This window comes from Pedobacter frigoris (genome assembly GCF_005116445.1).
GTDB classification, from domain to species: Bacteria; Bacteroidota; Bacteroidia; order Sphingobacteriales; family Sphingobacteriaceae; genus Pedobacter; species Pedobacter frigoris.
This window is the reverse complement of sequence record NZ_SWBQ01000003.1, coordinates 57,672-288,357: the sequence shown is the minus strand read 5'-3', so window position 1 is coordinate 288,357 and position 230,686 is coordinate 57,672. Positions and strand designations below refer to the sequence as shown.

The 230,686-nt window shown below is 40.0% G+C and carries 210 protein-coding genes, 1 tRNA gene, 1 other RNA gene, 1 pseudogene and 3 riboswitches (2 of these 216 only partly in view); of the genes and pseudogenes, 119 read left to right on the top strand and 94 right to left on the bottom strand.

Translation table 11 applies throughout. The features are described from left to right. The 5 genes from FA047_RS11990 to FA047_RS11970 all read right to left on the bottom strand — a co-directional run. Nucleotides 1–15, bottom strand: partial view of a YeeE/YedE family protein gene (locus FA047_RS11990; protein WP_136836308.1) — the start only. Its footprint begins 543 nt before the window's first position; the window shows 15 of its 558 coding nt (coding positions 1–15); the start codon lies at nucleotides 13–15; the stop codon falls past the left edge of the window. 61 nt (nucleotides 16–76) lie between these two features. After that, the gene (locus FA047_RS11985; RefSeq protein ID WP_136836307.1) at nucleotides 77–718 is read right to left on the bottom strand and encodes a DUF47 domain-containing protein; all 642 of its coding nucleotides are present in this window, start codon (nucleotides 716–718) and stop codon (nucleotides 77–79) included. Between the two features lie 332 nt (nucleotides 719–1,050). After that, a complete protein-coding gene (locus FA047_RS11980; RefSeq protein WP_136836306.1) occupies nucleotides 1,051–1,341 on the bottom strand; it encodes a chaperone modulator CbpM in 291 nt (96 codons plus the stop codon). Between the two features lie 10 nt (nucleotides 1,342–1,351). Next, on the bottom strand, nucleotides 1,352–2,281 hold the full coding sequence (locus FA047_RS11975; protein ID WP_136836305.1) for a DnaJ C-terminal domain-containing protein: 930 nt from the start codon (nucleotides 2,279–2,281) through the stop codon (nucleotides 1,352–1,354). Between the two features lie 133 nt (nucleotides 2,282–2,414). Beyond that, the gene (locus FA047_RS11970) at nucleotides 2,415–3,659 is read right to left on the bottom strand and encodes an ROK family protein (protein WP_136836304.1); all 1,245 of its coding nucleotides are present in this window, start codon (nucleotides 3,657–3,659) and stop codon (nucleotides 2,415–2,417) included. A gap of 257 nt (nucleotides 3,660–3,916) precedes the next feature. Between FA047_RS11970 and FA047_RS11965 the strand changes: the two genes are divergently transcribed. From FA047_RS11965 to FA047_RS11935, 7 genes are all read left to right on the top strand, one after another. Further along, entirely contained in the window at nucleotides 3,917–5,197 is a 1,281-nt protein-coding gene (locus tag FA047_RS11965; RefSeq protein ID WP_136836303.1) for a Gfo/Idh/MocA family oxidoreductase, read from the top strand. A 33-nt stretch (nucleotides 5,198–5,230) separates the two neighbouring features. Next, on the top strand, nucleotides 5,231–8,644 hold the full coding sequence (locus FA047_RS11960) for a family 16 glycoside hydrolase (RefSeq protein ID WP_205943302.1): 3,414 nt from the start codon (nucleotides 5,231–5,233) through the stop codon (nucleotides 8,642–8,644). 13 nt (nucleotides 8,645–8,657) lie between these two features. After that, a complete protein-coding gene (locus FA047_RS11955; protein ID WP_136836302.1) occupies nucleotides 8,658–10,115 on the top strand; it encodes a Gfo/Idh/MocA family protein in 1,458 nt (485 codons plus the stop codon). A gap of 9 nt (nucleotides 10,116–10,124) precedes the next feature. After that, nucleotides 10,125–11,213, top strand: coding sequence for a Gfo/Idh/MocA family protein (locus tag FA047_RS11950; protein WP_136836301.1), 1,089 nt, complete (start codon nucleotides 10,125–10,127; stop codon nucleotides 11,211–11,213). A gap of 36 nt (nucleotides 11,214–11,249) precedes the next feature. Further along, on the top strand, nucleotides 11,250–12,068 hold the full coding sequence (locus FA047_RS11945; RefSeq protein ID WP_205943301.1) for an endonuclease/exonuclease/phosphatase family protein: 819 nt from the start codon (nucleotides 11,250–11,252) through the stop codon (nucleotides 12,066–12,068). Between the two features lie 197 nt (nucleotides 12,069–12,265). Beyond that, the gene (locus tag FA047_RS11940; RefSeq protein ID WP_136836300.1) at nucleotides 12,266–12,442 is read left to right on the top strand and encodes a histone H1; all 177 of its coding nucleotides are present in this window, start codon (nucleotides 12,266–12,268) and stop codon (nucleotides 12,440–12,442) included. A 170-nt stretch (nucleotides 12,443–12,612) separates the two neighbouring features. Then, a complete protein-coding gene (locus FA047_RS11935) occupies nucleotides 12,613–13,197 on the top strand; it encodes a hypothetical protein (protein WP_136836299.1) in 585 nt (194 codons plus the stop codon). Nucleotides 13,198–13,309: 112 nt separating this feature from the next. Here the strand turns inward: FA047_RS11935 and FA047_RS11930 are convergent. After that, nucleotides 13,310–13,383, bottom strand: a tRNA-Arg gene (locus tag FA047_RS11930). A 137-nt stretch (nucleotides 13,384–13,520) separates the two neighbouring features. Here FA047_RS11930 and FA047_RS11925 point away from each other — a divergent pair. Continuing rightward, nucleotides 13,521–13,991 (top strand): YciI family protein, encoded by a 471-nt coding sequence (locus FA047_RS11925; RefSeq protein ID WP_136836298.1) that lies wholly within the window; start codon nucleotides 13,521–13,523, stop codon nucleotides 13,989–13,991. Here FA047_RS11925 and FA047_RS11920 read toward each other — a convergent pair. Continuing rightward, the gene (locus FA047_RS11920) at nucleotides 13,988–15,358 is read right to left on the bottom strand and encodes an exonuclease domain-containing protein (RefSeq protein WP_136836297.1); all 1,371 of its coding nucleotides are present in this window, start codon (nucleotides 15,356–15,358) and stop codon (nucleotides 13,988–13,990) included. The genes FA047_RS11925 and FA047_RS11920 overlap by 4 nt on opposite strands. Before the next feature lie 147 nt (nucleotides 15,359–15,505). Between FA047_RS11920 and FA047_RS11915 the strand changes: the two genes are divergently transcribed. Continuing rightward, nucleotides 15,506–15,871, top strand: a complete 366-nt coding sequence (locus tag FA047_RS11915) for a response regulator (protein ID WP_136836296.1) — start codon at nucleotides 15,506–15,508, stop codon at nucleotides 15,869–15,871. Nucleotides 15,872–15,943: 72 nt separating this feature from the next. Here the strand turns inward: FA047_RS11915 and FA047_RS11910 are convergent, their stop codons facing one another. Next, a complete protein-coding gene (locus FA047_RS11910) occupies nucleotides 15,944–16,345 on the bottom strand; it encodes an OsmC family protein (protein ID WP_136836295.1) in 402 nt (133 codons plus the stop codon). A gap of 237 nt (nucleotides 16,346–16,582) precedes the next feature. Between FA047_RS11910 and FA047_RS20515 the strand changes: the two genes are divergently transcribed. Next, nucleotides 16,583–16,756, top strand: coding sequence for a hypothetical protein (locus FA047_RS20515; RefSeq protein WP_169304395.1), 174 nt, complete (start codon nucleotides 16,583–16,585; stop codon nucleotides 16,754–16,756). 3 nt (nucleotides 16,757–16,759) lie between these two features. Here the strand turns inward: FA047_RS20515 and FA047_RS11905 are convergent, their stop codons facing one another. The 10 genes from FA047_RS11905 to trpS all read right to left on the bottom strand — a co-directional run bounded on the left by FA047_RS11905 (nucleotide 16,760) and on the right by trpS (nucleotide 31,441). After that, entirely contained in the window at nucleotides 16,760–18,031 is a 1,272-nt protein-coding gene (locus tag FA047_RS11905; protein WP_136836294.1) for a nucleoside recognition domain-containing protein, read from the bottom strand. 73 nt (nucleotides 18,032–18,104) lie between these two features. Then, nucleotides 18,105–20,945 (bottom strand): alpha/beta hydrolase family protein, encoded by a 2,841-nt coding sequence (locus FA047_RS11900; RefSeq protein WP_136836293.1) that lies wholly within the window; start codon nucleotides 20,943–20,945, stop codon nucleotides 18,105–18,107. Nucleotides 20,946–21,118: 173 nt separating this feature from the next. Beyond that, a complete protein-coding gene (gene yidC / locus FA047_RS11895) occupies nucleotides 21,119–22,921 on the bottom strand; it encodes a membrane protein insertase YidC (RefSeq protein ID WP_136836292.1) in 1,803 nt (600 codons plus the stop codon). A 20-nt stretch (nucleotides 22,922–22,941) separates the two neighbouring features. Beyond that, complete coding sequence (locus FA047_RS11890) at nucleotides 22,942–24,558, bottom strand: CTP synthase (RefSeq protein ID WP_136836291.1); 1,617 nt, start codon at nucleotides 24,556–24,558, stop codon at nucleotides 22,942–22,944. 155 nt (nucleotides 24,559–24,713) lie between these two features. Next, on the bottom strand, nucleotides 24,714–25,469 hold the full coding sequence (locus tag FA047_RS11885; protein WP_136836290.1) for a GLPGLI family protein: 756 nt from the start codon (nucleotides 25,467–25,469) through the stop codon (nucleotides 24,714–24,716). Nucleotide 25,470: 1 nt separating this feature from the next. Further along, entirely contained in the window at nucleotides 25,471–28,239 is a 2,769-nt protein-coding gene (locus FA047_RS11880) for an outer membrane beta-barrel protein (protein ID WP_136836289.1), read from the bottom strand. Nucleotides 28,240–28,531: 292 nt separating this feature from the next. After that, nucleotides 28,532–29,092, bottom strand: coding sequence for a hypothetical protein (locus tag FA047_RS11875; protein ID WP_136836288.1), 561 nt, complete (start codon nucleotides 29,090–29,092; stop codon nucleotides 28,532–28,534). A 1-nt stretch (nucleotide 29,093) separates the two neighbouring features. After that, nucleotides 29,094–29,822 (bottom strand): 3-deoxy-manno-octulosonate cytidylyltransferase, encoded by a 729-nt coding sequence (gene kdsB, locus FA047_RS11870; protein WP_136836287.1) that lies wholly within the window; start codon nucleotides 29,820–29,822, stop codon nucleotides 29,094–29,096. 1 nt (nucleotide 29,823) lies between these two features. Next, nucleotides 29,824–30,438, bottom strand: coding sequence for a deoxynucleoside kinase (locus FA047_RS11865; RefSeq protein WP_136836286.1), 615 nt, complete (start codon nucleotides 30,436–30,438; stop codon nucleotides 29,824–29,826). 4 nt (nucleotides 30,439–30,442) lie between these two features. After that, nucleotides 30,443–31,441 (bottom strand): tryptophan--tRNA ligase, encoded by a 999-nt coding sequence (trpS, locus tag FA047_RS11860; RefSeq protein ID WP_136836285.1) that lies wholly within the window; start codon nucleotides 31,439–31,441, stop codon nucleotides 30,443–30,445. A 142-nt stretch (nucleotides 31,442–31,583) separates the two neighbouring features. Here trpS and FA047_RS11855 point away from each other — a divergent pair, with 142 nt between their 5' ends. From FA047_RS11855 to FA047_RS11830, 6 genes are all read left to right on the top strand, one after another. Next, the gene (locus FA047_RS11855) at nucleotides 31,584–32,315 is read left to right on the top strand and encodes a lysophospholipid acyltransferase family protein (protein ID WP_136836284.1); all 732 of its coding nucleotides are present in this window, start codon (nucleotides 31,584–31,586) and stop codon (nucleotides 32,313–32,315) included. Then, a complete protein-coding gene (gene gatC, locus FA047_RS11850; protein WP_136836283.1) occupies nucleotides 32,312–32,602 on the top strand; it encodes an Asp-tRNA(Asn)/Glu-tRNA(Gln) amidotransferase subunit GatC in 291 nt (96 codons plus the stop codon). Before FA047_RS11855 ends, gatC begins: the two co-directional genes overlap by 4 nt. A 78-nt stretch (nucleotides 32,603–32,680) precedes the next feature. After that, nucleotides 32,681–33,442 (top strand): ABC transporter ATP-binding protein, encoded by a 762-nt coding sequence (locus tag FA047_RS11845; protein ID WP_136836642.1) that lies wholly within the window; start codon nucleotides 32,681–32,683, stop codon nucleotides 33,440–33,442. Nucleotides 33,443–33,451: 9 nt separating this feature from the next. Next, nucleotides 33,452–34,000 (top strand): cob(I)yrinic acid a,c-diamide adenosyltransferase, encoded by a 549-nt coding sequence (locus tag FA047_RS11840; protein ID WP_136836282.1) that lies wholly within the window; start codon nucleotides 33,452–33,454, stop codon nucleotides 33,998–34,000. Between the two features lie 110 nt (nucleotides 34,001–34,110). Further along, nucleotides 34,111–34,332 carry a DUF2795 domain-containing protein gene (locus FA047_RS11835; RefSeq protein ID WP_008240955.1) on the top strand — a complete coding sequence of 74 codons (222 nt, stop codon included), beginning with the start codon at nucleotides 34,111–34,113 and terminating at the stop codon, nucleotides 34,330–34,332. A 136-nt stretch (nucleotides 34,333–34,468) separates the two neighbouring features. After that, nucleotides 34,469–34,630 (top strand): lmo0937 family membrane protein, encoded by a 162-nt coding sequence (locus tag FA047_RS11830; RefSeq protein WP_131596424.1) that lies wholly within the window; start codon nucleotides 34,469–34,471, stop codon nucleotides 34,628–34,630. Nucleotides 34,631–34,678: 48 nt separating this feature from the next. Here the strand turns inward: FA047_RS11830 and FA047_RS11825 are convergent, their stop codons facing one another. Then, the gene (locus FA047_RS11825) at nucleotides 34,679–35,362 is read right to left on the bottom strand and encodes a 2-C-methyl-D-erythritol 4-phosphate cytidylyltransferase (protein WP_136836281.1); all 684 of its coding nucleotides are present in this window, start codon (nucleotides 35,360–35,362) and stop codon (nucleotides 34,679–34,681) included. Nucleotides 35,363–35,444: 82 nt separating this feature from the next. After that, nucleotides 35,445–36,494 carry a tRNA preQ1(34) S-adenosylmethionine ribosyltransferase-isomerase QueA gene (gene queA / locus FA047_RS11820; RefSeq protein WP_136836280.1) on the bottom strand — a complete coding sequence of 350 codons (1,050 nt, stop codon included), beginning with the start codon at nucleotides 36,492–36,494 and terminating at the stop codon, nucleotides 35,445–35,447. Nucleotides 36,495–36,807: 313 nt separating this feature from the next. On the opposite strand from queA, the gene FA047_RS11815 reads away from it, so the two are divergent. Together FA047_RS11815 and FA047_RS11810 are read left to right on the top strand one after the other, a co-directional pair. Further along, on the top strand, nucleotides 36,808–38,049 hold the full coding sequence (locus tag FA047_RS11815; protein WP_136836279.1) for an ABC transporter permease: 1,242 nt from the start codon (nucleotides 36,808–36,810) through the stop codon (nucleotides 38,047–38,049). Nucleotides 38,050–38,295: 246 nt separating this feature from the next. Next, a complete protein-coding gene (locus FA047_RS11810; RefSeq protein ID WP_169304394.1) occupies nucleotides 38,296–38,517 on the top strand; it encodes a helix-turn-helix domain-containing protein in 222 nt (73 codons plus the stop codon). A gap of 71 nt (nucleotides 38,518–38,588) precedes the next feature. On the opposite strand, the gene FA047_RS11805 is transcribed toward FA047_RS11810, so the two are convergent. The 4 genes from FA047_RS11805 to FA047_RS11790 are packed head-to-tail and all read right to left on the bottom strand — an operon-like array spanning nucleotide 38,589 to nucleotide 44,371. Beyond that, nucleotides 38,589–39,305: a DUF4198 domain-containing protein gene (locus FA047_RS11805; RefSeq protein ID WP_136836277.1), complete on the bottom strand. Its 717-nt coding sequence runs from the start codon at nucleotides 39,303–39,305 to the stop codon at nucleotides 38,589–38,591. A 30-nt stretch (nucleotides 39,306–39,335) separates the two neighbouring features. After that, nucleotides 39,336–40,649 (bottom strand): PepSY-associated TM helix domain-containing protein, encoded by a 1,314-nt coding sequence (locus tag FA047_RS11800; RefSeq protein ID WP_136836276.1) that lies wholly within the window; start codon nucleotides 40,647–40,649, stop codon nucleotides 39,336–39,338. 54 nt (nucleotides 40,650–40,703) lie between these two features. After that, entirely contained in the window at nucleotides 40,704–41,954 is a 1,251-nt protein-coding gene (locus FA047_RS11795; RefSeq protein ID WP_136836275.1) for a DUF4374 domain-containing protein, read from the bottom strand. 29 nt (nucleotides 41,955–41,983) lie between these two features. Continuing rightward, on the bottom strand, nucleotides 41,984–44,371 hold the full coding sequence (locus tag FA047_RS11790) for a TonB-dependent receptor (protein WP_136836274.1): 2,388 nt from the start codon (nucleotides 44,369–44,371) through the stop codon (nucleotides 41,984–41,986). A gap of 251 nt (nucleotides 44,372–44,622) precedes the next feature. Between FA047_RS11790 and FA047_RS11785 the strand changes: the two genes are divergently transcribed. Beyond that, a complete protein-coding gene (locus tag FA047_RS11785) occupies nucleotides 44,623–45,048 on the top strand; it encodes a VOC family protein (protein ID WP_136836273.1) in 426 nt (141 codons plus the stop codon). Between the two features lie 57 nt (nucleotides 45,049–45,105). Here the strand turns inward: FA047_RS11785 and FA047_RS11780 are convergent, their stop codons facing one another. Further along, entirely contained in the window at nucleotides 45,106–46,299 is a 1,194-nt protein-coding gene (locus tag FA047_RS11780) for a pyridoxal phosphate-dependent aminotransferase (protein WP_205943300.1), read from the bottom strand. Nucleotides 46,300–46,489: 190 nt separating this feature from the next. Between FA047_RS11780 and FA047_RS11775 the strand changes: the two genes are divergently transcribed. The 4 genes from FA047_RS11775 (at nucleotide 46,490) to FA047_RS11760 (ending at nucleotide 49,974) form a co-directional block, all read left to right on the top strand. Next, nucleotides 46,490–47,413: a cation diffusion facilitator family transporter gene (locus FA047_RS11775; protein WP_394347580.1), complete on the top strand. Its 924-nt coding sequence runs from the start codon at nucleotides 46,490–46,492 to the stop codon at nucleotides 47,411–47,413. Then, the gene (locus FA047_RS11770; protein ID WP_136836271.1) at nucleotides 47,410–47,850 is read left to right on the top strand and encodes an NUDIX domain-containing protein; all 441 of its coding nucleotides are present in this window, start codon (nucleotides 47,410–47,412) and stop codon (nucleotides 47,848–47,850) included. Before FA047_RS11775 ends, FA047_RS11770 begins: the two co-directional genes overlap by 4 nt. Next, complete coding sequence (gene bioA / locus FA047_RS11765; protein ID WP_136836270.1) at nucleotides 47,847–49,115, top strand: adenosylmethionine--8-amino-7-oxononanoate transaminase; 1,269 nt, start codon at nucleotides 47,847–47,849, stop codon at nucleotides 49,113–49,115. The genes FA047_RS11770 and bioA overlap by 4 nt, the downstream gene beginning before the upstream one ends. A 232-nt stretch (nucleotides 49,116–49,347) precedes the next feature. Then, complete coding sequence (locus FA047_RS11760; RefSeq protein ID WP_205943299.1) at nucleotides 49,348–49,974, top strand: hypothetical protein; 627 nt, start codon at nucleotides 49,348–49,350, stop codon at nucleotides 49,972–49,974. Here the strand turns inward: FA047_RS11760 and pdeM are convergent. From pdeM to FA047_RS11740, 4 genes are all read right to left on the bottom strand, one after another. Further along, nucleotides 49,946–50,581: a ligase-associated DNA damage response endonuclease PdeM gene (gene pdeM, locus FA047_RS11755; protein WP_136836269.1), complete on the bottom strand. Its 636-nt coding sequence runs from the start codon at nucleotides 50,579–50,581 to the stop codon at nucleotides 49,946–49,948. The two genes, FA047_RS11760 and pdeM, sit on opposite strands and share 29 nt — an antisense overlap. Next, the gene (locus FA047_RS11750) at nucleotides 50,582–53,101 is read right to left on the bottom strand and encodes a ligase-associated DNA damage response DEXH box helicase (RefSeq protein ID WP_136836268.1); all 2,520 of its coding nucleotides are present in this window, start codon (nucleotides 53,099–53,101) and stop codon (nucleotides 50,582–50,584) included. 233 nt (nucleotides 53,102–53,334) lie between these two features. Further along, nucleotides 53,335–54,927, bottom strand: a complete 1,593-nt coding sequence (locus FA047_RS11745; protein WP_136836267.1) for an ATP-dependent DNA ligase — start codon at nucleotides 54,925–54,927, stop codon at nucleotides 53,335–53,337. 26 nt (nucleotides 54,928–54,953) lie between these two features. Continuing rightward, nucleotides 54,954–55,991, bottom strand: coding sequence for a ligase-associated DNA damage response exonuclease (locus tag FA047_RS11740; protein ID WP_136836266.1), 1,038 nt, complete (start codon nucleotides 55,989–55,991; stop codon nucleotides 54,954–54,956). A 284-nt stretch (nucleotides 55,992–56,275) separates the two neighbouring features. Here FA047_RS11740 and FA047_RS11735 point away from each other — a divergent pair, with 284 nt between their 5' ends. From FA047_RS11735 to FA047_RS11725, 3 genes are all read left to right on the top strand, one after another. After that, nucleotides 56,276–56,809 carry an OmpA family protein gene (locus FA047_RS11735; protein WP_136836265.1) on the top strand — a complete coding sequence of 178 codons (534 nt, stop codon included), beginning with the start codon at nucleotides 56,276–56,278 and terminating at the stop codon, nucleotides 56,807–56,809. Nucleotides 56,810–56,893: 84 nt separating this feature from the next. Further along, nucleotides 56,894–59,221 (top strand): TonB-dependent receptor, encoded by a 2,328-nt coding sequence (locus FA047_RS11730; RefSeq protein ID WP_136836264.1) that lies wholly within the window; start codon nucleotides 56,894–56,896, stop codon nucleotides 59,219–59,221. Then, complete coding sequence (locus tag FA047_RS11725; RefSeq protein WP_225872713.1) at nucleotides 59,222–60,016, top strand: DUF4249 domain-containing protein; 795 nt, start codon at nucleotides 59,222–59,224, stop codon at nucleotides 60,014–60,016. Between the two features lie 27 nt (nucleotides 60,017–60,043). Here FA047_RS11725 and FA047_RS11720 read toward each other — a convergent pair whose 3' ends face one another. After that, nucleotides 60,044–60,910, bottom strand: coding sequence for an aldose 1-epimerase family protein (locus FA047_RS11720; protein ID WP_136836263.1), 867 nt, complete (start codon nucleotides 60,908–60,910; stop codon nucleotides 60,044–60,046). Nucleotides 60,911–61,057: 147 nt separating this feature from the next. On the opposite strand from FA047_RS11720, the gene FA047_RS11715 reads away from it, so the two are divergent. After that, on the top strand, nucleotides 61,058–63,007 hold the full coding sequence (locus FA047_RS11715) for a sensor histidine kinase (RefSeq protein ID WP_136836262.1): 1,950 nt from the start codon (nucleotides 61,058–61,060) through the stop codon (nucleotides 63,005–63,007). A gap of 119 nt (nucleotides 63,008–63,126) precedes the next feature. Further along, complete coding sequence (locus FA047_RS11710) at nucleotides 63,127–64,926, top strand: ATP-binding protein (protein WP_136836261.1); 1,800 nt, start codon at nucleotides 63,127–63,129, stop codon at nucleotides 64,924–64,926. Here FA047_RS11710 and FA047_RS11705 read toward each other — a convergent pair. From FA047_RS11705 to FA047_RS11660, 10 genes are all read right to left on the bottom strand, one after another. Next, on the bottom strand, nucleotides 64,916–65,896 hold the full coding sequence (locus FA047_RS11705) for an MlaD family protein (protein ID WP_136836260.1): 981 nt from the start codon (nucleotides 65,894–65,896) through the stop codon (nucleotides 64,916–64,918). The genes FA047_RS11710 and FA047_RS11705 overlap by 11 nt on opposite strands. A 4-nt stretch (nucleotides 65,897–65,900) precedes the next feature. Then, nucleotides 65,901–66,671: an ABC transporter ATP-binding protein gene (locus tag FA047_RS11700; RefSeq protein WP_136836259.1), complete on the bottom strand. Its 771-nt coding sequence runs from the start codon at nucleotides 66,669–66,671 to the stop codon at nucleotides 65,901–65,903. Between the two features lie 4 nt (nucleotides 66,672–66,675). After that, on the bottom strand, nucleotides 66,676–67,485 hold the full coding sequence (locus tag FA047_RS11695) for an MlaE family ABC transporter permease (RefSeq protein WP_136836258.1): 810 nt from the start codon (nucleotides 67,483–67,485) through the stop codon (nucleotides 66,676–66,678). A 109-nt stretch (nucleotides 67,486–67,594) separates the two neighbouring features. Further along, nucleotides 67,595–69,757, bottom strand: coding sequence for a S9 family peptidase (locus FA047_RS11690; protein ID WP_136836257.1), 2,163 nt, complete (start codon nucleotides 69,755–69,757; stop codon nucleotides 67,595–67,597). 3 nt (nucleotides 69,758–69,760) lie between these two features. Beyond that, on the bottom strand, nucleotides 69,761–71,623 hold the full coding sequence (locus tag FA047_RS11685) for an LTA synthase family protein (protein ID WP_136836256.1): 1,863 nt from the start codon (nucleotides 71,621–71,623) through the stop codon (nucleotides 69,761–69,763). A gap of 11 nt (nucleotides 71,624–71,634) precedes the next feature. Further along, nucleotides 71,635–72,312, bottom strand: a complete 678-nt coding sequence (locus FA047_RS11680) for a DUF4412 domain-containing protein (RefSeq protein ID WP_136836255.1) — start codon at nucleotides 72,310–72,312, stop codon at nucleotides 71,635–71,637. A gap of 16 nt (nucleotides 72,313–72,328) precedes the next feature. After that, nucleotides 72,329–73,108, bottom strand: coding sequence for an enoyl-CoA hydratase/isomerase family protein (locus tag FA047_RS11675; RefSeq protein WP_136836254.1), 780 nt, complete (start codon nucleotides 73,106–73,108; stop codon nucleotides 72,329–72,331). Nucleotides 73,109–73,170: 62 nt separating this feature from the next. Then, on the bottom strand, nucleotides 73,171–75,075 hold the full coding sequence (locus FA047_RS11670; protein WP_136836253.1) for a ComEC/Rec2 family competence protein: 1,905 nt from the start codon (nucleotides 75,073–75,075) through the stop codon (nucleotides 73,171–73,173). Between the two features lie 7 nt (nucleotides 75,076–75,082). Further along, complete coding sequence (locus FA047_RS11665; protein WP_136836252.1) at nucleotides 75,083–77,098, bottom strand: ComEA family DNA-binding protein; 2,016 nt, start codon at nucleotides 77,096–77,098, stop codon at nucleotides 75,083–75,085. 294 nt (nucleotides 77,099–77,392) lie between these two features. Beyond that, nucleotides 77,393–77,728, bottom strand: a complete 336-nt coding sequence (locus tag FA047_RS11660) for a MerR family transcriptional regulator (protein WP_136836251.1) — start codon at nucleotides 77,726–77,728, stop codon at nucleotides 77,393–77,395. Between the two features lie 130 nt (nucleotides 77,729–77,858). Between FA047_RS11660 and alaS the strand changes: the two genes are divergently transcribed. Continuing rightward, nucleotides 77,859–80,558, top strand: coding sequence for an alanine--tRNA ligase (alaS, locus tag FA047_RS11655; RefSeq protein WP_136836250.1), 2,700 nt, complete (start codon nucleotides 77,859–77,861; stop codon nucleotides 80,556–80,558). Between the two features lie 109 nt (nucleotides 80,559–80,667). On the opposite strand, the gene FA047_RS20670 is transcribed toward alaS, so the two are convergent. Next, nucleotides 80,668–80,883: a hypothetical protein gene (locus FA047_RS20670; protein WP_205943298.1), complete on the bottom strand. Its 216-nt coding sequence runs from the start codon at nucleotides 80,881–80,883 to the stop codon at nucleotides 80,668–80,670. Nucleotides 80,884–80,913: 30 nt separating this feature from the next. Beyond that, complete coding sequence (locus FA047_RS11645) at nucleotides 80,914–81,615, bottom strand: 3-keto-disaccharide hydrolase (protein WP_136836248.1); 702 nt, start codon at nucleotides 81,613–81,615, stop codon at nucleotides 80,914–80,916. Between the two features lie 148 nt (nucleotides 81,616–81,763). On the opposite strand from FA047_RS11645, the gene FA047_RS11640 reads away from it, so the two are divergent. The 14 genes from FA047_RS11640 to FA047_RS11575 all read left to right on the top strand — a co-directional run bounded on the left by FA047_RS11640 (nucleotide 81,764) and on the right by FA047_RS11575 (nucleotide 100,569). Beyond that, nucleotides 81,764–82,738 (top strand): Gfo/Idh/MocA family protein, encoded by a 975-nt coding sequence (locus tag FA047_RS11640; protein WP_136836247.1) that lies wholly within the window; start codon nucleotides 81,764–81,766, stop codon nucleotides 82,736–82,738. Between the two features lie 60 nt (nucleotides 82,739–82,798). Beyond that, nucleotides 82,799–85,381: an AsmA-like C-terminal region-containing protein gene (locus FA047_RS11635; RefSeq protein ID WP_136836246.1), complete on the top strand. Its 2,583-nt coding sequence runs from the start codon at nucleotides 82,799–82,801 to the stop codon at nucleotides 85,379–85,381. A gap of 41 nt (nucleotides 85,382–85,422) precedes the next feature. Further along, nucleotides 85,423–85,995: an RNA polymerase sigma-70 factor gene (locus tag FA047_RS11630; RefSeq protein ID WP_136836245.1), complete on the top strand. Its 573-nt coding sequence runs from the start codon at nucleotides 85,423–85,425 to the stop codon at nucleotides 85,993–85,995. Nucleotide 85,996: 1 nt separating this feature from the next. Further along, on the top strand, nucleotides 85,997–87,172 hold the full coding sequence (locus tag FA047_RS11625; RefSeq protein WP_136836244.1) for a DUF4185 domain-containing protein: 1,176 nt from the start codon (nucleotides 85,997–85,999) through the stop codon (nucleotides 87,170–87,172). A gap of 107 nt (nucleotides 87,173–87,279) precedes the next feature. Further along, nucleotides 87,280–88,461 carry a FecR family protein gene (locus tag FA047_RS11620; protein ID WP_136836243.1) on the top strand — a complete coding sequence of 394 codons (1,182 nt, stop codon included), beginning with the start codon at nucleotides 87,280–87,282 and terminating at the stop codon, nucleotides 88,459–88,461. Nucleotides 88,462–88,635: 174 nt separating this feature from the next. After that, a complete protein-coding gene (locus FA047_RS11615) occupies nucleotides 88,636–89,223 on the top strand; it encodes an RNA polymerase sigma factor (RefSeq protein WP_136836242.1) in 588 nt (195 codons plus the stop codon). Between the two features lie 92 nt (nucleotides 89,224–89,315). Continuing rightward, nucleotides 89,316–90,299, top strand: a complete 984-nt coding sequence (locus FA047_RS11610) for a FecR family protein (protein WP_136836241.1) — start codon at nucleotides 89,316–89,318, stop codon at nucleotides 90,297–90,299. A 169-nt stretch (nucleotides 90,300–90,468) separates the two neighbouring features. Beyond that, nucleotides 90,469–93,930: a SusC/RagA family TonB-linked outer membrane protein gene (locus FA047_RS11605; RefSeq protein WP_136836240.1), complete on the top strand. Its 3,462-nt coding sequence runs from the start codon at nucleotides 90,469–90,471 to the stop codon at nucleotides 93,928–93,930. A 10-nt stretch (nucleotides 93,931–93,940) separates the two neighbouring features. Next, nucleotides 93,941–95,425 (top strand): RagB/SusD family nutrient uptake outer membrane protein, encoded by a 1,485-nt coding sequence (locus tag FA047_RS11600; RefSeq protein WP_136836239.1) that lies wholly within the window; start codon nucleotides 93,941–93,943, stop codon nucleotides 95,423–95,425. Nucleotides 95,426–95,468: 43 nt separating this feature from the next. Then, complete coding sequence (locus FA047_RS11595; protein WP_136836238.1) at nucleotides 95,469–96,179, top strand: DUF4843 domain-containing protein; 711 nt, start codon at nucleotides 95,469–95,471, stop codon at nucleotides 96,177–96,179. A 41-nt stretch (nucleotides 96,180–96,220) separates the two neighbouring features. Continuing rightward, nucleotides 96,221–97,765 (top strand): PKD-like family lipoprotein, encoded by a 1,545-nt coding sequence (locus FA047_RS11590; RefSeq protein WP_136836237.1) that lies wholly within the window; start codon nucleotides 96,221–96,223, stop codon nucleotides 97,763–97,765. Nucleotides 97,766–97,775: 10 nt separating this feature from the next. Then, nucleotides 97,776–98,873 (top strand): AhpC/TSA family protein, encoded by a 1,098-nt coding sequence (locus FA047_RS11585; protein WP_169304393.1) that lies wholly within the window; start codon nucleotides 97,776–97,778, stop codon nucleotides 98,871–98,873. An 8-nt stretch (nucleotides 98,874–98,881) separates the two neighbouring features. Further along, nucleotides 98,882–100,048 (top strand): TlpA disulfide reductase family protein, encoded by a 1,167-nt coding sequence (locus tag FA047_RS11580; RefSeq protein ID WP_136836236.1) that lies wholly within the window; start codon nucleotides 98,882–98,884, stop codon nucleotides 100,046–100,048. A 113-nt stretch (nucleotides 100,049–100,161) separates the two neighbouring features. Beyond that, on the top strand, nucleotides 100,162–100,569 hold the full coding sequence (locus FA047_RS11575; protein ID WP_136836235.1) for an RNA polymerase sigma factor: 408 nt from the start codon (nucleotides 100,162–100,164) through the stop codon (nucleotides 100,567–100,569). 33 nt (nucleotides 100,570–100,602) lie between these two features. Here FA047_RS11575 and FA047_RS11570 read toward each other — a convergent pair whose 3' ends face one another. Beyond that, nucleotides 100,603–101,121, bottom strand: coding sequence for a hypothetical protein (locus FA047_RS11570; RefSeq protein ID WP_136836234.1), 519 nt, complete (start codon nucleotides 101,119–101,121; stop codon nucleotides 100,603–100,605). 152 nt (nucleotides 101,122–101,273) lie between these two features. Between FA047_RS11570 and gatB the strand changes: the two genes are divergently transcribed. From gatB to FA047_RS20850, 6 genes are all read left to right on the top strand, one after another. Beyond that, entirely contained in the window at nucleotides 101,274–102,737 is a 1,464-nt protein-coding gene (gene gatB / locus FA047_RS11565) for an Asp-tRNA(Asn)/Glu-tRNA(Gln) amidotransferase subunit GatB (RefSeq protein ID WP_136836233.1), read from the top strand. A 37-nt stretch (nucleotides 102,738–102,774) separates the two neighbouring features. Continuing rightward, the gene (locus FA047_RS11560; protein WP_225872712.1) at nucleotides 102,775–103,848 is read left to right on the top strand and encodes a TlpA disulfide reductase family protein; all 1,074 of its coding nucleotides are present in this window, start codon (nucleotides 102,775–102,777) and stop codon (nucleotides 103,846–103,848) included. Between the two features lie 105 nt (nucleotides 103,849–103,953). Then, a complete protein-coding gene (locus tag FA047_RS11555; protein ID WP_136836231.1) occupies nucleotides 103,954–104,643 on the top strand; it encodes a response regulator transcription factor in 690 nt (229 codons plus the stop codon). A 69-nt stretch (nucleotides 104,644–104,712) separates the two neighbouring features. Then, a complete protein-coding gene (locus FA047_RS11550; protein ID WP_136836230.1) occupies nucleotides 104,713–105,435 on the top strand; it encodes an RluA family pseudouridine synthase in 723 nt (240 codons plus the stop codon). A gap of 10 nt (nucleotides 105,436–105,445) precedes the next feature. Continuing rightward, the gene (locus tag FA047_RS20855; RefSeq protein ID WP_225872711.1) at nucleotides 105,446–105,760 is read left to right on the top strand and encodes a hypothetical protein; all 315 of its coding nucleotides are present in this window, start codon (nucleotides 105,446–105,448) and stop codon (nucleotides 105,758–105,760) included. Between the two features lie 83 nt (nucleotides 105,761–105,843). Further along, nucleotides 105,844–106,080, top strand: coding sequence for a chloride channel protein (locus tag FA047_RS20850; protein ID WP_225872710.1), 237 nt, complete (start codon nucleotides 105,844–105,846; stop codon nucleotides 106,078–106,080). Here FA047_RS20850 and FA047_RS20845 read toward each other — a convergent pair. Beyond that, nucleotides 105,972–106,247, bottom strand: coding sequence for a hypothetical protein (locus FA047_RS20845; RefSeq protein ID WP_225872736.1), 276 nt, complete (start codon nucleotides 106,245–106,247; stop codon nucleotides 105,972–105,974). The genes FA047_RS20850 and FA047_RS20845 overlap by 109 nt on opposite strands. On the opposite strand from FA047_RS20845, the pseudogene FA047_RS21140 reads away from it, so the two are divergent. Beyond that, nucleotides 106,218–106,310: pseudogene (locus FA047_RS21140) on the top strand (hypothetical protein); the annotation flags it as partial. The gene FA047_RS20845 and the pseudogene FA047_RS21140 overlap by 30 nt on opposite strands. Nucleotides 106,311–106,357: 47 nt before the next feature. Here FA047_RS21140 and FA047_RS20840 read toward each other — a convergent pair. Further along, nucleotides 106,358–106,537, bottom strand: a complete 180-nt coding sequence (locus tag FA047_RS20840) for a hypothetical protein (protein WP_225872709.1) — start codon at nucleotides 106,535–106,537, stop codon at nucleotides 106,358–106,360. On the opposite strand from FA047_RS20840, the gene FA047_RS20835 reads away from it, so the two are divergent. After that, on the top strand, nucleotides 106,523–107,188 hold the full coding sequence (locus FA047_RS20835; RefSeq protein ID WP_262709983.1) for a CBS domain-containing protein: 666 nt from the start codon (nucleotides 106,523–106,525) through the stop codon (nucleotides 107,186–107,188). The two genes, FA047_RS20840 and FA047_RS20835, sit on opposite strands and share 15 nt — an antisense overlap. On the opposite strand, the gene FA047_RS11540 is transcribed toward FA047_RS20835, so the two are convergent. The 3 genes from FA047_RS11540 to FA047_RS11530 all read right to left on the bottom strand — a co-directional run bounded on the left by FA047_RS11540 (nucleotide 107,156) and on the right by FA047_RS11530 (nucleotide 108,294). Then, the gene (locus FA047_RS11540; protein ID WP_136836229.1) at nucleotides 107,156–107,365 is read right to left on the bottom strand and encodes a hypothetical protein; all 210 of its coding nucleotides are present in this window, start codon (nucleotides 107,363–107,365) and stop codon (nucleotides 107,156–107,158) included. The two genes, FA047_RS20835 and FA047_RS11540, sit on opposite strands and share 33 nt — an antisense overlap. 254 nt (nucleotides 107,366–107,619) lie before the next feature. After that, on the bottom strand, nucleotides 107,620–107,868 hold the full coding sequence (locus FA047_RS11535; RefSeq protein WP_136836228.1) for a hypothetical protein: 249 nt from the start codon (nucleotides 107,866–107,868) through the stop codon (nucleotides 107,620–107,622). Between the two features lie 192 nt (nucleotides 107,869–108,060). Next, a complete protein-coding gene (locus FA047_RS11530) occupies nucleotides 108,061–108,294 on the bottom strand; it encodes a hypothetical protein (protein ID WP_136836227.1) in 234 nt (77 codons plus the stop codon). Between the two features lie 450 nt (nucleotides 108,295–108,744). Between FA047_RS11530 and FA047_RS11525 the strand changes: the two genes are divergently transcribed. The 3 genes from FA047_RS11525 (at nucleotide 108,745) to FA047_RS20510 (ending at nucleotide 110,565) form a co-directional block, all read left to right on the top strand. Further along, nucleotides 108,745–109,143, top strand: a complete 399-nt coding sequence (locus FA047_RS11525) for a helix-turn-helix domain-containing protein (RefSeq protein WP_136836226.1) — start codon at nucleotides 108,745–108,747, stop codon at nucleotides 109,141–109,143. Nucleotides 109,144–109,522: 379 nt separating this feature from the next. Continuing rightward, nucleotides 109,523–110,377, top strand: coding sequence for a sigma-70 family RNA polymerase sigma factor (locus FA047_RS11520; RefSeq protein ID WP_136836225.1), 855 nt, complete (start codon nucleotides 109,523–109,525; stop codon nucleotides 110,375–110,377). 11 nt (nucleotides 110,378–110,388) lie between these two features. After that, a complete protein-coding gene (locus FA047_RS20510) occupies nucleotides 110,389–110,565 on the top strand; it encodes a hypothetical protein (protein WP_169304392.1) in 177 nt (58 codons plus the stop codon). A gap of 174 nt (nucleotides 110,566–110,739) precedes the next feature. Here the strand turns inward: FA047_RS20510 and FA047_RS11515 are convergent, their stop codons facing one another. The 6 genes from FA047_RS11515 to FA047_RS11490 all read right to left on the bottom strand — a co-directional run bounded on the left by FA047_RS11515 (nucleotide 110,740) and on the right by FA047_RS11490 (nucleotide 116,373). Further along, on the bottom strand, nucleotides 110,740–112,146 hold the full coding sequence (locus FA047_RS11515) for a sigma-54-dependent transcriptional regulator (RefSeq protein ID WP_136836224.1): 1,407 nt from the start codon (nucleotides 112,144–112,146) through the stop codon (nucleotides 110,740–110,742). A gap of 58 nt (nucleotides 112,147–112,204) precedes the next feature. Then, nucleotides 112,205–112,584, bottom strand: an RNA gene (rnpB, locus tag FA047_RS11510) — RNase P RNA component class A. A 22-nt stretch (nucleotides 112,585–112,606) separates the two neighbouring features. Further along, the gene (locus tag FA047_RS11505; RefSeq protein ID WP_136836223.1) at nucleotides 112,607–114,745 is read right to left on the bottom strand and encodes a hybrid sensor histidine kinase/response regulator; all 2,139 of its coding nucleotides are present in this window, start codon (nucleotides 114,743–114,745) and stop codon (nucleotides 112,607–112,609) included. Nucleotides 114,746–114,766: 21 nt separating this feature from the next. After that, nucleotides 114,767–115,261 (bottom strand): SRPBCC domain-containing protein, encoded by a 495-nt coding sequence (locus FA047_RS11500; protein WP_136836222.1) that lies wholly within the window; start codon nucleotides 115,259–115,261, stop codon nucleotides 114,767–114,769. A 33-nt stretch (nucleotides 115,262–115,294) separates the two neighbouring features. Beyond that, nucleotides 115,295–115,717 (bottom strand): c-type cytochrome, encoded by a 423-nt coding sequence (locus tag FA047_RS11495; protein WP_136836221.1) that lies wholly within the window; start codon nucleotides 115,715–115,717, stop codon nucleotides 115,295–115,297. Nucleotides 115,718–115,719: 2 nt separating this feature from the next. After that, nucleotides 115,720–116,373 (bottom strand): SCO family protein, encoded by a 654-nt coding sequence (locus FA047_RS11490; RefSeq protein WP_136836220.1) that lies wholly within the window; start codon nucleotides 116,371–116,373, stop codon nucleotides 115,720–115,722. Nucleotides 116,374–116,543: 170 nt separating this feature from the next. Further along, a riboswitch (cobalamin riboswitch) is annotated at nucleotides 116,544–116,730 on the top strand. Between FA047_RS11490 and FA047_RS20505 the strand changes: the two genes are divergently transcribed. The 11 genes from FA047_RS20505 (at nucleotide 116,690) to FA047_RS11440 (ending at nucleotide 130,300) form a co-directional block, all read left to right on the top strand. After that, nucleotides 116,690–116,833 carry a hypothetical protein gene (locus FA047_RS20505; RefSeq protein WP_169304391.1) on the top strand — a complete coding sequence of 48 codons (144 nt, stop codon included), beginning with the start codon at nucleotides 116,690–116,692 and terminating at the stop codon, nucleotides 116,831–116,833. It overlaps the preceding riboswitch by 41 nt. Nucleotides 116,834–116,981: 148 nt before the next feature. Beyond that, a complete protein-coding gene (gene metE / locus FA047_RS11485; RefSeq protein WP_136836219.1) occupies nucleotides 116,982–119,300 on the top strand; it encodes a 5-methyltetrahydropteroyltriglutamate--homocysteine S-methyltransferase in 2,319 nt (772 codons plus the stop codon). A 55-nt stretch (nucleotides 119,301–119,355) separates the two neighbouring features. Then, nucleotides 119,356–120,354, top strand: a complete 999-nt coding sequence (locus tag FA047_RS11480) for a beta-ketoacyl-ACP synthase III (protein ID WP_136836218.1) — start codon at nucleotides 119,356–119,358, stop codon at nucleotides 120,352–120,354. A gap of 109 nt (nucleotides 120,355–120,463) precedes the next feature. Further along, entirely contained in the window at nucleotides 120,464–120,850 is a 387-nt protein-coding gene (locus tag FA047_RS11475; protein WP_136836217.1) for an acyl-CoA thioesterase, read from the top strand. Between the two features lie 221 nt (nucleotides 120,851–121,071). Further along, nucleotides 121,072–121,269 carry a hypothetical protein gene (locus FA047_RS20830; protein ID WP_225872708.1) on the top strand — a complete coding sequence of 66 codons (198 nt, stop codon included), beginning with the start codon at nucleotides 121,072–121,074 and terminating at the stop codon, nucleotides 121,267–121,269. A 223-nt stretch (nucleotides 121,270–121,492) separates the two neighbouring features. After that, on the top strand, nucleotides 121,493–123,799 hold the full coding sequence (locus tag FA047_RS11465; RefSeq protein ID WP_136836215.1) for a TonB-dependent receptor domain-containing protein: 2,307 nt from the start codon (nucleotides 121,493–121,495) through the stop codon (nucleotides 123,797–123,799). Continuing rightward, a complete protein-coding gene (locus FA047_RS11460) occupies nucleotides 123,800–125,083 on the top strand; it encodes a sialidase family protein (protein ID WP_136836214.1) in 1,284 nt (427 codons plus the stop codon). Between the two features lie 27 nt (nucleotides 125,084–125,110). Then, nucleotides 125,111–125,545 carry a hypothetical protein gene (locus tag FA047_RS11455; protein WP_136836213.1) on the top strand — a complete coding sequence of 145 codons (435 nt, stop codon included), beginning with the start codon at nucleotides 125,111–125,113 and terminating at the stop codon, nucleotides 125,543–125,545. Then, nucleotides 125,545–126,177: an SCO family protein gene (locus FA047_RS11450; RefSeq protein ID WP_136836212.1), complete on the top strand. Its 633-nt coding sequence runs from the start codon at nucleotides 125,545–125,547 to the stop codon at nucleotides 126,175–126,177. The genes FA047_RS11455 and FA047_RS11450 overlap by 1 nt, the downstream gene beginning before the upstream one ends. Nucleotides 126,178–126,225: 48 nt before the next feature. Continuing rightward, entirely contained in the window at nucleotides 126,226–129,156 is a 2,931-nt protein-coding gene (locus tag FA047_RS11445) for a DEAD/DEAH box helicase (RefSeq protein WP_136836211.1), read from the top strand. 25 nt (nucleotides 129,157–129,181) lie between these two features. Next, nucleotides 129,182–130,300, top strand: coding sequence for a DUF4185 domain-containing protein (locus tag FA047_RS11440; protein WP_136836210.1), 1,119 nt, complete (start codon nucleotides 129,182–129,184; stop codon nucleotides 130,298–130,300). On the opposite strand, the gene FA047_RS11435 is transcribed toward FA047_RS11440, so the two are convergent. Further along, on the bottom strand, nucleotides 130,277–132,061 hold the full coding sequence (locus FA047_RS11435; protein WP_136836209.1) for a hypothetical protein: 1,785 nt from the start codon (nucleotides 132,059–132,061) through the stop codon (nucleotides 130,277–130,279). The genes FA047_RS11440 and FA047_RS11435 overlap by 24 nt on opposite strands. Before the next feature lie 135 nt (nucleotides 132,062–132,196). Between FA047_RS11435 and FA047_RS11430 the strand changes: the two genes are divergently transcribed. The 3 genes from FA047_RS11430 (at nucleotide 132,197) to hemN (ending at nucleotide 135,319) form a co-directional block, all read left to right on the top strand. After that, a complete protein-coding gene (locus tag FA047_RS11430; protein ID WP_136836208.1) occupies nucleotides 132,197–133,381 on the top strand; it encodes a PAS domain-containing sensor histidine kinase in 1,185 nt (394 codons plus the stop codon). A 110-nt stretch (nucleotides 133,382–133,491) separates the two neighbouring features. Then, complete coding sequence (locus tag FA047_RS11425) at nucleotides 133,492–133,965, top strand: Rossmann-fold NAD(P)-binding domain-containing protein (RefSeq protein ID WP_136836207.1); 474 nt, start codon at nucleotides 133,492–133,494, stop codon at nucleotides 133,963–133,965. Next, nucleotides 133,955–135,319 carry an oxygen-independent coproporphyrinogen III oxidase gene (gene hemN / locus FA047_RS11420; RefSeq protein ID WP_136836206.1) on the top strand — a complete coding sequence of 455 codons (1,365 nt, stop codon included), beginning with the start codon at nucleotides 133,955–133,957 and terminating at the stop codon, nucleotides 135,317–135,319. The genes FA047_RS11425 and hemN overlap by 11 nt, the downstream gene beginning before the upstream one ends. A gap of 24 nt (nucleotides 135,320–135,343) precedes the next feature. Here the strand turns inward: hemN and FA047_RS11415 are convergent, their stop codons facing one another. The 9 genes from FA047_RS11415 to FA047_RS11380 form a co-directional block, all read right to left on the bottom strand. Then, nucleotides 135,344–135,718 (bottom strand): group III truncated hemoglobin, encoded by a 375-nt coding sequence (locus FA047_RS11415; protein ID WP_136836205.1) that lies wholly within the window; start codon nucleotides 135,716–135,718, stop codon nucleotides 135,344–135,346. 5 nt (nucleotides 135,719–135,723) lie between these two features. After that, nucleotides 135,724–136,407: a sulfite exporter TauE/SafE family protein gene (locus tag FA047_RS11410; protein WP_136836204.1), complete on the bottom strand. Its 684-nt coding sequence runs from the start codon at nucleotides 136,405–136,407 to the stop codon at nucleotides 135,724–135,726. After that, nucleotides 136,404–136,829, bottom strand: a complete 426-nt coding sequence (locus tag FA047_RS11405) for a FixH family protein (RefSeq protein WP_136836203.1) — start codon at nucleotides 136,827–136,829, stop codon at nucleotides 136,404–136,406. Before FA047_RS11405 ends, FA047_RS11410 begins: the two co-directional genes overlap by 4 nt. Before the next feature lie 4 nt (nucleotides 136,830–136,833). After that, nucleotides 136,834–138,231, bottom strand: a complete 1,398-nt coding sequence (ccoG, locus tag FA047_RS11400) for a cytochrome c oxidase accessory protein CcoG (RefSeq protein WP_136836202.1) — start codon at nucleotides 138,229–138,231, stop codon at nucleotides 136,834–136,836. Continuing rightward, nucleotides 138,231–139,028 carry a cbb3-type cytochrome c oxidase N-terminal domain-containing protein gene (locus FA047_RS11395; protein ID WP_136836201.1) on the bottom strand — a complete coding sequence of 266 codons (798 nt, stop codon included), beginning with the start codon at nucleotides 139,026–139,028 and terminating at the stop codon, nucleotides 138,231–138,233. Before FA047_RS11395 ends, ccoG begins: the two co-directional genes overlap by 1 nt. Then, on the bottom strand, nucleotides 139,025–139,192 hold the full coding sequence (locus FA047_RS20500) for a hypothetical protein (RefSeq protein ID WP_169304390.1): 168 nt from the start codon (nucleotides 139,190–139,192) through the stop codon (nucleotides 139,025–139,027). Before FA047_RS20500 ends, FA047_RS11395 begins: the two co-directional genes overlap by 4 nt. A gap of 19 nt (nucleotides 139,193–139,211) precedes the next feature. Next, a complete protein-coding gene (ccoN, locus tag FA047_RS11390) occupies nucleotides 139,212–141,323 on the bottom strand; it encodes a cytochrome-c oxidase, cbb3-type subunit I (RefSeq protein WP_136836200.1) in 2,112 nt (703 codons plus the stop codon). Between the two features lie 73 nt (nucleotides 141,324–141,396). Beyond that, complete coding sequence (ccoS, locus tag FA047_RS11385) at nucleotides 141,397–141,579, bottom strand: cbb3-type cytochrome oxidase assembly protein CcoS (RefSeq protein ID WP_136836199.1); 183 nt, start codon at nucleotides 141,577–141,579, stop codon at nucleotides 141,397–141,399. After that, nucleotides 141,576–143,975, bottom strand: a complete 2,400-nt coding sequence (locus FA047_RS11380) for a heavy metal translocating P-type ATPase (protein ID WP_136836198.1) — start codon at nucleotides 143,973–143,975, stop codon at nucleotides 141,576–141,578. The genes ccoS and FA047_RS11380 overlap by 4 nt, the downstream gene beginning before the upstream one ends. Before the next feature lie 332 nt (nucleotides 143,976–144,307). Between FA047_RS11380 and FA047_RS11375 the strand changes: the two genes are divergently transcribed. The 5 genes from FA047_RS11375 to FA047_RS11355 are packed head-to-tail and all read left to right on the top strand — an operon-like array spanning nucleotide 144,308 to nucleotide 153,302. Then, nucleotides 144,308–145,513 carry a Pycsar system effector family protein gene (locus tag FA047_RS11375; RefSeq protein WP_136836637.1) on the top strand — a complete coding sequence of 402 codons (1,206 nt, stop codon included), beginning with the start codon at nucleotides 144,308–144,310 and terminating at the stop codon, nucleotides 145,511–145,513. 4 nt (nucleotides 145,514–145,517) lie between these two features. Beyond that, on the top strand, nucleotides 145,518–147,458 hold the full coding sequence (ppk1, locus tag FA047_RS11370) for a polyphosphate kinase 1 (protein WP_136836197.1): 1,941 nt from the start codon (nucleotides 145,518–145,520) through the stop codon (nucleotides 147,456–147,458). 8 nt (nucleotides 147,459–147,466) lie between these two features. Beyond that, entirely contained in the window at nucleotides 147,467–148,336 is an 870-nt protein-coding gene (locus FA047_RS11365; protein WP_136836196.1) for an SdiA-regulated domain-containing protein, read from the top strand. 9 nt (nucleotides 148,337–148,345) lie between these two features. Continuing rightward, on the top strand, nucleotides 148,346–150,718 hold the full coding sequence (locus FA047_RS11360) for a GAF domain-containing protein (RefSeq protein ID WP_136836195.1): 2,373 nt from the start codon (nucleotides 148,346–148,348) through the stop codon (nucleotides 150,716–150,718). A gap of 1 nt (nucleotide 150,719) precedes the next feature. Next, entirely contained in the window at nucleotides 150,720–153,302 is a 2,583-nt protein-coding gene (locus FA047_RS11355; RefSeq protein WP_136836194.1) for a BamA/TamA family outer membrane protein, read from the top strand. 139 nt (nucleotides 153,303–153,441) lie between these two features. On the opposite strand, the gene FA047_RS11345 is transcribed toward FA047_RS11355, so the two are convergent. From FA047_RS11345 to thiS, 10 genes are all read right to left on the bottom strand, one after another. Then, nucleotides 153,442–154,287: a CvfB family protein gene (locus FA047_RS11345; protein WP_136836193.1), complete on the bottom strand. Its 846-nt coding sequence runs from the start codon at nucleotides 154,285–154,287 to the stop codon at nucleotides 153,442–153,444. 170 nt (nucleotides 154,288–154,457) lie between these two features. Further along, complete coding sequence (locus FA047_RS11340; protein WP_136836192.1) at nucleotides 154,458–154,751, bottom strand: hypothetical protein; 294 nt, start codon at nucleotides 154,749–154,751, stop codon at nucleotides 154,458–154,460. 114 nt (nucleotides 154,752–154,865) lie between these two features. Continuing rightward, on the bottom strand, nucleotides 154,866–155,906 hold the full coding sequence (locus FA047_RS11335; RefSeq protein WP_136836191.1) for a HesA/MoeB/ThiF family protein: 1,041 nt from the start codon (nucleotides 155,904–155,906) through the stop codon (nucleotides 154,866–154,868). 18 nt (nucleotides 155,907–155,924) lie between these two features. Continuing rightward, a complete protein-coding gene (thiH, locus tag FA047_RS11330; protein WP_136836190.1) occupies nucleotides 155,925–157,034 on the bottom strand; it encodes a 2-iminoacetate synthase ThiH in 1,110 nt (369 codons plus the stop codon). 5 nt (nucleotides 157,035–157,039) lie between these two features. Further along, a complete protein-coding gene (locus FA047_RS11325; protein WP_136836189.1) occupies nucleotides 157,040–157,807 on the bottom strand; it encodes a thiazole synthase in 768 nt (255 codons plus the stop codon). Next, on the bottom strand, nucleotides 157,788–158,441 hold the full coding sequence (locus FA047_RS11320; protein WP_136836188.1) for a thiamine phosphate synthase: 654 nt from the start codon (nucleotides 158,439–158,441) through the stop codon (nucleotides 157,788–157,790). The genes FA047_RS11325 and FA047_RS11320 overlap by 20 nt, the downstream gene beginning before the upstream one ends. Beyond that, nucleotides 158,438–159,193, bottom strand: a complete 756-nt coding sequence (locus FA047_RS11315; protein WP_136836187.1) for a hydroxymethylpyrimidine/phosphomethylpyrimidine kinase — start codon at nucleotides 159,191–159,193, stop codon at nucleotides 158,438–158,440. Before FA047_RS11315 ends, FA047_RS11320 begins: the two co-directional genes overlap by 4 nt. Next, nucleotides 159,187–159,756 carry a thiamine phosphate synthase gene (locus FA047_RS11310; protein ID WP_136836186.1) on the bottom strand — a complete coding sequence of 190 codons (570 nt, stop codon included), beginning with the start codon at nucleotides 159,754–159,756 and terminating at the stop codon, nucleotides 159,187–159,189. Before FA047_RS11310 ends, FA047_RS11315 begins: the two co-directional genes overlap by 7 nt. A 6-nt stretch (nucleotides 159,757–159,762) precedes the next feature. After that, nucleotides 159,763–161,646, bottom strand: a complete 1,884-nt coding sequence (gene thiC / locus FA047_RS11305; protein WP_136836185.1) for a phosphomethylpyrimidine synthase ThiC — start codon at nucleotides 161,644–161,646, stop codon at nucleotides 159,763–159,765. 20 nt (nucleotides 161,647–161,666) lie between these two features. Next, entirely contained in the window at nucleotides 161,667–161,870 is a 204-nt protein-coding gene (gene thiS / locus FA047_RS11300; RefSeq protein ID WP_136836184.1) for a sulfur carrier protein ThiS, read from the bottom strand. A 71-nt stretch (nucleotides 161,871–161,941) separates the two neighbouring features. Continuing rightward, nucleotides 161,942–162,029, bottom strand: a riboswitch (TPP riboswitch). 197 nt (nucleotides 162,030–162,226) lie between these two features. Between thiS and FA047_RS11295 the strand changes: the two genes are divergently transcribed. Beyond that, the gene (locus FA047_RS11295) at nucleotides 162,227–163,366 is read left to right on the top strand and encodes an MFS transporter (protein ID WP_136836183.1); all 1,140 of its coding nucleotides are present in this window, start codon (nucleotides 162,227–162,229) and stop codon (nucleotides 163,364–163,366) included. A gap of 21 nt (nucleotides 163,367–163,387) precedes the next feature. Here FA047_RS11295 and FA047_RS11290 read toward each other — a convergent pair whose 3' ends face one another. Then, complete coding sequence (locus FA047_RS11290) at nucleotides 163,388–163,780, bottom strand: YtxH domain-containing protein (protein WP_225872707.1); 393 nt, start codon at nucleotides 163,778–163,780, stop codon at nucleotides 163,388–163,390. Between the two features lie 142 nt (nucleotides 163,781–163,922). Here FA047_RS11290 and FA047_RS11285 point away from each other — a divergent pair, with 142 nt between their 5' ends. From FA047_RS11285 to FA047_RS11265, 5 genes are all read left to right on the top strand, one after another. Continuing rightward, nucleotides 163,923–165,002: a peptide-N-glycosidase F-related protein gene (locus FA047_RS11285; RefSeq protein ID WP_169304389.1), complete on the top strand. Its 1,080-nt coding sequence runs from the start codon at nucleotides 163,923–163,925 to the stop codon at nucleotides 165,000–165,002. Between the two features lie 6 nt (nucleotides 165,003–165,008). Further along, complete coding sequence (locus FA047_RS11280) at nucleotides 165,009–167,873, top strand: tetratricopeptide repeat protein (protein ID WP_136836181.1); 2,865 nt, start codon at nucleotides 165,009–165,011, stop codon at nucleotides 167,871–167,873. A gap of 75 nt (nucleotides 167,874–167,948) precedes the next feature. Further along, entirely contained in the window at nucleotides 167,949–169,124 is a 1,176-nt protein-coding gene (locus tag FA047_RS11275; protein ID WP_136836180.1) for an MFS transporter, read from the top strand. 94 nt (nucleotides 169,125–169,218) lie between these two features. Continuing rightward, nucleotides 169,219–170,883 carry an FAD-dependent oxidoreductase gene (locus FA047_RS11270; protein ID WP_136836179.1) on the top strand — a complete coding sequence of 555 codons (1,665 nt, stop codon included), beginning with the start codon at nucleotides 169,219–169,221 and terminating at the stop codon, nucleotides 170,881–170,883. A 51-nt stretch (nucleotides 170,884–170,934) separates the two neighbouring features. Beyond that, on the top strand, nucleotides 170,935–171,723 hold the full coding sequence (locus FA047_RS11265) for a DUF3050 domain-containing protein (protein ID WP_136836178.1): 789 nt from the start codon (nucleotides 170,935–170,937) through the stop codon (nucleotides 171,721–171,723). On the opposite strand, the gene FA047_RS11260 is transcribed toward FA047_RS11265, so the two are convergent. Next, the gene (locus FA047_RS11260; RefSeq protein WP_136836177.1) at nucleotides 171,713–172,198 is read right to left on the bottom strand and encodes a peroxiredoxin family protein; all 486 of its coding nucleotides are present in this window, start codon (nucleotides 172,196–172,198) and stop codon (nucleotides 171,713–171,715) included. The genes FA047_RS11265 and FA047_RS11260 overlap by 11 nt on opposite strands. A gap of 393 nt (nucleotides 172,199–172,591) precedes the next feature. Here FA047_RS11260 and FA047_RS11255 point away from each other — a divergent pair, with 393 nt between their 5' ends. From FA047_RS11255 to FA047_RS11245, 3 genes are all read left to right on the top strand, one after another. Beyond that, complete coding sequence (locus tag FA047_RS11255) at nucleotides 172,592–175,369, top strand: outer membrane beta-barrel protein (RefSeq protein WP_136836176.1); 2,778 nt, start codon at nucleotides 172,592–172,594, stop codon at nucleotides 175,367–175,369. Nucleotides 175,370–175,457: 88 nt separating this feature from the next. Then, the gene (locus FA047_RS11250; RefSeq protein ID WP_136836175.1) at nucleotides 175,458–176,918 is read left to right on the top strand and encodes an aminoacyl-histidine dipeptidase; all 1,461 of its coding nucleotides are present in this window, start codon (nucleotides 175,458–175,460) and stop codon (nucleotides 176,916–176,918) included. Between the two features lie 20 nt (nucleotides 176,919–176,938). Continuing rightward, nucleotides 176,939–179,233 carry a DUF7133 domain-containing protein gene (locus FA047_RS11245; protein WP_136836174.1) on the top strand — a complete coding sequence of 765 codons (2,295 nt, stop codon included), beginning with the start codon at nucleotides 176,939–176,941 and terminating at the stop codon, nucleotides 179,231–179,233. Nucleotides 179,234–179,237: 4 nt separating this feature from the next. On the opposite strand, the gene FA047_RS11240 is transcribed toward FA047_RS11245, so the two are convergent. Both FA047_RS11240 and FA047_RS11235 read right to left on the bottom strand, forming a co-directional pair. Further along, the gene (locus tag FA047_RS11240; RefSeq protein ID WP_136836173.1) at nucleotides 179,238–179,951 is read right to left on the bottom strand and encodes a DUF4397 domain-containing protein; all 714 of its coding nucleotides are present in this window, start codon (nucleotides 179,949–179,951) and stop codon (nucleotides 179,238–179,240) included. Nucleotides 179,952–180,094: 143 nt separating this feature from the next. Continuing rightward, nucleotides 180,095–181,735: a L,D-transpeptidase family protein gene (locus tag FA047_RS11235; RefSeq protein ID WP_136836172.1), complete on the bottom strand. Its 1,641-nt coding sequence runs from the start codon at nucleotides 181,733–181,735 to the stop codon at nucleotides 180,095–180,097. 681 nt (nucleotides 181,736–182,416) lie between these two features. Here FA047_RS11235 and FA047_RS11230 point away from each other — a divergent pair. The 7 genes from FA047_RS11230 to FA047_RS11200 all read left to right on the top strand — a co-directional run bounded on the left by FA047_RS11230 (nucleotide 182,417) and on the right by FA047_RS11200 (nucleotide 188,166). After that, nucleotides 182,417–183,052, top strand: coding sequence for an outer membrane protein (locus FA047_RS11230; RefSeq protein ID WP_169304388.1), 636 nt, complete (start codon nucleotides 182,417–182,419; stop codon nucleotides 183,050–183,052). A 76-nt stretch (nucleotides 183,053–183,128) separates the two neighbouring features. Beyond that, nucleotides 183,129–184,478, top strand: a complete 1,350-nt coding sequence (locus FA047_RS11225) for a PhoH family protein (protein WP_136836170.1) — start codon at nucleotides 183,129–183,131, stop codon at nucleotides 184,476–184,478. Between the two features lie 122 nt (nucleotides 184,479–184,600). Beyond that, nucleotides 184,601–186,448: a M1 family metallopeptidase gene (locus FA047_RS11220; protein ID WP_136836169.1), complete on the top strand. Its 1,848-nt coding sequence runs from the start codon at nucleotides 184,601–184,603 to the stop codon at nucleotides 186,446–186,448. Nucleotides 186,449–186,527: 79 nt separating this feature from the next. Continuing rightward, nucleotides 186,528–186,731, top strand: coding sequence for a hypothetical protein (locus FA047_RS11215; RefSeq protein WP_136836168.1), 204 nt, complete (start codon nucleotides 186,528–186,530; stop codon nucleotides 186,729–186,731). Nucleotides 186,732–186,744: 13 nt separating this feature from the next. Beyond that, entirely contained in the window at nucleotides 186,745–187,047 is a 303-nt protein-coding gene (locus tag FA047_RS11210) for a hypothetical protein (RefSeq protein WP_136836167.1), read from the top strand. Nucleotides 187,048–187,097: 50 nt separating this feature from the next. Beyond that, nucleotides 187,098–187,781 carry a pseudouridine synthase gene (locus FA047_RS11205; RefSeq protein ID WP_136836166.1) on the top strand — a complete coding sequence of 228 codons (684 nt, stop codon included), beginning with the start codon at nucleotides 187,098–187,100 and terminating at the stop codon, nucleotides 187,779–187,781. After that, a complete protein-coding gene (locus FA047_RS11200) occupies nucleotides 187,774–188,166 on the top strand; it encodes a (deoxy)nucleoside triphosphate pyrophosphohydrolase (RefSeq protein ID WP_136836165.1) in 393 nt (130 codons plus the stop codon). The genes FA047_RS11205 and FA047_RS11200 overlap by 8 nt, the downstream gene beginning before the upstream one ends. Before the next feature lie 19 nt (nucleotides 188,167–188,185). Here the strand turns inward: FA047_RS11200 and FA047_RS11195 are convergent, their stop codons facing one another. The 4 genes from FA047_RS11195 to FA047_RS11180 form a co-directional block, all read right to left on the bottom strand. Next, entirely contained in the window at nucleotides 188,186–188,395 is a 210-nt protein-coding gene (locus FA047_RS11195; RefSeq protein ID WP_136836164.1) for a hypothetical protein, read from the bottom strand. 159 nt (nucleotides 188,396–188,554) lie between these two features. Then, on the bottom strand, nucleotides 188,555–189,727 hold the full coding sequence (locus FA047_RS11190) for an MFS transporter (protein WP_136836163.1): 1,173 nt from the start codon (nucleotides 189,725–189,727) through the stop codon (nucleotides 188,555–188,557). A gap of 107 nt (nucleotides 189,728–189,834) precedes the next feature. Continuing rightward, nucleotides 189,835–190,050, bottom strand: coding sequence for a hypothetical protein (locus tag FA047_RS11185; protein WP_136836162.1), 216 nt, complete (start codon nucleotides 190,048–190,050; stop codon nucleotides 189,835–189,837). A 109-nt stretch (nucleotides 190,051–190,159) separates the two neighbouring features. Next, nucleotides 190,160–190,351 (bottom strand): cold-shock protein, encoded by a 192-nt coding sequence (locus FA047_RS11180; RefSeq protein ID WP_136836161.1) that lies wholly within the window; start codon nucleotides 190,349–190,351, stop codon nucleotides 190,160–190,162. A gap of 122 nt (nucleotides 190,352–190,473) precedes the next feature. Between FA047_RS11180 and FA047_RS11175 the strand changes: the two genes are divergently transcribed. From FA047_RS11175 to FA047_RS11165, 3 genes are all read left to right on the top strand, one after another. Next, a complete protein-coding gene (locus tag FA047_RS11175) occupies nucleotides 190,474–190,845 on the top strand; it encodes a DUF2784 domain-containing protein (protein WP_136836160.1) in 372 nt (123 codons plus the stop codon). Further along, a complete protein-coding gene (locus tag FA047_RS11170; RefSeq protein WP_136836159.1) occupies nucleotides 190,842–191,933 on the top strand; it encodes a GNAT family N-acetyltransferase in 1,092 nt (363 codons plus the stop codon). Before FA047_RS11175 ends, FA047_RS11170 begins: the two co-directional genes overlap by 4 nt. Before the next feature lie 96 nt (nucleotides 191,934–192,029). Continuing rightward, nucleotides 192,030–192,221: a hypothetical protein gene (locus FA047_RS11165; protein WP_136836158.1), complete on the top strand. Its 192-nt coding sequence runs from the start codon at nucleotides 192,030–192,032 to the stop codon at nucleotides 192,219–192,221. A gap of 9 nt (nucleotides 192,222–192,230) precedes the next feature. Here the strand turns inward: FA047_RS11165 and FA047_RS11160 are convergent, their stop codons facing one another. Beyond that, the gene (locus tag FA047_RS11160; RefSeq protein WP_136836157.1) at nucleotides 192,231–192,476 is read right to left on the bottom strand and encodes a hypothetical protein; all 246 of its coding nucleotides are present in this window, start codon (nucleotides 192,474–192,476) and stop codon (nucleotides 192,231–192,233) included. A 119-nt stretch (nucleotides 192,477–192,595) separates the two neighbouring features. On the opposite strand from FA047_RS11160, the gene FA047_RS11155 reads away from it, so the two are divergent. Then, the gene (locus tag FA047_RS11155) at nucleotides 192,596–194,473 is read left to right on the top strand and encodes a gamma-glutamyltransferase family protein (RefSeq protein WP_136836156.1); all 1,878 of its coding nucleotides are present in this window, start codon (nucleotides 192,596–192,598) and stop codon (nucleotides 194,471–194,473) included. Nucleotides 194,474–194,505: 32 nt separating this feature from the next. Then, complete coding sequence (locus FA047_RS11150; protein ID WP_136836155.1) at nucleotides 194,506–195,534, top strand: glycoside hydrolase family 18 protein; 1,029 nt, start codon at nucleotides 194,506–194,508, stop codon at nucleotides 195,532–195,534. A 25-nt stretch (nucleotides 195,535–195,559) separates the two neighbouring features. Here FA047_RS11150 and FA047_RS11145 read toward each other — a convergent pair whose 3' ends face one another. Next, nucleotides 195,560–196,276, bottom strand: coding sequence for a TylF/MycF/NovP-related O-methyltransferase (locus FA047_RS11145; RefSeq protein ID WP_136836154.1), 717 nt, complete (start codon nucleotides 196,274–196,276; stop codon nucleotides 195,560–195,562). A gap of 226 nt (nucleotides 196,277–196,502) precedes the next feature. On the opposite strand from FA047_RS11145, the gene FA047_RS11140 reads away from it, so the two are divergent. Beyond that, nucleotides 196,503–197,711, top strand: coding sequence for an MFS transporter (locus FA047_RS11140; protein ID WP_136836153.1), 1,209 nt, complete (start codon nucleotides 196,503–196,505; stop codon nucleotides 197,709–197,711). 5 nt (nucleotides 197,712–197,716) lie between these two features. Here the strand turns inward: FA047_RS11140 and FA047_RS11135 are convergent, their stop codons facing one another. Beyond that, nucleotides 197,717–198,565 carry a prephenate dehydrogenase gene (locus FA047_RS11135; protein ID WP_136836152.1) on the bottom strand — a complete coding sequence of 283 codons (849 nt, stop codon included), beginning with the start codon at nucleotides 198,563–198,565 and terminating at the stop codon, nucleotides 197,717–197,719. A 29-nt stretch (nucleotides 198,566–198,594) separates the two neighbouring features. Further along, the gene (locus FA047_RS11130) at nucleotides 198,595–199,743 is read right to left on the bottom strand and encodes a pyridoxal phosphate-dependent aminotransferase (RefSeq protein WP_136836151.1); all 1,149 of its coding nucleotides are present in this window, start codon (nucleotides 199,741–199,743) and stop codon (nucleotides 198,595–198,597) included. A 223-nt stretch (nucleotides 199,744–199,966) separates the two neighbouring features. On the opposite strand from FA047_RS11130, the gene FA047_RS11125 reads away from it, so the two are divergent. Beyond that, nucleotides 199,967–200,875: a sugar phosphate isomerase/epimerase family protein gene (locus tag FA047_RS11125; RefSeq protein ID WP_136836150.1), complete on the top strand. Its 909-nt coding sequence runs from the start codon at nucleotides 199,967–199,969 to the stop codon at nucleotides 200,873–200,875. 77 nt (nucleotides 200,876–200,952) lie between these two features. Here FA047_RS11125 and FA047_RS11120 read toward each other — a convergent pair whose 3' ends face one another. After that, nucleotides 200,953–201,321, bottom strand: coding sequence for a YccF domain-containing protein (locus FA047_RS11120; RefSeq protein WP_136836149.1), 369 nt, complete (start codon nucleotides 201,319–201,321; stop codon nucleotides 200,953–200,955). A gap of 189 nt (nucleotides 201,322–201,510) precedes the next feature. On the opposite strand from FA047_RS11120, the gene FA047_RS11115 reads away from it, so the two are divergent. Continuing rightward, nucleotides 201,511–202,158 (top strand): insulinase family protein, encoded by a 648-nt coding sequence (locus tag FA047_RS11115; protein ID WP_136836148.1) that lies wholly within the window; start codon nucleotides 201,511–201,513, stop codon nucleotides 202,156–202,158. Between the two features lie 57 nt (nucleotides 202,159–202,215). Here the strand turns inward: FA047_RS11115 and FA047_RS11110 are convergent, their stop codons facing one another. After that, nucleotides 202,216–202,782, bottom strand: coding sequence for an alpha/beta hydrolase family protein (locus FA047_RS11110; protein WP_136836147.1), 567 nt, complete (start codon nucleotides 202,780–202,782; stop codon nucleotides 202,216–202,218). 199 nt (nucleotides 202,783–202,981) lie between these two features. Here FA047_RS11110 and FA047_RS11105 point away from each other — a divergent pair, with 199 nt between their 5' ends. Beyond that, nucleotides 202,982–203,761 carry a hypothetical protein gene (locus FA047_RS11105; RefSeq protein ID WP_136836146.1) on the top strand — a complete coding sequence of 260 codons (780 nt, stop codon included), beginning with the start codon at nucleotides 202,982–202,984 and terminating at the stop codon, nucleotides 203,759–203,761. Between the two features lie 84 nt (nucleotides 203,762–203,845). Further along, entirely contained in the window at nucleotides 203,846–204,484 is a 639-nt protein-coding gene (locus FA047_RS11100) for an NAD(P)H-binding protein (protein WP_136836145.1), read from the top strand. A gap of 62 nt (nucleotides 204,485–204,546) precedes the next feature. On the opposite strand, the gene FA047_RS11095 is transcribed toward FA047_RS11100, so the two are convergent. Next, nucleotides 204,547–205,647, bottom strand: coding sequence for a DUF5074 domain-containing protein (locus tag FA047_RS11095; RefSeq protein WP_136836144.1), 1,101 nt, complete (start codon nucleotides 205,645–205,647; stop codon nucleotides 204,547–204,549). 165 nt (nucleotides 205,648–205,812) lie between these two features. After that, nucleotides 205,813–206,005, bottom strand: a riboswitch (cobalamin riboswitch). Between the two features lie 53 nt (nucleotides 206,006–206,058). Then, a complete protein-coding gene (locus tag FA047_RS11090) occupies nucleotides 206,059–206,928 on the bottom strand; it encodes a DUF808 domain-containing protein (RefSeq protein WP_136836143.1) in 870 nt (289 codons plus the stop codon). A gap of 183 nt (nucleotides 206,929–207,111) precedes the next feature. On the opposite strand from FA047_RS11090, the gene FA047_RS11085 reads away from it, so the two are divergent. The 6 genes from FA047_RS11085 to FA047_RS11060 all read left to right on the top strand — a co-directional run bounded on the left by FA047_RS11085 (nucleotide 207,112) and on the right by FA047_RS11060 (nucleotide 213,993). Continuing rightward, on the top strand, nucleotides 207,112–208,353 hold the full coding sequence (locus tag FA047_RS11085) for a 6-bladed beta-propeller (RefSeq protein WP_136836142.1): 1,242 nt from the start codon (nucleotides 207,112–207,114) through the stop codon (nucleotides 208,351–208,353). An 11-nt stretch (nucleotides 208,354–208,364) separates the two neighbouring features. Further along, a complete protein-coding gene (locus tag FA047_RS11080; protein ID WP_136836141.1) occupies nucleotides 208,365–211,199 on the top strand; it encodes a TonB-dependent receptor in 2,835 nt (944 codons plus the stop codon). Further along, nucleotides 211,174–211,815 carry a hypothetical protein gene (locus tag FA047_RS11075; RefSeq protein WP_136836140.1) on the top strand — a complete coding sequence of 214 codons (642 nt, stop codon included), beginning with the start codon at nucleotides 211,174–211,176 and terminating at the stop codon, nucleotides 211,813–211,815. Before FA047_RS11080 ends, FA047_RS11075 begins: the two co-directional genes overlap by 26 nt. Nucleotides 211,816–212,134: 319 nt before the next feature. Then, complete coding sequence (locus FA047_RS11070) at nucleotides 212,135–212,932, top strand: helix-turn-helix domain-containing protein (RefSeq protein WP_136836139.1); 798 nt, start codon at nucleotides 212,135–212,137, stop codon at nucleotides 212,930–212,932. Between the two features lie 63 nt (nucleotides 212,933–212,995). Further along, nucleotides 212,996–213,478, top strand: a complete 483-nt coding sequence (locus FA047_RS11065; RefSeq protein ID WP_136836138.1) for a DUF6265 family protein — start codon at nucleotides 212,996–212,998, stop codon at nucleotides 213,476–213,478. Between the two features lie 8 nt (nucleotides 213,479–213,486). Beyond that, the gene (locus FA047_RS11060; RefSeq protein WP_136836137.1) at nucleotides 213,487–213,993 is read left to right on the top strand and encodes a YdeI/OmpD-associated family protein; all 507 of its coding nucleotides are present in this window, start codon (nucleotides 213,487–213,489) and stop codon (nucleotides 213,991–213,993) included. Between the two features lie 15 nt (nucleotides 213,994–214,008). On the opposite strand, the gene FA047_RS11055 is transcribed toward FA047_RS11060, so the two are convergent. After that, a complete protein-coding gene (locus FA047_RS11055; protein WP_136836136.1) occupies nucleotides 214,009–214,287 on the bottom strand; it encodes a TFIIB-type zinc ribbon-containing protein in 279 nt (92 codons plus the stop codon). 243 nt (nucleotides 214,288–214,530) lie between these two features. On the opposite strand from FA047_RS11055, the gene FA047_RS11050 reads away from it, so the two are divergent. From FA047_RS11050 to FA047_RS11005, 10 genes are all read left to right on the top strand, one after another. After that, nucleotides 214,531–218,064: a chemotaxis protein CheB gene (locus FA047_RS11050; protein ID WP_136836135.1), complete on the top strand. Its 3,534-nt coding sequence runs from the start codon at nucleotides 214,531–214,533 to the stop codon at nucleotides 218,062–218,064. Nucleotides 218,065–218,139: 75 nt separating this feature from the next. Next, a complete protein-coding gene (locus FA047_RS11045; RefSeq protein WP_136836134.1) occupies nucleotides 218,140–218,718 on the top strand; it encodes a GNAT family N-acetyltransferase in 579 nt (192 codons plus the stop codon). A gap of 11 nt (nucleotides 218,719–218,729) precedes the next feature. Further along, a complete protein-coding gene (locus FA047_RS20825) occupies nucleotides 218,730–219,602 on the top strand; it encodes a TonB-dependent receptor plug domain-containing protein (protein ID WP_225872706.1) in 873 nt (290 codons plus the stop codon). A gap of 65 nt (nucleotides 219,603–219,667) precedes the next feature. After that, nucleotides 219,668–220,042: a hypothetical protein gene (locus FA047_RS11035; protein ID WP_136836133.1), complete on the top strand. Its 375-nt coding sequence runs from the start codon at nucleotides 219,668–219,670 to the stop codon at nucleotides 220,040–220,042. A gap of 321 nt (nucleotides 220,043–220,363) precedes the next feature. Continuing rightward, nucleotides 220,364–221,614, top strand: coding sequence for a site-specific integrase (locus tag FA047_RS11030; protein ID WP_136836132.1), 1,251 nt, complete (start codon nucleotides 220,364–220,366; stop codon nucleotides 221,612–221,614). Nucleotides 221,615–222,189: 575 nt separating this feature from the next. Continuing rightward, the gene (locus FA047_RS11025; protein ID WP_136836131.1) at nucleotides 222,190–222,555 is read left to right on the top strand and encodes a single-stranded DNA-binding protein; all 366 of its coding nucleotides are present in this window, start codon (nucleotides 222,190–222,192) and stop codon (nucleotides 222,553–222,555) included. 43 nt (nucleotides 222,556–222,598) lie between these two features. Further along, a complete protein-coding gene (locus FA047_RS11020; protein WP_136836130.1) occupies nucleotides 222,599–223,672 on the top strand; it encodes a DUF932 domain-containing protein in 1,074 nt (357 codons plus the stop codon). A gap of 51 nt (nucleotides 223,673–223,723) precedes the next feature. Continuing rightward, complete coding sequence (locus FA047_RS11015; RefSeq protein WP_136836129.1) at nucleotides 223,724–224,200, top strand: DUF1281 family ferredoxin-like fold protein; 477 nt, start codon at nucleotides 223,724–223,726, stop codon at nucleotides 224,198–224,200. 336 nt (nucleotides 224,201–224,536) lie between these two features. Continuing rightward, nucleotides 224,537–225,529 carry a hypothetical protein gene (locus FA047_RS11010; protein ID WP_136836128.1) on the top strand — a complete coding sequence of 331 codons (993 nt, stop codon included), beginning with the start codon at nucleotides 224,537–224,539 and terminating at the stop codon, nucleotides 225,527–225,529. A gap of 146 nt (nucleotides 225,530–225,675) precedes the next feature. Then, nucleotides 225,676–227,670, top strand: coding sequence for an ATP-binding protein (locus FA047_RS11005; RefSeq protein ID WP_136836127.1), 1,995 nt, complete (start codon nucleotides 225,676–225,678; stop codon nucleotides 227,668–227,670). A 29-nt stretch (nucleotides 227,671–227,699) separates the two neighbouring features. On the opposite strand, the gene FA047_RS11000 is transcribed toward FA047_RS11005, so the two are convergent. From FA047_RS11000 to FA047_RS10990, 3 genes are all read right to left on the bottom strand, one after another. Then, a complete protein-coding gene (locus FA047_RS11000) occupies nucleotides 227,700–228,092 on the bottom strand; it encodes a response regulator transcription factor (RefSeq protein ID WP_136836126.1) in 393 nt (130 codons plus the stop codon). A gap of 270 nt (nucleotides 228,093–228,362) precedes the next feature. Continuing rightward, nucleotides 228,363–228,662, bottom strand: coding sequence for a helix-turn-helix domain-containing protein (locus tag FA047_RS10995; protein ID WP_136836125.1), 300 nt, complete (start codon nucleotides 228,660–228,662; stop codon nucleotides 228,363–228,365). Beyond that, nucleotides 228,643–228,954, bottom strand: coding sequence for a helix-turn-helix domain-containing protein (locus tag FA047_RS10990; RefSeq protein ID WP_136836124.1), 312 nt, complete (start codon nucleotides 228,952–228,954; stop codon nucleotides 228,643–228,645). The genes FA047_RS10995 and FA047_RS10990 overlap by 20 nt, the downstream gene beginning before the upstream one ends. 256 nt (nucleotides 228,955–229,210) lie before the next feature. Between FA047_RS10990 and FA047_RS10985 the strand changes: the two genes are divergently transcribed. The 4 genes from FA047_RS10985 to FA047_RS10975 form a co-directional block, all read left to right on the top strand. After that, on the top strand, nucleotides 229,211–229,600 hold the full coding sequence (locus tag FA047_RS10985) for a GNAT family N-acetyltransferase (protein WP_225872705.1): 390 nt from the start codon (nucleotides 229,211–229,213) through the stop codon (nucleotides 229,598–229,600). Between the two features lie 148 nt (nucleotides 229,601–229,748). Continuing rightward, the gene (locus tag FA047_RS20490; RefSeq protein WP_169304387.1) at nucleotides 229,749–229,910 is read left to right on the top strand and encodes a hypothetical protein; all 162 of its coding nucleotides are present in this window, start codon (nucleotides 229,749–229,751) and stop codon (nucleotides 229,908–229,910) included. 182 nt (nucleotides 229,911–230,092) lie between these two features. Beyond that, nucleotides 230,093–230,506, top strand: coding sequence for a DUF6157 family protein (locus tag FA047_RS10980; RefSeq protein WP_136836123.1), 414 nt, complete (start codon nucleotides 230,093–230,095; stop codon nucleotides 230,504–230,506). Nucleotides 230,507–230,513: 7 nt separating this feature from the next. Then, nucleotides 230,514–230,686 carry the beginning of a DUF1761 domain-containing protein gene (locus FA047_RS10975; protein WP_136836122.1) on the top strand. Its footprint extends 250 nt past the window's final position, so the window shows 173 of its 423 coding nt (coding positions 1–173); its start codon is at nucleotides 230,514–230,516; its stop codon lies beyond the right edge, outside the window.

The window sequence follows — 230,686 nt, the reverse complement described above, 5'->3', positions numbered from 1 at the left end:
GATCAGTTCAAGCATTTTCTGATTATTGAATGATCTGCAAAGGTAAGGGTAATATTCCCGTAAGTGGTAAATGGATTTATGCGTTTTTTATGAGGATAGATTCCAATACATTGGCTGCATCATCACATTTGTCTGTAGCCATCTCGAGGGTTTGTAATACATCTTTTTGTTTGATCAGTTCAATTGCATTCAGTTCGGTGCCAAATAACGCAGCTACAGCTGTATTACAGAGCTGATCTGCCTGGCTTTCTCCGTTGTTGATGCGCAGACAAACTTCAGCAATCAGTTTCGTGTTTTTAAAGCTGCGGAGCTCCGCAATGGCGCTGTTCAGGTCTATACACATTTCCAGAAGTAATTGGGCAAGGTCTGGCATTGCTTTGTTCAGCACTTTTATATTGTAGAGGCTGATATTCATTGCTGAGGCATAGATATAGTCGGCAACATCGTCGAGTGAGCTCACCAGTGCGTGTATGTCTTCACGATCAAACGGGGTAATAAAGCTTTTTTCCAGTCCGAGAAAAATGGCGTGGGTAATGTCGTCGCCGGCCTGTTCCAGTCTTTCAACTTCTAAGATGAATGCTTTTCTTGCTTCAGTATCACTGGTATTTACCGCTGCAACCAGGGCCTCAGCTATTTTTACCAGGTTGGCGCCAGCCTGTTCAAAAAGAGGTTGGAAGATTTTATCTTTCGGACTAAAGAAGTTGAAAACACTATTCATCGGTTTTTGATTTTAACAAAAATATAGATGCAATGTTAACGCAGCATAAAGTTTAGTGTCTGATAATGTTGTATTTATATCGTTGGTTTGAAAGTAGTGTGCTTGTCTGTGATTGGCAAGTGCAAATTACCTGCTTCGGGTCTGCTTTGCAAAAGGGTACCCATTTTCTGAAGGAATCTGCTATCAGTTATGAATCAGTCTACTGCCAGTCGAGTAGCAGGGGTTAACGAAATCTTAATATTCCTGATATGAGGTTATTATAGAAATAATTTTCCAAGCCAAACTCTTTGCTGAACTTGCAAAGGGTGATGAGCAAGCTTTTGAGGTCAAATTTAACGGACATGAAGACTTAATCTGGATTTGAGCTCAGTTATTTCTTTCTGCATGCGGTCTACTTTATCTAATAAATGTCTGATGGCATCTATTCCTTCAATATTTATCTCCAGGTCATAATGAAGATGTATATATCGCTCCATTTCTTTTAATTGTCCAACACTAATGTATTTTTCATTATCTACAAGCTCCAGTGTAATGATTCCCTGATCTTCAAGGGAGATGATAAATGAGGGTTCAATATTACAATTGACACAATATTCAGTGATGGTAATCAGTTGTGCTTCCATGATTCTTTGATTAACTCAGTTTCTGTAATTCCTTAAATAATTGCTCCTGTTCAGGATTTAAATTGGTTGGGATCTTTACTGTATAGGTAATGAAGAAATTGCCAAACTCTCCATCCTTCTTATAAACAGGAAAACCTTTGTTTTTCAATCTTACTTTTGTGCCATTTTGAGTTCCAGGAGTAATTTTAAGTTTTACCTTACTATCGAATATATTTACTGTGACTTCCCCACCTAAAACAGCTGTAAAAAGATCTATGTCGTGATTGGTGTACAGGTCATTATTTAGTCTTTTGAAGTTAGGATCATCCTTGATGTTAAAAGTAATGTAAAGATCTCCGGCGGGACCACCATTAGCTCCCGGACTTCCCTGCCCGCTTAATTTGATCACCTGTCCATCGGCTATTCCCGCAGGTATAGTGATGCGGATGTTCTTCCCGTTTACAGTAAGGGTTTGTTTATGAGTAGTGTAAGCATCTTGCAGACTTAGCGCCAATTCAGCCTGGTAATCCTGCCCCTTATATTTCCTGCTATTGTTTCCTGATGATCTGCCCGCTCCACCAAACATTGATTCAAAAAAATCAGAAAAGCCACTGCTTCCAAACCCTTCAAAATCATTGGCATTGAAACCGCCGGATGTGCCAGAGGAGCCCGTGTATGGGTTTCCACCATGCTGTCGCTGTCCCTGATTTTTTCTTGCTTCTGCATATTGGTCGGCATTTTTCCAATGCTCACCATATTCATCATATTTTTTGCGTTTTTCAGCATCGCTCAGTACTTCGTTTGCTTCATTGATTTGCTGAAACATCTTATTAGCCTCCTGATCATTTGGATTGAGGTCGGGGTGATACTTTCGGGCAAGCTTTCTGTATGCTTTTTTAATATCCTCCTGAGAGGCTTTTTTGTTTAAGCCCAGGGTTTTGTAATAATCTATAAATGCCATGCCTGCGGTTTTAAATTGTAGCAAATGAAACCATCAAATTTCTCAAACCGAGAGATGGAATGATAAATCCGACAACCTGATAACAATTGAAAATAAATTTACGCAGATCAAATACAAAAAAGATGACTACCTGTTATTTTTTTGCTTTTTTAATGTAGTTATCCAGGAAATGATCGATGCCGGTAGTAGCATAGCCTAGCAATCTCGAATTTTCGCCAAGTTCGGAAGATGCGATTGTTGTTTTATCTCTGATCTGAGTCATACAATAGGTATTGATGGCCTGTTGCATGGGGAGGGTGATGTATTGCTTTGCCTCGGCAATTTTTCCACTCAAAATGATGAGTTCGGGGTTAAATAGCTGGATCAGTACCGCTATTCCTTTGCCCATATAGGTTCCGATATTAGACAATAACTGGATGGCATATTGGTCTCCCTTATTTGCTGCTTTGATAATTACAGCAGGTTCAATTCTTTCCAGTTCTTCATTGGAGAGGTCGTTAAGCATTGAGTTTTTGCCAGATAAGATACCTTCTTTTGCCATTTCTGATAAGGCATTTCCCGAAGCAATCGTTTCCAGACAACCATGTTTGCCACAATAACACAATGCGCCATTTTCCACGAAAGGAATATGTCCCAGCTCTCCCGAAAAGCCACAAGCACCTTGTCTTAATTTGCCGTCCATTATAATGCCGAGCCCGACACCCCAATCCATTAACAATATCAAGGCATTTTGTTTGCCCTTTGCCATTCCATGTGTAAATTCTGCCATTGATGATCCGTTTACGTCATTTTGGATCACAACAGGTAGCTTTAACATGTTTTCGAATGCAGCGGTTAAAGAAATGTTCTCTACATCACTGAGGAAGTAACTGTAATTTTCGCCTTTTTTAGCATCAATCAAGCCGGGCATACCTACACTGCAGCCAATCAGCTGGTCGTTGGTTATATTTTGTGACTGAAGAATGTCCTGAAGATGGGTGTTTAAAATGTTAAAGAAGTCAGACCTGCTTTTTGAGATAGGCAGTGCAACTGTTTTTGGTTCAAATATAAAATTATAGTTGTTGTCTATAATGGCTATTTTAGTATGAAATAGTTCAATATCAATGCAGATGATCAGAATTTTTTTATCCTTCAATCCATATAGGTCAGGTTTTCTTCCACCCATTGACATTCCGTAGCCCTTCTTTTCTACCCAGTCTTCGTCTGTTAAGCCCGTGATGAGTTTCAAAATGCTAGGTGTACTCATATTCATGGTGTCACATAAGCTCGAAACAGAAGATGGGCCCATGTTAAAAAGATGTTTAATGAGCTGGTATTTCTGTAACGTTTGCTTACCACCTGAAGATTTTGTTATGTCATTTAATAGATGAAGATTCATAGCTTTAATTACTCTGTTTCGCTAATATATGTAACTTATATTAAAAAATTATAAAAGTTTTTTTAATACATAAATAAATAGGTGATGTTTTGTCTTTTTGATAATTTCTTGCTAATATTAACTATCCAAATATTGAATTTTATGTACGTATAATTAAGCGTTACCGGGTTAATTCTCCCGCAGAGTGTTAACTTTAAATATAAACCGTAATAGTAATCACCTTTATTATAAGTTTTTCTACAACACAAACAGACAAAATGAAACCTACAGAACCCCAACCAACTAATCCAAGAAGAGATTTTATTAAAAAGAGTGCCATAGGATTGGCTGCATTTACCATCGTGCCGAGATACGTTCTTGGCGGACAAGGATTTATTGCTCCCAGCGATAAATTGACCAAAGCTGTAATTGGCGTTGGTTCAATGGGACGCGGCCATTTTGAATATGAGGGTACCCAAGTTGTTGCAATCTGCGATGTGGATAAAAGACACATTGCACAGGCGCTTCCTTCATTAGATAAAGGAGTGAAGACCTTTAATGATTACCGCGAGCTGATAAAGCTGCCTGAGGTAGACATTGTACACATTGCCACGCCGCCGCATTGGCACGGGATTATGTCAGTAGATGCGGCAAATGCAGGTAAGGATGTTTGGTGTGAAAAGCCAATGACCCATACAATAGGTGAGGGTAAGCGCGTGATGGAGGCTGTGCAGCAGCATGGCAGAATGTTCAGGCTGAACACCTGGTTTAGATTTAAAGACACTTTTTATGGAATGGGTACTACGGTTAAGCCAATTAAGAAGCTGGTTGACAGTGGATTGTTGGGTTGGCCGTTAAAGGTTACAGTTGGTAAACATACCGGTTACGACTGGAAGTTTTACTGGGTGGGTAAAGAAAATCTTCCTGTGGAACCGGTTCCTGCAGAACTTGATTACGAAAGATGGTTGGGGCCTGCGCCGTTTAAGCCATATAGCAAGCATAGGGTGCATCAGACGTTCCGCGGGTACTGGGATTATGATGGTGGCGGACTGGCTGATATGGGTCAGCATTACATAGATCCAATACAATATTTCCTAGGTAAGGATAATGACAGCCCTGTTTCAGTAGAAATTGATGCCCCTCAGCAGCATAGCGATGCAGTAGGTACCTGGAGACGCATTACTTATACTTATGCAGATGGTTGTCAGATCATTTTGGACGGGGAAGGTAAGGATACCAATGTGCCTTATATAGAAGGACCAAAAGGAAAGCTCTATCCTGGTTTTAAATCAGATATCCCAGATTTGCAACGTAAGCTTGCCGCTTTCCCTGATCCGGAACCGCAGATCACGAGTTTTACAGAGTCGGTAAAAACAAGACAGAAATTTGCTCTAAATGAGGAAAATGGACACCGCTCATGTAATATTGTTAATATAGGACTGGTTGCACTAAGACTAGGACGTTCACTCCAATTTGATCCCGTGAAGCAGGAATTCATAGACGATGAAGGAGCGAACAAATTGATCAATCCGGTGATGCGTGCACCTTATACTATTTAATAAAAAACTTAAGAAGAATCAATTACCATATATATGATGAAGAGAATATTATTTGTGCTGCTTGCAATAGTAATGCTACATGACGTAGCATTTGCACAAAATACAGATCAGCGGACCGTGACTACACGCATAGCCGATCTTCTAGCACAATTGCCATCAGGCGATGCGAAACAATTGAAGAGCAATATGCAGGACATTTCCAACCTTGGCGTGGACGGTTATGTATCCTTGATCAGCGGATTGGGTCCTCAGGGCAAAGGGAATAATAATTTAATTGAATATGCCGTAAGCGGATTTTCCGGATATGCAAGTCAGCCAGGACAGGAGAGCCTGCGCAAAATGGCCGCAGATGCATATTGCAAAGTATTGCCGAAATTGAGTGATAAACAAAATAAATCGTTTATAATCAGTCAGTTTGAATTGGTAGGTGATGACGCCTCTGTAGCATGTATTTCTACCTTTCTGAAAGATGTGGACCTCGCTGACCCTGCGGCGAGATCATTGGTGAAAATCAATACACCTGCTTCCAAAGCTGCTTTGATAGCTGCTTTGTCTGGAGGTACTCCAGAGTCTGCACTGCGTTCTGTAGTAGAAGCTTTGGGGCATACAGGTTCTAAAGAGGCTGCAGTAGCCATTAAACAACTGATATCAGGTGTAAGCACTGCAGAACTTTCAAAGGTTGCGCTGTTTTCTCTGGCGCATTTAGCTGATCCTTCAGCAGAACCTATTTTGGCAAAGGCTGCAGAAGCTGCAGGGTATAAATATGAGCAAACCAATGCTGTAGCGGCCTACTTGTTGTTTGCCCAAAAGTCATTGGCTACCGATAAAACATTGACAGCTAAAATTGCTAAGCAGCTGTTGGATAATGCAAAAGACGACACACAGGTTGACATTCGCATTGCTGCGCTGAAGTTATTGGCTGAATCAGGAAATGGTCAGCAATACCTGCTTGCCGCTATGGACGACAGCAATTTTGAATATAAGGCTGCAGCATTAGGATTTGCACAACCTGGCATAACTGCTGAGAACAGTGAGCTGTGGGTAAAAAAAATAGCAAAGGCTGATGCTGCTACTCAAGTTGCCATCCTACATACACTTGGCGAAAGCAAGCCGCAAGCTGCTTTGCCTGCGATCATTAAACTATTGAAGCATAAAGATCCTGCGGTAAGACATGCTGCTATTGCCGCTGCCGCCAAAATAGGGCAGGAAGCAGCATTGCCAGATTTCCTTAAAGCCACCGGCAAAGCTGATGCTGCAGATTTGACTGCCTATTCGGAGGCAATATTGAGGATGAAAGGAGAGGGAATAACTTCTAAGATCGCTGCTTATATACCTAAAGCAAAACCAGACGTACAGGTAGCTCTTATCAATGTATTGGCTGCCCGTGCGGCCACTGCACAGTCGGCCACTATATTTAGTTTGCTGAACAACAAGAATGCGGAAGTTAGGGCAGCTGCCTTTACTGCGCTTGGCAAAACTGCAGGCAGTGATAACCTGTCTCAGCTTTATACCTTAATGAACGAAACTACAGATCCTGCCGAACTGATTAAAGTACAGGATGCTGTGATTGCAGCGCTAAACAGCGGACAAAAAACAGATCAGCAGGTAGATGCTGTCTTGACGCAAATGGCTGCTGCTCCTGAAGATAAAAAGATATTGTTTTACAAAATATTGGGTAGTCTGGGTGGCGCAAAATCGCTTGCTGCTGTTTCTGCGGCTTTCAATTCTCAGAACGAAGCCTCAAAGAAAGCTGCCCTGGATGCTTTGTCTGCATGGGCAGATGCAGGTTCAGCCGAGGAACTGATTAAAATAGCAAGACAAACCACTGACGCAGCTTACCTGGAACAGGCGCTACAAGGTTATCTTCGTCTGATCAGTGCTTCTTCTGCTACGGCAGAACAAAAATTATTGTTGCTTCGCAATGCGATGGATGTAGCTAAAACTACTGCGCAGAAACAACAAATTCTAAAACTGACAGAACAAGCTAAGAACTTTAATGCTATTGTTTTTGCAGGCAAGTACCTGGATGAACCAGCTTTGCAGCAAGCGGCAGCCAATGCAGTTATGAACATAACTATGGCTGGAAAATACAGTGGTACGCTTGTGAGAGACTTACTAAATAAAACCATTTTGGTAATAACAGGGCCGGATAGTGGCTACCAGAAAGAAGGAATGAAAAAATACATTTCTGAGATGGGGGCTGAAGAAGGTTTTATGAAGGTGTTTAACGGTACTGACCTTACCGGCTGGAAAGGTCTGGTAGGAGATCCGATCAAACGCTCGAAAATGGATGCTGCTACATTGACTGCTGCACAGCAAAAAGCGGATGCACAGGCCAAGGATAGCTGGAAAGTTGTAAATGGAGAACTTCAATTTCAAAGCCACGGCGACAACCTGGCTACCGTAAAGAAATATGGAGACTTTGAGATGCTGGTAGACTGGAAGATCATAGACGACAAAAAAGGCGAGGGAGATGCAGGTATTTATTTGCGCGGAACACCTCAGGTACAAATCTGGGACCTTGCGCGTACCAATGTAGGTGCGCAAGTAGGTTCAGGTGGTTTGTATAACAATAGAGCGAATCCGAGCAAGCCGCTGCTTGTAGCAGACAATAAACTGGACGAATGGAATACATTCAGGATATTAATGAAGGGTGACCGCGTTACGGTTTACCTCAATGGAAAACTGGTAACAGATAACGTAATCCTTGAAAACTACTGGGATAAAAACCTGCCAATTTTCGCAGAAGAGCAAATCGAACTACAGGCGCACGGATCACCTGTTGCGTACAGAGATATTTTCATCAGGGAAATCCCTCGTCCAAAGCCTTTTGAATTGAGCGCCCAGGAGAAAAAAGAAGGTTATAAGGTTCTTTTTGATGGAACTAATATGCACAGCTGGACTGGAAATACCACAGACTATGTGATTGAAAATGGAAACATTGCGATCAGACCTAAACCAGGAAAAGGTTCAGGTGGTAACCTGTTTACTAAAGATGAGTTTAGTGATTTTATCTTCCGCTTTGAATTTCAGTTGACGCCAGGTGCCAATAACGGCCTTGGAATCCGGGCACCTTTTGAGGGAGACGCAGCTTATGCAGGTATGGAGTTGCAGATACTGGACAATGATGCACCGATTTATAAAGATCTGCATGTTTACCAGTATCATGGTTCTATTTATGGTACTGCTCCTGCTAAGAGAGGGTTTCTGAAACCGGTAGGTGAATGGAATTATGAAGAAGTAATTGTCAAAGGACCTAAAATAAAAGTTATCCTGAATGGAACTGTTATTCTGGATGCAGATATTACTGAGGCTAGAAAGAATGGCGCCATAGATGGCAAGAAACATCCTGGATTGCTTAGAGATAGCGGACATATCGGCTTCCTGGGGCATGGTTCACCGGTACAATTCAGAAATATCAGGATTAAAGATTTAAGCAAGAAATAGACAGGGATAGGTTATGACTGAAGAAGTAAACAATTCAGCTCCAGATAATTCAAGAAGGAATTTCATTAAAACTACTGCACTTGCTGCAGCAGGATTTATGATCGTGCCTCGTCATGTTTTGGGGGGTAAGGGATTTTTGGCACCGAGCGATAGGCTGCAGGTTGCGGGTATTGGTGTAGGAGGTAAAGGCGAAAGTGATTTGACGGGTGTATTTAGTAGTGGTAAATCAGACATCGCATTCTTATGCGATGTGGATGACAGAAGGGCTGCCAATTCGGTAAAGCGGTTTCCGCAGGCAAAATATTACAAGGATTATCGTGAAATGCTGGATAAGGATGCTAAAAATATTGATGCTGTAGTGATATCTACTCCTGATCACAATCATGCGATGCAAGCCATGGCTGCTATGCAGTTGGGTAAGCATGTATACGTCCAGAAGCCATTGACACACGATATATATGAAGCAAGGGCATTGACCGAGGCTGCAAAGAAATATAAAGTAGTAACTCAAATGGGTAATCAGGGAGCTTCGGGAGAAGGAGTTCGGAAGCTGCAGGATTGGCTGGATGCGGGACTCATCGGAAAAGTACATACTGTTTATTGCTGGACAAACCGACCTGTATGGCCTCAGGGCATACAATGGCCTGCGACGGGAGGCAATATACCCCCTGAACTGGATTGGGATCTTTGGCTGGGTAGCGCACCTTATAAGCCTTATGTAGAGAAACTGGTTCCTTTTAACTGGAGAGGATGGTGGGACTATGGTACGGGAGCGATTGGAGATATGGGATGCCACCTGGTAGAACCTCCTTTCAGAATTCTTGGACTGGATACACCGGTTAGTGTGGAATGTAGTGTGGGAAGTGTATATGTGGATGAATTTAAAAGAGGGTATTTCCCGGAAAGTTGTCCGCCTTCCAGCCACGTGATCATGACTTTTGAAAAAACCAATAAAACCAAAGGCAATCTTCAGATGCACTGGATGGATGGGGGTATTAAGCCCGAGCGTCCAGAGGAGTTACTTCCAAATGAATCATTTGGCGACAATGGCACCTTATTTATTGGTACAAAAGGAAAGATGCTATGCGATACCTATGGTGCTAACCCAAGGTTGCTTCCGCTGACAAAAAATGCTTCTGACCGCACTAGGCCTAAAGCGAAGAGGGTACCTGGAGATGTCGAGGGGCATTATACACAATGGGCCGAGGCGGCTATTGCAGGTTACGGTAAAATAGAACTGAGTTCTCCGTTTGAAATAGCTGGCCCGCTTACTGAAACATTATTGATCGCTAATCTTGCTATTCGAGGAATAGATGTGCAGCGGCCAAATGCAAATGGAAAGGGAGTGAGCTATCCGGGAAGAGATATGAAATTACTTTGGGATAAGCAGAATCTGCGTGTAACCAATTTTGATGAAGTAAACCAATTTGTGAAACGCGAATACCGCCAGGGCTGGAGTCTCGGTGTTTAATCTGAAAATATGTCTTTAGAAAATAAAAACCTGAAGGTCCTTGTAGTGGGCTGTGGCAATATGGGAGCATCCCACGCCATGGCTTATCATACATTGGAAGGTTTCGAAATTTGCGGGCTTGTTTCCACAGGTAATAGTAAGGTTGTTTTAAATGAAAAGCTGGGCGGAGGATATCCTCTATTCAGTGATTATTATGAAGCCCTTGCCGCAACAAAGCCGGATGCGGTATGTATCTCAACTTATCCGGATACCCATGAGGATTTCGCAGTGAAAGCCTTTGAAAACGGATGTCATGTTTTTATAGAAAAACCTTTGGCTGATACTGTTGAAGGTGCTCAGCGTGTAGCAGATGCGGCCGTTAAGGCAGGGAAAAAACTATTGGTAGGATATATCCTGCGCTATCATCCCTCTTGGGAAAAGTTTATCGAACTTTCACATGATATGGGTAAACCATTGGTAATGCGCATGAACCTGAATCAGCAAAGTCATGGTCCGAAATGGACTGTGCACCGTAACCTGATGAAGAGTCTGAGCCCAATTGTGGACTGTGCCGTACATTATATTGATGTGATGTGTCAGATGACGCGTTCTAAACCCATACAGGTAAATGCCATAGGCGCCAGGCTAACAGAAGATATCCCTGAATGGAACTATAATTACGGACAATTGCAGATCAGATTCGAAGACGGATCAGTAGGCTGGTACGAAGCCGGCTGGGGACCTATGGTTAGTGATAATGCATTTTTCATAAAAGATGTATTCGGCCCTAAAGGTGCTGTTTCCATTGTGGCTAAAAAAGCAGCTGCGGAAGGCAACTCGGACAACATAGACGCACATACCAAAACAGAATCTATAAAAGTTCATCATGCTGATCTGGATCAGCATGATGAGTTTACTAAAACTGATGACTGGATAGATTTGACAGACGAGCCCGATCACCAGGAATTATGTAATCGTGAACAGCGTTATTTCTTAAAAGCAATACAGAAAGATATAGACCTGAGTAACCCTACAGAAGATGCTATTAATAGCCTTAAGATCGCATTTGCATGTGATGAATCCGTAAAAACGGGTGCAGCAGTTATGTTGCAGGATTAATAATTAATGATTAAAAGAGATTATAAAATAAACGACATGATGAAAAAGCAATTATCTATTATTCTGCTCTTATGTACTTCAATTCTATTTTCCTGTCTGGCGCAGAAAAAATCAACAGGTAAGAAAGCTGATGTATTGAAAGTGATGTCATACAATGTGCATCACTGCAATCCTCCTGCAAAGCCCGGTGTAATAGATATTGATGCGATTGCTGCGGTAATTAATGAAGTTAAGCCTGATATAGTGGGCTTACAGGAAATCGATGTGAAAACAGGCCGTTCGGGTAAGGATATCAATCAGGCTCAGGAACTGGCAAAGAAAACAGGGATGAATTTCTTTTTTGGCAAGGCTATAGATCACGATGGAGGAGAATACGGAGTTGCATTGCTCTCAAAATATCCTGTTAGTGAAACCCAGGTCTATCACCTTACTTCACTGCCTGAAATTAAAGGAGAACCGAGGGTACTGATCACCGCAAAATTAACGCTCCCATCGGGAAGAGTGATCCGTTTTGGTAATACTCACCTTGATGCAGAAAGAGACCCGGCAAACAGAATGGCCCAGATTAAAGAGATTAATGCAATTGCAGAAAAGGAAGTGCTTCCTTTTGTAATTACGGGGGACTTTAATGCTTATCCTGAAAGTGACATCGTCAAGGAGATGGATGTGGTTTTTACAAGGACCTGTCAGACCTGCAAGCCTACCATACCTGCAGATAAGCCTTCAAGAAGCATAGATTTCATTGGGTATGGAAAAAAGCATTCCGTTATGGTCAGGGGACATGAAGTTATAGCAGCACCTGAAGCATCGGATCATTTGCCTGTAGCGGCTGTATTGGAGCTAAAGGCGGATTAATAAACAGTAACAGTGTAAATTATTTAACATTAGCGTTTTGTATCAAATAGCTGAAAATCTGTAGTGTTTGTTAACATTGATGTCTGGATGTGGAAAAAATGCCATTAGATTGTTTCATATTCATTTGGAGCAAATCCAATATTTACTAACTTTAGATCGTTATATCTAATAAATTTAAAATCTTAACGAAGAAAAACATGGAAAAATTCTCAAAATTGAAAGAACTAATCGCAGGCGTTGAAGCTGATGCTGACAAATTTTATAATTCAGGTAATGGTGCTGCTGGTACAAGAGTACGTAAAGCAATGCAGGATTTAAAAGGTCTGGCTCAGGAGATCCGTTCTGAGGTTACAGATAAAAAAAATGCTAAATAGTATTATTTTTGAGTCATATAGAAAGGCCGGCAATAATTTGTCGGCCTTTCTTGTTTTATACCCATTCATTTTATGCATTTATGAACCGGTTTGCTAAGTTGTTTGGAATAGCTTAAATTGTATAAGATACTGGAACAGTATTTGAAAAAAAGCTATTAAAAAATAAGACCATGAAAAAATTACTTTCACTCATTGCCATCTTCAGTCTTTGCTTAAACTTAAGTATGGCCCAAACAGTAGAAACTGCTGCGGCAAAAAAAGCGGCTACAGCTAAGGCTAAAAAAGAAGCAGCCAAAGCTAAGGCAGATGCAAAGAAAGCTGATAATGCTGCCAATACGACTAAAAAAGAGGTAACGGCCAAAGCAAAAAAGGATGCAGTAAAGGCTAAGACTACTGCAAAGGAGGTGACTACCTCTACAGTGAAATTGAAAAAAGACGGTACACCTGATAAAAGGTACACGTCTGTTAAAGAAGAAGTGAAACTTAAAAAAGATGGTACACCTGATAAACGCTTTATAAATAGTAGAGAAAAGGTAACAGAGTCGGTCAAAAAAACTACACCTCCTGCTTCTGTAGCTAAAGAAGTGAAAACTGTCAGAAAACAAGTTGACGCAGTTAATAAAGATTACAAGCCAACCGTAGACAGAGCAATGAAAGGTCCTGCTGGTGAAGTTATTTACACTGGTCCTCGTGGTGGTAAATATTACATCAATAAGAACGGAAATAAGACCTATGTAAGGAGAGAAGCTGAATAATCTTATGAATAGATTTTAAACAAGAAAGGCAACATATTAATGTTGCCTTTCTTGTTTAAATGCCTGCCCTTATACAAAAAAAGCTCCTAGTTTTCACTAGAAGCTTTTGCAGTACCCCGGAAGGGACTCGAACCCCTGACCCTCGGTTTAGAAAACCGACGCTCTATCCAGCTGAGCTACCGAGGCATTTCCCTTTCGGAGCGCCAAAGATATAAATTAGTGCGTATAAGCGCAAATCTTATTTGAGAATTTTATTTGAAGCTTTTTTGCTGATTTTAGACCTCAAAATCCTTAAATTTAAATCACAAGTTAAACCGTTAAAAATGAAAAGAATACAGGTCTTAATAGCGATGGTAGCCTGCCTGATTGGAGTTCCAATATTAGCAAAAGCGCAGGTAGTTAATAAAAATTACGATGAAAAATTAGCGAAAGAACTCAAGGCAGATGACTATGGAATGAAAAAATACGTTCTTGTTATTCTTAAAACAGGTAGCACAGGTACAATTTCCAAAACTACACAGGATAGCATCTTCAAAGGTCATATGGAAAATATCAACAGACTAGCTGCGGAAGGAAAATTAATTGTTGCAGGGCCATTGGGCAAGAATGAAATGAGCTACAGAGGGATTTTTATTTTTGACCTGGAGCAAATTGAAGAAGCTAGAAAACTTGTAGATACTGACCCGGTAATTAAAAGCAAAATAATGACTGCAGAGTATTTTCCATGGTATGGTTCAGCAGCATTAAAAGAAACCCTGAAGATCCATAGTAAAATAGAAAAGCAAAGCCATTAAATTGCTATTCTTTTTTGGGGAAACTGCGTAGTATGAGATAAAATGATGTGGAGGATGTAATCGTTGGAAGGATATGGCGTTAAAGCTGATTTTAGATCCTCAGTGCTACTAACGTCTGTCGATGGAGAGATGTACCCCATACCGTAAAACTTGCCCTCCTCAACTAAGAGACAGCTTTGCTCATCTTCCGTCCGTCCTTTATCAACCAATGCAAAAGAAGGAAGCATAGACTTCAAATGTTGCATCGCATATTTAACCCTGACATTGTAAGATGCTGCTGATTCTTTTCCTAAACATGCACCTGCACATCCCCCTTCAATATGAGCAGTACAGGAAGTTCTGTTTTTTTGAATAAAACAAAGCTTTTCGCATAATAAATGTTCCTTTATGAGCAATTTTAATAAATTATGTCCTTCGAGAATAGTATCAAAGCTATAAAGGGGTTGGGGATGAGTTTTGTGTTTATCAATGCCTAATCTAACATAACCCTTTTGGTTTTCAAACGCATACAGGGCATATTTTTGCTGGTAACGTTTTAAAGCACGGTTGTTTTCTGGCCAGAGCCTTTTAATTTCCGCTGCTTCTAGAATAAAAGCCATTAACTCGGTGCCGCAAATTTCAAAGTCAATACTAAAAATATCTTTCAGGAAATTTTGACGCTGCTTACTAATGTTATTCCCTGTAAAATGAGAGCAAACCCTTTTTTTAATTGACTTTGCCTTACCTATGTAAATAACTTTCCCTTTTTGATCCTTAAAGTAGTAGACCCCGGGACTTAAAGGCAGTTTTTCTACCTCAGATTTGGATAAGTTAGGGGGCAATGCCTGTTCTTTAGAACCCTTACTTAAAGATTTTGCAATTAGTCCTTCCTCATCTGAATTTAATAAGATCTTCAATAAAATAGCCGTAGCGGCAGCATCTCCGCCCGCGCGGTGCCTGTTGTTTATTTTAATGTTTAAAGCATCACATAGTTTACCAAGGCTGTACGAAACATGGCCAGGCAATAATTTTCTGCTCAATCTGACTGTGCATAGTTTTTTGCATTGTAGTTCAAATCCGCATTGTGACAATTCATGTCTGATAAAAGAAAAGTCAAAATTTACATTATGAGCGACAAATATTTTATCATGCAACAAATCATATATTTCAGAAGCTATCTGATCGAAAGTAGGTGAGCTCGATGTCATCTCATTGTTAATGCCTGTCAATGCCTCAATGTAAGACGGGATCTCCTGTTCGGGATTAATTAATGTTTCGAAAGTCTGGATTATAGATTCACCATCATGAACCAAAATGGAGATCTCAGTAATTTTATTTCCTGATGCAAAGCCACCGGTCGTTTCTATATCTACTACTGCGTACAACATGAATCTGTATTTTGAAATAATATTCTGTAAATATGCTAATAAAATTAGTAAAATACATGCGTAACTTATAATGATTTTTAAGGGTACGCAATATGTTTTAAATGTATTGGCATGTTAATCGCATATATTGTATAAATATAAAACGATATGCCCAGGAAAATATTAGCAGTGGATGACGATAATGATATAGTTGATATTATCAAGATTATATTGGAAGATGAAGGCTATGAGGTTTCTACATTAACAAACGGTAAAAATGTATTTAATGTGATTTCTTCATTAAGACCCGATCTGATATTATTGGACGTAATGTTGGGGGGTATGGATGGAAGAGATATTTGCAGGGCGATTAAAGAGCATGTAACATTTAGAAATATTCCTGTATTAATGATTTCCGCGAGCCATAATTTGCAGGGGCTTTTGAAACTCCCCGGTTCGCCGAATGACTTTCTTTCAAAACCTTTTGATATTGACAGCCTGGTGAAAAAGGTAAAAGCACAGTTTGCTGCTTAACTAAAACTGTACTAATTAGTGTATGTTATAGTACTAAATATCAGATAATAAAATCCGGTCTTTTTCTTGTATTTAAGTAGTTTCTATCTTTATTGGGTTGGTGAGAATTTTGTGAATAGGGCACTTATCCGCAATTTGCATCAAACGTTCACGTTCTTCTGTACTGATCGTACCGAGTAATTCAATTTTTCTGGTGATTACAGTTTCCTTGTTCATGTCTTTTTCATCACAAATGGCCAGGGATATTTTAATGCCATCCAACGCATAACCTTTGCGATCTGCATACATTCTTATGGTAATGGCAGTACAGCTCCCCAAACTGGCCAGTAGCAAAGCACCAGGATTCATGCCTTCATCTGAACCACCAATGGACTCTGGTTCATCGGCATAAATGAAATGCCCTCCAGCATAGATTTTTGTTTTGTATTGTGAGCGATCTAGTTCGGTAATTGCAGTGATTTGACTTGTCGACATAGGTGATTTTTTATAAAGCTACAATATATAAACGTTTGATGAATTTTTGTTTAAGATTAAAGGTGTAATGAGAGATTTAATAATGAATCGATAACAATAATATATCAGTTATTTAAAACAGCGGAAACTTTTTATATCGAGATTTGTTATCACAATAACTAACCAGGTATCAATATGTTAAGTAATTATCTCAACTTTCAATTCGACGTGCAGGGAAAACCTGTAAATGGGTTCTGTATGCAAATACAAGATGATTTTCATGAGACGTATGCAGTGATATTAGACGGATACCATTCTTTTTGTGTCTGGCTGGATTCGTCGTCAACCTGGAGGTTTTCAAGGCATACCAGCGTAGAGCCAGGTATTCTTGACCAGATTATCAGCAAACTCAGCACAACTAAGGAAAATTAACTTTTATCCAAAGAACATATAACAAAGACCTATAGCTGTACATACCCCCACTAAGTCAGCCAACAACATAGCTCCAATAGCATAGCGCGTATTTTTGATGCTCACTGCACCAAAATAAACAGCAACCACGTAGAAAGTGGTGTCTGAAGCCCCCTGGAATATTCCTGAAAGCCTGCTTGCAAAAGAATCAGGTCCGTAAGTTTCCATTGTACTTACCATCATTCCGCGTGCGGCACCACCACTCAATGGGCGGATCAACGCGGTAGGCAATCCTTCAACAAACCTGGTATCTGCACCTAAAAATGCAAAGCCACTTTTTATTGCACCAATCACTACATCAAATGTCCCGCTTGTGCGAAGCAGTGAGATGGCAACGAGCATGCCTACAAGGTAAGGCACAATCTTAATCGCTGTATCAAAACCATTCTTTGCGCCATCAATAAAAGCGTCAAAAACATCTATTTTTTTATATAGTCCACCTAAAATAATCAGGAGGATGACCAGCAGTATAAGTCCATTGCTAAGCATTCCTGAGAATGATTTGATGCCATCTGCATTCAAAGAAACAATATAAAGCACCAGCAGCGCTATTACAAACGAAATGCTCAATACCCATATGATGATCACCGGTTGAAGGATGTTTATCTTTTGTTTAAATGAAACAATAAGCATTGCTGCAATGGTTCCGACAAATGTCACAATCAAACATGGAATGAATATATCTGTAGGATTTGATGCATTCTGTGAAGCGCGGATTGCAATTACACTGACAGGGATCAGATTGAGGCCCGCTGCGTGTAAACATAAAAACATAATCTGGGCATTTGAGGCAACGTCTTTACTTGGATTAAGTTCCTGTAAACTTTCCATAGCCTTTAATCCAAAGGGGGTAGCAGCATTATCCAGACCTAATAAATTGGCTGAGAAATTCATGATCATATGACCCATTGATGGATGTCCTTTTGGGATATCAGGGAAAAGTTTTGAAAAGAATGGCCCCACGATTCTGGACAACAAACGAATACCGCCAGCTCTTTCGGCAATGCTCATGAGCCCCATAAAGAAAGCTAAAATACCAATCAGCTTTAAACAAAGTTCAACAGCAACCCAGCAGGTTTGAATAACGCCGTCCAATTTTAAAGGGTTTGCTGCATCATCAGCCTTACCGATCACCATCCAATTGAAAATATCACTTTGTCCGAAAAAGAAACACTTTATGCTGGCAACGACAATTGCTACGATAATAAAAGCCGACCAGATTCTACTTAATGCCATTTGGTTGATTTAGTTTTAGGCTGTTAAAGTAATGTTTTTTAATAATATTTCCTTGTTGCTTTACACGATGGCATTATGGTTTTTCATCGGTGAGTTCAAATCCCCATGTTTTACCTTTTTCAGTGGCAGGTATTCCGGTAACCATCCATATAGGTGCTTTTGCACCTTTAAGATAGTAATCAAAGAATTGCTGCTCGCGAATCTGAATATCCTTCCTGTTTTGTCGCTGAACCAGATTATGTGCTTCATTGTTATAATTTAACATCCACACAGGTTTGCCAAGTCTTCTCAGTCCTGTAAACATTTCTATACCCTGATACCATGGCACTGCACCATCGGCATCATTTGCCATGATCACCACAGGGGTATTTACTTTGGGCAGTGCGAACAATGGAGAGTTCTCTATATAAAGTTCAGGTTTTTCCCATAAAGTAGCCCCAATTCTGCTTTGGGTTTTCTCGTACTGGAACTGTCTGTTCATACCGCTTTCCCATCTTATGCCTCCATATGCCGAAGTCATATTGACTACCGGTGCACCTGCCCATGCTGCCGCATACATATTGGTTCTGGTGATCAGATGTGCAACCTGATAGCCACCCCAGCTTTGTCCCTGTATTCCAATCTTGGTTCCATCTATCCAGGAGTTTTTCTTAAGTGATTCTACACCTGAATTGATGAATTCTTCAGCAGATTTTCCCGGATATCCTTTCTCATAGCTGATATCCGGAGCAAAAACAAGATAGCCGTTGCTTACAAAATATGGAATGTTCAAACGTGATGGAGTAGGGGCCGGGGCCTGGTAAGTATATAACCCATCTGATAGTTTTTCATAGAAATAGACGATCATAGGATACTTTTTAGCAGGATCAAAATTCTCCGGTTTATAAAGAATTCCCTGTGACTTATATCCTTTAGGTGTACTCCAGGTTACCAGTTCAGAAGTTCCCCAATTATAACTCTGTTGTTGTGGATTTGTATTGCTTAATTTAGTTTCTGTTTTCAGGTCAACTGAAATATATACATCAGGGGAGGCGATGTAGCTGCCTTTGTCGAAGATGTAACGTTCTGCATCTTTTGCTTTAACCAAGCCAGAGTATTTAACTTTCCCCATCACAACCAGCTCAGGACTTTTGGAATCTCCGATGTGGGTCTTATAGAAACCGCTTTCCTTAGTGGCATTGTTGAGGGCATCCAGCCAGATCAACTCTTTTTTTGACAAAAAGCGACTTTCTGGATCTGTTTTTTCATAGCGGAAAGTAATCGTGCTTTGTCTGCCGTAACCATTAGTGATGTTTTTTGGAGCTCCTTTTCCATCTGGATTGAATTCCCAGATGTCATACCTATCGTAAATCAGCACAGACTTATCCTCCTCAGTCCAGGCTGCTATTCCATAAGGTGACGGTTCATCTGGCACATCGTTTTCTTCATCTACAAACTTAACATTGAGCCCGGTATTTAATTGGGTTACTTTCGCAGTAAGGATATTGTAAGTAAACCAGTATCCTGATTTTTTATCAAAATAGATGATATATTTTCCGGCGGGAGAGCTAAAAGCCATTCCGGAAAGACCTTCGATAATTTTCTTCTTAGCGCCGTTCTTAGTATCAACTAAATAGAAATCCCTGATAGAATTACCAGTCCACTGAGACTGAACGCGGTTATTAAAATCTGTAGAGGCTAAAACCAAATTGGAATTCCCTTCATCTATTATTGTTGCATCCGGTAGTTTTTCATCTGTTAACCGAACGATTTTTACGTCACTATTAAAAATCTCTATGGAAGAAAGATAAGTTCTCTTAGACTCACGATCTGCATTCTTCAATTGCATTGGCTGCAGGTAATCATCTTTATAACTCCATACATCCAGTTTCGCATTTTCAAAATCTATAAGGGTGGTATCTTTTGGCTTTTTTATAGGAGCAAGGCCAAAGAATAATTTATTGCCATCTTTACTGAATGTGAGTTTTCCATCAGGACTAACAGCCCATTTTGCAGGTAGCCCTGGAATGTCATTGTCTACCAGAATTTGCGCAGTATCCAGCGACAGTGAATTATAATAAACAAAATAGTCTTTTATTTCCTGTTTCTCAGGGCTTCTTTCGCCAAGAAATGCTAATGATTCACTTTCCTCATCAAATGTAAAACCTTTAAATGTTCCCTTACCATTTACAAGAGTCTTTATAGTGCCCTTTTCAGTATTTAATAAGAATACTCCGGCCTGGACAGCCTTATCTTTTTTAGCGCCCGTACAGGCAAATGCCAGCTGCTTTCCATCTTTACTGAAAATGTACTCACTTACATATTTAAATGTCCTTTCAGTTCCGGTAGTCAGATTTCTAAAGATAAGGTCGGTACCTTCCTGTTTAGCGGAGCTGGTCTCATCTTCGGCGAAAAAGATATCACTGTCCTTTTTGGGCTCTGCCGGGTTTCCAGTTGAAGGTTTTTTTGTAGTATCAACTGGCTTGTCCAACTGATAAGCCAGTATAGCAATGCCGTTTTCAGGCATTTTAAATGATTTTACCCTAGCCATTTTAACTACAGTCATACTAGTCAGATTGGCTATGCCAAGAGAATCCTTTGTCATCTCATCCGGTTTTTTCTTTTTAATTTTAGCCTGACGGATTGTGGCATAAAAAGGTTTAATGCTGAAAACGGCAAATTTTGAATCTGGACTAAACTGAACATTTTCTGCTCTGTTTACTTTAATCTTTGCTCCGGAAGTTAAATTGTTTAAATACAATGTGCCATCACCCTCTTGCTGACTTATACCATGGCCTGCCCAGACTCCGTTATTAGAAAGTTTTTTTGATGCTATTGATTCCCAGCTATCATATACGGTATGGTTCAGCGGTTTTTTCTGAGCAAAAGTTAAACTCGCAACTAATAAAAGGGTAAGCGTAAAATATTTGTGCATAACTATAAAAATGTTTTGGTTTAGTTTTATCCCGAAGCTTAAAAATTGTAAAATTTTAAGACATATTTATAATGTACGCCAAATTTTACATAATTAAAACCTATTAGCAGGATTGCATAAAAAAAGGAAGCACTGTTGATGCTTCCTTTTGTAGATTATAATAAGTCTATTGACTATTTCTTTTTTTGCTGTATTTGAGCCTGTTGTTGCTGACGCATATAGTCTTCTAACTTGGCACTAAATCCAGATTTCTTTTTCTTTTCTACTGGCTTTGCTTTATTCTCTTGTAAGGTTTTGTGAATTTTATCATCATCAACCATTGATTTGATCAGGAACTGCTGAGCAAATGTAAGCATGTTTGCCAGGAAGTAGTAATAGTTCAATCCTGAAGGGTAGCTATTCAAAACACCTAAGAATACGATTGGCATGATGTATCCAATGTATTTCATCTGCCCGCTTGCACCAGAGATCTGGTTGTTAAAGTAAGTGTATATTAATGTTGAAATGGTCATCAACACACACATTAAACTTAAGTGGTCACCGATAAAAGGAATAGTAAAACCAAACTTGATGAAGTCGTCATAAGTCGAGAGATCCTTCATCCACAGGAAGCTTTCACCTCTTAATTCAAATAGATTTGGAAAGAAGAAGAAGAAAGCCATTACAAATGGCAATTGCAATAACATAGGTAGACAACCTCCTAAAGGATTTACGCCGACCTGCTTATACAGTTTTAAATATTCCTGTTGTAATAAAGTCGGATTGTCTTCACCAACCTTGGCTTTAATCACATCCATCTCAGGCTTCAAAATTCTCATTTTTGCCATAGAAAGGTATGATTTATAGGTAAGTGGAGACATGGCCACTTTAAGCATTATGGTTAAGACCAGGATGATCAGACCATAATTCCATCCGAATCCTTCAAGGAAGTTAAATACAGGTAATACAATGAATCTGTTGATGTATTTCAACGGCCAGTATCCCATATCTACCTGCTTTTCTATTTCATGGCCCTGAGCTTTCAACGTAGAAAACTTATTGGTTCCGAAATAGAATTTCATGGCATAGTTTTGCGCAGAAAGCTGGTTGAAGGCCAATTGCATATTCGCACCGTACCATTTTATCTTGCCAGGCTCGGTACTCACTTTCACTTCCAGATCGCCTTTTTCAAAAGGAATTGCAGGAATAAGGACAGCAGAGAAGAAGTGTTGTTTGAATGAGAACCATTCAATTTTTCCTTCTTTCAGATCTTCTTTCACATCTTTTGCAACATTCAGGTAATCAGGATTTTCATTTAAATATTTGTAATATGGTGCTGAATGTTCCTGTTCCTTCTTGCCAGATTTCTCTTGTTCAAGTAAAGTAGCTTCCCAGTTTAAGGTGATGGTATTTCCCTGAACAATCTGATTTAACCCATTTAAATTGATATTGAAATCAACGTTACTGGTATTTGGCTTTAAGTCATAAAGGTATTCAATATATTTATCGCCGGAGTAATTGGCTTTCATGCTAATGCTGCTGCCATTTTTAACTGCCGTAAAATAAAGATCATTGGTGTTTACTATTTTTCCGCCGATATTCAGATTCAAGCCAAATTTATTCTCATTGCCATCGAATAGAATAACAGGCTTTCCATCATATGTTTTTTGTCCCTTAACCTGAACAGATAAGATCTTACCGCCTTTATTTGTAAGGGTCAATTTCAACAGTTCATTTTCTAAAACTGAAGTTTGATTAGTTCCATTGATATTGCCGCCAAATGGGCCTTTCAAAGCTGAAGAATCTACTGTAGATGCTGTAGCTGTAGCAGCAGGTGCAGGAATGGCCGGCTTATTTGCAGTCGCCTTTTTTATTGAATCAGCAGCAATTCTTTCGTTTTCTTTTTTAATTTCTGCCTCACTTGGCTTGAAAAAGTAAAAAGAACCTGCCAGAACGATCATGATCAGGAATAATCCTGTAAACGTATTTCTATCCATTATTGTTAATTAAACGCGTATTATTTTATTTTCTTCTTCGCAAACTCCATCGCAGCGGCGACAAATTTAACAAAAAGTGGGTGAGGATTAGCAACTGTTGATTTTAATTCCGGGTGAAATTGCCCCCCAACAAAGAAAGGATGATTTTTAAGCTCCACAATTTCAACCAATCCGCTTTCAGGATTTACACCGGAAGCGATCATCCCAGCTTCTTCATATTGCTGTAAGTAGGCATTGTTGAATTCGTAACGATGTCTGTGACGTTCAGTAATGTGTGCTTTTCCATAGGCTGCAAAAGCTTTGGTTCCTTTTTTAAGGTCACATGGATAAGATCCCAAACGCATGGTACCACCTTTATTGGTGATGCTTTTCTGATCTTCCATCATATTGATTACCGGATGTTCAGTTTCTTCATTAATTTCAGTAGTATTGGCATTTTTTAATCCCAATACGTTTCTGCCATACTCAATTACAGAACACTGCATTCCTAAACAGATGCCGAAGAACGGAACATTATTTTCGCGAACATATTTAATGGCATCGATCTTTCCTTCAATACCACGGCTTCCAAAACCAGGAGCTACCAATAAGCCGTCCAGATGGCCCAGCTTCTCTTTCACATTTTCAGGATATACCTCTTCAGAGTGAATGTACTGTACACGTACTTTACACTCATTTTTTGCTCCTGCATGAACAAAAGATTCTGTAATAGATTTATAGGCATCAGGAAGCTCTACATATTTACCTACAACACCTATAGTTACCTCAGCAGTTGGGTTTTTTAAACGACCTAGAAAGTCTTTCCAACTTTCCATATCTGGCTCATTTTTTTGAGCCAGCTTCAACTTACTCAATACTGTCTTGTCCAGCTGCTCTTTCATCATCAACAGAGGAACCGAATAGATAGAAGAGGCATCGATAGATTCAATAACGGCATTTACATTTACATTACAGAACAATGCAATTTTCTTACGGATATCCTGGTTAATGTGGTGTTCGGTACGACAAACCAAAATATCTGGTTGTATACCATATTCTAATAAAGCTTTTACAGAGTGCTGTGTAGGCTTTGTTTTTAGTTCACCTGCCGCTGCAAGATAAGGTACAAGGGTTAAGTGAATTACAATCGCATTGTTTGCACCTTCTTCCCATTTGAATTGACGTACAGCTTCAATAAAAGGCAAAGACTCAATATCACCTACAGTTCCACCCAATTCAGTGATTACGATATCATATTTACCGCTTTCACCCAAAATACGCATGTTTCTTTTGATCTCATCTGTGATGTGAGGTACTACCTGAACAGTTTTACCCAGATATTCACCTTGTCTTTCTTTATTGATGACATTCTGGTAAATACGACCTGTTGTAATGTTATTTGCCTGTGAAGTTGGAACATTCAGAAAACGCTCATAATGACCAAGATCAAGGTCTGTTTCAGCACCATCTTCTGTAACGAAGCATTCGCCATGCTCGTAAGGGTTTAAGGTTCCCGGATCAATATTGATGTAAGGGTCGAACTTTTGGATGGTTACACTGTAGCCGCGTGCTTGTAATAACTTGGCTAATGAAGCGGAGATGATGCCCTTTCCTAAAGAGGAAGTAACACCGCCCGTAACAAAAATATACTTAGTCATGTTTGTGAGTTTCTGATATAAAAGCAGTTTTTATGCTGCTATTATTGTTTTTGTACGGGATACAAAGTTAGCAAATAAAACTGAAGCGTGATGGCTATTTTTTGAAATAATAACCAAAAGAAAAACTGCGCTCTAAGGCGCTAAAAGTTAAAATGTTAGAGTAAAAACCCGTACAGTTGTTTTTTGATGTCTTCTGGTTTTTGCTTTTTATCGCCGCTGTAACGACCAAAAATCTCGATGATTTTTTTCATTTCCTTCTCTGTGTCCGCCTTTTTTGCTTTCGGTTCCACGATTTCCGCATCAGAAGTTAGAAAGGCATCTACCTTGGTTGCAAACCATGTAGTATTGTATCTCGGAATAGCAAGCCCAAGGATCATTCCCGGTAAGCCACTAAAGCCTTCAGGTCCTCCTTTTAGTAGAATTTCATCTGTATAAAAGGCCACAACATAAACAGTGTCATTAATTCTCCCAATTGCCTTTCTGCATTCATATCCTGCAATTGTTCGCACATCATGCATAATTTTCCAGTCTAAAACTGGTATCGTATCATGAAGCAGATAGTCCTCTCCAAAATAGTTCTTCTTCATCAGCCTTTTTGATTTGCTATAATCTGCATAAAGCTCATTAGACGCTTCAGAATTAAACATGAACATCATTCCGGTATTCTCTGTTTCCTTTTTTTTAGGTTTATAAAGAGAGGTGCTCTGATTGAAATAAAGCTCCCATGAACTGACATTATACTTTTGCATCCTTTCTTTGGCTTCGTCAGGAATATCAATATCCGCCAGGCTCCTTTGTACATTGACTTTCTTTTCAAAATTAATCTTCCCATTAGGAATAAATACCTGCTGAGCTCGGACACTCGAAAATATCAGACCCAGAAAAAACAAAATAACAGATGTTTGTTTCATTCTATTTAATTGATTTTGTACTAAAATTACCACTTAAATTCCAATTAATACCAAGTAATGCATATCTCGGAATGTAGCTGTAAGTATTTTCACTGATCACATTTCCGCCAACATACCTGTCATATCCTATTTTCTGATTAAGAATATCTGTAACTGTTAATTTTATTTCCAGCGATTCGCTTTTCAATAGTTTTGTAGACAGGTAACAGTTCCATATCGCTATATCGAGGTCCTTATCAAATGAAGCATTAGCTGGTCTGTACGACAGTGAAATGGTTGAATTGAATTCAAAGTGATAGGGCAGTTGCATGGTTCCTGAAAACTCATGATTATGACTTAAGCTTTTTCCGTCATTAATTCCTCCAATGGATGAAGATCCATACATGAAATTAGCGGAGGGGGAGTAGCTCAGATCCAGCTTCGGAGTGTAATAGCTAAATGAACTTCTTAGGTTGTATTGATTGTTCCTCGTTTTATTTGTCGTGAAATTTATAATAGATAACCTGTTTGAGGTGTTAAAGCCTACATCAACACCCAGCCTGAAATTTAATTTGGTAAAGCCCTTGGAGTAGCCAAGATTCCCGGATAAAGAATTGATGCCGTTGAGATTTGTATAACTTGAAATTCTTTTATTAAACTCATCTACAATTTCTGTGTTGACTATGCCATTGGTTGTAAAGCCATAATTAATGCCGCCAGATATATATTCCTCTGATTTAAACTGAAAACCACTATAATACAGCGAGAAGTTATTGGTAAAAGAAGGTCTGAGCGCAGAATTACCAATGATTTGAAGCAATGGGTTGTTCAATTGCCGTACCGGTTGCAACTGATCCATACTTGGCTGCTGCATGTAGCCGTTGTAGTTTAAAGACAGGCTTTTATTTCCACCCATTCTATAATTTATATTTGTACTTGGAGCAAGGTTCAGGTATTTCCTGTTAAAATCATTCTTGCGATCCAGATCTTTTAATTCAAACCTGGTACGTGTAGCTTCCATCCCGGTAGATATCGAAAACTTATTTACCCGGTATTGCATGACCATTCGCCCAACATTAGAAAAGTTAATGAATTTAAAGTTGTTGCTCAACGAGTCGATTTTTTTGATCACATCATCAGATACCAGGAGATAACTGTTAGACGAAATTGTTTTAAAGCTATAGGAAGCTTCCATGGCCCAGTTTTTTGATATTGGTTCCGTATAATTAATTCTTGCCCCAATGGAATTTTTACTGCTGGAATTGTCTTTGTTCAGATTGATTTTTTCCGTACGGTTCAAATTTCCACCATCGTCATAATATCTTGTGGTATTGATACTCTGTTCTATACTGCTGTTGTTCTGGCTTTCCGGCTGGATGTCAACGGATAATGTACGTCCTTTTTTCTCAAACCGTTTAGACCAGTTGATGTTTCCATTAAATCCTTCCCCTTTTCCATTGCCTGTATTTGCCTGATTATTCTGACTGATAAAAAAGCCATTTTCCGTACGTGTATCTGTATATCCGATTGAATTATTGTTATTTCTGCTGTTTTTTGCACCAAAGGCTACTCTTAATGTTGTCAACGAATCTATAGTGAAGTTGTACCCGGCTTTTATATTCTCTCCGGCAGTTTTTGTATCGGTTTGATTATTTCCTGAACTGATGAATACATTTCCATTTGGCAAGAGTTCTGTAGAATGTGAGGTTTCCCGGTTGTAGCTTTTATAATCAAAACCCTTGGTATTCAGTTTTATACCCATTTTGTTTTTATAAAATTTATCTGAGAAATGTGCCCCGATATTTAAATTGTTAGGTAATCCTGACCCACCTGAGTAATAATCGTCATCATCTTCCATGCCTGTGGAATACATAATAGAACTGCCGTCATCACCAACCTGGATAACGTCATAATCCTCACCCTTTAATTTTCTCATGGAATTGCTGATTTTCGACTGGTTGTCCAGATTTGATGAAGTCCCAAATACAGCTGCTTTGAGTTTGCTTTTGAAGATTCCAAACATACCTCCATAATCTCTGAACTGATTTGTACCTGCGTTTGCATCAAGTGTGCTGATATAGCCATTTTTGGCATTTTCCTTTAACTTGATGTTAATCGTTTTGTTTTTTATCCCATCATCAATGCCAGTAAGCTCGGCATTTTTACTTTTTTTATCATAAACCTGTATTTCATCTACTGCATTTGCTTTTAGATATTTTGTTGCGAGAAGGGGGTCGTCACCGAAAAACTCGTCGCCATCTACAAGCACCGTTTCTACTTTTTTTCCTTGCGCTTTTATGCTTCCGTCTGGATTAATAACTATACCCGGTAATCGCTTTAAAAGTTCCTGCACATTGGCATTAGAGCGTACGGCAAAACTATCTGCCTGAAATATAAGTGTATCTCCTTTCATTCTTACTGCACGCTTTGTGGCTTGTATGACTACCTCGTTTAAAAGCTTGGATTTTAGATCCATGCTGATTTTTCCAAGATTTAATGAGGAGGTGTCGGACAGGCTTATAGTGGTTATATAGTCCGCCATTTTGGGATAGGTTACCAATAATGTATAGCTACCTCGGTTGATGTTATTGAACACAAATTTACCTGTCGCATCCGTTCTCACTGTTTTAACCAAAATTGAATCAGATGATCTGATCAGTAAAACAGAACAGTTTAGCAGTCCCTTTGTTTCCACGGAATCTGTTACTACCCCCCGAATATTAGCTTTTTGGGCATATAGACTATGAAAAGCTAACGTAAGAAGCAGTACCAGTAAAAAGCTTTTTAGCATAAAAAAATATGATTTTGAGGCGTATGGAAAACGAAAATACTCTTTTTAATGATCTTTTAGAAATAGAAAAAATAATACAAAAAAAAGCCCGGAAATTCCGGGCTCTTCATTAAAGTATATTTGGTTAGAATATTTCAGGTTGATTTATGAATAGTAATTACGTGGTTCGTTTTCTTTCATTATATAAACATAATACTAAATTTAAAATAATCATAATATTATTTCAATTTTTTTGAACAAAGATTGCATAATGTGCGCTGGTTAAGAAAAAACAGTGTTTTTTGTAAGGATGTTATTTTTTTGCCTGACTCGTGATTTTACAGCAATTGTAATAGGTCTTAACTTTTTTATCCTTTGCGGACCAGCCAATGTACATCTTGTTTTCCTTGCCTAATCTATAGATAAAGCCATTCAACTGGCTTTTTTTTAGCTCCTCATAAAACCCTTTATCTGGTACATATTGATCTGGAACTTCATTTTCCATAATAGCAGGTTCCATAAAGTTTTCTTCATCAAAAAAACGATCCAGTTCCTCATTCAAAAACTTGGCCTGATTCTTTTTCTTTTTAAGGTCTATCGTAGCGTCGTAATTTTTAAATAAATCATCAGCTTTAATGGCTTCTTCATAAACAAGGTTTCCTTCAAAAGAAGTAATAGTAAAAATGAGCTTTGTTTCTTTAGACGAATTTACATCAAGTTTCACTTTAAACGTGTCAGATTTTAATGAATCACTAAAGGGCCTGGTTATGGTTTTTTCAATGTTACTAACGTTTTCAGTACCTGGGCTATTAGAGGAATTGCATGATGCAAAAAGGCAAATGAGCAACAATGAATAGATGAAAATATGTTTCATATTAAACATTTATTTTATTCAGGTCTTCAGGCGTGTCAATTGATATTGTTTCGATATCTGTGATCTTGGTTTGAATGCTGTAACCGTTCTCTATCCATCGCAGCTGCTCCAGGCTTTCAGCTGTTTCCAACGAAGAAGGAGGTAGCTTCGTAATCTCAAGCAGAGCAGAGCAGGTATATCCATAGATGCCTATATGTTTATAAAACTGACGCTTATCCATCCACTGACCGGCTTCAGTACCTCTTATATAGGGGATGGTCTGCCTGCTGAAGTAGATTGCCTGCTGACTGGCGTTAACTACAACTTTTGGAATATTTACATTGAACAGATCTTCTTCTGTTGTGATCTTTTTAATCAAGGTGGCCAGTTTCACATCTTTATTGCGGAAGCATGAAATTAACAATTCTATCTGGAGTGGGTCAATGTACGGTTCATCTCCCTGGATATTAATAACAGCATCAAATCCTGAAATAGCTGCGATCACCTCTGCACAACGATCCGTACCACTTAAATGGGCATCAGATGTAATGATGAAATTCCCGCCAAAGTTTTTAACCTCATCTGCAATGCGGTCATCGTCCGTCGCCACTATCACTTCCGTAAGCCCATGAGCTTTTTTTGCCTGCTCATAAACTCTCTGGATCATGCTTTTGCCATCAATTTGCACCAATGGCTTTCCTGGGAAACGTGTTGAAGCATATCTGGCTGGTATGATCCCTAGAATTTTCATTTTAAAACAGACCGTTTATTTCTGCTTCGATTGATTGTATAATTGTTCCCAGGTCCTCAGGGTTGTTGGTGAAATCCAACCTGTCCTTATCCAATATCAATAACTTACCGAGTTTATAGTTTTTTATCCAGTCTTCATATTTTTCGTTCAGCTTGGATAGGTAATCGATGCGAATACTTGCTTCATATTCACGCCCTCTGCGCTGTATATTGTTTACAAGCGTGGGCACTGAAGCCCTCAGGTAAACCAGCAAATCCGGCGGTTTAATGAAAGAGGTAACGTTTTCAAAAATTGATTTATAGTTTTGATGATCCCTGGTCGTCATCAGGCCCATTTCATGGAGGTTATCAGCAAAGATGTGCGCATCTTCATAGATTGTACGGTCCTGTATCACATTTCTGTTGAAATTCTGGATGTCTACAATTTGCTGAAAGCGGCTGTTCAGGAAGTAGATCTGAAGATTAAAGCTCCATCTCTTCATATCGCTATAGAAATCTTCCAGATAAGGGTTATTGTCTACAGCTTCGTAGAGGGCTTCCCATCCGTAATTTTTTGCCAGCAACCCTGTTAAAGTTGTCTTTCCTGCACCAATATTCCCAACTATAGCTATATGCATGTTATTAAAATGATTTAAACCCGATTAGTGATCTTACTTCTTTAATTGTTTTTTGTGCACTTTCTCTTGCTTTTAAGGCACCGTGTAGAGCCACCTGACGCAAATATGAGCTGTCTTTAGAAAGCTCCTCTATACGCTCGCGGATAGGTGAGTTAAATACAATCATATCCTCGGCAAGTTGTTTTTTGAAGTCACCATAACGGATCGCCATTTTATTATAAAGTTCATCAAAATGCGTTAACGTATCTGGTGTAGAAACAATTTTCATGAGGTCAAACAAGTTTTGAATTGCTTCTGGCTTAGCCTGATTTTCTTCAGTTGGCCCCCCATCAGTCACTGCTCTAGATAATTTTTTACGGATGATATCCGGACTATCTGCTAAATAAATGCAGTTTCCATCACCGCTGGATTTACTCATTTTTCCTTTTCCATCCAAACCGGGAACCTTTACTAGATTCTCGGCATAATTAAAAGCAAAAGGCTCAGGGAAATATTCTGAATTGTAAAGCCTGTTAAAACGATTTCCAAATGTACGGGTCATCTCCAGATGTTGCTCCTGGTCTTTTCCAACCGGCACCTTAGTAGCCCTGTGTATCAGGATATCAGCCGCCATAAGGGTAGGGTAGGTCAATAAACCCGCATTTACATTGTCGGGTTGTGCCCTCACTTTATCTTTAAAAGAAGTACTGCGTTCCAGCTCGCCCATATAAGCGTTCATATTCAGGTAAAGATACAATTCCGCAACTTCAGGGACATCAGATTGTACATAGATGGTTGATTTTTCCGGATCAATTCCGCAGGCAAGATATTCAACCAATACATGTCTTACATATCCATGCAGATCCTGGGGAGTCGGATGAGTAGTCAGGGAGTGCAGATCTGCAATAAAAAAATAGCAATTATAATCATGCTGCATTTTTACAAAATTGGTTACTGCACCAAAATAATTACCTAAATGTAATTGTCCTGTAGGACGTATACCACTAACTACCGTTTCTTTCATCTTATTTTAATTAAAACTGAAAAATCAATTGTGATTTTATTGGCCCGAAAATAATAAAAAACAATCCATTTCGTACATAGCTACCTATTTTTTATGAATTTCATGCACAATACTTAAATAACTTTATCTAAGTTTGGATTTGATGATTACTCTCTTAAGGCACGTACACCGCTTATATTCTGTATTGATTATTCTGGTATTCTCTATACTTTTTTATCCGTTCTATTATTATGCATCCAGAAAACCAGAGCGGTATCTCTTATTGAACAGGTTTCGTAAACTAAACAGTCATATATGCAGCTTTCTGATAGGAGTCTATTACAGGTTCGATTTTGAAGTCCCTCTGGAAAAGGGCAAGACGTATATTTACTGTGCCAATCATACTTCCAATCTTGACATCATGATCCTTTGTATCCTTGCAAAAGGCAGGTTTCATTTCATGGGAAAGCAGGAGTTATTGGAGAATCCTGTTTTGAAGATTTTTTTTAAGACCATAGATGTTCCGGTAAACCGCGACAGCAAAATATCTGCATTCAGGGCTTTTAAAAAAGTGGGAGACAACCTTGAACAGGGTATGAGCCTGATCATTTTCCCGGAGGGAAAAATTGACAACCATTATCCTCCTAAATTGGTACACTTTAAAAATGGACCTTTCAGACTGGCTATTGAAAAGAATATCGCGATAGTTCCGGTGAGCATGACCGATGTATGGAAAAAGATGTGGGATGACGGTGTTAAGTATGGAACACGCCCGGGTTTATGTCATATTTACGTTCATAAACCTATTTCTACTAAAGAATTGAATATTGATGACTCAGATTTGCTGAAAGACCGTATTTTTGAATTAATTAACAATAAACTTGTTCATAGATGAATATAGATAAGCAAACCATAAATAAAGTTGCAGATTTAGCGAGAATAGCAATCGAGGATAAAGAAGTGGACACTTTGATTGTCGATATGAATAAGATCCTGACATTTATGGAGAAACTAAATGAGTTGGATACCACCGGTGTACAGCCTTTGGTATATATGAATCAGGAAGAAAATGTCTGGCGCGAAGATGTTGTAAAGCAGGAGATCAGTGTAGAAGACGGACTGAAAAACGCTGCTAAACACAATGAAAGTTTTTTCTTCGTGCCAAAGATCATCGAAAAATAACCCAATTATTGCCCTTTCTGTAACATTCAAAGACAGGCAGATGTCTAAAACCTAAAAAAAGCCATGGAGAAAGTATCGATGAATGATAAGCCACTAATAAATATTAAAGATATCGGTCGTAAATATGTAATCGGTGCTGAAGTCATCCATGCTTTGAAATCTGTGACCCTTAATATCCATAAAGGAGAATTCGTGGCGCTAATGGGCCCTTCAGGTTCAGGGAAATCAACCTTGATGAACATCCTCGGATGTCTTGATACACCCAGCAAGGGAGAATATGTTTTAAACGGAACAAACGTAAGTCAGATGACTGAAAATGAACTGGCTGAAGTCCGTAATAAGGAGATAGGTTTCGTTTTTCAAACTTTCAATCTTTTGCCAAGATCTACATCTTTAGATAATGTTGCACTTCCTTTGATCTATGCCGGTGCCAATAAAAAAGAAAGAGATGCAAGAGCTCAGAAAGCACTTGAAAATGTAGGTCTGGGCAATAGGGTTACGCATAAACCTAATGAGCTGTCCGGTGGTCAGCGTCAGCGTGTAGCGGTGGCCCGGGCTTTAATCAACAATCCCTCAATAATCCTGGCCGATGAGCCTACAGGAAATCTGGACACCAAAACATCAATAGAAATCATGGGACTCCTGGAAGAAATTCATAGTAAAGGCAATACGATTATCCTGGTGACGCATGAGGAGGACATCGCGCAACATGCGCACCGTATTGTAAGGATGAGGGACGGTTTAATAGAAAAGGATTACCAAAATACAGATGTAAAAACAGTATCTCCACGTTTATCAGATCTTCAGAAAACTGGAAGTGATTTTGAAAAAATAGATTAATATTTCTTCATGAAGATATATACAAAAACAGGTGACAAGGGATTGACTTCCTTAATTGGTGGCACCCGGGTTCCGAAATTTCACATTCGTATTGAATGTTATGGAACCGTAGATGAGCTGAACTCATACATTGGTTTGATCATGTGCCAGCAGATAAATCCTCATCATCAAAAAATCCTTAAAGAAATTCAGGACAGGCTATTTACTGTAGGTGCATCTCTTGCTGCCGATCCTGAGAAATCCAGAATGAAAATCCCGGACCTCCATGATAGTGACATTACGTTATTGGAGCAGGAGATGGATCATATGAATGAGCAACTTCCGGAATTGAAGCATTTTGTCCTTCCTGGCGGAAATACAGTGGTTTCTTACTGTCATATAGCCAGATGTATCTGCAGGAGAGCAGAGCGTCTCACTGTACATTTGGCATCAGATAGTTATGTTGACGAAAAAATGACCATATATTTAAACCGTTTAAGTGATTATTTATTTGTTTTGGCACGAAAACTGAATTCAGATGCTGGGACGGAAGAAAATATCTGGCTTCCCAGACTTTGATTGGGGCATTAATTGATGCTTTAAAAAGGTTGAAAAAAAAGTTTGTTTTGCTCAGGTTTTTTAATATACTTTTGCGAATAAATTAAGAATAACTAAATAGTATAAGAAATATGTATTGGACATTAGAACTCGCATCGCATTTGGAAGACGCTCCATGGCCTGCAACAAAAGATGAATTGATTGATTACGGTATTCGTTCTGGAGCACCTGTTGAGGTAATTGAGAACTTACAAGCTTTGGAAGATGATGGCGAACCATATGAAACTATAGAAGAAATATGGCCAGATTATCCTACAAAGGATGACTTCTTCTTTAACGAAGACGAATATTAACCATAAGAAAATAAAAAAAGCCCCAATAAAATGGGACTTTTTTTGTTTTTGGAATGATGATTGTTTATGATTTGTCATGGAAGTGTTTGTGCTTCCTTACATCTATCTAAAAATTTATAACTAAAAATTAAACGTTATGGGAAATCTACTTTATCTAGTTGCCGTGGTATTAGTAATACTGTGGGTTATTGGCTTCTTTTTTCAAGGCTTCGGTCCAAATGTTGGTGGATTAATTCACATCTTATTAGTTATTGCAGTTATTGCGATCATCCTAAAGGTTATAAACAGGGCAGCTTAGTAAAAGGCCTTAGACATAATTTAACCTGAATCTCGTAAGGGGCTTTGATTAGTAATCAAAGCCCCTTTTTTTTAGAAATATGGCTGCGATTTCCAGATCTTCCTGGAACGTGATTTTAATATTTTCTCTTTCTCCTTCAATAATTTTGATTTCAAAACCTGAGTGCTCGACTACTGAGGCATCATCGGTAAAATCATTCCTGTAAGGTTTTTGATAAGCTTTTTTCAACAAATCGACATCAAATGTCTGTGGCGTTTGTATCAATAAAAGGTCATTCCTGTTTAATGCCTCAGTTTTATGTGGGTTGATCACCTTTCGTACAGAGTCAGTAGGAGCGACACCTAGAATGCAGTTTCCCTCCAATTCTGCCTGTTTATAAGATTTTTCTATGAGGTCGGTAGAGATCAATGGGCGTACTGCATCGTGTACAGCAACCACACCTTTTCCTTTGATATATTTTAAACCGTTTTTAACGGAATGAAATCTTTGCTCACCTCCTTTTACCACCTGATGAGGAATATTGAAGTTGTAGGTTTGGCACAATTCTTCCCAATAACCATGCTGGTGTATGTTTAAGACTAAAATGATTTCAGGATTCAGTACACATTTGTAAAATGTCTGAATGGTATGCATCAGTACCGGCATGCCATTCAGTAATAAGAACTGTTTGGCGACAGCACTTTTCATCCTGTTTCCAGTACCGCCGGCAACTATAATGGCATAATGTTTCATTTTGAAATGTCTTTAAACAAAAATAGGAGATTTAAATCATTATAGATTCAAATCTCCTATCTCAAAAAATTAATTATTGTGATTAGATGATCAGCATGGCATCACCATAGCTGTAAAAACGATATTTTTCTTTTAAAGCTACTTCATAAGCATTTCTTACATAGTCATAACCACCAAATGCACTAACCATCATCAATAATGTTGATTCAGGTGTATGGAAATTCGTGATCATTGAGTTTGCAATACTAAAATCATAAGGAGGGAAGATAAACTTACTTGTCCAGTCATTCGCTGCTTTTAAAGTTCTGTTTGAAGAAACAGCGGATTCAATAGCACGCATAGAAGTTGTACCTACCGCACAGATTTTTCTTTTTTCCTCTATCGCTGTATTTACAATATCAGCATCTTTTTGTTCAATAATGAATTGCTCTGAATCCATTTTATGCTTGGTTAGATCTTCAACCTCGACAGATCTGAAAGTACCAAGTCCAACGTGCAAGGTAACTTCTGCAAAGTTAATTCCTTTAAGTTCCAAGCGCTTCATCAGCTCTCTGCTGAAATGCAGGCCCGCTGTTGGAGCAGCTACAGCACCCTCGTGTTTAGCGAAAATAGTTTGATAACGTTCTTTATCCTGAGCAGTTGCTTTACGTTTGATGTATTTAGGCAATGGTGTTTCTCCTAAGATTTCAATGTTTTTTCTGAATTCTTCGTCAGTACCGTCAAATAAGAAACGAATAGTACGTCCGCGTGATGTAGTGTTGTCCACCACTTCAGCAACAAGAAGGTCATCATCACCGAAATACAATTTATTTCCAACACGGATTTTACGGGCCGGATCTACCAGGACATCCCAGAGACGTAATTCTTTATTCAGTTCACGCAACAAAAAAACTTCAATAGTAGCACCTGTTTTTTCTTTATTGCCATAAAGGCGTGCAGGAAAAACTTTGGTGTTGTTTAATATCATTACATCCTTGTCATCAAAATAACCTAAAATATCTTTGAATATTTTATGTTCAATTTTGCCGCTGTCCTTGTGCAAAACCATTAAACGGGCTTCGTCCCTTTCATCTGAAGGATTATTGGCAACTAATGATTCAGGTAAATTAAACTTAAACTGAGATAACTTCATATTTTTCGATGTGATAATTAAGGGCGCAAATTTACAAAATATAATCTTTAATTTTATAATTAACTTATTTGAACCTAAGTCATTTGTTTATAAAATTAGCAACTGGTTTTTACCATGATCATATCTGGTATACATTAAACAGGGAGTAAACAAGGAGTATACACGCTTTCAACCCGCTGAAAAGCGGGTGTACTTCCTATGTATTCCCTAAATAATGCTCTTATAACCTAAACAAGTTATTAGCAATGTATTATTTACTTTATATGGATAAGACCTGTAACCTTTTTAGGTACTTTTGGTCTAAACTACAATTATGATTATTCTCAGGCTAATAGGCGAAAGTTTTCGGTTTGCATCTGATGCACTGCGCCAAAATAAACTCAGGACATTGCTTTCCCTTCTGGGAATCACTATTGGTATTTTTACCATCATTTTTGTGTTTTCTGCAGTAGATTCGTTGCGGGCAAAGCTTCAGGCCAGTGTAGATAAATTAGGCTCAAAAACTGTTTTTGTACAAAAATGGCCCTGGGGAGGATTTGGAGATTATCCCTGGTGGAAATATGTGAACAGACCGGAACCTTCTCTAAGAGATTATCAATTGCTTAAAGACAGACTGGAATATGCGCAGGGTGTTTCTTATGAGATATCTGCAAATGAAAGAACTGTAAAATACAGGGCCAATTCAGTAGAAGGTGCAGGCATAAGGGCCGCATCTCAGGATTTTAATAAAACATGGAACCTTGATTTTCAGGAAGGCAGATACTTTACGGAAAATGAAGGCAGGGCCGGTTCGCCTGTTGTGCTGATAGGGGCTGATATTGCCGAAGGATTGTTCAATGGTGCTACAGCAGTAGGTAAATCTATCGTTGTCATGGGCAGAAAACTGAATGTCATAGGCGTATTTAAGAAGGAAGGGGAGGATATGATGGGAATGTCGCAAGACAAAAACATAGTAATGCCTTTGAATTTTGCAAAAGGAATTATGGATGTAGAAAGCGACCGCTATGATCCAACCATTACAGTGAGAGGGTATGAACACATTGCTTTAGATGAGATTGAAAGTGAAATACAGGGTGCGATGCGTTCCATCAGACGGATTAAGCCCGGTGCTGAGGAAGATTTCGCATTAAATAAAAGTACAATTGCTTCTCAGCAGTTGGATAGTATGTTTGAAAAGGTCAATCTTGCAGGCTGGGTTATCGGAGGATTTTCTATCCTGGTTGGCGGTTTTGGGATAGCCAATATTATGTTTGTGTCTGTAAAAGAACGTACCAATATCATCGGTATACAAAAGTCACTAGGTGCAAAGAATTATTTCATTTTGCTGCAATTTCTTTTTGAGTCCATAGTGCTCTGCCTACTTGGTGGATTGTTGGGGTTGTTCCTGGTATATTTGGTAACATTGCTAACCAAGTCCGGAGGCTTTGAGATTATCTTATTCCTGAGTAATATTATTCTGGGGGTTGGTGTTTCTGTTGCAATCGGTACAATATCAGGCTTTTGGCCTGCATATTCTGCATCCAGACTAGATCCGGTAGAAGCCATTAGGTCTTAAATGTAGAATTAAAATCTACATTTAGATGTTTTGCTGCCTCATAATTCTCCAATTTTGTTTTTACGCCTGTGCCACCTGATGTCATACGTTTTTAATATTTGGCTCCCTAATGTCTGTTTAAAGCGGTTTATACAAAAAATACTCCTATAAGGCTTGAAATCAGGACAATTGGCTATCATATTGACCATCTTAAGTAATAAGATTTAGCTTATGAAAAGGAAAGTTAATAGATTTAAGACACGTCCTATGAACAAGAACATATCTCCTGTAGAAATGAAGCGCATAAAGGTTTCAATGGAACTGGCTGAGGCAATAAAAAATGTGTTGATGAAGCGTAATATAACCAGAACGCAGTTTGCAAAAATGATGGGTCAGGATAAAAAGGTGATTTCTGTGTGGTTGAGTGGTACCTATAATTTTAATCTCGGTACGCTTTATGAAATTGTAGACCGACTGGGGTTAATGTAGCTCAATAATAATAAAGGTCCGATCTGAATCATCAAACCGGACCTTCAAAATCTTTTTATTGTTTTTAAAGCTTATTTTAACTCAAAGCTGTATGTAGCGCCCTTCCATACTCCAGTATAATCTTTACCGTGATGGGTTCCGGTAGCCTTTTTGTCCATATCACTGATTTCAACCACATAACGCCCAGGCCATAGCGGGATAAATTCAAAACCACCTTTGTCATCAGTATAAAATTCTTTAGACCATCCTGTAGGTGAAAAAACAGTCACCGCTTTTTTAGAGGCAACGGCGTCGCCTAGGAAAGCCGTCATTTTGATCGGGTTCTTTATTTTCAATGAGGTAACGTCCTCCAGATGTAATCTCAGTGCATTGGTATTTTGCAATGCTGCCGCCGCAACTTTCCCTACACTCACACCTGCGCTTGAAAGGAAATGGTATTTTGTGGTGCCGCCAAGCTCTTTGGCTTCATGACTTACGATGACAGTGTACGAACCATTTCGCTCAGGAGTAAAACTTCCCTCGAAATAGTTCAAACCAGATGTTACTTTCAGCTGAGTTTTCTTGTTGTCCGGACCTACCAGCCACAGTGTGAATTCTTTTACATCAGAGTACCATGTAGAAACACTGTCGCGTCCCAGGTCAGCGTATTCTCCGTAAAACACCTTCACCGCTTGTTTTTGTCCAACCTTGCCTGTAGCAGGTGTTTCTATCCACAATGCATGTGCAAACAACCCTGTTGTACTGAAGCACAATAGGGCAGTCAGTAATGTAAATAATGTCTTTTTCATTTTGTTTTATATTTGATTACAGTTTCTGTACTAATTTAAAATCACCTCTTTCACAACTGGTTTTTTAGGCTGATCTTTATTTTCAGCCCGACTGGAGGCAGGCTTGTCGGATTTGCCTTTTTTCTTTTTGAATTTACGTCCGTACCAGATCAGGAATCCGGTAATAGGGAGGGAAGCGCCGATTAGTGAAGCGAGAAAGGCCAATACCTTACCCGGGAATCCCAATATACTGCCTACATGAATATCGTAGTTCATCTTGCGGAGCTTCTGTCCAACCGTAGCCTCATCGTACGGAACTGAATAAGGATCCTTACGCTTCAGTTCCTTTAACGTATGCTGGTCAAAGGAATAACCTTGACTATTGTAAAACTGCCCGGCAGTAGGGTAGACGGTAATGTCTATCGTTGCCTTTGCACGTTTGGCATCCGGGAAACTGTAATAGAAACCCGTGGATTTAGGATGCTTACCGATCACCTTTGCCCATGCGGCATCCATAGCCTGTACAGGGGTGTAAAACTTACCTGCCTGCAGGGAATCAGATTCCATTCTTCTAAATTCCGGTAGTTTCTCACCAGCGGTAGTCACCCAGTAAAGTCCTTCACTATACCATTTGATGCCATATACCATTCCGGTTAGGGCAATTGCCAACAAAAATAACAAGGAATAAAATCCAAGTACATTGTGCAGATCAAGGTTTACCCGCTTAAAAGATGCACCCCATTTAATTTTGAAGCTCTTGTCTGTGATAGATTTATTCCACTTTTTGGGATACCACCAGATCAGTCCGGTAATCAGCAATACAACAAAGATCATTGTACCATAATTCACAATAGGCCGTCCTATTTCATAAGGCAACCAAAGGAAACGGTGACCGTTCAGGATGAACCTGAAAAAATCTGTTTCGCCTGGTTTGCGTACTTCTTTACTGATCACTTCTCCGCTATAAGGATTAATCTTGAGCAGCACACCACCGCCTCGTCTTCCACCACCCTCACCTCTGCGTCCGCCCTTCTTTTCCACCTTATCCCTCAGACTGAGGTTAATCACCTCACCCTGGTGGTAGTTTGCATAGGAAGGCACTTTGTCTTTATATAAATTGGCAGCAACAGCAGTTAGCTGAGAGGGACTGAGTACCGGTTTGTTCTGCCATTCCACCTTCGTTTCAGGTTCCAACAAACCAGTGATCTCCTCATTGAACACCCAGATACATCCCGTGATACATACAATTAAAACAATGACACCTGAAATCAGGCCCAGCCAGAGGTGAAGCCAGTTGTTGATCCTTTTAAAAAGCGAATCCTTGCTCTTCTTTTTCGGTGCTGAGGGTTTATTTCCGGTGATCATTGTTCTAATTTGTTAGGTGTGTATTTAATGTGTTTGTATGGGTGTGATTTAGAATTATTGAATGTGCTGAATAGCAGTGATGTTACCACCTTCAACCTTAACTCCTTGCTTAGCGGTTGCAGTACTTGCGTCTATCTTATAGATATAAGTTGTGCTGTTTATCAAATTCACACCTATGTAGCCGGTTTTTCCGTCTTTAGGGCTATAGTTAGTGGTAGTTATACTTGAAATTTGCGAAGCTTCAGGGAAACCGTTTACCGGGGTAACTGTTTTATTCACCACGTCAACAATAGCCAAACGCTTACCAGTCACATACTGCCCTTTTGTAGCAACAGGCTCAATGTTCGCTATGAATTTGTTTTGGCCAATGTTTAACCAATTGGTGATTACATAACCATTAGAAGCAGTTTCGAAGTTAAAAAAATACGTTTGGTCAAACTCTGTTGTGCCTGCTTTAATGCGGGTAATCGCTGAAGGTTTTGTTGAGGTCATTTTAGCATCTACTGCAGTAGTAGCAGGATCGTCATCTGCGGCTACTGATGATGAAAATGCATAGCAATCACCATTTTCAACCAGACCCAGACCATCAACGAAATACCTGCCGATGAAGCTTGTTCTGGTATCTCTGATGGTTTTTTCATATTGCATTTCCGGATAAGAAAATACAGCGATTCCAGCCTCATCAGGGAATTTGGTGAAGAAGCTATTGTAGATACTGAAATAAGGAGCAAATACTTTATTTCCAACTTGTTTGATCCAGCTCAAATGGGCAATTTCCCCATTACCGCTTGGTGCTATGGCATCTGAAGTACCTTTTGCTATCTCTTCATTGGTCACTGTGCTTACACGGTACCATTCGTAAACCGTAGGTGTACCCGCGGCAGCAATTCTTCTAGGCACTTTGATCGTGAGGATATCATTGTTTACAGGTGCAAAAGCATGTACTGTGGCAGAAGTAAAGTCGTTAAGTTTTTTTAATTTACCATCAGTAATGCCGTAAACAGTTACTGCACCCGGACTACCCTGACCGTATAACATGCTAAAGAATTTGTTGTTCGCAGTTACGTAATATCTATACAAACCAGCCTGTTCAGTGCCGTTGCCAATGATAGATACTTTACCTGTGTCAAGACTGGCCGTTGTTACCAGGTAATCAGCCTTACTGGCAATGGCGGTTGGGGTAACTGCAATAATGTAATTTCCAGGGTTTGGTGGAACCACTTCTCTATCAGATTTTTTATCGCAAGAACTTAATACTCCTGCAAACGCTAAGGCAAGAAGCGTTTTTGTAAACGTTGTTTTCATATTGATTTTTTTAAGAATTATTATTATGATTATCGTTGTGACTTATTAATGAAGTATCTGAAATTCAGATAGAATCCGCGACCAGGCTTTTGCAGGGCAAAATTGTCAAATACAGGTTTATCCGCGATATTCCGTGCTTCCAGAGATATGTTATACTTGCCATTTTTCATGCTGTAGACAAAATTCACATCGTGGGTAAGCTGTACCGCTGTAGAATATTTATCCTCTTCCGTGGGATTACCGAAACTTGGCCAGTCCAGCCAGAAGCGGTCTACAAACAACATGTTATAGCCAACGGTGAGGTTGTTGCCTTTGCCAAATGCATTTTTGAAAGAAGCAGATACATCCGCGTTACCAAAAAAGTATGGGATATTTGGCATTTGATCCAGATAAGCCCAACTTATTGCTTCAGAGTATTTTCCGGTATTGGGATCCCAGTCATGCTTTTGCAGGTTTTTCGTCTTTTGATAGGTTATAGTACCTCCTGCGCTCAACCAATTTTTATAAGAGTATCTTATTTCGCCATCGAAGCCTGTGGTGCGTACACCTTGGCGATTGCTGGACGTTGACCATTCTCTCCTTGGACCTGTCCCTCCAACTATGTGGGTATAGATATAGTCACTCGCATTCCTGTAAATCGCATTAGCAGTGATGGAAAAACGGTTAATTTCATTTATTTTAAATCCATAAATGATCCCTAAATTAAGGTTGTTACTTTTTTCGGGTTTTAGCGATGGGTTACCCTGAAAATTTTCCAGGTTGCCAAAAACTTCGTTAGCTTCCGGGATTCGATTAGCAAGTTCATAAGAACCACGAATCTGAAGATCTGGTTTAACGTAGTAAGCCAGGGCTGTACCATATCCAATTTTATAATTGGATTCTTTATTGTTTTCACCATTGACAACACTTCTCAGGAGAATATGCTTACCAAAAATATTCAGACTCCATTTATTGTCTACATTGTATGAATATCCTAGTCCGAGCACATTTTTATCCATTTTCTTTGGAGTATTCTTTGCGTCCAAATCAGGAAAAAGCAAATCCTTTTGTTTTCTATCAAAGGTAGAAAACACGTTGTTTATCGCTAACCCGTGGTTTTTACCAAGTTTATAGCTGACCATCGCCGTAGCCAAACCATTGTTGTTCCAATAATTTCGGTGCTGGCCGTTTTCATTTTCTCCCATTGATGGTTTTCCATCACGGATTCCGTCCCAATCATAATCTGCTTTAGCAGTGTCTATTGTTGTCTCATACCCAAGGTTATAATTGGCGTTTAGGGTGACATCTAAACCAGGAATTAAGTCTACCTTTTTATATTTTAGTGAGGGCATTACAATATTTCCACGCCTGTGCAATTGTCCATACACCGCAATCGGTGTGGCGGCATTCTGCATTTCCTTGTAATTCTGCCCCAGCGTAACACCCAGTAATAAATTATCAGCCCAGGATTTACCCACTATACCTACATTGGCTATTAAAGTTTCATTATGATAAACATCATGAAATCTCCTAACTGTAGCAGACTTTTTATCTGCTGCCATATTGTTCTGAAGTAATTGTTCAATCTGGATTTTGTAATTGTTGTCTGAGTAATTCTGGAAAGCGCTTAACTGTAGAGTAAGGCCAGATTTTGAGGTAACAGCGGTGTTAATAACGCTACGGTGCGTGTTAAATGAACCATAGGAATAAGATGCGTCAAGATAATTCCGGTGTTTGTCGCCAGTCACGATGTTCACCGCCCCACCTAAGGCATCAGAACCCAACCACATCGGTACCACGCCTTTATAAACCTCTACGCGCTCCGCCACATTGATCGGAATGTTATTGATTTGAAAAGACGATCCCATATTATCCATCGGGATGCCGTCAATAAAGAACCGTACATGTCGCCCCGAGAAACCATTTAAGGACAAATTGAAATTAGAACCCACACCACCAGATTCTCTCACTCGTACACCCGCAACCCTGTCCAGGGCGCTGGAGATATCAAGGGTCGTATTGTACAGTTTGGTCGCATCTATCGCTGTCACATTAAAAGCCTGCCTGTTTACCTCCTGAGCTTTTGTGCGGCCCAATACAGTTACAGTCTCCATTTGCTCAGTGCTTTCTGTAAGCGTAAAGTTTACACTGCCATTTTCACCTGCAAGAAGTTTGATTTCTTTTTTTTGCAATTTGAAGCCAATAGCATTTACCTGTAAAATGTAGCTTGCAGGTTTTACATTGCTGATTTTATAGTATCCGTTCTGATCAGAAATGGCTCCATGTCTTGAATTTTGGAGTTTTACGGATGCAGCAGGAATTGGTTCGCCTGCACTGCTGATGAGCCTTCCACTAAGGTTGGCTTGCTCTGTTTGAGCTTTTGAAAAAAATACGTTGGCACATAATATGCCTAATAGCAAAAAATTCTTAATTTGCATGACTTTTAACTACGATTAAAGGTAACCCGGGTTTTCCCGGTTTTGCCACACGGGTCCGAACCGTGTGGCTTTTTTTATGACGCAAATATAGATCTATTTAGACTTAATCCAAATAGTAGGCGAATATTTATCTTCTTTTTATTGAATAGTTAAAATGGGGATGGCTAAAACCGCCTATATTTTGTCGCATCTGCACCTCTGAGACGTAGATTTTCTTGTTTAACTTGGTCTTATAATTAGTAACATAAAATATGACTAAAGCACATCCATACCTAAACTTCGACGGCAAGGCCGAGGAAGCTTTTAATTTTTACAAGTCCATTTTTGGTGGAGAATTCACTTTTTTGCAAAAAATGGGTGATGTTCCGGGTTCAGACCAGATTCCAGAAAATGAAAAGAATAGGGTAATGCACGTATCATTACCAATCAGTGAGCATACAACGCTGATGGCATCCGACTGTTTACCTTCAGCCGGACACGTATTTGTAGAGGGGAATAATATGTATATCAGTCTCAGTCTAGACAGCAGGGAAGAGGCCGATCGTCTGTTTAACGGACTTTCATCTGGCGGGAATGTAGAGATGCCTATGGAAGATATGTTTTGGGGCGACTATTTTGGTAGCTTCAAAGATAAATTTGGCATCCAGTGGATGATCAGTCACAATGCACAGGCATAAAACAACAAAGCCGGCTGATCATCAGCCGGCTTTGTTGTTTTAAAGGTTAAACAGCAGTTAGCTTAATTTAGCCAATGCATTTTTGATTCTCAGAACTGCTTCTCTTAATTGATCTTCAGAGGCTGCGTAAGAAATACGGATACAATCCTCATTTCCAAAAGCTTCACCTGTAACAGTAGATACATGTGCCTCATTCAATAAGAATAGACAAAGATCTTCTGCATTGCCGATCACCTGATCGCCATTTTTCTTTCCAAAGTAAGCTTTAACTTCCGGGAAGAAATAGAACGCTCCGTCAGGAAGGTTTACTTTAACACCTGGTATTTCAGTCAACAAAGCGTGTACAATATCTCTGCGTTTTTTGAACTCTGCAACCATTTCATTTACCGATTCCAATCCACCTTGATAAGCTGCTAAAGCTGCGCGCTGGGCAATTGAAGAAGTACCAGAAGTAATCTGGCCTTGTAGTTTGTCACATGCGTTTGCAATTTCTTTATTTGCAGCCATGTAACCAACTCTCCATCCAGTCATCGCATATGATTTAGAGAAACCGTTGATCAGGATCACTCTGTCTTTAATCGAGTCAAACTCAGCTATAGAAGCATGTTTGCCAACAAAGTTGATGTGCTCATAGATCTCATCAGAGATGATATAAATGTTTGGATACTTCTCAAATACCGCAACAAGATCGGCTAATTCTTCTCTACTGTATACAGATCCTGTCGGATTGCATGGAGAAGAAAACATGAAAAGTTTGGTTTTAGGTGTGATTGCAGCTTCAAGTTGTGCTCCGGTGATTTTAAAGTTATTCTCAACGGTAGCATTGATAAATACTGTTTCGCCCTCTCCAAGTTTGATCATCTCAGAATAAGATACCCAGTAAGGTGTAGGAACAATTACTTCATCTCCTGGATCTACCAGGCACATCACTGCATTGGCAAGTGATTGTTTTGCTCCTGTAGATACAACAATCTGATCAAAGCTATAAGTTAATCCATTTTCTCTCAACAACTTTTCTGCCACGGCTTTACGCAATTCAGGATATCCTGAAACAGGCGTGTAGTAAGAAAAATTATCGTCTACGGCCTTCTTGGCTGCTTCCTTTACAAATTCAGGCGTAAAAAAGTCCGGCTCACCGAAACTCAGGTTAATAACGTCTATTCCTTTTGCGGATAGCTCTCTCCCTAACTTAGCCATTTTAATGGTCTGTGATTCAGATAGGTTGTTGATTCTTTTGGATAAAAATGTCATAATATTTTGTGCGAAGGCAAATAAAATTTTGTGCGAACGCAAATATATGAACCTGACTGAATTATAAACTAAAAAAAATACTTTTTCATATAATTCAATGGTTAAAATGTATTTTTGAGCGCTAAACCAGTTCAATTTGCAACCTAAGAAGAAAGCGATCCTCCTTGCATTATGCATCAGCATATTGCTCATGCTGGCAAAGTTTGTAGCTTATTTCATTACCCAATCCAACGCCATACTTACAGATGCTGCAGAGAGTATTGTAAATGTACTGGCCAGTGGTTTTGCATTTTATAGCATCTATCTTACCACCATGCCCAAAGATGAGAATCATCCCTATGGTCATGGTAAAGTTGAGTTCTTTTCTGCCTTTTTAGAAGGAACTCTGATCACCATAGCAGGTTTAATCATCATTTTTAAATCCGGGTATGACCTGATTTATCCAAAGCAAATCACTAATCTTTTTGAAGGCGCGGCAATTATCGGGGTTACTGGTTTTGTCAATATGATAGTGGGATACTATCTTATCAATGCAGGTAAAAAACATAGATCTATTACGCTGGAAGCAGATGGTAAGCATTTGCTCACAGACGCCGTTACCAGCGCAGGTCTGGTTGTGGGGGTGATATTGATTAAACTCACGGAAATATACTGGCTGGATGGCGTAATATCTATCTTATTAGGTATTTATATAATTTACAACGGCTATAAGCTAACACGTCGCTCGGTGGGTGGACTGATGGATGAAAGTAATATTGACCTGGTCAAAGACATCATAGCTATTCTGCAGCACAATAGGAAAGATCCCTGGATCGACGTACATAACCTTCGCGCACAGCAATATGGTGCAGATTTGCATATAGATTGTCATTTTACATTGCCTTATTATTTCGACCTCAACCAGGTTCATTATGAAATATCTGCGATAGATAAACTCATCAACGGGGAAGCGCACCATAAAACAGAGCTTTTTATACATGCAGATCCCTGCCTGCCAGCTTGCTGTAATTACTGCAAAATGAAAGAATGTCACGTAAGGCAAGAGCCTTTTAGAGCCGAAATTGAGTGGACAATAGAGAATGCAACTAAAAACCAAAAACACTTTGATCAATGAGCTATTTTAATGTTAGGGTCTACGGTATCTTAATAAACGACAATCAGGAAGTGCTGATCAGTGATGAACAATCGGGTGGCAGGATTTTTACCAAGTTTCCGGGTGGCGGATTAGAGCTTGGAGAGGGGCTAGCTGATGCACTTAAGCGGGAGTTTATGGAGGAATGTGATTGCGAGATCGAAGTACTTGATCACATCTATACCACCGATTTTTACGAACAATCATCCTTCAATGATAGCCAAATCCTAAGTATATATTACCTGGTAAAAGAGGTTCATCCTTTATTACTTAATTTCAAAACAACAGCATTTGACTTTGAAGAGGGTACATTGCAGTCATTCAGATGGATTCCAATGAAAGCTTTGTCAATTGACCATGTTACCTTTAGAACCGATCAGCGGGTTATAGAAATCTTACTTAAACAATACAGCAAATGAGCTTAACCGAGCGGGACCAGAAGGTGATCTGGCATCCCTATACACAAATGAAGAATGCATTGCCACATATCCCGATAGTGAAGGGGGAGGGCGCTTATTTATTTGATGAAGAAGGTAATAGATACATAGATGCAGTTTCGAGCTGGTGGGTAAATATCCACGGACATGCACATCCGCACATTGCAGAAAAGGTTTCCGCACAGCTGAAGACTCTTGAACATGTTATTTTTGCCGGATTTACCCATGAGCCTGCAGTGCAACTTGCAGAAAGGTTATTGCCCTTACTTCCTGGAGATCAGCAAAAGGTATTTTATACGGACAATGGTTCTACAGCGGTAGAGGTAGCTCTGAAAATGTGCCTTCAGTATTGGGTCAATACGAGCAAGCAATCCCGCAGTAAAATCATCGCTTTTAAAGATGCTTATCATGGGGATACATTTGGCGCGATGTCAGTCAGCGGACGGAGTATTTTTACCAATCCGTTTAATGCCCTGCTTTTTGATGTGGAGTTCATTGACCTTCCCAATGAGCAAAATATAGCCCAGCTGAAAGCAAAGATCAATTACTTATCCAACGAAGTGGCCTGCTTTATCTTTGAACCGATGGTACTTGGAGCAGGAGGTATGCTGATGTATGAAGCTCAATACCTGGATCAGCTAATTGAAACTTGTCAGCAGCACGGCATACTCACGATTGCAGATGAAGTAATGACAGGCTTTGGCCGTACCGGCAAATACTTTTCATGTGAAGCTTTAAGTACAAAGCCCGATATATTTTGCCTTTCTAAAGGACTGACCGGCGGTACGATGCCACTAGGGGTTACTACCTGCAACCAAAAGATATTCGATGCTTTCCTAAGCGATGACAAACTCAAAACTTTGTATCACGGCCATTCATTTACTGCCAATCCTATTGCATGTACGGCATCGTTAGCGAGTCTTGATATTTTACTCAGTCCGGAGACATTGCCCAACATTCAAAGGATTACAGCAAGACATAAAGAATTTGCGCAACAGATTAGCGGGCATCCAAAATTAAAAGACGTAAGGCAACTTGGAACTATCCTGGTAATGGAATGGGAGACAGGTACTGACAGTTCTTACCTGAGTGAACTCAGAAATAAACTGTATTTATTTTTTCTGGGAAAAGGGATCATTTTAAGGCCTTTAGGCAATATAATCTACATTTTACCTCCATATATTATCAATGATGAGGATCTGATGTATATTTACCAAACTATAACTGAAGCATTGAATGATATATAAAGACCGTTATTCACCTATCTTCGTCTGTTTTTTGTTTCGTCTTATCGAGGATCTATGTTCGTCATCCCGAAGATTTATATTTTGTCATCTCGAGGGAAGCGTAGCGAGGAGAGATCTCTTGAAATAGGCCGAACAAGAGATCTCTCACATTCGTTCGAGATGACGGATAGCAAACACGAGGTGACGTATAGCAAACAGGTTAAAGTAAAAAAGAATTAACAATAGCAACTAAATGAACATCAAGCCGATCTTAGAAAACATAGTAAACGACAATACCTTACATGCCAAATGGCTGAACACCCTTTCTTACATGGAAAATGCAGGAGCAAAGAAGATTTCAGCATCTGAACATAAAGAAAACGTAAACCTGATTATTCTAAAACACGCTGCGGAAGAGCATCGTCACGCTTATTATCTGAAAAAGCAATTGGATAAGCTGGCACAGGGCAGCCTTTGCAAGACATACACTAATGATGAATTGCTGACACCTAATCAAACCAAGTTCTATTTAAATGCGCTTGATGTTGCGGTATGCCGTTACCTCAAACAAGAATTTAATCTAAGCGGATATGAACTGAAATTTGCTGCCTATCTGTTTGTGACCTATGCCATTGAAGTACGCGCAGATGAGCTATACCCGATTTATCAGGACGTACTTACCGCTGCAAAAAGCAAAGTAAATGTCAAATCTATTATCCTGGAAGAAGAGGGGCATTTGGAAGAAATGCTCAATCAGCTAAAAGATTTCTCTCCTGATTGGGAAAAATATGCTGAATTGATTGTTAAAATAGAGCAGGGAATGTTTGAAGACTGGATGACAAATCTGGAGATTAAACTGCAACTACCTTCCCTGGCGTAATCGCATATAGTTGATCACCTTCTTCAGGTTTTAGAATAGCTAAACCGGTAAAAACACTAAAAGCCGGCAATACTGCGCAATGTTTTCCAAAGTAGAAGCAGGGAAATTTCAATCGTTGTTTGGCTTTGCCATATAATACTACACCGGGATGTATATGTCCTGATATGTTGTAGTATTCGTCAAACTCTTTAGGTTTATCATGTATAAACCTAAACGGGGCGAGCAATAGTTCTTTATTGTAGACTTCAATACCCAGCGCCTCATAGTCTGCATTTTTAAGTGCATCATGGTTTCCTTTAATCAGCACTACTTTTAGTTGAGGATAACTTCTTCTCCATTCTAAAAAGGCATCAGCATCACTGTTGATCTTGTTGTGAAACATATCGCCTGTAACCATTAGCGTTTCAGGTGAATATTCGTTCATCAAAGAAGTAAGTCTCTGCAAATCTGTCAAACCTACTGTACCGGGTACCTGTATCCCAAATTTTCTGAAATGTGCGGATTTTCCGATATGCAGGTCACTGATGATCAATATCTTTTGAGCCGGCCAATAGATCGCTCTTTCTTTACTTAGTATCAGTTCTTCTCCACGGCAATTAATGGTCATTTATCTTCTTCTCTGGTTCTTTTTCTCTGCCTCAGCAGTCATTCGTTCAATTCGCTGGCTCAATTCTTCACTACTCATGTTGTCTCTCAAACTGTCTACCTTAATCGGGAAGCAAAGCGGGGTGTAACTCTCCGCCTTTACTATCACGACTTTACTGCGCTGTATCCTGTGCAGGGAAGCCGCCAGTCTGGGCTCTTCAATCTGCTGAAAAAACGCTTCATCATAAGCTTGTCGCAATAATAGGTTATGTTTATCATAATCACTAAAAACGTTGAAAAATAATGCCGACGATGATTGCAGGTGTTTATTGGCCACATACTTTCCGGGATAACCCTGAAACACCAGTCCGGATATACAGGCAATGTCTCTGAATTTTCTCCTGGCCATCTCTGTAGCATTGATACTGGCGACGATATCATCCGTTAAATTTTTCGGAGAAAACAAGTCTTTGATATTGGCTTCATCAAGCGGAATGGGTTGCTCACTGAGCAATTCAAAACCATAATCGTTCATGGCAATGGAAAAACTGATCGGCTTTAACCGACCCAGGCGATACGCAATCAGTGCCGCCATAATTTCGTGTACCTGTCGGCCTTCAAAAGGATAGGCAAAGAAATGATAACCATCCCTGGTGTTGATCAGTTCGATCAGAAACTCGTCGTTTTTCGGTACATGCGATACTTTGGCCTGTCGCTCGAAGAGTGGAAGTATGAAGTCCAATTCCTCATCATAATGCTGCTTGTCAAGCGTTTCATTGTACTTTTGTCGCAACACTGCACCTAAGTTGGAAGTGAGTGAAATCCGTCCGCCCATCCAGCTCGGACTCATGGCAGTCTTTTGCTTGCTTTTCCGCACCATCGCCATCATGTCTTTGATCATGATAAACTCCAGTACCCTGCCTGCAAGTGAAAAACTGCTGCCCGGTTTTAGCTTAGCTACAAATGACTCTTCCACCATACCCACATAGCCTCCGGTAAGATATTTGACCTTAATCATCGCATCGCTGACGATAGTTCCGATGTGCAACCGATGCCGCATTGCAATCTGTCTGCTCTCTACCTTCCACAATCCATCCTCGTCCTTCGATACCTTACTGAATTCTGTATAGGCCGTAAGGCTGTCGCCACCGGTGGTGATAAACTGCATGATCCAGCTCCATTCCTGCGGCAGCAGTTCCCGGAAAGCATGAGTTTGCTTTACCTCAAAAAAGATCTGCTTGTCATCAAAACCATCACCCACTGCGAGCGAAACGAGGTATTGGATCAAAGTATCAAACGCCATGACGACCGGTTCCCGGCTTTCAATATTTTGAGTCCGGGCGGCTTCCTTGATGGCCGCCGCTTCTACAAGTTCGAGCGCATGAGTAGGCAGGAAGTAGATTTTGGAAGTTTCATATGGGGAGTGACCACTACGTCCTGCCCGTTGCAGAAACCGGGCTACCCCTTTAGGTGAACCAATTTGAACTACAGTATCAACCGGCTTAAAGTCTACTCCTAAATCCAACGAGGAGGTGCATACTACTGCCTTTAAGACTCCGGTATGGATAGCCTCTTCAATCCAGTTTCTAAGTTCATAGTCTATAGACCCATGGTGAATGGCCAGTTGGCCCGCCAGGGTTTCATCCTGCGCCAGCAAAGTCTGGTACCACAATTCTGCCTGTCCCCGCGTATTTGTAAATATCAGCGTTGTTTTGCTTTTATGGATGATGGGCAACAGCTTATGTGCCAGTTTATGGCCCAGGTGACCTGCCCAGGGCAACATGTCTATATGATCCGGTAGGATAGATTTGATTTGGATCTTCTTTTCTATATCAGCCTTGATGATGGTTTTGAGGACATCATCATATGGCACCAATACATCCATAGCCTGCTCCATGTTGCCTATCGTAGCGGATATTCCCCAAATCCTTAATAGTCTTTCCGGATGATGTTTATTGACCATGCCCTTGATCCTTGAAATGGCTAGTTCGGCCATTACCCCACGTTTGCTGCCTATGAGTTCGTGCCATTCATCCGCTACGATGCATTGCAATTCGTCAAAATAATTAAAAGTGCTTTTCTGCGCCAGCAGCAAATGCATGCTTTCAGGTGTGATGATGAGTACCTCGGGCATTTGCTTTTTCTGCTTTAATTTTTCACTCTGAGGGGTATCACCATTGCGCACGCCTACCATCCAATCCAGCTCCAGTTCATCGCAGACTTCACGCATGGCACGGGCTAGGTCTTTTGCCAGAGATCTCAAAGGTGTAATCCAGATCAGCTTTAACCCATTTGGCTTCCTTTTCTTTGATTTACTTACCTTGGTTAGTTTTTCGGTTTCTATTTTTTTATTCAATTCATCAATAACAACAGCAAGAAACATGGAAAAAGTCTTCCCAAATCCTGTTGGGGCATTGACGAGGCCACAATAACCTTCAGCATAATATTGCCAGGCATCGGTTTGAAACTTAAAAGGCTTTTTTTTGCTTTTTTTCAGCCAGGTGATGACCTGTTTATATCCTTTGCTGCTGGTTAGTTTCATATGGGTTATATAACAAAAAGAGAAAGAATAGGTTTGGTGTATTGTAGGTCAATCCCGTTGTGTTCTGCTTATAGATTCCTAGCGTTCAGCTCTAATTTTCTCCTGCTTTTCTCTTGCTTTTCTCTTGCTCCTCTCTTGCTATTGTCTTGCTTTCGCAGGAAAAACCCAAAATTAAGGCAATATTTAAGTAAGCTAAAAACAAGATTAAAATACAGCGGAGTATATAGCGATCGTTATAGAGTTGACTGCAACAATTGCCTTAAGTCATCCAATGTATTGATCTCATCGGCTTTTTTATCCTTACGCCACCTGGCGATGCGGGGGAATCTTAAAGCAAGTCCGGCTTTATGTCTTTTACTTTCCGCAATTCCCTCAAAAGCAATTTCGAAAACAAGCTCAGGCTTCACAGTACGTACGGGGCCAAACTTCTCCACCGCATTCTTTAATACGAAAGAATTTACCTCTTTGATTTCTTTATCTGTAAGTCCGGAATAAGCTTTAGCTATGGTGATCAACTTGTCGCCATCTCTAACGGCAAAGGTATAATCTGTATAGAAGTTGGCTCTTCGTCCGCTTCCTTTTTGAGCATAGATCATCACAGTGTCTACTGTATAAGGATTGATCTTCCATTTCCACCAGTCACCGCGTTTTCTGCCCGCATGGTACATAGAATCCCGTTTTTTGAGCATGATACCCTCGCTGTTGATGTCGCGTGACGATAGCCTGATTTCCGCAAGTTCATCCCAACTGTTGAAAGGTACTGTAGGGGATAATGCAACTACATCGGTGGTCTTTAATGTTGTCATTACCATTTCCAGCTTTTCCCGTCTGGAGGCCATTGATTCCTCCCTGATATCTTTGCCATTAAGCTCTAATAGATCGTATGTAAAGAAACCTATCGGGGCTTCCTCCAATTGCGATTTATTGATTGTCTTACGGTTCAAGCGCTGTTGTAAAGTACTAAATGACTGCACCTTTCCATCTTTCACAGAAAGTATTTCTCCATCCAGTACAGTCCCGTCTTGCAATTCATCGAGCAGGAAATGCAGTTCAGGAAATTGATCTGTAACCAATTCTTCACCCCGCGACCAGATGAACAGCTCGCCGTTGCGCTTTACTACTTGTCCGCGTATACCGTCCCATTTCCATTCTGCCTGCCATTCATTGGGTTCGCCAAGGGATTCAGGTTCCGCTTCTAAGGCATAAGCAAGGCAAAAAGGGTAGGGCCATGAGTTATCAGTATTTACATGCGTGCCTTGTATGAGATCATCGAAGGTAATGTCTGCAGGTTGCCACTTACCCATGATGCTGTGCATGATCTTATTGCTATCCGTATCACTTTGTTTAGCCAATGCATTGACGAGCATTTTGTTAGATACACCAATCCGGAAGTTACCGGAGATGAGTTTATTAAAAATGAACCGCTCTTGAGTTTCCAGGCTATTCCAGGAATCCAGGATAAAGTTCTTTTTATACGCATCGTCTTTTCCGTGCAAGGCACTTAAATCATTGATCCACTCATGCAACTTGCGGTCGATGGACTTTTCGGGCGGAGGCAGGACCAGTGCGATGGTTTCACTTAAATCACCCACACTGTGGTAGCTTTCCGCAAAAAGCCATTCCGGGATGCCGCTTTGTTCTATAGCCCATTGCTTGATTAAGGCCGTATTGACCGGACGTTTTGGTCTTTTACCTGTGAACATCGCGATCACGTAAGGTTTGTCCATATCATCTGCTTCATTGAAATACTCAACCAGCGCGGTAATCTTATCGTTGGTCTTATTGCTCATTTCGAGCTTTTGGATCAGTTCGGTAAAGCGTCTCATTTTGATTACGGTTTTAGGTTTACGAATTACGACTGACTTTCAATTTTCGGTTCCTCAGAAGCGGTTTCCAGAACCTCTTCGTCATTCTCATTGCCATATTGTGTTTTCACCTCTTCGGCTGCAATGCCAATTTCATTGAGGTATTTAGAAAATGTAGCGGTAAAACCATGGGTGATGTACACTTTTTCTGCCTCAGTGGCTTTAATGGCTGATAGTAATCCCGGCCAGTCTGCATGATCACTCAATGCAAAGCCTGCATCGGCACTTCTCCAGCGTCGCCCGGCACGAACCTGCATCCATCCTGAACAGGCACCTGTGGCTGGATTAATTAGGTTTTTAATCCAGCGTCCCTCGGCCAGCGCAGGTGGAACAATGACTATTCCCTTTTGCATATCATCTTTTTTAGTATCGGCCGTGATTCTGATGGTTTCCGGCAGATTAACACCGGCATTGATAAAGCCTTCGTTGAGGTTAGCAATGGAATTGTGGACATAGATATCACTGTAACCGGCAAGGCCATTGATCAGCCGCTGTGCTTTTCCAAGACTATAAGCGACCAATACACTTGTTTTCTTTTTGTCGTGGTTGTCGGATATCCAGTCTTTGATGCCAGACAAAACCACTTCCTGCGGTTGCCATTTATAAATAGGCAAACCGAATGTGCTCTCAGAAACAAAGGAATGACATTTAACAGGTTCGAATGCTGTACTAATGCCATCATATTCCACTTTGTAATCGCCTGATACCACACAGATTTCACCTTTATACTCCAGGCGGATCTGGGAAGACCCGATGACATGTCCGGCTGGGAAAAGACTCACTTTGACGCCATTAATGCTGATTTCCTCATTATAACGCAGTGTCTGAATTTTAAGATCTACTCCGAGCCGTCGATGCAGAATTGGTTTTGTGAGTTCGTGACATAGATAAGCGTCATTTCCCCATTTTACATGGTCTGCATGACCATGGGTTGTTACAGCCAGTTTTACAGGCTTCCATGGGTCAATGTAAAAGTCGCCCTGTTTACAATAAATGCCCTTACTGGTAAAATTGATGAGTGCCATTTGATAACAACACCCTCAGGATGTAAAAGTTTTTTCATGAAAATCATGTTCATTCATATGATTTTATGGTTTGTTGCGTTTTAGTTACATGTTGTCTTTTTAGAATAGGATACTTATTTATATTATTACGAACATAAACACAAACAACAAATGAAGCCGTTATGATTTATTAAAACCATGCTTGGCATGAATAAACCGAGCTTGCGAGTTCTTGAATGCAAAAGCCATTTTATTCAAGTAAAAAATCTGATCGCTTCATCACAAATGAAACAAATTATAAACAAATGAAAATTTTAAGAACCAGTTTATTATTGGCAGTTTTTGCCTTATTTGCCATTACCTTACAGTCTTGTAAAACACGAAAAGTTGCAGCCAAGCCAACTCCTCCGGTACAGAAAGAAGTAACTCCAGTTGAGGAAAAAGTTGTGCCCCCGGCACCAGTAGAAAAGAAAGCAGAACCTGCGCCTGTTGAAGAAAAACCAGATTATACTTTTACCAATGTATTGTTTGAATTTGATTCTGGAGTGCTGAAAACCTCCTCTTTTGAAGTGCTCGATAAAATGGCGAAAGAAATGAAAAAGGATCCTTCCGCAAAATTCGTTTTAAACGGCCATTCTTCGATCGAAGGATCTGTCTCACACAACATGTCGTTATCTGTAGACAGGGCCAATTCTGTTAAATCTTACCTGATCAATGCGGGTATTCCGGCTGCAAACCTGACTATAAAAGGCTACGGTGCCGCTCAACCTGTTGCATCTAATGATGCAGAGGAGGGAAGAGCTAAAAACCGTCGTGTTGAATTTCAGGTCAGCCGTTAAAACCCTACATCTATGGAAATAAAAAGGGGGCACATATGCCCCCTTTTGTATTTTCTTTCTATTTTTACCGGATACTAAGTATTTATGCCATATACAAATAGACTTGTACTGTTACTCTTTATTATTCTTTTCAGTCAGCTGTCAATAGCCCAAAATAAATTCACGGTCAATGGTACGGTTACCGATTCCGGTACGGGAGAGACGCTGATAGGTGCGAGTGTAAAACTCACAGGGAAAACCAGCGGCGGAGCGGTGACCAATTCTTACGGATTTTATTCTGTCAGTATCCCAGAAGGAAATTACGAAGCTTCAATCAGCTTTATAGGCTACAAAACGATCAAACAGAGTATTACTGTAAGCAAGGATATAAGACTTAATCTTGCACTGGTTGAAGATAATCAATTGACTGAAGTGGTGATTTCAGCAACGAAAAGAGATGAAAATGTAAGCAGTCCACAAATGGGACTTCAAAAAATAAATGTCAGAGAAATCAATAATGTGCCTGTTTTGCTGGGAGAAAGAGATGTTCTGAAGACATTGCAGTTGCTTCCCGGAATAAAATCTGCGGGAGAAGGGAACAGTGGTTTTTATGTTAGGGGAGGCTCTACAGATCAGAATTTGATTTTGCTGGATGAGGCGCCGGTTTACAATGCTTCTCACTTATTGGGTTTCTTTTCCACCTTTAATTCTGATGCGATAAAAGATGTTAGCGTTTATAAAGGGGGAATGCCCGCCCAATATGGCGGTAGACTGGCTTCTGTATTGGATATTAAAATGAACGACGGAAACCGGAAAACTTATACGGCAGAAGGTGGCCTGGGATTGATATCTTCGAGGGTAAAGGTTGAAGGACCTATTGTAAAGGACAAGGGCTCTTTTATGATCAGTGGACGGCGGACCTATCTGGATGCATTTTTAGCCTTGTCGCCAGACAGCTCTATTAATGGTAATACGCTGTTTTTTTATGATTTAAACGCCAAAGCCAATTATCAGCTTGATGAAAAAAACACTTTATTCCTTTCAGGCTATTTTGGAAGAGATAAGCTGGGTATTTCAGAAACTTTTGGCTTCAACTGGGGAAACTCTACGGTGACATTGAGGTGGAATCATTTGTATAGCAACCGCTTATTTTCGAATACCTCGCTGATTTACAGCAATTATAATTATGTGATCCAGAACTTTATGGAAGAGAATAATTTTGAAGTTAACTCATCCATTAAAGATTTCAACCTTAAACAAGACTTCGAGTATAGTTTAAATAGTAAACACAGCATTAAATTCGGCGTCAATGCCATCCATCACACCATTGCACCGGGCAAGCTCACTGCTTCTGAGGCTTCGAGCGTAAATGAAACGACTTATGAGAATAGAAAAGGATTAGAAGCTGCCGCTTATATTTCAGATGAATGGTCTGTAAATGACAATCTGAATCTCGTGTATGGCCTTAGGCTGAGTAGTTTCTCTTTATTGGGGCCAGGTAATTTTAAGACCTATGATGCAGATGGGAACACAAGCAGTGTTACAGCTTATAAAAGCGGTGAATTTGTTAAAAATTATATCAATCTGGAACCCAGATTTTCCGCAAGCTATAAAATAAATGGCTCGAGTTCTTTTAAGGGTGCGTATACCAGGAATATTCAGAATGTACACCTGATGTCCAACTCTACTTCCACTTCGCCTACGGATCTGTACATCATGAACAGCAACAATGTAAAACCGGAAATTGCAGATCAGGTAGCTACCGGATATTTCAAAAATTTCAATGATGATAAATATGAGTTTTCTGCAGAAGTTTATTACAAGTGGATGCAGAATCAGATAGAGTACAGAAGCGGGACTGACTTGAGAGGGAATGGTAATGTGGAAGCGGATCTCTTGTACGGCGATGGAAGGGCTTATGGAATTGAACTCTTTTTAAAGAAAAGATTTGGAAAGTTCAACGGATGGATAGGCTATACCTGGTCCAGAACTGAGCGTCAGTTTGATGCGATAAATGAGGGTAAGTGGTTTTATGCAAAGCAGGACAGGACGCATGATCTGTCTCTTGTGGGGATTTATAAAGCCAGTACAAGGTGGACATTCTCTTCAGTATTCGTATATAACACCGGTAATGCGGTAACTTATCCTAGCGGTAAATATCAGATTAATGACCGTACGGTATTTTATTATACTGAAAAGAATGGCTATAGAACCCCTTCTTACCACCGTCTGGATGTTTCAGCTACGCTTGAAGGAAAACCAGGGAAAAGACTGCAATCGAGCTGGTCATTTGGTATATACAACTTATACAACCGTAAAAACGCCTTTTCAATTGATTTCGAAGATAATCCGGACAATCCAAGTCAGACACAGGTTGTGAGAACTACCTTATTTGGTATTATTCCTTCAGTAACATGGAATTTTAAATTTTAAATGATGATTAACAAAATATTTAATATAATAGTGCTTTTCGTATTGCTGATGTCATTTTCCGGCTGCGAAGAGGTAATTGATCTAAAGCTTGATGATGCTCCTTCAGCGGTTGTTATTGATGGAGGTCTAAGCGATCAGAATGAAATTCAGGTTGTAAAGGTATCTACAACTTATAAGTTCACAGAGAATAATAAGTTTAATGGAGCCAAAGGGGCTAAGGTTGTACTTACCTCAAGCACCGGCAACATTTATACCTATGCTGAGGTCTCGCCCGGAATTTATAACAGCCCGGTGTTTAGAGGGAGGTCTGGTGTGACCTACACCCTCAATGTCACTTTAAACAACAAAACTTATACTGCAAGTTCCGTTATGCCTGCTAAGGTTAATCTGGATTCGCTTACATTTAAGGAATTTAGTTTCTTTGGGACATCAAATACCTATATCGCTGCCAATTATAAAGATCCTGCGGGCATACAAAATCAATATCGTTATATCTTAAAGGCTAAAGGGGTAATTGAAGAGGATGCGGTTAGCGAAGATCGCTTTGATGACGGAAATAAGGTGGCCAATGTAATTTTTTATGAATTAAATGATTTAGTAGCCGGTGATTTAATCGATGTGGAATTTCAGTGTATCGACAGAAATGTTTACAAGTATTTTTTCAGTTTAAATCAGTCAGAAGGAGGAGGTGGTCCCCCTGTTGCCCCGGCAAATCCCCCATCTAATTTCAACAATGGGGCTTTGGGCGTATTTAACGCACACACCTCAAGTAAAAAGACAATCGTACTTAAATAGGGGCTAATCACCGCAGATCAGTGGATTTTAAAAAGGTTCTACTTTCCAATGATGGTTCCACTCTTTTAGAGGTTCCAGCTCAATGATTCCTTCTTTCTCTTCTAAATTCTGATTGTGATTTATCCCGTCGGCTATACCGTACCATGGCTCTAGACATAGGAAGTTGGCATTTTTAGCTCCCCATATTCCAAAAAATGGAAAATCCGTGAAACTGAAATGCAGTCCGCGGGGGTTTTTAATGTTTTTCAATGAAATGCGGTCACTTTTTAAACCCTTAAATACCAAAGCATCGTCATAAAACAATTCATGATTTAATGGCAACCGATTACGCTCCAATTTAATAGTTTCAGTTCTTTCATCAATTAGATCTTGCTTGATTTTATGATAGGTAAGTTCGCTGTCATGATTGAATTCAAGGAAATAATCTGTGTAGTTTAAATCATTTTCAGTTGGCGTTGCAAAAGCGGGGTGACCTCCTATTGAAAATAGGAGAGGCACATTACCGGTATTTTTCACGATATAATTACACCTTAGCTCAGCCCCGCTTAATTCATAATGAATACTTAAAGAAAATTCAAACGGATAGGCCTTTAGGGTTTGATCGTTTTGCTGGAAATTAAAAATGACTTCAGACTCATTAAGTTTCAGTATTTCGAATTCATGATCCCTGGCAAAACCATGCCTTGGAAGCTCATACGCTACGCCTCCCAAAAAATAAGTATTGTTCTTTAGTCCGCCAACAATTGGAAAAAGTATCGGACTAAACTTGCCCCAATATCCGGCATCGCCGCTCCACATGTATTCTTTATCTGTCTTTTTGTTTTTAAGACTTTGAAGTTCAGCACCTTTTGTGGAAAAGGACGCCTTGATGTGTTCGTTTTCTAGAAATATCATGTCTGCTTTTGAAAAAAATAAAGTTAGCAATTCACATTAATAGTACCAGCGATCTTCAATAATTGTAGGCGATTGTTTAAGTTTATGCCTTTGATCTGAAAAAATAATTTAACTTCAAATCATCTAAAATCGCCCTGAACATCAAATATGAATCTCGAGAAAAAGCTTGTTGTGATAACAGAATGGCTACTAAACCGACCTAGAATAGCAGGAATATTTGTTTTCTTGTTTTTGCTTTTGTTAATAGGCCTGTTCACCAATCAACGTTATCAGATCATCAAAGAAAATGAACATCGGGAGATGAATAACATGCTAAATGCGGCAAAACAGAATATTGAGCAGTCTTTGCGAAATAGCTACACTTCGGCACTGACCCTGGCTTTGACGATAAACGACAAGGGTAAACCAGATAATTTTGAAGCTGTAGCCGGGCAACTTATGAATTCCGGAATGCATTTCAAAGCAGTTCAGCTTGTGCCGGATGGAATTATAAAATATATCTATCCTTTAAAAGGCAATGAAGGAGCATTAAACTCCAGTGTGTTTGGGATATCTAAGGAGAATACTTACAGGGCGAAAGCATCTATTAAAGCAAGGAAAATGTATTTTCTGGGACCCAGTAATCTAAAGCAAGGTGGCGTAGGTATTGTTGGCAGATTACCTTTATATCGCAATAATAAGTTCTGGGGGTTTTCCGCTGTGGTCATTAAATTAGATACCTTTCTGAAAGATGTAGGTGTTAATGTAAGTAAGAACGATGCCTACTATTTTCAGTTTTCAAAAATTAATGTAATCGATAACAAAGAGGAATTTTACCTTCCGGGGAGTAAAGATTTTTCAACTAAAACCTATCAGAAAGTATCTATTCCTGATGGGAACTGGAAATTATACATTATTTCAAATAACAAATACAGCGTATTAGCACAGGTGATTTCTCCTTCTGTTTTTGGCGTATTTCTGGCGATATTATGCAGTATACTGGTAACACAGTTACTTAAGCGGGCAGAAGAAAAACTGTTGATGGAATCCTGGGTTAGAATAGAATCATTGATTAATACGGTAGATGGAATTGTATGGGAAGCAGAACCAAATAATTTTGAGTTTACATTTATCAGTGAAAAAGTACAGGATATACTGGGTTATACTGCAGAGGAGTGGCTTTCTTCTCCTACATTCTGGGCAGATCATCTTCATCCGGAAGATAAAGCCTGGGCAGTGGAGTTTTGTGTAGTGAATACAAAGATGAACAGGCAGCACGACTTTGAGTACCGGATGATTGCCAAGAATGGAAATGTAGTGTGGCTTCGTGATATCGTGAATGTAATTTCAGAAGACGATAAACCAATCCTGCTGAGAGGGATTATGATTGACATAGGTGAGAGTAAGCGTGCTGCAAAGGCACTGAGTGATTCTTTTGAACTGGTTAATGAACAAAACAAAAGGCTGCTGAATTTTTCTTATATCGTATCTCACAATTTGAGGTCACACACGAGTAACATACAGGCCATCTCATCTTTAATAGAACACACCGAATCAGAAGAGGAGAGAAAGGAGTTTATTGAGCTTATGAAAACTGTTTCGGGCTCGTTAAATGAAACCCTTGTCAATCTCAATAAAGTGGTCAATATCCAGACGAGCATTGATGTCATCAGAGATCATTTAAACTTAAGGGATTATATAGACAGAACAATAAACGTTTTGAACGATCAGATCGCTTTAAAGAACGCTACAATCATTAACAATGTACCCGGCGATGTAAATGTATACTACAATCCGGCATACCTGGAAAGTATACTGCTCAACTTCATATTTAATGCCATACGATATAGTCACCCCGAAAGAACGCCCTTAATTGAATTGAGCTGTTTTTATGAAAAGGACCATCTGGTACTTTATGTTGCAGATAATGGAATAGGTATTGATCTTGAAAAACATGGGCATCAGCTTTTCGGAATGTATAAGACTTTCAATGGAAATCCTGATTCAAAAGGCGTGGGGCTTTTCATTTCAAAAAATCAAATAGAAGCAATGGGTGGTAAAGTAGCTGTTGAGAGCGTGATAAATGAAAACACTACTTTTAAAATCTATTTTAAATAGTGCTCCTTTACCTATTAAACTAAACTTTCAGGAAAAGAACTCTCATTTAATTAGATATTTTAATTTGGTGTTTTTCTGTAAAGGTAATTTTGTATATTTGATAAGGATAATTATACTGCATGGATAAGGATTTGCCCTTTTTTAACTGCTCATTCAAAAAGGTTTTTAGTAAAGTGCCTGACTCTTTTTCTGCTGCGCGGATAAAAATCATACTCACTATCCTTATTCTTTCTTATGTAAAACTCGCTGTAGTTATTGTAGATTCTTTAGTAAAACATCAGAATTTCCAGTTGACAAGGGCAATTATCGTACTAGTAATATATACGGCATTACTAAAGTGGCTTTTATACCGGCCTTCTCACATCAGGACTATAGCTCATCTGCTCATCATTACAGGTCTGCTGATTATATGGGCCAATCCCGTCCTAAACCATAAAAACGTTAATATTGTACTGCTGCAGATGATATTTATGGTCAGCCTCTGTAGTTTTTACCTTCTGGATAAAAAATTTGGAGTCATTTATTCTGCCCTGGCTGCACTTCCGATTTTTTTAATTGTTGCTTTTAAAGCGAAAATATACGGTTACAGTGGTGGGTTTCGGGAAGAAATTGGTTCTCCTGGTATAGAAATATTGATATTCTTTAATTTTGTGACGCTGATTTATGCGCACTATCTGTTCTATCAGGCGATTCAGCAGAATATGGACGAGAAAGCTGACTTAAATAGCAAGTTGAAAGAGGCGGTTGAAGAAGCTAATAAACTGGCACTTTCCAAATCAGACTTCCTTTCAGTAATGTCTCATGAATTGAGAACACCATTAAATACCGTTCTTGGGAGTACTTCCATGTTACTGAACAATGACCCCAAAGAATCTCAAAAGGAGGACCTAAGGGCCTTAAAATTCTCTACAAATAACTTGTTGAACCTTATCAATGACATACTTGAATTCAATAGGACAGAGTCGGATAAAATGGAACTTGAAGTTATTCCGGTTAATCTTTCTGAAACCATGTATGATATTTTTTCAGGAATAAAGTTTGCCGCCAATGAAAAGAAATTGGAACTCATTCTAAATATAGATCCGGAATTGTCTCAGGAGGTGGTATTGAGTGACCCAACGCGGCTTATTCAGGTTATTTATAATCTGCTCTGGAACGCCATTAAATTTACAGATAAGGGTAGTGTTACACTCAGTTTGAGCCAACTTGAAAATACTGAAAAAGAAGTGAAAGTCAGGTTTTTGGTTTCCGATACCGGGATAGGCATCAATGAAGATCGTCAGGAAGCTATTTTTGAACCTTTTACCCAGGCTTATTCAAATACCACCAGGCATTTTGGGGGTACTGGTTTGGGATTAGCGATTGTTAAGCGGTTATTGCTACTTTTTAATAGCAATATTCACTTGAAAAGCTGCCCGGATAAAGGATCTGATTTTTTCTTTGATATCGTTTTTGACCGGACAGAACTAGCGCTAAGTCCGGTAAATCCTCAGCTTGAATTTGATCTTCAAGGCATGAAGATATTAATTGCAGAGGACAATGAGATGAATACACTGCTCATGAAAAAATTGCTTTCCAAATGGAATACCGAATGTGAGTATGTAGGAAATGGAAGTGTAATCCTCGATTTATTCAGTAAAGGTTTTTATTACGATGTGATATTAATGGACTTAAATATGCCGGTGATGGATGGGATTGAAGCTACCAAGGCTATCCGTAAAATGGAAAATCATATGGATATCCAGATCATTGCGCTTACAGCATCTGTTTCAGATGAAATCAGGGTTAAGATTCATGAGGCAGGAATGAATGACTATGTCTATAAACCTTTTGAACCAGCTGTACTTTATCAAAAATTACAGCTGATTCAAAATAATAATGTTAAACAAGGAGGAACTGTCAATACGGCTATTTCTTAGCTTCTGCCTCTGCTTTTGCCTTTTTCTTAAAGAAGCCCCTTAGAAGAAAGTTATGTTGTAAGGCTTCAAGGTTCTCATCAAGTTTCTTACTGCTGGTTTCCATATTCATCATGATCGCTTTTACCTGCTCAGCAGTTTTCTGATCATTTAACAATATACCAACGGCATTGTCTGTCTGAGTCAGTTTTGCTGATGCTTTATTAAGGTTTTCAGACAGGGCAGAGGCTGAGCTTGCTGTCTTTTGCAGTTCATTTACCGAAGCCTGTAGTTTAGCAAATACTGCAGTGTCGGTAAGTAATTTATCAGCCAAGCCTCCCTTGGTATTTAAAGTTTTTGTGAATGCATCGAGCTCCAGGGCCATTTTATTAGCCGAGGCAGTCGTGTTTCTTAAGTTAAGCACAATAGCTTTGAAATCTGTAGCAATCTGCTGGTCGGTTAATAATGCGCCAACCGTTCCTTTTCCTTCTACCAAGCTCCTTGCCAGTATCTTAAAATCAGAAGTTACATCAACCAGGTTTTTGTTGTTTACCTGGAATGTTTTCATGATGTCGTCAGTAGAAAGTGTACTGTTGACCCTTAACCGGTCACCATCCTCAACAAAAGGAAACTTTGGGGTACCTCCGGTAATCACAATAATCTTATTGCCAATTAACCCATCTGAGCTGATGCTCGCAGCAGCATCCTTGTGGATATACTTATGAGCTTCTTCTTCGATGTTTAAAAATACCTGAACCTGTGAGGTACCGTAAAACTGTATCTTTTTAATAGTCCCGATTTTTACACCTGAGAACCAAACGTTGTTTCCAGTTTTTAATCCTTGTATGTCGTTAAATACCACATCTACCGTAAAACTTTTTACAAAAGCCTTTTTCTGGCTACCTAACGTGAAAACTCCTAAAATAAATATCGCTAAGCCGAGGAGGATAAATCCTCCAACTACTACTTTACGACGATTGTCTGTTGCCTGCATATCTTTATTGAATAAAATTATAATCGTAAAATGGTTTTACGCGTTCATCACTTGTATTAAAAACGTCTTCAAAGCTACCCTGACGTTCAAATTTGCCGTCCAGCAGCATGGCTACTCTATTTCCGACTGCCTTTGCACAGGTCAAATCATGTGTGATGATGATTGAGCTGGTATGGAAACGTTCCTGTACTTCATTGATCAAGCTATTGATCTCAAGACAAGTAATCGGATCCAGTCCGGCAGTAGGTTCATCATATAGCATGATTTCCGGTCTAAGGATCAATGTACGCGCAATTCCTATTCTTTTTCTTTGTCCACCAGACAACTCTGATGGCATTTGGTTGATGGTCTGTAATAATCCCACTGCATCCAGCATCTCTTCTACAGCACTATTTATTTCAGCTTTAGTCAGGTTCTTCTGGTTTCTTATCAACGGAAAAATCAGGTTTTCCTTCACTGTCATACTATCATAAAGCGCGCTGTTCTGGAAAGAGAAACCTACTTTTAGTCTCAAAGCCAGCAGCTCTTTGTAGGTAATCTCGTCCACTACCTGGTTCAGAACTTTAACTTCGCCCTGATCAGGAGTTAATAAACCTACGATGATTTTAATGAGTACAGATTTACCGGTCCCTGATTTACCAAGCACCACCAGGTTTTCTCTTTTATAAAGATCCAGGTCTACACCTCTCAGTACATGATAATTTCCAAAGGATTTGTATAAGCCTTTAATCTCGATAACTTTTTCCTGCTCATTCAGGGGCTTCTTTTGTTCCATAATTTTAAGTCCTGAATAAACCAAAAAACTGTACTGATACTACTTCCTCTATAAAGATCAGAAACATCCCGATAACTACTGCAGAGTTTGCAGCTTTACCTACGCCTTCAGTTCCCTTAGATGAATTATATCCCTGGTAACAGCCAACCATACCAATCGTAAAACCGAATATTATCGCTTTAACTGTCGAGGCTGTAATGTCCAGAAATGTAATAGATTCCAGCGAAGACTGAAAAAATGCTTTGGCACTTGTTCCTTCACTAAGTGATACGTTTAACAATGCCCCAAGCATACCAACCATTGCGGTATAGAATGTAAGAATAGGGATTGTAATTGTTGCAGCAAGCACCCTTGTAGTTACTAAAAACTTAAAAGGATTAGTAGCCGACACTTCCATTGCATCAATTTGTTCTGTTACCCTCATTGAGCCCAGTTCAGCACCTATACTTGATCCTACCTTACCGGCGGCGATCAGTGAAGTCAGCAAGGGAGCCAGAGTTCTCAAAAGTGCAATACCTACCAAAGAGGGCAACCATGATGTTGCGCCAAACTCGGCCAGCGAAGGGCGAGACTGTTTCGTAAATACAATACCAGTAATAAATCCTGTAAGTGATATCAGTGCGAGAGAACGGTAGCCAATATCATAACATTGTTTCATCAATTCTTTACCTTCGTAGGGAGGTAGAAAGCCCTCTTTGAAAAAGCGGCCCATAAACTGAAAAACATCATATAGTGTCATGAAAGTCCTGGCTATTTTACCCGGACTTTTTACTTCCTCAGTTAAAATTTTCTCACTTTCAGTCTTGCTCTCCATGTATACGCCTTAATGTCATGTTATTCGATTTACAATATTGTTTTCCGTTCGATCTGGCTTCTGAGAACACTAACTATCAAACCCTGCGCCAAAACTCAATAATTATGGCTTATTTTCCTCCGCCCGGACAATTTTTCTGTAAAAATTGCGTATACGTCAATGCCAGGTGTCTTGAGGTGCCTTCGCCTTCATTGATACTATGCGTTCTGTTGGGGTAGGCCATCATCTGGAAAACTTTTCCGTTTTTAATGAGTTCATTGATCAGCATCTCTGCATTTTGATAATGTACGTTATCATCTCCTGTACCGTGGATATACAGGAGATTTCCCTGCAGATTTTTGGCGTAGGTGACAGGGGATCCTTTAATGTAAGCATCTTTGGTTTTTAAAGGGGAACCCATATAACGTTCCTGGTAAATATTATCGTAAGTAAGTTGATTACCAACAGCTGCTATAGCGATACCGGTTTTGTAAATTTCCGGATACTGGAACATCAGATTCAGTGTGGATGAACCACCACCGCTCCATCCCCATACAGCAATTCTGTTTTTATCTACAAAAGGCCATTCCATAATTTTCTTAGCTGCCTGGGCCTGATCACGGATGTTTAAAGTTCCAATGTTCTGAAAAATGCTTTTGCGCCATTCCCTGCCTTTAGGAGCAGGGGCGCCCCGGTTCTCCACAGACACGTAGATATAGCCATCTTTCGGCATATCGCCGGCATAAAGCCAGTTCTGACCGGCACCATAAGTGTCTGTAACGGTTTGTGAAGCAGGTTCACCATATACATAAAACACGACAGGGTATTTCTTTGCCGGGTCGAAATTATCAGGTTTCTTCATCCAGCCATCCAATTGTATCCCATCTTCTGTCGTTACCTTGAAAAACTCCACAGGATTGCGCTGCGGCTTTATCCTCGACAATTGCGTAGTGATACTACCATTCATTGTCAGTGGATTTAAGGTTGTTAGTTTCATCCACTCCGTAAGCGGCGGTATCGTTGCGCTTTGATAGGTGTGTCTTGCAAATACACCATTAGGAGAGATCTCGTAACTATGTGTACCCGGCAGGATAGAAGGGGTCACCATTTCAGGTTTACCACCACCGGCAAGTTTTGTTTTGTATAAATATTTTTGAGTTGCATTGGTAGGTGAAGCTATAAAATATAACCAGCCATTTTGCTCATCCACAAGTGATTGCTCTATCATATCATAATCTCCTTTGGTGATCAGGGTCTGCTTTTTGCCGTCTTTACTGATGCGGTAAGCATGGCGCCATCCGTCTTTTTCACTGATCCACAGAAATTCTTTACCCTCGTTGATCCATTCCCATCCTTTGCCTGCATCAATCCAGGCTTTATCTGTATCTGTATACATGTTGTTTACCGTTCCGCTGCCAGCATTGATGACGAATAGTTTGCTTACATTTTGTTCTCTGTTCAGCTGCTGTAGAATGACCTCATTGGTATTTGGGATCCAGTCCATTCTTGGAATGTAATTCTGAACCTGGTCACCAGGTACTTTCAGCCATTCGGTTTTAGCGGTAGCGATGTCTACCACGCCAACTTTACATGATGAAGGATCCTGGCCCACTTTAGGATATTCAACAGGAATTGTGTAAGAATATATAGAATCAGTATTATTGATCATTAGGAAATTTCTGATCTTGGTTGCATTGATCTGCCAGTAAGCAATTGACTTCCCGTCAGGACTCCATCTGAATCCGTCTCTGCAATCGAACTCTTCCTCATAAACCCAGTCAAACGTTCCGTTGATCAGCCTGTCGGTACCATCTGTAGTCAGTGCCTTGGTGGCTTTATTGCTCAGATCATCAACATAAAGATTATGCTTACTTACATAGGCTACTTTATTTCCATCAGGAGAAAACTTCGCAAACATCAATGACGATGCAGGTTTGTCTTTTCCTATTTTGGTGATCTGGTTGGCTTTAAGGTCGGCCACATAATAATCTCCCCGGGTTTCATAACGCCATACCTTTTTACTGTTGGTATAGATCAGTACTTTAGTGCCGTCTTCAGAAATTTGGAAATCTTTAATGGCATTGATTCCGCTTCCCGAGGAATAAAGTAATTCGCGGCCTACCACGACTTTCCTTTCATTATTGGGAAGGCTGATGGTGACCAATTCACCATCCATTACCTGATAATAGCTGTTTCCATCCTTAGTCCACCTGATTTCCTGTGCATACGATTGCTGGCAGAATCCAATTAATAAGATCAAAGCCAGTTTGAAGATGATGTTTCTGAAGTTCATTTTTTAAAGTTCTATAAATTGCTGATACACTTTTTGCAGGTATGACTTGGCATTATTTAGCGTCTTCTCAGTCTGTTTTGCATCCTTATCATTGTTGTTGTACAAAACGGTCTTGCCTACATTGTCAAAAGTAACACATTGTTGGTTATCGATAAAGCCCATTCCATTATCCCAGCTAAAAAAAGCAAAAGAATTGTTGTAAGGGTTTAAAAGGTTCTTGCTCCAGGCAAAATCTTTTGCATTGATGTTTAGCTGTGACAGGAGTGTTGCGGCCACATCAGACTGGCTACCTGTATTTTCAAATTTTCTTCCCCGGAATTCTTCTTTAATTACGTCTCCATAAAAGAGCAGTGGTATGTGGTAACGCCGCGGATTAAAGATCTCCTGGTTATTCCTCGGCAGCAGGTGTCCGTGATCTGCAATGAAGACAAACAGGGTATTTTTATACCATGCCTGTTTTTTTGCGTTGTTCAGGTAAGCATTGATACACGAATCTGTATAATGGGCGGTACTTTTAAATTTCGCAACATTATCGGCCTTGCCAAATTTGTAAGCTCCGGGAAGTCCGTAAGGTTCGTGGTTGGTCAATGTCAGTAATGTAGAAAAGAAGGGTTGAGGCTCCTTATTGAGTTCTTCAGTTTGTCTTGCAAACACCACTTCATCAAACTGCCCCCAACTGGTTCCGCCGGCATTCTTAAAGTCATTTCTATCAACCAGATTCTGATAATTATGGCTCAGGATGAAAGCCTTATAATTATCAAATTCAGATTCTCCGCCATAAAAGAAGGAAGTATGGTAGCCGTTTTTAAAGAGCGTCTGGGATATAGCAGGTAATTTCTGCATTTTCTCCGGCCATTTGACAATACTGCCGGCTGCTAGAGTAGGGAAACCGGCTAAAGTTCCAACAAGCCCCTTATCGGTGCGACTGCCTGTCGAATATACATTGCTAAATAAAACGCCCTGATCGATCAGATTTTCAAAATTGGGCGTGATGCCGTCTTCCCCCCCTAAAGTTTTGATCAGATCGGCAGTAAAACTTTCTATGATTACCAAAACTACATTGGGTCTGTTTGTGGTAAGCAGATTTATTGTTGTGTCTTTGGCAGGTGTATAAAGATCTTTGACTATCGCATCTGCCTGTTGTTTATCCATATAGAGGTATGGATTTGATTTAGTCATCCTCGAAGCGAGGAGACTGGAAATTAGGTTCCATTCTGTATTTACTGCCGCATTATTGAGTGTCTGGTCCTTCGAAAAATAGGCCATACTTTGCGTGATGGGAGAACCTTTAAGGCCGCCACGGATCAATAAAAAATTGACCAAAACCAATGAGAGTATAGCAATGCCCTTGATCAACAGAGCAGTTTTTTCAAACTCAAGAACCCTAAGTACTACCCGTCGCTGTAAGACAAAGCCCAGTATGATCAATAATGCCAATGAAGCTATAGACAAACCAATCGGCGAAGAGGCACTGGAAGCAAGTGCTTCATTTGGCGTGGAAATCGCAAATCCTAAAGCTTTTGCGTTGATTTTGCTGCCCCATTCACGGTAGATGTTGAAATTAGCAACAGAAAGTATGCTAAAAATAACGACCAATACTTTATTATAAACCGATAGCCATTTGAGTTCTACTATTTTTCTTCCGCTAAATAGCCAGTATACATAGCTCAATAGCGGGATAACCACAATATAGGCCGTCATGGAGAGGTCCAAAGGCAGCGCATGATAAAAAGTTGCTATAATGTCCTGTGCAGGATTGATAGCAATCTTTTTAAAATTGATGATTAAAAATATGAGGCGATCAAGAAAGAAAAATAACAGCCAGAATAAGAAGAATCTGGCAAAAAAAAGAAGGCTTTTCAACATTTTATAATATGCTATTGTGCGCCCTGCATTGCTTTTAATTCAGCCATTGTCTTTTCTTCATAGCCTTTAGGGACATCTAAAGTGAAAGGTCCAACTTTCTCTTCTTTGAGGCTTTTCAAAGTAAGTACGGTTTTAACACCGTCCTGCATGTTGGTGAACTTAACCGGAGTGCCTTTTATTTGCTCAAATCCCGGAGGGGTAGCACCGGCTGAGAACTTGATGTCGTTACTCATCCAAACCTCGTATGAACCTCCGTTATCGTCTTTGTAATTGTATTTTTCAGCATTATAACCCGCAATTTTTTGCTGCTCACCTGTGGCTTTAAAGTCTGAGAACTTTCTGCTGCCAGATTGTTTTTCCAGGTCTTCTTTTGACATTTTAGCGGCATACTGCTTTTGCATTATTGGAATGTCAACAAGAACCAGGGCGTTTTTTGCCATGCCATCTGTATATACCTTCAACATGGCTACTCCCATGTCTACTTCGACTTTTGAAATATTCCCATTGAACTGCACTTTGCTTTCAGAAGGAAGCATCGAAGGGTCTACGGCTTTTTTCTGTTCCTCAGTAAGGACGTATTCAATCCCATAAATCAGCGTACCCTGGTCCATTACTTTCTGGGCCTTTGCAATGATGGCAGTGCTGATTAAAATAAGCGCTACAACACCTGTTTTTATTGATTTAAACATATTTTTATCTAATTGATTACCATTTAATTTTTTCTTTATTGACAAAGGAGGCGACTCCTTTTTTAAAATCTTCGCTATCTCTTACCCTTGCATTGATCTGTACTGCGAGAGATAAACTTTTTTCCAATAACGGATTGGTGGTTTGTCCGATCAGTTGTTTCGTTACCATTAACGAATTCGAGGAAGCTTCAGTACACAAATTTAAAGCAAAATCATTTACTTTTTGATCAATTTCATTCTTGTTTGTTACAAAGGTGATCAATCCATAATCGAGTGCCTGCTGAGCTGAGAATAATTCACCTGTGAGCAGTATTCTCTTTGCTACGGTTTCACTGGTCTTTCGGAGGAGGAAACAGGAAACAATAGCAGGTACAAAGCCAAGCTTAACTTCCGTGTAGCCAAAATTAGCTTCCGGAACAGAAAATATGATATCGCAAACAGTGGCCAGCCCACATCCCCCGGCTATCGCATGTCCCTCTACCTGGGCAATCACCACCTTTGGCAGGTAGTAAATCGTAGTAAAAAGACGTTTTAAATTTTCAGAATCCGCAAGGTTCTCCTCATAACTATTTTGCTGCAGCTGCTGAAGATAGGCAAGGTCGGCCCCGGCACTAAAAACATCCCCGTTCGCCTTTAAGACAATTACCTTTACCTCGTCATCTTCAGATGCATTGATGAATGCTGCTGTGAGTTGACTGACCAACTCTGGATTTAACGCATTGCGTTTTTCAGGACGGTTTATGGAAATGGTAGCAATGCGCTGACTTACAGAATATAGAACCAGGGAGCCTGTCATACTTTGTGATTTATACTTAGATTTATTAGTCAAACTTAGATAAATTATCAGAAGAAATACAACTACAAATCTATTTGAGTAGCAATTCTTTTTTTGAGATCATCTATTCTCAGGAGGTAATTGTAAAATAAAATTTCATCACCATTTATCCTGAAATATGGTGTAACCATATATTTATCCCCATTGATAAAAGTGACTTGCTCAATCTGATAGAGATCTAATGCAGGCTTAACCGAATACCTGAAAGTCTTTTCACCGGCATTTAAGTTTGTAAAAACAATTGCTTTTCCGGCTGAGATAAATGCTGCGGCATAATTTTTACGCAGCTTGAATATAATGATTTTCTTTTGATGGCTTAGCTGTAGGTTGCTGTATACAGACTTTAACTGCAACAAAAGCAAACAACATATCGATCCAAAAAGCATCCATTTATTTTTCGTTTTCAGCATAAATATCATCAATAAAAGACTTGTACAAATTAAAATAAGTTCTGTTTTATCGATCCATATGCCTGTCAGATTCGAGAACGGAAGCATGGAGATGTAGTCCAGCCCTTTATTCATAAAATGAATCATCCATTCGAAAACAGAAGCCAGGAAACTCAACCTGAATACGAGGATGATGATGCCCAGATACATGATCAGGGCTGACGGGATGATGATGAAAAGGTTACTGATCAGAAAGTATAAGGGAAACTGATGAAAATAATAGATACTCAATGGAAAGGTGGTCAGTTGGGCGGAAAATGACATAGCAAGTGCAGACCAGATCCGGGACACCCATTTATGCTCAACCGGCCACCAGGACTGGATCAATGGTTGCAGACAAATCAATCCAAAAACTGCAAGGAAGGAGAGTTGAAAACCGACATCCCAAATCAGGTAGGGATCATAAAGCAAAAGGCAAAATGCGGCAAAAGCGAGTACGTTATACCCATTACTTTCTCTATCGAGTAGTTTTGCAAAGACAAATGCGGAAAGCATGATTGCAGAGCGAAGAACAGAAGGCGATAAGCCTGTAAGTAGTGTGTAATACCAAATGGCAGTCAGGATAATACCGACTTTCAATACCTTCATCAGCTTACTTCGCCATAGAAAAAATAAAATCCAATCGAGCACCAGATAGATCAGACCTACGTGCATACCTGAAACGGATAAAGCATGTATGGTTCCGGTTTTTGAATAGACAGCCAAAGTATCCTCACTTAAATCTGCACGGTAGCCCAGTATTAATGTAGAGGCCATGGCAAACGCATCATCATTTTTGAGTATGCTCCTGTAGTAGGCCACTTGTTTAGACCTTAGGGTTAATGCATAGGCTATTAGTGGATTTCCCTTGCGCTCAGCCAATGTCACGATTTCATGTTGTTTTAAAAATACCCGGTTATGGATGTCTTTTGCGGCCAGCCATGATTTATAATCAAACTCTCCAGGATTGTAAGGCGGCTCAATTTCTGAAAACCGGAAGGGGATGATCAGCTCATTGCCATAAGCAGGCAGCCGGGTGCTGCTACTGTCCAGATGAACCATCACCAGTAATTTGCCCTCCGCTCTTAATTTTATATCTCCATTGTCTTTATAGCGTTCAGTAACTTCTGCTTTAAACCGAAGCATTCCATTCTTAACCTGAGGTTCGTCCGTGACAGTGACCTTTAAATAATCAGCTTCTTTACTTGCATAGTAATCAGAGGCTAACCTGGAGTCATTTAACAGGCAAATTAACCCACCGCAACAAAAACTAAACAGGTAAACCATAGTTCCTGTCATCCACTTGTTTTTGTACAACCGGAGTTGACGGTAAAAAACAGCAATGGTTGCGATGCCGAGAAAGATCAAACCACAGGCTATGATCATCACATGCAATAACTGCGAAGTTCTAAAATGATAGGATAAAAGTATGCCTGCAGCATAAGTCAGGAGCAAATGCACGAAGACAATTTGCGATTTTTCGTATTTTAACTTTTCCATATTGTCATCAGAACTGGTAGCGCACCTGTAACTTCACATCTGTTTTTTTATTTCCCCTGATCTCATCCAGACCTGAACCCACTGTTTCCACATCCTTATAAAAGGAAGTCGCATACCTGAACCATACATCCAGGGACTTCATCACCTGGTACCTCAGGTTTATAAAGCTTCTGAAACCTTTGCCATGATAAATGCCAAAAGCAGAACCGTAAAGCACATCGTCCTCATAAGCATAGATCCTGCTGTTGTAAGATGGGGTATTGAAGTAGGCCAGCCTTAAGTTGCCGGATAATTTAGTGTTAAGGGGTTTGTAGTTTACATCCTGGTATACCAAATATCCAGTTTCAGAAACAGCAATTCCCTTTTGATAACAGGCTACCTCAGCACGACTTTGGAAGTTCAGCTGTTTGTTTCCGCTCCATTTTCCTTCAACACGGAAATTCTGTTTCAATACGCTTTGAATACCCTTATCCAAACTTCCGGCATCCGCATTTTGTGACTTGATCTCTCTTTTATACCTCAGCAATATTTTGGTGGTCTTATTTGGGGTAAAGGCCATTTGTCCCAATAGCTCGTAACCTTCAGATGCTGCATCAATGCGGTATTTCAGCCATGGGAACTTAAAATAATCGGCATATAGAGAGAATGACCAGTATTTATGAGGGGTATAATTCATTCCGCCATAAATTCCTCTTTCATTATTAGTTTCAGTGCCTTCACCAATGGCCCTGCTAAAAAAGCTATGGTAGTTCTTCTCGTAATTCCGGTATAACAGTACAGCTGAGATTCTGGGAGATAAACTTGCCATTATACCATTGAGTAATGCCCAGCCACTTCCGATACTGTGTGCCAGTTCTCCATAAAAATACATGTTCTTAAACGTATAGCTGTAATTGACCCCTGTATTTAGAAGTTCCTCTCCTTCAAAACTGTATTTGTTATAAAGTTGATTGCCCGTTACAAACCTCTGTTGATATTGGGTTTTATAGGTCACTAATCCCATGTTTAAATGGTCATGAGCATATTGGAAAGCAGCACCATAAACCACCTGGCCCAAACTCTTTTGGTTCTTCAGTTCTGTCGGGGTGCGGTGTAAACCACTGATGTTGATGTTTTCCAGGGTCATGCTGCCGTCGGCACTGCTCTTTAAACTCGCGTCCAGTTTCCGTGAAGAAAAAAATGAAGTGAAATCAATGTATTTTGTGATGCCGATAGTTGACGCTATTCCCCTTAAGAATGAAGACTCGTTTGAAGAGGAGTAGGGTCGAAGTCCGAGATCCTTACTGGCTACACTGGTAACATCAGGCCCCTTTCCGAATGCGAAGCCAGACCATAAAGCAAGTCCCTGTCCAAATTGCATACTGTAATCACCTACAACCAGTTTCTTAAACGGACCGAATTTTTGGAAGGTCACATTTCCCGACAAATGATCTGCTCCGCTTTTGCCATGTATAAAATGCTCACCGGCGTCTTTTTCGGCCACTAGCGACACGGACATGAAATCCTTTACCAGGTATTTATACCTCAATAAAAGTTTGTCGGGACTGCCCAGATACCTGCTGCCCGGCAAATCATGGAAACCTTTTTGAGTTTGTAGTGTTCGTCCGTACCGGATGATGAGGTCGTTACTTGCAAAAGTCTCTGCTCTGAGCTGAGATAAATCTGAAGGAGCGGATATTTTTATGAAAGGCAGGATCCGGTTGATGGTCTGCAGATCAAAGCCGGAAATCCCCTGAAGTTCTAAGACATCGATCAATTGACCATTGGTTTTTAAATGTTCGAAAAGGCTGGCGATCTGAAGTGGGGATACAAAGACCAATTTCTTTAAATCCTCAGGACTGGTTTTATTTAAGTCGATAGGATGCTTTTGATAAAAGCTCAAACGCTCTGTAAGTTCATACAGATCGTAATCTTCCGGCAGCTGATCAGCAAAGCCCTCAATAATTTCTTGTATCAGTACATCTTCCTGTGCCTTGACAGTACAACCCCACGAAATTAGTAACAGGGTTATTAATGCTTTCATTGTATTTGGCATAAATCAGCCAAATGACCTTAAAGATTTTGATGATAACCAGATCTTGTTATTTTAATTTAAAAATTTCTTTATCCGATATCCGATAGATGCTATAGGCACGTATAAGACAAGGTACTAACTAGGCCACCTTGATCACGTATTTAGCTCACCTCTACCCCACTTTTTATAGCAAAAATGTGGGGTAGAGGTGAGCTAAATGTGGGGTCACGATACAGATGGGTATACCCTGTCCACCAGACAGCCACATCGCAACACGTATTAACTAAAAATTAATGAAATTTATTAGATTTCCTCGTTCAGTTTCAGTAAGAAATCTTTCAGCTTCTCCAGAGAAGCGATGATTTTTTGATTTTCCTTAACCTCTCCGCTATTGTTTTTAAGGTGGTCTTTTGCACCTTTTAAAGTAAAACCCTTGTCGTCCACAAGGTGAAAAATGATCTTTAGGTTTTCAATATCTTCAGGGGTAAAGAGGCGATTGCCCTTCTTATTTTTCTTGGGCTGCAGTACTTCAAATTCCTTTTCATAAAACCTGATTTGCGAAGCATTTACACCAAACATTTCGGTCACCTCGCCCATTGTATAATACATTTTGTTGATTTCCCGCTCTTTGTAAGGCATAGTTGGTATTGATTGTTAGTTGTTTACAGCTTTTATTTGAAGTGTTCAAACTTAGATAAAAGTACTCAAGTATCCATAAACAAAAAAGAATAATTTTATCTAAGTTTGTTAACCATTAATAAAGAGAAGGATGACAGCTAAGGAAATCAGACAAGCATATTTAAAATTTTTCGAATCCAAACAACACCATATTGTTTCTTCTGCACCAATTGTAGTTAAAAACGATCCGACATTAATGTTTACCAATGCCGGAATGAACCAGTTTAAAGATCTGTTCCTTGGCGAGGCCCCTATAAAACATCTCAGAGTAACCGATACACAACGTTGTTTGCGTGTGTCTGGTAAACATAATGACCTGGAAGAGGTGGGTATTGATACCTATCACCATACCATGTTTGAGATGCTGGGCAACTGGAGTTTTGGAGACTATTTTAAGAAAGAAGCCATTGCCTGGAGCTGGGAATTACTTACCGAAGTTTATAAAATACCGAAAGACAAGCTCTATGTTTCGATCTTCGAAGGAGACGAAAAGGAAGGCTTGCCACGCGATACTGAAGCTTATGAGCTTTGGAAACAATATGTGCCCGAAGACCGCATCATCCTTGGAAATAAAAAAGACAATTTCTGGGAAATGGGAGATATGGGACCTTGCGGACCATGTTCTGAGATTCATGTAGATTGCCGTCCTGATGACGAGCGGAGTCAGGTACCAGGAAAAAGCCTGGTCAATGCAGATCATCCGCAGGTAATTGAGATCTGGAATAACGTATTCATGCAATTTAATCGTTTGAAAGACGGTTCATTACAGCCCTTGCCTGCACAGCATGTGGATACAGGAATGGGATTTGAGCGTCTGGTGCGTGTGTTGCAAGGTAAGTCATCAAACTACGATACGGACGTATTTCAGCCATTGATCCAGGTGATCGCCAACCATGCAGGAATTACTTATGGTGCTGATGAAAAGACTGACATTGCGATGCGTGTGATGGCAGATCACATTCGTGCGATCTCATTTGTAATTGCTGACGGACAATTGCCGTCAAATAATAAAGCAGGGTATGTAATCCGCCGTATTTTACGTCGCGCTGTGCGTTACGCCTATACTTTTCTGAATTTAAAGGAGCCCTTCTTAAATCAACTGGTACCGGTTTTAGCGGAGCAGTTTAAGGGTGTTTTTGAGGAACTGGTATTGCAGCAGGATTTTGTGCAGAAGGTAGTTTTGGAAGAAGAGGTTTCCTTCCTACGAACTTTAGCTACAGGTATCCAACGCTTTGATAACTACACTAAAAAGCAGGCTGAATTCCTGATGTCGGAGAATGCAATAGAGCCTGAAAAATCTTTTGAGGATCAATGGGTTTACAGCATTTTGAAAGACCAGATGGTGATCTCCGGAGATTTTGCTTTCGAACTGAACGACACCTATGGTTTCCCGATAGATCTGACTGAGCTGATGGCCAGGGAGAAACGCTGGTCGGTGGATATGGACGAGTATAGCAAGGCCTTGCTGAAACAAAAAGAACGTTCACGTGCGGCTACAGCTGTAGATACGGGCGACTGGGTGCTGGTAAATCCGGAACTTGAAGTCGAGTTTGTTGGTTATGATGATGTAGAGGCGGAAACTCAGATCGTAAAATATAGAAAGGTAAGCGCAAAGGGTAAGGAACAGTATCAGATCGTGCTGAGTAAAACTCCTTTTTATGCGGAGAGCGGCGGACAGGTAGGAGATACCGGCAGACTGGAAGACCATAGTCGTCTTTTCTTCGTAGAGATTACAGATACCAAGAAGGAAAATGGTGTAATTGTACATTACACTGATACGATGCCTGAGGATGTTGAAGGACTTTTCTGGGCAGTGATAGATGAAGATAAACGACTGCTTTCGCAGGATAACCATACTGCTACGCATTTGTTGCATGCTGCTTTGAAAAAAGTATTGGGTTCACATGTGAACCAGAAAGGTTCATTGGTAAACCCCGATTACCTAAGGTTCGATTTTTCGCATTTTGCGAAAGTGACGGATGAGGAACTGGCGCGGATTGAGCATTTGGTGAATCAGAAAGTAAGAGAGAATATCCCTTTGAAAGAGCAAAGATATGTGCCTTACGATCAGGCGATATCCAGCGGTGTTACCGCATTGTTCGGCGAGAAGTATGGAGACCTGGTCAGGATCATCACTTTTGACGACCATTATTCCAAAGAGCTTTGTGGCGGTACGCACGTACAGGCAACGGGACAAATCGGTTATTTTAAAATCATCTCCGAAAGTGCGGTTGCAGCGGGAGTAAGGCGTATAGAGGCCATTACGGCTGATAAAGCAGAGGCTTTTGTGCTGGATCAGAATAGAGAACTGAATGAATTGAGGGAATTGCTGAAAGGCAATAAGGACCTCAAAGCTGCGGTTTCTTCTTTGATAGAAGAGAACAACCGGTTGAAGAAAGATGCTGAAAAAGCCGTTCTGGAGCAGTCGGCCAACCTGAAACACGAGATTGTACACCACATGAAGACCATTAATGGTGTAAATGTGATTGCGACGCATGTCGAACTTCCTAATGCTGATGCTGTTAAGAATCTTGCATTTGCAGTTAAAGACCTGGTTGACGATTTGTTTTTAGTATTTACGACGCTTATAGACGATAAACCCGGAATTACAGTAATGCTGTCTGAAAACCTGGTAAAAGACAAGGGGCTCAATGCATCTAATATTGTCAGGGAACTGGCCAAGGATATACAAGGCGGTGGCGGCGGACAGCCATTTTATGCTACTGCAGGCGGTAAAAATAAAGACGGATTGAAGACTGTTCTGGAAAAGGCAGAAGGATTGGTTTCTTAAAGGAGGCCATATACTTAGCATTTAGTATCATCACGTCATTTCGACGAGGAACGAGGAAAAATCTCTTGTTTGAGGAGTTCAGGCAAGAGATTTTTCGCTTTACTGCGTTTCATTCGAAATGACGCTGATACCACATACCTATTCCTGCTTTTTTTACTTCAAGGCCCAATAACCAAGGCCCAGCCATATCAATCCCTTGATCAGGAAGAATAGAAACCCCCAAACACCGACCTTTTTCAGCCACTTTAAAATGGCGGCCTTCCTTTCTGATGTTGGTTTTGTAGTCATAACACAAAATTAATTGATTTACAACTAACTTCAACATAAAGTTTTTTGATGGAGATATAGTCTGCCTCTATTTTGAGTCTTTACTCAATTTACGGATGGGGGTTAGTTCCACTTTTCTGAATTCCACTTCAGAACCTTCAGCCTGCAAGGCAATATTTCCACTCTGGGCAGTGCAATTTGTACCGTGATTAGTAAATACATCGTTCACCCAAACTTTCACCTGATCGCCCACACATTCAATCACCATTTTATTCCATTCCCCAACCGGTTTCTCTACGTCTTTGGATAGTCTTTTGATCCTGCGTAATTTATTTCCATTGATACCCCAGTTTTCTTTAGGACCTCTACGTGTTTCCATGTCTGTAACGGTGATATCTTCTTCAATGCACCAAAAATCACCGGCCATAGTGTGCTGCATCTGTACTTCAACGGACTGAGGGAACATATCATACAACGCTCTTGATCTGGAAGCATGGACCAATACGCCGCAGTTTCCCGGTTTTGCGGCAAACCTGTACTGAACTTCTATTCTGTAATTTTTGTAGACCGCATCGGTGATCAGGTGACCACCAGGGGTACCAAGGCTAACCAATAATCCATTCCTTACGATAAATGGATTTCTAGCATTTGGATTTTTATCCATTTCCGGAACATCAGCATGCCAGCCTTTCAAGTCTTTGCCGTTAAACAGGCTTTTGGATTGGGCAATGGAAGTAGCAGCATTGAAAAATAAAGTGATGGCAATTGCTGAAGTATAAAGTAGTTTCATTGTATGGTTATGTTTGTTGATCCCACTAATATATATAAAATCCTTATTGTTTAGCATCACTAAAATTTATATAGATATTTCAATAGGATTATATTCATTAATTTTAGCGCTGAGAAAGTTTATCATTTTAGACTAATTTCAAAAAAATATGGGTGAAATAAAATGGGGCATCATAGGTTGCGGGGATGTTACAGAAGTTAAAAGCGGACCTGCTTTTAATAAGATTGAGAACTCATCGCTGGTTGCAGTGATGAGGCGGGATAGGCTAAAGGCGCAGGATTATGCTGTGAGACACGGAGTGCCAAAATGGTATGACAATGCCGACCTGCTGATAAATGATCCTGAAATAAATGCAATTTATATTGCCACACCTCCGCTCCAGCATGAAGATTATACGATAAAGGCACTTGCTGCGGGTAAGCCGGTTTACGTGGAGAAGCCGATGGCCCTAAATGCAGCGGCGGCAATCAGAATGAAAGCGGCATCTGAAGAATACGGTGTTAAGTTATGTATTGCTCATTACAGACGTGCGCAGCCTATGTTTATAAAAATAAAAGACCTACTTCATGAAAAGGCAATTGGTGATGTACGTTTTGCACAACTTCAAATGTTACAACCGATTGCCTCAGATGTCATTGCAACATCAGAAACTTCCTGGCGCCTGAACCCTGCTATCTCAGGAGGAGGATTGTTCCACGACCTTGCCCCACATCAGCTAGACCTGATGGTTTATTTCTTTGGTAAACCTGAATCTTTTTCAGGTCTTTCTTTAAACCAGCGGGGGACAGGTAATGCAGACGACATGGTGGTTGGTCAGGCCCTGTTTAATAACGGAGTGGTTTTTAATGGTACATGGTGTTTTACTGTATCTCCGTCAAATAAAACCGATCTGTTTGAGATAATAGGCAGCAAGGGAAGGATCAATTTTCAGGTATTTGGTAATAAAGTTACTTTAGAAATAGAAGGCATCCTCAAGGAATTTGTCTTTGATCCGATCGAACATGTAGAGCAGCCAATGATTGAAAAGGTCACAAATTATTTTCTTGGTGGAGATGAAAATCCATGTTCGGCAGAAGAGGCAATTCTGTCAATGAAGATGATGGATTCTTTCACTAACATATAGTTTTGGTCTCGTTATTGTCTTATAGAGCCTGGAATAAAAAAATCACATTCATAAAAAAACATGCTTAAAAAAGTACTCATTGTTTTAGTTATCCTATTTGCCGTTTTATTTGTTGCTGCGGCATCAATTCCTTTATTTTTCAAAAAAGAAATTGACTTAAAGGTCAAATCATCCATTAACGAAAGTATAAATGCTAAAGTTGATTTTAAGGATTTGGATTTGAGTCTGATTAGCTCCTTTCCCGATTTGGGAATTAAGATCAACAATTTAACGATAGTTGGTATTGACAGTTTCGCCAAAGACACACTGGCAAACATTAAACAACTTCAACTGAATTTGAACTTTATGAGCGTGATCAAAGGGGAGACTTATCAAATCAATTCCATTCTACTCGATGAACCTACCATTTTAGCCAAAGTATTGAAAAGTGGAAAAGCCAATTGGGATATCACGAAGCCTGACAGCCTGGCCTCTCCAAGTACAGATACGGCTAAAACAAACTTTAACGTGGCCTTGCAGAAATATGCAATTGAGGGTGGGAATGTAACCTATGACGATGCTTCTTTAGGGTTTTTCATGCAAATGAAAGACTTAAATCATTCCGGTAAGGGGGATTTCACGCAGGATCTCTTTAAGCTGCAGACTCAGTCTGATATCGCGCAGCTCACTGTTAAATATGCAGGTATTCCATACCTCAATAAAGTAAAGCTAAATGCAGAACTTCCTATTGATATGGACATGAAAAATATGAAGTTTAGCTTCGCCGAGAATAAAATTCAGTTGAATGAACTGCTATTATCTGCAGTAGGTTACCTCGCAATGCCGAATGAAACCGATATGGTCATGGATTTTAAGTTTGATGCGAAGCAATCCGAACTTAAAAACTTCTTATCACTGATCCCTGCCATCTATTCCAGTAATTTTAAGGACATGGAAGCGAGTGGTAAGTTTGCTATGGACGGGACAGCTAAAGGAACTTACAATGAAAAATCATTACCAGCATTTAACGTCAACCTGTCTATTGAAAATGGAAAGATCAAATATCCTTCATTACCTTCAGCGATTAATAACATCCAGGTAAAATCGCAGATCAATAATCCGGATGGAGTGATTGATCATACTGTAGTAAATGTCCCGGCCTTTCATATGGAATTTGGTCAGGCACCTATAGACGGGCGATTATTACTTAAAAACCCTGTAACCGACCCATTCTTAGATATGGCATTGAAAGGAAAGTTGGATTTGAAGCAATTGACAGCCATTTTTCCAATGAAAGACATGACTTTGAGTGGTATTTTAGATGCTGATGTACAAGCGTCGGGGCGCAAATCATCGATTGACAAAGGGCAGTATGAGGCATTTAAGGCATCAGGACAAATGATGGCGAGTAATTTTAATTATTCAGGTAAAAACGTGCCGATGCCGGTAAGTGTGCCGTCTGTAAAAATGACTTTCAGTCCTAAAAATATTACGCTTACAGGATTAACGGCTAACGTAGGAAAAAGTGATTTTAAAGCAAACGGAACTGTAAATAACTATTTGAGCTATTTCTTTAAAAAGAACCAGGCGTTGCAGGGAAATTTCAATGTCTCATCAGGATTGATTGATGTCAATGAGCTGGTTGGTCCTCCTGTTAAGGAAGAGAAGGCTGAAAAGAGTAATTCGAAACTTTCTGTTTTTGAAGTTCCGGGGAATATAGATTTTAACCTGACTGCAAATGCGGGCCGTATTTTATATGACAATTATGACATCAGTAATGCAAAGGGGATGCTTGTAGTAAAAGATAAGACCATATACTTTAAAGATATGGGTATGAATATGCTAGATGGCAAAGTCAATATGAATGGTTCTTATGCTACTATTGATCCTAAGAAGCCAAAAGTGGATATTGTTTTTGGTATTGAAAAAATGGATATACAGAAAGCCTTTACCGCATTCAATACCGTTAAATTGCTGGCTCCGGTAGCAAAATTTGCAAAAGGAGTTTTCTCTACAAACCTGAAGTTCAATTCAGATCTTGATCAAAACATGATGCCGGTTTATTCCTCCATTAATGCGGAGGGACTAACAAATATTATTCAGGCAGTACTTGATGGGTTTGAGCCGTTAAATAAACTGGCTTCGGCTTTAAGTTCAGATAAATTCAAAAAACTGGAACTAAACAATGTACTTACGAAGTTTAAAATTAAAGACGGGCGTTTGAATGTTGCTCCTTTTGATATTAAAAAGGAAGGTGTTGTGATGAATGTGCAGGGATCAAATGGACTGGATCAGACGATGGACTATCAACTTGGACTGAATGTGCCTAGGGCAATGTTGGGTGCAAAAGCCAATGAAACGGCCAATGCATTTATTGCAAAGCTGAACAGTAAGGCAGGTACAAATGTGGCGGTGAGTGAAACCGTAAAAGTAAATGCTGTATTGGGCGGGACCATGTTGAAACCTACAATAAGCCTGAAATACGGAGCCGGAGATGCGAAAAGTGAAGCTAAAACTGTGGTAAATCAGGCAATAGCAGACAAGAAGGAAGAGCTTAAGGCAGTTGCCCAGGCCAAAGTAGATACGCTAAAAACACAGGCTACAGAAAAAGTAAAGAATGTCGTTGCGGATAAATTGAAAGGCTTTTTTAAGAAAAAGGAATAAGTGATCATGGTATAGTGAATAGATTTAAATAAATTTATAGCATGATCACTTACCGCTCTGCTGATGATACAGATGAAAGGCTGATGGAATTAATCGGCCAGAATGACCGGATGGCATTCAATGAACTGTACAACAGGCACTGGAAATTCCTTTTTACTGCGGCATTCAATACACTGAAAGTAAGAGAAGATAGCCTGGACATTTGCCAGGCGGTATTCATATGGCTTTGGGAGCATAGAAAGGAAGTAAATGTCAGAACGAATGTACAGGTCTATTTATGGACTTCGGTTAAGTATAAAATTGCCAACTTCATTAGAAATGGCAAAGTTAGGGATAGTTTTTTTGATGAGTTGAAACAGCTAAACCCTTCCTCATTTCAGGGAAATGAACTGGAAGTAAAAGAACTGAGAATGCTTATTGAACAACTGATCGGAGAATTGCCTGAAAAATGTCAGACGGTTTTCAAGTTATCCCGTAATGAGCAACTGAGTCATAAAGAAATTGCAGAAAGACTTTCTATTTCTGAAAAAACGGTGGACGACCACATCACGAGGGCGCTTAAGAAGTTAAGAGGGCCATTGAACAGACTTGCGGTATTATTTATGCTATTTTAGTATGAGAAAAACCTGGTTAATACTGATCCTGACAGGTATTTTTTTACCGTATGTTCTACATGCACAGATTCCAGCACCTGATCTTACAACATTTAAATTTAAGGTGGAAGAGTCCCCGGAATGGACTAATCTTTTTCAGCGGACAAAAGGTTGGTTTGGAGGAGATGGAATATATTCTATTCCTTTAAACGGAGTGGAATCAAATGGATCTTCATCCCGTAAAACGTTGTTTATTTTTAGTGACAGTATGATAGGAGATGTTGAAGATGGTAAAATAAAAAAGTCAGGGATGATCCATAATTCTACGGCAATATTAGAGGGGAAGAATCCGGTTTCAGGCGATTTTCAATTTAACTGGAAGAAGAAAGGAAATAGCGCTCAACCTGTTTTTGTGCCTGCAACACCCAACACCGAACCAGAAGATTATTACTGGCTGGGCGATGGTTTTGTAAATCAAGAGATGGATAACGCGATTTATATCTTCGGCTATAGGGTCAGACAGATAGGGCCAGGTACTTTTGGTTTTTCTGAAGTAGGAAACACCCTGATAAAAATAAAGGCCAGCGAAGTAAAAAGGATTGGCTCTTTTGAACAGAAGGATACACCTTTTTACATCAAAAAAAATGGAGAGACGGGATCTTTTGGTGCCGGAATCTATGTGAATACCAAAGCTGCCGGGGCAAAAAATCCGGATGGTTATATTTATGTTTATGGTGTTTTTGGAAAAGAGAAACAGCTTTTGGTGGCAAGAGTAAGGCCTGAGGATTTTGAGAACTATAACCAATGGAGATTTTGGAATGGTACTGGCTGGACTGAAATTATGAATGATGCAACTGCGCTTACAACTGGTGTTTCAAATGAACTTAGTATGTCACAACTGCCTGATGGCAGATTTGTCCTGGTTTTTCAGGAAGGTGGAATTGGAAGGTACGTCGTGATGCGCATTGGAGCAGGCCCGACAGGACCTTTCGGACCACTAAATAGAATTTGGGACTGCAAGGCCTCTCTTACCAAGGAGGGCTATTTTGCTTATAATGCAAAGGCCCATCCCAGTCTGTCTACAAAAGGTGAGTTATTAATCAGTTATAATATCAATTCTTTTAATTTTTTGCAAGATCTCGGGGCTGATCCACAGTTTTACAGGCCAAGATTTATCAGTTTGAAAATTAGTGATTAAATTTTGGTGCTGACAATCAATTATTTAAGTATTTTTTTATTTTTTAGGCAGGTGTTTGTGTCTGTTTGTGTGCCTTCTTTATATAATACCTTTAGCCAAACCAAACTATGAACAAACAAGCATTTTTAGAAATAATAGAACGTGTAACTGATGGTACTGCTTCGGATGAACAATTGAAGTTGTATAATCAATATATTGATGAATTGAAGGGGGATGGATCATGGGATAAAGTCCGAATGGGAGATGAGGCCGAAACCAGGCAGGCATTGCTTGCCCTGATCGATCAGAAGATAGACAGACCTGCAAAAAAACAAGATTATAAGTTATGGTATAGAGCTGTTGCTGCTGTGGTTGTATTGAGTGTTTCTGTATGGTTGTATTTATTTCTGAATGAAAGTAAGATCAGCGCTATTCCTCAGGATATTACTGCCGAGAACGACATAGCGCCAGGAGGAAATAGGGCTGTCCTGACACTGGCTAATGGTAAAGTGTTTGATTTGGAAACTGCGGATATCGGAGAGCTCGCAAGTGATGCTGGATTAAAGATTTTTAAAGTTGAAGATGGTGTCATTGAGTATAAGACGGTTAGTTCGGCAGTTGGCGTTTTAGGAGGTATACATACTTTAACTACTCCAAAAGGAGGAACCTATCGGGTTATATTGTCAGATGGGACTAAAGTTTCGCTGAATCCGCTTTCCACGCTCAAATACCTATCTAAGTTTGATTACAATAGTAAAAGAAGTGTAGAATTGAATGGAGAAGCCTATTTTGCTGTTACAAAGTCTAAAGCAGAGTTCCCAAAAGATCAGCATAAGATATTTTCTGTGTTGACTGATAAACAGGAGGTTGAGGTCTTGGGTACACATTTTAATATACAGAGCTATTCCAATGAAGCAGCTACAAGGACGACGTTGATCGAAGGCGTAGTAAGGGTGTCAAGGCTGGCAAGCACAGGTTCGGTAAAAAGCCTGGTCTTGAAACCCGGCGAAGAATCGGTGCTCACAGATAAAACTTTTGAAGTAGTGGAAGGCAATGTTGAAGCAATAGAAGCCTGGCAAAATGGGAGATTTCTGTTTGATAATGAACATATCACTTCTATCATGCGGAAAATCGCAAGATGGTATGATGTAGATGCCATATATCCCGAAAAAATGCCGCGTGACCTTAATTTTAGCGGATCTATCTCTAAAAACAAAAATCTTTCTCAAATACTGAGGATTATGGAACTTACCCGCTCAGTTCACTTCAAAATTAACGGCAGAACCCTTTATATAATGAGTGATGAATAAAATTTGTCAGTTTTTAGTTAAGATTGTTCTAAAAACCTGATAAGGTCTTGAATTAAAATCCTATTATTTGATATTACGTTCCGTAAATTGTAATTTAGAGTATTGTTACCTCTCGCGGTTTAATGCTTTATTTTTAGAGGAAGATGGGAAACTTCCTGAATTGGGGATATATTAATGACAGAAAATCATGACTTCAGTGATGTTGATCTTCTTTCTTTATTCAAGAGAGGCGATCAATCTGCGTTCAAATTGATTTATGAGCGTTACTGGCAGTTGTTATATGTCTCCGCGTGCAAAATATTGAAAGACGAGGATGAAGCTAAAGATATTGTTCAGGAGGTTTTCATTTCGTTCTTAAATAAGAGGGCTAATCTGGAGATAACGATTAGCATTTCGTCTTATTTGTATTCATCGGTCAGATATAAGGTTTTTGATTTCATCAGCCGTAAAAAAGTCAGACAAGACCATCTTGATTCCTTATCTGCTTATATATATTCCGGTGACCTGCGTACAGATCGTGCGTTAATTGAAAAAGAGATTAATGCCGAAATAGAAAAAGAAATTCAGAATCTCCCTCAAAAGATGAAAGAGGTATTTGAACTGAGCAGAAAAGAAGAACTGTCACATAAAGAAATCGCCGATACACTTAATATTTCCGATAAAACGGTTAAGAAGCAGATTAGTAATGCTTTAAAATTACTTAAGCCCAGATTTACCAATTATTATAGTATCATTCTTATGGTATTTTTTAAGCTGTTTTAATATTTTTTAAAAATATTTCATTTTCATCTACTACTAAAGTTCACTTTGGCCGACATGTATCAAAGCAAAACAAGCTTTAGATATAAAATAAGATGAAACACGATTTTTCCAAAGATCTTTTTGATAAATATGTTGAGGGCAAATGCACTGAAGAAGAAAAGGCTATTGTAGAAGGTTGGTATCTTAATGAGCTAAAGAATAGTGATTTTGTTCCTGAAAAAGAGCAGATGGCGCTTGTTCAGGAAGAAATCTGGAATGGCATAGCGCCTGCAAAAAAGAGTTATCCTTTTGTAAGATGGACTGCATATGCTGCTGCGATAGTTATTGCAGTATTATTTGTTTATAAATTTCAATCGGGGAAAGAGGTTAAGACCAATCCGGAAACCAAGCTTGTTTCAGCTCCTGTTGATAGGGATAGTGTGGTGGTGGCATCCGCAACTGAGAATAGCATGATGAAACTGTCTGACGGAAGTGTGATCATTCTTGAAAAGGGTAGTAAGCTAACCATACTGTCGGCATTTAATAAAAAACACAATAGAGAAGTAGAACTGGAGGGAAAAGCTTTCTTCGATATTGCACACAATCCTTCGAAGCCTTTCATTATTTATACAGGTAATGTGAGAACGACTGTATTGGGTACCTCGTTTGACATTACAGCACCGGCCGGATCAAAATCTGTGAAGGTCAATGTAATCAGGGGATTGGTAGAAGTGAAAAATATGAAATCTCACTGGCTTACTTATCTGAAAAAGAATATGCAGGTAGTATCAGAAGATGCAGAGATGGTCAGCAGAAAAGTCATCAATGCAGAGAAGGAGCTTTCATGGAATAATAAAGAGGGAATTGTCTTTAATGACATCTCATTTAAAGATGCTAAGAACATGTTGGAGGACCGTTTTCAAGTGAAGATCAACCTGCCTGATGAGGATTTGCAAAACGTGAAATTTACCACTTCACTAAGGGCGAATGAAAGTCTTGATCACTTTCTATCCATCATTTGTAATTACAACAACGCTAAACACAATTTTAATATAGATAGTACAGAAGTATCAATTAAACCTTTAAACCGTAACTAATATGAAGAAATTCTACTCTACCCGGAAAAATTCGACTTAAAAAGTAAGGCTGTCATTTAGTATTGCGAGTACTAAAAAAAACAGCCTTACCGGAGGCGTCATTAAGAATGACAGCCTTTTTCATGTAATTCCAAGCTTAAGTTTAGTAATCACAATAAAAACTAAAAATATGAATTTTTCTGCAGAAGCAGCAAGAAACGGGAATTCTATTTTCCGGAAATTACCCAAACCACTAATACAGATTATGCGTATAACTTCCCTTATTTGCATAGTAGCAGCTATTTCATTGCAGGCTATTGCGTCCAGCGTAAAAGGTCAGGCGATGAATGAAGTGAAACTAAATATTTCATTGAAAAATGAACGTATTGAAAGTGCAATTAAAAAAATAGAAAGCAGTACCAGCTTTCGTTTTTTGTACCGCACTTCAGATCTTAGAAACATTAAATTGATAACTCTCAATGAGTCGTCGATCACGGTTAGTGATCTGATGAGGCGTTTGCTATCGACCTCAGAATTGTCTTTTAAGCAAGTTGAGGATATGATTGTCATCAGTAGAAATCCTATTTCGGAAAGCCGGAAGCTGGTAGTTGTCGCTGATACTGTAATTAGGGGTACTGTCTACGATGGTAAAACCAAGGATAAGATAATCGGTGCGACCATTACAGTAAAAAATAGAAGCGTAAGGGCGATGACAGATGCTAATGGTAACTTTAGAATCAACGCTCAGATAGGAGCGGTACTTCTGGTGAGTTACATAGGATATGAAACTCAGGAGACTACGATCACCAAACCTATTTTAGAAATAAGGCTTATTGAATCTGCTCAATCGTTAAAAGGAGTGGTTGTGACAGGGATCTTCTCACAGTCAAAATCTACATTTACCGGTGCGGCGCGGACACTTACTTCTGAAGAACTCGCTAAAGTATCGAACAACAATGTGCTCAGCGCACTTAAATCACTCGATCCGGCATTTCAGATCCCGGAAAACCTAAACATAGGTTCCAATCCAAATGTGTTGCCAGATGTTGTATTAAGAGGGGGTAACACCCTGGTGGATACACGTCAAGTGGGAGGAGCAGATCCATTTAACTATCAGGCTTCACCAAATGCACCCCTGTTCATTTTGGATGGATTTGAAACCACACTGCAACGCATTAATGATTTGGATATGAACCGTATCGCCAGCGTAACCATATTAAAAGATGCAGGTGCGACTGCCATATATGGTTCAAGAGGTGCGAATGGTGTCATCGTTATTGAACAGGTCCGCCCTGTGGAAGGCAAATTGAGGTTTACTTATAATGGAAGCACTCAATTAGAAGCTCCTGATTTAACAGGTTACGACCTGCTGAACGCGAATGAGAAATTTGAACTGGAAGATCGCTCAGGTTTCTTTAAAAATAATTTCAACACCACACAGAATGCACTGGATCTGGTACGTGAAAATCGCCTAGCTGCGGTACAGTCTGGTATAAACACTGATTGGATATCCAAGCCGTTACGTACGGGGATTGGTCAGAAGCATAATCTATACGTAGAAGGTGGTGCAGACGCGGTTACGTATGGATTGAACATCACGTACGATCAGAAAACTGGTGTAATGAAAGGGTCCGATCGTAAAACGACAACTGGTAATTCATTTCTATCGTATCGACTGAAGAATTTTCAGTTCAGAAATGAGCTGAGCCTTTTCTTTAATGATGCCAACAACTCACCTTATGGCTCATTCACTCAATACACCCGGTTAAATCCGTATTGGTCACCCTATGATGCTAATGGCAACCTAAAAGTATATCTGGAGGAGGTGATAGATCCTGCGACGGGAATTCGCGTTACCAATCAGGATTTTTATGACAATCTAAATGGATATGTTGGCCGTCCTGTCAATCCTTTGTATAATGCTTCATTGAATATCGCAGACCGGACTGGTTATCGCGGCATTACCAACAATTTTGAGACTCGATGGCAAGCTAAAGAATGGTTGCGATTAACTGGTCGTTTGTCTTATACCAAACAAAACGACGAATCGGACATCTTCCTTCCCGCACAGCACAGTTCTTTCGCCAATATCACCACTTTTGAGAAAGGTTCATACACAAAAGGTACTGGTGACCTGGAGCGTCTGGAAGGATTTCTGACAGGGGAGGCGAATAAGAACTTTGGCAAGCATTTCCTATCCGGGTCGGCAACACTGAACATACAGGAAGTTACCTCTAATACGCAGTCGATACGTGTAATTGGCTTTCCGAATCCGAATCTGGATCAGTTTATTTTAGGTAATCAGTATCCTACTAATCAAAAGCCTACCGGTAGCGAAAGTGTGACTCGCACAGTTGGTACGTTGGCCCGTGCTGCTTATGCTTATGATAACAGGTATTTGTTCGACGCAACTTTTCGTTTAGATGGTTCATCTTTGTTCGGAACAGACAAACGATACGCTCCATTCTGGTCTATAGGTGCAGGTTGGAATCTGACGAATGAAAGCTTTTTGAAAGACAATCCTGTAGTTAATGATATGAGATTGCGCTATACCATTGGTACAACAGGATCACAAAGTTTTGAAAGCTACAAGGGGATTACTACCAGTCAGTATTACACAGACCGTGAGTATAGAGGAGTTATCGCTTCTTATCTGCTTGGTTATGGTAATGAAATGCTGGCCTGGCAGAAAACGCTGAAGCAGAATATCGGTCTTGATATTACTTTATTTAATCGTTTCACTTTAAATGCCAACTACTTCATCGAGCGGACTAAGGGAAGTATAGCCTTTATTGCAAGTGCCCCTTCATCAGGATTTTCCGGATACTACGACAATATGGGAGATGTGCTGAACAAAGGTTATGAGCTTTACGGGCGCTTTAACATCCTGGCCAATCCAAGTAACCGCAACAACTGGTCGGTGTTTTTCAACGCTTTCCATGTGACCAATAAGATTGAAAAGATATCGTCGACTATTAAGGCACTAAATGAAAGAGCGAATTCTACCCGTTCTACTTCACCACTTCCAAAATATGCGGAGGGACAATCTGTAAATGTAATTTGGGCCGTGCCGTCGCTAGGTATTGATCCTGCTTCTGGTAATGAGCTTTTTTTAAGTAGAGATGGTACAGTTGTTAGTTCTTATAATCCTGCAGATCAGGTTATTGCCGGTGACAGGACTTCAGATATTTCCGGTACTTTGGGGACCAACCTGGAAGTTAAGGGGTTTGGCTTGAACTTCTACTTGAGATTTGATTTTGGAGGAGATACCTATAACCAAACCCTTGTAGATCGTGTGGAGAATGCTAACGTGGCGCTTTATAATGTGGACCGTCGTGTGTATGACTCCAGGTGGCAGAAACCAGGAGATGTATCATTTTATCGTGGCATTGTAAATTATACCAACAACGTAAACGCGCCAATTAGTTACGCAACTACCAGATTTGTGCAAAAGAATAATTTCATTGCAGGTGAAAGCATGTCTGTTTATTATCGCTTTTCGGATAAAATAAATAAACGGCTAGGTCTTCAGAACACGAAGATCACATTGTTTGGTTCAGATATTTTCAGGGCTTCAAGTATTAAGCGGGAACGCGGCCTCGATTATCCGTTTGCACACAATTATACATTGCAATTACAGACTACTTTTTAATAGAAATATCATGAAGCTAAAAAATATAACCATATTATTACCAGTTTACCTTTTCGGCTTATTGTTGTCATTTTCATCTTGCAAAAAGTGGCTTGATGTAGACCCAAAGACACAGGTAAAAGAAGCCAAACAGTTCAGCACCCGTCAGGGTTATGTCGATGCACTCTTTGGTATTTATCAAAGTGCAGCTGAAATTAGCAATTATGGCGGTCAGCTCAGTTATCGATTTTTGGACATACTGGCTCAACGTTACGAAAATAAATCGGCTACCAATACATTGATTGGAAAAACGGCCCGTTATATCTATACAGATAGCGAAGTTCAAACAGCGATATCAGTTATTTTCAATAGTCAGTACAAGATAGTTTCCCAGGCAAACTTTATTCTTAAAAATATTGACAACAGCGAGGGGGTTTTAGATGATAATACGCTCAATATCATTAAAGGAGAGGCGTTGGCTATGAGGGCATATATTCATTTCGATTTGGCACGTTTGTTCTCAGAACGCTATGACAATGGAGCAAATGCAGGCAAACCTTCAGTTGCTTATCTGAAGTCATTTACAGTAACTCCGCAAACCAGACTTACATTGGGCGAGGTGATAGCTAACTGCGAAGCTGACCTTAAAGAGGCTGAATCTTTGTTATCCTCCAATCAGGAGATTGATCAGATTGTGGGTAACCAGGGAAGTACCAACGCCGACCTTTTCCTGCAATATCGACAAAATCATATGAATTATTGGGCGGTAAAGGCATTGCTGGCACGTTTATATTTATATAAAGGAGATAAGCCAAATGCCTTAAAATATTCAAAGGAAGTAATACAAAGTACCAAATTTAAGTTCATTACCTCGGCGGAGATTAATGTTGATGCTGGTTCAACAGCCTCAGACCTCACTTTTACCAGTGAGCATATTTTCTCTATTTATGTGTCTTCTTTGAAAGCGCGGGCCGACGATGTTTTTAAAAACACCACTACTACTGGCGAAACAACAGATCTATGGTCTACAAGAGCAAAATTGGATGCGACCTATCAAGCCTCATTAGTTGGCTACGGTACTGACGTGCGCAGACCCGGTGCCTCGAAGAGCTTGTGGAACGAGATTGCTTCTACAACGGTATATACAAAAAAGTATTGGAGCGATGCACCGACGAATGTAAAGCAAAGGCTAATACCATTGATCAAATTATCTGAAATGTATTACATCGCGGCGGAAGCTTCAGCAACCATTCAGGAAGGAATTTCCTATTTAAATGTTGTTCGTACTAATCGTTTGATTCCTGAACTGCCTGCGCCAGCGACACAAGCCGCATTTGATACGGAGATCCAGTTTGAATACCGTAAGGATTTCTACGCAGAGGGGCAACTTTGGTTTTATTATAAACGTATGAACGTTTTGACATTGCCTGATGGAATATCAAATCCGATGACGACAGCAAAATATGTTTTCCCTATACCAAATGACGAATTGGAATTCGGCTTGGCCGGCAATTAAATACATCACATGAGAAAATAGGAAGCTATAAAAATAGTTTCTAATGAAAAATAAAATTATAGAGATGAAAAAGATATTGAAGAATTTTCTGATGGTGCTGCTCCCTGCGGTCATCATGGCTTCTTGTACCAAGAATAAAGAATTGCTTTATAATGAGGCAGATATGGTGTATGTGGAGTCTATACCAGATAGCACGGATTATACATTTGCTGCAAGTCCGGCAAGCTTGCTAAGTGATTCCATTATGGTGAATTTCCGTATCATTGGCAAGGCATCTGATAAAGACAGGACTATCAATTTTGTACCGACGGCTACAAGCACCGGTAAGGCTGGTTACCATTATAAAGTAGGTAATGCAGTGATCAAAGCCAATACATTCAGTGCCCGAATACCAATTTACGTTTATCGTAGAGCTGGATTAAAAGATAGTACACTTACTGTAAATCTGATGGTTACTGAAAACTCAGATTTTAAACCAGGTTATCCAAGCCGCTTGCGTTACAAATTTACCCTTACAGATATATTGACAAAGCCCAGTAACTGGGAAAGCACCTGGGCTGCTTATTTCGGTACTTATTCTGAAGTTAAATTCAGATTCCTGATTGCCGTTACTGGCAAAACAAACTGGAATTCTGGTCCGTTGCCGCAAGATTCACGTTTCCTATCCCAAAAGGCGAGAAATGCGTTGCTTGAATATAATCAGCAGAATGGTGCCCTGATAGACGAATTCGGACAGCAAGTATTTTTTCCATAGAGGACGGTTTTTAATCATGAACTATTTAAAGCAAAACGACAATGAAATTTAACTATATAAATATTATAACACTACTTTTCTTCGGAACAGTATTGTTAAGCAGTTGCTATAAAGACGACAGCAACACCAACATAGAAACAATTAATAAAGTCGAGCTAAGCGATCCAAAGACCGCCTCACAGATAATCATTTATCAGGGCGACAGTCTCAAACTGAAGCCAACTTTGAGCCAAAGCATGGCTCAAAATATAGAAAATCTGGAATTTACCTGGTTATTGTATAATAACAATGGAGCAGTCAGCCTGGCAGCACCACGGGATGAGATTGCTAAAACCTATGAACTGAAAATAGTGGTGAAGCCAGATGTTTTCACTTTAGGTGAGCCATTTATTGTCAGATTGAAAGCGACAGATAAACAAACAGGTGTGAGTTCTTACCTCAATTACAATGTGATGGTGGGCAATAAATACGCCATAGGCTGGCTGGTATTGGAAGATAAGGCAGGGAAAGGCGATCTGTCCTTTATTTTTACGGACTACAATGCTGAGCACGGTATTTATAATGACCGGAATACTGCTGCTATAATAGGACCAAGGAAGCTGGAGATTAGTCCATTTCCCGTTACAGATGATATCTCTGCTACAGGAAAACGCCTATATATCCTGGCTGATCAGGGTAGTCAGGAATATAACTACCTAACTATGATAAAGAAGTTCGATTACAGCTTTCTTTTTTTTAGTACTCCGGCTGTAATAAATCCTACCGTAATGACCTGGACAAGCCAATATACTTATAGCGGTGTCAGGTCACCTGCTTTGGGAGTTGCTATCAACGATGGAAAATTACACAGCAACCTTGTAGGTGGATTTCCGGGCGTAAAAAAATGGGGAGACATTGCGCTTAATCCACAAGGTAACCGCAATTACTCTCTAGCACCTTTTGCAGTTGGCGGAGAGACTTTTCCAGCTATTGTTTACGACAATATTGATAAACGTTTCTATCGCATACAGGCGTATAATCCAACACCTGTGGCGGGTACCTTAGAAGCTTTTCCTGCAGGTGCGAGTACAGGTGTAAGTAGTGTGTTCGATATGAACAATGTAGGAATGACCATGTTGTTTCAGGATTCAGCAGATGTAATTAATGATTACAATGCCATTATGCGGGATTCAGGTAATCAGCCCTACCTCCTTCGTTACAAAACCAAAAACACTACGGCAGCGCCGGTCATTACTTTGGCGAAAACAGCTATAAATGCGCCGGGTATATTGAATTTTAGTGCAGCTGCAGGATCTACGAGTACACCACATATCTACTATGGAACTGGAAATGCACTTTTCCGATATGAGACTAGTTCAAACGCTGTGGTTGAAACGTATAATTTCCCAGCGGGAGAGAATATAACTTCAATTAAGTATGCCAAGTATTTTATAGACAAAACAGGGGCGAAACTGGCTGTTGCAACTTGGAACGGTACTGTAGGTAAGGTGTATTTTTTCTCCATTAACACTGTTGGTGCTATTGGTACTTACACCAATATGGTTACTGGCTTTAATAAAATAATAGACATTGCTTATAAATATTAATAAGAAACAAATGAAGAATATATCTAGCATCGCATTTATATTAATCAGTCAATTTCTGTTCAGTAGAGCAGTAATTGCACAAACCAATTTTACCGTTGAAGGTAAAATAAATGGCTTAGGCAATGGAAAAGTATTTCTTACAGCTTCTGCAGGTGGCAAAAATATAGCTGATTCTACGGTAGCCGTAGATGGTGCTTTCAGTTTTAAAGGAAATACACCCGGTACTTTATTATATGGTTTGCGTTTCGGACGTCAGTATAAAACAATTGTCATTCAGCCTAATGAAAAAATCCAGATCAATGGAGATCTGGATAAGTTGAACCAGGCCATGATTGTTGGTGCTGGCGAGCAGAAATTGTGGGAAGAGTGGAGTCAAGGCTGGGCTACAATCACTGCGCGAGCAGGTGTATTGTATAAGATGGGGGACAGTATTACCAAAATAGACAAGAATGGCGACAGAAGTTATGTCGACGCTGAATTTGAGAAATTGAATAAACGTCTCATTGATTCTGTCCAGTCCTTTGTAAAGAAATATCCCTCTTCATCAATGGCGCCATTTATCATCACAGACAGATTTGTTAACTATCCGAACCCTGAGCAGGCAAAACTAAACTATGCCGCTTTATCCGCTAAAGGAAAGAATTCATTTTATGGAAAAGAGCTTGGTGAATCACTCAGGATCGCCGCAAAAACTGGTATTGGTGTGAAACCTGATTTCACTCTGCCGGACATAGATGGCAAACCATTGAAGTTGTCTTCCTTAAAAGGCAAGGTAGTTCTTGTTGATTTTTGGGCCAGCTGGTGTGGTCCTTGTCGTAAGGAAAATCCTAACCTGGTAAAGGCTTATGCTAAATACCACGATAAAGGCTTTGAAATTCTGGGTGTTTCACTGGATGATAAAAAGGCAAACTGGGAAAAAGCCATTGCCGCAGATCAGCTGACCTGGTTACATGCATCTGATCTAAAAGGCTGGAAAAGTGACCTGGCCGCGGAATATGGAATCAAATCTATCCCTACCAGTTTTCTGGTAGATGCAGACGGTAAAATCATCGCGAAAGACCTTAGGGGTGATGCTTTGGAAAAGAAACTGGCAACAATCTTCAAATAAATAAACATATGAAATCAATTAAAATCACGTATACATTTTTGCTGCTGTTGTGCGGACTGGTAACGCTGGCAGCAAAACCTCCGGGTTATACCATTACAGGGACATTTACTGGACTGTCTGACGGAACCGTACTAGAACTGATCCCATCAGGCTCGCATGATGATGAAAAAGCAATAGCCAGCATTCCGGTAAAAAATGGCCGATTTACATTTAGCGGATCAGTAAAAGAACCGAGGTTGTTCAGGATAGCAGCTAAAGGATATTATGGTGGCTGCCAGGTGATGATAGACAACACCACTTCCAAAGTAGCAGTTAGTGCTAAGGCAGACCTAACCGAACGAAGTGGTAATAAATTTTTGGATCTCAAAGATCTGAAAGTTATCGGAAGCCCGATTCATGAAGCCTACCTGAAAAAGGTTGCTTACAGAGAAAAATTAAATGATGATCACATCGCCTACAATAAAAGGGGAGAGGCCATCGCGAAACAGGTTGGCGCTGCAAGAAGAGATAAAAACAATGCAAAACTGGATTCCCTGTACAAAACAGAGGCTTACAAAACATTTGAGGCTGAAGAAAAAGCTTTCTTTGCAAATGTAACCAAGACATCTACCGACCTGATCACTGCACATAAGGATTCCTGGTGGGGCGCATTCCTGATGCTGAATGCTTATGCATATTTCACACCAGAACAAAAACCGCTATTTAGTTCCTTATCTAAAACAGCTCAGGAAAGCTATTACGGACAGAAGATAAAAGAAGAGCTGTTCCCTAAAGGCTTTTTAGGTCAGAGAGCACCGGTCTTTGAAGCTGCCACCAATGATAAGAAAGATGCCGCGCTAGGTCAACTGGTGAAAGGAAATAAATATACGCTGGTAGATTTTTGGGCATCATGGTGTCAGCCTTGTCGCAAATCTATTCCCGCTTTAAAGGCTTTGTATGAGGAAATGAATAAGAAAGGACTACAAATCGTGAGCATTTCTATCGACAAAAAAGAATCAGACTGGTTGAAAGCTGAAAAAGAAGAGCAGTTGAAATGGCCAAGCTACCTGGATAAAGGAGCCACTTCAGCAGCCTGGAAAATCCGCACGATTCCGGCGATGTTCCTGCTGGATGAAAAAGGCGTAGTTGTGGCAGAAAACGTAACCATCGCTCAGATAAAAGAGATGATGAAATAGCAGGAAATATCCCAGGTAAAAATAATTTAAATTAAATACTACTAAGTAAGTAGACTTTATTATATTTGCCCTTGTATTTAGGTATAAGGGCAAATTTTTAAATTATTAATTGAATGGAACCGGGTAAAATTGATAGTGCATCTCAATATGAAAGATATTCAGGACTTACAGATGAACAGTTACTTTCTTTGTTCGAAAAAGGGGATGAGTGTGCGGCTGGTTTGATTTATGAAAAATATTGGAAGACACTTTATATTTCGACTTTTAAGATTCTTAGAAATGAAGAGGAGTCGCGTATAATAGTGAAAGATGTCTTTGCCACTTTATTTAAGCATAGCAGACATCTTAAAATTGGAAGTGACGTCGGCATTTATTTAAACGTTGCAGTGAGGCATCAGGTACTTTGCCAGATCAGTAATAGTAAATCATACGATCACTTACTTGAATCCCTGAGTAATTATGTACAGGACAAGCAACAAATCAATACATCAATAGCTGCAGCAGTGAAATTGAGTTATTAGTATAAAGGCCGGACAGATGTCCGGCCTTTCTTTTTATCCTCTGGGTCTGATGATGCGCTCTATACCAGGATCTCGTCTCTCCCTTCTCCCTTCATATCTGTCATTATCACGTTTTTTGCCACGTCCTCGATCTTTTTCGTAATGCCCCCGGCCTTGATTTTTATTTTTATAATGTCGGTCGTTGCTGTAATGAATAGGACCCCGGTTGCTATAACGCTTGTTGTATTTTACCTTATACACGTTGTGGTTCCTATAAGGATGCGGTGCATTGATTACATATTTCCTTCCGGAGTATAAATCGTAACTTCTATATCTTGATGGAAGCGAACGTGAATGGATCCACCTGTTGCCGCTATAATAAATGAATTGTCTGGTGGGAACAGAATAGTAGCTTTCAATTTCCGGCATGTAATAATAATCTACATAGTCATAACCCCTGGGCCCCCATTGCGGCTGCGATCCGATGTTGATGCTCACATTTACCTGAGCTTTTGCGGGAGGTGCTACAGAGAATGCCAATCCGAGCATCGCCAGTAAAATTAGTCTTTTCATAGAATTGTGGTTTTAATATTTGTGTGTGTAATATTAAATTCAAAGTTTGTGCCATAAGTATAATTATGACTACAAAGCTGTATTAATAACGCATAAATGGTTATGTTTGTATGTCCAATACATATTGATTTAAGTTAAATTATTGCCTATAAATGAGTACGAAAACCGAAGTTTCCCCATCAGTATATGAACTGGTATCTGGCTTGGAAATACACGTACAACTAAATACACAAACAAAAATATTCTCCTCAGACAGTGCTGAATTTGGTGCTGGACCGAATGAGCATATCTCAGCGGTGTCACTGGCCTTGCCGGGCGCACTTCCAAAGCTGAACAAAGAAGTAGTTGCTAAGGCCGTAAGGATGGGGCTGGCACTGAATTGTACGGTTAACCAGGTCAACTATTTTGACCGAAAGAATTACTTCTATGCCGATCTGCCTAAGGGATATCAGATTACTCAGGATAACAAACCTATTTGCCAGAATGGATATCTGGATGTCGTATTGAGTAATGGAGAGGAAAAAAGAATAGGTATCAATAGAATCCATCTGGAGGAGGATGCGGGCAAAAGCATACATGATCAGAATGACCAATATTCTTATGTAGATCTCAATAGGGCTGGTGTTCCACTTATAGAAATCGTTACAGAACCAGATATACGGAGTTCGGAGGAAGCCTCAGCATTACTTACAGAAATGAGAAAACTGGTACGTCATTTAGATGTAAGTGACGGAAATATGGAAGAAGGTAGCTTACGCTGTGACGCGAATATTTCAATTCGTCCGTTTGGAACAATGGAGTTTGGTACGCGCTGCGAAGTGAAAAACCTGAACTCTATCAGGAATGTACGCAGGGCAATGGATTTTGAATTTAACCGTCAGGCTGAAGTGATTTCTGCCGGTGGAAAAATTATTCAGAGTACACTGAATTTTGATGCTGACCAGGGCACTACTTCGCCAATGAGGAGTAAAGAAGAAGCCAATGATTATCGGTATTTTCCAGATCCTGATCTGGCACCTATACACATCTCTGATGAATGGCTGGCCCAGCTGAAGTTTGATATGCCGGCTTTGCCGCGGGAAATATCAAAAAAGCTGATACATGATTATGGAATGAATGTTTCAGAAGCAACTATGCTTTCTGAAGATCATGAATTATTGAATTATTTCAATACTGCATTGGTTGCAGTGAACAATCCGAAAAGTCTGGTCAACTGGCTTACCGGCTCAGTTAGAGCTTTGTTAAGTGAGCAGGGAATAAGTATATCCGCCTTTAAAGTAAGTGCAGAACAGCTTGCAGATGTCATTAATATGGTTGATGATAAAAAGATCACGCAGCAGGTTGCGTTGCAGCAGTTGCTGCCCCTGTTAATGAAATCTGAAAACGTCGACGTAGCAAAGCTTGCTGCTGAGCAAAACCTCCTGATAGCCGAAAATAGTGACGAGCTTAGCGGATTTGTGGATGCCGTACTTCAACAGTACGATGCACAGGTACAGGCATATAAAAAAGGAAAGAAAGGCGTATTGGGTCTTTTTGTTGGTGAAGTAATGAAACTGGCAAAAGGGAAAGCCAATCCTCAAAAAATAAATGAAATTCTACAGGAAAAACTAAAGTAACATGAACAGAATCAATTATCTATTAATCCTACTTTGCATGGCTTTAGCATCGTGTAAAGACAGCAGTAAATTTGTAATCAACGGCGAGTTCAAAAATGCAGCGCCAAAAAGTAAAGTATACCTGTTTGGTCTGAAAAAAGACAATGCGGTTGCGCTTGATTCTACTGTGTTTTCAGATAAAGGAGAATTCAAATTTAGCCATAGCACACCGGGCGTAGATTTCTTTAGGATCACTGCGGATAATCATGAATACATGATCATCGCAAAAAATGGAGATGTCATCAAAATTACTGCAGATTTAGGCGATAAAACTTTAGCTTATCACATTTCAGGTGCAAGAGAAGCAGATAAGTTACAAGAGTTAAATACTACTAAAAACGAATACATTGTCCGTATCAATGCCATACAGACAGAATTTGAAGAAACTGTAGCGACTCAGCCTGATCAGCGTGAGATGATTATGGAGCAAATCAAACCGAAATACAATGCTGAAGTAGAATCTCTGAACAAAACCATCCTGAAATTTGCACAGGACAATACAGAATCATTAGCTGGGTTTTATGCGATTAATCTTTTGAACCCTGCGGAATATGAGAAAGAGGTAGTTGAATATTCCGATAAAATAAAAAGCAGTTTTAATGACAATGCCGCAGTAACAGAGTTTTTGAAAAAAATGGCAGGCTTGAAAGCTGTTCAGGTAGGACAGATTGCGCCTGATTTCACTATTGATGGTCTGGATGGCAAACCCGTTAAGCTTTCTGATTTCAAAGGCAAATATGTATTGTTGGATTTTTGGGCTTCATGGTGCACGCCTTGCAGACAAGAGAACCCGAATCTTGTTAAAGCCTATCAGCAATTCAAGGATAAGAACTTCACAGTTCTTGGTATTTCTTTAGATAAAGATGTTGCTGCCTGGAAAAAGGCTATTACAGATGATCAGCTGACCTGGAACCATGCAGGCGAACTGAAAGATTTTGAAGGTCCAACGGTAAGATTATATCAGATTGAAGCCATTCCAAGCTCATTTTTAATCGATCCCAATGGCAAGATTTTGGCTAAAAACCTTCGCGGCGAAGAGCTTGACGCTTTTTTAAATAAAACTTTACGGTAACCCTAAATTCATGTTAATATATATGAGTCTGTTAACAATTTGTTAACTTCGTTTTAACGGTATATTATAATTGATTACCTAATTTCGTAACAAATAATTAAAGCTATGAGCACCGTAAAACAGAAGATACTGATTGTTGATGATGAACCAGATATTTTAGAGTTAATTGAATATAACCTAAAAAAGGAGGGATATCAGGTATTTTTGGCTAATAATGGTCAGGAGGGTATCAGCATCGCAAAGAAAGTTCACCCTGATTTAATCATCCTGGACATCATGATGCCCAAAATGGATGGCATAGAGGCATGCAGACTCATGCGTGCGATTCCTGAGTTCAAAAACACGTTTATGGTGTTTTTAACAGCCCGCAGTGAAGAGTATTCGGAAATCGCAGGTTTTAATGTAGGTGCAGATGATTATATCGCTAAACCAATTAAGCCCAGGGCACTGGTAAGCCGCATCAATGCCATATTAAGAAGGAATTCAAGTGCTGATGAGGTATCTGATAATAAAGTTGAAATAGGGGATCTTGTTATAGACAGAGAAGCATACCTGGTGTATCAGAGCGGACAAAAAGTGGTGTTGGCTAAAAAAGAATTTGAACTGCTCTATCTGCTGGCCTCTAAACCGGGAAAGGTATACACGAGAGAGTCTATCTTAAAGAATATATGGGAAGATTCAGTAGTAGTCACCAACCGAACGATTGATGTACACATCCGTAAACTCCGTGAAAAGCTGGGAGAAAATTATGTGGCAACAGTTAAGGGAGTAGGCTATAAATTTGAGCTTTCTTAAAACACACGGTCATTCTTCCTCCCAATGACAGGAAAATACGTACTTTTGTGTTTTACATAAAATTACCGAGTGAAGTACCCAAATTTTAAAGACCTTATACTGTTCGAAAACGATGATTATATCGTTGTAAATAAGCCACCATTTGTTGCATCGCTTGATGAGCGCGGTGGTTCAGGTGAAGTAAATATCCTTCGTCTGGCAAAACAATATTCTTCAGATGCCCAGGTATGTCATCGTTTGGATAAAGAAACTTCCGGTGCAATTATCATTGCCAAAACACCGGAAGCTTACCGTCATGTCTCCATGCAGTTTGAGCGCCGTAAAGTAAATAAGGTTTACCATGCTGTGGTAGACGGTCAGTTTATATTTAATGACCTGTTCATAGATCTGCCGATTCTGAATGATGGCAATAAAAATGTCACCATAGACAGGAAGGAAGGCAAACGTGCCGAAACCTATTTCAATACCATTAAGAATTACAGACATTATACGCTGGTAGAATGCAAGCCCGTAACCGGCAGGATGCACCAGATCCGGATTCACCTCGCAACCCAGCGTGCTGCCATAGTTGGCGACATCATGTACAAGGGAAAGCCGGTTTATCTTTCCAGCATGAAAAAAGGTTACCGCATCGCTAAGGATGATGAAGAGCAACCCATTATGAAGCGTTTTGCTTTACATGCGAGGTATGTCACCTTCAAAGGAATAGACGAACAGGATATATTTATCGACGCTCCATACCCAAAAGATTTGGCAACCCTCATCAAATTGTTAGATAAATTTGATGCCTAAATTTTAAATTATGTATGTACGGCTGGTAAATTATGTTGACGCGATTAACCACTACCGGAAAACTAAAATATCAAACAGGAATTTCCTGGTCATTGTGGCGCTGATTGTTGGCGTACTGGCAGGTCTTGCAGCGGCACTTCTGAAAACCGTAACCCATCATATTGAAGAGTTTTTGCAAACAGGTTTTCACTGGCAGTATAAATACTACCTGTTTTTCTTTTTTCCGTTCATTGGCATCCTGCTCTCCGTCATGTATGTACGCAGGTTTATCAGGCGTGGTAAATTTGAAACCGGACTCACCCCATTGCTCTATACAATTTCCTAGAAATCCAGTAAAGTAGAACTCCATAACATCTATTCGCAGATTACACAGCAGCACTTACCGTAGGTTTCGGCGGATCCACAGGGATGGAAGCACCTATCGTAACCAGTGGATCAGGCATAGGATCTGTTGTCGGTCATTTCCTCGGACTATCCTATAGAGAAACCACTATGTTGCTCGCATGCAGTGCAGCCGCGGGTATTTCGGCCGCGTTCTATAGTCCCATCGCTGGTATTGTATTTGCAATTGAAATCTTGCTTCCCGAATTTACCATACCAGCATTTATCCCACTATTGCTGGCCTCGGCAACTGCGGGGCAGTAGTATCCCGTTTTTTCTTCAATGAGCAGCTCTTTTACCTGGTCATAGAAGGATGGAGGTTTGATGCCCTGATCTATTACATCATACTTGCCATTATCATTGGATTTTTTTCCATTTATTTTACCAAAGCGAATTAAAAGATCAAGTCCTGGTTTTACAAGATTAAACATCCCTATAAGAAAGTTGTAATTGGAGGCCTTGTACTCGGACTGATGGTGTTTCTGTTCCCAACTCTCTACGGAGAAGGCTATGTAACTATCAGAAATCTGCTGGGAGGAAATTATACAACAGTGATCACCAATAGTATCTTTTCAGAATACAGCAATATTCCTGGCTGGTCATTCTCTTTAACATTATCACTGTCTTCGCCAAATCCGTAGCCACCCTTGTAACCCTGATTGTAGGCGGTTTGCTGGGTTTTGTTGTTGCTTTCTCCGCAAATACTATGGGCATTGCGCACCTGAACGTGGCTAACTTTATTGTAGCGGGCATGGCGGCGTCGTTAAGTGCAATTATGCACGCACCACTTACAGGCATATTTCTAATCGCTGAGATTACGGGCAGATACATATTGATGGTTCCCCTGATGATTACCTCCGCGATCGCTTACCTCATCAACCGGGGCAAAAATAAGTACTCTATCTATACCCGTCCGCTGGCCGAAAGTGGTGACCTGATGTCACACGAGGATAAAGACAGTACCGTTCTTCAAATGATGAAGTTGAAACATTTAATTGAAAAGGATTACCTCAGTCTGCATGAAGATGAACTCATTGCAGAGAAAATGACTGATATCTTGCAGTCAAAGCGAAATATTTTCCCTGTGTTGGGGAATGATGGAGGCTTTAAAGGTTTGGTATATGTAGAGGACGTGCTGAAAAGGAAAATGGACGATAAAGAACATACTGTAAATGACCTGATGCAAGCCGCTCCGGCGGCAATATTTGAGGATAGTAGTATGAAAGTTGTACTTCAGAAAATGGAAAAGGACAATGTATGGCTTTTACCTGTGCTGGATCAGGAGGGTAGATATCTCGGCTTCATTTCTAAAACAGCTGTGTTCAACAAATATCGCGCTTTACTTAGCAGACAGGCTGATTATCTGGCTTAGATAATTTTCTACCGCCAGGCGTATATTTTCAGGTATCTCACTGCAATTTATATTGTGCAGTGGATGCAACTGGTTGTTTTCCTGAGTAATAAAGACGCCCGTGCTGGCATCATATTTCAGATAACCCATATCAAAGAAACGTTCATGCACAGACGCAGAATCATCCCTTGAATTCATATGTAGCTCACAAACGCAAAGCCCGTGCTTATGGACCAGTAACCAGTAATAACTAATCGGAGTTATGTTGACAAAAGGTTGTTTCGTCGATATTTCAAGTATGGCAAATGTTTGATTGTCCAAAAAGGAATGGCAGTGAAAATTTTTGTTCATGTCAGTCTCCGGTAAAGTTACGCGTATGACACCAAACATCAATTGTGCCAGTTTTTGGGAATCGGCAAGATCTTTCTACTTAACACACACAGAAAACTACCTCAAGGGGTGATCAATTTCTCGCGTTGTTCTTCATCGTCTCGCCGCTCGTTGCCAAGGTCAGGCTTGGATGGGCCTTTTTCGGTTGTGCGTTCCTGGGTGTCGGACTGGTCATTTAGATTTTCGGTGGCGGGCAGTTCTCCACTTTCTCTGCGCTCGGTAGTACTATTGAATTTTGGGGTAGTTAGTGATTCTGTTTTTTCAATATTGTATTCCGATGATCCTGGTTTTGGTGTTTTATGATTTTCCATAGCTTCAAATTTATTTTCTATTGAGACGGCAGGCTGCTGTGAATTGCAGGTGTTGCTGGTTTTGTAATAACAAGCCGAAATGAATATAGTTTTAGCTATAACCAGGAAGGTTCAGACGAGAATGGCTTCATAGTTCGCCATGTGCCCGGTCAGCTAAGTCATAAATTTGTTGAAGAAAGTATGCATTGTTGATCATGTAAGTTTCCATTTTTCGTGGAACTGAATTTGATCTCTTATGGAGTTGAGTAGTGGCGTATCTAGTTCACATCCTTGACTTTCGCAACGGGCATGGTCTTTTTCATCGAGTTGTATAGTTCCGATTGTTTGTTCTTCTATATAGATTTGATAGCGCTGGTTACCTAAAGGTTTTATGTTGTAAAATCTCCCTTGTCCATTGTCAGCTACTTCTATTCTGAATTGTTCCATTGTCTTAACTGTTTATGAGTATTTAACAATGCAGGTTTTTTTTTGTTTAAGCATCCAGCTTCCTTTTGCTTTCCCTTCGCCCTGAGTTCGCTTCAACTCCGGTTCAACTCCGGTTCATCTGGGGTATTGATTCGCTCACAATCGAATCAATACCCCAGAAGGTACGGCGCATCACCCCAGGAGATACAAGTGCAAGGCGAAAGGAGGGAGAATGGTCCTAAGTTTATACAGGATGCCCTAATCCCTTTTAGCAATAAATAATAAATTTATTTTTCTATGTAGTTGTTGGTTTATATCGATGATGTGGGTATGAGGATTGCTGATACTGTGAAGACGTTGGAGTAGGCATTGGTGTATGGGATTGAATTATTTGACAGAAATGTTAACACTTTAGCTACGGTTTAATGTAATTTTGCAGGGAAGGGGTTTGAAACTTATTTTGAAGATATTATGCTTAATTTAAAGCTGTCAGAAATAAAGAATCTCGAGGTTTTCAGCGATGGAAACTATATTCCTCCAGATATGCATGTCGTGACAAATTTTTTGGAGTTGCTGGAAGTTCACTTTAGAGCTGAACATGGTCCTGAGTTTTATAGCAAGGAACTGAAATTGAATCTGGAGGTTTTGAATGGCCTCACTAAGTGTTATCTAAGTAAAACGGTTCATCGCTTGATTGACGAAAGGATCCATCAGGAAGCATTAAAGTTGTTAAAATATAGTACCCTGAATATTAAACAAATCAGTTACGAACTGGGCGTTAGTGACCCGACCTGGTTTAGCAGGTGTTTTAGGAAACATGAGGGCATAAGTCCGAGAGCTTTTAAGAAGGCTCTTTCTGAAAAGTCCTGATTATATTCAGCACTTCATCAAAATTTGATTTCAGCACCATATGAGACCCATCAATAATATGGATCTGCGCACTTGGTAAATCCCTATTGTAACACTTTCATAAGTGCAGTTCATCGCAGCAGGAAGTAGAATTCTTGCTGTCTCCGGCTTCAAGATGAAAAATATCGACGCCGCCAACCGAAATAGTTTTGTTATAGATCTGCCTGGCCATATTTAGAGATAACAGTTAAATTCCTAAAAAGCCAGCATATGTATCGACCGAGGTGTGATTTGTACACTGAAAATATTAATGTTTTTGGGGTGTAAAGTGCCGTTTTGGAAATGATTAATCACATATTTTTGATCAAAATTTTGAAAGGACTAGCGCTGTGAATTTTAAATGAGAGGCATAATAATTACACAATCTGTTACAGAGCATAATCCTATCCTGGACAGGTATCTGGCAGACATTGCCAAGTATGATTTACTGAAGCCTGAAGAGGAGGTGTTGCTGAGTGACAAGGCAAGGAACGGAGATCAGGCAGCTTTGCATAAGCTGGTAAATGCGAATTTGAGATTTGTGGTGTCGGTAGCGAAGAAGTACCGGAATGCGGGACTTTCACTGGAAGATCTTATAGCTGAAGGAAACCGGGGACTGATAAAAGCTGCGGGCTTATTTGACGCCAGCCGGGGATTCAAGTTTATCAGTTTCGCAGTGTGGTGGATCAGGCAGAGCATCATCCAGGCTATTGATGAGAAGCGGAGGGTAATGCGGTTGCCATTGAATGTGATTATCGGGATCAACAACATCCGCAAAGCGGAGAGTGAGCTGGAACAACGGTTGGAACGCCAGCCTACACTGGAAGAAGTTAGTGAGGTAGTGGGAATGACTGAGTTTAAGGTGGTGGATCATTTGTGGCACTCCAGTTTTGCATCTTCACTGGATAAGGGGATTGATATGGACAGTGGGAAAGAAGGAAGTCTGATTGAAGTGCTGGAAGATAAGAACGCTTCGCTGGCTGATGAGGGATTGTTGATGGAGTCCAGGAATATGGAGTTGGAGAGGTTGCTCTCAAGATTGCCGCAAAGGGATGGGTTGATAGTGAGGTTGAGTTACGGGATTGGCACGGGTATACCTATGGAATCTGAGGATGTGGCAGTAATAATAGGGCTTTCGCAGGAACGGGTACGGCAGATCAAATTGAAGGCGGTGAAGAGGTTGAAGGAAATAGCGAAACTGGAATTGTTTTATTAAAGCATTTGTTTATGAACTTAGATTATAAAAAGCTGTATGAAGCATTAATATTGGAATTGGAGTTTTTGAAAACGGAAAGGGAAAAGTTGAAGAAAGAGAATGCGTTGCTGGATAGGATAAGGGAGATACAGGCTGAACATTTATTGAACAGAGAAAAGAAGATCAAGAATTTTGGGGGGAAGGTATGAAATAGGGAAAAACTGGTGAGGGCGTCACCATAGTACGTTTTTACCAAAGGATTGCCGAAAAACAATGGACACGAAAAAATAATGATGAAACTGGTGAGATCAATGACATGTCAATATTTAATGATGATCATAGAAATAAAAAAAGGCCTCTGCAATTTGCAGAGGCCTTTTTTATTATTCGGCTGTTCTTTTTAGTCCGTATTTTTCTATTTTGCTGTATAGGTGACTGCGTTGAATGTCAATGTCGTCAGCAGTTTTACTCACATTCCAATTGTTTTTTTCCAACTTGAACTTGATAAATTCCCGCTCAGCATAGTCTTTATAATCCTGGAAGTTGGTAAACTTATCATAATTAGGTACAACAGACGATGAGCTTGATGATGTTCCGTTAGTTCCTGATGAAGAGCCAATGTTTGTTCCTCCTCCGGGATTAGCAAAAGCAACAACATCATGGTCTGTAATTACTTTATCACTTAAGATAATTAAACGTTCAATCATATTGTGCAGCTCACGAACATTCCCTGTCCATGGCAGGTTCTGCAGCGCTAGCATTCCACCTTCACTGATCTTTTTGACAGGCATTCCGTAATCCTTACAGATGTCTTCAAGAAAGTTTTGCGCGATTTCAGGAATATCTTCTATACGCTCACGTAAATGAGGTACATGGATATTAATTACGTTCAGACGGTGATACAAGTCCATACGGAAATTTCCGTCTTCTATTTCCTTAAGCAGGTCTTTGTTGGTTGCAGCGAGTACCCTTACATTTACTTCAAACTCTTTTTCACCGCCTACGCGTGTGATTTTATGCTCCTGTAATGCACGAAGTACCTTTGCCTGCGCAGAAAGACTCATGTCGCCAATTTCATCCAGGAATAGTGTTCCGCCATTGGCCAGTTCGAACTTACCGATACGCTGTTTTACAGCGGATGTAAATGAGCCTTTTTCATGACCGAAAAGTTCACTTTCAATTAATTCAGATGGAATAGCTGCACAGTTTACTTCAATAAGCGGACTGTCGGCACGGTTTGATTTTTCGTGTAACCAGCGCGCCACAAGTTCTTTACCGCTACCGTTTGCACCGGTGATCAAAACCCTGGCTTCAGTAGGGGCTACGCGTTCTATAGTCTCTTTAATTTTATTGATATTGTCAGAACTTCCAAGGATGTCTCTCGTCTTGCTGACCTTTCTTTTTAAAACCTTGGTTTCTGTAACTAAAGTACCCCTGTCAAGCGCATTTCTAACAGTAATCAGCAATCTGTTCAGATCAGGTGGTTTTGAAATGAAATCAAAAGCACCTTTTTTACTTGCCTCTATTGCAGTCTCCACCGTTCCATGTCCGGAGATCATGATGAAAGGAAGATCGGGACTGTATGCCAGTGCCTGTTCGAGCACTTCCATTCCGTCCATTTTATTCATTTTGATATCGCAAAGTACGAGATCAAATTTCTTTTTCTTGATCAGTTCAAGTCCATCAACTCCATTATCGATATCTTCAACTTCGTAATTTTCATATTCTAAGATTTCACGTAAAGTGCTTCTTATCGCTCGCTCATCATCAATTATCAACAATTTTGCCATAGGTATTGCTCAGTGTGTGTTTAATTATCCGTGCTAATATATTGTTTTTATTAAAATAAAAAAATGCAAGCCTGTAAGCCGGGTTCTGTTCCTCAATAAATAAGGATTCTATCATTAATCCACTATAAATGTCGCCATTTATCTCTAACGACCTACCCACTAACATCGGACGAGCAGCCCTACATGCGTTAGCCTATTTGGTCTTTCAACTCCCGGGGTTTACCAGCCTTACCATCACTGGCAAAACTCGTGAGCTCTTACCTCACGTTTTCAACCTTACCTGTGCCTTTTCAGGCCATCGGCGGTATGCTTTCTGCGGCACTTTCCATAGCCTGGGTGTTCAATCCCAGTCCTCTTCCCGTTAGGAAGCGAGATGCTCTGCGTTGCCCGGACTTTCCTCTCCAATAATTAAATTGCAGCGATAGAACGGCTTGCATTTTGATGCAAATATACCAGTTTTTTATGCAACCCCAGACTTTTTATCCAATGCTTTGACCAACTGTGTAATGAGGTCTTGCTCAACAAAAGGTTTTGATATAAAACCGCAAAATCCTTTGTGTTCAAATCCTTTTTCACCGGCAGTGTCAGACTGTCCGCTGACAGCGATGACCGGTATCTCGTTCAAGGGACTTTTAAGTGATCTTATTGCCTCCAAAAGCTGATCTCCGTTCATCCCCGGGAGCTGAATATCAGTTAGTACCAATTTGATTTTACCTTCTTTGACAATCGTAAGGGCTTCTTCAGCGGTCGGAGCCTGATGGAAATCAACATTCCATTTATGCGTCATTACTTTCAGGAACATCAGGTTGAGCTCATTGTCATCAACTGCCAGAATACTTATGCCATTAAGAAGTGATACCATATTTTCAGTGCCCTGACTACCTGACAGTGCCTGTTCATTTCTTTGATACGGAATGTAAAAAGTAAATGTGGTTCCGGTATCAGGGACACTTTTTACGGTGATGTTGCCATTTTGTAACTCGATAAGCTGTTTGCATATGTAGAGTCCGAGGCCGGTACCTACCTGGCCTTTTGATGAAGCGGTCTGGTAGTATTTAGAAAATAGGTTTATCTGTTGATCCTGACTTATTCCCGCACCCGTGTCAGTTACTTCTACCTGCAATCCATTTTCCTGGTTTAACTCTGCATTTACTTTAATATTTCCCTGAGCGGTATATTTGATGGCATTACTCAACAGGTTGATCAGTATTTGTTTCAGCCTAAAGCTGTCCCCGATTACTATCGCGTGTTTGTCTCCTTTGAATTGATAATCCATCCCAAGGTTTTTCTTGGTTGCACTATAGCTCATACTTTCTATTACCTCGTTTAGTATGAAATCAGGATTGAAAGGATCGTTGTTGATCTTAAATTCACTGTTCTCCATTTTTGCGGCATCAAGCGTGTCATTCAGTGTAAGCAGCAGCATATCAGAAGACCCCCTGATGGAATCCAACATTTCCTTCTGACGTTGAGTAAGCGTAGTTCTGCTGAAAATGTACAGGAACCCTTTGATTGCGGTTAGCGGATTGCGTATTTCATGGCTCATGTGGAGCAGTAAGTCCATTTTTTGCTGCGCCATAGTTATTGAACGCTCGTTTTCTTTTCTTAAAAAGATTTCAGATTTATTCAACTGGGTAATAAAGATGATGAGTAATATCGCAAAGACGAGGACTAAAAATAAAGCTGCCAAATAGAATTTATTTAAGAGATTAGTCGTTTCCTGATAGTTCTTAAAGGCCATGGTTTTGAGCTCATCCGCAACCCTAAAGTTGATGTCCTTTAAATCGTTGATGATGCGTTCCAGTTCATTGCTGATATCTGAATTGAGGCTAATGAGCTGTTTTTGCATACTCAGCAGGGTGACATTACGCTCCTGTAGCAATTGCAGCTGCTTTGAGAAATCGTTCCTATCGGCTGCAATCATCTTTTGAGTAGTCAAATCAGCTGTATTGGTGTTTTTATTATTGTTGATGATAATGACGTCTTTCTCACCCGTTTTTTTATTAGATATAGCGTCCTTTATCCGTCCAAACAGTCCTTTTTTTTCTGTGGAGGCTACTTTTACCACAGTATCAGTTTTTGTCTTTACATTATTCTTCGTTGTCTTTACCTCAGTTTTGATTTTAGGGACGGTTCTTTGCTGGATCTGACCATTAAACTGGGCATACACGGTTAGCAGGGAGTCAAAGTTGTGTTTTAAAACCAGGAGCCGCTCTGAAAGAATTATTTTTTTTGAATAAAGTAACCTTACTGTATTACTTTGTTCTGAAGTCAGGTTTGCGGTATCTGTATTGTTTTTTAAGAGCGTGTCGATGTTATTAAATGCTACATTAAGTTTTTCTTTGTAGCTGTTACTTCTTATGCTATCTGGATTTAACAATGACTCCTGAAAATCTTCTTCAGCCTGTTGAAGCAATAATAAGGTCTGTTGTGGTTTCAGCTGATCACGTTCTACATTGCTGGCAAGTTTAGAAATGTATTCGAGTTTTGCGGTGATAGAACTGCGAACGAAAATTGCAGCGATAGATACCACAATTACAAACGCTAAAAACGTAAGTAGAATTTTTCTGGCTAATGTTTTAGTGTGAGTAACTTTCATGAATTATTTAGTTAGAAAACGTTAATTGTTGATCATTGGATCCAGGTTCTTATCCTTATTCCTCAAATCTATGCCACCTTCGTAGACAGATTTCATGTTGACCAGATAAAAAGCCCAACCATTTGAGCAGCCTAATCTAACGAATTGTTTGGATTGATCATCGGTTGGTATTTCGTGCTGTTTCAACTCTACTATCGTATACCCCTTCGATTCGCTTAATTTAATGTCTACCATGCAGGACCCTTCAAATGTGAATTGTACAAAATCCCTGCCATTAGCAGATTTTATGCTTCCCGTCATAGCATCCGGGTATAAATACCAGGTCCACTCGTAGCTGTTACCTCCAGAGGCGTTAATGTATTTGCTCACTGCTTTTTTATTGCTGTTATAAAAGCCTGCTTTTTTCAGAAACCATTTTTCCAGCTCTGCGGATTTTGTCCAGGCATTATAAATATCACTCATTTTAGCCTTTATGGCGATGCGTTTGGTAAACGAAGTCCAGTCGAAATTTTCCATAATCTACTATAAACATAATTAAAAACTATTGATTTATTTACAGTTTTTGAGATCATCAGCCACTTGTTCCGGAGTATAATGACCTTGTTTATTGCCAAATGAATTGGTAATGTAAACAACAATTTGAGCTAAGTCAATATTAGCGAGGGTAGGGAAATCAGGCATTTTTTCCTGATACTGCTGACCATGGATGGTAACTTGTTCGCTTAATCCATTTTTAATATAACATGCGATTTTTTGTTTGTTTTGCAGGAGGAATATCGTGTCGGTAAGCGGTGGAGCGAGTGCACTTAGTCCCTCTCCATTTACACCATGACAATTTTGGCAATATTTAATATAAAGATCGCGCCCATTGGTATAATAGATGTCCTGTCTCAATTGGCCGGCATCCTGACACGAATAAACGATTAAACCAATGGTGCAAAGTAATAATAAACTCAATAAGCGTCTTCGCATCGTTATTTTTTGTCTTCCGCTAATAAAACTGGAATGTCTTTCATTAATTGTGCAACCTGTTCTTTGTTAGTGCCGTCGTACGCTCCGCGAATGCGTTTTTCTTTGTCAATCAGAACCAGCCATCCCTGATGGATGTAACCATCTCTTTGTGTAGAATCTTCGCCAACAGCAACCAGGTAATCTTTTTCAGCAATTTTATAAACACTGTCTTTTGAGCCATATGCAAATTGCCATTTTGGTCCATCTACACCTAGTTTTTTAGCATATTCTTTCAACCTGGATGGCGTGTCATATTTAAAGTCGATGGTGTGCGAAAGGTACATTACATCTGGATTGTCTTTATACTTTTCGAAGATCTCTTTCATGTTACGGTGCATGGTAGGGCAGATGGTAGAACAGGAGGTAAAGAAAAAATCGGCTATATAAATCTTGTCTTTAAAAGTATCATTGGTGATGTAGGTGCTGTCCTGATTTAAAAACTTAAATGCCGGGATGGTCTGATAAACAGTATCTACGCTCACAGTTCCGTCGGCATTTTTTACCTCTTTTGCTTCCCTTTGTCCATAAACAGGTAGTTTCTTTGTTTCCTTACACGAAGTAAAAGAAAGAGTTGTAGCGATCAGAGCAGCAGAGAAAAGGTAATGTTTGAATTTCATGATACTTGGTTAAATTGCTGCAAAGGTACGTTACTGGAAAAATTAAGTGTAATTTTGGGGTAATAATTTAGGTTATCATATTCTGGGGGTTATATATGCCATTTGTTGTTTTCCTGTTTTTTTAACACAATAATACCTAAGTTTGCAGCTGATAAGTTCTTTACTTTATTTCTTCATCAACCGGAAGAGGTTTTACTTAGCTGTAGATTAATAGGGAATCGTGTGTAAATCACGAACTGTCGCGCAACTGTAAGTAACACAAAAGGTTTTTACCCTTAGCAGTCCACTGTTCAACAGAATGGGAAGGACGGTAAAAATGTTACAAGTCAGGAGACCTGCCTTTACCGAATTGACAATGCTTTCGCGATTTGAAGCAAAGGTTAGTTTGATGTTAAACTATATCGATGGTTATGTCATCAAGATATTCCAGTTGGTGTCCGTCATCTCGATGGAAGCGTAGCGAGATCTTTAAAAGATATCTCCCTGCGGTTCGATATGACGTGCTAATGGGCTGGCCGTTTACATCTTTCTCTTTTCTTTTTTCCCGTTCGCATTGTGAAGTTCAGCAAAGCGCTTTTAACTGATTTTTTCAATTAAATGCAAGAAAAATGCTAACAAACAATCTAGGCTATCCGCGAATTGGTAGCAACAGAGAACTCAAAAAAGCCTGCGAGCACTATTGGTCGGGTAAAACAAACATTCAGCAGTTGATACAGGCTGGTAAAGCCATCCGCCAGCGAAATTGGGAACTGCAGCAGGAAGCAGGAATAGACTTGATTCCAAGCAATGATTTTTCATTTTATGATCAGGTATTGGATATGTCCCTAACAGTAGGTGCTATTCCAAAACGTTATCATGATGTGATCCTCAACAAAAGTAATGCAGAGCTGGATCTGTATTTTGCAATGGCAAGAGGATATCAGAAAGACGGGCTGGACATCACTGCGATGGAAATGACTAAATGGTTTGATACCAATTACCATTACATTGTGCCGGAATTTGTAAAAGATCAGCAGTTTAAACTTTTCTCTACAAAACTGCTGGACGAGTATAATGAAAGCAAAAGACTGGGTATCAAAACGAAACCGGTCATTATAGGTCCGGTTACTTACTTATTGTTGGGTAAGGAAAAGGAAGCTGGTTTTGAACGAATTGATCTGATTAAAAATCTACTGCCTGTATACCTGGATATTTTAAAGAAACTGGACGAACAGCATGTGGAGTGGGTGCAGTTTGATGAGCCATTCCTTTCCCTGGACCTGACTGAAAAAGACAAAGCGGCATTTAAATATGTGTATACTGAAATCAGGAAGGCTTTTCCAAGATTAAAGATTTTACTTACTACGTATTTTGAGGCTTTAAAAGACAATACTGCTTTAGCAGTTTCATTACCCGTTACAGCGTTGCACATTGACCTGGTGCGAGTTCCTGAACAATTGGAGTCGGTTCTCGCGGCTATTCCAGGTAATCTGACACTTTCACTGGGAGTGGTAGATGGACGTAACATCTGGAAGAATGATTATCAGAAGTCGCTTGTGCAGCTGGAAAATGCGCTGACAAAATTAGGGACAGACAGATTGATTATAAGTCCCTCATGCTCTTTAATTCATTCGCCATGTGACCTGTCACTGGAAACGAATGATGCTACATTGACCCCGGAGATCAAACAATGGCTGGCTTTTGCCCGGCAAAAAGTTGATGAAGTAGTGATGTTAAAATGGTTGCTGAACAAAGAGGATCTTGATCCTTACATATTATCAGAAAATATACAAGCTCATGAAAATCGCCTGACTTCCTCTTTGATTCACAATCAGGCTGTAAAGCAGCGTGTGGAAAGTATTTCTGAAAAAGACGACCGTAGAAAACATAATTTTGCTGTGCGCAAGACTGCTCAGCGCGAAGCTTTAGGTTTACCATTATTCCCAACTACTACTATCGGTTCGTTTCCACAAACAGCAGAGGTGAGGAGCTGGAGGTCTAAATATAAAAAGGGAGAACTTACGCTGACAGAATACGATGCTTTAATTGAACGCGAAACAGAAGAAACCATTCGTTTTCAGGAAGAGTCAGGTATAGATGTGTTGGTGCATGGTGAGTTTGAAAGGAATGATATGGTTGAGTATTTTGGCGAACAGCTCGCTGGTTTTACTTTTACAAAAAATGGTTGGGTACAGAGTTATGGCAGTAGGTGTGTAAAACCTCCTGTAATTTACGGCGATGTACACAGACCTAAAGCCATGACAGTAAGATGGTCTGCATTTTCCCAATCACTAAGTGATAAATGGGTAAAAGGAATGTTGACGGGCCCTGTAACCATTTTACAATGGTCGTTTGTCCGCAATGATCAGCCCCGCTCAGAAACCTGTACGCAAATCGCTTTGGCGATCAGGGATGAGGTAGTTGATCTGGAAAAAGCAGGTATTAAAATTGTACAGATTGACGAACCCGCAATCCGTGAAGGGTTACCTCTGCGCAAGGCCGATTGGCAGTCTTATCTGGAATGGGCAGTTAAGGCATTTCGTATCTCGGCAAGTGGGGTCGCCGATGAAACGCAAATCCACACGCATATGTGTTACTCAGAATTTAACGACATTATCCAGAATATTGCGGATATGGATGCTGATGTGATCACAATTGAATGTTCCCGTTCCCAGATGGAACTGCTTGATGCCTTTGCTGATTTTAAGTATCCAAATGAGATAGGACCTGGTGTGTATGATATTCATTCTCCACGAGTACCTTCTAGAAATGAGATGGTTAACTTGCTGGAGAAGGCTAAAGCTGTAATCCCGGTGGATCAGCTCTGGGTAAATCCAGACTGTGGTTTGAAAACCAGACACTGGGACGAAACAAAAAAAGCTTTAGTAGAAATGGTCGCAGCTGCAAAAGTACTGCGGGAATCTGTGGAAGAAGCCGTAACTTTGTAAAAAATAAAAGGGCAGGTTACATGCCTGCCTTTTTTACAGAATTACATACACATAAATGAGAATAAGGAAAAATGCGGTAATTACCGCGGTTGGAGGTTATGTTCCAGACACGGTTTTGAGTAACCATGACCTTGAAAAAATGGTGGATACCAACAACGAATGGATCATTGCCAGAACAGGAATAAAAGAGCGGAGGATCGTAAATGATCCAAATATCGCTACTTCCGACATGGCAACCCTTGCATTGAAAAGATTAATGGAAGATGGGAATGTAGATCCAGACGAAATTGATTGTGTTATCGTATCGACTTCAACACCTGATTATGTGATGGTAAGTACTGGAAGTATGGTTTGCGAAAAGGCAGGTCTTAAAAATGCCTGGGGTATAGATACCAATGCAGCCTGCAGTGGTTTTTTATATGCGCTGACTTTAGGTGCAAGTATGATAGAGAGTGGACGCTGTAAAAAGGTAGTAGTGATAGGTGCCGATAAAAACAGTGCTATTGTAAATTATACTGACCGCAATACCTGCATTCTATTTGGGGATGGAGCCGGAGCTGTTTTGCTGGAACAGACTGAAGAGCCTGTAGGTTTGATGGATAGTTTTTTCAGAACAGATGGTACGGGTAAAGAAAACCTTATTGTGACAGCGGGGGGATCGAAATATCCTGCGTCACAGGCTACTTTGGATGAAAAATTGCATTACGTGCGCCAGGATGGTCGTGTTGTTTTTAAAGCCGCTATTCAAGGTATGACCAATACTTGTAATGAAGTACTAAAATCTAACGATCTGATCAGTTCACAAATCAATTACCTTATTCCTCATCAGGCAAACTTAAGAATTATTCAATCTGTAGGTGATTACCTTGGATTATCAGCCGATCAGGTAAAAGTGAATATTGATAGGTATGGCAATACAACCGCGGCCACAATTCCTTTATGTTTATGGGATTTTAAAGATGATTTTAAATATGGCGACAAGATGATCCTTACCGCATTCGGCGCAGGCTTCTCCTGGGGAGCTACCTATTTGAAATGGGGAAAGCTGCGCTAGCGTAAGAGTAAAATTGACCGTTCTCTTCAGCGACTGGAATAAATGCGCTGAAGAAGCGCAATGATTCCTATGTCGCCTCTGAGAAGGTAAATTTTTAGTATAGATACAAATGACTATAGAAGATAAAATTAAGAACTCGGAAACGCGGATATTTAAGGCGGTGTTTCCGAATACTACTAATCATTACGATACCTTATTTGGCGGTACTGCAATGCATATGATGGATGAAGTAGCATTCATTACTGCTACAAGGTTTAGCAGACAGCGCATGGTGACGGTAAGCAGCGACCGGATAGACTTTAACAGACCTATACCTGCCGGAACTATTGTGGAACTAGTAGGTGTAGTAAGTCATATTGGTAATACAAGTATGAAGGTTAAAGTAGAGATTTATGTGGAACAAATGTATTCCGAGGAGCGGGAAAAGGCTGTAACCGGAGAATTTTCATTTGTAGCCATCGACGAAAATAAAAAGCCGGTATCCATCATTAAATAAAATCATTCTAAAGCAGGTCTTCAGACTTGCTTTTTTATATCTTTGCGCCAGAAATGCTGTTGAAACCTATATCCATATTACTTTTGTTCAGTTTGCTGTCGGCAAATTGTTCAAGCTTATTGGTGTTTTTGGGTTTTGAGGCGAATCAGAATTATATCGCCAAAGAACTTTGTGAAAACAAAGATAAGCCTGAAATGCATTGTAATGGAAAGTGCTATTTAATGAAAAAATTAAAGCAGGCACAGGACAAAGAACAAAAACAGGAGCGCCAATCACAAAAAACACAAATACAGGATGCGCTGGTAGTAAAGCCATTGGTGTTTAAACAGTATGCCTTTGCGGAAATCAATCTTCATGTTCCTTTTTCTACAGGAATGCCGCAGAGTATTAAGAATTCTATATTTCATCCGCCACAGTAAAATTGACCGTTCTCTTCAGAGACTGGAATAAATGCGCTGAAGAAGCGCAATGATTCCTATGTCTCTTCTGAGAAGGTAAATTTTAGCCGAACGAATGGTCTAAATTTCCTCTGAGAAGGTAAAATTTTAGCCAAACGAATGGCTGAAAGTAACTTTTATCGTGATAAATGTCCCGTCAGGTTTTTCTGATGCGGTAGATTCTTATGTAAAAAATATAATTTTAATGAACCCATACAGATATTTAATACTATCTATTGGCCTGATGTGCTGCTTTTTGCAGGGCATGGCCCAGGCAAAGGCTTTGAAAGGCCATATATATGATTCCCAGACCAAGCAACCACTGGCTGGAGTGTTGCTGCTTACGCTCGATGGGCAGCAGATTGGCAGATCAGATGCTAAAGGTTTTTTTGAGATCAATGCAGATCAGCTGGAAGGTAAAGTGAATGTTTCACTTGCAGGATATAAAAACCAGATCGTTAGGATGCAATCTGTTGATAACGAACTGAATGTACAACTGGAAGTTGATGCTGTTCGTCTCAATGAAGTGCGTGTATCAGGACTTAGTGCAAATAAGACGAGTAAGGAGACGGCAGGATCTGTCGCTTTACTCACAGCAAAGGATATTAATCGTGGCAGTGCAGTTTCCCTGCAGCCCGCCCTCAACAGCATTCCGGGAGTGCGAATGGATCAAAGTACGCTTTCTGAGGCACGTATCTCTATTCGTGGAAATGGCGTTCGCGCCTCTTATGGTATCAGAAATGTAAAGATCTATGTAAATGAGATTCCGGTAACAGAAGCAGATGGAACCACCAGGATAGAAGCCCTTGATGTGAACAGCATAGGCAGGGCTGAAGTGATCAAGGGTCCTGCATCAAGTATTTATGGTGCGGGTACAGGAGGGGTAATCAACTTTCAGATGCAGCGGTCCCCTTACCAGGAACAGAGCATCGAAGCGTCTGGCCTGATCGGAGCTTATGGTCTGCACAGACTCGCGACTACTTACCGCAGCGGCGGTGATAAAGTAAATAGTTATGTTTCTTATGGCTGGCAGGAATATGAGGGTTACCGCGAACACAGCAAGGATATGCGGAGGTTTCTTACAGGTAATTTTCAGCTTTTTCCAAGTAATAAGCGTATCATTACTTTATTGCTGAACAGAACCACACAGTATTCACAGATCCCTGGTTCTTTAACCCTTGATCAGGTAAATGCTGATCCATTGCAGGCTAATGCCACCAATCTGGATAAAGCTGCAGGCAGGTATCAGACCTGGACAAGAATTGGCCTTGGTCAGCAATACCATTTCAATGATCAGTTTTCCAATAGCACGAGTGCGTTTACGTACTTCTACGATCTGAATCATCCGCTTCCATATGCTTACATCCGTAACTTTCATCAAAGTTATGGCGGAAGAACCCGCTTCAGTTATGATCCTGAATTTGAGCTGCTACCAACCCGTTTTGCAATTGGCGCAGAATTCAACGAAGGACTGACCAAAGGTTCACAATACGTCAACAATAAAGGTACGGAGGGGACGATGAATGCAAACGTAGACTACCGAAATACGAATTACTCCCTGTTTTATCAGTCGGAAACTTCATTGGGTTCAAAAACCACACTTACTTTAGGATTAAGCTACAATAGTTTGAATTATGATGTAAAGGATTATCTGAGGACAAACCAGATGGGTGTGAAGAACTTCGACCCCCAGGCAAGCCCACGTATTGCACTGAGTCATAATTTCAGTGAGGCACTTAGTCTGCATGCCAGCGTGAGTTCAGGATTCTCTCCTCCCTCAAGTTCAGAAATAAAAAATGTAGATGGTTCCATCAATCCTGTACTCCAGGCTGAAAAGGGCTGGAACTATGAGGTAAATGCCAAAGGAAATTTGCTTAAGTCGCGCCTAGCTTATGATCTGGCTGTGTTTAAACTAGACATGAAAGGAGAACTGATTGCGCAATCTGTGCAGCAGGGCATTACGATTTATAATAATGCTGGTAAAACAAGTCATGGTGGTGTAGAACTAGCGCTTTCTTATCAACTTTTCAAAGAAGAAGATCAGCGTGAGATTGTTAGCTTGCGTCCTTTTGCTGCGGTTACTTATTCTGATTTTAAGTTTAAAGATTACAAAATTTTAAATGCACAGAATAGGGTTACTGCAACACACGATGATAACAAGTTGACTGGTGTTGCTCCCTGGGTGCTCAATGCTGGAGTAGATGTGGAAACCAAGGTAGGTGTCTATTTTTATGGTAATTATTTCTTTAGCGACAAACTACCTCTGAATGATGCGAATACTGCATTTAATGATGCCTATCAGGTGTTGAACGCCAAAATTGGCTATAAAAAGCAATTGGTCAAATGTCTGGAGGTGAATGTATACGCCGGGCTGGATAACATTCTTGATGAAAGCTACAGTTCAATCGTCTCGCTGAACGCAGTGGGTTACAATGGAGCACAATCGCCTTACTACAGCCCTTCTCCAAAAAGAAATGGCTACGGAGGTTTAAACCTTAAATATATATTTTAAATGAAACGCATATTTATAACACTAATTGCAGCGGCAGGTTTCCTGACTTCCTGTACAACAGAGAAGCAGGCATTGCCGACTCAGGTGAGTATAGCAGGTGCGACAGCTGCAGGACCGTATTTTACAAATGACAATAAAGGAAATCCGGTACTTTGCTGGACTGAACAGGATGGTAAAGATTCACTGTTTCGTCTAAAATATGCTGTTTACAATGTGCAAACCAAAACTTTTAGTCAGCCGGTTACTGTCCCCGCTTCGGCCGGCAGCAGTAACTCTGCTGAAAGCATGGCTAAGGTGGCATTTAAGTCTGACGGTACCATAGTTGCCCTTTTTGCTAAACGTTTTCCTAAGGAAAAGAATCCTTTTGCCGGTGCCATTTATTACAGTACCTCCGGTGATGCAGGAAAGACGTGGACTAAAGCACAATACCTTCATTCTGATACGTCTCATGCTTATGGACGCAGTTTTTTTGATATAGCAGTTTTAAAGGATGGAGAAGTTGCGGCTATATGGCTGGATGGCAGGGATGCTAAGGAAATCAAAGGTTCAGCCCTGTTCTTTTCACATACAGAAAAAGGGAAAGGGTTCGGATTGGATAGCTGTTTGGAGAAAGGGACCTGCGAATGTTGCCGTACGGATCTTTTTACAGATAAAGACGGCAATCTGCACCTGGCTTACCGAAATATCATGTACCCGTCTGCACTTTCAGGTAAACAAGTAAGAGATATGGTATACAAGCTTTCCAAAGACAGTGGAAAGAGCTTTACCACACCAAAGACAATTAGTAATGACAACTGGGAGATAGACGGGTGTCCGCATTCAGGTCCAACCATGGCCCGCACACAGGCCGGTATGAATGCCTTGTGGTTTACCGCCGGTGGTGGCGCCGGATTGTATTACACAAATTCAAAAGGCTTGGGTGGTGATTTTAACAACAGGAAACTCATCAGTAATTCAGGAAGGCATCCTCAGATGATTGCACTTAAAAATGGTAAGGTAGCTATGGTGTTTGAAGAGCTGGCAACAACGGAGCCTGAACACAATATGAAAATGGATCATTCCGGTGGAGGAATGAAGATGAGCCAAGGGCCTGCGGCATCTGCCCGGGTGGTTCTTAAAATTGTATCCAACGGTGAAGTAAAAAGTTCAACGGCACTAACGAATGGAGAACTTTCGGATAACCATGCTGTTTTAACTGAAACCGGGAATGGATTGCTTGTTGCCTGGGTCAGAGAAGGCCATAAGGGCTCTGAAATCTATTATACTGTAGTAAATCACCTATAGAAAGAATTTTAAAATAATTTTATACAGATGAAAAAAATAACTGGAATATTATTGGTGGTGGCAACATTCATTGCATGCCAGCAGGGTACTGATTATAAAGTTGTGCGTGATGATGTGATGAAATTTCATGATGTTGTGATGGCTGATCATGGAATCATAGTCAGCAACCAAATGAAATTGGATACGCTTTTAAGAGACCTTAAAGGATTAAAAGAAACATTTCCTGAAGTAGATACGCTGAAAGAACAGCGTGTGATGAATGCGCTTAAATCAGAACTGATCAAAGCAGAGGAGGCAATGAATGACTGGATGCATCAGTTTGAGCCCGACATTACCGGCAAATCAAATGAAGAGGCAGTGAAATACTTCGAAGCTGAAAAGAAGAAGATAGCAGGTATTGACAGTGTTTATAAGCAGGAGATTAAAATCTCTAATGAGTATCTGACCAAATTTAAAAAGTAATGAAAAGACTACTGTTGGCAGGTTTAACAGCTGGTATGCTGCTTTCATCCTGTGGGGGAAAAAGGGAGAGGCTGCCTTTTCTACAAATGGAAACAGCAGAAAAGATAGTGGATGGCAGGACCGTTACCGACACTGTTTTTAGGAAGATCCCGGCTTTTAAATTATTTAACCAGGACAGTGCAGTGGTTACTGAAAAAGACTTTGACGGTACCATTTATGTCGCTGATTTCTTCTTTACTTCGTGTCCTACAATTTGTCCGACCATGCATCGTAACCTCTTAAAGGTTTATCAGAAATTTAAGGATAATCCTGAAGTTAAGTTTGCCTCCCATACCATTGATGTGAAGTACGATACGCCATCCAGAATGAAGGCTTATGCTGATAAAATTGGTGTCAAGGGTACACAATGGGAATATCTTTGGGGGACGAGAGATGAGATTTATGCCCTGGCCGAACGCAATTACCTGGTCTCTGCGCAGGAAGATAAAAACGAACCCGGAGGGTTTGTTCACCAGGGCTACCTGATCCTGATCGATAAGGAAAAGCGCATGAGAGGTGCATATGATGGTACACTTGATAATGAAGTTGAGCAATTGATGAAGGATATGGAGATTCTCCTTAGAACGCATTGAGAGTTTCATTATCTTTAGACGCTGTAATCAATTGCCGATAAAGATTCAATGAACGATAAAGAGGAACGAAATTCAGGGAAACTAGACTTAACCAGGCTTAATGCCATTTTAAAGGCTGATAAGACAATTAAGTTGCCTTCCGGAAGTGGAGTCGTCCTTGCGAAAACGGCGCTGATATTGAGTCAGCACCGCTTTTACCGTCATCTTGTGATCGAGCTGGCAGAAGCTGAGGTGGCCCAGAATGGGAAGCTTAAAAATCCGCTCAAGTTTATTGATCCCCTGGATATGGTCTGGAAGACAGACAAACAGGAAGAATTAAAGTTCTATACCGGAGTTTCCAGGTTTAAAAACAATTACTCTGAAAGCAGGGCAGAGTCTGATCTGGATGCACTGAAGGCTATTGTGCGTAATCCTCTGAATCTGGAGGTTTACCTGCACGATGAAAAAATAGCTTCGAGTATCACCGCCAGTTCAATTTTTCCTGCAAAAATGGAATCGTTGAAGCCTGATCTGATTCTTTCTGTGAATGAAAAAGCGGATCATTTTGAAATTTCAGGTAAACTGATGCTGGATGACAATTCCTATGGACTGGAAAGCATCAGGCTTAGGTACAATTATTTTATCCAGGTAAAGAACCATCTTTATCTTGTTGATAATCCATACTTTTTGAGTGTCATCGATTTCTTTAAATTTCAGAATGATACCATAGTTTTGGAAAGGGAAGAATATGAGGAGTTTTATGAAAATATTCTTTCTGTACTGGAGGAGAAGATCAAAATCAATTATTCTTATCTGAGGCGGGCAACAAAAAAACAGATCATAGAACAAGGTTTTGATTTGGAAAATGAACTGATTCTTTATCTGTCGGAGTCGGAAGATTTTGTGCTGCTCACGCCTGTTATGAAGTATGGCAGTCTTGAAATTCCTGTGATCTCCCAAAAGCAGATTAAATCAAAGGACAAACTGGGTAAGATGTTTACGCTGGCCCGCGACGAAGAAAGAGAGCTTCAGTTTATTACCATTATTGCAAAAATGCACCCCCAGTTTATGGAACAGATGGAGGAGTTTCCTGAACAGAAACATGCCGATTGTTTTTATCTGCACCGTAAGAATTTTTTGGATGCAGGGTGGTTTCTGGATGCTTTTGAAGCCTGGCGCAGCAAAGGAATTGCAATACTCGGTTTCAATGAACTGAAAAATAATCCTGTAAATCCTTACAGGGCAGAAATTTCAATTGTGGTCAACAGCGGCATGGATTGGTTTGAAACAGCTATCAAGGTTAAGTTCAATAAGGAAACTGTCGCCCTCAAACATCTGCACAAATCAATTCGTAACAAAAGCAAGTTTGTGCAATTGGATGATGGTACCATGGGTATTTTGCCCGATGAATGGATTGAAAAGTTTACTGCCTATTTTGGCGCAGGAGAAGTAGTGGAGGAAACAATACGTACGCCAAACATCAACTATAGCGCAGTAGAAGAGTTGTATGAAGATGAAGTGCTTGATCAGCAGGTTAGGAATCAACTGATGCATTACAAATCTAAATTGCATGCATTTAAGGAAATTGAAACTATTGCTGTTCCTGAAGGGTTGAATGCAGAATTAAGAGGGTATCAGAAAGAAGGACTGAACTGGCTGAATTTTTTAGATGAGTTTAACTTTGGCGCTTGCCTTGCCGATGATATGGGGCTGGGTAAAACCATACAAGTAATTGCTTTTATCCTCAGTCAGCGCGATAAATCAGCACATAATACAAATCTGATTGTAGTGCCAGCTTCTCTGATTTTCAACTGGCAGAAGGAAGTAGAGAAATTTGCACCTTCTATCAAGGTACGCACGATTTATGGAGCTGACAGGGCTAAAGTGGTGCATGATTTTGATCAGTATGAGATCATACTCACTTCATACGGTACCTTACTTGCAGATATACGCTTTCTGAAAAGTTACAGGTTTAATTATGTTTTTTTAGACGAATCTCAGACTATAAAGAATCCTGATTCACAACGTTATAAAGCAGTTCGTATGCTGCAGTCGCGCAATAAAGTTGTGCTGACCGGTACGCCTATAGAGAACAATACTTTTGATCTGTATGGTCAATTGTCTTTTGCCTGTCCGGGATTGTTGGGAACAAAGCAGTATTTCAAACAGATTTATTCAGTGCCTATTGACCAGTTTAAGGACAGTAAAAGAGCTGCTGAACTTCAAAAAAGAATCAATCCCTTTATCTTAAGGAGAACAAAAGAACAGGTGGCGAAAGAACTGCCCGACAAGACTGAAGTCGTTATTTATTGTGAGATGGGGGAGCAGCAGAGGGAGATTTACGATAGTGCAAGAGAAGAAATCCGTGACTTTTTAATGGGCCGATCAGAAGATGAACTGGCTAAAAGCAGTATGCACGTGTTGAAAGGTATCACCAAACTTAGGCAAATCTGTAATTCACCCGCTTTACTTAACAATGATAAGTTTTACGGGAATGCTTCGGCTAAAATGGATGTGCTGATGGAGCAGATTGAAAGCAAAGCGCCACACCATAAAATTCTGATATTTTCTCAGTTCGTGACCATGTTGGATCTTATAAAGGAAGAACTTCAGGCAAGAAATGTGCGCTATGAGTACCTGACCGGACAAACGAGAAACAGACAGACTGTAGTGGAGTCCTTTCAAAACAATCCTGAAATCCGTGTTTTTCTGATCAGTCTGAAAGCAGGAGGTACGGGATTGAACCTGACACAGGCAGACTATGTTTACCTGGTAGATCCATGGTGGAATCCTGCGGTGGAGAATCAGGCCATAGACAGGTCATACCGTATTGGACAAAAGAAAAATGTAGTAGCCGTCAGGCTCATTTGCCCGGATACCGTAGAGGAAAAGATCATGATGATGCAGGAATCTAAAAAGGAAATTGCGAACGATCTGATAAAAACCGAAGAATCCATCTTTAAATCCCTCAGTAAAAAAGACTTGCTGGATTTGTTGTAAGCTATATTTTACTTAATTTACTGAAATGGTAAGTTTCCCTGAAAATAGAATCCCGGTCATTGCTTCAGTATGTTTGTTTTTTAGTTTGTCTGTATTTTTTGCCTGCACCGCATTAAGGAAGACAGGAAAGTCAGGTTACAGTAATGACCTTGTTCCTTATGAAATTAAACGTGTAGCGCGTGTGACAGGTAAAACACAGCCTGGTGAGCATCTGCCAAATCCAAATCAAACTCATGACCGTTACGATGTTGGAGGTACAGACCTTGGAATTGCATGGGATATGGGGCATGGAAAAACAGGGTTGCTTTTTGGAGATACCTACGGGAAAGACTGGGAGCCTGTAAAAGAAGGAGGGCCTGGCAGGGCTGGTAACTGGCGCTCTAATGTATTAGGAATCACTGAAGACCGGCAATTAGAAGATGGAATTACTTTTAGTAGTATGGTCAGTCATGAGCTCATTCCTTCGTCACATATTGTGGACGGCTCTGGAAGCCATACCGCTATCCCGACTGCAGCTGTAAATATAGCAGGTGTGGATTATGTTCATTTTATGGACATCAGAAAGTGGGGTGGCCCGGGCAGTTGGGAGACCAATTATTCCGGTTTATACCGATCCTTTGATAAAGGCATGCGATGGGAAAAATGTAATGAAATCCGGTTTTCTGCAACCAGTAATTTTGCCCAGATAGCCTATGCTAAGAAATCAGGATATGTATACATGACGGGCACAGTCTCAGGAAGATGGGGGGGGATTTGCCTCGCCCGCTTTAAGGAGTCGGATATATTGAAGCTAGAACGGTACGAATACTGGAGCAAGACAAAGGGTTGGGTTTTGAAAGATGAAAAAGCAGCGGATCCCATTATAGATGCTCCTGCGGGTGAGCTTTCCCTCGCATACAATAGCAGATTCAGACGCTGGATGATTACTTATCTGAATGAAGATAGACATCAACTCGTCCTTAGAACAGCAAAAGAAATTAATGGCATATGGAGTGCTGAACAAACACTTGCGAATGCGGCAGAATATCCAGGTCTGTATGGTGCTTTTATTTATCCTGGTTATGAAAACACTGATGAGTTTTTCTTCCTAATGTCTATGTGGCAGCCTTATAACGTATTTTTAATGAAAGCCAGGTTGAAGTAGTAAATGTTGCTCGGCCTGGAGTAACTGACCGTACATCTCTTTGACGCAAAAGCCAGAATACTGGCTCATTTCAGGGATCAGCCGTTTATAGTAATTGATGCCGTTCATTAACTGTTCTTTAAACTTATTAAAGTATTTGACTTGTTTGGCATTTATTTCGTTGAGCTGACTGGCAATATCCTTTTTAAGGTAATCGACATAAAGATTCAATTCATTGACGAACAGGTTCGGTCTACTCATGTCTTCCAATAGGTTTTCTCGTCCATAAATATGATTGATCATTTCCTTTAAACTGTATTTCCTGGAAAAATAAGCGAGGTTTGGTCCGGGGCAAATACTGATTGCCTTGTTCTCTTTTGGCTTAAGGAGGTTATTTTTCAGGTATGCCGATGCACACAGCCCTTCGCAGAGGCAAACCTTTTCGGTTACTGCGTCAAATTGCTTACTGTGATTTTCGGGTGTTAGGTTCATTTCATACAGCTGTTTGATTTTCAAATGCTGGTATTCCCTGGAAGCTGTACAAATCGGTAATTCTGTAAATTCTGTATTGGTGCAGAGGAATTTCTTCGTGCATGGGCTTCCCGGTCTTCCTTTAGCGATACGGTCGAGCCGCTGCTGTTCTATCGTACTGCCCCTGAAGTTGTTGAACAGGACGCCAAGCGGAGAAGAGTTACTCAGGTAAAAATCATCTTTTTCGGCTTGTTCTAGTCTTAGGAGGGTGTTTTCATCTACATTTGTGGCCTCCGGTACCAGTAAAAATGGGCTGCCCCAGCCTGCGGCATCCAATTGATAGTAGTTGAGCAAAAATGCATGCTCTTCCGCTGTTCCTATTCCTCCTTGTGCGGTGATCTTTTGTAAAGGCATCGTTAGTGCTGCGAATCCTTTGCTGATAAGAACAATGCTATACATTTCATACAGTTCCTTTGCCAGTACTGCACGTTTTTCTTTAAATTCCTCCAGTATAGGACCTAGTAAGAAGCCTTCAGTTGCAAATGCGTGTCCTCCGCAGTTCAGACCTGATTCTACCCTGAATTCCGATACCCATAATCCTTTCTTTGCAAGCATTTTAGCCTGGATCATAGCTGATCTGAAATCGCTTACCTTGAGTATGATCTTTTTTGTTACTAATCCCGATAGATCCGGATAAAAACATGCACATTGCTCCATATACCCATATAATCTTGGATTTAGCCCCGCTGATATTATTACAGCAGCATTAAGGCTGCTATTGGCGAAGCCACGCATCGCTGCCAGCGCATCGGTATAATCGTCGCCCAGGTATTCATCAGCAGAGTTATAATTCGCTTTGTCTACCTTAGACATGATGTTTACATCAATTTTTCCTGCCTGTATTGATGCTTTTAATTCCTTTTCTATCATTAACCTCTCTGCTCCATTGATTTGCAACATACGGAGATAGGCGGTTTTAAGTGCTGAATGTTCAGGTAGTAATTCAAAATACGTTGTCAGATCTGTTCCTTCTTTAAATTCTTCTTCCTTCAGCTTTGAAAGTTGTTTATTTACGAGTCTGTTCAGCAGGTTCAGATAGGCAGTAATGCGAAGCGCCCTGCTGTCTTCTTTTTTCTTTTCGATTTGCTCAAACCTTTCCCCGTTTTGTTCCATATGAAATTTTCTCATACGTTCAATCAGTTCATCGTCTACAATGGAGACAACAGATGAAATCCCAAAACGGGCAATTTTTAAAGGAGTATCTATAGAATAACCGAGGCCTAAGACAGGAATATGAAAAGTATGGTTCATGCGTTTTGTTGACATTGATTTCAGGTGCAAAATAGCCGAGTATTTTTAACTTAAAATATGATGGACGTCATGTTTTAGCATGATTGGGGTAATAAATCAATACCATTCAAATTGTATATTTGTGAAAAGTCGTGTATGGAGCAAGCCAGGTTATTAGAAGCAATTATTGAAACAGCAATCGACGGTATCATTACCATCGACAATCGTGGGAATATAGAAAGTCTTAATCCGGCTGCACTTAAGCTATTTGGCTATACTATTGAAGAGGTAAAAGGCAAAAACATCAAAATGCTGATGCCTGAGCCAGATAAGAGCGGTCATGACGGTTATATTGAACGCTACCAGACTACCAGGGAAAAACGCATCATAGGCAAGGGTAGAGAAGTGAGGGGTCTACGAAAAAACGGTACCACTTTCCCTTTCAGACTGGCGGTAAGTGAAGTTCAATATGACGACAGGATCATCTATACAGGCTTTATTCACGATCTTTCCAAAGAGAAAGAAGCAGAAGAACGACTGCGCGAATATGCTGCGGAGCTGGAAGAACTGGTAGAAGAACGTACCAAATCATTAAAGAAGACTGTAAAGGCGCTGAGTGCGGCAAAAGAAGAAGTGAGTCTGTCGCTGGAAAAAGAAAAGGAACTGAACCAGATGAAAAGCCGCTTTGTTTCTATGGCCTCTCATGAATTCCGGACGCCTTTAAGTTCTGTTCAGCTTTCTGCTTCACTGATTGAAAAATATGCTCATCCTTTTGAAAATGAAAGTATCACGAAACATGTGGGGAAAATCAAGAATGCGGTAGGTAATCTTACTACCATTCTGAATGACTTTCTGTCTCTTGAGCGATTGGAAGCCGGGAAGGTAGAGCCAGCTTTTTCTTTCTTTGATCTGGTTAAACTTTCTGAAGAGGTAACTGAGGAAATGCAATTGATTGCCAAGCAGAACCAGAATATAATTTATCAACATACAGGGCTTACAAGTATGGTGAATCTCGATCAAAATCTGATTCGGAACTGTATGATCAATCTGATTTCTAATTCCATAAAATACTCAGGTGAAAATACTTTCATAGAGTTCAATACGGAGATCAATGATCATGAATGCACTGTAACTGTAAGGGATAATGGAATCGGTATTCCAGAATCAGATCAAAAACACTTGTTTCAGCCCTTTTTCAGGGCCAATAACATTGGAAACATTCCTGGTACAGGGTTAGGGCTTAATATTGTACGTCGCTACGTCTCTCTGATGGATGGTTCGCTGTATTTTGAAAGCGTAATCAATAAAGAAACAACCTTTAAGCTTTCTTTTAGGAGATAGCATTCCTGCCGACCGGGCAAAGAAATTGATAAACATCACTTTTCTGGTTGACCGCGCTCATTCCCGGGAACACTTCATACTGCTAATTTTGATTTTAAAATCAAGTTCGCATGAAAGTAGTCGCATACAGTATCAAGTCATCGGAGAAAGAGTCTCTGGCTATAGCTAATCATAAAAAGCACGACATAACTCTGATTTCTAATAGCTTAAGTATGGAAACTGTGAGCTATGCTTCAGGTAAAGAAGCGGTCATCGTATTCGAAGGAGATGATGTTTCTGCAGCTGTGATCAATAAACTTGCTGAACTCGGTGTAAAGTATATTGCGACCAGGTCGACCTCCACCGCTCACATTGATCAAGATGTCGCTGCAGCTTACGGGATCAGGCTGGCCGGTGTACCTCAACACGCTTTAGCCGGCCTCACGACGATGGAAATTCCATTGGCCCTTGCTTCAGAAACCATTCTAAATCTCGATAAATGGCAGCAGAACCGTTGCCTGGGACTTTCCTGTGTTTGTTCCAGATCTTGCAACAAAGCCAGCGATTTAATGTCAATTAGCAAACCACACCAACATGACCACTAATTTATTGATAAACAAGTATTGCGTGTCTGCACCACGTTACACCAGTTATCCGACTGTTCCTTATTGGGATAGCAGGTCATTCGATGAAGTCAAATGGAAAGATGCAGTAAAAGGAACTTTTGACTCCAGTAATCATTTGGATGGTATTAGTCTGTATATTCACCTGCCTTTCTGTGAAAGTTTGTGTACTTACTGTGGATGCAATACCAGGATCACTAAAAATCATAAAGTAGAAGTCCCGTACATAGAAACTGTTTTAAAGGAATGGGAGTTGTATGTCAATTTGTTTGATACACGTCCGGTCATCCGTGAACTGCATCTTGGAGGTGGTACACCAACTTTTTTCAGTCCTAAAAATCTGGCCTTACTGCTAAACGGCATATTTGAGCATGCAGACATGCATCAAGAGGCAGAGTTTAGTTTTGAAGCACATCCGGCAAATACTACGGGCTTGCACCTGACAAAATTGAAAAAACTGGGTTTTAAACGACTCAGTTTAGGCATTCAGGACTTTGATGTCAGGGTGCAGCGGATCATTAACCGAGTGCAGAGCGTAGCCGATGTAGAGACTGTTACGGAACTGGCTCGTAAGGCCGGGTACTATTCGGTCAACTATGATCTGATTTATGGTCTTCCTTTGCAGACTATACAGGGATTAAGAAATACGATGAACGAAGTGCTCAGACTGAAACCAGATCGCATTGCGTTTTACAGTTATGCACACGTGCCCTGGATGAAACCAGGACAAAGACATTTTTCTGAGCAGGATCTCCCTACGGCTGAACAGAAGCAGGAATTGTACGAGCTGGGCCGGCAGTTGCTGAAAGATGGAGGTTATGTAGAAATCGGCATGGATCATTTTACGCTGAGTACAGATAGCCTGTATAAAGCAGGAGAACAGGGGAAGCTGCACCGCAATTTTATGGGTTATACCCATCACTACAGCAAACTCATGATCGGTCTTGGTGTTTCATCTATTAGTGATACCTGGAGTGCTTTTTCCCAGAATGTAAAGAAGGTAGAAGAATATACGAACATTGTTAACCAGGGTCGTCTGCCTGTTTTAAAAGGACATATCCTCGATGAGGAGGATATGGTAATCCGTAAGCACATCATCAATATCATGTGCAGGGGATATACCTCGTGGCAATTGCCTGAAGAAAGAAACGAAGCTTTTGTGCAGGGTTTAGAGCGTATGCGTTGGCTGGCTCAGGATGGTTTGGTTATTTTGTCTGAAGAATATTTAAGTGTTACTCCATTCGGAAAACGCTTTTTGAGAAACATTTGCATGAGCCTTGATGCACGGCTATATAATCAGCAGCCGGAGACACAGCTTTTCAGTGTAGCAGGGTAAGAATCTACCCTGCTACAAATGCTGTTATTTTCTGTTTGATTCTATCTTAAATTGCATGAGCTTTGCAATAGAATCAGCCCTGTTTATAGCCTGCTGAGCATTGAGCCCATCAAATTTCTGAGCTACGGTTGTTGTCCAAATGCTCATCCATCGCGCAAAATGCTCAGGTTCCAATGGAACAGTTTTGTCTAGTGCAATATGCTTCAGCATCGGATTTCCTTTATAAGTGACCACGTCCAGTAAAATCGTCTCCCAGAAGGTGACCATTACAGGAATGTGTGCTTCAAGGGAAAAGTGAGCCGCTTTGAAAACAGGGCCTATAATTTCGTCTTTCAGGGCTTTCTCGTAAAAGGCTTCTACCAGGTATTGTATGTCTTCTCTATTCTCTATGTCTCTCATTTTAGTTATTTACATATTGCCGCTTCATTAGTGGCTGGTGGACTTAAATACGGTATGTTCAGTTCCAATCCCCTCAGAATAAACCAGACCCCCAGGCAGAGCATCATGTAGGGGATGACTTTGTTTATTTTCTTCCTCACTAGTTGTCCTGTAAAACCCATGCTGAATGTAGCAATGAACATCAAAGGTACGGTGCCTAGACCAAACCAAAACATGTATGATACCGCATTTTGTATATTTCCGGTATTTAATGCTCCGGCAAGTGCAAGATATACAAATCCACAAGGTAAGAAGCCATTTACAAGCCCAATAATCAGGTGGTTGGCCTTATGTTTCAATGCACAGTTGAACAAACGGTTAAAGGGTTTCAATAAAAAAGAGGGGCTTTTGCTGAAGTAGGGTAGTTTGGTTATCCGTGATATCGCCGCTATAAGAATCAGGACGCCACTGAGTATACTAATGAACTGCTGAAATCCCGAAATCCAGATCTGCCGCCCGATTATTCCAATGATCAGGCCCAACATACAATAGGAGATGATCCTGCCAAACTGATAGCTAAGTTTGTCGACCGCCACATACAGCCAGCCGTTTCTAAGGGAAGGTACTGCAAAAGCAAGTGGCCCGCACATACCAATACAGTGCAGGCTACCCAGAAGTCCGATCATAAAAGCCAGTTTGTCATTACTCATTGCAGGTTTACCTCCTGTTCATATAAGTATGATTTTTCTTCGCTATTCCAGCTGATGATCAATCGCCACCGGCCTTTAACCATTTCTGTTGTAACTACTGCGAATTCACGATCGGGATTGGTCTCAAAACTTATCTTTTTATCCAATTTCTTATCTGAAACCCGCATTAGTCTGATGTTTCCAACGGCGCTGTTCTTAAATCCAAGTACTATGCCTTCGGGCGACAACTGAATATCAGGTGCTGCATTGTCTGTTTTTACCTGTTCCTTGCTGTTGTATTCTTCATCGTAGTTCAGACCTTTTTCGTAGTAATCCATATCTACCAGAGCATCAGTTTTGCTATTGAACATCAATACAGCCAGTACAACGATAAAGGCCATAAACATGCCCATTCCGATCATTAATTTTGTTCCCCAGTTCATATACTTAATGGTTAGGTGGTGCGATAAATGTGGTTTCAAAAAGATCCAGTGTCTTTTCTCCGGATACCAGTCTGAAGCTAATTTCAGTCTTGTATTTTTTGATCTCGCTTTGAGGAAGGATCACAAAGAAGGTCAGTTTAGCTACTCCTCCATACGCTATGGAGTCCTGAGTTTGTATATACTGGATCTTCGCTTTAGGATTGTTCGGGATGATGTGGAACTTCAATCCGTTACTTGTTTTATTGATGAGTTCTGCATTGTATAAATTGCTTATTGTCTGATTATCATCTCTTATTTGATAAAGTGTTCCATTAGCTCTTAGGATCGTAGTCTTGATGTCACTTCTTGTGATGAGTAAATAAGAGAGTACACCAATAAGCGCAATCAATACAGCCGAATATGCATAGACGCGTTTATTGAGCTTAAAGCTATTCCTATCCCTGATCTCGTCCTCAGATTTGAAGCCAATCAATCTTATAGGTCTGTTGATCTTTTCCATCACCATATCGCAGGCATCGATGCAGGCGGTACAGTTTACACATTCCATTTGTGTGCCATTGCGAATGTCGATGCCTGTAGGGCAAACATCAACACATAGTTTGCAATCTATACAATCTCCCTTTTGGTTTTCACTGTCCTTGATGCGTTTAGATCTTGGTTCTCCGCGTTCATAGTCGTAAGCCACTATTATGCTCTGGTTGTCTAACAGCACACCCTGTAAACGCCCGTACGGACATACTACCGTACATACCAGTTCGCGCATTCTGGAAAACACCAGATAAAATACAATGGTGAATACACAGATAGAAATGAACCCGGACAAATGCAGATTTACCGGCTCGGTAATGATTTTTATGAGTGCCGCTGAACTGATGATATAAGCCAGGAATACATTGGCGATCAGGAATGAGATGCTAAGGTAAATCAGGTGTTTAAAGCCTTTTTTAAAGATTTTCTCTGACGTAAGCGGACCTTCGTCAAGTTTTCTGCGTTTGAACTGGCCGCCTTCAATCCAGATTTCAATTTTACGGAACACCATTTCCAGGAATATGGTCTGGGGGCATGCCCAACCGCAAAATACTCGGCCAAAGACAACGGTAAACAAGACCACGAAAACAATGAAAGTAAGCAGAGCCAGTACAAATAAGTAGAAATCCTGTGGCCAGAAGATCACCCCAAAGAACACAAACTTCCTTTCCAACACATTTAACAAAATCACTTGTTCGCCGTTTAGTCTGATGAACGGAGCGGCAAACAATAGAGTCAGAAAGAAATAGCTGAGTCGGCTTCGGTAATGGTACAGCTTTCCTTTTTCTACCCGAGGATAAAGCCATTTTCGCTTTGTACCATCGTCGGTAAGGGTTGAAAGTTGTGTTCTGAAATGTGCCGGGCTCTGTGACATTATGGTTGTTTTGTACCCTGAGGAGCTTTTGCACCTGCAGGATTGCTTCCCTGAATCGATAAAATGTAACTGCTGATCTCAGCAATCTGTTTGGCATTCATAGTTTTCTCCCATGCGATCATGCCCTTTTCAGGTACACCATATTTAATCGTTTTGAAGATTTCTTTGATGCTTGCCCCGTGCAGCCAAAATTTATCGGTCAGGTTAGGGCCGACCAGTCCTTGTCCCTGCTCGCCATGACAAGGGGCGCACACATTCTTGAATAAAGCGCCTCCCGCTTGCAGTACAGCAGCATCTGTAGATGCTTCCACATTGGTTTCATTCACCTTATTGGCTTTATTGCCTGGTTTTTGCAATAGCGCAATGCGGTCGTCTTCTGCCTGCTGCAATTCAGCGGCATATTCATCTTCCTGCAATTTGCCCCAGTCCATCACGTGGTAGCTGAACATATATACGACAGCAAAAATCATCGTACCGTAGAAAAGTACCATAAACCAGGCAGGAGTGGGGTTGTCCAGCTCCGCAATGCCATCAAACTCATGATCCATCATCAGGTCTTTTTCTTCGGATATAGGCTTTAATCCCATAATCCTGTTCCAGATGGATGGTTTAGCTTTCCTCTCCAGCTGCAGTTGCTCTTTTTGCACGCGGTATGCTGCTTTTTCTGCTTCCGTTGCAAAACTTGTCGGATTGATACTTTCCTGTACAAAGAGCCTGATTACTTTTAAAACCAGTACCGAAACAACCAGGATAATTATTGCGGTAAACAGTAAGGCCCAGATCAACATATCGGTCATTTTTCTTCATCATTTAAGGGTAATTCACTCATGTATTTCACTTCATCTTTTTTCATGACGATCAGCAGAATGGCGACGACGATGAAAAAAAGCATGAATATTCCCAGTGAAGTGATCAGATAGCCCTGATTGCCATCTACCTGATCTAAAAATTGCTTAAACATATGCTTGTTATTTAATGTGTTATTTTGCTTTAATGTCAGTTCCCAAACGTTGCAGATAAGCAATAAGGGCAATTATCTCCTTGTCGCTCGCCACCCTTACATTGTTGTTTTTAAGGTCGGCAGCAATACTTTTTGCCTGCTTATCCAGGTCTTTGTTTGCTTCAATTTCATATCCCAATTCGTATGGGACACCCAATGTGCGCATTGCATTGATCTTTGATCTGGTTGTAGTCGTATCCAGCTGCTGTGTGATGAGCCATTCGTAGGGAGGCATGATGCTGCCCGGTGACATGGTTTGCGGATCCAGCATGTGGTTAAAGTGCCATACGTTACCATATTTTCCGCCCTCTCGCTGCAAATCAGGTCCTGTGCGCTTAGATCCCCATAGATGCGGATGATCATACACAAATTCACCAGCCTTGCTGTATTCGCCATAACGTTCTGTTTCCGAGCGGAAGGGACGAATCATTTGAGAATGACAGTTTACACAGCCTTCCCTGATATATAAGTCGCGGCCCTGCAGTTCCAACGGAGAATAAGGCTTAACACTGCTGATGGTAGGAATATTGGATTTGATGGTGAACGTAGGCATCATCTCTACCATACCGCCGATGAGGATGACGATGAGAGAAAGCACAAGAAACACCATAGGCTTACGTTCCAATACCCTGTGTAATTTTTTCTCGCTGCCCTGAGGCTGGTAATCTTTGGCAAGTGCCATCGCTTCGGCTGGTTCATTGGCCAGTAGTTTGCCTGTCCTTACGGTCTTTATTAGGTTGTAAGTCATTACAATTACGCCGATCAGATAAAATGCTCCTCCAATAGCCCTCAACGCATACATTGGGATGATCTGGATTACAGTTTCCAGGAAGTTGGGGTATTTTAACATGCCATCTTCGGTAAATTCTTTCCACATCAAACCTTGTGTGAAACCTGCGAAATAAAGTGGTACTGCATAAAATATGATCCCCAGTGTTCCGATCCAGAAGTGGAAGCCAGCCAGTTTTTTAGACCATAGCGGAGTTCTGTAGATTCTTGGAATCAACCAGTATAAGATGCCGAAAGTGAGGAATCCGTTCCATCCCAGGGCACCCACGTGTACGTGTGCTACGATCCAGTCCGTATAGTGAGCAATTGCATTGATCTGTTTTAAAGCCAGCATTGGGCCTTCAAAAGTGGCCATGCCATAAGCAGTCAGACCTACCACCATAAATTTCAATGTAGCATCTTCACGGACTTTATCCCAGGCTCCTCTAAGGGTAAGCAAGCCATTGATCATCCCGCCCCAGCTTGGTGCGATCAGCATGATGGAGAAGGCAACACCTAATGATTGTGCCCATCCTGGAAGAGATGTATAAAGTAAGTGGTGCGGACCTGCCCAGATGTAAATGAAGATGAGTGACCAGAAGTGCAGGATACTTAGTTTGTAAGAATAAACCGGTCGTCCGGCCATTTTTGGCAGGAAGTAATACATCATGCCCAGGTAAGGGGTAGTTAAGAAAAACGCTACAGCATTGTGACCATACCACCACTGTACCAGAGCATCTTGTACCCCTGCGTATAAATAATAACTTTTGAAAGCAGATATCGGAAGCTGGAAGGAGTTGACGATGTGCAGCACTGCTACGGTAACGAAAGTGGCTATATAAAACCAGATCGCTACATACATGTGTTTCTCTCTTCGTTTAAAAATGGTACCAAACATATTTACCCCAAATACCACCCAGATCAATGTGATTGCGATATCGATCGGCCATTCCAGTTCGGCATACTCATGAGAAGAAGATAAGCCAAGCGGCAGGGTGATTACCGCTGATACAATGATCAGCTGCCAGCCCCAGAAATGGATCTTGCTGAGTACATCGCTGAACATACGAGCTTTGAGTAATCTCTGCAGCGAATAGTATACGCCCATGAAAATGGCATTACCAACAAAAGCAAAGATCACTGCATTGGTATGCAAAGGCCTGATACGGCCGAATGTAGTGTATTGGGAACCCATGTTCAATGCGGGCTTGAAAAGCTGCATGGCGACCAGGAGTCCGACTGTCATGCCTATAATACCCCATACAATAGTGGCTATGGCAAAGTTTCTGACGATTTTGTTGTCGTAGTAAAATTTTTCAGTCATGTTCAAATAATGAATGGTTTATATGTGTAAAGCTAGCGCAGCGCATCTTTCCAGAGAATGACCAGTGTTTTGGCTAAAACTGATCTTCGTCACTTTTTGTCTGGTTTTCAGGCTGCATTTCATCTTCAAAAAGGATGCGTACCGCAGGAGTATAGGTGTCATCATGCTGCCCGGTTTTGCTGGCCCAGAAAAACGCAGCTAAAAAGATAAGCGCCAGCAATATGCTGCACCCTATCAGGAAGTAGATCATGTTCATAACAATTTGTTTTTACGTGCATACAGCCTTGTTGCGATGCTGGTGAAAAGTATGATGGTCACTGTACTTACAGGCATCAGCACTGCTGCAATGAGCGGTGAAAGCATACCCTGTACAGCAAAGTACAGGCCCAGTGTGTTGTAAGTCAGCGATATAGCAAAACTGGCATGTATCACTGTTACCGCATCTTTTGCTTGTCGGATAAACAAGGGTAATTTGTGAAAGCTCGCGCCATCAAGAATCGCGTCGCAGTCTGGCGAAAAGTTGTTGATGTTGTCCGTCACGGCTACGCCTACATTGCTCTGCCGCAATGCCCCCGCATCATTTAAGCCATCACCCAGCATCATTATTTTCTTACCCTTATTTTGCAGACTGCGGATATAATCCAGTTTATGTTGTGGTGTTTGCTGAAAAAGCATTTGCTGTGCGGTAGGGAAAAAAGGAATCAAAGCCTTTTTGTCGTGGTCCTGGTCACCGGATACCAGGTGAAGATCTGCCCATTTGCCTAGCTTAAAGATCAGGTCTTTGAAACCTTTGCGCCACTGCTGCTCAAACAGGAAGTATCCAAGGTATTCACCATTGGTCATGACATGTACAGCACTACTCATTGGAGAGTTGATCAGCGGCAGACCAATAAAAGCGGAACTTCCCAATTTCACTTCATTACCATTGATTCTTCCGCTGATTCCTCTTCCAATTTTTTCTCCGTAATCGTCTACCGAAAAACATTTTTTTATATTCAGCAACTTCACCAGCTCTCTGCTCAGCGGATGACCAGAGTTGACCGCCAAGTCATTGACCAGCTGTTTTTGCGCGACAGTGATGTTGCCTTTAAAAGCAATTCCTGCAACCTCAGGGTTGGTAATGGTTCCCGTCTTATCAAATACAAAGGTGTCTATACGTGCCAGTTCTTCTACTACCGCCGTGCTTTTAAGGTAAAATTTATTCCTGTCGAATATGCTGAGTACTGCTGCAAGCGTAAAAGGGGAACTTAATGCAAGGGCACAAGGGCAGGCAATAATCAGTACTGCCGTAAATGAAGCAACGGCTTTTGCTGTGTCAGCTGCAAACATCCAGTAAGTGCCGGATCCTCCTGCGATGAGCAGCAATACGATACTAAAATATCTGCTGGTGGTATCACTAAAGGTTTTGATGCGGTCTTTTTCAGAGAAGAAAGTTTCGTTGTTCCACAGGCTGGTCAGGTAGCTCTGAGACACAGGTTTGATGACTTCGAGTTCTATGGCGCTGCCGAGTTGGCGGCCGCCTGCATATACAATTTCACCCAGGGTCTTATTTACGGGGATAGCTTCACCTGTGACAAAGCTAAAGTCAATTTCTGCTTCTCCTTTTAACAGGATGGCATCTGCGGGAATAATTTCATTGTTCCTGATCAGGATCCTGTCGCCCTGTTTCAATTCGCTAAGCGGAAGCGGTTTGGTTTTATTCTCTTTAATCATGGTCACCGCAACGGGGAAATATGACCGGTAATCCCGCTCAAAAGAAAGGTGGTGATAGGTACGCTGCTGCATCCATTTGCCAATCAGGAGAAAGAAAACCAATCCACATAAAGTATCCGCAAATCCTGCACCTGTATCGGTAATGATTTCCGCAAGCGTGCGGATGAACATGACGGCTATGCCCAGAGCCAGTGGGAAATCAAGGTTAAGCACCCTGTTTTTTAAATTGGTATATGCAGAAATGAAATAATCACGACCACTGTAAAAAGTTACAGGAATGCAGAAAGCAATGTTTAACCATCCAAAAAATGTCCTGAATTCGTTTTCAAGCTGCGAAAGTCCGAAATAGTCAGGGAAGCTAAAGAGCATTACATTGCCGAAGCAAAATCCCGCAACAGCAATTTTCGGAACCAGATTTCTTTCAGAGCGATCTGACTGCTGTTTCTTAACAAGATCCTGCGAAGAGATTAAGGGTTCGTAACCTATTGAAACCAATGTTTCTACAACTTTCCTTAGGGATATATCCTGGTTTTTAAAAGTGATTTTTACAGTCTTTTTCAGGAAGTCGATCCTCGACTCCCTGATAGCCGGGTTGATTTTATACAGGTTTTCCAGTAACCATATACAGGAACTACAGTGTATGGCGGGAATATACAGCGTGATGACAGTATTTCTTTCATCCATGTAATCCACAAGATCCGCCAGGATGCTCGGTTCATCCAGATATTCAAAATGTGCTGCCGGCTGTTTTTGCGTTTGTCCAGGCACATCATTGTAAGCATAATAGCTGCAGAGGTTGTTTTCTGAAAGAATTCTGTATACTCCCTGGCATCCCAGGCAGCAGAACTGCCGGTCATCAATAGCATAAGGGTTAGATGGCAAGTCATCTCCGCAATGGTAACATTGGGTCTCTATGGCAGCGGTCTTTTCTGTAAACATGATCAAAGTCAATATTTCCAAAGTTCAGGACCCGGTGTAGAATTTTAGATGACGGTAGTCAGGGACAATAGTGACGTATATCACTATCTCTATTTCTTTTGACTAAAAAGAGTAGATAGCACACAATTCGAAGAGGCATTCACCATAACCTGACCACCTGTGGGTGGACCACGCGTGGACGACACGTGGAGCACACGTGGAGAGCGCGTGGAGCGATGACCTAATAAGCAGGGAACTAACACAAGTGTGTCATGAAGACAAATTATAGCTTCAACTACGACTTTATTAATAAAAAACCCTCATATTTATACAACAAAAAGCCAGTCATTAAGATGCAGTACCGGGAAATATTAGATCAACTACGCGCTCATGTTGCAAATCTTTTTCAATCCAATAAGGATGAAAGGTTTATCTACCATAATTTACACCATACAGAACAGGTTGTTGAAAATGCAGTAAGGATAGGGAATCACTACCAGTTATCTGATAAGGATTTCTTTATTGTAACCGCGGCCTGCTGGTTTCATGATCTTGGGTATATGGTAGACTGCGGACAACATGAGGCAAAAGGAGCCGAGCTTGCAGATCAGTTTTTAAAAGAAAGAGGCGTGGATCAGGATGTAATAGATGAAGTAAAAGGATGCATCCTGGCAACAAAGATGCCCCAGCAACCCGAAGGGTTATTGCAGCAGATTGTTTGTGATGCCGATTTGTTTCATCTCGGAGGTGAAAGCTTTAAAGAAAAAAACAAGTTAATGCGTAGCGAGGTGGAAGCTTTTACCGGATACAAAGTAGACAAGGGACGCTGGAGAGAAAAAACCATAGCGCTTTTTAAGGTGCATCATTACCATACTGATTACTGTCAGGAGTTATTAAATGAGAAAAAGGCAGCTAATCTGGCCGAATTAGAAAGTAAAATGAACGAAAAGAAATTGGAAGTTATAAAAGATACTAATATCTCACTTGCCAAAGAGGAGCAGAAAGAAGAGAAAAAAAAGAAGAATGAAAGGCCGGAGCGCGGGGTAGAGACCATGTTTAGGATCACTTCCACCAATCATCAGCGTTTGAGTGATATGGCTGACAATAAAGCGCATATTATGATCTCTACAAACTCGATCATACTCTCAGTTATATTGAGTTTGCTGCTGCGTAAACTTGAAGATAACCCTCATTTGATTATTCCGACATTATTGCTGCTGATCATCTGTGTGGTTACTATGGTATTCTCGATCTTAGCCACCAGGCCATCAATACCTGAGGGGGTATTTACTGCGGATGATATCAAAGCAAAACGTGTGAACCTATTGTTTTTTGGTAATTTTTACAGGATGAGCCTTCCTGACTACGAGAATGGAATGATTAAGTTAATGGATGACCGTGATTTTCTTTACGGAAGCCTCATTAAGGATGTTTATTCTCAGGGTGTGGTGCTGGGACGTAAATACAGATTGCTTAGAGTCGCATATAATGTATTTATGTTTGGAATTATAGCTGCTGTACTTGCGTTTATCGTAGCTGCTGCGGCAGTGACTATGTAGATCTATGGAAGAAACTGTTTTCTTTAACCGGGATTTAAGCTGGCTTGGTTTTAATGAAAGGGTGCTTCTGGAAGCTGCGGATGATGCTGTTCCGATTTTAGAACGGATTAGGTTCCTTTCCATATATTCTTCTAATCTGGATGAGTTTTACAGAGTAAGGATGCCGGTTTTAATGGCTGTTGCCGAGTACTACGAACAGGCAAAAGCGGCCATTAATATCCAGCAGCAAAAATTCGGTGAAATCATATCCGATCAGATTCTCCCCACTCTGGAAGATATTGGGGTACATTGGATTTATAATAAACCGATCCCTGACAAGATAGCCCATCAGGTTTCGGAACTGTTTTTTACAGAAGTACTTGCTTATATTCATTCAGATCCTATAGATAAAGGTCTGAAATCTTTTTTTGCTGAAAATAATAAACTGTACCAGGTGGTGATATTGAAAGATAAAGAAGGAATTGAGCGTCTCGAGCTCATCAACATACCTTCTGAATCGATGTCCAGATTATATGCCATTGAATACCAGAGTGAAAAGTATGTGGTATTCCTGGAGGATATTATTAAACAAAACATGAGCTATCTTTTTCCTGAAGATGAAATTAGGGGGGTATTTAACCTGAAAATCACCAGGGATGCTGAATTAAAGATAGACGAAGGGGGGAATGAGGATATTACGGAAGCTTTGGAACGTCAGCTTGAAACCAGAGATTTTGGCTTTGCAACACGTTTTTTGTGCGAGCCGGGTATTCCGCTTCGCAACCTCTACAGTATGATCTATTCCTTGAACCTGCAAAAGGCATCAATAGTAGAAGGGGGGACGTACCATAATTTAAAAGATCTGAGTACTTTTCCGCTGCAGGGCAGTCAGTATAGTTATCCAAAATGGCCGGCGGCAGACCCGGCGAAAATAGCACAAGGCAACACTTTATTTGAAGAAATACTTAGAAAGGACGTTCTGATCAATGTTCCTTATCAACGATATACCCCGGTGCTAAGGTTTTTTAATGAAGCTGCAAACGACCAGCGTGTGGAGGAAATCTATACCACTTTATATAGGGTAGCCAATGATTCCAGGATTGTAAGCGCCTTAATTAGTGCTGCGAGGAACGGGAAGAAAGTAGTAGTAATGGTGGAGCTTAAGGCCAGGTTTGATGAAGCAAATAACATCAAATGGGCTAAGAAAATGAAGGCATCCGGTGTCAAAATAATTTACAGCAGCATAGATCTTAAAGTGCATGCAAAAGTGGCACTCGTAAAGCGTAAGTTAGATGTTGGTATGGAGTATCTGGGATTGCTGGCCACCGGTAATCTGAATGAGACCACCGCGAGGTTTTATACGGATCAGATTTTACTTACTGCCCATCAGCCAATGCTTAAAGAACTGGAGCTTTTATTCGGGTTTTTAAGTAAGCGTAAAAAAGCACCTTTAGTGGAAGATCATATAGAATTCAATCACTTATTGGTAGCCCAGTTTAATCTGCAACAGCGCTTTTTGGATCTAATAGACCGCGAAATAAAACATTCGAAAAGCGGTCTTCCATCCGGGATCACAATTAAGTTAAATAATCTTGAGGAAAGAATATTAATTACAAAGTTGTACGAAGCTTCACAGGCCGGTGTTAAGGTGCAGCTTATTGTTAGGGGAATATGCTGTTTGGTGCCCGGCGTGACTGGACTCAGTGAAAATATTAGCGTAACGCGTATTGTAGACCGTTATCTGGAGCATGGAAGAATCTTTGTGTTTGAAAATAATGGGAATCAGGAAGTATTTATGGGCTCTGCTGATTGGATGAACCGGAATATATATAGCCGCATAGAGGTTTGTTTCCCGCTTTATGATGAAGATTTAAAAAGTATTGTGATGAAAATCATTAACTTACAGCTAAATGATAATGCACAGCAATCTATTTACTTATTTTTGCAAGACCAAACAAATAAATAGCGCCGCTTATGAAGTACATCTACATTGCATTTTTTTATATACTGGTTATGGTAGTGTCTTTTTTTGGCGCTTATTCCTGCCAGAATCCCAATGGTAAATACACCAGTCCTAAAGGTTATAATTTTGATAAACCCGATAAGTTCAATATGCCTTCAAGTTTATTGGAAATATCTGGGATAGCATTCTATAAAAATAGCAGTGATACTATTTACAGTATTCAGGATGAAGATGGTAAGTTGTTCAGACAAAAATGGGATGTAAAGAAACAAAAGAATATGAAATTTGCATCAAAGGGTGATTTTGAAGACCTTGCAATTTTCAATGAAAGATTCTTTGTGCTAAAAAGTAACGGTGCAATATTTACTTTTCCATTTTCTGAGGCGATCAAAGAAGAATCTGAAAACGTAAAAGAAACAAAACATCTGATACCAAAGGCGGAGTATGAGAGTTTATACGCAGATCCTACAAATAACCAGCTTTATGTGCTTTGCAAAAGCTGTCCGGTAGATAAAAAGAAAAAACAGGTTACAGGTTATATTCTGGACTACAAGGCTGAACTCGACTCAATTGTCCCTGCAGATAGTTTTAAACTCGATCTTAATCAGATCAAAGCTGTTAATCCTAAGCTAAAAGCAAGTTTGAGCCCTTCGGCCATGACCAAAAATCCAAAGACAAACGAGTGGTACATTCTTTCATCGGCCAATAAGCTATTGGTGATTACAGATGAAAAATGGAACATAAAATCGGTACATAAATTGAATTCTTCAACCTTTAATCAACCGGAAGGAATTGCTTTTGATAAGGATATGAATCTGTTTATCTCCAATGAAGGAGATGAGGTTACAGATGGTAATGTTATAAAATTCAAATACAGATAGTATACTCAGATGCAAGCCATAACGCTAAATTTAAATCAAAGATTAAATGGGGGATCAGGAGAGTATTCGATAGGTGCTAACATCAGACTGTCTTTGAATCCTTTTATCAAATACATAGAAAAAAGGGCAAGTACAGAAAAAACTGCGAAGATCAATTTCTACAGGTATATCCTGGAGCAGTTTAATCAATATCCGGAACTTAAAGATCCGATTTCAACTGAAGAAGCTAAGAAGTATTCTGCACTCTTTGAGCTGATATACACCTCTTTATCGCCGATCATCAATGATGAAAACCAGCAGTTTTGGGCGATAAGTACACCAGTAACTCCATGCTTTCATTATGGTACTAATGCATTTTACAATGTATTGATGGACACTACCAGCTGTAATATAAGGACCGATATTTCATTGCCTTCTAAAAAGGATATGGAGAAGAATGTGCTTTCTGCATTTTATAACCTTGTGCTGGAACGCTTTTATAATTTTTCGCTTGCAGGAAATCAGGTAGTGGTCAATTCGATTATTGATCCGGATACACATTTGCTAAAGTATTATAAACTCAATGTAGATACACGTTTCCTCGAAGTAACTACGAAAGCGAAACTCCCAGAGTACAACCTTAAGGATGTCAAAGATTATATTCAGGATGAGAGAAACACTTTAAAAATCTTATCGAAGATTATCCCGCCAGATCTGTTTACTGTTGAGGGAATTTCAATAGTCACGCTCACCGATGTTACCGGGGAGTATGCGCTGGAGACTATAAAGAACATCATCATTGAGCATAGTGAATCACAAAAGGGCCATTATACGAAGTCTATTGCGACTGCGCTAAAAACGCTCGTAGGTACAGATCAGATTGATTTTGGACTGATACCTTATATCAGGCTGAATAACAGACTTCAGATCAATGAGCATTCTGGTTTTACCAGCATCCTGATACAACTTGCTAAAGAAAATGATGTAGATGATGCCGCATATCAGGATCTTATAGCTGATTATATTGTAAATCCAAGAACATTGATCTTTCCGGAGATTTCTGATGATGAGCGATCTAAATATCCCATGCTGACTCTATTGGGGCAAGTAGGTGTAAAATCATATGCTTTATTCCCATTATATTATAATGCAAAACTTGTAGGTTGTCTTGAGCTATATACGAAAGACTCAAGTAAATTTAATGGTAATACCTTAACAAAGATAGAAGCTGCTTTTCCTTTGCTGGCGCAACTCTTTCAGAATATCATTATTGATTTTAACAATGATATACAGGATATAATAACAGATAAATTTACTGCCTTACAACCCTCTATACAGTGGCGTTTCCATGAAGCAGCGTATAACTATTTACAGTCTGGGGCGAGAGAAAGGAATCTGCCTGTCGAACCGATTTTCTTCAGGGATGTTTATCCATTTTATGGAGCCGTAGACATCAGGAATTCGAGCATTCAGCGTAATTCAGCAATCAGAAGAGACCTTTATCTGCATTTTGAAATACTTGAGCAGACCATCAAGTCCATAAAGAGCACAATTACTTTGTGTAAGGAAAATGAGATACCTCATGAAGAGGCAATCTGGAATTATAAAAATCTGGATGAATTGTCTGATCGCGAAATACTGAAAACAGAAGATTATTTGCAAAGACAAATTCCTGCGGCAATGGATCAATTGCGGGTAAGTCATCCAGAGCTTGAAGAAATTATTAAAAAGTACTTTAAAGAAACTGGAGTAAACGGCAAGATCTTTGAAAACAGGGAGAAATATGAGAAGAGCATGCAGATGATCAATCTTGCAGTAAGCCGTCACCTCGATGAATTTAATGCAGAATTGCAAAGTATATACCCTAGTTATTTTGAGAAGTTCAGGACTGACGGTGTGGAGTTTGATATTTATCTGGGGCAGTCCATCGCACCAAAGATTCCTTTTACTGATGACTTGCTGGAGGGCTTCAGACTGAAGCAGCTCAGGGTGCTTGCAGAAGTAGCACAAACTACCAATAATTTAGGCCCTTATTTCTCATTACCGCTCGAAACAACACAATTGATATTTGTGTATGACAAGCCTATAGATGTAAGTTTCAGAATAGACGAGCAAAGGTTTGATGTAGAGGGAAGCTACAATATCCGCTACCAGATGGTGAAAAAAAGGATTGATAAGGCACATATAAAAAATACCGATGAGCGGCTGACGCAACCTGGGAAGATAGCAATTGTCTATTTCAATAGTTCTGAGGCCAAAGAATATGTAGGCTATATCAAGAAATTGCAGAAGCGGGGTTTGCTCACCAACGATCTCGAATATTTAGAAATTGAAGAATTACAAGGTGTTGAGGGATTAAAGGCGCTAAGGGTGGGCGTTAGTTTAAAAAGAATAATGAATTGATATGCCATTGAAGAAGCTCCTGATCATTTTTTTAGTTATAATTTCGTTACCGTCCTTCGCTCAGAAGGGAGATTCCATCACTATTGCTGTAGGTCCTGAATATGATAAAGTAAGTCCGCTACACCGGTTTTTTCTTGGTGAGAGTTACCGCAGGGTTTGGGCTACGCCTGTTAAGATCCGTATTATTGACCTCCAGAAGGAAAGAGGGGGTTTTAAAATTGTAAAACTTGGTGGGGGAATGCAGACACGCTCTTTGCGCCTGGTTGACCCTACAGGTAAAGAATGGGCACTTAGAACGGTGCAGAAGTATCCTGAAAGAGGTCTGCCTGAGAGCTTGAAGCCCACTATTGCGAAAGACATTGTTCAGGATCAGGTGTCTACAAATCATCCTTTTGCAGCATTAATAGTACCTCTGCTTGCGGATGCAGTTGGGTTAGTTACAGCCAGGCCGGAATTGGTATATGTAGGTGACGATCCGGGCTTTGGTGAATATAGGAAGGATTTTGCCAATGCTGTTTACCTACTTGAACCACGTTCTCCTTTTGAAGAGGAAACTGACAATACCTTAAAAGTACAGCGTAAAATCCAGGAGGACAATGACAAAAGAGCCGATCAAAAGCTGACTTTAAGAGCACGTTTACTGGACTTTGTGTTGGGTGACTGGGACAGGCATGAAGACAACTGGCGTTGGCTACCACGAAAAGAAAAAGGTGAAATGACATATATTCCTGTCCCCAAAGACAGGGATAAGGTGTTTTATAAGACATCAGGACTTTTCCCATGGGTACTTAATCATCAATGGCTGAAATCTCATTTGCAGCCTTATAGTCCAACGATCAGAGATGTAAAACACTGGAATTTTAATGAGCGGTATTTTGACAGGTATTTTCTGAATGAACTGAGTGAGCAGGATTGGAAAGAGGAGATTAAACTGGTACAGGAAAAACTAACCAATGAAGTCATTTTGGCTGCCTTTAAGAAAATGCCTGATACTATATTTAAACTAAGTGGCGAAGAATTAATGCGGTTTTTTACTTCGCGGAGAGATCAACTGGATACACTGGCGTTGCAGTATTATAAATTCTTATCTATCAACGTCGACATACCGGCATCGGACAAAAAGGAGATTTTTGAAGTTAATTATTTAAACGACGGAAAACTTGAGCTTGCTGTCAACAATATCAATAAAGAGGGTAAAAAGGGTAGGTTAATTTATAAACGCACATTCGATCCGGCGGTGACCAAAGAAATAAGGTTATTTGGAATGGCAGGTGAAGATGTGTTTTCCGTAACTGGGAATGGGAATTCGGGTATAAAGGTGAGAATGGTTGGTGGAGCTGATGACGATAAGTTTGAAATAGCAAAAGAGGTGGGCAATAAGCCTTTTGTGTATGATCGTTCTGATGAGCCGAATACATTTCCGGAACGTTCTTCGGCGAAGTTGCGTCTTGGAAGAGATACCATGGTAAACTACTTCGATAAAAATAGTTTTTTGTATGACAGGTCCGGACCACTTTTTAGTGGAGGCTATAATATAGACCAGGGTATACAACTTGGTGTAGGGTATATTTATGAAAAGCAGGGCTTTAGGAAAGCGCCATATGCGACAAAACATGAGTTTTGGGCTAATTATTCTACCGGCAGAAAGTCTTTCATACTCGATTACGTTGGAGACTTCAAAAAGGCGATTGGCAATAATGACCTGATAATACATGCGAATTTTCTTGGGCCAAACAACCTGAGTAATTTCTTTGGCCTTGGCAACAATACAGAATTTGTAGATCTGGATTTTGATGATGAAACGGAGGAATTATTAGACCGGGAGGCTGGCATTTCATATTATCGGAACAGGTACAACTATTTAAATATTGACGTTAAGCTCGGTAGAAAACTCAACCGGTTTCTAAAACTTGAAGGAGGCATACTTGCTTCTTATTATACAAGTGAGGCGGAGGGTAATGAAGAGCGATTCTTTAACGATTACAATGCGACAAACCCTGAACAGGAAATATTAAAAGATAAGTACTACGGAGGTTTGGTAGCCGGCATTATTTACGATAATAGGGACAACGCTGCTATTCCAACAAAAGGTATTTATTGGAAGACATCTTTTACGGCCCAACATCGTTTAGATAAAACAAGCGATAAATATGGGGCGGTAACTTCAGAATTTCGTTTTTATATCAATCCGAATAAATCCGGACTGGTACTGGCGAACCGTATAGGATTAGGAACTGTAATAGGCGAACCTACTTTCTTTCAACGCATGCAAATTGGCGGAATAAATAGTTTACGGGGTTTCAACAGCAAACGTTTTACTGGTACTTCCATGTTCTATCATAACCTGGATATGCGGTTGAAATTGTTTAATTTCACTTCTTATCTTGTGCCGGGGACTGTCGGTATGATTGGTTTCAATGATGTAGGAAGAGTTTGGGAAAAAGGAGAATCTTCAGGCAGGTGGCATCAGGGGTATGGCGGCGGACTATATGTGATTCCTGGTGAAGTTTTGTTGCTGCAGGCGACTGTCGGCTTTTCTAAAGAAGCAACCATGCCTTATTTTTCAATAGGATTTAATTTCTAATCGCTTATGCATAAGGTCATCGACGGAGGAGGAGGGGTATGGGGAGATTCACCAATGACACCACATCCTGATTTGAAAAAAAGCGACGCAAAGCTAATGGTCTCGTATATATTATCCCTGAAAAAATAAATTTCTGCGGCTATTCAGCCTCGTCGTCTATAAGAAGTTTAATTTCATGGTCTGAAATGATAATCAGTCTGTCCTTATAAAGGCCTCCGATTACTTTCTTGAAGGCATTTTTACTGATCTTAAACCTGTGGTAAATTTCCTCAGGAGAACTTTTATCGCCCAATGAAATGGTTCCACCACTCTCTTTTAGCTCTTCCAGCAAACTGTCTTTAGTGTCAAGAATGTGACCGTATCCCATTGGCTGAAGACTCAGGTCAATTTTTCCCCCGATGCGAATCTTTTTGATCCAGCCTTTTCTCAATTCCCCAGGATTCAACTCATCAAACAGTTCATTGGTATACAACAATCCGATGTATTTATTGTCGATAATGGCATTGTAACCCATATCAGACCTGTCTACGATAAGCAGACTTACCTCATCACCCTCTTCAAGATCAATTTCTACTTCTTCGACGAAATTGGTCAAGCGGGAAGAAGCCACCATACGATCATTGCTTTCATCCAGGAAAACATAAACTACATGACGGTCACCTTTAAACATAGGGCGTTTTTGCTCCCTTGCAGGAACGAAAATATCTTTATCGAGACCCAGATCCATAAAAGCTCCTTTATCATCATCATCCACCACAGTCAGATAAGCAAAATCACCTACACATGCCAATGGCTTTTTGGTAGTAGCCATTAATCTTCCGTCTTTATGCATGTAAACAAATACGTTAAGGTTGTCACCGATCTCTGCATTTTTGGGTACATCAACATATGGAAGCAACACATCTTTGTCTCCCTCTGTTAAAATTAGTCCTGCTTCAGTTTTGGTAATTATCCTTAAATCGTTGTATTGTCCTATTGCTATCATCTTGTAGTTAATTTTGAGAGTTTCCGAAAAGGTACATCGTCATCCTGAATTTATTTCAGGATGATGTAATGCAAATAAATAGCAAATTTACCTTTTCGGACAGTCTCCTGCATCCTTGTTTGGAATTACAAAGGTAGCAATCTGAATTCAAATCAGGCCTTTTCTAAAGATTACTTCTTTTTTGTAAGTTCTTTATAGGTAGGGCAGCGAATTTCAGTATTCAATAAACCACCAGAAGGAAGTTCAAAAATGCGTTCATATTTTAAGCCGACACTATACGGGATTTCTTCTTTCGAACCTTCAGGTATGTTTTTGTAATTGTTCACGGTTGTGTTACATTTTCCCATGATCCCCGGGATTTCCTTAACAATGTAATCGTATTCCGATTTTGTTAAATTGTTCAGACATTCCTGGATTTTGTACTTTTTTGGTAACTCCTTTTTGTTTTTACCTTTTACTTCCATAATAATTCTATACAGTTTCTAAATGTTTAATTTATTATTTGATTACTGCAAGATTCCTCATAAAAGAGTATTGAGTGGTTGAAACAAATGAAATTTATTTTATTTGGCTTTAATTCATTGAGACATTGGAGCAATCAAGGTATAGATTTCGCCGTGAAAATCTTTTCTCAATAAATTGACAGCAATTTTGCTCCTTATGCCTGAAGAACAGCAAAAAACAAGGATTGGATGTTCAAGCAACTGTGAGATATGTGTATTTAAACTGTATACTGGGATATTAATTCCGCCTATGTTGTATTCTTCGTATTCATAGGGTTCTCTAACATCAACCAATTGATAGTTGGTTTCAGCATCGTTCCATGTTTCAAGGTCGCTGATAGTCAATTCAATAGCATCACCAGATTGTATTTCATTAACCAAATTCTTTATAACCGGAAACTCGGGTTTTTTAAATTCGCTGTAGAAATTAAAAATCAATGTTTCATTGTTAAGGGTGTTGAAAGTCAGTAGTTTTCCTGATAGTACTTCGCCGAAGCCACAGATTATTTTAATGACCTCATTGGCCATAATACTGCCAATTATTCCAGGTAAAGTACCAATTACTCCGCTTTCACCACAATTAGGTACTTCTTCCTTAGGGGGGGGCTCGGGATAAAGCGAACGGTAATCAGGGCTGCCTTTGTAGTTAAATACAGATACTTGCCCTTCAAATTGAAATATAGAACCAAATACCAGGCTTTTGTTTAAAGCGACACAAGTATCATTTACCAGGTAACGTGTCGCAAAATTATCTGAGCCATCTACAATCAGGTCGTATTGTGCAAACAACTCTGTTGCATTTTCTATTGTCAGCCTGTATGGGTAAGGTTTGAAATTAACATAGGGATTGAGCAGCAACAGTTTTTCTGCGGCTGTTGTTGCTTTTGATTTGCCTATATCCGCCATGTGATACAGTACCTGACGGTGAAGGTTGGTTTCATCAACGACATCATCGTCGATTACTCCAATGTGTCCAATACCTGCTCCAGCAAGGTAAAGCAGGAGAGGACATCCCAATCCACCTGCTCCAACTATAAGCACAGAAGATTGCTGAAGCTTTTGCTGTCCCTCAATTCCCATCTCTGTAAGTATGATTTGCCTGTCGTATCTTCTCATGCTAGTATTTATGACAATTTAAGCTAAACTGCTGTCCCAATCTTTCCAAACCGGTTCATAACCCTGGTTACTGATCATTGCGGCAATTTCAAGTGCACTTCGCTCGTCGGAGATCTCGAACTGCTCCAAAGACTGAGGTTCTACTGCATAACCACCAGGATTTGTTTTAGATGCCGCACTCATTGCTGTGATGCCCATTTTTATAATGTTGTTTCTAAAAATATCAGACTCTCTAGTTGATATAGAGAGCTCAACTTCTTCATTGAATAAACGATAGGCGCAGATGAGCTGTACCAGCTCTCTATCGTTCATCGCAACTTTTGGCTCTAATCCGCCACTGAAAGGCCGAAGTCTTGGGAAAGAGATGCTGTATTTGCTTTGCCAATATTGTTTTTCCAGGTAAGAGAGGTGCATGGCGGTGAAAAAAGAATCAGTTCTCCAGTCTTCGAGGCCGATGAGTACGCCTAATCCCATTTTATGGATGCCAGCTTTTCCAAGTCTGTCGGGGGTGTCCAGCCTGTACTGGAAATTAGATTTCTTTCCCTTGGGATGATGTTTTTTATAATCCTCTTCATGATAGGTCTCCTGATAAACCAGCACCGTATTTAACCCATATGGAGTTAGCTCCTTATAATCTTCAAGATCCAGAGGTTGCACCTCCATAGAAATGTGTGCGAAATGTGGCTTGATCAGGTCAAGGACCTTTTTGAAATAATCTGTATGCACAGATTGATTGGCTTCACCGGTAACCAATAAAACATGATTAAAACCCATGTCCTTGATCACAGCTACCTCCTGCATGATTTCCATGGGTGAAAGGGTTTTACGCTTTACCTTATTGTCGTAGCTAAAACCGCAATAGGTGCAGATGTTGTTGCATTCATTGGACAAATAAAGTGGTACGTACATCTGAATAACCTTACCAAAGCGTTTTAAGGTCAGCTGCTGACTGATTCTGGCCATTTGTTCAAGATAAGGCGCTGCTGCAGGTGAAATCAAGGCTTTAAAATCCTCAAGAGATCTTTTAGAAGCTGTTAACGCCTGCTCGACATCCATGGCCGTCTTGGCATAAATACTTTTACTGGTTTCATCCCAACTACAGGATTTAAATATTTCGGTGAAGCTCATGTCGGTTATAGTTCATCGAGGAAAGACGTGAGTGGACTGCTGGCAATAGCGACTTGATGCTTACTTCCCAATTTAGCCTCATATGCGATTCTTCCAGCTTGAACTGCCATTTTGAAAGCAATAGCCATTTCTATGGGATGCTGTGAAACAGCGATAGCTGTGTTTACCAAAACGGCATCAGCACCAATTTCCATTGCCTTAGCGGCATCAGAAGGTGCCCCAATTCCTGCATCAACAATTACCGGGACATTACTCTGGCTGATGATTATTTCCAGAAAATCAATCGTCCGCAGTCCTTTGTTGCTACCAATAGGAGAGCCCAGGGGCATTACAGCTGATGTGCCTGCATCTTCCAGACGTTTGCAAAGCACAGGGTCAGCGTGAATATAAGGAAGTACTATAAACCCGAGCTTTGCCAGTTCTTCTGTTGCCAAAAGGGTTTCTATTGGATCAGGCATCAGATACTTCGGGTCAGGATGTATTTCAAGTTTAATCCAGTTTGTCTCCAATGCTTCACGCGCCATTTGAGCAGCAAATACCGCTTCTTTTGCGTTACGAACACCAGAAGTATTCGGCAGTAGGTTAATACGTGGGTGTTTAAGTCTCAGCAGAATATCATCTTCGTCATCTTTAAGATTTACCCGTTTAAGCGCTACAGTTATCAATTCAGATTCAGAAGCAAGCAACGCATGTTCCATTTCATCTGAAGAGCTGAATTTGCCGGTTCCAGTAAACAATCTGGAACTAAATGTTTTATCTGCTATCTTTAACATGTTGCATTTTTTTGGTTAACGATTCATTCATTATTTTTAACTTCTCAGTGATATGTGGGTCTTTACTTAATGCCCCCGATACAGCGACCCCATATAACCCTGTCTCAATTAGCAGAGGCATGTCCTCTGCTTCAATACCGCCTATCGCAATGATTGGAATGTCGAGCCTTTCATTTCTTACCTGTTTCATGATGACCTGATATCCGGTTAATCCAATGATAGGACTTAATTTCTCCTTCGTCGAGGTAAACCGGTAAGGTCCTAAGCCTATGTAATTGGCTCCGTCGGCAACCCTTTTCAAAATATGCTCAAAAGTATTTGCAGTTCCTCCAATGATCATATGATCCCCTACAATCTTCCTGGCGACTTTGATGGGCATGTCATCGAGACCGAGATGTACACCATAAGCTCCCGCGGCCCTTGCTATCTCGGGGTAATCGTTTACGATTAATTTAGCACCGTATGACTTACACAAGGAGTTGGCCCGTAGCGCCAGGTCCAGCACAACTTCTTCCGGTTGATTTTTTACCCGAAGCTGAATCCATTTTCCTCCGGATTGTAATACCTTATCGATGGCATCGAGGTGACTTCCATTTTCCGGCGACTGTGATATGTAATGTAATTTATCGATCATAATGAGTGGTATCCCAGAAGGGTTGAATTGCTATTTAAAAATTGTTCTATATAAACTTTAGCCAGTTTGCAGGCATCTCTAAGCGAATGTCCTAAGGCAAGATTTGCCGCGATTGAAGAAGATAGAATACAACCAGACCCATGTTTCTGCTCAACTTCTTCAGCCGTCGGATTCAATGTATGGAACTCGCTGTATTCAAATAAAAAGTCTGTGCCAGGGGCGTAGACGTTGTGTCCCCCCTTCAGTAGTACTGGACAATACTTCGCCCAATTGGAAGCGACATTGTGAACATCCTCATCTGCTACATTGGCCATTTTTCTAAATTCCTGATAATTGGGGGTAATGAGGTTGATCTGTTTAAGTGCCGGAATCAGTTGTGTTAATCCGTTATGCCAGTCGTGGAATTCAAACCCTCCCGTAGCAGCAAGGACGGGATCCAGCACAATTTTCATATTAGAATTATGTTGTTTCAGATACGTAATTACCTGATGTAGAACTTTAACATTTTCTATCAAACCTATTTTACAAACAGTAACGTCAAACTTGTGCAGAAGAGGAGCCAGCTGTGCAATGATCTGCTGAGCAGAAATCCATTGATTTTTAATAAAATCAGTATCATTCTGAATAGTAAGGGAACTGCATATTCCAAAACCATAGACCTGATGCTGCTCAAAGCACTTAATATCGGCGAGAACACCAGCACCTGCACTTGGATCAAAACCAGCTATACTGATCACATATGGTCTCAACATATTTCCTGTATCTTTTTGAAATTATTAATTGTATGCCGTGGATCATTCCATAAAGTCCCCATTAATGCCATTCCATTGAAGCCCATATCAATTACCCGTTGGGCATTGTCATGATTAATGCCTCCCAGGGCAACTATTTTTACAGAGGTTTCCGGAAGTTTGAATCCTTCTCTTATCACCCCTTCATATCCTGGTTTAGATAAACTGTCGAACAGAGGACTAAAAAAGGCATAGTCGAATTGTATGATTTCTGATAAAGTATCCCAATCATGAATAGACGTACTTAAGATACTATCAGACGGAAAAGATGGACTTTCCCGTCTTAGCTTTTCAGGATAATGCAATCTGTTGATTCCGAAATCCGGGGCAAGTTCATGGAACTGATGTAAAGCTATATGAGGATAGAAAGCTGGATCAATTTCATTGAGTAATTCAACGAATTTAGATTTATCCGTGTTCTCCTTTCGTAAGTGGATAGTCTTTAATCCATTAATAAACAGATTATTGATGAGGTTACCTTCATTTTTAAAATAGCTACTATTTGAAATTACAATCAGTTCCATTTTCTATTATAAATAGATCTCACTTCCTTTTTCTGCAAATTCCTTTGATTTCTCTTCCATACCTTTTGCCAATGCGTCTTCCGCTTCAACACCCTGTTTGGCAGCATAATCCCTTACATCCTGCGTTATTTTCATAGAACAGAAGTTGGGGCCGCACATCGAACAGAAATGGGCGATTTTGGCGCCATCAGCAGGTAGGGTTTCATCGTGGAATTCTTTGGCGGTATCCGGATCCAGAGAGAGGTTAAACTGGTCTTCCCATCTGAATTCAAATCTTGCTTTACTCAAGGCATTGTCGCGGTACTGTGCGCCTGGATGGCCTTTGGCCAGGTCTGCAGCATGAGCAGCAATTTTATAGGTAATCACGCCATCTTTAACATCCTTCTTGTTAGGTAGCCCCAGGTGTTCCTTAGGTGTTACATAACAAAGCATCGCAGTACCAAACCAGCCAATCATCGCTGCACCGATAGCAGAAGTAATGTGATCATAGCCAGGGGCGATATCGGTGGTAAGCGGGCCTAATGTATAGAATGGGGCTTCTGAACAATGTTCCAGCTGCTTTTCCATATTTTCTTTGATCAGGTGCATCGGAACGTGTCCGGGACCTTCAATAATGGTTTGTACATCATGCTTCCAGGCGATTTTGGTCAGTTCACCCAAAGTTTCCAGTTCCCCAAACTGTGCTTCATCATTCGCATCAGCAATACAGCCAGGTCTCAGTCCGTCTCCAAGAGAAAAGGCTACATCATACGCCTTCATGATCTCGCAGATCTCCTCAAAATGAGTGTATAAGAAATTTTCTTTATGATGTGCCAGGCACCATTTGGCCATGATAGATCCACCTCTGGATACGATGCCAGTTACTCTCTTGGCTGTTAGCGGTACATAACGCAGTAATACACCGGCGTGAATGGTGAAATAATCAACACCTTGTTCTGCTTGCTCTATCAGCGTATCTCTAAATAGCTCCCAGGTCAGGTCTTCAGCTTTTCCATTTACTTTTTCCAACGCCTGGTAGATTGGTACAGTGCCAATTGGTACAGGAGAATTCCGGATGATCCATTCACGGGTTTCATGAATATTCTTACCAGTTGATAAATCCATTATCGTATCTGCGCCCCATCTGCATGCCCATACCGCTTTTTCCACCTCTTCTTCGATAGAAGAAGTAACTGCGGAATTTCCAATGTTGGCGTTGATCTTTACCAGGAAATTACGCCCGATTACCATTGGTTCAAGCTCAGGGTGGTTGATGTTGCATGGAATGACAGCACGGCCGGCTGCTACTTCTGAACGTACAAATTCAGGGGTGATGTATCCTTTGGGGGTATTTGCTCCAAAACTATGACCTTTATGCTGATGGCTCATCACCTCATACTGCTTACCCAGTTGTTCATTCAATAAATCTATGCGCTGATTTTCTCTGATGGCGATGTATTCCATTTCAGCAGTGATGATGCCATTTTTAGCATAATGCATTTGGGAAACATTAGCGCCTTTCACTGCTTTGTAAGGTTTTTTTACGTAATTGAAACGCAAAGCATCCAGTTTGTTGTCCGCCAGCCGCTGTTGACCATAGTCAGATGAGATCTTGTCCAGTTGCTCGACGTCCTGTCTGTTTGTGATCCATTTTTCCCTTAACCTAGGTAAGCCCTGTTTTACATCAATGTTAGCCTCAGGGTCGGTATATGGGCCACTCGTGTCATATACAGTTACCGGCGGATTAGGTTCCGTAAGGCCAAAACCGTTGTGAATTTTGGTGTCTTGCAGACTAATTTCGCGCATGGCTACTTCGATGTCATGCAGTTGTCCCTTTACATATATCTTACGTGAAGCCGGAAAAGGTGTGCGGCTAATGACCTGTTCGTCAGGAGTTTTTTCTACTTTCATGTCTTCTTGGAATTTTAAGTTTATCCGCCTTGAGTGGCTTTAATGAGCAAAACCTGATCGCCTTCCTGCAGCAGCTGAGAGGACCAGTACGATTTAGAAATGATATTTTGATTGATGGCTACAGCAATTCCTTTAGCCTCGTTTTGAAGTACAACAGAAAGCATTTGTTCTACCGAACAAGCTTCATCAAGTACATAACTTTTATGATTTACAGTTACTTTCATTGTTACCGGTAATAATTTATAACAAGAAACTGTAGGGGATGGCCCATAACGGGTCGAAAAGACAGCAAATTGGTTTTGCTTCTACTTTTCCCTTCGGCAGTACTAACTGCATCAGGTTCAAAGGGTATATCTCAGCGCAAGGCACCCCTAAAGTTTTTTGTAAAGCTATATTATTTTTTCTGAATAAAAAAACAGTCGTTTCCGCACATTTTGAACGATGTTTTGAGAATTGGTAAAACATCTTTAATTATCAAGCTAAATAGTTTTTTCAGCTACAAATAGAATGTTTACATTTGCATGCTAATTTAAGTGAAAGACGGCTTTTGTGATGAAACAAACGCTTTCAATGAATCTCGATGATCTCAAATAATAAACACAGGTTCTTTTTAAGTCTTTTCTTTTTTATTTCAGGGTTCAGTTTTGCCACATGGGCGTCCAGAATACCGACTATAAAAACTGCATTTGGATTTAATGAAGCAGAGCTTGGCACTATTTTGCTCGCCATGCCTGTTGGTTCGTTATTGGGTTTGCCTATATCAGGCTGGCTGGTATCAAAATACAATAGCAGAGTGCCGCTTACGGTGGGCTATGCACTGAATGGGTTGTCGTTGGCTTTAATAGGATTTGCATACAACACGTTCAGCCTGATTGCAGCTATCTGTATTTTTGCATTTACAACACGTATTTTCAATATCTCCGTAAACACGCAAACCTTAACACTTCAAAAGCGATTCGAAAAAAAGATTATAGGATCATTTCATGGATTCTGGAGTATAGGGGGGATAGCCGGTATCGCATTGTCAACTTTTCTATTGACTTTAAATGTCTCACTTCATCTGCATTTTTCTATAGTCGCGGTAATTATGATTTTAATTACTATTTACTCCTATCAGTTTCTTTTAAAAGGCGACAGGTCAGAGACGGGCAATAAGCTCATATTGAGCAAGCCAGATCCCTATATTTTTTACCTGGGCATCGTCGTGTTTTTATGTGCGATCTGTGAAGGTGGAATGTTCGACTGGAGCGGGATTTATTTCCAGGAAGTACTCCATGTAGAGATTTTCACTTATGGTTATTTGATATTTATGACGTTTATGGCTACATCCAGGTTCCTCTCAGATATCATCATCGGTAGGTTTGGAATGCCAAAGACCTATATCATGAGCGCGGTTTGTATCGTGTTAGGGATTAGTCTGGCAATCATATTCCCTACATTCTGGACCGCTATGATTGGTTTTTCACTCGTAGGATTTGGTACCGCATCCATTATTCCAATGTCATACGCGCTTGCCGGAGCATCAAAAAAGTACTCTCCGGGGATGGCAATATCTATTATAGCGACTTATTCTATTACAGGAATGCTGTTAGGTCCCCCGTTGATAGGTTACCTGGCTCATGCATTTAACCTGAGAGTTTCTTTTATCGTATTTGGGATATGTGGTTTGATGCTTGTGCCAATCACACGTTTGTTCTTCAACCATCAAAAAACACAATAAAAAAAGCGGGTTTTAGCCCGCTTATGTATTTTGAATGTTATTGTTAAAGTCATCTGCCGCAGACTTGACTTTCTCAAGCTCAGCATCCCTAAAGTCTTTAAATTCCTGTGAGGTTTGATCTACTTTTGATTTCACATTGTGTACCAGACGATCTTTTAACCCTACAATACTATCTTTTCCTGTGTTTATTTTATCCTTTAGAGAATATAAACCATCTTTTGCGTTATCTGCAAGATCTAATGCTTTGTCAGATATACGCTCCCTTGTTTTTTTACCACTATCAGGTGCAAATAAGATTCCCAAAACAGCACCAACTGCTAACCCTGCCAATAAAGCTACGGCAGCGGTAGACTTGTCTTGTCCACCACAAGACAAATTTGATAGACGATTACTCATTAATTTCCTGTAATTCATAGTATATAGATTTTCTTAAAGTTCAGCATAAACCATACCAAACCATTGGTAATGATTTATATATTTGTTTTACTAACACATGGTGATCGCATCGGTGCCAATTTTTTGATGCCAGATGTTATCTGAAAGACAATCCAAACAAATGAAAATAAAATACTCGCTCCCTGCAATTTTTAGCTTATCTATCATTCTGGCCGCCTGCACATATAAAGTGCAAAATTTTAGTGTATCAAAATTACAGTTGCCAACTGTCAATGTCATTTCCAACGGCGTGTTTTACGATATCTACGCAGATAAAAGCAAAATAGTAAAGCGCACATCAGAACAGGAAGGACTGGTAAGAATCTCCAACGAACAAATCATCAGGAAAATCACGGATGATGCGCGTGGATACCTGACCTATGATTTGATGCTGACGGTAACATTAAATCCACTGTGCGACAATTACGATCGCATCGGGTCCATAAAAATGGTAACTGTAGATGCTGGCAAGCCATACAACGACCCTTCTGCCGTTACTCAGGAGATTTTTCGTTTTACCACTCCGTTTATGAATAAAAATAAACAACCAGACCATGTAATATTTAAAACCGATATCAGTCAGTTGAGCACTGTCATGAAAGATAAAACAAAGGACATTTGGATTCAGGCGGGCATAGGCGGCACTACGAGTGCCGGACAACGGCAAGTAGAGCATTGCCAGGATAGCTTTGAAACGTCTATGCTTACGGTTGATATTGTATCAAGTGTTAGTCGAAAAAAGACGAAACAATCGTATTTGCCTGTTGTCAATTTTTACGAGATGAAAGATGGCACTACCGATTCCGGTAATGCTAAGAATTTTGAGTTTGAAATTACAGAAAAGCACAAACAACACGACTTATATTTCATTACTTCGGCACATGGAGCAGCCCGCGGCGGAGAGGAATATACCACCCGTGAGCACGTATTGTATGTAGATGGTAAGGAGGTTAAGCGCTTCACGCAAAACCTCGACTGCACACCTTACGCTCAATACAACACACAAAACAATGGCATTTACAGAGGATATTCTTTCGAAAGAAACAAGCGGAGCTGGTGTCCCGGTGCGGCAGTTCCAGTCCATGCCATCCAGCTCCCGGCACTCAAAAAAGGCAAGCATACTTTTAAGGTAGATGTACCTGAGGCCAACCTTAAAAATGGTTACATCCATGTGTCAGCCTACATCATCAGTAGAAACTAAACCCCAATGAAAAAAACGAGCTTAATCCTGTTCATTTTGTTGTGTACACTATACTCGGCAAAATCTCAAAGTATTAACCCCGATGAAACTGCAAAAGTGCAGGAAGCACTGGCGACTGCCAGGCAGGTGCTGCTTCAAAAGTCAGGTTCAGCTAATGTGGATATTAAAACGGTAGACCGTATGCTGCAACTGGGATTGTGGAATGAAGCAAAGCTTATCATTGATAAACATAAAGGTATTGACTATCAGTTATTGTTAGCCGATTATCTTATCCTGAACAATGACTTTAAAGGGGCAGAAAAGCTGGTTAATGCCACTTTAAAACAGTCATCAAAAAATGAAAAGGCGCTGTTATTGAAAGGTTTTCTGGAGATACAGGCATGGCGACTAAAACAAGCTGCTGAAATCGCACAACAGGTCATTAAAAACAATGTTGCAAGCGAGGCGGGTAATTTGCTGCTGGGCAGGGTAAGGCTACTTCAGAAGGATTATAAAACTGCACTGACGATAGCCAAAAAGGTAGCAGCTGTAAATCCAAAAAGTGCGGGCTCTTATCTTTTAGAAGCAGATGTATACTTCTGGGACCAGCATCCGGAACAGGCAGAAAAGCCATTAATTAAATCCCTGGAACTGGATCCTTTTAACGCTGATGCCCGTTTTAGTTATGGCTATGCCATCTGGAGGAGGATAGATGCTACACAATTGAACGCTATGGCTGCTCAATGGGATTTGGCATTGAATATCAATCCATTGCATTATCAAACGCATTGGCATTGGGGCAACGGACATACCAATCTGACTTATGCAGATTATGCAGAGAAAGACGATGAGACTATAAGGAAGGAACTAGGCAAAGCCGACTCATTGGTAGCATCTAATGATATTAAATCTGCACTGGATTTTACCAGTACCATTCAACAGAAATACCCACGTTCTGTACTTCCGTTGATGCACCGTGCTTCAATTTATTACAGCGCTTTCGATCAGGACCGCAAAATAAGGTTGGACTCCGCGGAAATATTGTTTAAAAAAGTCCTGAGTATCAAAAAGCATTATGGTCCCGCTCACAATGGCTTGTCTGCAGTTATTAAATCAAAGCGAATTCCTTACTTGCAAGTATTTGATTCTATTTCCAATGTGCTAAATATCACTAAAATAGCTGACCTAAAGAATTTTTTAAAGGTCTTCCCTGATGTTGCTTATTACCCCGGAGAAACCGCTAAGGCTATGGTTTGGAACCAAATGTATACTTCAGTGGTATATTTCCCTTTCTTGTCCAGACAAAACAATAATTTCAGGATTCCACCGCTGCACCATGATCTGGCCATTACCATGCGTTCACCATCTTTCAGGTACATGACCACGTTTGACAACCGTCAGTGGATGGATATAAGGGGAGTAGGGAGTGGGGCTGCCGCAATGGAATATGTAGAACGGGGTGCATTTCTGGAACGCAACGTAGTGCTCCACGAATATGTGCATTTATTTCACGGAACGGTGCTCACAGATGCTGAAAACAGACAGATCCGTAAGCTGTACTACAATGCCATGAAAGAAAAGCGCACGCTGGATTATTATTCTCAAAATAATGAAAGTGAATACTTTGCTCAAACTTACCCTGCCTACTTTGAACCGGTAAAAGTTCATCCGCTGGACTTTAAATCGATGAACACCACTTCAGATCTTAAGGCTAAAGATCCTGATATGTATCATTTCCTGGATCAACTGGTAAAAAAGGAAAGGGCTTATCTCGCAGGTGATAAAAAGGCGATGGCTAGCAATTGGGCAGAGGTGTATTTAAACTTGAGTAAGAGATATGGAAGTTCATCAACAGCCAGAAATTATCTGGATACCGCCCTGACTTACGATGATAAATACCTTCCTGCATATCTTGCAATGAGCAATTTATTTATCACTCATAGAGATTTAGCCGAGGCAGAAAAGTGGCTGCTGAAAGCGAAATCAGTAAACCCTGCATATGCACCTATTTATGTTTCTTATGCGGCACTAATTGCGGCAAGATACCAAGCTAAAGAAATCAATCAGCAGGCATCCATCAAACAACAGGCGGATTATTTACAACAGGCGCTTAAATTGGAAGATGATTACCAGGAACTGGCCAGGGTAAATGGGATGTTGCGGGAACTATACAAACGAAATGCCATGCTTGCCGAGGCCATTAAAGTAGCAGATCAATATGTGAAAACGGGAGCCAGGGTGTCTACTTACCTGAGGGACAGGATAGATGACGCCTCTGCATTTTCGGCAGCATTGAAAGCTGAAATGGGAGATAAATCGGCTGTAGCTGTATTGAAAAATCTGGTAGCTCAAAAACCGCAGAACTTTGAATACAGAAATCTATATGCTGATGCCTTAGCAGTTAACGGACAGTATGCAGAAGCCATTAATACCCTTAAAGAAGCTCAAAGAATTCTAACTGCATCCGGTAATGCCAGGAGCGATTATAACCTGAGAATTTCGGATTTTTACCATTTAGATGGGAACAGAGATAGTGCGATGGCTTACTTAAACCCTTTTTTAAACGGGAAATCTCAGGTGAGGGGTGCCGACCAGTTTCGGTATGTCAACCTGCTGATTAAAACCGGCAATAAGGAAAAGGCATCAGAACTATTAAAAGATATGGAGCCTATAGGAGATAACTTCTATGTGGGCTCATACTGGTACGCGCTAGCTAAGCTGCAAGAAGCAAATGGCCAACAGTCTGAAAACGTTATGTCTCTGGAAAAGGCGATTGCCTTCAATCCATACCATATTGCAGCTTACAGAGATCTTATTTCGTATTTGAAGACACAGGGACAAGAGTTGAAGGTTGAAGAATTGCAAAAGAAAATGAACAATATTTTTTACTAAAAATAGACGGAAAGCAGGCATTTTTATCATTAATTTTGTAGTGTGTAATTTTTACACTAACTATAGTTGTTTTTTATGAAAAAGAGCCTGCTTACATTAACGCTTGGGGGACTAGGGATCGGAATTACAGAATTTGTGATGATGGGTCTGCTTCCGGATATAGCAAAAGATTTATCAATCACTATCCCGCAAGCGGGTCACCTGATTTCCGCCTATGCGCTCGGTGTAGTGATTGGCGCACCATTGCTTGTTGCAATTGCAGGAAGCTATCCTCCAAAAAAAATCCTGATTGTATTGATGATGATGTTTACAGGTTTCAATGCACTATCTGCATTTGCTCCTGATTATACCACGATGTTTGTCGCGCGTTTACTTGCCGGATTACCTCACGGCGCCTTTTTTGGGGTTGGTTCAGTTGTGGCCAGTCGTATTGCCGACAAAGGAAAGGAAGCACAAGCCGTTTCATTGATGTTTGCCGGACTTACCATTGCTAATGTGATTGGGGTGCCACTGGGGACTTTTATTGGTCACAACTATTCATGGCGCTATACATTTGTAATCATTGTCATTGTGGGATTAGTTACTTTGTTAAGTCTAAAAGCCTGGATGCCTTCATTACCAGCTACTAAAAACAGGAACTTAAAAGAGGAGCTTAGCTTTTTTAAACTACCGGAGGCCTGGCTGATTATTTTAATGATAGCAATTGGGACAGGTGGATTATTTTCATGGTACAGTTATATTGCTCCATTGCTAACTGATGTTTCCGGTTTCTCTCCAGACAGCATTACTTATATTTTGGTATTGGCTGGATTGGGTATGTTGGTCGGAAATTTCATAGGTGGAAGATTAGCGGATAAATTTTCTCCTGCCAAGGCTTCAGTATCATTGTTGGTGATCATGGCGATAACTTTGTTTGTCGTTCACTACGTTTCTGGTAATCAAATTGTCTCTTTAGTGATGACTTTCATTACCGGAGCCGTTGCATTTGCGTTGGCGGCTCCTATACAGATGCTAATGATCAATACAGCAAAGGGGTCAGAAATGCTTGCAGCATCAGTAAGCCAGGCGAGTTTTAACATTGGAAATGCATTGGGTGCATTTTTAGGAGGATTGCCTTTGGCAGCGGGTTACGATTATACTTCACCTGTCTGGGTCGGGTCTGCAATGGCATTAACAGGTGCAGCTTTTGCGTGGATGCTGATCTCAAAAAATAAGAGAAATGCTCAGTTGAGTTACGTTTTGAAGAATTAAACATCTAATCCTTATCAATAATAAAAGGTCTGTAACCGGTAACCGTTGATAAAAACAGTTATCATGTGTATCTTCAAAAAAACTAGCAGATAAAATGAAGGTATCCGGACTTAACTACACAATACTTTTACTTTTATTGATCTTCCTTCCTGGCAGAACTGAGGCTGAGCCTTTGGTAAATAAGTATGAGGCAGATATTATCATTTATGGCGGCACGTCCGCTGCTGTGATTGCTGCTGTACAAGCTTCAAAGATGGGTAAGAAAGTAATAATGGTTTCTCCAGATATTCATTTGGGTGGATTGTCGGCAGGTGGACTAGGGTTTACCGACACTGGGGATAAAGGAGTAATAGGTGGTCTTGCCAGAGAATTTTATCATCGGGTATTCCTTCATTATGAGCAGGACACTTCATGGAAATGGCAGAAAAAGGTTGACTATGGGAATAAAGGACAGGGTACACCAGCTATAGACGGTAAAGATCGCACGATGTGGATCTTCGAACCTCATGTAGCTGAAAAAATCATGAATGACTTTATCCATGAATACAATATCATAGTTTACCATAATGAATGGCTGGATAGGGCAAAGGGTGTAAAAATGAAGTCTGGAAAGATCACTTCTATACGCACTTTGAGTGGAAAATTATTTACGGGAAAAGTCTTTATTGATGCAACCTATGAAGGTGATCTTATGGCGGCAGCTAAAGTGAGTTATCATGTAGGTAGGGAACCAACGGCGCTGTATGATGAGATCTGGAATGGAATACAGACTGATGTTTTCCAGCACAGACACCATTTTGCGACTAAAATTGATCCTTATGTCATTCCCGGGAATAAGAGTAGCGGTTTATTGAAGGGTATTTCATCTGCTTATCCTGGCAAAAAAGGAGATGGAGATGATAAAGTACAAGCTTATTGTTTCAGGATGTGCTTATCAGATAATCCTGATAATCGTGTTGTTTTTCCAAAGCCCGACAACTACAATCCTGAGAATTATGAACTGTTGGTACGTATTTTTAATAGCGGCTGGAGGGAGTTGTTCGATAAGTTTGATCCTATTCCGAATCGTAAGACGGACACCAATAACCATGGGCCATTCAGTACTGATTATATAGGAATGAACTATGAGTATCCTGAAGCCAGCTATGAGAAAAGAAAGGAAATCATCAAACAGCATGAAGATTATCAAAAAGGACTGATGTACTTTATCGCAAATGATCCTAGAATACCGAATGAACTGCAGAAGAAGATAAATAATTGGGGACTGGCCAGAGATGAATTTAAAGATAATGGCAACTGGCCACACCAGATTTATGTTCGCGAAGCAAGGAGAATGGTCAGTGATTATGTAATGTCTGAAAATGAGGTTCTGGGTAAAAGGGAGGTTCGACGTCCAATTGGAATGGGATCCTACGCATTGGATTCACATAATACCCAGCGTTATGTAACAGAAGATGGTTTTGTACAGAATGAAGGCGATATAGGCGTAAAAGCACCCATTCCCTATGGCATATCTTACGATGCCATTATACCTAAACGTAAGGAATGCACGAATTTGCTCGTGCCTGTATGTCTTTCCATATCGCACATTGCCTATGGTTCGGTACGTATGGAACCAGTATTTATGATTTTGGGAGAATCAGCGGCTACGGCTGCCTCGCTGGCAATAGATCATCATATTGATGTTCAAAATGTACCCTATGCTGAGCTTGAAAAATTGTTGCTGAGACAAAAACAACAGCTGGTAAATCATAAATAGGCAAAATTTAAATTAGAAACAATTATCTTTGCCGCTCATAAAAATGATCAAATGAAGGCAGCGCTGGAGAGCATTCAAATTGCAATAGAGCCCCTTAGGCAGGAAATTATCAATCATAAAGTTTATTCAGTAATTAACGATCTTGGGGACCTTAGAATATTCATGGAACACCATGTTTATGCGGTATGGGACTTCATGTCGCTCCTAAAATCCCTTCAAATTAACCTTACCTGCACTACATTACCGTGGTTTCCCGTAGGCTCAGGAAATACAAGGTCTTTGATCAACGAGATCGTAGCGGGGGAAGAATCAGATATTGATGCCAATGGTATCAAGAAAAGTCATTTTGAAATGTACCTGGAAGCGATGGAACAATGTGGGGCAGATACCACTGAAATCTATAGTTTTATAGCAGCATTAAAGGAGTCAAATGATTTTGACAGTGCTTATCGTGTTGCCGGGACTCCTGCTGCCGCACAAAGTTTTGTGAATTTTACTTTTGAAACCATTTATAGTAATGAGGCTCATCTTCAGGCCAGCACATTTACATTTGGAAGGGAAGACCTGATTCCAAATATGTTCCTGACCATTGTCAATGATTTAAACCAGAAATTCCCGAATCAGATATCACTATTTAAATATTACCTGGACAGGCACATAGAGGTGGATGGAGATCATCACAGTCACCTCGCACTAGCAATGACTGCAGAGCTTTATGGTGAGAATGAGCTACATTGGAAAGCTGCAGAACAAGCTACCGTAGCATCGTTAAAGAAGCGTATAGAACTTTGGGACGGGGCTTATCAAAAAATAATAACGAATCAACTGGTTAAAGCTTGATCAGTTTAAAGAATTTAGGTACATCGTTATCATTACTTGAATAATAGATCAGTTTTTTATCAGGTCCGAATAAATACAATGACGGGTATTGTTTGGGGTGGAATAGGGGTATAAACACGTGATCTTTATCTTGTAAAATAGTCACATTCTTCATGCTCAGCAAAGATTTTCCATAATTCGTCATGAAGTAATCAATAGAACGCTGCTCGTCCTGCGTCACCAAAACCAGGTTGATATCAGTGAACTCTTTGTTTCTTTTAGACATTGCGGCAGCTGTTTTCTGGCAATGGCCGCAAGTAGCATCAAAGAACATCAACAAAGTTTTTTTTCCTTTTGCGATCTGATCCGTTGAAAATGTTCCACCAGCTTTTTTATAAAAAACTGCCTTTGGCATTTCAGTTCCGGGAGTGAGCTCCTGACTGTAGGCAAATGATGAAAAACCAGCAATGAAAAGGGCTGCAAGGAATAGTTTCATAAGTATAAAATATTAAACACCGCTAATATCAGCTTCTTTCAGTTTAGTTGTGTCATTTTAATATAATTGATAGAATGAAATTCTGCATTCGGTATCCCTATTATGCGTGTTCGGTTTGCATGAGTAGGGTCACAATGGCAACGCAATTGGGATAAAACTCCTACACAAGCTTTTCACAAGCTGTAGCCCATGCAACCCTTGACCAACCCCTAAGAAGGGCTTGAAGAGTGGTTTAGAAGATACGAGCACATGCCAAAAGCATAGTGAAAAGAGCCCGGATCTGGTGGATATAATAATCTCTTTCAGGAAATACTGCAGATTTTTTTGCATGTTATAATTTTATATTTATCTTTAACTAAGTTTTTAGTAGATTATTCTAGCCAAATATAAATCATGAAAAAAATAACGCTCTTATTATTTTTTCTTTTGCTTTCCTGCGTGCTGTTCGCGCAAAAGAATGGTGTCCTCACAGGTTCGCTTGTCGACAGTGCCAATCACAAAGTTACCCTCGATTATGCGACGATATCGGTGTTTAAAGTAGGAGATACCGTACTTACTACTTATAAACTTTCAGATGATAAAGGTGTATTTGTGATCAATGGTCTGCAGACTGGTATAAAATATAGATTGGTCATTAATGCATGGCAATATCATATCCTGCGTAAGGAAATCATGCTGGAAGCCTCATCTCCTAAAGCCGATTTGGGAAAATTGATCTTGTCTGAGAAGACAAATAACTTACAGGAAATTGTAATAAAGGGAGAACGGCCACCTATCATCGTTCGCAAAGACACCATAGAATTTAATGCAGAGTCTTTTAAAACCTTGCCGAGTGCAGTGGTAGAAGACCTGTTGAAAAAATTACCCGGTGTGAGTCTCGATGACGATGGAAACATTCGGGTAAATGGGAAATCTGTAAGTAAGATCCTGGTAGATGGAAAAGAGTTTTTTGGAGGGGACCAGCAAATCGCGACAAAGAACCTGCCTGCTAATATTATTGACAAAGTACAGGTCATGGATGATCAGGAAGCTAAGCGTGCCGATCCGGATCTGGTTGCGGCCGATGTTCCTCAGGTCATTAACCTGAAACTGAAAAGAGCGATTAAACAAGGGATGTTTGGTAAATTGTATGGAGGAGGTGGTTCAGGAGAACTGTTTGAAACAGGGGGAATTCTCAATATTTTTAGAGACACAGCGCAGGTCAGTGTTTTGGGTTATGGAAATAATATAAACAAACCTGGATTTAGTATGTCTGATATACAAAGGATAGGAGGCTTTTCCAGAGGTGGTTCTAGTTCTATAATGGTAAGTTCCAGCGGAGGCTTTAGTCTGGATAATGTTTCGTTCGGTGGACTTGGCTCTGGAGTACAGACCTCAGCAGGAGGCGGTGCCAATTTTAATACAGTTACAAAAAAAGGTGTTAAAATAAATGCCAGGTATTTTTACGGGCAGACCAGCGATTTAATCACAAGAGAAACCAATGAAGATCAGAAACTAGGTCAGGGAAGTTTGATTACCAGAAATAGTTCAATCCAGGATAATAGGAATTATATCCATACCATTAGCGGAAAAATAGACTTTAAAATAGATAGCCTTACCAGCATGTTTATCAGCCCCTCAATAACCTTGGGTACAAAAAAAGGTAATGGTTTAGATCTCAAGAATAGCTATCGTGGCAGTGATAACAAGATCAATGATGCTGAAAATAATACCCTTTCCAATGGGAGTAACACAGATTACTCTGTCTCTGCTAACCTTTACAAGAGTTTTAAAAAGAGAGGAAGGTCATTTAATTCAACTTTAAATATCAGTAAAAGAGACAATGGAAATGACAATTTTAACACTTCAGTAGTCAATTTTTACGACGACGGTACAAGTAGAAAAGTTGATCAGTTGAGGGGAAATGAAGTCCGGAATTTTGGAATATCACTTTCCGCGAATTATAGTGAACCGATCAATAAAGTGCTGTCCTTGTCATTTGTAGCGCGATCTAATTATCTTGAGAATGAAAATGCTCTGGCTACCTTTTATAAAAATCCACTGAATCAGTCATTTGATGTAGCAGTGCCCTCGCTTTCAGAGACGGTAAGGCAAACTGGGGTTAAAAATAACCTGACATCCTCGCTAAAGTTGAGACTGAATAAAGACCTGGATATTAATCCGGGCGTTGTATTGAATACAATAACGCTGAGAAACAGGTTTATCAAATACGAGAATTTCAATCAGAATTATACTTTTTTCGCTCCGCAACTGTCTGTAAGGTACAAGATTCTGTCCATGCAATATACCCCTTCATTTTCAGAACCAAGCGTAAACTCTATACAGCCTGTAGCAAACAATACAGATCCGCTATTCATTCAGCAAGGGAACACTTCGCTGCAACCCGAAAAATCTCATAACCTTTATGTGAGTACGTTTAAGTATGACGTAAAGCAGGCAATGAATTACAATTTTAGTGTAAATGGAATTATGCGTGATAATTCTACTGTAATGTCCAGGCAGGTGAGTCCTGTAGGGGTGCAGACCAGCAAGCCGGTGAATGTAAATGGTATATGGTCACTTTCCATGTTTGGAAATTTAAGTAAGGATTATAAGAATGAAAAAAGACAGATTAATGTTGGTGTAGGTTTTGGTACCAGTTATCGCAAAAGTCTGGTAATCGTTAATGAAATCAAAAGTAACACCTATAATTTTTCTGTAGGACCAAGGGCAAATGTAAGGCTCAACCTGAATGACAAATTTGAATTTAGCCAGCGCTATTCTGTAGTAATGAGCAAAAGTATGTACGATGACGCCTTTTATACCGATTTGAAAACAACCTCTCAGACCAGTTCTTCAGAACTCGTAGTCAGGTTTCCAAAAGGAGTGGTGTGGGAAAGTAATTATAATATACAGTTCAACAATCAAAAAGTAGCTGGTTTCAACAACCGTTTGCAGATGTGGAATGCAGGTGTGTACTTTCTGTTCCTAAAGAACGATCGCTTACAGCTTAAGTTTTCGGTGAATGATATTCTTAATTCCAATGTTGGGCGCAGTGTCTACATTTCTGAGAATTCAATAAGAGACACACAGACCAATAACCTGGGGCGATATGGACTGATGACTATGACCTATAACATTCAGAATTTCGGAGGAAAAGTGGGCGGCAAAAGCAGTTTCTTCGGTTTTTAATGCAACAAAAAGAGGATATAGCAGCGTCTACAGGTGTTTTTGAAAACTTTTATTTAAGTTTGTTTAAATACAAATGAACAGATTATAAATGGAAGTTAAAGATTTGGAGCCTAAGGCACTTTGGCAGAATTTTGCAGGCCTGAATGCGGTACCACGTGCGTCAAAAAAAGAAGCGAAAGTAATTCAGTTTATGGTTGATTTCGGCAATAGCCTGGGATTAGAGACCATAAAAGATCAGATCGGAAATGTAGTGATCAAAAAGCCTGCAACAGCCGGAATGGAAAACAGGAAAACTGTAATTATGCAATCGCATCTGGATATGGTGCATCAAAAGAATGGCGACAGCACTTTTAACTTCGAAACCCATGGGATAGACATGTATGTGGATAATGACTGGGTGAAAGCAAGAGGTACGACCCTGGGAGCTGATAACGGCATAGGTGTAGCTACCATTATGAGTATTTTGGCGGCTTCAGATATTCCGCACCCAGCTATAGAAGCATTATTTACTATTGATGAAGAGACAGGAATGACCGGTGCAAAACAGCTTGATCCGGCTAACTTGTCCGGAACCATACTTCTAAATCTTGATACGGAGGAAGATCACGAACTGACTATTGGCTGTGCCGGTGGAATAGATACCAATACTATTTACAATTACAAACAAGTGCCTGTCGCTTCAGATGGTACTGCTTTTCAAGTGACCATTAAAGGTTTATTAGGAGGGCATTCGGGCATGGATATTCATAAAGGAAGAGCAAACGCGAATAAACTGATGAACCGTTTGTTGTTTAATGCGGTAAAAGATATCAATCTGCAGTTGAGTGCAATAGATGGAGGAAGCTTAAGGAATGCAATACCAAGAGAATCAAAGGCAGTAGTGGTAGTTCCGGATAATCAGCAGGAAGCATTTCTTTCTTTTGTACAAAACTTCGCTGGTGTAATTCAAGCAGAATATAATTCAATTGAACCTTCACTAAGCATTACTGCTGACAGAACCGAAATTCCTGCGCAAGTAGTTGAGCATTCCGATTTTGTAAAGATCATACATACCATCTACGCATTGCCGAATGGTGTTTTTAGGATGAGTCCGGATATTGAAGACCTGGTAGAAGCATCATCAAATCTTGCACGGATTATTGTGAAAGGCGGCGATTTTATCACACAATCCCTACAGCGCAGCAGTGTAGAAAGCAGTAAAACCGACGTGGCTTATGCCGTGGCCGCTGCATTTGAAGTCATGGGATGTAATGTTTCCAGAAGTGGTGATTATCCTGGCTGGAAACCCAATGCCGATTCAGATATATTGAGGCTAATGACCCGCATATATAAGGAAACTTTCTCTGAAGATGCAGATGTAAATGCTTGTCATGCCGGATTAGAATGTGGTATTTTAGGAGCACATCTGCCGGGTATGGATATGATTTCTTTCGGACCAACCATACATGGAGCACATTCGCCAGATGAAAAGGTAAAGATACCTTCAGTTCAAAAATTCTGGGGCTATTTACTTAAAGTACTCAGCCAGATTCCTGAAAAAACTAACTGATCAACAGATTCTTAATGAATATGAAAGGATATAAATATATCGTTCTTGCAATTGCGTTGTTTTCTCTCTATCAATGCCAGAGCTATAAGAGCGTAGTCCATTCCAACAGCATCACCGGGATGGCAAAAGGAATTGATTTTAGCAGTTCCCCCGTAGTCGCTGCCCATGAATCCATCAGTAAGATGAGGATCGAAGATGGATTTGATATTCAACTGGTAGCTGCTGAGCCATTGGTAAGCACACCTGTTGCCATGTCATTTGATGCCAGTGGTCGTATGTGGGTGGTAGAGATGAGCGGTTACATGCCTGATTCTATGGGGAGAGGTGAAGACAAACCAAACGGTAAGATTGTCATCCTTGAGGATAAAAATCATGATGGTGTTGCAGATACCCGCAAGGTATTTTTAGACTCGCTGGTACTGCCAAGGTCTATATGCCTGATTGAAGATGGGATACTGGTTGCGGAACCACCCAGGTTATGGTACTACAAAATAAAGAACGATAAACCTGCAGGGAGAACGCTGGTAGACGCAAAGTTTGCCGACGAGGGGAATGTAGAACACCAGCCAAACGGGCTCATGAGGGCGCTTGACAACTGGATTTACAATGCCAAAGACAGCAAGCGTTTCAGAAAACGAGGCGATAAATGGATTGTAGAACAAACGCATTTCCGTGGACAATGGGGAATTACGCAAGATGATTATGGCCGTTTATATTACAACGACAATTCGACCAACCTGATTGGGGATTTCTTCTCACCCGGATTTGGTTCGGGCAACAAGAATTTAAGGGGTGTAGCAGGATATAATGAGCGTTCAGTGGCTGATAACCGGGTTTATCCGATCAGACCTACCACAGGTATCAACAGAGGCTATGTACCCGGAATGCTGGACGATAGTCTGAGGCTTAAAGAATTTACGGCAGCCTGCGGGCCGGTGATTTACAGGGGGGACCTGTTTGGTGATGCCTACAAATGGAATGCTTTTGTAGCGGAACCGACCGGTAACCTGATCAAAAGGGATATCCTGACGCAAGATGGTTTTAAAATAAAAGGCAAGCAGGCTTATCAAAACAGGGAATTTCTTGCTAGTATAGATGAACGTTTCAGGCCTGTAAGCTTATATAATGGCCCGGACGGAGCTTTGTATGTGGTCGACATGTATCGGGGCATCATACAGCATAAAACCTATGTGACACCTTATTTAAGAAATGAATTTGCGAAAAGAAACCTTTCTGAACCTTTAGGTTGCGGCAGGATCTATAAGATCGTTCCTAAAAACAAGAAAACTAATCTTATTACCATTCCTAATGATCCTCAGCAGCAGGTGGCCTTGCTGGGCAATGCAAATGGTTTTGTAAGAGACCTGACACAACAGGTTATGGTGGATCAGAAGAATGGAAATGCCATACCTTATTTAAAAGCAGCCTTAAAAAACCACAATAACCCATTCCAGGTGATCCATGTGATGTGGACTTTAGAAGGTGTTAATGCATTGCAGACCAATGAAGTACTCGCCTTATTGAAAGATGCCAACTGGATTGTCAGGGCGCAGGCGTTGAGCGTATTGCCGTCTGTGGTCAATACTTCCAGTTACCAGTTCTATGCCGAAGCATTGCAGCAGCTGATCGCAAATGATGACCAGCTTGCGGCTCCATATATTGCATATGCAGCCAATTACATCAAGCCCTTCAATGAAAAATTAAGTGATGCTTTGCTGGTGTCCCTGGTGAAAAAGTATCCTAATGATAATTTTGTGATCGATGCTGTGGTGAGCACTTTGCCATACAAGGAAGAGGTATTTAAACAGTCGATTGCAAAAGAGCTACCCGATAGTAATCTGCGGATCAACAAGCAATTGCAACGTGCGATTAATAACTTCAAAAGCACACAAAAGAACAGAGATCCGGAACTTATTGCAAAGTTATACCCGAAAGGGGCTGCGTTATTCCTTTCCAGTTGTCAGACCTGTCATGCATCAGATGGCAATGGCATCAAATCACTGGCGCCACCTTTGAATAAATCAGAATGGGTAAATGGAGATAAAAGCAAACTGATCTCTATTGTGATGTTCGGATTAACAGGGCCTATAAAAGTGAACGGACATGTGTATGAATCGCCAGAGATCTCTGCTGATATGCCTGGAATAGGGCATAGTGAGGAAATCTCTGACGAGGATATAGCCCAAGTGCTTAACTTTATCCGCAACTCATGGCAAAATGATGCCAGCAAGATAGACGTCAAAGAAGTTGGCGCCATTCGTACGAAGTACAAAGGCCGCGAAAAAGCATTTACAGAAGAAGAACTGAATAAATAAAGCGCTATTTGTTGGTGATTACCTGTCCGCTAAAAGCCCTTTCAGTGTCGGTAGCGTTCAGTAGACCTCTAGCAATCACCGTATAGATGCCGCCTTTTTTAAGATCTATATCTTTAAGCTCGGCTTTCACTGCACTTGTCGCTTTATCCTTGATCTCAAAAGTATATAATTTGGCATCCACCTCTAAGAAAGTCCCTGCAGATTTATAGGCCTTATCGGTGGCAATGGCAGCACCGTCTTTTACGCTTAAATTAAGCGCGCTGGCATCAGGAGAAAGGTTGATGAACCTGATAAGAGCTTTATCTGTGCCCGGGACTTTGATGTCATCAGTAATTTGCAGATAATCTAACTTGTCGGCCTTGTCTATGACGAACAAGGAGTAAATCTTATCCTTTTCAAGGACTATCTTTTTGGTAAGCAGACTTTCCGTATTACTTTCTGTGGTTAGTTTTGCATTGTATTCACCAGGATTTACCTGAAGATAGGGGATTGTACCTCCAAAAGGTAAAGCGCCGGTATTTGCCTTACTTTGATTCAGGTAAAAATTGAAAGTGCTTAAAGTCGGCGAAGTATTCGTTACACTCAAATAAGATGTATTTACAGTAGTAACAGGATCCTTTTTGCAGGAATCGAATATTAATACTACCATGAGCATTCCTAAAATAATGGCTATTGCCAATAGTGATTTTAACAGCGGTTTAGCGGGTGAGTTGGTCATATGTGTTTTGTTTCTATTGTGGTTAGTGATTTAAAAAGAAAAGGGGCTGGATCCGTAGACCCAACCCCCATATCTAATTTAACGCTCTCAATAAACTAAACGATCCGACTCTTTATATCGCTACACCTGTAGCTCAAAAAAAATCAATCTTTTTTTAATAGCATGTCTGCCAAAGGTTTATCACGGTCATATATGTCTTTTCTGAAATTCAGCAGGTTGTTTCTGTCTGTAAACGCGGTAAAGTAGGCGATAAAAACAGGAACTTTTTCCTTTAATGTGATGTACTTTTCTTTTCCTGAGTTCATGGCTTCCTTTATTTTCTCTTCATCCCATCCCTTTGCATTTCTCAGCAGGAAGTTTGCAAGTTTAGCAGGTTCACCCACCCGTATACAACCATGGCTGAACGCCCTGGATGATTCATTAAATAATGTTTTTGAAGGCGTGTCGTGCAGGTAAATGTTGTAGCTGTTCGGAAAAAGGAACTTAACCTGGCCGAGCGAATTTTTTGGGCCCGGCTTCTGTCTGATGACCGGCAAGCCTCCTTCACGTCCGGTAATCTCCATTTGGTGATCCCTGAGGTAGTTTGGATTACGTCGCATGTCTGGCAGTACTTCGTTTTTAACGATGCTCGGAGGGACATTCCAAAAAGGGCTGAAAACTACATATTTCATATCCCCTGCAAAAATTACAGTCTTGTGAACAGACTGGCCTACCACCACATTACAGCTCCATAAAAGGCTGTCGGCATGATATACATGTAGTTTGAATTCAGGGATGTTGACTGCGAGGTAATCTGTGTGAACCTCTACTGGCAGCCAGCGGCTTCGTTCCATATTTACGAGCAACTGTCTGATCCTGGTGTTCAGAGGTACATTTAATTCATTTAGCGTACCCTTTCCGATCGCGCCATCAGCTACCAGGCCATGCCTTTCCTGGAATTGCTTCATTGCTTGGAGTAGCTCATCGTCATAAAGAATGTTTGTAGTGTCACCTTTGAAATCCTCTAATTTGAACAATCGTGTTTTAATCTGTGGGATCACAGGAGAGGAATCTCCGGGTTTATAAGATTTCTGGTCTGCAATGATGGCTGGCCATTTCTCTTTTTCTTCCAGGGCCTTGTATTTCAATAGAAAGCCCTTTAACAATTCGTATTGTCTGTAGACCGGGGCGACGCCAATCCCTGCAAATTTTCCGGGAGTTTTTACCAGGCTGTCCAGGTATTCTTCGTAAGAAAACTTTTTCCTGGGCAAGAACCACTGTGTTTTTTTACTGATTGCGGCATCCATACCTTGCCATGCAAGTTTGGCAAAAACAAAATATTGAGCAGTAAGCATCAGCTCCAGGTTGAGGTCGGGCTTTTTAGCTGATTTCAGGTAAAGCATGGAATCCAGCTGAGTAATGTAGGGAATAGGTTTCGTAATGCCTTCTTCCGGAAGGTTTTTCACCCTATCGGCAAGGTTACCGGCCTGTTCTATCAATCCGCTTTTGCTGTACCAGGCGTAGGCAAAATTTCTTCCCGAGTAGAATTTGGCTATTGACCCCTTGTATTCAGTGAGTTGAGGGTACTGCTCCAGAAACGAAGCGATCTGTAGTGTGTCAAAAAACAGCTCCTGTTTATCGTTGAAACTTCCGGGAATAGTTTTGTTCCAGTCTTTTATAGAACGCTTTTTGATAGCCTCTTTGCTGATCTTCTGTTCCTTTTGATCTTTTTGACGGCAACTTTGGAGGCAAACGGTTGTCGATAGGAACAAGATCAGCAGGAGCAGGTGCGATAATTTCTTCATATAATGGGTCGATATACCGTAAATATGTGAATAAAGTGTGTATAAAGCACAAATAAGTGTGCAAAAACTTGTTAAAAACTTGTGTATAAGTTTAATGAAATAAAACTTGCTTTTTATTGTAAAGGTCTGTATATTAGATCTATCAATTAGCACGTACTTTGACAGTCTGAAAGAAATTCCAAAAAGAACACTTAGCTCACGGGCAGAAAGATTCTGGCAATTTCAGGAACAGCACATGACGCTTAATATTCGAAGGAGACAGAGAATATATAGATTGATCTAAACTTACCAGTCCGCTGCAAAGCAATTGGTTTGGCTGAGTCCAGCAGACATTACAGATCATATAAAAGGTTTTACGAAACAATTTATAAAGAGGTAATTTTATCGGGGTTTGAAGTTCTTAGGAACTAAAAAACACAACGGAGGGTTAAAGGCACAAAAGCAATTGATAGTTATTTGCAGCTAAGGCTGTAAATGATTGGAAACGGAGAACTTGAATCGAAAGAAGAAAAGTCTCCGTTTTCTTTTTTATATGCATTTTTGTATATGGTATTCATTTAAATTACGTTTGCAGATAATTTTCCTATCATCAGTCTTAATTATGTTACAAAGGGAAATATTAAATATTGCTTTTTGAGAATGAATGTGTTTATATTTAGGCCACACACAAATAAAACACATATGAAAAAACAATTATTTACTGCTGCGGCGGTATTGCTATCCGTTTGTGGATACGCTCAGACAAAAGGAACAAGTGCTTTAGGGTTAGGGGTAAATACTTCAACATCGAAGTATGTCACTGCCGAGAATGGCGTTATTTCTGAAAACACCAATAAAATTTCATCTTTTAACCTCAATTATGGCTTTTTTATAAAAGACAATACCAAGTTGAGTGTGGATTTTTCTTATGGGCAAAGTAAACAAGGCCTTGTCGAAAACGACAATTATAATGAGGCCAAAATTTATGGGATTGGTTTAAGTTACCAGCAATATTTTCCGTTAACAGGAAAATTCTATGCTTTTGCAGGCGGTAGGGGAAGTTATGGTAAATCAAAACAGGAGTATCTTAATAATGCGACCGATAGACCTGAAATCACTGGTGACGCCTTCGGACTTAATGCAATTGGAGGACTTTCCTGGTTTGTTTCGAGACATTGGGCTTTAGAGACCACATTACTATCAGCTGGTGCAAATTACACTAAACAATCTCAAACTGCAGTTTCAGGGTCTTCAGCTTCATATAAGAACACATCTTTTGATCTAAAAAGCGGTGGTCTATTTGATGAATTGGGATTTAAAGTTTATTTCATGTTCTAACACGACGTATAATACAAACAAAAAAGCACTCCAACAGGGGTGCTTTTTTGTTTGTATTGCTTATTTTTATATTATCATGAGCAAGTCCGTAAAGCAACCATTCCAGCAGCAGAAAATTTTCGTATTAGATACCTCCGTTATTTTATATGACCATAATGCTTTTCATAGTTTTCAGGAGCATGATGTTGCCATTCCTATTCAGGTATTGGAAGAACTGGACAACATGAAAAGCGGCAACGAGACCCGCAATGCCGAGGCCAGAAGTTTCATCAGATTGATGGATAAAGCTTCAGGAGAAAAAATCATGAACAAATGGATCCCACTTAATGGCAGTAAGAGTGGCAGGTTTAAGGTGGTGATGGATAGCCAAGCTGATCATTTGGATGCTGAGACTATTTTTGGTACAGGGAAGATGGATCATAGGATATTGAACGCAGCCTTGAGTCTGAAACAGGAATTTCCTCAAAAGAAAGTAGTTTTGGTATCAAAGGATATTTGTCTTCGACTGAAAGCCAAATCTCTAGACTTAAATGCAGAAGATTATGAAACAGGTAAGGTAAAAAACCTGGATGAGCTATATACCGGGAAAACCATTCTGAATAAAGTTCCCGAAGACCTATTTCTCGCATTAAAAACAGAGGGAAGCATTAGCGCCGCCGAGCTCAACTTGTCCAACAAATCAGGTAACCATTTTTGCATTCTGAAGAATAACCGCAAGACTACGACTGGCTGGTATGATTTTCAGTCGGAGCGTGTGGTTTCCGTAAAGCCAAAAAATATCTTTAGTATTTCCCCAAGAAACCATGAGCAATCCTTTGCGATACATGCTTTGTTAAATCCAGATGTAAAGCTGGTGACCATACAGGGCAAGGCGGGTACGGGGAAGACTCTGCTTGCCATTGCCAGTGCGTTGGAACAGCGCAAGGATTACCGGCAGATCTATGTTACGCGGCCTATTGTGGCATTGAGCAATAAGGATATTGGTTTTCTGCCCGGCGATATCAAATCTAAAATAGATCCCTATATGGCACCGATATGGGATAACCTGAGGTTCATCAAAGAGCAATACAATGATGATCCAAAGATGCAGGCCAGGATAGATGATTTTGTGAAAACGGAGAAGATTGTGATCGCCCCGCTTGCTTACATCAGGGGAAGGACGCTGACTAAGATTTTCTTTATTGTCGATGAGGCGCAAAACCTGACCCCACATGAGGTCAAAACCATTATCTCAAGAGCAGGTGAGGACACTAAGATTGTATTTACGGGCGATATTTATCAGATAGATACACCTTATCTAGACGCGGAAAGCAACGGATTGTCTTATTTGATAGAGAATGCTAAAAACCATTCTTTATACGCGCATATCACTTTGGATAAGGGCGAGCGGAGCGAACTGGCCAATCTGGCTAATGATCTGTTGTGATCTTTTTGGATGTAGATTCAAAGTAATGTTTTTGCGCACTTTCTAATCGAAAAAATTCAGAAAGTCAATAAAATCATCATAGCCGGTTTTTCTTTACTTTTGTTGGAAAGCTTATTATCCTTATGAAAAAACTACTCTACTTTATCCCGGTTTTAATGATCTTATCCTGCAAACAGAAAACCCAGTCTGAAGATGGGCAAAACAACGACCCTCATTCATTCTCAAATCCTTCCGAAGCTATAGTAAGGCATCTGGATCTGGACATTAAAGTAGATTTTGAAAACCAGCAAATTGCTGGTAAGGCGGTATGGACAATAGAGAATAAGACCGGCGCTGACGAGATTGTTTTTGATAACAGTGGGTTGGATATAGAGAAGGTTACACTTGGTAAGGAAGAGAAAGAAACGACCTATAAGACTGGACCGGAAAAGAGATACCTGGGCACTTCACTACAGGTTGCCATCACTCCCGAAACCAAACAGGTAAATATTTATTATAAAACCGGTAAGGAAGCCAGTGCTTTACAATGGCTGAATCCTCAGCAAACGGCTGGCAAAAAACACCCTTACTTATTTACTCAATCGCAAAGTATCGCTGCCAGAAGCTGGGTTCCTTGTCAGGATAGTCCAGGCATCAGGTTTACTTACAATGCGAAAGTATCTGTGCCTAAAGAGCTATTGGCGCTAATGAGTGCTGAAAATCCTGAGCTAAGGAATGAAACCGGTATATATGAATTTAAACAAGTTCATCCGATACCTTCGTATCTACTGGCGCTTGCTGTTGGTGATATTGCATTTAAAGCTGTTGATGGTCGTACTGGAATTTATGCAGAACCTTCGGTACTGGATAAGGCGGTATATGAGTTTGCAGATATGGGCAAAATGGTGCATGCTGCTGAAAAGCTATATGGCCCTTACAGATGGGGCAGGTATGATTTGCTGGTGCTTCCTCCGAGTTTTCCGTTTGGCGGAATGGAAAATCCCAACCTGACTTTCATTACACCTACAGTGCTGGCGGGCGACAGGTCGTTGGTGAGCATTATCTGTCATGAACTGGCACATAGCTGGAGTGGAAACCTGGTAACCAACCGTACATGGAATGATTTCTGGCTGAATGAAGGTTTTACCAACTATTTTGAACGCCGGATTGACGAAGAGATTTTCGGTAAGAATGAAGCTGCTATGCAGGAGGTATTTGCAAAACAAGCATTGGAAGCTGCGGTAGAGGATATGGGTGCTGATCATAAGGATACGCATCTGAAAACAAATTATACGGATCGCAGTCCTGATGAGGGAACGAATGATATTGCTTATGAAAAGGGATATTTCTTCTTACGCACCATAGAAGAGGCAGTAGGACGAACAAAATTTGATGCTTTTTTGAGAAACTATTTTGATAGCCATGCTTTTCATTCATTATCTACAGAAGAGTTTTTGGCAGATCTGGATAACAACCTGATCAAAGGCAATGCTGAACTGGAAAAGAAAATAAGAATAAAAGATTGGGTATATGGCCCTGGTATTCCTTCAAATGTGGTCGCAGTAGGTTCGGAGCGATTTAAAGTGATAGACGGACTGATTGCCGACTGGAAAAAGACAGGTTCTGTAAAGGGGCTAAGTAAAGAGATTGCATCCAGCAATGAGAAGAAGTATTTCATCAGTCAGCTACCCGCTGACCTGACTGCTGCTAAAATGGCTGATTTAGATAAGGAGTTTAATTTTACAGGATCTGAAAATACGGATATTCAGCGGAGCTGGTATACGCTCGCTATAAAGCATCAATATACTGATGCAGATGCAAGAATTAAGGCTTATTTGCTGGAAAATGGACGCATGTGGCATATTATTCCTTTATATAAGGAAATGCTCACTACACCGGAGGGTGCTAAAAGAGCCAGGGCAATCTATAAGGAGGCAAGGCCTAATTATCATCCTTTGACTTATCAGACTATAGATGAGCTGTTAAACTGAAAAAATATTTCAGATTTATTGTAGCGTTTTGAAGTGTTGGTACGTCTGATTGACATAGACTTACCAACAATTTAACGTGATGATGAACTCAACCGACTCCAAGTTTTTAGTGATTGACAGTGATGATATGACGCAGGTAGAAAACCTTGCGGTGATGTTTCCTAAGCTTACCAAGCTGATTCAAAGTAATGAAAATAAGAATTTTGTCATTAACTTTAAAGATGGAGAACGCTCACTGATTGTAATGGTTGTGTCAAAAAACAAAATCCCTATAGCAAGTTAATTACGGAATACTCATGAAAAAGATATTTATTTTATTGATGCTTGGTCTTGCCGCGGTAGGATGCAGCAGTACTAAACAAGCCAGTAGTAGTGCAAACCTGGTAGAACTGAGCGGTAAACTTGAAGAAATGGGAATGACTACATTTCAGTATGGAACTCATAAGCTAGTATCTGGAGAGAAGACTTATGCCTTAAAAAGTAAGCTGGACCTGAATAAATACCTCAACAAAAACGTAAAGATCAAAGGGGCAAAGGTGGCTGGATATCCCGTTGAAAACGGTCCTGAATTTATTGATGTGACTGCTGTTGCAGAGTAAAATTAAGAGCGGGATTGATTTTTTAAGCTATCTTTGCGAAAAAAATAAACATGCTTGAAATCGTATACCAGGACGATCATTTGATTGCAATTAATAAACCTCATGGTTTACTGGTTCACCGTTCATCTATCGCCAATGATGCCAAAGAATTTGCATTGCAGCTTTTGAGAGATCAGGTAAACAGGCATGTGAGTCCGGTTCACCGTTTGGATCGAAAAACCGGTGGTTTATTGCTTTTTGCTTTTGAAAAGGATGTGGAAATAGCCATGCATCAGCAATTTCAAAATGGCGAGGTGGTAAAAAAATACCTGGCTATCCTGAGGGGATATGCGCCGGATAGTTTAGAGATAGATTATCCGCTGGCTAAAGAAAATGGTACAATTCAAGATGCTTTTACTGCTTTTGTGACGCTAAAGCGTGCTGAGATAGACGTCGCGTTTGGTAAGCACCCGACTTCAAGATATTCACTGGTGGAAGCAACACCTACAACAGGTCGGATGCATCAGCTGAGAAAGCATTTTGCGCATATTTTTTATCCGATTATAGGCGACCGAAAACATGGATGCAATAAGCAAAATAAGTTTTTTAAAGAACAATGGGAGATGACCACTATGTTGCTTCATGCTTCAGAATTGCGGTTTAAACATCCTGTAACTGGTGAAAACATCCATTTGAAAGCTGAAGTGCAGGACGAGTTCAGGCGCGTAAAACAACTAATGGGCTGGGATGATTGAGGTAACCTGTGCGATAATTACGAACGAAGAAGGGCATGTGCTGGTGACACAGCGGAGTGCTGATATGAAGCTGCCTTTGAAGTTTGAATTTCCTGGTGGAAAAATAGAAACAGGTGAGTCTGCTGAACAATGCTTGCTGCGGGAGGTAAAAGAGGAGTTGAACCTGGAAATAGAAATTGTGTCATCCTTATCTCCAGTGATTTATCATTATTCCGAATTTTCTATCCGTTTAATTCCTTTTGTTTGTTATATCAAGTCTGGTAATCTGATACTGAGGGAACATGCATCCTCCAGCTGGCGAAGTATAGATCAGTCTTTACTGGATTTGGATTGGGCGGCTGCAGATATTCCTATAGTCCGGGAGTTTTTGAGTACCAGGAATTGAAAACTTCTGCGGTGATAACCTAATATGCCATTTGTTCGCACTGAAATCCCTTTTCTTTTAAAACGTGGTTTACCACATCAGCGCAAGGTACTGAGGTAAATATTCTAAGGATGCGTTCTTCGAAGGCAAATAACCAGTTTTTCTCTCCAAATAGAAGATTAAACAAAGGAGCAATATTGATCAGGTCTTTATTGCCCTCTACGGAAGTTTTAAAAATAACCATATTCATCGCTTTACTTTTTTAGTTGTTATAGAAATCTGTAGTATTAATTTTTACTAAAGTTGCCTGATTTTAGTAAGCATTTCTATAGCATAAAGGCTGCTTTAAGTAAAAGAGCGGTGAATGGCGAAAAACAATCGGTAAAAAAATCAGCAGTGTATCGCCTCTTTAAATTGATGGTTTTGCTTTATAAAAAAACTGCAGATAAACTAAAGCTACGAGGGTAATGCCTGTACAGTAATAAAAGGTCACGGGTATCATCAATATATCATCAATGAATAACCATCCGGCAAGTAAGGCCCCTAAACCAATTCCCGCTTCTAACGCAATGTACATGGTTGCCATAGCTTTTCCTCTTTGTTTAGGCTCGCTGAGATCGACTGTCCATGCTGTAGCTGTAGGTGATAACATTCCGGTCGCCACGCCATAAAGAGCTGATGCAAGCATGAGCATTAAAGAAGAACTTGCAAGTGCAATTGCAGCCATCGAAATAGCCAGCAGGAAGAGGGAGATTTTTAGGATCAGCGGTCTTCCGTAATTGTCTGATGCTTTTCCTGCTACAAATCGGATGAGTAGTGAGGTGAGCGTAAAAACCATAAAGAATAAGCCTTTGTTGCTGGTGCCAAGATGTGCACTCCAATCTGATATCACAGTAAGGATGGCCCCATAGCTAATGTAGCTCAGAAAAATAATGATGACAGCTGGCATTACTCTCCATTCTATGATGTCTTTTCTATTGATCTTTAAATGAGTGGGATGGAACTTTTGTTTATCTGGCAGGGTCTCTTTCATATTGGCCAGGATGACGATTGATAACAATGCGAAGATGGAAGAACAGTAAAAAAGTATATTTATGGAATAGTGATCGGTAATGGTACTCCCGATGGCTGGACCTATAGCAAGTCCGGTACTAAAACAAACCCCATGAACACCCATAGCTTCTCCCCATTTTCCGGCAGGAACAAGATCGGCCACATAAGCCGCTGTGGCCGTAGGTTTAAAGCCTGTAGAGAACCCATGGATCAACCTAAGGAAAAGAAAGCCTGCAACTGTAGTCAGTAGAGGATAAAGAAATCCGCAAAGAAAACATACGATAGAACCAACTGCCATTACAGGTATGCGACCTATAGTATCTGTAAGTTTCCCGCTGAAGGGTCTTGAAATACCTGCGGTAAGTGTGAAAAGTGCGATGATCAGCCCTTTGTATTCTGCACCTCCCATTTTGCTCAAATAGGCAGGCAGTTCGGGAATTAGCATGTTGAAACTTGCCGAAAAGAGGAATGAACTTAGACAGACTAGCCCGAATTGTAAGGTGTAAATGGTATCAGCAGGTTTTAACATGAACTGGGAGGTATTGCAAATGATGTTGCAAATATAACCAAAACAATAGAGCTGCTTGTTAGACAGAAGTCATATGAGGTTACAGATGTTGATTTTATAAAATAAAATCAGGTCGCTTTTTTAGAGCCTATTAGTATCACGACACCAGCGACAAGAATGATACCACCTACATATGGAGGCCAGTTTACGCTTTTTTCTTTATCTGCCGAGATCTGGATAGGACCGGCATCAACTACTTTTTCTTTTTTGGTATAAGTAAAGCCTGTCCAGACAAGCATTAAGATGCCAAGGACAATCATAACCAATGCGATGCTTCTGTTCATAATGTTGTGATTTAGGTTCGGTTAAATAACAACGCTTGGATATGAATGTTTTGAAATAAAAAAAGCATCCTTTTGAGGGGATGCTTATTAATTTATAAAATGAGTTTAATTAACTGATCTTAACATTAATTGCGTTTAAGCCTTTTTTACCTTGCTCAACGTCATAGCTTACTGAATCATTCTCACGAATGCTATCGATTAAGCCTGAAGTGTGTACAAAAATTTCAGCATCACCATTAGCTGGGATGATAAATCCAAAACCTTTTGTCTCATTGAAAAACTTTACTGTTCCTTGTTGCATTATATTGTAAATTAAATTATATACAAATGTACAATTAATTTATTGAAAATCAGTAATATATTTATTTTGCTTATTAGTATTAGGTTTGTAAACCTTTATTACACCTGTATAAAACCCAATTTATGAATCATTTGCTGGATCTTTTATTTACTTTTTTACATCTGATTATCATCGGATTTAATCTTTTTGCATGGATATGGAGACCTACAAGGAGATTGCATCTGATAGTTGCGGGGATAACATTGGGGTGTTGGTTTATACTAGGTATTTGGTTTGGGATAGGGTATTGTCCCATCACGGACTGGCAGTGGACAATTAAAGAAAGCCTTGGAGAAACCAATCTTCCGAATTCATTTGTAAAATATTACGCAGATAAAATCAGCGGCCTGGACATTTCTTCTGATGTTATTGATGCAATAACCGTAATCAGTTTTTTGTCTGCTATATCTTTGTCAGTATACTTGAACTTTTTTAACAGGAAACAGAAACAATGAAGGTATTTGCAGAAACAGATCGTATTATATTGAGGGAAATTGTAATGGAAGATGCTCCTGCAATGTTTGAAATGGACTCAGATCCTGAAGTACATAGGTATTTGGGTAAGAATCCGGTCAAGACCATCACACAAGTTGAAGATTATATCAGTTTCATAAGAAAGCAATATATCGACTACGGAATAGGGAGGTGGGCAATAGTTGATAAGGCTACAAGCGAATTTGTAGGTTGGGGAGGTTTAAAATACCGAACGGATACAGTGATAGGTCATACAGGTTTCTACGAGGTTGGGTACCGGTTGCTGCGTAAATTCTGGGGAAGGGGTTATGCTACGGAGTCAGCCAGGGCTTCTGTGAAATATGCATTTGAAGAATTGAACCTCGATGCGGTTTACGCGATGGCTAGTGTAGAAAATGCGGCTTCCAGAAATGCACTCTTAAAGACTGGACTTAAAATTACAGCACAATTGGATCACGAGGGGATTCCTTGCGATTGGTTTGAAATCACAAAGGGAGATTGGAATAAACAAAACAGTATCAGGCAGGCATTATCAGGAGATGCTCCAAAAATTGCCCAACTCATTATCGCGGCTATGGATGATCTTGCTTTACAATTTTCCGGAGCTGCAGAACCGCTTGGCGCAATCCCTTTGTTTCAGCATTTCGCCGGACTTAGAGGAAATCAGTATAGCTATGAGCATGTGTTGGTCTATCAGGATAAAGACGGTGTATGCGGGATGATCTGTGGTTATGATGGAGCCGATCTTGAATCGTTGCGCAAACCATTTCTGGATTACATCCGAACGGAATCAGGAATAGTTCTGGATCCTGAATCTGAAACCCAGAAAGGAGAGTATTATATAGACAGTCTGAGTGTGGCACCTGACCAACAAGGAAAAGGGATTGCAAAAAAACTTATTCATGCATTGATTGGAAAAGCGCGATCACTGGGGCATACAAATGTAGGTCTTCTGGTGAATGCACATAACCCTAAGGCTAAAAAATTGTATTTAAACCTGGGATTTGTGGTTGTAAATGAAAGGAAGTTTATGGGGGGCGACTATTTTCATATGCAATACAGATTGTAATACAATCTTAATTTGCTAAAAGAAAACCAATTGTCTGTAATTTTTGTTAAATTGACATAGCTCATTATAAGCTACTTAACCTAAAAACCAAATTTTATGGAAAATCAGGAAATCAGATCAATGCTTGAAGTTATTGATCAACAGGTAAGTTCATCTATTTTAGGAGGAATGGAGGAACAGTATGAGGAACTGGAAGCAATGGGGTATGTAATGATCAACAGACATTCTATCCAGCATTGGGCAGCGATAACACCCAAAGGACAAGAGTTTTTAAGCCAGCACGACTAACTGACTTAATTACTTAACCTGGTTTTCAAGGTAGGTATTCAGTATATTCTTTAGATAGACTTCTGGTTTAGGCATGGTGACTACAGTTCCAGGCTCTTTGTCTTGAGATTGTTTAATGTAATTTGCTTTTATTTTGCCCCAGTCTTTTGAATATAACTGAATAAAAGTATCTACAAATTGTTTGTCGGTATAATCCTTTGGAAGCTTACTTAATACAACTGCTATTTTCTCTTCTTTTTTATGTAATACTGCCATGGTGATAATTCTTGTGTCGACAAAGTTACAACAAATTTCATCCTTATAAAGGTTGTAAAAGTAAATCCCTGATTTATTTCTTTAATTTGTAGTGAAGGTACTAAGCTTTTCAACTGATTATGAAATACATATGTTTGTTTTTTTTAGGCATTATTGCAACATCTTTATATGGTCAGCAGACGCAGAAACCTGTATTACACGGTCGCAACTGGATGGCCATTACAGGTAAACCACTTGCTGCAACGGCGGGTGCAATTACTTTTCAAAAAGGAGGCAATGCAGTGGACGCTGCATGTGCCATGCTGGCGGCCACTTGCACCATGTGGGACACATTGAGCTGGGGAGGAGAGACCCAGGTGCTGATCTACAATCCTAAAACAAAGAAAGTGATTGCGATCAATGCCATGGGATTTGCGCCTACAGGTGCCACAGCCGATTTCTTTAAAAGCAAGGGCTACAATTTTCCACCTGAATATGGGCCTTTGGCTGCAACTACCCCAGGGACTCCCGGAGGATTGATTTATATGCTGGCAAATTATGGAACTATGAGTCTGGAAGAGGTGCTCGCACCGGCAATTCAAATGGCGGGAGGTTATCCTATAGAAGCCCAGGCAGCCAATTATATTGAGCGTCAGAAAGCACTGATCAAAGAATGGCCATATAGTAAAAAGGTATTTTTGACTCATTCGGGAGAGAAGCGGGAAGCTCCTGAACCAGGAGAAATTTTCGTGCAGAACGATCTCTTGAAGACACTAAATAAAATGGTTGAGGCTGAAAGAAATGCATTAAAGAAAGGCAAAAGCCGGAAAGATGCATTGATGGCTGCTTATGACCGTTTCTATAAAGGAGATATAGCAGAGGAGTTTGTGAGGGGATGTCAGGAGCAGGGTGGATTGATCACTATGCAGGATTTGGCAAAATGGAAACCCATTGAGGAGGCTCCTCTGAAGGTGAATTACAAAGGAATCGATGTCTATAAGCTTCAGCAATGGACTCAGGGCCCGGTTATGCTCCAGGCATTGAATATATTGGAGAATTTTGACCTGAAAAGCATGGGTTTCAATAGTCCTAAATATATGCATACCATTTATCAGGCCATGAACCTGGCGTTTGCAGATCGTGATTTCTATTACGGTGATCCCTATAAAAAGCCGGAAGAACCTATTAAGGGACTTTTGAGTAAGGAGTATGCGAAACAAAGGGCTTCATTGATCAGGTATGATAAAAATGATGCAACTATAGGTCCGGGCAATCCTTACCCATTTCAGGGACTTTCTAATCCGTATATAAATTTGCTTAAGAACAGGGGGTATGAGATGGATACCACAAAACGTAATTTTGCGCCTAAGCATGATATGGGTAATCATTCCATCAGCGAGGCATATCAGGACAGGTTGTGGCGCGGTACTACATCTGTAGAGGCAGCTGATAAAGAAGGTTGGGTAGTTTCTATTACTCCAAGCGGAGGGTGGCTGCCGGCCTGCATTGCCGGAAATACGGGAATTGGCATGAGTCAGAGGATGCAGAGTTTTGTACTGGATTCTGTAATTAATCCTTTTAATGTTGTAGAACCTGGTAAAAGACCCAGGGTTACGCTTTCTCCTTCATTAGCGTTGAAAGATGGAAAGCCTTTTCTTTCTTCTGCTGTTCAGGGTGGAGATACTCAGGATCAGAATCTCCTGCAGTTCTTCCTGAATATTGTTGAATTCGGCATGAATGTACAGCAGGCATCTGAGGCACCTAATATCAATTCAAATCAGTTGTGGCTGTCACTGGGCGGTACTAAAACATCCGACAGGGAACCTAAGCCCGGTCAGCTTTTACTAAACAGTAATACTCCGGAAGCTGTGCGTACGGAAATGAAAAAGATGGGGTATATACTCAGTTTTGCTGAACGTACAAGTGGGCCTATCAATGCAATTTATTTCGACTGGAAACACGGAGGCCTCTGGGGCGGTTCAAGTAATCACGGAGAGGATTATGGAATTGGCTGGTAATAGAAATGTTAAATTTTATTAGCTTAGTATCTATGAAGACCATCTATTCGGCTTTATGCCTGCTACTTACTACAATTGCATGTTTCGCTCAGCCGCAACAAAAGCCAGCTCCGAAAGTGAAAGCCGCCAACAGGGTTATTATCGCGTACGTGACTGCACGTGGAAATTTAATGCCGGATCCGGAATACGTGACACACATCAACTATGCTTTCGGACATGTATCCAAAACTTTCGATGGGGTAGTTGTTGAGAATGAGGCAAGATTAAAGGAAATCACAGGATTGAAGTTGAAATATCCTAAACTTAAGGTCCTGCTTTCTATAGGTGGATGGAAAAGTGGCAGGTTTAGTGAGATGGCAGCATCTGCTGAAAACAGGGCTAAGTTTGTAGCTGATTGTGGGCGTTTGGTTAAGGAATTCAATCTGGATGGAATTGATATCGATTGGGAATATCCAACGAGTTCGGAGGCAGGAATATCATCCTCTCCTGAGGATACAAGAAACTATACGGTATTGATGTCTGAGATTAGGAAGACAATAGGTAAAAAGAAATTGCTGACACTAGCTTCTGTTTCGGATGCAAAATATATAGATTTCAAAGCAATTGTGCCTATTGTTGATTTTGTTAATGTAATGACTTATGATATGGGGCTACCTCCTTATCATCATGCAGGACTTTACCGATCGGAACATACTAAGACGATCAGTGTTGACGAAGGCGTTACGGCTCATTTAAATGCTGGGATTCCTGCCAGTAAACTGGTTCTTGGGATGCCCTTTTACGGACACGGAAAAGATCCTATCGCCTGGTATATTGACTATAAGAATATTGTGAAACTGGAAGGGTATACCAGACAGTGGGATGATAAGGCCAAAGCACCTTATTTAATAAATGCGCAAGGTGATTTTCTGTGTTCTTATGAAGATACAGAGTCTATCGGCATAAAATGTCAGTATTTATTAGGCAAGGGGCTATTGGGCGCGATGTACTGGGATTATGCAGCAGATACGCCAGATGGCGTGTTGAGGAAAGCGGTTCATAAAGGCGTTTATGAAAAGTGAATTGTAGACCAGGGTAGCTGCTATATCAGGCTTTCCTAAAATATGCATGAAAGTACTGGTTGCCATACAGGCCATTTATTTTCTCGGGCTTATCTTTTAGAAATTCATCACATGCCAATTTCACGCCCGGATTAATATCTATTCCTATACCGTTCATCTCAGGATCATAATAGTCCATTAATATACATACAGAGCCCTTTGTCATCCTTGGATAGATGCTGTTCAGACAGTACAGTACAATGTCTTTGTGTTGCATTTTATCGCCACCAAAACCACAGTCTATATGAGCGAAGGCGATTTGTTCAGGTAGCTGTCCCGGAATCGTATCCTGAAAATATCCTTTATGGAGAACAGGCAAATCAAGCTGCGCTTTTTTAAAGTTATCGATCAGAAAAGCCTGGATGTCACCTTTTTCCTTAAACTTTACTTCAAAACTATCATACAGGTGTAGGGTTTTGTCAGATTGGTGCAGTTGGATTGCCTTTTGAAATAACATGGCGCATTGTCCGGTAAAGCATCCGAGCTCTATTACGTCACCCTGAATTTCACTATTAAGGACGCTGCCCAATAAATGAAAATAATTGATTCTTTGTTCGACTGTATTCATGTCTGCAGAAGTATCAATTGGGGCGATATTGTAACCCAGTTTTAAAAATCTGAGGCCTTTGTTGACAAATCTTAAAAATGAGGAGGAAGCTTTTATGTTTCCGTAAGGTGGCTTTGTTAAAAAGTAATTATCCATAGTGTAGCGTTACCGGTTTTCAAGAATTTGAAATCAAATCAGTTTTACAATATATGTTAAAAAGACATATTGCTGAAATAATACTCACTAATCCTTTCAGTTGTATCTTTTAGTTTATTAATTATTCTGCGGACTCAATTTTTTTAGTTCATAATTAGGATTGGACATCCATTTTTTTAGGTAACGACACAAATATTGTGGTATTTTGCAGCACTGAAATCAAACAATGTTTAAACTGATTTTTAACACCTATAAAACATCATTTAGTGGTTTGGGTAGAGAAACCTGGCTGCTGAGCATAGTAATGATGTTCAATAGGTGTGGGAGTATGGCGGTGCCTTTTATGGCGTTATATGTGACTCAAAGCCTGCACCGATCAGAAGTAGATGCGGGTCTGATCATTACATTGTTTGGTATTGGTTCAATTTTAGGTTCAGCAACAGGTGGGAAGCTTACAGATATCATCGGTTTCAGGCCAGTACAGATATGGTCTTCTATTATTAGCGGAATATTATTTATTCTCTTTTCTACTATAAGCCACTTTTCTACACTTTGTGTTTTAACTATAGTCATTAGCTTTTTCTCAGATGCATTCAGGCCGGCAAACTTTACTGCAGTTGCCAATTATGCAAAAGAGGGGACTACGACGCGTTCTTATTCGCTGAACAGGTTGGCTACAAATATTGGCTGGTCTGTGGGAATTAGCATTGCGGGATTAATTGCCTCAATAAATTATAAGCTGCTATTTATTGTTGAAGGGGGCATGAGTATACTTGTCGGACTTTCGATCTTTTTCTTACTGCCCAGGGTAAAGGGCTTTATTAAACAGGCAAAGGAGAACAGGAATCAAATGATGATTGCCAAACCATGGCAAGATCTGTTTTATGTTAAATTTATACTGCTTACCACAGTTTTTATTACTTGTGCATTTTTGATGTTCAGGGTTGTACCGGTATTCTATAAAGAGCAATGGCACATCAATGAGTTCGCTATCGGAATCATTATGGGATTAAATGGAGCCGTGATAGCACTTTTCGAAATGGTGATGATCAATAAAATAGAAAAAAAACGACCGCCGATGTTTTTCATCATTATTGGTGCTTTTTTCTTTGCAGTTTCCTATTTGCTGTTGAGTGTTCCTTTGCTGCTTCACCTGGCAGTAGCCATAATTGCCATGGTTGTTTTTACAATAGGTGAAATGCTTGTACTGCCCTTTATCAATACGGTGGTTATCAGCAGGAGTAATGAGTATAACCGAGGACTTTATGCGGCCGGCTATACTTTAAGCTGGTCAGTCGCGCAGGTTGTAGGTCCTCTTACTGGCTTCTATGTTGCGAAACAACTGGGCTACAATTGGCTTTGGGCAGGAATTGCAGCCCTGTTGTTGCTATGTGCTTATGGATTTAGTTTATTGACTAAAAATATGAAATCTTAATATTTTTAATCTTTACGGTTCAGTACATCCGTGATTTTATTCGCATTTTCCATCAATTCAGACAGATAATCCCAGTTTTCTTTTTCAATACATGCTTTGAATTTTCTAAGTTGAGTGATGTGTTCGTTCAGGACATCGAGTACGTTTTCTTTATTTTGCTGAAAAATAGGCATCCACATAGCCGGACTACTTTTTGCGAGCCTTACCGTGCTTTCAAAACCAGCACTGGCAAGTTCAAAGATTGTGTTCTCTTCCCTTTCTTTTTCAAGTACCGTGTTTGCCAGGGCAAAAGAGGTAATGTGGGAAATGTGACTTACATAGGCAACGTGTACATCATGGTCTTTTCCTTCCATATATACATTGTACATGCCGAGTAATGTATATAGCTTTTCTACAGTTTCGAGTGCATCTTTATCACTTTCACTTGCGTTACAGATGACGTTTGCACGACCATCGAATGCATCTTCTGTTGCAGCTTCAGGTCCGCTGAATTCAGTACCCCACATCGGGTGGGAGGCTATATATCTGCCCCGTTTGGCATGTCCTTTCACAGCTGCCAAGAGCGACATTTTAGTCGAACCTGTATCCAGCACAATCTGGTTGTTTATTTGATCCAATACCTGTGGTAATAGTACCGTGCATGCACTAACCGGGGCACTTAATATAATCAGATCGCTATTTGCTATTGCTCCGCTCAGATCAGTTATTTCATCAACAATTCCAAGTTCCAGTGCTTTCTTTGTATGTGCCTCCTGATTGTCTACACCAAATACTTTCGAGGCAAAGCCTTTTTGCTTTAATACCAAAGCCATGGAACCTCCAATAAGCCCGAGGCCGACTACCGCTATCTTCATTGTTCAATTTAATTATTATACGCTGTATTTTATTTATTACTGATGCGTGCTATCGCTTGTTCAAATCTGGAAATATCGCCGCAAAGACTGATCCTGATGTAACGGTTGCCCTGACTGCCAAATATTCCGCCGGAAGTGAGAAATACATTTGACCCATAAAGAATTTCATCACTTAAGGCATAACCATCTTTATAATCATCAGGAATCTTGGCCCATACAAACATACCGACCTGGTTCAACGAATAACGACATTTAAGCATATCAAGGATTTGATAAACCTTGGTTCGCCTCTCTGCATAAATGGCGTTTATGTGATTGTACCAGTCGGCACCCAGTCCTAAAGCTTTTGCAGCAGCAAGTTGCAGCGGCATAAACATACCACTGTCCATATTACTTTTAAATCTAAGTACTTCTTCAATGCGTTCTTTTGCACCGCAAAGCATGCCGATCCGCCATCCCGCCATATTATGTGATTTGCTTAGGGAATTCAATTCAAGTACTACTTCTTTTGCACCAGGTAGTTGCAGTAGGCTCACAGGATGATCATTCAATATGAAACTATATGGATTATCATGCACAAGAAGGATATGATGCTCTTTTGCAAAGTTGATCAGATTTTCAAAGAATCCAGTTTCAATTTGCTGACCAGTAGGCATATGAGGGTAATTCACAAACATGAGTTTCACTTTGCTCAGATCCTGGGCGGATAGCACTTCCAGGTCAGGATGCCAGTTTTTCTCTTCTGTTAAATCGTAACTTATTGCTGTTCCGCCTGCCAGTTTAACAGCACTTCCATAAGTCGGATAGCCTGGATTTGGGATGAGGGCCTCATCACCCTCATTCAGGTAGGTCATGCAGATGTGCATAATGCCTTCTTTCGAACCAAGCAATGGCAATATTTCCGTATCCGGATTAAGGCTTACATGGTACCATTGCTGATACCAATCTGCAAAAGCCAGTCGCAATGCTGGTATGCCTTTATAGCCCTGGTAACCGTGTACACCGGATTTTGCTGCTTCTTCCTGCAATGTTTTAATTACTTCAGGATGTGGCGGCAAATCCGGACTGCCAATACCCAGGTTTATAATGTTCTTACCTTCTTTATTCAGGGAATCAATTTCCCTTAGTTTTTGGGAGAAATAGTATTCACTAATGCCCTCCAATCTTTTTGCAATCATGCTTGAAATTTGTTTATCGAAGCCTGATCAAAGACAGTGCATATGCCTGCTTTTGACTAAGCCTGTCAGTTTCAGTACTCCGGTATGAAATTCGTAATTAACCCAGAAATAAGTTTCTAAATTTATAAAATATTGGATAACTAGATAAATTATTGTCAACTATTTTAGACTATTCGAACAATTAAGTTTTATCTTGGTGTCATAATCAAAATTCACACACAAAATGAACTTTAAAAAACAAACAACTATTTTATCTAAACATGTAAACCCCACTGCTAAAATCATATCAGGGTTGTGCCTGTTATTTTTATTGAGCAACTGTAAAAGTTTGAATTCAGGTGCTGGTTCATCTGATGCTAGAACTCCTGAGACTAAGCTTGGCTGGAAACTGGGTTCGCAGGCATATACCTTTAGACTTTATTCGTTTGCACAAGCCATAAGCAAGATCGATAGCTGTAATTTAAGATATGTAGAAGCATTCCCCGGCCAGAAAATTGGTGGAGGTATTGAAGGAACAATGACTCCTGATATGGATGTCGCCAAAAGAAAAGCTGTTTTGGAAATGCTGAAAGCTAAGAACGTAAAGGTTGTTGCTTTTGGTGTTACTGGAGCAAATAGTGAAGCTGGATGGAACAAGTTATTTGAATTCTGTAAATTCATGGGTATTCAGACCATCACTTCAGAACCTAACGAAAAAGATATTCCTTTGCTGTCTAAACTAGCCGACCAGTATCAGATCAATGTAGCTATTCACAATCATCCTGATCCGTCTCATTATTGGAATCCTGATGTGGTGCTGAATGCTATCAAAGGTCAAAGCAAGCGCATTGGAGCATGTGCTGATATAGGTCACTGGTCTCGTTCAGGACTTAATCCGGTTGAGTGTCTTAAAAAATTGGAAGGTCATGTTTTGCATTCGCATATGAAGGACCTCCATGTTAAAGGAAAAGGCGGACATGATGTGCATTGGGGAGAGGGTGTATGCGATATACCTGGTGTAATCGCTGAATTGAAAAGACAAAACTTCAAAGGAGCTATCTCTGCGGAATATGAATATAACTGGCAAACGAATAGTAAGGACGTAGCTCAAAGTGTCGTTAATTTCAGAAACTTTGTATCCAATAGCAAATAAAATATCAATAGTGTAAACAACAAAGCCCCGGAATTTCCGGGGCTTTGTTGTTTACAATGAAGAGCTACAACCACACCCTAACTAATTGACTTCCCAAAAGGCGTGAAGGCCAGGTTCATCAGCTTAAAATGCTGTCGGCCAAATGGAATACCGATAATGGTGATACAGAACAACAGACCAAAAAATAAATGGGTGAGGGCAATCCAGAAACCACCGAAAACCAGCCATATGATATTCATTATCGTAGAAAGACAGCCTGTATTAGAAGATGTATCAGAGATTTTCACTCCGAAAGGAGCTAGTCCTACTATTGCAAACTTGAAGCATTGAATTCCGAAAGGTATTCCAACAATGGTGAGACAGAGGATGATCCCTCCAAATATGTATTCAAAGAAAATGAATATTCCACCAAATATGATCCAGATGAGATTGCCTATAAAATTCATAATTGTTTTTCTTTTAGAGCACAAATAAAAGCATTAGTTACGCGAATAATTTCAAAGGTTGATTTACCAGTTTCGTCGCGTGAGATTGCCTTTCTGCCTTTTCAGTATTTCAGGCTGGTAAAAAGCACTCTAATTTTGAGCCATCAATTAATCATAAAAGAAACTTTAAATAAAAACAATAACCCTACTATGAAAACATTAAAAACATTAAAAACATTTTTAATCGTCGGAGCTCTCATCGTAACTGCTAAATTTGGATTTGCACAATCATCAGCTTTAAAAAACCCGGTAAATTTTAACCTTAAAAATGGCATCAATGTGATTGTGGCTGAAAATCAGTCTACCGAAAAAGTATTTGCCAATTTGAGTTTCGAAAATGAATATTCGGCAGATAAGGCAGCAGTACAAGAAGTGATGAATATGATGCTTAACCAACAATTGTCAGCTTTAGATACTGGTTTAAGTTACAGTAATAAAGGTGTGAACTTGGCTGTGGCTTCAAAAGATTTTGAAAATGTATTTGCTGTTCTGTCTGCTTATATTGCCGCACCTGAATTTACCGAAGTAGCGCTAAACAAGGCCAAGTCGGCTGTGACTGCACATCTTATTGCAAATGACAAATATTTCCCAGACAATGTAAACAAAATATCGGTAGCGAATTTAAGCCTGTCTGATGTAAAGGCTTATTATAGTGAGGTTGCCAATCCATCAACAACAGTTTTGACTATCGCAGGGAACATCACACCATCTGTAGCTAAATCTTATGCAAAGAAATCATTTGTAGATTTTAAAGCGATTGATAACCAATCGAAAAGCTACCTGGTTTCAAACTTGTAGAACGAGGCCATCAAAAATACAATAGAGGGTGTCTGAGATTAGTCTTGGGCACTTTTTTTATTTACCTGGTTCGTCCTGCTTTAGGATTTCATTGATGAGTTCGGTCACTTTAGCTGCATTCGCATATACCATAAAATGTCCTCCGCCTTTTATAATAACGTCAGGACTGGTATAACGGATCGGAATTGTCCTGTCTGCAGTACCGTGCAGTTGGGTCAAATTCATTGGCTTCTCCATATTTCTCCATTCTAAAATGGCTGTTATAGCCCATTTCATGAATCTAGGATCAGTTTCTCGGATCAACGTTTTTAACAGTGTCTTTTCTTCGGAAGTTTTCCCGCCAAGTAATCCCGCTGGTAAAAATTTTGATTGTTTGATGAGACCTGTTGTAAGTATGTTTTGCAATCTTAAATTACCTGCAAGTCTGAAATACCAGGGAAGCTGAAGATAGGTGGGGGCAGAGGAAATAAGGAAAGTATGAAGAGGATTTAATTTCCTGGTAATTTCTGTGGCAATCATGCCACCTAGTGAAAGACCGATCAAATAAAAAGGTTGGGTACGATCGATGCTGTTACCAAGTCTCACTGCGTAATCAGCTAAAGATTCCTTCTCTAGCGGAGGGATCCAGTCAAGATGTACGAGCTCTTATTCTGCCGGAAATTTCAACTTCCTGAAAACCCTGCCGTCAGCCCCTAAACCGCTTATAAAGTAGATTTTCTTCACGTATGTAAAAGTATAAAAGTTAGAATGTATTTTGTTGTTTACAAATGACTTTTTGGTATCAATTTTTGTAGTATTGATTACACACAAAAATGAAACCGATATGAAAAAACTAATCATTGTCGTTATGGCTTGCTATGGCCTCAACGCTCGTGCCCAGGTGGACGAATCCAAAAACTTTCTGTATTTCTATTCAGATTCTGTAGTTTATGCGAACAGCATAAAGTTGAGACCCGACTTTTACAATTCCTGGCAGCTTAGAGCTGATTCCAGGCGTATTCCACAGGAACAGGTCAAGTTCTTTAATAATGAAAATGGCTTCTTTGCGAATACGCGGAGGCAGACCATCATTGGAGAAGGATCATTTTCCGAACGAATTGTACAGGGAAAAATCAATCTCTTTCAGGAAATAGCACGTGATGCCTTTTTGTACGATAGAGGTTACGGGTATGGCAGACATAGGTATGGTCCACCAGTTCGCCAATCTGTGGATCCCAGGATGTATTATAACAAAGGATATACAGACTTGAAAAAAGTTAATTACAATAATTTGAAGCATGATATGGCCGACAACCCGGTAAGCATGAATTTACTGGAAGGCTACCGTAAAAATATGAATGCCAGTAAAACGATGTATGTAGCCGCAGGAGCATCTATTGTGGCGGGCCTCGTTTCTTTTGTCGTTAAAGGAAGTAACAATGCAAGATTGTCAGACGGTAATTCCTTTGGTCACCAGCAAGGCTTTTCCAGTATGAGTACTCCTAATTTCGCCTCAAGCTTTCTATTCCTCGGACTCGGAGCAGGTTTGGCGGCAGGAGGATATGCTGTAGACAGATCCGGTTACCGTAAGTTGGAAATGGCTGTCGATGCCTATAACAGATAGGCTATTCTGAATTATTAAAGACTTGCTTATTTACGGCAAGTCTTTAATATTATTTATATTAGAACACACAAATCCAGGACGATAATGAAGGCATTGATAATAGGAGCGACAGGCGCAACCGGAAGAGACCTGGTTGATGAACTTTTATGGGATAGTGACTATGAAGCTGTTACCATTTTCGTAAGAAAACCTACAGGTAAGGTGCATAGTAAGCTTATTGAGCATGTCGTTGATTTCTCCAAACCAGATGTCTATGCAGGGTTAATTACAGGGGACGTTTTTTTCTCTTGTTTAGGTACTACCTTAAAAGCAGCAGGATCCAAAGAAAACCAGTGGAAGATCGATTTTGATATCCCTGCTAAATTTGCTGCATTAGCCAGGCAAAATAACGTTTCGAGTTTTGTGCTTGTTTCCGCATTGGGAGCCTCGGCCAAAAGTAAAATATTCTATTCCAAAATGAAGGGGGAGCTGGAAGACAGGATTCTGGAATTGGATTTCAAAAAATGCATTGTATTCAGACCAGGACTACTAGAACGCCCCGACACCGACAGGCTGGGGGAAAAGGTGGCCTTAAATGTTCTGGGATTCTTTAATAGACTGGGAATGTTTAGACAACACCGGCCTTTGCCCACCAAAATACTGGCCCAGAAACTAGCCAAAGCACCAAAATCACAACCTGATGGGGTTACTTATGTAGAGAAGGATAAGATATTCTCTTTTTAAAGCAATAATCGTCACCCCGAACATGTAAAAGCTATTCTGGTTCAGGATGACGAAGAAAGCCATTAATGAAATACAGTCACGTTCGGGAAGTATATTTTCGTAAAATCAGTTGTGATCCCATCACCGCCGTATTTAATTTTCTTTACCAACGTACCGTTTGAAGCATTGTAGATCAACAGAAAATTTGCTGTCGAAGCAGCTCCGTAGCCCTGTATACCGTTGACCACGATGTAGTCCTTGTTTTTATCATAACGTATTGCGCCATATACCATAAAAGGATTCTCATCGATATTGATAAAAGGTTCTGCCAGCGATGAAGCATTACCGTCTATGTACTTATAGATTGCTTTTCCGGAGTGATAAAATACCGCGTTTTCTTTAGTGGAGGCCGTAATCCTAGTCGGAGCATCTAAACCAAAAGATCCGATGCTTACTTTTAATTGTACACCGGCAGTATCCAGGTTGTCGTCTATCGCAATTAAGCGTGTGCCTGTAGATGCCCAAACTTTGCCATTAGGTGTTTGCGCGAATCCGCGGTTGATGTTTGAAAAGCTTTTTAGGAAGGAATAATTACCAGCCGAAACAATTTTAGTCCCATTGCTTTGTAAAAGGAATATGTGATTTCCCTTTTTCCACATATCTCCGGTATTCAATGCGCCTGCTGTTGTCAGTTTATTTTGAATAGCAAGTGTGCTCAAATCGACCTGGTATACGCCATCATTGGTACTTACTAGTCCGCGATTTCCATCTACCTGTATCAGACTTCTCCAATTGCTGGCTTCCTGTACGTATCTGGCTTCTTCTTTAAGTGTTTTTGCATTTACTTTTACCAGTGGTCCATTCATTTCACTCATCAGATAAATACTGCCATTGATGACAGATGCAAACTGTAACGTGCTGGTTTTAGATGTATTCGATAGTATTTTTCCCGGATTTTCCTTTTCATAAGCTCTAACACTTACCGTGTCTTCCCCATATCTGTAGAAGTTAATTGTACCAGCGTTTTGACCAATAGCGCCTTCAGCGATGATAAAAAATCCATTTTCGTATTTTCCTGATACCGGATCAGTGGGAATTGGATCAGTATTGTCCTTTTTACAAGCATATAGGCCTGTAGTTAGCAATGCTGCGAATAAAAATTGCTTAATGTTTACGTGTTTCATTATGATATATTAATTTATGGATTGACATTGTTTGAGTCGTCGGGGAAGAGGCAAAAGGATAGCCCTGCGATGAATACATCACAATAAAAAGAGAGAAAACGGACACAAAAATAGTGTAACACATAAATCGTACATCTCATCCCAGCTTCAATCCCCGAAAGCTATGAAATCATAATGCTGAAGGCAGGTCTCCTGACTTACGCCCGATTTTCTGCCTTCCCATTCGTTTAATTGGAACAGTGGCCAGATTTGAAAACCGTTTAGGCGCTTACAGTTGCGGGACAGTCACGGATTCTCACCGTATTCCCTTTTAATCCAGGATTAACACAATCCAGGAACCAAAAGCGATGCAAAGCTAAAAAAATATTGATATGATTTGCAGTATTGTCTAAATGTATTAAGTCAATATCTTTAATGAGTGCTTTTTAAGCCGAAAATTGCTTTAATAGCGGTAGCCAGCGCTACAGCCGCCAGACCTGCGGCAAGTCCAAAAATGAACTCTTTTATTATCGCTGGCAGGCTCGGTAACAAGTGGTGGAAAAATTCAATATTGTGTACGAAAATACCTCCCGCAACTAATATTAACGCGATTGTACCCACAACAGCGAGGATCCGAATGATGACAGGCAGGGATTTAACAAGTAAATGCCCCAAACTTGCGAATGCACCTTTGTCGCCGGATCTTTTGATCAGTTTGTAGCCAGTATCGTCCATTCTGACAATCAGGGCCACAATGCCGTAAACACCAACTGTAGCCAATAGTGCCACTACAGATACTGTCAGAATTTGTAAGGTCAGGCTTTCCGTCAGCACGGTTCCAAGGGCAATGATGACGATTTCTACCGAGAGAATGAAATCTGTCGTTACAGCAGATTTAATTTTTGCTTTTTCAACTTCATTTCCATCCTGCTTGATCTCCGCAACTACTTCGTGACCTTCCTTTTTGCGGTGAAAGAAGTACTCGACGATCTTTTCAACACCCTCATAAGCCAGATAGAATCCACCCAAAACCAGAATAACTTTAATGGCAACCGGAAAAAAAGCGTTCAGCAGCAAAGCGATGGGTACGATGATGATCTTATTGATAAATGATCCTTTTGTGATCGCCCAGAGAACAGGTAATTCCCTGGAAGACAGGAAGCCAGTTGCTTTTTCCGCATTTACAGCCAGATCATCACCCAAAATACCAGCAGTTTTTCTCGTGGCAATTTTAGCAGTTACTGCCACATCATCCATTAAAGCTGCTATATCATCTAAAATCGCAAAAAAACCTGAAGCCATATCTATCTTATTAATAAGGCTGCAAAATATCCTTTAAAACCATATATTAAAAGAAAAAAATGTAATAATTTGGCCATTATGGATTTTTACGGATTCTCACTAAGCACTACGCAAACGTTTGTGTGAAATCTGCAACTGAAAAATCTTTTCCTTACTTTCGAGATAAATATTTAGATTATTAAAATGCGCCTCAAATCCTCTTTTATTACTTGCCTGCTGGCATCAGTATTCTTCACCACAACAGCTCAAGAGATTAAAATTGACAGTTCCTCTGTACAGACTTTACGCATTGATCCACAAAATGCCCGCGGGGCGAGTGTATCTCAATTATTCGAAGAAGTAGAGTTTATTCCACTTGAAACTACCAAAGAGTCCCTATTTGGTAGTGTTGGTGGGCTTAGGATAGTAGAAGACAAATACGTCTTTTTCGATTATGACACCAAAGCAGTGTTCGTTTTTACTGATCAGGGTAAGTATAAAGCCAAAATCAATGCGAGCAAAATGCAGCAAGATGAAGGAGACAATAAAGAAAGTGGTTCATTTTGGGGCTTTAATATTGTAAAGGAGGATAACCGCAATCTCATAAAAATCTTTACCCCAAAATATACACATTACTTTGATCTGGATGGAAAGCCCGTGAAACGGGTACTTTCACAGGAGGATAAATACATCAGTCCCTTTCGCTTTAGCGATGGCAAGACATCCATAGACAGGTACTTTCAGAAGATAAATGGAAAGGACACGATAAGATATCAAATGGTTTTTGTCAAAAACAACAAGGATAGCGTAGGGTATTTCCCTTTTAAACTTCAGGAGCGATATGGTGGCGGAGAACGGGTTTATAAAAGCAGTGAGCCGAATGAGTATCTATACTCCAACAATAACTCTTACGATTTTTTCAAAATCACCCCTGAGAAAATTTCCTTTGCATACCGCATCATTTTACCAGCGTCAATTTCATTGCCGAAAGATTTCTTCAAAGATCCCACCTTTAGAAAAGATCAATTGGAATACTTTCGTAACAACAAATCTCTGATATATAACATAGGTGGTGTACTGTCAGTAGGAAACAATCTACATTTCAAATTAGACAACTACCAATGGTCGAGTACCACAAAAAGAATATTCTCCTATAACGTGAAGACCACTGAGCTCACTTCTCTGCAAGATTTAGAACCAGATAGTCTCTCTTACTTTCTCCCTGTTAATGACGGCGGATCGGGCTATGAGTTTGCAGGCAGGGGGTTTCATCTCTATGAAAACGGATACTTATACACAAGCTACTCTTCTCTGTCTATGTTTGCTTTCAAGGAACAAAGCGCAGGAAAAAAAGCCACTTATCCTGCCTTGTTGGAGAACTACTTCAAGACCTCCAATAAAAAAAGCAATCCTGTCATCATCAAATTAAAACCTAAAAAAAGCTAAATAGTCTCTCCATGCGTAATACCTTATCTGCACTCCTGATGATCATGATCTTAGGATGCTTTAATGAATCCTTTGCTCAGCAAACAACACCAAATAATTTAGGCTCAGTAAAAGGAGTTTTGAGAGATACCACACACAACTATCATTTGAAATCAGCCACTGTTTCACTTTTTAAGGCAGATAGTACTTTGCTTAGTTACCAACTTAGTAATAACTATGGTGAGTTTTCATTCAGCAAACTGCCTTTAAATTCCAAGATGTATATTGAGGTTAGTCACCTGGGTTACCATCTGTTCAGAAAGAACTTCATCATCACCGATGCTAAAGCCCCGCTGGATTTAAAAACATTGATCATAGCGACTAAAGATATTTCCCTGAAAGAAGTGCAAATTAAGATCCCGCCGATCAGTATGAATGGCGACACACTGGAGTTCAACGCAGCGGCTTTTAAGCTGGACAGTAATGCAGTGGTAGAAGATCTCTTAAGGAAAATCCCGAACATTACCCTATGGGGCGACGGACAAATCACTGTAAATGGCAGAGAAGTAAAAAGCATATTAGTAAACGGAAAGCCTTTCTTTGGTGGAGATTTTAAAACGGCTACGCAAAACATTTCTAAGAACGCCCTGGAGAAGGTGCAGGTTTACAATACCATAAAGGACAGAAGTAATCCTCTGGATAGTACATTAGAGATGAACTTAAAACTGAAAAAGGGAAAGGACGTCGGCTATTTTGGTAAGGTTGGCGGAGGGATGGGTACCGATCGCAGGTTTGAAGGAGATGCCAGTATCAACATGTTTTCGCCAAAGGTGCAAGCCGCCATTATCGGTGCAAGTAATAATGTCAATAAAATAGCCAATAGCGTAGGAGCACTTACGGCCAACAGTACCTTTAAAGGTGTAGGCACAGATGTAGAATACCAACCTGATTTTAGACAAACTGGTATCAACAAAACCTTTACCGGAGGGGTGAACCTAACCTATAATTTTATAGCCAAACCAGATTATAACAACAGAAATGCGCTGACTGCCAATTATTTTGAACAGCGGAAGTTTTATGATAACCTGGATGACCGTGAAACAATCGTCACCCGAAACACAAATGACAAGCTGTTCGATAGAAGTATCAGTAAAAGCGAGTCAAATAATGACAATCACGCTTTTGACGCGACTTATAGTTTAAGCACGAAAGGTTCTCAATTATCTTTCACCCCATCTTTTAATTTTAATAAGGGCGACAACAGCAGTACCTCCGAGCAGAGTACCTTTAACAATGAAAATAAGCTGACCAGTACCAATATTAGCAGCAGCAACGGGGAGCTTGACAATAAAAGATTCAATATCGTTGCCCGGTATAATTTCCGTCCGCAAGTAACATACTCAAACAAACGTACGTTTCCAGGTATGACTATCAATTACTCCCTGGGTGTACAGGACAACAACTCGGAAAGATACAACGTTACCAAATTCAGATCTGAAATAGATGCCACTCAAAACCGGGACTTTAATAGAAAGTACGTCACTCAAAATGATAATCTAAATCAGAAGATTGATTTTGAATTACCAGGCCTGATGTCGTGGCTCTTCGGTTATAATGCCTCTAGAATTGTGAATGTCGACGCTTTCAATAATTTCTCTAATTCTACCAATAAAACCAATAGCAAGGTTGAAGATCTGATTGTAGGCACTAATAGCTATCAGCCCAACGATTCCCTTACTAATTTTAACCAGATAAATCAGATTGACGACAGCTTTGGACTAAACTTATCTAAAAGCTTTAACAAAAGTTTAAGTAACAGATTTAATAAAAGTCTATCATTCCGCGCCTCGCTGGCCAATCGTTTGACCTATCAGGACAATAAATCCGACAGATCTTTTCAGAATATCAAAAGAAATTATGCCAACTTTATCCCAAGTGCCTCTATAAGTCACAATAATAACCAATATGGTGAATTCTCCAGATCGATTTCAATTTCTTATAATACAGATATTTACATACCTAGCTTACAGCAATTGGCTCCTATCATAGATGATTCAAATATATACTCCATCAGTTATGGTAATCTAAATCTGAAAGAGGCGACTTCCAGAAGTCTTCGTTTTAATTTCAGTCATAACACTCAAAAGAACAAAAACAACGTAAATATCAACCTTAGCGGAGCGTATTCAACTTCAGACAATAGCGTGATGGATAGTTTATTCATAGATGAGCAGAACAGACGTGTGAATTACCTGGTGAACGGCGATGGTACTAAAAACTACAGTGGCAACCTGAACATTAGAAAAGCTTATAAATTAAAAACCAGTGAGCTTCAGTTGACAGCCTATTCAACGTTTAGTGCCGGTAAAAATCCAGGATATTTCAACAGTGTATTTTTATACTCCAACAGTTTGAATAGTAGCAATCGCCTGTCGATAAACTACACTTACCTGGATAAATGGGCACTGGAGGGTACGCAGTCATTTAGCTACTCGCAATCTAAACAGGCTGCATTCAATACCGAATATGATACTAAAACATGGACCAGTACTGTGAGTACCCGGTACAATGTGACAAAGAAGCTTTCCCTCAATAGCAACATTAGTTTTAACAGCAATAAAGCGAGTAAGAATGAGGCGATTAATTTTAAAATCTGGAATGCGCATGTTGCTTACCGTTTCTTAAAAGGAAACAATGCTGAATTTAAGTTTGCGGCCTTAGATATTTTAAGACAGAATAACAACATCATCAACTACACTGTCCAAAACAGTGTGACAACAGGAACTCAAAAAGTTCTGCAGCAATATTTTATGACCACTTTCTCTTATTACCCACGTAAGTTTGGAAAAGATGCCCCGAAGAAATAATACTTTAAATAATAACATGACGCCTCGTAAGAAAATACTCTTTATAGTCCTTGGATTACTGCTTATTTTGACAATACTTATAACAGTAAGAATTTTCAGTTCCTCGGATAAAGACTCCGTAATTAATTCTGTATCAAATTCAAGTTGGTCTGATGAAAGCACCTCTATGACAATTGGCGAAGTAAAGGAAGTAAAGTCGAAATATAAACCTGCTGATCTATCATTAGTAGTTTTGTTGGATGAAGATACTTTGTATAAGGATATTAATAAACTTTTGCCCATCGTACTAACTATTGACTCTTATGAAGTAGGTTCACTATGGATGCCTTTGCGTAAATCAGCTGATTTTTCAGCAACAGGCTCGATAAAGATTAACCGTAAAGTGGAAACCACTTCCGGATCTGATTTAACAAGCTCGTTTACCATGAAATTATCAGGACAATTTACTGTAAGTGGCAGCGTAGCCTTAAATGGCTTTTATTCTCATAAAGAGGCAAAAAAGTTAGTTCAAGACCTCGTTGTAGAAAACTTTGTCGCTAAAGCAAAAGAACATTTCTCAACATTTTCTCCTGAATATCTGCAGAACTTTGCAGCCATGAGTATCCCGAGTGAATAAGTGAAAAACATTAAACATTTACTCAATGATCAGAAAAGTCAATTTCTGCCTTGTTTTCACCAATTCGACTCCATGTTTCTTTAATAAGTTGGCTCTAAAGCTTTCAAAATCCGGTGCCTGAACCTGCAATATATCATAACCGTTTTTGTCGCTGGTTTCTGCGTTACAGAATATTCCAAATTCATGGCAGTAAGAAAACCATCGCTTTTGGCCCGGCTGGAATATTTTCCAGAAGCAGTTTTTTATGCATGAGCGTGGGATTTGTTTCTAAGTTATAGAATAGTCGTTAATAAATTATATTTGTTTTTATTTTCTCCCAATGAAATTCAGTAGAATGGTACCACGTCCCGGGCTTGAACATCTCATCGAATGTTATTGGATGATGGAGAGCGACGACCCGTTTTCCAGGGTGGAGAAAATCATACCCGATGGATTTACAGAGCTTATATTCAATTACGGCAGTGTTTATCGGGCAAATATAAAAGGCCTATGGTATACACAGACACCGAACTTATTGGCCGGACAGATCAGTCGGCACTTCTATCTGGAAAATACGGCTGATACCGCATCCTTTGCCATCAAATTAAAACCTGCCGCGCTGACTCAGCTCTTTGGCCTCAATATGCAGCTTTATATAGATCAGATCGTTGATCTGGACACTTTTTCTCATCCTGAACTCGCTGCATTGAAATTTAAGTTTCTTCCATTTGAAAATGAACATCTGCTTAAACAGCGGCTCGACGAGCATTTCCTGATGCTTAGTCAGTCTGCTACAGAAAATCCATTAGAGGAAGTACTTAAACTCATCTTTGATTCCAATGGCATGGCGACCATTAGCGCACTGTGCGAAGCCGGTAAAATGACTGAACGACAAATGCAACGGCTTTTTAAAAAATACGTTGGTATTTCGCCAAAATATTACGCGCGGATCATTCGGTTCAACTACATTTTTCAGCTCATTCAGAAAGAAGATCACAATTGGGCTGATATTGTTTATCAATCCGGTTATTACGATCAGTCTCATTTTATACGGAATTTCAAGGCTTTTACCGGGGAAGATCCATCGGACTATTTTTTTGAAGAGATCAATATGGCCAATTTCTTTTTGAGGAAGTAATTGCTTGTCGGTTTTGTACAATACATCATTTCAACTTAATTATATTTTTGAAAGAAAAAGACCATGAAAACACAGCAGACCAAGTTCATTATCCTTTTTACGCTTCTTATGAGCATTGGCCGTATTGCATCGGCGCAAGAAAGTACCGCTCAACAATTCAAAAAGCTGGAATGGCTGATTGGTAAATGGCAGCGTACCAACCCTAAAGCCGGACAGTCGGGTTATGAAAATTGGGAGAAGGTTTCCGGCATCAAACTGATTGGAAAGGGGATTACGCTCGAAGGTAAGAAAACTGTTTTTGAAGAACAACTTGAGTTGAGTGTTCAGGACAACCAGATTTTTTATAAGGTTAGGTTGACAGGAGATTCGAAACTTGTAGCTTTTAAATTGACCTCTATTAGCAAAGATGCGTTTGTCTGTGAAAACCCTGAGCATGACTTTCCGAAAAAGATCGCCTATACCAGAAATGGGAAAAATGTAAAGGCAGTAATATCTGGAAATGGGCATAGCGTGGACTATGAATTTTCTATATTTAAAGAAAAATAGAAAGTTCCATGCCTGTCAAAAATGTGTTCAAAGCAGAAATACAGATTATCGGTATCAACCCATTTGTTGATGTGCCGGAAGATATTTTAAATGAGGTATTCAAGCAGGCTGGCAGAAGTAAAAGTCCAATTCCAATTAAAGGAACAGTTAATGGTAGACTTTACAAGCAGACCCTGGTGAGGTACAGTGGAGCCTGGCGCTTATACATCAACACCATCATGCTGGAACATTCTCCAAAGAGGATAGGGGAAACCATAACGGTTACAGTTGCTTTTGATCCTATTGAAAGAAAAATTGAAGCTCATCCCGAATTGTTAAAAGCATTGTCCGAAAATAAAGAAGCAAAGGCTGTATTTGATGGACTGACACCATCATTGAGACATGAAATCGTCAGGTATATTAGTAATTTGAAGACTGAAGAAAGTATTCAAAAGAATGTGCAAAAGGCTATTGACTTTCTATTAGGCAAAGGCAGGTTCGTTGGGCGTGATTATACCACAGGCAATTCAAAGTAAGATTGCGAAAAGTTGTTAAAAGTCAAATATATCTCCCAGGAATGACCCTTTTTTCTTGTGATATGGCTTTTGATATTCATGATTGCGTTGCTGATACTCCTGATCACTTTGTGAATAACGCTCCTGATCTTTCCCGTAATTGTCTTTGCTTGAATAATGTGTTGCTGATCTTTCAATAATCTTATCCAGCTCTCCCCGGTCTAACCAAATGCCACGGCAATTTGGGCAATAGTCAATTTCAATTCCGTTTTTATCGCTCATCAATAGGGTTTCGTTACAACTTGGACATTTCATACTTTATACTTTTAATGTTTTTGTTTTGAGATATAACGTTTTCAGAAGAATGATGTTTTAATGTGATTGTAACTTTTCTGCGGGGACAAATTACTGACTTGATAACGCTATGAAAATAAAACTGACGCATTGTTGGTTTTATTATGGCTATCTTTATAAAATACCCGTTGTTCAATTCTCCTTTTACCATCCCCCACTGACATTACTGTTGTTTGAACTTTATCACCTTTTATTTTATAATATATGGCAGTCATCAAACCACACCACATCATAGCAATCGGCGCGTCTGCGGGTGGTATGGAAGAGATCAATTCTTTTTTTGACCATACGCCTTTAGACGGTGTATCTTACGTGATTATCCAGCATCTATCCGCTGATTTTAAAAGCAGGATGGTAGAATTACTGGCAAAACATAGTAAGCTACTGGTGGAGCAGGCCGAAGATGGGATGGAGGTACAATGTAACCAGGTCTACCTTATTCCAAGCGATAAGTTCATGACCATAGCGCACAATAAGTTATACCTGACAGATAAAAATAAAATCAAAGGCCCGCACTTAACCATCAATACCTTCTTTGATTCCTTAGCGCAAGACTATGGTAAAAAGGCAATCGGTGTTGTGTTCTCCGGACTTGGGTCAGATGGTACAGAAGGTATAAAGGCAATAAAAGGGGTAGGAGGTATGGTGATGGCCCGTGATCCTGAAACTTCGGAGTTTGGCAGCATGCCATCTCATGCGATTGCAACGGGGCTGGTCGATTTTATCATGGAACCAAAAGATATGCCCGATGCAATTGAAGATTATGTAAAGGACGAGGAGAATTTGACTGCTGATCATGCAGATAATGAGACAGTCACTTCCATTATAGAACTGATCAGAGAGAACTCTCCACTTGATTTCACAGACTATAAATTGCCTACAATTTTAAGAAGGACCAGAAGAAGGGCGTCTTACTGCAACTTTACCACACTTGGTGATTACCTCAGTTTTTTAAAGACCAATCCAAAAGAAGTTGATACCCTAACCAAAGAATTCCTGATCAGCGTCACCTCATTCTTCCGCGACAAGGAAGCATTTGAGGTGATAAAAGATGAAGTATTACCCGGTATTCTTGAGAAACTTGCCCCGGATGAAGAACTAAAAATCTGGGTTGCGGGATGTGCAACAGGTGAAGAAGCTTATTCCATAGCGATATTAATAGCAGAACTATTAAAGGGGCGATGGGCAGATACAGTAGTGAAGATCTTTGCTACTGATATTGACGCGGCTGTCCTGGCTCATGCGGGTAAGGGTATTTATAACAAGAGTATTTCGAAAGATATCCCTGCAGAACTGCTCGAAAAATATTTCAAAAAGGAAGGGCATAATTACCGGATAACACCACAGATACGTAAGATGCTGATCTTTGCACAGCATGATCTTGTGAAGAATCCGCCTTACTGCAACATGCAGCTGATTAGCTGTCGCAACCTGTTGATCTACATGACTCCGGTTTTGCAAAAGAAAATATTTGCCATGATGCTTTTCGGGCTAAAAAAACATGGCTACCTGTTTTTGGGTTCCAGCGAAAACCCAATGCCGATCATAAAAAACCTGGAGGTCATCCATAAAAAGTGGAAGATATACAGAAATCTGGAAGCAAAACGGGCCGTAAGTTTCGATGCGTTTGCAATGCCGCATTATTTAGACGCTAAATTAAAACCAGCCCACTTTGCGCAGGAAAATACAACTGCAAACATAAAGCATACATTTGCCGAAGCCGTACAGGATACGCTGGCTGAAACAATAGACTATCTGGCGGTTTGTATTGACTCTAATCATCAGGTAATCAAATCATACGGTGATACAACCAAGTACCTGCTTCACAAACATTTCAGTTCATACCTGCCCGAATTGTTACCAAAGTCACTGGCAGTTGCATTCAGTACTTTAAGCAAAAAAGCCATTCAGGAAAATGAACCCGTAGCCCTAAGCGGAATCAAAATCAAACAAGGGGAACAGATCGTTAAGGTACGGCTTACCGTAAGCCCTTTTATGTCAAAAGGTCAAGGTAATCTGCTGTTAGTAACATTTAGTGAAGATAAATCGAATATTTCATTGAACAGCGATACCTTATTTGACGAGAAGATATATCTCGACCAATACATTGTCAATTTGGAAGAGGAGTTGAAGGAACTCAAAAATAGGCTGCATGCTGCCGATGAAAAACTGGACGCATCCAATGAAAATCTGCAGTCCTTTAATGAGGAACTGATCTCCGCCAATGAAGAGATGCAAAGTACCAATGAGGAGATGCAATCTGTAAATGAAGAACTTCATACGATAAATTCGGATTACCAGTTGAAGAACAAGGAATTGCTTGAAATCAACGACGATCTGAACAACTATTTCAGGAGTAACATAAACGGGCAGTTATTTATCGATAACGAAATGCGACTTATGAAATTTTCGCCCGGTACTGTCAAGCAAATCAACCTGCTGGAAACTGATATTGGCCGGCCGCTCAGCAACATTTCTACCAATATCAAGTTTGAAACCATTATCGACGATGTCAAAAAGGTACTGGAAGAAGGGTGTGTAATTACCAAAGAGATTGAAACCAATAATGGTAAATGGTACCAGATCATGACGATGCCCTACGTGCAGCAGTCAGACAATAAAAATACAGGGGCCATCATTACCTTCAATGACATTACCGAATTAAAAAAAATACAGCGCGAACTCAATATCAGCAATAAAATGTTGGGCATTGCCATCGATTCGGCAGCTATGGGTACCTGGTCTTTAGACCTGAAAACCCGTGAGTTTGTGCCATCCCAAAGGCTTAAGGATATATTTGGTTTTGCTCCACACGAGCAGATGACGTATGAGGCCGCTAATGCAAGGATTGGTAAAGAATATCAAACCATGGTAACTGATGCGGTTGAGGCCAATATCTCAAATGGGGTTAAATATGATGTGGAATATCCACTGAATGGCTTAGATGACGGTAAACTACGCTGGGTAAAAGGTGTTGGTGATCTTTCTTATGACCATGAAAATGAACCGAGTTATTTCACGGGGGTTTTGCTGGATATTACAGCCCACAAACTGGATGAGATCAGAAAGAATGATTTCATTGCGATGGTGAGCCATGAGCTTCGGACTCCACTTACATTAATTCAGGCTCATGTTCAGATGTTGGAGGCGCGTGCAAAAAAAGCGATGGATGAACCTAATATCAACAGCCTTTACAAGGCACTTATCCAGATAAAGAAGATGAATGTGCTGATTAATGGTTTTCTGAACGCATCCAGTTTTGGAGCAGGTAAAATTTATCTGAACCCTCAGGATTTTCAGATGGATTCTCTGCTGGATGAAATAGTGGAAGAGATTACTTCGATCACCACAAGTCATACCATTTTGCTGCATCAACGTGCTGCAGTGACCATTAATGCAGATAGGGATAAGATTGGACAGGTGATCAATAACTTTTTGAGCAATGCAATAAAGTACTCTGCTAAGGGAGGAACTATAGAAGTGTCTTGCCAAGAGTTAGATGGTATGGCTCAGATCTGCGTAAAGGATGAGGGGGCTGGAATAAAGCCCGAAGATCAGAAGACACTGTTTGATCGTTTTTCCAGAATAGAAAGGGCAGATAACCAGGCAGTTTCAGGTTTTGGTCTTGGGTTATATCTTTCTGCGGAAATCATTCAGCGGCACAACGGAAAAGTTTGGGTAGAGAGTGAGTTAGGTAAGGGGTCTGCGTTTTACTTTAGCCTGCCTATTTCAAAGTGATTGTAACTTTCCTGCAGTGTACAGACAGCGCGGAGTTCAAGAAAATTGATATTTTTACAAATCACTACTTATTATATGCTCGAACTCAACTTACATGATCTTCCCGATATCACAACTAGCCGTTTGCTGCTGAGAGAACAGTCGCTTTCAGATGCACCGGCATTGTTCGGTCTTAGAACGAACACTGAAGTTATGCGTTACATTGACCGGCCGCGCCCCAGGGAAGTGTCTGATTCTGAAGCAGTGATTAAAAGCATCAACGAGAATTTTCATAGAGGTATGAACATGATCTGGGCAATCACCCTCAAAGAAAACCCTGAACAGATGATTGGTAACCTCGGTTATTGGCGAACAGATCTCGCGAATCATAGGGCAGAGATTGGTTATATGCTGCATCCCGATTATTGGAGACAGGGCATTCTTTCCGAAGCTTTGACCGCAGTAATCGACTTCGGTTTTAATACTATGGGCTTGCATTCCATGTGTGCAAACATAAATCCTGCAAATGATGCTTCCAGACAATTATTGCTTAAACATGGTTTTATTAAGGAAGCCTATTTCAGAGAAGATTATTATTTTGATGGGAAGTTCCTCGATAGTGAGATTTATGGCTTGTTGAATATGGAAATGGGTACATTACTGCATCTTAGTTAAAACCTTAGAAATTGAAAAAGCTACAATTGATATTGACCAATCCCTGTTCAAAGCACTGGGATGACATGCTGCAGCCCGGCTCTGGTCGTTATTGCGACAGCTGCGAAAAACATATAGTGGACCTTACCGGCAAATCTGACGCAGAGCTGATCCGATTTTTCACAAACAAGAAAGACAATGTCTGCGGGCGCTTGTTGTCAGACCAACTTAACCGTGAACTGTTGTCGCCACCATCAAAACCAAGCTGGCAATGGTTATTGCCGCTGGCAGTGGGTACCATACTGTATACCCCGGCACAGGCAAATGAGCTAAGGCCATTGGTGGAACAGCGCAATCAAACAGGTGCTTTACCTTCAGCTTATGTCGAGCAGATGACGAGCCCTTCTTTAGCGGCAGACACTATCAGAGGCAGGGTACTGGACAACATAACAGGCAAACCTTTGAAAGGAGTGAAGGTCAGGCAGGCAGGTTTTGAAAATGTGCTGGCGCTGACAGATGATAGTGGTAAATTTGAGCTAAGCACTGCGGAAAATTTGGAAACCCCTTTTTCCTTTTACCTGACAGGTTATTCCAGAGTAGAGCTTCCTCTGAAAGATGGTATGGAAGTTAAACTTTTGAGCGAGCCAGGCAGGATTATATTAGGTGGTATATCCTCAGCATTCTTAAACCAGGAACCTATGTATCTGATCTACGCCGGCAAGAAGAGCTGTACAATAGACGCTGCAAAAATGAAGGAAATTCCTCCTGATTGGATCGAAAAAGTTGATGTGTTGAAAGGTGCCGAGGCAACAGCACTTTATGGCTCTAAGGCCGCAAATGGAGTGATACTTATAGGGATCAAGAAAGATTATGCGAAGAAGATAGATTTTTCGAAAAAGAAATAGATTTCTGGTGATAAGCGCGTAATGGCATGACCTTTGCCTTTAATCGAATACATTAAATCTATATTATGAAAAAATCAATTCAATTTTTAGGCATGCTTTTGATAGCAACAGTAGTTATGGTGTCTTGCAAAAAGGATACAGATCCGGCAGACAAAGATCTTTTTGTAGGAACGTATAAAGGAACAGTTTCATACAAAAAAGATGGTACAACGATTAACAGCTCAGATGGGAAAATTACTGTGAGTAAAATTGATGATAAGTACAGTTTTTACTTTGGTAATAATATACCAGACCTTACCGGAATTAAATTCGAGAAAAAAGATGACAATTCTTATGTAAGTGTTGGGTCCGGGTTTACGGGTATTACCATCAACGCCAGTACTTTAAAAATGCTTGTTGTAAAAGACGGAGCTACCTGGACAGCAGATTGTACCAGATAGTTTAATCAACAGTAATACTAAAAGAGCCTGATCATTAAATTGATCAGGCTCTTTTTTTAGATAAAAAGATTATTAAAAAGCAAAAATAAGCAAAACGATTAAAACCGTTGCTATACAATGTTTTATAAAGCAGTAGTCTTAATTTGGAACTCGGTGTCTGATAGGTTTTGGGCTTGAAAAAACAAAGTTAGGTTACTAATTCATTACCAATTGACAAAGGTAACTAAATAGCTTAACTGTATATATTTCAGTGTTTTGCGCTTCTTTTCATATTCCCTTGTAACTCAATACAATTTAATTTTAACATTAAACATTTGAGTTATGGAGCAGACAAAAAAATCTACGTTCAAATTACTTTTCTACCTGAAAAAGAATGAGCCGAAAAAAAACGGTAATGCCCCAATTATGGCACGTATTACTATTGATGGGACACCTAAGACTTTGGGGACAAAGTTAGAAATCAATCCAAATAATTGGGATTTAAAGTATGGAAGAGTTGAAGGAAAGAGTGCAAAAGCACTAGGTATTAACCAAAAATTAGATAATATACGGGCACGTATCGATACCCTTTATGAAGATATGCTGAAACACGAGGGATTTGTAACAGCACAAAAGCTGAAACTTGCATTTCTCGGTGTTGGTGTAATGGAAGATTCCTTGCTGAAAGTATTTAAAAAAAACAATGAGGACTTTGAGAAAATGGTAGCACAAGGAGAACGCTCCGAAAGTACCTACTACAAGTACAAAATTGTCTATAACCACGTTACTGAATTTATCAAAAATAGGTATCATCGTGATGATATGGCGTTCAGGGAATTGACGTATGATTTTATCAGAGAATTTGATTTCTTCCTTAGAATAGACAAAAAGTGCACCCATAATACTGTTTGGGTATATACGATGCCACTCTATCGTGTTGCAGAAATAGCAGTGAAAAGTAGCCTCATAAGAAAAAATCCTTTCGAAGATTATGAAATCTCTATGAAGGAAAATGACCGTAGCTATTTACTTAAAGAACACGTCGAATCCCTTTTATTACACAATCCTTCAAAACAAAATTATGAACTTGTAAAAGATCTTTTTGTATTCAGCTGTTTTACAGGGCTGTCTTACATAGATATTAAACAACTTAAAAGTACTAACATTCAATCCTTTTTCGACGGCCATGACTGGATTATAAGCCGAAGACAAAAATCTGATGTTGCTTCTAATGTTAGGCTTATGGAAATACCCAAACGTATTATTGAAAAATATAAAGGTACTACCCGAAATGATTTTATTTTTCCCGTTCCAACTAATAAAATTTGTAATAGTCATATAGACAAACTTGTTCATGAATTAGACATTGTTACAGAACAAAAAGTAACTTTTCACACGGCAAGGCATACTTTCGGGACAATGTTTTTGACCGAAGGCGTACCACTTGAAAGTCTTAGCAAAATGATGGGGCATAAAAATATTGCTACCACACAGATTTATGCCAAAATCACAAGTCAAAAAATAAGTAAGGATATGGATTTAGTTGCTCCAAAATTTCAGGCTATGGAAGAAGCTTTTTGTGTGACAATGTGATTAACTTTTATTACTTCTTAGCTGAGCAGAACTTAACGGTTCTGCTTTTTTTGTAGCTATCATTTTAAAAGCTAAAGCACATTTACTTTCCTCTACAAATCCCAACGCTGTAAAAGAGCTTTATGGCTTCTTCGGGAACAGAATATTGAAAAATTTAATCCCCTTTCTCAGCCCTTCGCTTATTTCATTTCTCAAATCTCTGTCACAGGCTTTTATAGCCTGGTATTTATTCCAAAAAACAAATTATTAGAAAATGATTTTCCATAAGCAACCGGTAAAAAGGCAGCTAAGGTAAAGCGGACTGCCACCGCACTTTCCAACCAAAAGACTACGGCATAATGGCAAGTCAAGATGATGGCTTCGCCGAGTTGTAGTGCGTTGCCTTGCCACCCTTCGGGACTTATTCCGTTTCCTTTTGGTTTTTCGCATAGCCCGCTAAAATTATCTGCTTTCTTTTTTCCGGTTTTTCTTTTGGAAAAATTATTTGAGAAGCGAAGCGGAACAAACCACCAAGGGAAGCAGGAAACGAGAAAAGTGAACGTAACAATATGTGAAATTTTTAAAACAAAACGATTATGAACATCATCGGAAGACTGACAAAAGATGCGGAAGTACGCACATTGTCGAATGAAAAACAGGTAGTGAATTTTTCTGTAGCAACCAACGAGAGCTACAAAAACAAGCAAGGCGACCGCATAGAGCAAACAACCTATTTTGATTGTGCCTATTGGATTTCTGCAAAGGTAGCCACACTACTCACAAAAGGCAAGTTGGTAGAACTCACAGGCAGAGTAAGGACAAGAGCGTGGATAGGCAAAGACGGAGAAGCACATTCTGGGTTAAACTTTCATACCTCACAAATCAAACTTCACGGAAGTGGCAGGAAAACCGAAACCGTACAAGCTACTGCACAAGGAACAACAGATGACCTACCATTTTAACAACGAGTTTTCAATTATTTTTTAACATCAAAATTTTACCATTATGGCACACAACATTAATTTCAACGAGAGAACAGGACGTTATTCATTTTTTAGCGTACAACAAAAAGCGTGGCACGGTTTGGGGCAAATCGTAGAACAATTCCCAACAAGCGAAGAAGCTATCAAATATGCAGGATTAGACTATGAAGTCGTAAAATCCCCAATTTTCACTAAAGGTTCGGGAATTATCGAAACTGCAAAGGGTATCGAGATAGGCAGCAGTGAATTGGAAGTACCTAATTATTTCGCCAACATTCGCACCGATAACAATGCGGTATTAGGCGTAGTTGGTAAAGATTATCACATCGTACAAAACCGTGAAGCCTTTAATTTCTTTGATGCCATTGTAGGTGGTGGCGAAGGTATTCTGTACGAAACCGCAGGAGCATTGGGCAACGGAGAACGCATTTTTATTACAGCTAAATTGCCCGACTATATCCGTGTAGGTAATGGCGATGATGTGACGGAAAAGTATATCTTCTTAACCACTTCGCACGATGGTAGCGGAAGCATCACAGCTGCATTTACGCCTATCCGTATCGTATGCCAAAACACGCTGAACGCTTCATTGCGCAATATGACGAATGTAGTCCGCATTAAACACACATCGGGGGCAAAAGGGCGTATTGAGAATGCTCACAAGATTATGGGATTGGCGAACACATTGAGCAATCAATTAGAGGGAATTTTCAACGATTGGGCAAAAGTAAAGGTATCAGACAGAGAAGTAAAAAAGCTAATCCAATTGGCACTTTGCCCGAACAAGGAAACCTTTGATTTGCTGAAAAAAGGTGCAGAAGATGAAATATCAACCCTTTTTAAAAATACCGTTGAAGATGCTTTTGCTTATGCAATGATAAGTGATACACAGCAAATGGACACGACCAAAGGCACATTGTTCGGAGCGTACAACGCTGTTACAGGCTACTATCAGAATGTAAGAAGTTACAAAAACGATGAAGCCAAATTGCAGAGCATTGTATTGGGTGGTACTGCCCAACTGAAATCACAGAAAGCATTTGAATTGTGTACCGCATTTGCTTTGGAAGGTGTGGAAATCCTAAACCTTAATTAATAACAACAGGCTACCGCCTTAATCGGTGCTAGCCTACTAAAATCAAAAGATATGGCAAATTGGTGCAATAATATGGTTGTTTTCGAGGGAAAACCCGAAGCAATCAAACAGATACAACAGCTTTTCCAAATGATGAAAAGCAAAGAAGAAACGGAGGAACAAGGGCAATTACCCGATTTTATCCCCGATATAAACGGAGGTTGGTTCTTCAATATTTATTGGAATGAAGGCGATGAAGGTAATTTTCAATACGAAACAAAATGGTCGCCCAATGTTGAAATTATTCAAAAAATAGCAGAACACTATAAAGTGAATTTCATACAGGATTATGAAGAGCTGGGCAATATGGTATATGGCAGGGCAACATTTTCTGACGGGATTGTCACAGATGTTTATTTGGAAGATGAAGATTTTGAAAACTATCATTTTGATGAAAGTATCGACAGCTATCATTTTGAGGGAGAAACCTACGAAAGTGATTACGAAATTCTGGAAACTTTGTTGGAACGAAAAATTTCAAAAAAATAACATTTAGAATTTTCCCGATTGAAAAGTTGGGCAGCGAAAAAGACAATTCCTTCCGTTGGTCGGAAACGTCTTTTCGCATTTTAAATTGATGCAACCACTTTGATAAAAATGTAAGCTTCGCCATTTTATCAAACAGGTTGCGGTTTTTTTTGTGAGGGATATTCATTATCCCTTTTGTTGTTTTTGGAAAACTTCTTTTCTTTCCACATAAGCGACCAAAGAAAAGAAGCAAAAGAAAGTCGCTAATAGAGATTGGATTTGTTTCTTCTGCCCATACCAGATAATTTCTAATTGATTAAATTTGAAGTTTGCCAATAATTACCAATAAACAAATTAATGATAGAAACTCAAATTTCAATAACAATAAATAGGAAGTCTGATATTGCTTTAATAGAGCAGACAATTATCGAAAACCAGTTTCAATTTCCAGTTTACATTCGGGAATATGAATTTAGTTATCAAATAAATTTTACAAGCGATTATGAAGAATGGGAATTGGATACAGCAATTCTCAATAGTTTTCCGGGATATGAATTTACCACAGATCTGGAAAAAGGACGAAAAGAAATTAGAATTCAAATATCCCGATACCAGTCTGAGTTATCTACGGACGGTTGGGGAAGACGGCTTGAAAACCCTTTAGATGAAACAAAATATCTTGTGAAAACCTCGGCAAATAAGCCTGAAAAATTCAATCCTAAAATAAAAGTTTTGTTTGAAGATAAAGAACAGTATTACTTTATCAATATTGTGGATGGCATTAACAAGGCAACTGATGAAAAAGGCTTTTTACTACTAGATGATTTTAAAACAAATAATGAAAGTAGTAATGCTGAAATTTTACCGGATAAGCTTTATAAATCTCCTCAAGATGCTTTCCAATGGGGTTTTCATAAAATAGCTGATGTTGTAGAAAGCGATTTTAGCATCTATCTTGAAAATAAAAAGAAGGAAATCAGAGCAGTTCAAAAGATACCCCGAAAAATTATTCGTGATTTTATAAATGCTTGTAATAATTCTGATGAAAGTAATATTCTGAAAAATCTTGATGAAAATCTAATTTTTGAGAAACGAAAAGATTGGAAAACTATTTTTGAAACCCAAGGAATTTCAAACTTCAAAGAATATCTTAGTTCTTCTGAACAAGAATTAAGCGGTAAGGATTTTAAAATCAGGTCATCGTGGAGTTTTAAATTGCCTTATGTAACTATTGGTGTAAAATATTTTCCTGTTTCTACTGATACTGAAAAACAACCTTTTCAAAAATATGGACAGATTAGTTTCACTTTAAAAGATAATATGATTACCTCTATTATTGACGAAAGCTAAATACTTTAGCTTTTTTGATAGTCAATACAATTGCCATCTAGTTTTTTTATAAATTTACAAAAAGTAATATCTCTTTATTCAAAGAAAAAAATCCGAGAAGCTATCAAGTTTTTACTGCTACCACTAAAACAAACTGAAAACCCATAATGAGTAGAATTAATATACAAGGAACTATTGACAACATTCGCAGTAAATCAAATATTTACACTCCTATTATTGAAGCCATTGTAAATTCTATTCAGTCAATTGTTTTGAAGAAAATTGAAAATGGCAAAATTGAAATAATTCTACACAGGGAAAAAGTCCTCGAAATTGACAATTCCATTCCAAGCGTAAAAACAATTGAAATAAGAGATAATGGTATTGGCTTTACACAAGAAAATAGAGATAGTTTCGATACATTTTATAGTGAATACAAAAAATCTATTGGTGGAAAAGGTTTTGGCAGGTTTATGTACGTTAAGTATTTTAACAATGTCTATGTAAACAGTGTTTTTAAAGATAGTAGTGAAACATTAAATTCTCGTTATTTCCGTTTTGGGAGAGAATATGAGATAATTGTTGATGAAAAAATTGAGTTGAGTAAAGCTGTTGATACTTACAGCTGTGTTACACTTGAAAACATCAAATCTGGACAGAATTTTGACAAGCAAATAGAAACAATAGCTCGAAGAATTCTTGATAAAATATTAATTTATTTCATTAATGACACTTTCACTCCTCCAACTATTATTTTAAAGGAAGCAGAGGGAAACCATTCCATTGTTTTAAACGATTTTCTTACTGAAATTAATGAAATAAAACTATGGAAAAGTAAAGATTTTATTCTTGAAGACGATAAGCAACAGAAGTATGATTTTGTTGCAAAAGTTTTCAAAATTTATTATCCTGGAAACCAAAAAAGTAAGGTTAGTTTAGCTGGTCATAATCGAGAGGTTACAGATACACCTTTACATAAATATATCCCTGAGTTTGAAGATGAGTTTTTTGAAGAGGATGAGAATAATGTTAAAAGGAATTATATCATTAAGACTTATATTTTAGGAGATTATTTGGATAATAATGTATCGCTGGAGAGAGAAACCTTTGATTTTCCAAAAGACACCAAAGATATGTACTTCCCCTTCGGACAAGCAGATTTGGAAAGGAAAGCAAGCGAAATATCGAAAGAAGCATTTGGAGAAGATGTTCAGGTACGTGTTCAGAAAAAAAGTGAACAGATTAGAAATTATGTCAATGAATTAGCTCCTTGGCATAAACCATATCTGAATGAATTAGATATGTCTTCAATTCCTTATCATCTAAAAGATGAAAATATAGAACTTGCTTTGCAAGAGGTCAAATTTAGAAAAGAACAAAAAACCAGAGCTGAACTTAAAATTCTTTTGGCAGATCCTGAAGTTTCTCATAACGGACAAATGGCTGAAGCTATCTCGAAAATTTCAGAAATAGGAAAAAGCGATTTAGCTCATTATGTTTTTAACAGAAAAATTGTTTTAGATGCATTCCGCCAATTATTAAAGCGAAAGGAAGACGGAAAAGGAGAATTGGAAAAAGATATTCATAATCTGATTTTCCCGATGGGTAAAACTTCTGAAAATTGCGATTATCAAGAACACAATTTATGGTTGTTAGATGAACGATTGATTTTTTCAGAATATGTAGCATCAGACAAGAAAATATCAACAAAAAAAGATGCTTTAGGAGAACCTGATCTGGTTGTTTTTGACAAAAAACAATCTTTCAGAAGCGGAGATAATAATTATAGTAACCCACTTACTATTTTTGAGTTTAAACGTCCCAAAAGAGATGCTTATAAAACTGATGATGACCCAATTATGCAAATTGGAAAATATGTAAAAGATATTCGGGCTGGAAAATACGAAATGCCTGAAGGACTTGAAAAAATTAAAGTCAACGACTTCACTCCAGTTTATGCTTACGTTATTTGTGATTTGACCTCTAAAATAAGAGAGTTTGCAGAAGAACTACATTCTTTGACCAAAAGCCCAGATGACGAAGGTTATTTCGGCTTTTTAAGAGGTTACAATATGTACATTGAGGTTATAAGTTTCAAAAAAATGATGGATGATGCTACCCTTAGAAATAAAATTTTCTTCAAAAAACTACATCTGGAATAACAGTTTCAAAAGGAGGACTTACATTTTAATCAGCCATTGCAAACTTTCTCAATAGCTTTTTTAAAATCGCATCTATCGCTACCAACCAAAAGATAATTTTCGAACCCAATTTTCAAAATAGCCTTGCCAACTTTTTCATTATCAATATCACTATGAGCAATTAGTTTTATGGTTGGATATTGTGCTTTTAATTTTTGAAGTTGTGATAATATACTCTTGTCGTAAAAATCAAGGTCTATAAAGCAGATTTCGGGAAGTTTTTTTAATGCGGATAATTTAATTAGTCCATCCTCAATGTTTTCCGAACGAAACAGAATTTCTATTTCTGAAACAAGAAGTTCGTTGCAAATCAAATCTAAAATCGGGCTTTTATCATTGATAAAGGCAAGGGTGGTTTTTTGTTGAGCAGTAACAGTTTTCATATCATACCTTTTTAGGTTGATGTAGCCCTGCAAAAAAAATAAAGCGCAGGCAACTACACTTACCGACATTGAGGCACTGGTATACCCGACAACGAATAAGCGAGCGCCCACGCCTATCACGTGAGCGTTCCTACTTATTTGTCCCGTTGTCTTAAAAATTACCAGTTTTCAATGTGGGACTTAAAGCAAAAACACTTTAAGTATTTCTATATTTTAGATAGCAAAGATACTAAAGTCGTTCTGATAGAAGCATAGCTAGAAGAAAATTTATTATAAACAATGTTTGCCTTTGGCTATATAGTTCTGTTCCAAGACAGTTAGAATATCACTTTCCTTATAAATTATCCTGCCACCAATTTGTATAAATGGAAGGATATTATCATCACGATATTGCTGTAACGTCCTTTTACTGATATGGAGCAGTTTGCACATCTCTTCGCCCGACAAGTAAATTTCGCCATTCATTACAGGACGGTAGTTTTTCAATATGGCTTCTATATAGCTTCTCAATTGCGTTATCATTTCCTGATGGGCGATGATTTCTTCGGTTTCATTCGTCAGTAGATCCATTGTCATTGGTATTGTACGGATGTCCGGCTTCGAGTAAAGCCTGTACGTCCGAGAGTTTGTAATAATTCTTGCGGTTCAGTTTTGAATATGACAGTAAGCCTTTGTCTTTATAAGTTTGTAAAGTCCGTTTGGTAATATTCATCATTAAACAGATTTCCTGATTATCGAGCCACTTTTCTGCTTTGAAAATCAGAATATATTTTCCCATAGCATTTTTGGTCAGTTGCAAAAGTGCTTTTAACTCATTATTCATTCTATCCAATGCGGATTTTTGTATTGCGATAACTTCCATAGCATGCTTCATTTTTATGTGGAAGTCGAATTTATAAAGGCTTATTGCAGGATTAGGAAAGATTGTAGCCGTTGGCTTTGAAAGGCGGTATTTGGCTTTGAAACAGTAATTTGAAAGGAATTTATTTTGTAGATTTGAAAATAAAACGAAACAAACCTTCGCCCATCCATTTGATTTTGGGTGATATGCGAAAGTTTGTTTCGCATATAAACAAGTTAGCGGCAACCTTGACAGAACACTACTCAACAAAGACAAAATGGAGAATATTGACATTAAAAAAATAACAATAAATGACATTGACCAATTACAACAAATTGGTCGACAAACTTTTTACGAAACATTTTCTGAAAGTAACACCGAAGAAAATATGAAAAGTTACTTGGAAAATGGTTTTTCGGCTGACAAAATAAAAACTGAACTGAGTGACAAAAATGCAGAATTTTATTTTGCGAAAATTGACGAAAAAATAATTGGATATTTAAAACTCAACTTCGGACAATCACAAACCGAACTAAAAGAAGAAAAAGCTCTTGAAATTGAAAGAATTTATGTTCTCAAAGAATTTCAAGGAAAAAAAGTTGGACAAATTTTATATGACAAAGCAATTGAAATAGCAAATCATAAAAAACGGACTATGTTTGGTTAGGAGTTTGGGAAAAAAATCCGAGAGCAATAAATTTCTACAAAAAAAATGGTTTCGTAGAGTTTGACAAGCATATTTTCAAACTTGGAGAAGACGAACAAACGGACATTATGATGAAACGAAAATTAAGTATTAACTAAATAAACAAACAATGAGTAAACAAATTTCATCTTTTCTTTTAATTGCAGGTTGCATAGCATTATTTTTCAGTATCGTACTTTTTAAAGATAATTTAAAATGGGTTGGAATAAGCATAGGATTTCTTTGTATAGTTGCAGGAATATTAGGAAAAAACAAAAATAAGAACCAATAAGGCAGCCGCTAACAGCAGTTTGGCAAAATGGCGGGTTCAGTGCTAAATTCAACGGCAGTTCTTCGATTGAACTTTTGTGCAAAACTGAACATTTGTGCTTCGATTTCCGCCACTTCGCCAAGCTGCAAAACGTTAGCGGTCAGCTTAAAAGACGACACAGTAAACTATAAACATTTGACAAAATGAAAATACATACAACAAATTACATAGACACTTTTATAGAAATCGCAGACGATTGTCCAGCGACAAGCGGAGAAATACCACCAGTAAAATTGGACACAAAAACGGTAGCAAATATTCAGTTTGAAATGGTAAAAAAGAACCCATACAAATTCACATCGGACGACATTTTATTCCAAGTATATGCAGACCGTAACGACCTGACAAAAAGTGAATATAAAGAAGCCAGAGAGCTATTCTTTTCAAAAGGACAACCTTGTTTTAGAGCTTCACCATTGACAAAGCGTTATGGTTGGGGAGTTCATAACGACAAGGACGGAAAAATGGCAATCTTTGGTGCTGAAAGTGCCGAGTATAAAAAACTTTCAAAAGACAAATCATTGAAAATCGTTAAAGCAATGAAATCAAGTAAATAAAAACGCTGTGAATATTTCGCTTACAGACATAAATTGGTTAGCAGTCGCAATTGGGACAATTGCATATTGTGCATTTTGTGGCATTTGGCACAGACAATTTGCTTTCGGTAAAAAATGGGAACAAGCAATGGGTTTTGATAGACCTGCAAATTGGAAGGAAACAAATATTTATTATGTAGT

Bases quoted from the DNA above. Each gene is read 5' to 3' on its own strand.
- FA047_RS11985 (WP_136836307.1), bottom strand. From the start codon at position 718: ATGAATAGTGTTTTCAACTTCTTTAGTCCGAAAGATAAAATCTTCCAA.
- FA047_RS11980 (WP_136836306.1), bottom strand. From the start codon at position 1,341: ATGGAAGCACAACTGATTACCATCACTGAATATTGTGTCAATTGTAAT.
- FA047_RS11975 (WP_136836305.1), bottom strand. From the start codon at position 2,281: ATGGCATTTATAGATTATTACAAAACCCTGGGCTTAAACAAAAAAGCC.
- FA047_RS11970 (WP_136836304.1), bottom strand. From the start codon at position 3,659: ATGAATCTTCATCTATTAAATGACATAACAAAATCTTCAGGTGGTAAG.
- FA047_RS11965 (WP_136836303.1), top strand. From the start codon at position 3,917: ATGAAACCTACAGAACCCCAACCAACTAATCCAAGAAGAGATTTTATT.
- FA047_RS11960 (WP_205943302.1), top strand. From the start codon at position 5,231: ATGATGAAGAGAATATTATTTGTGCTGCTTGCAATAGTAATGCTACAT.
- FA047_RS11955 (WP_136836302.1), top strand. From the start codon at position 8,658: ATGACTGAAGAAGTAAACAATTCAGCTCCAGATAATTCAAGAAGGAAT.
- FA047_RS11950 (WP_136836301.1), top strand. From the start codon at position 10,125: ATGTCTTTAGAAAATAAAAACCTGAAGGTCCTTGTAGTGGGCTGTGGC.
- FA047_RS11945 (WP_205943301.1), top strand. From the start codon at position 11,250: ATGATGAAAAAGCAATTATCTATTATTCTGCTCTTATGTACTTCAATT.
- FA047_RS11940 (WP_136836300.1), top strand. From the start codon at position 12,266: ATGGAAAAATTCTCAAAATTGAAAGAACTAATCGCAGGCGTTGAAGCT.
- FA047_RS11935 (WP_136836299.1), top strand. From the start codon at position 12,613: ATGAAAAAATTACTTTCACTCATTGCCATCTTCAGTCTTTGCTTAAAC.
- FA047_RS11925 (WP_136836298.1), top strand. From the start codon at position 13,521: ATGAAAAGAATACAGGTCTTAATAGCGATGGTAGCCTGCCTGATTGGA.
- FA047_RS11920 (WP_136836297.1), bottom strand. From the start codon at position 15,358: ATGTTGTACGCAGTAGTAGATATAGAAACGACCGGTGGCTTTGCATCA.
- FA047_RS11915 (WP_136836296.1), top strand. From the start codon at position 15,506: ATGCCCAGGAAAATATTAGCAGTGGATGACGATAATGATATAGTTGAT.
- FA047_RS11910 (WP_136836295.1), bottom strand. From the start codon at position 16,345: ATGTCGACAAGTCAAATCACTGCAATTACCGAACTAGATCGCTCACAA.
- FA047_RS20515 (WP_169304395.1), top strand. From the start codon at position 16,583: ATGCAAATACAAGATGATTTTCATGAGACGTATGCAGTGATATTAGAC.
- FA047_RS11905 (WP_136836294.1), bottom strand. From the start codon at position 18,031: ATGGCATTAAGTAGAATCTGGTCGGCTTTTATTATCGTAGCAATTGTC.
- FA047_RS11900 (WP_136836293.1), bottom strand. From the start codon at position 20,945: ATGCACAAATATTTTACGCTTACCCTTTTATTAGTTGCGAGTTTAACT.
- yidC (WP_136836292.1), bottom strand. From the start codon at position 22,921: ATGGATAGAAATACGTTTACAGGATTATTCCTGATCATGATCGTTCTG.
- FA047_RS11890 (WP_136836291.1), bottom strand. From the start codon at position 24,558: ATGACTAAGTATATTTTTGTTACGGGCGGTGTTACTTCCTCTTTAGGA.
- FA047_RS11885 (WP_136836290.1), bottom strand. From the start codon at position 25,469: ATGAAACAAACATCTGTTATTTTGTTTTTTCTGGGTCTGATATTTTCG.
- FA047_RS11880 (WP_136836289.1), bottom strand. From the start codon at position 28,239: ATGCTAAAAAGCTTTTTACTGGTACTGCTTCTTACGTTAGCTTTTCAT.
- FA047_RS11875 (WP_136836288.1), bottom strand. From the start codon at position 29,092: ATGAAACATATTTTCATCTATTCATTGTTGCTCATTTGCCTTTTTGCA.
- kdsB (WP_136836287.1), bottom strand. From the start codon at position 29,822: ATGAAAATTCTAGGGATCATACCAGCCAGATATGCTTCAACACGTTTC.
- FA047_RS11865 (WP_136836286.1), bottom strand. From the start codon at position 30,438: ATGCATATAGCTATAGTTGGGAATATTGGTGCAGGAAAGACAACTTTA.
- trpS (WP_136836285.1), bottom strand. From the start codon at position 31,441: ATGAAAGAAACGGTAGTTAGTGGTATACGTCCTACAGGACAATTACAT.
- FA047_RS11855 (WP_136836284.1), top strand. From the start codon at position 31,584: ATGATTACTCTCTTAAGGCACGTACACCGCTTATATTCTGTATTGATT.
- gatC (WP_136836283.1), top strand. From the start codon at position 32,312: ATGAATATAGATAAGCAAACCATAAATAAAGTTGCAGATTTAGCGAGA.
- FA047_RS11845 (WP_136836642.1), top strand. From the start codon at position 32,681: ATGAATGATAAGCCACTAATAAATATTAAAGATATCGGTCGTAAATAT.
- FA047_RS11840 (WP_136836282.1), top strand. From the start codon at position 33,452: ATGAAGATATATACAAAAACAGGTGACAAGGGATTGACTTCCTTAATT.
- FA047_RS11835 (WP_008240955.1), top strand. From the start codon at position 34,111: ATGTATTGGACATTAGAACTCGCATCGCATTTGGAAGACGCTCCATGG.
- FA047_RS11830 (WP_131596424.1), top strand. From the start codon at position 34,469: ATGGGAAATCTACTTTATCTAGTTGCCGTGGTATTAGTAATACTGTGG.
- FA047_RS11825 (WP_136836281.1), bottom strand. From the start codon at position 35,362: ATGAAACATTATGCCATTATAGTTGCCGGCGGTACTGGAAACAGGATG.
- queA (WP_136836280.1), bottom strand. From the start codon at position 36,494: ATGAAGTTATCTCAGTTTAAGTTTAATTTACCTGAATCATTAGTTGCC.
- FA047_RS11815 (WP_136836279.1), top strand. From the start codon at position 36,808: ATGATTATTCTCAGGCTAATAGGCGAAAGTTTTCGGTTTGCATCTGAT.
- FA047_RS11810 (WP_169304394.1), top strand. From the start codon at position 38,296: ATGAACAAGAACATATCTCCTGTAGAAATGAAGCGCATAAAGGTTTCA.
- FA047_RS11805 (WP_136836277.1), bottom strand. From the start codon at position 39,305: ATGAAAAAGACATTATTTACATTACTGACTGCCCTATTGTGCTTCAGT.
- FA047_RS11800 (WP_136836276.1), bottom strand. From the start codon at position 40,649: ATGATCACCGGAAATAAACCCTCAGCACCGAAAAAGAAGAGCAAGGAT.
- FA047_RS11795 (WP_136836275.1), bottom strand. From the start codon at position 41,954: ATGAAAACAACGTTTACAAAAACGCTTCTTGCCTTAGCGTTTGCAGGA.
- FA047_RS11790 (WP_136836274.1), bottom strand. From the start codon at position 44,371: ATGCAAATTAAGAATTTTTTGCTATTAGGCATATTATGTGCCAACGTA.
- FA047_RS11785 (WP_136836273.1), top strand. From the start codon at position 44,623: ATGACTAAAGCACATCCATACCTAAACTTCGACGGCAAGGCCGAGGAA.
- FA047_RS11780 (WP_205943300.1), bottom strand. From the start codon at position 46,299: ATGACATTTTTATCCAAAAGAATCAACAACCTATCTGAATCACAGACC.
- FA047_RS11775 (WP_394347580.1), top strand. From the start codon at position 46,490: ATGCTGGCAAAGTTTGTAGCTTATTTCATTACCCAATCCAACGCCATA.
- FA047_RS11770 (WP_136836271.1), top strand. From the start codon at position 47,410: ATGAGCTATTTTAATGTTAGGGTCTACGGTATCTTAATAAACGACAAT.
- bioA (WP_136836270.1), top strand. From the start codon at position 47,847: ATGAGCTTAACCGAGCGGGACCAGAAGGTGATCTGGCATCCCTATACA.
- FA047_RS11760 (WP_205943299.1), top strand. From the start codon at position 49,348: ATGAACATCAAGCCGATCTTAGAAAACATAGTAAACGACAATACCTTA.
- pdeM (WP_136836269.1), bottom strand. From the start codon at position 50,581: ATGACCATTAATTGCCGTGGAGAAGAACTGATACTAAGTAAAGAAAGA.
- FA047_RS11750 (WP_136836268.1), bottom strand. From the start codon at position 53,101: ATGAAACTAACCAGCAGCAAAGGATATAAACAGGTCATCACCTGGCTG.
- FA047_RS11745 (WP_136836267.1), bottom strand. From the start codon at position 54,927: ATGAGACGCTTTACCGAACTGATCCAAAAGCTCGAAATGAGCAATAAG.
- FA047_RS11740 (WP_136836266.1), bottom strand. From the start codon at position 55,991: ATGGCACTCATCAATTTTACCAGTAAGGGCATTTATTGTAAACAGGGC.
- FA047_RS11735 (WP_136836265.1), top strand. From the start codon at position 56,276: ATGAAAATTTTAAGAACCAGTTTATTATTGGCAGTTTTTGCCTTATTT.
- FA047_RS11730 (WP_136836264.1), top strand. From the start codon at position 56,894: ATGCCATATACAAATAGACTTGTACTGTTACTCTTTATTATTCTTTTC.
- FA047_RS11725 (WP_225872713.1), top strand. From the start codon at position 59,222: ATGATGATTAACAAAATATTTAATATAATAGTGCTTTTCGTATTGCTG.
- FA047_RS11720 (WP_136836263.1), bottom strand. From the start codon at position 60,910: ATGATATTTCTAGAAAACGAACACATCAAGGCGTCCTTTTCCACAAAA.
- FA047_RS11715 (WP_136836262.1), top strand. From the start codon at position 61,058: ATGAATCTCGAGAAAAAGCTTGTTGTGATAACAGAATGGCTACTAAAC.
- FA047_RS11710 (WP_136836261.1), top strand. From the start codon at position 63,127: ATGGATAAGGATTTGCCCTTTTTTAACTGCTCATTCAAAAAGGTTTTT.
- FA047_RS11705 (WP_136836260.1), bottom strand. From the start codon at position 65,896: ATGCAGGCAACAGACAATCGTCGTAAAGTAGTAGTTGGAGGATTTATC.
- FA047_RS11700 (WP_136836259.1), bottom strand. From the start codon at position 66,671: ATGGAACAAAAGAAGCCCCTGAATGAGCAGGAAAAAGTTATCGAGATT.
- FA047_RS11695 (WP_136836258.1), bottom strand. From the start codon at position 67,485: ATGGAGAGCAAGACTGAAAGTGAGAAAATTTTAACTGAGGAAGTAAAA.
- FA047_RS11690 (WP_136836257.1), bottom strand. From the start codon at position 69,757: ATGAACTTCAGAAACATCATCTTCAAACTGGCTTTGATCTTATTAATT.
- FA047_RS11685 (WP_136836256.1), bottom strand. From the start codon at position 71,623: ATGTTGAAAAGCCTTCTTTTTTTTGCCAGATTCTTCTTATTCTGGCTG.
- FA047_RS11680 (WP_136836255.1), bottom strand. From the start codon at position 72,312: ATGTTTAAATCAATAAAAACAGGTGTTGTAGCGCTTATTTTAATCAGC.
- FA047_RS11675 (WP_136836254.1), bottom strand. From the start codon at position 73,108: ATGACAGGCTCCCTGGTTCTATATTCTGTAAGTCAGCGCATTGCTACC.
- FA047_RS11670 (WP_136836253.1), bottom strand. From the start codon at position 75,075: ATGGAAAAGTTAAAATACGAAAAATCGCAAATTGTCTTCGTGCATTTG.
- FA047_RS11665 (WP_136836252.1), bottom strand. From the start codon at position 77,098: ATGAAAGCATTAATAACCCTGTTACTAATTTCGTGGGGTTGTACTGTC.
- FA047_RS11660 (WP_136836251.1), bottom strand. From the start codon at position 77,728: ATGCCTTACAAAGAGCGGGAAATCAACAAAATGTATTATACAATGGGC.
- alaS (WP_136836250.1), top strand. From the start codon at position 77,859: ATGACAGCTAAGGAAATCAGACAAGCATATTTAAAATTTTTCGAATCC.
- FA047_RS20670 (WP_205943298.1), bottom strand. From the start codon at position 80,883: ATGTTGAAGTTAGTTGTAAATCAATTAATTTTGTGTTATGACTACAAA.
- FA047_RS11645 (WP_136836248.1), bottom strand. From the start codon at position 81,615: ATGAAACTACTTTATACTTCAGCAATTGCCATCACTTTATTTTTCAAT.
- FA047_RS11640 (WP_136836247.1), top strand. From the start codon at position 81,764: ATGGGTGAAATAAAATGGGGCATCATAGGTTGCGGGGATGTTACAGAA.
- FA047_RS11635 (WP_136836246.1), top strand. From the start codon at position 82,799: ATGCTTAAAAAAGTACTCATTGTTTTAGTTATCCTATTTGCCGTTTTA.
- FA047_RS11630 (WP_136836245.1), top strand. From the start codon at position 85,423: ATGATCACTTACCGCTCTGCTGATGATACAGATGAAAGGCTGATGGAA.
- FA047_RS11625 (WP_136836244.1), top strand. From the start codon at position 85,997: ATGAGAAAAACCTGGTTAATACTGATCCTGACAGGTATTTTTTTACCG.
- FA047_RS11620 (WP_136836243.1), top strand. From the start codon at position 87,280: ATGAACAAACAAGCATTTTTAGAAATAATAGAACGTGTAACTGATGGT.
- FA047_RS11615 (WP_136836242.1), top strand. From the start codon at position 88,636: ATGACAGAAAATCATGACTTCAGTGATGTTGATCTTCTTTCTTTATTC.
- FA047_RS11610 (WP_136836241.1), top strand. From the start codon at position 89,316: ATGAAACACGATTTTTCCAAAGATCTTTTTGATAAATATGTTGAGGGC.
- FA047_RS11605 (WP_136836240.1), top strand. From the start codon at position 90,469: ATGAATTTTTCTGCAGAAGCAGCAAGAAACGGGAATTCTATTTTCCGG.
- FA047_RS11600 (WP_136836239.1), top strand. From the start codon at position 93,941: ATGAAGCTAAAAAATATAACCATATTATTACCAGTTTACCTTTTCGGC.
- FA047_RS11595 (WP_136836238.1), top strand. From the start codon at position 95,469: ATGAAAAATAAAATTATAGAGATGAAAAAGATATTGAAGAATTTTCTG.
- FA047_RS11590 (WP_136836237.1), top strand. From the start codon at position 96,221: ATGAAATTTAACTATATAAATATTATAACACTACTTTTCTTCGGAACA.
- FA047_RS11585 (WP_169304393.1), top strand. From the start codon at position 97,776: ATGAAGAATATATCTAGCATCGCATTTATATTAATCAGTCAATTTCTG.
- FA047_RS11580 (WP_136836236.1), top strand. From the start codon at position 98,882: ATGAAATCAATTAAAATCACGTATACATTTTTGCTGCTGTTGTGCGGA.
- FA047_RS11575 (WP_136836235.1), top strand. From the start codon at position 100,162: ATGGAACCGGGTAAAATTGATAGTGCATCTCAATATGAAAGATATTCA.
- FA047_RS11570 (WP_136836234.1), bottom strand. From the start codon at position 101,121: ATGAAAAGACTAATTTTACTGGCGATGCTCGGATTGGCATTCTCTGTA.
- gatB (WP_136836233.1), top strand. From the start codon at position 101,274: ATGAGTACGAAAACCGAAGTTTCCCCATCAGTATATGAACTGGTATCT.
- FA047_RS11560 (WP_225872712.1), top strand. From the start codon at position 102,775: ATGGCTTTAGCATCGTGTAAAGACAGCAGTAAATTTGTAATCAACGGC.
- FA047_RS11555 (WP_136836231.1), top strand. From the start codon at position 103,954: ATGAGCACCGTAAAACAGAAGATACTGATTGTTGATGATGAACCAGAT.
- FA047_RS20855 (WP_225872711.1), top strand. From the start codon at position 105,446: ATGTATGTACGGCTGGTAAATTATGTTGACGCGATTAACCACTACCGG.
- FA047_RS20850 (WP_225872710.1), top strand. From the start codon at position 105,844: ATGGAAGCACCTATCGTAACCAGTGGATCAGGCATAGGATCTGTTGTC.
- FA047_RS20845 (WP_225872736.1), bottom strand. From the start codon at position 106,247: ATGTTTAATCTTGTAAAACCAGGACTTGATCTTTTAATTCGCTTTGGT.
- FA047_RS20835 (WP_262709983.1), top strand. From the start codon at position 106,523: ATGGGCATTGCGCACCTGAACGTGGCTAACTTTATTGTAGCGGGCATG.
- FA047_RS11540 (WP_136836229.1), bottom strand. From the start codon at position 107,365: ATGAATTCAAGGGATGATTCTGCGTCTGTGCATGAACGTTTCTTTGAT.
- FA047_RS11535 (WP_136836228.1), bottom strand. From the start codon at position 107,868: ATGGAAAATCATAAAACACCAAAACCAGGATCATCGGAATACAATATT.
- FA047_RS11530 (WP_136836227.1), bottom strand. From the start codon at position 108,294: ATGGAACAATTCAGAATAGAAGTAGCTGACAATGGACAAGGGAGATTT.
- FA047_RS11525 (WP_136836226.1), top strand. From the start codon at position 108,745: ATGCTTAATTTAAAGCTGTCAGAAATAAAGAATCTCGAGGTTTTCAGC.
- FA047_RS11520 (WP_136836225.1), top strand. From the start codon at position 109,523: ATGAGAGGCATAATAATTACACAATCTGTTACAGAGCATAATCCTATC.
- FA047_RS20510 (WP_169304392.1), top strand. From the start codon at position 110,389: ATGAACTTAGATTATAAAAAGCTGTATGAAGCATTAATATTGGAATTG.
- FA047_RS11515 (WP_136836224.1), bottom strand. From the start codon at position 112,146: ATGGCAAAATTGTTGATAATTGATGATGAGCGAGCGATAAGAAGCACT.
- FA047_RS11505 (WP_136836223.1), bottom strand. From the start codon at position 114,745: ATGAAAGTTACTCACACTAAAACATTAGCCAGAAAAATTCTACTTACG.
- FA047_RS11500 (WP_136836222.1), bottom strand. From the start codon at position 115,261: ATGGAAAATTTCGACTGGACTTCGTTTACCAAACGCATCGCCATAAAG.
- FA047_RS11495 (WP_136836221.1), bottom strand. From the start codon at position 115,717: ATGCGAAGACGCTTATTGAGTTTATTATTACTTTGCACCATTGGTTTA.
- FA047_RS11490 (WP_136836220.1), bottom strand. From the start codon at position 116,373: ATGAAATTCAAACATTACCTTTTCTCTGCTGCTCTGATCGCTACAACT.
- FA047_RS20505 (WP_169304391.1), top strand. From the start codon at position 116,690: ATGTTACAAGTCAGGAGACCTGCCTTTACCGAATTGACAATGCTTTCG.
- metE (WP_136836219.1), top strand. From the start codon at position 116,982: ATGCTAACAAACAATCTAGGCTATCCGCGAATTGGTAGCAACAGAGAA.
- FA047_RS11480 (WP_136836218.1), top strand. From the start codon at position 119,356: ATGAGAATAAGGAAAAATGCGGTAATTACCGCGGTTGGAGGTTATGTT.
- FA047_RS11475 (WP_136836217.1), top strand. From the start codon at position 120,464: ATGACTATAGAAGATAAAATTAAGAACTCGGAAACGCGGATATTTAAG.
- FA047_RS20830 (WP_225872708.1), top strand. From the start codon at position 121,072: ATGAAAAAATTAAAGCAGGCACAGGACAAAGAACAAAAACAGGAGCGC.
- FA047_RS11465 (WP_136836215.1), top strand. From the start codon at position 121,493: ATGAACCCATACAGATATTTAATACTATCTATTGGCCTGATGTGCTGC.
- FA047_RS11460 (WP_136836214.1), top strand. From the start codon at position 123,800: ATGAAACGCATATTTATAACACTAATTGCAGCGGCAGGTTTCCTGACT.
- FA047_RS11455 (WP_136836213.1), top strand. From the start codon at position 125,111: ATGAAAAAAATAACTGGAATATTATTGGTGGTGGCAACATTCATTGCA.
- FA047_RS11450 (WP_136836212.1), top strand. From the start codon at position 125,545: ATGAAAAGACTACTGTTGGCAGGTTTAACAGCTGGTATGCTGCTTTCA.
- FA047_RS11445 (WP_136836211.1), top strand. From the start codon at position 126,226: ATGAACGATAAAGAGGAACGAAATTCAGGGAAACTAGACTTAACCAGG.
- FA047_RS11440 (WP_136836210.1), top strand. From the start codon at position 129,182: ATGGTAAGTTTCCCTGAAAATAGAATCCCGGTCATTGCTTCAGTATGT.
- FA047_RS11435 (WP_136836209.1), bottom strand. From the start codon at position 132,061: ATGAACCATACTTTTCATATTCCTGTCTTAGGCCTCGGTTATTCTATA.
- FA047_RS11430 (WP_136836208.1), top strand. From the start codon at position 132,197: ATGGAGCAAGCCAGGTTATTAGAAGCAATTATTGAAACAGCAATCGAC.
- FA047_RS11425 (WP_136836207.1), top strand. From the start codon at position 133,492: ATGAAAGTAGTCGCATACAGTATCAAGTCATCGGAGAAAGAGTCTCTG.
- hemN (WP_136836206.1), top strand. From the start codon at position 133,955: ATGACCACTAATTTATTGATAAACAAGTATTGCGTGTCTGCACCACGT.
- FA047_RS11415 (WP_136836205.1), bottom strand. From the start codon at position 135,718: ATGAGAGACATAGAGAATAGAGAAGACATACAATACCTGGTAGAAGCC.
- FA047_RS11410 (WP_136836204.1), bottom strand. From the start codon at position 136,407: ATGAGTAATGACAAACTGGCTTTTATGATCGGACTTCTGGGTAGCCTG.
- FA047_RS11405 (WP_136836203.1), bottom strand. From the start codon at position 136,829: ATGAACTGGGGAACAAAATTAATGATCGGAATGGGCATGTTTATGGCC.
- ccoG (WP_136836202.1), bottom strand. From the start codon at position 138,231: ATGTCACAGAGCCCGGCACATTTCAGAACACAACTTTCAACCCTTACC.
- FA047_RS11395 (WP_136836201.1), bottom strand. From the start codon at position 139,028: ATGACCGATATGTTGATCTGGGCCTTACTGTTTACCGCAATAATTATC.
- FA047_RS20500 (WP_169304390.1), bottom strand. From the start codon at position 139,192: ATGTTTAAGCAATTTTTAGATCAGGTAGATGGCAATCAGGGCTATCTG.
- ccoN (WP_136836200.1), bottom strand. From the start codon at position 141,323: ATGACTGAAAAATTTTACTACGACAACAAAATCGTCAGAAACTTTGCC.
- ccoS (WP_136836199.1), bottom strand. From the start codon at position 141,579: ATGAACATGATCTACTTCCTGATAGGGTGCAGCATATTGCTGGCGCTT.
- FA047_RS11380 (WP_136836198.1), bottom strand. From the start codon at position 143,975: ATGTTTACAGAAAAGACCGCTGCCATAGAGACCCAATGTTACCATTGC.
- FA047_RS11375 (WP_136836637.1), top strand. From the start codon at position 144,308: ATGCAGTACCGGGAAATATTAGATCAACTACGCGCTCATGTTGCAAAT.
- ppk1 (WP_136836197.1), top strand. From the start codon at position 145,518: ATGGAAGAAACTGTTTTCTTTAACCGGGATTTAAGCTGGCTTGGTTTT.
- FA047_RS11365 (WP_136836196.1), top strand. From the start codon at position 147,467: ATGAAGTACATCTACATTGCATTTTTTTATATACTGGTTATGGTAGTG.
- FA047_RS11360 (WP_136836195.1), top strand. From the start codon at position 148,346: ATGCAAGCCATAACGCTAAATTTAAATCAAAGATTAAATGGGGGATCA.
- FA047_RS11355 (WP_136836194.1), top strand. From the start codon at position 150,720: ATGCCATTGAAGAAGCTCCTGATCATTTTTTTAGTTATAATTTCGTTA.
- FA047_RS11345 (WP_136836193.1), bottom strand. From the start codon at position 154,287: ATGATAGCAATAGGACAATACAACGATTTAAGGATAATTACCAAAACT.
- FA047_RS11340 (WP_136836192.1), bottom strand. From the start codon at position 154,751: ATGGAAGTAAAAGGTAAAAACAAAAAGGAGTTACCAAAAAAGTACAAA.
- FA047_RS11335 (WP_136836191.1), bottom strand. From the start codon at position 155,906: ATGAGAAGATACGACAGGCAAATCATACTTACAGAGATGGGAATTGAG.
- thiH (WP_136836190.1), bottom strand. From the start codon at position 157,034: ATGAGCTTCACCGAAATATTTAAATCCTGTAGTTGGGATGAAACCAGT.
- FA047_RS11325 (WP_136836189.1), bottom strand. From the start codon at position 157,807: ATGTTAAAGATAGCAGATAAAACATTTAGTTCCAGATTGTTTACTGGA.
- FA047_RS11320 (WP_136836188.1), bottom strand. From the start codon at position 158,441: ATGATCGATAAATTACATTACATATCACAGTCGCCGGAAAATGGAAGT.
- FA047_RS11315 (WP_136836187.1), bottom strand. From the start codon at position 159,193: ATGTTGAGACCATATGTGATCAGTATAGCTGGTTTTGATCCAAGTGCA.
- FA047_RS11310 (WP_136836186.1), bottom strand. From the start codon at position 159,756: ATGGAACTGATTGTAATTTCAAATAGTAGCTATTTTAAAAATGAAGGT.
- thiC (WP_136836185.1), bottom strand. From the start codon at position 161,646: ATGAAAGTAGAAAAAACTCCTGACGAACAGGTCATTAGCCGCACACCT.
- thiS (WP_136836184.1), bottom strand. From the start codon at position 161,870: ATGAAAGTAACTGTAAATCATAAAAGTTATGTACTTGATGAAGCTTGT.
- FA047_RS11295 (WP_136836183.1), top strand. From the start codon at position 162,227: ATGATCTCAAATAATAAACACAGGTTCTTTTTAAGTCTTTTCTTTTTT.
- FA047_RS11290 (WP_225872707.1), bottom strand. From the start codon at position 163,780: ATGAATTACAGGAAATTAATGAGTAATCGTCTATCAAATTTGTCTTGT.
- FA047_RS11285 (WP_169304389.1), top strand. From the start codon at position 163,923: ATGAAAATAAAATACTCGCTCCCTGCAATTTTTAGCTTATCTATCATT.
- FA047_RS11280 (WP_136836181.1), top strand. From the start codon at position 165,009: ATGAAAAAAACGAGCTTAATCCTGTTCATTTTGTTGTGTACACTATAC.
- FA047_RS11275 (WP_136836180.1), top strand. From the start codon at position 167,949: ATGAAAAAGAGCCTGCTTACATTAACGCTTGGGGGACTAGGGATCGGA.
- FA047_RS11270 (WP_136836179.1), top strand. From the start codon at position 169,219: ATGAAGGTATCCGGACTTAACTACACAATACTTTTACTTTTATTGATC.
- FA047_RS11265 (WP_136836178.1), top strand. From the start codon at position 170,935: ATGAAGGCAGCGCTGGAGAGCATTCAAATTGCAATAGAGCCCCTTAGG.
- FA047_RS11260 (WP_136836177.1), bottom strand. From the start codon at position 172,198: ATGAAACTATTCCTTGCAGCCCTTTTCATTGCTGGTTTTTCATCATTT.
- FA047_RS11255 (WP_136836176.1), top strand. From the start codon at position 172,592: ATGAAAAAAATAACGCTCTTATTATTTTTTCTTTTGCTTTCCTGCGTG.
- FA047_RS11250 (WP_136836175.1), top strand. From the start codon at position 175,458: ATGGAAGTTAAAGATTTGGAGCCTAAGGCACTTTGGCAGAATTTTGCA.
- FA047_RS11245 (WP_136836174.1), top strand. From the start codon at position 176,939: ATGAAAGGATATAAATATATCGTTCTTGCAATTGCGTTGTTTTCTCTC.
- FA047_RS11240 (WP_136836173.1), bottom strand. From the start codon at position 179,951: ATGACCAACTCACCCGCTAAACCGCTGTTAAAATCACTATTGGCAATA.
- FA047_RS11235 (WP_136836172.1), bottom strand. From the start codon at position 181,735: ATGAAGAAATTATCGCACCTGCTCCTGCTGATCTTGTTCCTATCGACA.
- FA047_RS11230 (WP_169304388.1), top strand. From the start codon at position 182,417: ATGAAAAAACAATTATTTACTGCTGCGGCGGTATTGCTATCCGTTTGT.
- FA047_RS11225 (WP_136836170.1), top strand. From the start codon at position 183,129: ATGAGCAAGTCCGTAAAGCAACCATTCCAGCAGCAGAAAATTTTCGTA.
- FA047_RS11220 (WP_136836169.1), top strand. From the start codon at position 184,601: ATGAAAAAACTACTCTACTTTATCCCGGTTTTAATGATCTTATCCTGC.
- FA047_RS11215 (WP_136836168.1), top strand. From the start codon at position 186,528: ATGATGAACTCAACCGACTCCAAGTTTTTAGTGATTGACAGTGATGAT.
- FA047_RS11210 (WP_136836167.1), top strand. From the start codon at position 186,745: ATGAAAAAGATATTTATTTTATTGATGCTTGGTCTTGCCGCGGTAGGA.
- FA047_RS11205 (WP_136836166.1), top strand. From the start codon at position 187,098: ATGCTTGAAATCGTATACCAGGACGATCATTTGATTGCAATTAATAAA.
- FA047_RS11200 (WP_136836165.1), top strand. From the start codon at position 187,774: ATGATTGAGGTAACCTGTGCGATAATTACGAACGAAGAAGGGCATGTG.
- FA047_RS11195 (WP_136836164.1), bottom strand. From the start codon at position 188,395: ATGAATATGGTTATTTTTAAAACTTCCGTAGAGGGCAATAAAGACCTG.
- FA047_RS11190 (WP_136836163.1), bottom strand. From the start codon at position 189,727: ATGTTAAAACCTGCTGATACCATTTACACCTTACAATTCGGGCTAGTC.
- FA047_RS11185 (WP_136836162.1), bottom strand. From the start codon at position 190,050: ATGAACAGAAGCATCGCATTGGTTATGATTGTCCTTGGCATCTTAATG.
- FA047_RS11180 (WP_136836161.1), bottom strand. From the start codon at position 190,351: ATGCAACAAGGAACAGTAAAGTTTTTCAATGAGACAAAAGGTTTTGGA.
- FA047_RS11175 (WP_136836160.1), top strand. From the start codon at position 190,474: ATGAATCATTTGCTGGATCTTTTATTTACTTTTTTACATCTGATTATC.
- FA047_RS11170 (WP_136836159.1), top strand. From the start codon at position 190,842: ATGAAGGTATTTGCAGAAACAGATCGTATTATATTGAGGGAAATTGTA.
- FA047_RS11165 (WP_136836158.1), top strand. From the start codon at position 192,030: ATGGAAAATCAGGAAATCAGATCAATGCTTGAAGTTATTGATCAACAG.
- FA047_RS11160 (WP_136836157.1), bottom strand. From the start codon at position 192,476: ATGGCAGTATTACATAAAAAAGAAGAGAAAATAGCAGTTGTATTAAGT.
- FA047_RS11155 (WP_136836156.1), top strand. From the start codon at position 192,596: ATGAAATACATATGTTTGTTTTTTTTAGGCATTATTGCAACATCTTTA.
- FA047_RS11150 (WP_136836155.1), top strand. From the start codon at position 194,506: ATGAAGACCATCTATTCGGCTTTATGCCTGCTACTTACTACAATTGCA.
- FA047_RS11145 (WP_136836154.1), bottom strand. From the start codon at position 196,276: ATGGATAATTACTTTTTAACAAAGCCACCTTACGGAAACATAAAAGCT.
- FA047_RS11140 (WP_136836153.1), top strand. From the start codon at position 196,503: ATGTTTAAACTGATTTTTAACACCTATAAAACATCATTTAGTGGTTTG.
- FA047_RS11135 (WP_136836152.1), bottom strand. From the start codon at position 198,565: ATGAAGATAGCGGTAGTCGGCCTCGGGCTTATTGGAGGTTCCATGGCT.
- FA047_RS11130 (WP_136836151.1), bottom strand. From the start codon at position 199,743: ATGATTGCAAAAAGATTGGAGGGCATTAGTGAATACTATTTCTCCCAA.
- FA047_RS11125 (WP_136836150.1), top strand. From the start codon at position 199,967: ATGAACTTTAAAAAACAAACAACTATTTTATCTAAACATGTAAACCCC.
- FA047_RS11120 (WP_136836149.1), bottom strand. From the start codon at position 201,321: ATGAATTTTATAGGCAATCTCATCTGGATCATATTTGGTGGAATATTC.
- FA047_RS11115 (WP_136836148.1), top strand. From the start codon at position 201,511: ATGAAAACATTAAAAACATTAAAAACATTTTTAATCGTCGGAGCTCTC.
- FA047_RS11105 (WP_136836146.1), top strand. From the start codon at position 202,982: ATGAAAAAACTAATCATTGTCGTTATGGCTTGCTATGGCCTCAACGCT.
- FA047_RS11100 (WP_136836145.1), top strand. From the start codon at position 203,846: ATGAAGGCATTGATAATAGGAGCGACAGGCGCAACCGGAAGAGACCTG.
- FA047_RS11095 (WP_136836144.1), bottom strand. From the start codon at position 205,647: ATGAAACACGTAAACATTAAGCAATTTTTATTCGCAGCATTGCTAACT.
- FA047_RS11090 (WP_136836143.1), bottom strand. From the start codon at position 206,928: ATGGCTTCAGGTTTTTTTGCGATTTTAGATGATATAGCAGCTTTAATG.
- FA047_RS11085 (WP_136836142.1), top strand. From the start codon at position 207,112: ATGCGCCTCAAATCCTCTTTTATTACTTGCCTGCTGGCATCAGTATTC.
- FA047_RS11080 (WP_136836141.1), top strand. From the start codon at position 208,365: ATGCGTAATACCTTATCTGCACTCCTGATGATCATGATCTTAGGATGC.
- FA047_RS11070 (WP_136836139.1), top strand. From the start codon at position 212,135: ATGAAATTCAGTAGAATGGTACCACGTCCCGGGCTTGAACATCTCATC.
- FA047_RS11065 (WP_136836138.1), top strand. From the start codon at position 212,996: ATGAAAACACAGCAGACCAAGTTCATTATCCTTTTTACGCTTCTTATG.
- FA047_RS11060 (WP_136836137.1), top strand. From the start codon at position 213,487: ATGCCTGTCAAAAATGTGTTCAAAGCAGAAATACAGATTATCGGTATC.
- FA047_RS11055 (WP_136836136.1), bottom strand. From the start codon at position 214,287: ATGAAATGTCCAAGTTGTAACGAAACCCTATTGATGAGCGATAAAAAC.
- FA047_RS11050 (WP_136836135.1), top strand. From the start codon at position 214,531: ATGGCAGTCATCAAACCACACCACATCATAGCAATCGGCGCGTCTGCG.
- FA047_RS11045 (WP_136836134.1), top strand. From the start codon at position 218,140: ATGCTCGAACTCAACTTACATGATCTTCCCGATATCACAACTAGCCGT.
- FA047_RS11035 (WP_136836133.1), top strand. From the start codon at position 219,668: ATGAAAAAATCAATTCAATTTTTAGGCATGCTTTTGATAGCAACAGTA.
- FA047_RS11030 (WP_136836132.1), top strand. From the start codon at position 220,364: ATGGAGCAGACAAAAAAATCTACGTTCAAATTACTTTTCTACCTGAAA.
- FA047_RS11025 (WP_136836131.1), top strand. From the start codon at position 222,190: ATGAACATCATCGGAAGACTGACAAAAGATGCGGAAGTACGCACATTG.
- FA047_RS11020 (WP_136836130.1), top strand. From the start codon at position 222,599: ATGGCACACAACATTAATTTCAACGAGAGAACAGGACGTTATTCATTT.
- FA047_RS11015 (WP_136836129.1), top strand. From the start codon at position 223,724: ATGGCAAATTGGTGCAATAATATGGTTGTTTTCGAGGGAAAACCCGAA.
- FA047_RS11010 (WP_136836128.1), top strand. From the start codon at position 224,537: ATGATAGAAACTCAAATTTCAATAACAATAAATAGGAAGTCTGATATT.
- FA047_RS11005 (WP_136836127.1), top strand. From the start codon at position 225,676: ATGAGTAGAATTAATATACAAGGAACTATTGACAACATTCGCAGTAAA.
- FA047_RS11000 (WP_136836126.1), bottom strand. From the start codon at position 228,092: ATGAAAACTGTTACTGCTCAACAAAAAACCACCCTTGCCTTTATCAAT.
- FA047_RS10995 (WP_136836125.1), bottom strand. From the start codon at position 228,662: ATGGATCTACTGACGAATGAAACCGAAGAAATCATCGCCCATCAGGAA.
- FA047_RS10990 (WP_136836124.1), bottom strand. From the start codon at position 228,954: ATGGAAGTTATCGCAATACAAAAATCCGCATTGGATAGAATGAATAAT.
- FA047_RS10985 (WP_225872705.1), top strand. From the start codon at position 229,211: ATGGAGAATATTGACATTAAAAAAATAACAATAAATGACATTGACCAA.
- FA047_RS20490 (WP_169304387.1), top strand. From the start codon at position 229,749: ATGAGTAAACAAATTTCATCTTTTCTTTTAATTGCAGGTTGCATAGCA.
- FA047_RS10980 (WP_136836123.1), top strand. From the start codon at position 230,093: ATGAAAATACATACAACAAATTACATAGACACTTTTATAGAAATCGCA.